Origin of the sequence: Rufibacter aurantiacus (assembly GCF_017916345.1) — a bacterium.
Lineage (GTDB): Bacteria > Bacteroidota > Bacteroidia > Cytophagales > Hymenobacteraceae > Nibribacter > Nibribacter roseolus.
Genome location: NZ_JAFMSV010000001.1, coordinates 403,699 through 634,384 on the forward strand (window position 1 = coordinate 403,699; position 230,686 = coordinate 634,384).

Annotated in this window: 192 protein-coding genes and 2 tRNA genes (2 of these 194 running past the window's edge); 85 read left to right on the forward strand and 109 right to left on the reverse strand. The window is 50.1% G+C overall.

Annotation, left to right across the window (positions count from 1 at the left end):
- From J3P34_RS01610 to J3P34_RS01650, 9 genes are all read left to right on the forward strand, one after another.
- Positions 1-1,071, forward strand: the 3' portion of a protein-coding gene (locus J3P34_RS01610; RefSeq protein WP_210486145.1) for a glycosyltransferase family 2 protein. It extends 246 nt beyond the left edge of the window; 1,071 of the gene's 1,317 nt are visible here — the last part of the coding sequence; the start codon falls outside the window, past its left edge; it ends in the stop codon at positions 1,069-1,071.
- A 27-nt stretch (positions 1,072-1,098) separates the two neighbouring features.
- Entirely contained in the window at positions 1,099-2,025 is a 927-nt protein-coding gene (locus J3P34_RS01615; RefSeq protein ID WP_210486146.1) for a glycosyltransferase family 2 protein, read from the forward strand.
- Positions 2,022-2,765 carry a class I SAM-dependent methyltransferase gene (locus tag J3P34_RS01620; RefSeq protein ID WP_210465973.1) on the forward strand — a complete coding sequence of 248 codons (744 nt, stop codon included), beginning with the start codon at positions 2,022-2,024 and terminating at the stop codon, positions 2,763-2,765. Before J3P34_RS01615 ends, J3P34_RS01620 begins: the two co-directional genes overlap by 4 nt.
- 56 nt (positions 2,766-2,821) lie before the next feature.
- The gene (locus J3P34_RS01625) at positions 2,822-3,760 is read left to right on the forward strand and encodes a polysaccharide deacetylase family protein (RefSeq protein WP_210486147.1); all 939 of its coding nucleotides are present in this window, start codon (positions 2,822-2,824) and stop codon (positions 3,758-3,760) included.
- A gap of 22 nt (positions 3,761-3,782) precedes the next feature.
- Positions 3,783-4,679, forward strand: a complete 897-nt coding sequence (locus tag J3P34_RS01630; protein WP_210486148.1) for a glycosyltransferase family 2 protein — start codon at positions 3,783-3,785, stop codon at positions 4,677-4,679.
- A 27-nt stretch (positions 4,680-4,706) separates the two neighbouring features.
- Positions 4,707-5,714 carry a glycosyltransferase family 2 protein gene (locus J3P34_RS01635; RefSeq protein WP_210486149.1) on the forward strand — a complete coding sequence of 336 codons (1,008 nt, stop codon included), beginning with the start codon at positions 4,707-4,709 and terminating at the stop codon, positions 5,712-5,714.
- A 452-nt stretch (positions 5,715-6,166) separates the two neighbouring features.
- Positions 6,167-7,309 carry an acyltransferase family protein gene (locus J3P34_RS01640; RefSeq protein WP_210486150.1) on the forward strand — a complete coding sequence of 381 codons (1,143 nt, stop codon included), beginning with the start codon at positions 6,167-6,169 and terminating at the stop codon, positions 7,307-7,309.
- 147 nt (positions 7,310-7,456) lie between these two features.
- Positions 7,457-8,440, forward strand: a complete 984-nt coding sequence (locus J3P34_RS01645) for a glycosyltransferase family 2 protein (protein WP_345890322.1) — start codon at positions 7,457-7,459, stop codon at positions 8,438-8,440.
- On the forward strand, positions 8,437-9,510 hold the full coding sequence (locus J3P34_RS01650; protein ID WP_210486151.1) for a glycosyltransferase: 1,074 nt from the start codon (positions 8,437-8,439) through the stop codon (positions 9,508-9,510). Before J3P34_RS01645 ends, J3P34_RS01650 begins: the two co-directional genes overlap by 4 nt.
- Before the next feature lie 408 nt (positions 9,511-9,918).
- Here the strand turns inward: J3P34_RS01650 and J3P34_RS01655 are convergent, their stop codons facing one another.
- Entirely contained in the window at positions 9,919-11,457 is a 1,539-nt protein-coding gene (locus J3P34_RS01655) for an ArnT family glycosyltransferase (RefSeq protein WP_210486152.1), read from the reverse strand.
- A gap of 644 nt (positions 11,458-12,101) precedes the next feature.
- On the opposite strand from J3P34_RS01655, the gene J3P34_RS01660 reads away from it, so the two are divergent.
- From J3P34_RS01660 to J3P34_RS01685, 6 genes are all read left to right on the forward strand, one after another.
- Positions 12,102-12,809, forward strand: a complete 708-nt coding sequence (locus J3P34_RS01660; RefSeq protein ID WP_210486153.1) for an HAD family hydrolase — start codon at positions 12,102-12,104, stop codon at positions 12,807-12,809.
- Positions 12,810-13,315: 506 nt separating this feature from the next.
- Positions 13,316-14,335, forward strand: coding sequence for a UbiA family prenyltransferase (locus tag J3P34_RS01665; protein WP_210465981.1), 1,020 nt, complete (start codon positions 13,316-13,318; stop codon positions 14,333-14,335).
- Between the two features lie 65 nt (positions 14,336-14,400).
- The gene (locus tag J3P34_RS01670) at positions 14,401-15,837 is read left to right on the forward strand and encodes a GMC oxidoreductase (protein WP_210486154.1); all 1,437 of its coding nucleotides are present in this window, start codon (positions 14,401-14,403) and stop codon (positions 15,835-15,837) included.
- 57 nt (positions 15,838-15,894) lie between these two features.
- Positions 15,895-16,323 (forward strand): twin-arginine translocation signal domain-containing protein, encoded by a 429-nt coding sequence (locus J3P34_RS01675; RefSeq protein ID WP_210486155.1) that lies wholly within the window; start codon positions 15,895-15,897, stop codon positions 16,321-16,323.
- Positions 16,324-16,514: 191 nt separating this feature from the next.
- A complete protein-coding gene (locus tag J3P34_RS01680) occupies positions 16,515-18,008 on the forward strand; it encodes a hypothetical protein (protein ID WP_210486156.1) in 1,494 nt (497 codons plus the stop codon).
- 153 nt (positions 18,009-18,161) lie between these two features.
- Entirely contained in the window at positions 18,162-18,989 is an 828-nt protein-coding gene (locus J3P34_RS01685) for a hypothetical protein (protein WP_210486157.1), read from the forward strand.
- A 290-nt stretch (positions 18,990-19,279) separates the two neighbouring features.
- Here the strand turns inward: J3P34_RS01685 and J3P34_RS01690 are convergent, their stop codons facing one another.
- From J3P34_RS01690 to J3P34_RS01810, 25 genes are all read right to left on the reverse strand, one after another.
- Positions 19,280-19,690 carry a GtrA family protein gene (locus J3P34_RS01690; protein ID WP_210465986.1) on the reverse strand — a complete coding sequence of 137 codons (411 nt, stop codon included), beginning with the start codon at positions 19,688-19,690 and terminating at the stop codon, positions 19,280-19,282.
- 66 nt (positions 19,691-19,756) lie between these two features.
- Positions 19,757-20,587 (reverse strand): hypothetical protein, encoded by an 831-nt coding sequence (locus J3P34_RS01695; RefSeq protein ID WP_210486158.1) that lies wholly within the window; start codon positions 20,585-20,587, stop codon positions 19,757-19,759.
- 81 nt (positions 20,588-20,668) lie between these two features.
- On the reverse strand, positions 20,669-21,667 hold the full coding sequence (locus tag J3P34_RS01700; RefSeq protein ID WP_210486159.1) for a hypothetical protein: 999 nt from the start codon (positions 21,665-21,667) through the stop codon (positions 20,669-20,671).
- 158 nt (positions 21,668-21,825) lie between these two features.
- The gene (locus J3P34_RS01705; protein WP_210486160.1) at positions 21,826-22,896 is read right to left on the reverse strand and encodes a glycosyltransferase; all 1,071 of its coding nucleotides are present in this window, start codon (positions 22,894-22,896) and stop codon (positions 21,826-21,828) included.
- Positions 22,896-24,365: a lipopolysaccharide biosynthesis protein gene (locus J3P34_RS01710; RefSeq protein ID WP_282597062.1), complete on the reverse strand. Its 1,470-nt coding sequence runs from the start codon at positions 24,363-24,365 to the stop codon at positions 22,896-22,898. The genes J3P34_RS01705 and J3P34_RS01710 overlap by 1 nt, the downstream gene beginning before the upstream one ends.
- An 8-nt stretch (positions 24,366-24,373) precedes the next feature.
- Positions 24,374-25,204, reverse strand: coding sequence for a polysaccharide pyruvyl transferase family protein (locus tag J3P34_RS01715; RefSeq protein WP_210486162.1), 831 nt, complete (start codon positions 25,202-25,204; stop codon positions 24,374-24,376).
- Between the two features lie 111 nt (positions 25,205-25,315).
- Positions 25,316-26,236 carry a glycosyltransferase family 8 protein gene (locus J3P34_RS01720; protein ID WP_210486163.1) on the reverse strand — a complete coding sequence of 307 codons (921 nt, stop codon included), beginning with the start codon at positions 26,234-26,236 and terminating at the stop codon, positions 25,316-25,318.
- A gap of 83 nt (positions 26,237-26,319) precedes the next feature.
- Positions 26,320-27,438: a glycosyltransferase gene (locus J3P34_RS22315; protein ID WP_210486164.1), complete on the reverse strand. Its 1,119-nt coding sequence runs from the start codon at positions 27,436-27,438 to the stop codon at positions 26,320-26,322.
- Positions 27,439-27,605: 167 nt separating this feature from the next.
- A complete protein-coding gene (locus tag J3P34_RS01730) occupies positions 27,606-28,370 on the reverse strand; it encodes a glycosyltransferase (protein ID WP_210486165.1) in 765 nt (254 codons plus the stop codon).
- A gap of 103 nt (positions 28,371-28,473) precedes the next feature.
- Entirely contained in the window at positions 28,474-29,331 is an 858-nt protein-coding gene (locus J3P34_RS01735) for a glycosyltransferase family 2 protein (protein WP_210465995.1), read from the reverse strand.
- Positions 29,332-29,522: 191 nt separating this feature from the next.
- Positions 29,523-30,293, reverse strand: coding sequence for a glycosyltransferase (locus J3P34_RS01740; RefSeq protein WP_345890323.1), 771 nt, complete (start codon positions 30,291-30,293; stop codon positions 29,523-29,525).
- Positions 30,294-30,373: 80 nt separating this feature from the next.
- Entirely contained in the window at positions 30,374-31,015 is a 642-nt protein-coding gene (locus J3P34_RS01745) for an acyltransferase (protein WP_345890324.1), read from the reverse strand.
- A 51-nt stretch (positions 31,016-31,066) separates the two neighbouring features.
- Positions 31,067-32,275, reverse strand: a complete 1,209-nt coding sequence (locus J3P34_RS01750; protein WP_246853495.1) for a glycosyltransferase family 2 protein — start codon at positions 32,273-32,275, stop codon at positions 31,067-31,069.
- 130 nt (positions 32,276-32,405) lie between these two features.
- On the reverse strand, positions 32,406-33,605 hold the full coding sequence (locus tag J3P34_RS01755; protein ID WP_210486167.1) for a glycosyltransferase family 2 protein: 1,200 nt from the start codon (positions 33,603-33,605) through the stop codon (positions 32,406-32,408).
- A gap of 121 nt (positions 33,606-33,726) precedes the next feature.
- Positions 33,727-34,671, reverse strand: a complete 945-nt coding sequence (locus J3P34_RS01760) for a glycosyltransferase family 2 protein (protein WP_210486168.1) — start codon at positions 34,669-34,671, stop codon at positions 33,727-33,729.
- On the reverse strand, positions 34,664-36,106 hold the full coding sequence (locus J3P34_RS01765) for an O-antigen ligase family protein (protein ID WP_210486169.1): 1,443 nt from the start codon (positions 36,104-36,106) through the stop codon (positions 34,664-34,666). The genes J3P34_RS01760 and J3P34_RS01765 overlap by 8 nt, the downstream gene beginning before the upstream one ends.
- A 129-nt stretch (positions 36,107-36,235) precedes the next feature.
- A complete protein-coding gene (locus J3P34_RS01770) occupies positions 36,236-38,419 on the reverse strand; it encodes a GumC family protein (RefSeq protein ID WP_210486170.1) in 2,184 nt (727 codons plus the stop codon).
- Positions 38,416-39,159: a TolC family protein gene (locus J3P34_RS01775; RefSeq protein WP_210466001.1), complete on the reverse strand. Its 744-nt coding sequence runs from the start codon at positions 39,157-39,159 to the stop codon at positions 38,416-38,418. The genes J3P34_RS01770 and J3P34_RS01775 overlap by 4 nt, the downstream gene beginning before the upstream one ends.
- Before the next feature lie 11 nt (positions 39,160-39,170).
- On the reverse strand, positions 39,171-40,331 hold the full coding sequence (locus tag J3P34_RS01780; protein WP_210486172.1) for a sugar transferase: 1,161 nt from the start codon (positions 40,329-40,331) through the stop codon (positions 39,171-39,173).
- A 12-nt stretch (positions 40,332-40,343) separates the two neighbouring features.
- A complete protein-coding gene (locus tag J3P34_RS01785; RefSeq protein ID WP_149092703.1) occupies positions 40,344-40,724 on the reverse strand; it encodes a response regulator transcription factor in 381 nt (126 codons plus the stop codon).
- A gap of 362 nt (positions 40,725-41,086) precedes the next feature.
- Entirely contained in the window at positions 41,087-42,970 is a 1,884-nt protein-coding gene (locus J3P34_RS01790; protein ID WP_210486173.1) for an ATP-binding response regulator, read from the reverse strand.
- 252 nt (positions 42,971-43,222) lie between these two features.
- Entirely contained in the window at positions 43,223-44,602 is a 1,380-nt protein-coding gene (locus J3P34_RS01795) for a sigma-54-dependent transcriptional regulator (RefSeq protein WP_210466006.1), read from the reverse strand.
- A gap of 511 nt (positions 44,603-45,113) precedes the next feature.
- Complete coding sequence (locus J3P34_RS01800; RefSeq protein WP_210486174.1) at positions 45,114-46,694, reverse strand: ATP-binding protein; 1,581 nt, start codon at positions 46,692-46,694, stop codon at positions 45,114-45,116.
- A gap of 1,444 nt (positions 46,695-48,138) precedes the next feature.
- A tRNA-Lys gene (locus J3P34_RS01805) sits at positions 48,139-48,211 on the reverse strand.
- Between the two features lie 65 nt (positions 48,212-48,276).
- A tRNA-Lys gene (locus J3P34_RS01810) sits at positions 48,277-48,349 on the reverse strand.
- Between the two features lie 138 nt (positions 48,350-48,487).
- Here J3P34_RS01810 and J3P34_RS01815 point away from each other — a divergent pair.
- From J3P34_RS01815 to J3P34_RS01840, 6 genes are all read left to right on the forward strand, one after another.
- Positions 48,488-49,183, forward strand: coding sequence for an SH3 domain-containing protein (locus J3P34_RS01815; RefSeq protein WP_210486175.1), 696 nt, complete (start codon positions 48,488-48,490; stop codon positions 49,181-49,183).
- Between the two features lie 212 nt (positions 49,184-49,395).
- Entirely contained in the window at positions 49,396-50,661 is a 1,266-nt protein-coding gene (fucP, locus tag J3P34_RS01820) for an L-fucose:H+ symporter permease (RefSeq protein ID WP_210486176.1), read from the forward strand.
- Positions 50,662-51,149: 488 nt separating this feature from the next.
- Entirely contained in the window at positions 51,150-55,271 is a 4,122-nt protein-coding gene (locus J3P34_RS01825) for a hybrid sensor histidine kinase/response regulator transcription factor (protein ID WP_210486177.1), read from the forward strand.
- Positions 55,272-55,759: 488 nt separating this feature from the next.
- Entirely contained in the window at positions 55,760-58,918 is a 3,159-nt protein-coding gene (locus tag J3P34_RS01830) for a SusC/RagA family TonB-linked outer membrane protein (RefSeq protein WP_210486178.1), read from the forward strand.
- A 48-nt stretch (positions 58,919-58,966) separates the two neighbouring features.
- Positions 58,967-60,460 (forward strand): RagB/SusD family nutrient uptake outer membrane protein, encoded by a 1,494-nt coding sequence (locus tag J3P34_RS01835; RefSeq protein ID WP_210486179.1) that lies wholly within the window; start codon positions 58,967-58,969, stop codon positions 60,458-60,460.
- Positions 60,461-60,531: 71 nt separating this feature from the next.
- Positions 60,532-61,752 (forward strand): glycoside hydrolase family 130 protein, encoded by a 1,221-nt coding sequence (locus J3P34_RS01840; RefSeq protein WP_210486180.1) that lies wholly within the window; start codon positions 60,532-60,534, stop codon positions 61,750-61,752.
- Between the two features lie 364 nt (positions 61,753-62,116).
- On the opposite strand, the gene J3P34_RS01845 is transcribed toward J3P34_RS01840, so the two are convergent.
- Positions 62,117-62,923 (reverse strand): SDR family oxidoreductase, encoded by an 807-nt coding sequence (locus J3P34_RS01845; protein ID WP_210486181.1) that lies wholly within the window; start codon positions 62,921-62,923, stop codon positions 62,117-62,119.
- A 190-nt stretch (positions 62,924-63,113) separates the two neighbouring features.
- Between J3P34_RS01845 and J3P34_RS01850 the strand changes: the two genes are divergently transcribed.
- From J3P34_RS01850 to J3P34_RS01860, 3 genes are all read left to right on the forward strand, one after another.
- Positions 63,114-64,154: an LA_2272 family surface repeat-containing protein gene (locus tag J3P34_RS01850; protein ID WP_210486182.1), complete on the forward strand. Its 1,041-nt coding sequence runs from the start codon at positions 63,114-63,116 to the stop codon at positions 64,152-64,154.
- 225 nt (positions 64,155-64,379) lie between these two features.
- The gene (gene rlmD, locus J3P34_RS01855) at positions 64,380-65,798 is read left to right on the forward strand and encodes a 23S rRNA (uracil(1939)-C(5))-methyltransferase RlmD (protein ID WP_345890325.1); all 1,419 of its coding nucleotides are present in this window, start codon (positions 64,380-64,382) and stop codon (positions 65,796-65,798) included.
- A 125-nt stretch (positions 65,799-65,923) separates the two neighbouring features.
- On the forward strand, positions 65,924-66,292 hold the full coding sequence (locus J3P34_RS01860; protein WP_210486183.1) for a hypothetical protein: 369 nt from the start codon (positions 65,924-65,926) through the stop codon (positions 66,290-66,292).
- A gap of 104 nt (positions 66,293-66,396) precedes the next feature.
- Here the strand turns inward: J3P34_RS01860 and thiL are convergent, their stop codons facing one another.
- On the reverse strand, positions 66,397-67,425 hold the full coding sequence (gene thiL / locus J3P34_RS01865; protein ID WP_210486184.1) for a thiamine-phosphate kinase: 1,029 nt from the start codon (positions 67,423-67,425) through the stop codon (positions 66,397-66,399).
- A 198-nt stretch (positions 67,426-67,623) separates the two neighbouring features.
- On the opposite strand from thiL, the gene J3P34_RS01870 reads away from it, so the two are divergent.
- Positions 67,624-68,205, forward strand: a complete 582-nt coding sequence (locus J3P34_RS01870; protein WP_210466022.1) for a TetR/AcrR family transcriptional regulator — start codon at positions 67,624-67,626, stop codon at positions 68,203-68,205.
- Between the two features lie 223 nt (positions 68,206-68,428).
- Positions 68,429-69,070: a hypothetical protein gene (locus J3P34_RS01875; protein ID WP_210466023.1), complete on the forward strand. Its 642-nt coding sequence runs from the start codon at positions 68,429-68,431 to the stop codon at positions 69,068-69,070.
- 146 nt (positions 69,071-69,216) lie between these two features.
- Here the strand turns inward: J3P34_RS01875 and J3P34_RS01880 are convergent, their stop codons facing one another.
- Complete coding sequence (locus tag J3P34_RS01880; protein WP_210486185.1) at positions 69,217-70,956, reverse strand: M3 family oligoendopeptidase; 1,740 nt, start codon at positions 70,954-70,956, stop codon at positions 69,217-69,219.
- A gap of 18 nt (positions 70,957-70,974) precedes the next feature.
- The gene (locus J3P34_RS01885; RefSeq protein ID WP_210466025.1) at positions 70,975-72,057 is read right to left on the reverse strand and encodes a ferredoxin--NADP reductase; all 1,083 of its coding nucleotides are present in this window, start codon (positions 72,055-72,057) and stop codon (positions 70,975-70,977) included.
- A gap of 175 nt (positions 72,058-72,232) precedes the next feature.
- Here J3P34_RS01885 and J3P34_RS01890 point away from each other — a divergent pair, with 175 nt between their 5' ends.
- The 3 genes from J3P34_RS01890 to J3P34_RS01900 all read left to right on the forward strand — a co-directional run bounded on the left by J3P34_RS01890 (position 72,233) and on the right by J3P34_RS01900 (position 75,006).
- Positions 72,233-72,931, forward strand: a complete 699-nt coding sequence (locus tag J3P34_RS01890; RefSeq protein ID WP_210486186.1) for a peptidoglycan DD-metalloendopeptidase family protein — start codon at positions 72,233-72,235, stop codon at positions 72,929-72,931.
- Positions 72,932-73,057: 126 nt separating this feature from the next.
- Positions 73,058-74,140, forward strand: a complete 1,083-nt coding sequence (locus tag J3P34_RS01895) for an acyltransferase family protein (RefSeq protein ID WP_210486187.1) — start codon at positions 73,058-73,060, stop codon at positions 74,138-74,140.
- A gap of 77 nt (positions 74,141-74,217) precedes the next feature.
- Positions 74,218-75,006, forward strand: a complete 789-nt coding sequence (locus tag J3P34_RS01900; RefSeq protein ID WP_210486188.1) for a mechanosensitive ion channel family protein — start codon at positions 74,218-74,220, stop codon at positions 75,004-75,006.
- 114 nt (positions 75,007-75,120) lie between these two features.
- Here the strand turns inward: J3P34_RS01900 and J3P34_RS01905 are convergent, their stop codons facing one another.
- Positions 75,121-76,335 carry an ABC transporter permease gene (locus J3P34_RS01905; RefSeq protein ID WP_210486189.1) on the reverse strand — a complete coding sequence of 405 codons (1,215 nt, stop codon included), beginning with the start codon at positions 76,333-76,335 and terminating at the stop codon, positions 75,121-75,123.
- Positions 76,336-76,384: 49 nt separating this feature from the next.
- Between J3P34_RS01905 and J3P34_RS01910 the strand changes: the two genes are divergently transcribed.
- Genes J3P34_RS01910 through J3P34_RS01920 form a run of 3 tightly spaced genes read left to right on the forward strand, consistent with a single transcriptional unit; the run spans position 76,385 to position 79,075 of the window.
- The gene (locus J3P34_RS01910; protein WP_210486190.1) at positions 76,385-77,629 is read left to right on the forward strand and encodes an exo-beta-N-acetylmuramidase NamZ family protein; all 1,245 of its coding nucleotides are present in this window, start codon (positions 76,385-76,387) and stop codon (positions 77,627-77,629) included.
- A gap of 1 nt (position 77,630) precedes the next feature.
- Positions 77,631-78,572 carry a methionyl-tRNA formyltransferase gene (gene fmt / locus J3P34_RS01915; protein ID WP_210486191.1) on the forward strand — a complete coding sequence of 314 codons (942 nt, stop codon included), beginning with the start codon at positions 77,631-77,633 and terminating at the stop codon, positions 78,570-78,572.
- A complete protein-coding gene (locus tag J3P34_RS01920) occupies positions 78,569-79,075 on the forward strand; it encodes a dihydrofolate reductase (RefSeq protein ID WP_210486192.1) in 507 nt (168 codons plus the stop codon). Before fmt ends, J3P34_RS01920 begins: the two co-directional genes overlap by 4 nt.
- Before the next feature lie 194 nt (positions 79,076-79,269).
- Here the strand turns inward: J3P34_RS01920 and porU2 are convergent, their stop codons facing one another.
- Both porU2 and J3P34_RS01930 read right to left on the reverse strand, forming a co-directional pair.
- Positions 79,270-84,288, reverse strand: a complete 5,019-nt coding sequence (gene porU2 / locus J3P34_RS01925) for a putative type IX secretion system sortase PorU2 (RefSeq protein WP_210486193.1) — start codon at positions 84,286-84,288, stop codon at positions 79,270-79,272.
- A gap of 22 nt (positions 84,289-84,310) precedes the next feature.
- Positions 84,311-85,390, reverse strand: coding sequence for a putative type IX sorting system protein PorV2 (locus tag J3P34_RS01930; RefSeq protein ID WP_210486194.1), 1,080 nt, complete (start codon positions 85,388-85,390; stop codon positions 84,311-84,313).
- Between the two features lie 286 nt (positions 85,391-85,676).
- Here J3P34_RS01930 and J3P34_RS01935 point away from each other — a divergent pair, with 286 nt between their 5' ends.
- The 3 genes from J3P34_RS01935 (at position 85,677) to J3P34_RS01945 (ending at position 89,872) form a co-directional block, all read left to right on the forward strand.
- Positions 85,677-86,015: a PadR family transcriptional regulator gene (locus J3P34_RS01935; RefSeq protein ID WP_210466040.1), complete on the forward strand. Its 339-nt coding sequence runs from the start codon at positions 85,677-85,679 to the stop codon at positions 86,013-86,015.
- A 2-nt stretch (positions 86,016-86,017) separates the two neighbouring features.
- Positions 86,018-88,504, forward strand: a complete 2,487-nt coding sequence (locus J3P34_RS01940) for a GIN domain-containing protein (RefSeq protein ID WP_210486195.1) — start codon at positions 86,018-86,020, stop codon at positions 88,502-88,504.
- Positions 88,505-88,987: 483 nt separating this feature from the next.
- The gene (locus J3P34_RS01945) at positions 88,988-89,872 is read left to right on the forward strand and encodes a hypothetical protein (protein ID WP_210486196.1); all 885 of its coding nucleotides are present in this window, start codon (positions 88,988-88,990) and stop codon (positions 89,870-89,872) included.
- Between the two features lie 82 nt (positions 89,873-89,954).
- On the opposite strand, the gene J3P34_RS01950 is transcribed toward J3P34_RS01945, so the two are convergent.
- Positions 89,955-91,382: a CCA tRNA nucleotidyltransferase gene (locus J3P34_RS01950; RefSeq protein ID WP_210486198.1), complete on the reverse strand. Its 1,428-nt coding sequence runs from the start codon at positions 91,380-91,382 to the stop codon at positions 89,955-89,957.
- Between the two features lie 527 nt (positions 91,383-91,909).
- The gene (gene mce / locus J3P34_RS01955) at positions 91,910-92,308 is read right to left on the reverse strand and encodes a methylmalonyl-CoA epimerase (RefSeq protein WP_210486199.1); all 399 of its coding nucleotides are present in this window, start codon (positions 92,306-92,308) and stop codon (positions 91,910-91,912) included.
- Between the two features lie 119 nt (positions 92,309-92,427).
- Here mce and J3P34_RS01960 point away from each other — a divergent pair, with 119 nt between their 5' ends.
- The 4 genes from J3P34_RS01960 (at position 92,428) to J3P34_RS01975 (ending at position 94,951) form a co-directional block, all read left to right on the forward strand.
- A complete protein-coding gene (locus J3P34_RS01960) occupies positions 92,428-93,642 on the forward strand; it encodes an IscS subfamily cysteine desulfurase (protein WP_282597063.1) in 1,215 nt (404 codons plus the stop codon).
- 124 nt (positions 93,643-93,766) lie between these two features.
- Positions 93,767-94,180, forward strand: coding sequence for a Fe-S cluster assembly scaffold IscU (gene iscU / locus J3P34_RS01965; RefSeq protein ID WP_210466049.1), 414 nt, complete (start codon positions 93,767-93,769; stop codon positions 94,178-94,180).
- Between the two features lie 15 nt (positions 94,181-94,195).
- A complete protein-coding gene (locus J3P34_RS01970) occupies positions 94,196-94,603 on the forward strand; it encodes a hypothetical protein (protein ID WP_210466051.1) in 408 nt (135 codons plus the stop codon).
- 21 nt (positions 94,604-94,624) lie between these two features.
- Positions 94,625-94,951, forward strand: coding sequence for a HesB/IscA family protein (locus J3P34_RS01975; protein WP_123127280.1), 327 nt, complete (start codon positions 94,625-94,627; stop codon positions 94,949-94,951).
- 819 nt (positions 94,952-95,770) lie between these two features.
- Here the strand turns inward: J3P34_RS01975 and J3P34_RS01980 are convergent.
- The 3 genes from J3P34_RS01980 to J3P34_RS01990 form a co-directional block, all read right to left on the reverse strand.
- Positions 95,771-96,232, reverse strand: a complete 462-nt coding sequence (locus J3P34_RS01980; protein WP_210466053.1) for a YybH family protein — start codon at positions 96,230-96,232, stop codon at positions 95,771-95,773.
- Positions 96,233-96,364: 132 nt separating this feature from the next.
- Entirely contained in the window at positions 96,365-96,979 is a 615-nt protein-coding gene (locus tag J3P34_RS01985) for a YMGG-like glycine zipper-containing protein (RefSeq protein WP_246853496.1), read from the reverse strand.
- 267 nt (positions 96,980-97,246) lie between these two features.
- On the reverse strand, positions 97,247-98,329 hold the full coding sequence (locus J3P34_RS01990; protein WP_210486200.1) for an acyltransferase family protein: 1,083 nt from the start codon (positions 98,327-98,329) through the stop codon (positions 97,247-97,249).
- Between the two features lie 346 nt (positions 98,330-98,675).
- On the opposite strand from J3P34_RS01990, the gene J3P34_RS01995 reads away from it, so the two are divergent.
- Entirely contained in the window at positions 98,676-102,344 is a 3,669-nt protein-coding gene (locus J3P34_RS01995; protein ID WP_210486201.1) for an AAA family ATPase, read from the forward strand.
- 296 nt (positions 102,345-102,640) lie between these two features.
- Here J3P34_RS01995 and J3P34_RS02000 read toward each other — a convergent pair whose 3' ends face one another.
- A complete protein-coding gene (locus tag J3P34_RS02000; protein ID WP_246853497.1) occupies positions 102,641-103,444 on the reverse strand; it encodes a thermonuclease family protein in 804 nt (267 codons plus the stop codon).
- Between the two features lie 345 nt (positions 103,445-103,789).
- On the opposite strand from J3P34_RS02000, the gene J3P34_RS02005 reads away from it, so the two are divergent.
- Both J3P34_RS02005 and J3P34_RS02010 read left to right on the forward strand, forming a co-directional pair.
- Positions 103,790-105,145, forward strand: coding sequence for an ammonium transporter (locus tag J3P34_RS02005; RefSeq protein WP_210486202.1), 1,356 nt, complete (start codon positions 103,790-103,792; stop codon positions 105,143-105,145).
- Between the two features lie 278 nt (positions 105,146-105,423).
- Positions 105,424-105,726: a glycine zipper domain-containing protein gene (locus J3P34_RS02010; RefSeq protein ID WP_210486203.1), complete on the forward strand. Its 303-nt coding sequence runs from the start codon at positions 105,424-105,426 to the stop codon at positions 105,724-105,726.
- A gap of 158 nt (positions 105,727-105,884) precedes the next feature.
- Here the strand turns inward: J3P34_RS02010 and J3P34_RS02015 are convergent, their stop codons facing one another.
- Positions 105,885-108,344: a TonB-dependent receptor gene (locus J3P34_RS02015; RefSeq protein WP_210486204.1), complete on the reverse strand. Its 2,460-nt coding sequence runs from the start codon at positions 108,342-108,344 to the stop codon at positions 105,885-105,887.
- 247 nt (positions 108,345-108,591) lie between these two features.
- A complete protein-coding gene (lpdA, locus tag J3P34_RS02020) occupies positions 108,592-109,986 on the reverse strand; it encodes a dihydrolipoyl dehydrogenase (RefSeq protein WP_210486205.1) in 1,395 nt (464 codons plus the stop codon).
- A 376-nt stretch (positions 109,987-110,362) separates the two neighbouring features.
- On the opposite strand from lpdA, the gene J3P34_RS02025 reads away from it, so the two are divergent.
- Positions 110,363-112,510 carry an alpha-galactosidase gene (locus J3P34_RS02025; RefSeq protein ID WP_210486206.1) on the forward strand — a complete coding sequence of 716 codons (2,148 nt, stop codon included), beginning with the start codon at positions 110,363-110,365 and terminating at the stop codon, positions 112,508-112,510.
- A 269-nt stretch (positions 112,511-112,779) separates the two neighbouring features.
- The gene (locus J3P34_RS02030; RefSeq protein WP_210486207.1) at positions 112,780-113,961 is read left to right on the forward strand and encodes a Gfo/Idh/MocA family protein; all 1,182 of its coding nucleotides are present in this window, start codon (positions 112,780-112,782) and stop codon (positions 113,959-113,961) included.
- Between the two features lie 153 nt (positions 113,962-114,114).
- Here the strand turns inward: J3P34_RS02030 and J3P34_RS02035 are convergent, their stop codons facing one another.
- On the reverse strand, positions 114,115-115,011 hold the full coding sequence (locus J3P34_RS02035; RefSeq protein ID WP_210486208.1) for an SDR family oxidoreductase: 897 nt from the start codon (positions 115,009-115,011) through the stop codon (positions 114,115-114,117).
- 195 nt (positions 115,012-115,206) lie between these two features.
- On the opposite strand from J3P34_RS02035, the gene J3P34_RS02040 reads away from it, so the two are divergent.
- Both J3P34_RS02040 and J3P34_RS02045 read left to right on the forward strand, forming a co-directional pair.
- The gene (locus J3P34_RS02040) at positions 115,207-116,202 is read left to right on the forward strand and encodes a phosphotransferase enzyme family protein (protein ID WP_210486209.1); all 996 of its coding nucleotides are present in this window, start codon (positions 115,207-115,209) and stop codon (positions 116,200-116,202) included.
- Positions 116,203-116,426: 224 nt separating this feature from the next.
- Positions 116,427-117,656: an MFS transporter gene (locus J3P34_RS02045; RefSeq protein ID WP_210486210.1), complete on the forward strand. Its 1,230-nt coding sequence runs from the start codon at positions 116,427-116,429 to the stop codon at positions 117,654-117,656.
- A 79-nt stretch (positions 117,657-117,735) separates the two neighbouring features.
- On the opposite strand, the gene J3P34_RS02050 is transcribed toward J3P34_RS02045, so the two are convergent.
- From J3P34_RS02050 to nudK, 8 genes are all read right to left on the reverse strand, one after another.
- Positions 117,736-118,521: a heme ABC transporter ATP-binding protein gene (locus J3P34_RS02050; RefSeq protein ID WP_210486211.1), complete on the reverse strand. Its 786-nt coding sequence runs from the start codon at positions 118,519-118,521 to the stop codon at positions 117,736-117,738.
- On the reverse strand, positions 118,521-119,555 hold the full coding sequence (locus tag J3P34_RS02055) for a FecCD family ABC transporter permease (RefSeq protein ID WP_210486212.1): 1,035 nt from the start codon (positions 119,553-119,555) through the stop codon (positions 118,521-118,523). Before J3P34_RS02055 ends, J3P34_RS02050 begins: the two co-directional genes overlap by 1 nt.
- Complete coding sequence (locus J3P34_RS02060; RefSeq protein ID WP_210486213.1) at positions 119,539-120,423, reverse strand: heme/hemin ABC transporter substrate-binding protein; 885 nt, start codon at positions 120,421-120,423, stop codon at positions 119,539-119,541. The genes J3P34_RS02055 and J3P34_RS02060 overlap by 17 nt, the downstream gene beginning before the upstream one ends.
- A gap of 340 nt (positions 120,424-120,763) precedes the next feature.
- Complete coding sequence (locus J3P34_RS02065; RefSeq protein WP_210486214.1) at positions 120,764-123,139, reverse strand: TonB-dependent receptor; 2,376 nt, start codon at positions 123,137-123,139, stop codon at positions 120,764-120,766.
- A gap of 420 nt (positions 123,140-123,559) precedes the next feature.
- Positions 123,560-124,087 carry a hypothetical protein gene (locus tag J3P34_RS02070; protein ID WP_210486215.1) on the reverse strand — a complete coding sequence of 176 codons (528 nt, stop codon included), beginning with the start codon at positions 124,085-124,087 and terminating at the stop codon, positions 123,560-123,562.
- Positions 124,088-124,285: 198 nt separating this feature from the next.
- Positions 124,286-124,468, reverse strand: coding sequence for a hypothetical protein (locus J3P34_RS02075; protein ID WP_210486216.1), 183 nt, complete (start codon positions 124,466-124,468; stop codon positions 124,286-124,288).
- A 44-nt stretch (positions 124,469-124,512) separates the two neighbouring features.
- Positions 124,513-125,115: a SixA phosphatase family protein gene (locus J3P34_RS02080; protein ID WP_210486217.1), complete on the reverse strand. Its 603-nt coding sequence runs from the start codon at positions 125,113-125,115 to the stop codon at positions 124,513-124,515.
- A gap of 98 nt (positions 125,116-125,213) precedes the next feature.
- Positions 125,214-125,801: a GDP-mannose pyrophosphatase NudK gene (gene nudK, locus J3P34_RS02085; RefSeq protein ID WP_210486218.1), complete on the reverse strand. Its 588-nt coding sequence runs from the start codon at positions 125,799-125,801 to the stop codon at positions 125,214-125,216.
- Positions 125,802-126,006: 205 nt separating this feature from the next.
- Between nudK and J3P34_RS02090 the strand changes: the two genes are divergently transcribed.
- From J3P34_RS02090 to J3P34_RS02100, 3 genes are all read left to right on the forward strand, one after another.
- On the forward strand, positions 126,007-126,738 hold the full coding sequence (locus tag J3P34_RS02090; RefSeq protein WP_210486219.1) for a tetratricopeptide repeat protein: 732 nt from the start codon (positions 126,007-126,009) through the stop codon (positions 126,736-126,738).
- 613 nt (positions 126,739-127,351) lie between these two features.
- Positions 127,352-128,098, forward strand: coding sequence for a 3-oxoacyl-[acyl-carrier-protein] reductase (gene fabG / locus J3P34_RS02095; RefSeq protein WP_210486220.1), 747 nt, complete (start codon positions 127,352-127,354; stop codon positions 128,096-128,098).
- A gap of 430 nt (positions 128,099-128,528) precedes the next feature.
- Positions 128,529-130,616 (forward strand): VWA domain-containing protein, encoded by a 2,088-nt coding sequence (locus J3P34_RS02100; RefSeq protein ID WP_210486221.1) that lies wholly within the window; start codon positions 128,529-128,531, stop codon positions 130,614-130,616.
- A 74-nt stretch (positions 130,617-130,690) separates the two neighbouring features.
- Here J3P34_RS02100 and J3P34_RS02105 read toward each other — a convergent pair whose 3' ends face one another.
- Positions 130,691-130,909 carry a hypothetical protein gene (locus J3P34_RS02105; RefSeq protein ID WP_210486222.1) on the reverse strand — a complete coding sequence of 73 codons (219 nt, stop codon included), beginning with the start codon at positions 130,907-130,909 and terminating at the stop codon, positions 130,691-130,693.
- 319 nt (positions 130,910-131,228) lie between these two features.
- Between J3P34_RS02105 and J3P34_RS02110 the strand changes: the two genes are divergently transcribed.
- The 6 genes from J3P34_RS02110 to J3P34_RS02135 all read left to right on the forward strand — a co-directional run bounded on the left by J3P34_RS02110 (position 131,229) and on the right by J3P34_RS02135 (position 137,519).
- Positions 131,229-131,834, forward strand: a complete 606-nt coding sequence (locus J3P34_RS02110) for a pseudouridine synthase (protein ID WP_210486223.1) — start codon at positions 131,229-131,231, stop codon at positions 131,832-131,834.
- Between the two features lie 411 nt (positions 131,835-132,245).
- Positions 132,246-134,186 (forward strand): molecular chaperone DnaK, encoded by a 1,941-nt coding sequence (gene dnaK, locus J3P34_RS02115; RefSeq protein ID WP_210486224.1) that lies wholly within the window; start codon positions 132,246-132,248, stop codon positions 134,184-134,186.
- A gap of 209 nt (positions 134,187-134,395) precedes the next feature.
- Positions 134,396-134,635: a hypothetical protein gene (locus J3P34_RS02120; protein WP_210466097.1), complete on the forward strand. Its 240-nt coding sequence runs from the start codon at positions 134,396-134,398 to the stop codon at positions 134,633-134,635.
- A 226-nt stretch (positions 134,636-134,861) separates the two neighbouring features.
- Entirely contained in the window at positions 134,862-135,482 is a 621-nt protein-coding gene (locus tag J3P34_RS02125; protein ID WP_210486225.1) for a 3'-5' exonuclease, read from the forward strand.
- Between the two features lie 246 nt (positions 135,483-135,728).
- A complete protein-coding gene (locus J3P34_RS02130) occupies positions 135,729-136,691 on the forward strand; it encodes a helix-turn-helix transcriptional regulator (protein WP_210486226.1) in 963 nt (320 codons plus the stop codon).
- 66 nt (positions 136,692-136,757) lie between these two features.
- Positions 136,758-137,519, forward strand: coding sequence for a hypothetical protein (locus J3P34_RS02135; RefSeq protein WP_210486227.1), 762 nt, complete (start codon positions 136,758-136,760; stop codon positions 137,517-137,519).
- 52 nt (positions 137,520-137,571) lie between these two features.
- On the opposite strand, the gene J3P34_RS02140 is transcribed toward J3P34_RS02135, so the two are convergent.
- From J3P34_RS02140 to J3P34_RS02150, 3 genes are all read right to left on the reverse strand, one after another.
- Positions 137,572-138,171 (reverse strand): histidine phosphatase family protein, encoded by a 600-nt coding sequence (locus J3P34_RS02140; RefSeq protein ID WP_210486228.1) that lies wholly within the window; start codon positions 138,169-138,171, stop codon positions 137,572-137,574.
- Positions 138,172-138,254: 83 nt separating this feature from the next.
- Positions 138,255-138,656 carry a c-type cytochrome gene (locus J3P34_RS02145; RefSeq protein WP_210486229.1) on the reverse strand — a complete coding sequence of 134 codons (402 nt, stop codon included), beginning with the start codon at positions 138,654-138,656 and terminating at the stop codon, positions 138,255-138,257.
- Positions 138,653-140,113 carry a PQQ-dependent sugar dehydrogenase gene (locus tag J3P34_RS02150; protein ID WP_210486230.1) on the reverse strand — a complete coding sequence of 487 codons (1,461 nt, stop codon included), beginning with the start codon at positions 140,111-140,113 and terminating at the stop codon, positions 138,653-138,655. Before J3P34_RS02150 ends, J3P34_RS02145 begins: the two co-directional genes overlap by 4 nt.
- A 125-nt stretch (positions 140,114-140,238) precedes the next feature.
- On the opposite strand from J3P34_RS02150, the gene J3P34_RS02155 reads away from it, so the two are divergent.
- Complete coding sequence (locus J3P34_RS02155; RefSeq protein WP_210486231.1) at positions 140,239-140,586, forward strand: transmembrane 220 family protein; 348 nt, start codon at positions 140,239-140,241, stop codon at positions 140,584-140,586.
- Between the two features lie 61 nt (positions 140,587-140,647).
- Here the strand turns inward: J3P34_RS02155 and J3P34_RS02160 are convergent, their stop codons facing one another.
- Genes J3P34_RS02160 through J3P34_RS02170 form a run of 3 tightly spaced genes read right to left on the reverse strand, consistent with a single transcriptional unit; the run spans position 140,648 to position 142,836 of the window.
- Positions 140,648-141,181: a GNAT family N-acetyltransferase gene (locus J3P34_RS02160; protein ID WP_246853498.1), complete on the reverse strand. Its 534-nt coding sequence runs from the start codon at positions 141,179-141,181 to the stop codon at positions 140,648-140,650.
- 3 nt (positions 141,182-141,184) lie between these two features.
- Complete coding sequence (purE, locus tag J3P34_RS02165; RefSeq protein WP_210466110.1) at positions 141,185-141,712, reverse strand: 5-(carboxyamino)imidazole ribonucleotide mutase; 528 nt, start codon at positions 141,710-141,712, stop codon at positions 141,185-141,187.
- On the reverse strand, positions 141,709-142,836 hold the full coding sequence (locus J3P34_RS02170; protein ID WP_210486232.1) for a 5-(carboxyamino)imidazole ribonucleotide synthase: 1,128 nt from the start codon (positions 142,834-142,836) through the stop codon (positions 141,709-141,711). Before J3P34_RS02170 ends, purE begins: the two co-directional genes overlap by 4 nt.
- A 304-nt stretch (positions 142,837-143,140) precedes the next feature.
- Between J3P34_RS02170 and J3P34_RS02175 the strand changes: the two genes are divergently transcribed.
- The 3 genes from J3P34_RS02175 to hemE all read left to right on the forward strand — a co-directional run bounded on the left by J3P34_RS02175 (position 143,141) and on the right by hemE (position 145,482).
- Positions 143,141-143,605: a hypothetical protein gene (locus tag J3P34_RS02175; RefSeq protein ID WP_210486233.1), complete on the forward strand. Its 465-nt coding sequence runs from the start codon at positions 143,141-143,143 to the stop codon at positions 143,603-143,605.
- An 89-nt stretch (positions 143,606-143,694) separates the two neighbouring features.
- Positions 143,695-144,309 (forward strand): MarC family protein, encoded by a 615-nt coding sequence (locus tag J3P34_RS02180; RefSeq protein WP_210486234.1) that lies wholly within the window; start codon positions 143,695-143,697, stop codon positions 144,307-144,309.
- A gap of 141 nt (positions 144,310-144,450) precedes the next feature.
- Positions 144,451-145,482 carry a uroporphyrinogen decarboxylase gene (gene hemE / locus J3P34_RS02185; RefSeq protein ID WP_210486235.1) on the forward strand — a complete coding sequence of 344 codons (1,032 nt, stop codon included), beginning with the start codon at positions 144,451-144,453 and terminating at the stop codon, positions 145,480-145,482.
- A gap of 416 nt (positions 145,483-145,898) precedes the next feature.
- On the opposite strand, the gene J3P34_RS02190 is transcribed toward hemE, so the two are convergent.
- The 5 genes from J3P34_RS02190 to J3P34_RS02210 form a co-directional block, all read right to left on the reverse strand.
- Positions 145,899-146,930 (reverse strand): bifunctional heptose 7-phosphate kinase/heptose 1-phosphate adenyltransferase, encoded by a 1,032-nt coding sequence (locus tag J3P34_RS02190; protein WP_210486236.1) that lies wholly within the window; start codon positions 146,928-146,930, stop codon positions 145,899-145,901.
- Between the two features lie 106 nt (positions 146,931-147,036).
- Positions 147,037-148,245 (reverse strand): pyridoxal phosphate-dependent aminotransferase, encoded by a 1,209-nt coding sequence (locus J3P34_RS02195; RefSeq protein ID WP_210466122.1) that lies wholly within the window; start codon positions 148,243-148,245, stop codon positions 147,037-147,039.
- Positions 148,246-148,482: 237 nt separating this feature from the next.
- The gene (locus tag J3P34_RS02200; RefSeq protein WP_210486237.1) at positions 148,483-150,390 is read right to left on the reverse strand and encodes a glycosyltransferase family 2 protein; all 1,908 of its coding nucleotides are present in this window, start codon (positions 150,388-150,390) and stop codon (positions 148,483-148,485) included.
- A gap of 143 nt (positions 150,391-150,533) precedes the next feature.
- On the reverse strand, positions 150,534-151,142 hold the full coding sequence (gene recR, locus J3P34_RS02205) for a recombination mediator RecR (RefSeq protein WP_210466126.1): 609 nt from the start codon (positions 151,140-151,142) through the stop codon (positions 150,534-150,536).
- Positions 151,143-151,158: 16 nt separating this feature from the next.
- Positions 151,159-151,440, reverse strand: a complete 282-nt coding sequence (locus tag J3P34_RS02210) for an ATP-dependent Clp protease adaptor ClpS (protein ID WP_149092587.1) — start codon at positions 151,438-151,440, stop codon at positions 151,159-151,161.
- Positions 151,441-151,641: 201 nt separating this feature from the next.
- Between J3P34_RS02210 and J3P34_RS02215 the strand changes: the two genes are divergently transcribed.
- The 4 genes from J3P34_RS02215 to J3P34_RS02230 all read left to right on the forward strand — a co-directional run bounded on the left by J3P34_RS02215 (position 151,642) and on the right by J3P34_RS02230 (position 157,021).
- Positions 151,642-153,801, forward strand: coding sequence for a S9 family peptidase (locus J3P34_RS02215; RefSeq protein WP_210486239.1), 2,160 nt, complete (start codon positions 151,642-151,644; stop codon positions 153,799-153,801).
- A gap of 123 nt (positions 153,802-153,924) precedes the next feature.
- Entirely contained in the window at positions 153,925-154,626 is a 702-nt protein-coding gene (locus tag J3P34_RS02220) for an SIMPL domain-containing protein (RefSeq protein WP_210486240.1), read from the forward strand.
- A 123-nt stretch (positions 154,627-154,749) separates the two neighbouring features.
- Positions 154,750-156,453, forward strand: coding sequence for a M28 family metallopeptidase (locus tag J3P34_RS02225; RefSeq protein WP_210486241.1), 1,704 nt, complete (start codon positions 154,750-154,752; stop codon positions 156,451-156,453).
- A 148-nt stretch (positions 156,454-156,601) separates the two neighbouring features.
- Positions 156,602-157,021, forward strand: coding sequence for an EamA family transporter (locus J3P34_RS02230; RefSeq protein ID WP_210486242.1), 420 nt, complete (start codon positions 156,602-156,604; stop codon positions 157,019-157,021).
- A gap of 136 nt (positions 157,022-157,157) precedes the next feature.
- On the opposite strand, the gene J3P34_RS02235 is transcribed toward J3P34_RS02230, so the two are convergent.
- Positions 157,158-158,948 (reverse strand): aminopeptidase P family protein, encoded by a 1,791-nt coding sequence (locus tag J3P34_RS02235; RefSeq protein ID WP_246853499.1) that lies wholly within the window; start codon positions 158,946-158,948, stop codon positions 157,158-157,160.
- Positions 158,949-159,200: 252 nt separating this feature from the next.
- Between J3P34_RS02235 and J3P34_RS02240 the strand changes: the two genes are divergently transcribed.
- The 3 genes from J3P34_RS02240 (at position 159,201) to J3P34_RS02250 (ending at position 161,743) form a co-directional block, all read left to right on the forward strand.
- On the forward strand, positions 159,201-159,752 hold the full coding sequence (locus J3P34_RS02240; RefSeq protein WP_210486243.1) for a hypothetical protein: 552 nt from the start codon (positions 159,201-159,203) through the stop codon (positions 159,750-159,752).
- A gap of 1 nt (position 159,753) precedes the next feature.
- Positions 159,754-160,863: a patatin-like phospholipase family protein gene (locus J3P34_RS02245; RefSeq protein WP_210486244.1), complete on the forward strand. Its 1,110-nt coding sequence runs from the start codon at positions 159,754-159,756 to the stop codon at positions 160,861-160,863.
- Between the two features lie 184 nt (positions 160,864-161,047).
- Positions 161,048-161,743 carry a ferritin-like domain-containing protein gene (locus J3P34_RS02250; RefSeq protein ID WP_210466140.1) on the forward strand — a complete coding sequence of 232 codons (696 nt, stop codon included), beginning with the start codon at positions 161,048-161,050 and terminating at the stop codon, positions 161,741-161,743.
- A gap of 78 nt (positions 161,744-161,821) precedes the next feature.
- Here the strand turns inward: J3P34_RS02250 and J3P34_RS02255 are convergent, their stop codons facing one another.
- The 11 genes from J3P34_RS02255 to J3P34_RS02305 form a co-directional block, all read right to left on the reverse strand.
- Entirely contained in the window at positions 161,822-162,502 is a 681-nt protein-coding gene (locus J3P34_RS02255) for a porin family protein (RefSeq protein ID WP_210486245.1), read from the reverse strand.
- A gap of 236 nt (positions 162,503-162,738) precedes the next feature.
- A complete protein-coding gene (locus J3P34_RS02260; protein ID WP_210486246.1) occupies positions 162,739-163,176 on the reverse strand; it encodes an RlpA-like double-psi beta-barrel domain-containing protein in 438 nt (145 codons plus the stop codon).
- A 304-nt stretch (positions 163,177-163,480) separates the two neighbouring features.
- Complete coding sequence (locus tag J3P34_RS02265) at positions 163,481-164,410, reverse strand: M20/M25/M40 family metallo-hydrolase (RefSeq protein WP_210486247.1); 930 nt, start codon at positions 164,408-164,410, stop codon at positions 163,481-163,483.
- A gap of 801 nt (positions 164,411-165,211) precedes the next feature.
- Complete coding sequence (locus tag J3P34_RS02270; protein ID WP_246853500.1) at positions 165,212-166,144, reverse strand: M48 family metalloprotease; 933 nt, start codon at positions 166,142-166,144, stop codon at positions 165,212-165,214.
- Positions 166,145-166,366: 222 nt separating this feature from the next.
- Positions 166,367-166,621, reverse strand: coding sequence for a hypothetical protein (locus J3P34_RS02275; RefSeq protein ID WP_210486248.1), 255 nt, complete (start codon positions 166,619-166,621; stop codon positions 166,367-166,369).
- A 144-nt stretch (positions 166,622-166,765) separates the two neighbouring features.
- Positions 166,766-167,152: a CZB domain-containing protein gene (locus tag J3P34_RS02280; RefSeq protein ID WP_246853556.1), complete on the reverse strand. Its 387-nt coding sequence runs from the start codon at positions 167,150-167,152 to the stop codon at positions 166,766-166,768.
- A 168-nt stretch (positions 167,153-167,320) separates the two neighbouring features.
- Positions 167,321-167,662 carry a cupin domain-containing protein gene (locus J3P34_RS02285; RefSeq protein ID WP_210466153.1) on the reverse strand — a complete coding sequence of 114 codons (342 nt, stop codon included), beginning with the start codon at positions 167,660-167,662 and terminating at the stop codon, positions 167,321-167,323.
- Positions 167,663-167,791: 129 nt separating this feature from the next.
- Positions 167,792-168,814: an SDR family NAD(P)-dependent oxidoreductase gene (locus J3P34_RS02290; protein WP_210486250.1), complete on the reverse strand. Its 1,023-nt coding sequence runs from the start codon at positions 168,812-168,814 to the stop codon at positions 167,792-167,794.
- Between the two features lie 4 nt (positions 168,815-168,818).
- Complete coding sequence (gene ligD, locus J3P34_RS02295; protein WP_210486251.1) at positions 168,819-171,365, reverse strand: DNA ligase D; 2,547 nt, start codon at positions 171,363-171,365, stop codon at positions 168,819-168,821.
- Positions 171,366-171,575: 210 nt separating this feature from the next.
- Positions 171,576-172,118 carry a hypothetical protein gene (locus J3P34_RS02300; RefSeq protein WP_210466161.1) on the reverse strand — a complete coding sequence of 181 codons (543 nt, stop codon included), beginning with the start codon at positions 172,116-172,118 and terminating at the stop codon, positions 171,576-171,578.
- 414 nt (positions 172,119-172,532) lie between these two features.
- Positions 172,533-173,081, reverse strand: coding sequence for an NUDIX domain-containing protein (locus J3P34_RS02305; RefSeq protein ID WP_210486252.1), 549 nt, complete (start codon positions 173,079-173,081; stop codon positions 172,533-172,535).
- 161 nt (positions 173,082-173,242) lie between these two features.
- On the opposite strand from J3P34_RS02305, the gene J3P34_RS02310 reads away from it, so the two are divergent.
- The 6 genes from J3P34_RS02310 to J3P34_RS02335 all read left to right on the forward strand — a co-directional run bounded on the left by J3P34_RS02310 (position 173,243) and on the right by J3P34_RS02335 (position 180,507).
- Complete coding sequence (locus J3P34_RS02310; protein WP_210466164.1) at positions 173,243-173,713, forward strand: DUF2059 domain-containing protein; 471 nt, start codon at positions 173,243-173,245, stop codon at positions 173,711-173,713.
- A gap of 323 nt (positions 173,714-174,036) precedes the next feature.
- A complete protein-coding gene (locus J3P34_RS02315) occupies positions 174,037-174,831 on the forward strand; it encodes a phosphatase PAP2 family protein (protein ID WP_210486253.1) in 795 nt (264 codons plus the stop codon).
- A gap of 237 nt (positions 174,832-175,068) precedes the next feature.
- On the forward strand, positions 175,069-175,857 hold the full coding sequence (locus J3P34_RS02320) for a dienelactone hydrolase family protein (RefSeq protein WP_210486254.1): 789 nt from the start codon (positions 175,069-175,071) through the stop codon (positions 175,855-175,857).
- Between the two features lie 388 nt (positions 175,858-176,245).
- Positions 176,246-178,051 carry a glycoside hydrolase family 3 protein gene (locus tag J3P34_RS02325; RefSeq protein ID WP_210486255.1) on the forward strand — a complete coding sequence of 602 codons (1,806 nt, stop codon included), beginning with the start codon at positions 176,246-176,248 and terminating at the stop codon, positions 178,049-178,051.
- Between the two features lie 100 nt (positions 178,052-178,151).
- Positions 178,152-179,441, forward strand: a complete 1,290-nt coding sequence (locus J3P34_RS02330) for an exo-beta-N-acetylmuramidase NamZ family protein (protein ID WP_210486256.1) — start codon at positions 178,152-178,154, stop codon at positions 179,439-179,441.
- 28 nt (positions 179,442-179,469) lie between these two features.
- Positions 179,470-180,507, forward strand: a complete 1,038-nt coding sequence (locus J3P34_RS02335) for a sulfatase-like hydrolase/transferase (RefSeq protein WP_210486257.1) — start codon at positions 179,470-179,472, stop codon at positions 180,505-180,507.
- A gap of 94 nt (positions 180,508-180,601) precedes the next feature.
- On the opposite strand, the gene J3P34_RS02340 is transcribed toward J3P34_RS02335, so the two are convergent.
- From J3P34_RS02340 to J3P34_RS22320, 4 genes are all read right to left on the reverse strand, one after another.
- Positions 180,602-181,387, reverse strand: coding sequence for a CDP-alcohol phosphatidyltransferase family protein (locus J3P34_RS02340; RefSeq protein ID WP_246853502.1), 786 nt, complete (start codon positions 181,385-181,387; stop codon positions 180,602-180,604).
- Positions 181,388-181,405: 18 nt separating this feature from the next.
- Positions 181,406-181,795, reverse strand: a complete 390-nt coding sequence (locus J3P34_RS02345) for a GtrA family protein (RefSeq protein WP_210466171.1) — start codon at positions 181,793-181,795, stop codon at positions 181,406-181,408.
- Between the two features lie 289 nt (positions 181,796-182,084).
- The gene (locus J3P34_RS02350) at positions 182,085-183,410 is read right to left on the reverse strand and encodes an inositol-3-phosphate synthase (protein ID WP_210466173.1); all 1,326 of its coding nucleotides are present in this window, start codon (positions 183,408-183,410) and stop codon (positions 182,085-182,087) included.
- Between the two features lie 338 nt (positions 183,411-183,748).
- Positions 183,749-183,874, reverse strand: coding sequence for a type II toxin-antitoxin system antitoxin (locus tag J3P34_RS22320; RefSeq protein WP_345890326.1), 126 nt, complete (start codon positions 183,872-183,874; stop codon positions 183,749-183,751).
- A gap of 346 nt (positions 183,875-184,220) precedes the next feature.
- Between J3P34_RS22320 and J3P34_RS02360 the strand changes: the two genes are divergently transcribed.
- Positions 184,221-184,559, forward strand: coding sequence for an SPW repeat domain-containing protein (locus tag J3P34_RS02360; protein WP_210486258.1), 339 nt, complete (start codon positions 184,221-184,223; stop codon positions 184,557-184,559).
- 119 nt (positions 184,560-184,678) lie between these two features.
- On the opposite strand, the gene J3P34_RS02365 is transcribed toward J3P34_RS02360, so the two are convergent.
- The 8 genes from J3P34_RS02365 to J3P34_RS02400 all read right to left on the reverse strand — a co-directional run bounded on the left by J3P34_RS02365 (position 184,679) and on the right by J3P34_RS02400 (position 190,316).
- Positions 184,679-185,638 (reverse strand): bestrophin family protein, encoded by a 960-nt coding sequence (locus J3P34_RS02365; protein WP_210486259.1) that lies wholly within the window; start codon positions 185,636-185,638, stop codon positions 184,679-184,681.
- Between the two features lie 37 nt (positions 185,639-185,675).
- Positions 185,676-186,572 carry an SdiA-regulated domain-containing protein gene (locus J3P34_RS02370; RefSeq protein WP_210486260.1) on the reverse strand — a complete coding sequence of 299 codons (897 nt, stop codon included), beginning with the start codon at positions 186,570-186,572 and terminating at the stop codon, positions 185,676-185,678.
- A 129-nt stretch (positions 186,573-186,701) separates the two neighbouring features.
- Positions 186,702-187,145 (reverse strand): PepSY-like domain-containing protein, encoded by a 444-nt coding sequence (locus J3P34_RS02375; RefSeq protein ID WP_210486261.1) that lies wholly within the window; start codon positions 187,143-187,145, stop codon positions 186,702-186,704.
- 164 nt (positions 187,146-187,309) lie between these two features.
- Complete coding sequence (locus J3P34_RS02380) at positions 187,310-188,593, reverse strand: sensor histidine kinase (RefSeq protein WP_210486262.1); 1,284 nt, start codon at positions 188,591-188,593, stop codon at positions 187,310-187,312.
- Positions 188,590-189,267: a response regulator transcription factor gene (locus J3P34_RS02385; protein ID WP_210486263.1), complete on the reverse strand. Its 678-nt coding sequence runs from the start codon at positions 189,265-189,267 to the stop codon at positions 188,590-188,592. The genes J3P34_RS02380 and J3P34_RS02385 overlap by 4 nt, the downstream gene beginning before the upstream one ends.
- A 130-nt stretch (positions 189,268-189,397) precedes the next feature.
- Entirely contained in the window at positions 189,398-189,658 is a 261-nt protein-coding gene (locus J3P34_RS02390) for a hypothetical protein (protein ID WP_210486264.1), read from the reverse strand.
- Between the two features lie 13 nt (positions 189,659-189,671).
- Positions 189,672-189,863 (reverse strand): hypothetical protein, encoded by a 192-nt coding sequence (locus tag J3P34_RS02395; RefSeq protein WP_210486265.1) that lies wholly within the window; start codon positions 189,861-189,863, stop codon positions 189,672-189,674.
- Positions 189,864-189,887: 24 nt separating this feature from the next.
- Complete coding sequence (locus J3P34_RS02400) at positions 189,888-190,316, reverse strand: hypothetical protein (RefSeq protein WP_210486266.1); 429 nt, start codon at positions 190,314-190,316, stop codon at positions 189,888-189,890.
- A gap of 347 nt (positions 190,317-190,663) precedes the next feature.
- Between J3P34_RS02400 and J3P34_RS02405 the strand changes: the two genes are divergently transcribed.
- Positions 190,664-191,902, forward strand: a complete 1,239-nt coding sequence (locus J3P34_RS02405; protein ID WP_210486267.1) for a helix-turn-helix domain-containing protein — start codon at positions 190,664-190,666, stop codon at positions 191,900-191,902.
- Positions 191,903-191,998: 96 nt separating this feature from the next.
- Entirely contained in the window at positions 191,999-193,492 is a 1,494-nt protein-coding gene (locus J3P34_RS02410) for a S41 family peptidase (RefSeq protein WP_210486268.1), read from the forward strand.
- A 323-nt stretch (positions 193,493-193,815) separates the two neighbouring features.
- Here the strand turns inward: J3P34_RS02410 and J3P34_RS02415 are convergent, their stop codons facing one another.
- Complete coding sequence (locus J3P34_RS02415) at positions 193,816-196,089, reverse strand: Tex family protein (protein ID WP_210466198.1); 2,274 nt, start codon at positions 196,087-196,089, stop codon at positions 193,816-193,818.
- Between the two features lie 254 nt (positions 196,090-196,343).
- Between J3P34_RS02415 and J3P34_RS02420 the strand changes: the two genes are divergently transcribed.
- Both J3P34_RS02420 and J3P34_RS02425 read left to right on the forward strand, forming a co-directional pair.
- On the forward strand, positions 196,344-196,730 hold the full coding sequence (locus tag J3P34_RS02420) for a hypothetical protein (RefSeq protein WP_210486269.1): 387 nt from the start codon (positions 196,344-196,346) through the stop codon (positions 196,728-196,730).
- A 201-nt stretch (positions 196,731-196,931) separates the two neighbouring features.
- Positions 196,932-197,117 (forward strand): hypothetical protein, encoded by a 186-nt coding sequence (locus J3P34_RS02425; RefSeq protein WP_210466200.1) that lies wholly within the window; start codon positions 196,932-196,934, stop codon positions 197,115-197,117.
- A gap of 107 nt (positions 197,118-197,224) precedes the next feature.
- Here J3P34_RS02425 and J3P34_RS02430 read toward each other — a convergent pair whose 3' ends face one another.
- Positions 197,225-197,824: an NADH-quinone oxidoreductase subunit E gene (locus J3P34_RS02430; RefSeq protein ID WP_210486270.1), complete on the reverse strand. Its 600-nt coding sequence runs from the start codon at positions 197,822-197,824 to the stop codon at positions 197,225-197,227.
- 266 nt (positions 197,825-198,090) lie between these two features.
- Between J3P34_RS02430 and dinB the strand changes: the two genes are divergently transcribed.
- Both dinB and J3P34_RS02440 read left to right on the forward strand, forming a co-directional pair.
- Complete coding sequence (gene dinB, locus J3P34_RS02435; RefSeq protein ID WP_282597064.1) at positions 198,091-199,152, forward strand: DNA polymerase IV; 1,062 nt, start codon at positions 198,091-198,093, stop codon at positions 199,150-199,152.
- Between the two features lie 121 nt (positions 199,153-199,273).
- Positions 199,274-200,083, forward strand: coding sequence for a class I SAM-dependent methyltransferase (locus J3P34_RS02440; RefSeq protein WP_210486272.1), 810 nt, complete (start codon positions 199,274-199,276; stop codon positions 200,081-200,083).
- A gap of 6 nt (positions 200,084-200,089) precedes the next feature.
- On the opposite strand, the gene J3P34_RS02445 is transcribed toward J3P34_RS02440, so the two are convergent.
- Positions 200,090-200,626 (reverse strand): DUF7935 family protein, encoded by a 537-nt coding sequence (locus J3P34_RS02445; protein WP_210486273.1) that lies wholly within the window; start codon positions 200,624-200,626, stop codon positions 200,090-200,092.
- A gap of 210 nt (positions 200,627-200,836) precedes the next feature.
- Between J3P34_RS02445 and J3P34_RS02450 the strand changes: the two genes are divergently transcribed.
- A complete protein-coding gene (locus tag J3P34_RS02450) occupies positions 200,837-201,187 on the forward strand; it encodes a HesB/IscA family protein (RefSeq protein WP_149092542.1) in 351 nt (116 codons plus the stop codon).
- Between the two features lie 423 nt (positions 201,188-201,610).
- On the opposite strand, the gene J3P34_RS02455 is transcribed toward J3P34_RS02450, so the two are convergent.
- The 10 genes from J3P34_RS02455 to J3P34_RS02500 form a co-directional block, all read right to left on the reverse strand.
- Positions 201,611-202,483, reverse strand: a complete 873-nt coding sequence (locus tag J3P34_RS02455; RefSeq protein ID WP_210486274.1) for a ChaN family lipoprotein — start codon at positions 202,481-202,483, stop codon at positions 201,611-201,613.
- Positions 202,484-202,650: 167 nt separating this feature from the next.
- Complete coding sequence (locus J3P34_RS02460) at positions 202,651-203,961, reverse strand: ABC transporter permease (protein WP_210486275.1); 1,311 nt, start codon at positions 203,959-203,961, stop codon at positions 202,651-202,653.
- The gene (locus J3P34_RS02465; protein ID WP_210486276.1) at positions 203,954-204,868 is read right to left on the reverse strand and encodes an ABC transporter ATP-binding protein; all 915 of its coding nucleotides are present in this window, start codon (positions 204,866-204,868) and stop codon (positions 203,954-203,956) included. The genes J3P34_RS02460 and J3P34_RS02465 overlap by 8 nt, the downstream gene beginning before the upstream one ends.
- A 410-nt stretch (positions 204,869-205,278) precedes the next feature.
- A complete protein-coding gene (gene dnaJ / locus J3P34_RS02470; RefSeq protein ID WP_210486277.1) occupies positions 205,279-206,436 on the reverse strand; it encodes a molecular chaperone DnaJ in 1,158 nt (385 codons plus the stop codon).
- Between the two features lie 6 nt (positions 206,437-206,442).
- Positions 206,443-207,006: a nucleotide exchange factor GrpE gene (locus J3P34_RS02475; RefSeq protein ID WP_210486278.1), complete on the reverse strand. Its 564-nt coding sequence runs from the start codon at positions 207,004-207,006 to the stop codon at positions 206,443-206,445.
- Positions 207,007-207,245: 239 nt separating this feature from the next.
- Positions 207,246-208,241, reverse strand: a complete 996-nt coding sequence (gene obgE / locus J3P34_RS02480; protein ID WP_210466220.1) for a GTPase ObgE — start codon at positions 208,239-208,241, stop codon at positions 207,246-207,248.
- Positions 208,242-208,387: 146 nt separating this feature from the next.
- Positions 208,388-208,981: an adenylate kinase gene (locus tag J3P34_RS02485; RefSeq protein WP_210486279.1), complete on the reverse strand. Its 594-nt coding sequence runs from the start codon at positions 208,979-208,981 to the stop codon at positions 208,388-208,390.
- Between the two features lie 134 nt (positions 208,982-209,115).
- Positions 209,116-209,655, reverse strand: coding sequence for a hypoxanthine phosphoribosyltransferase (gene hpt / locus J3P34_RS02490; RefSeq protein ID WP_210486280.1), 540 nt, complete (start codon positions 209,653-209,655; stop codon positions 209,116-209,118).
- 124 nt (positions 209,656-209,779) lie between these two features.
- Positions 209,780-212,014: a sodium-translocating pyrophosphatase gene (locus J3P34_RS02495; RefSeq protein WP_210486281.1), complete on the reverse strand. Its 2,235-nt coding sequence runs from the start codon at positions 212,012-212,014 to the stop codon at positions 209,780-209,782.
- Positions 212,015-212,121: 107 nt separating this feature from the next.
- A complete protein-coding gene (locus J3P34_RS02500; protein ID WP_210486282.1) occupies positions 212,122-213,036 on the reverse strand; it encodes a zinc-binding metallopeptidase family protein in 915 nt (304 codons plus the stop codon).
- 371 nt (positions 213,037-213,407) lie between these two features.
- Between J3P34_RS02500 and J3P34_RS02505 the strand changes: the two genes are divergently transcribed.
- From J3P34_RS02505 to J3P34_RS02525, 5 genes are all read left to right on the forward strand, one after another.
- Positions 213,408-214,676: a tetratricopeptide repeat protein gene (locus J3P34_RS02505; protein WP_210486283.1), complete on the forward strand. Its 1,269-nt coding sequence runs from the start codon at positions 213,408-213,410 to the stop codon at positions 214,674-214,676.
- A 68-nt stretch (positions 214,677-214,744) separates the two neighbouring features.
- Positions 214,745-216,115: a hypothetical protein gene (locus J3P34_RS02510; protein WP_210486284.1), complete on the forward strand. Its 1,371-nt coding sequence runs from the start codon at positions 214,745-214,747 to the stop codon at positions 216,113-216,115.
- Between the two features lie 16 nt (positions 216,116-216,131).
- Positions 216,132-217,316 carry a glycosyltransferase gene (locus J3P34_RS02515; RefSeq protein ID WP_210486285.1) on the forward strand — a complete coding sequence of 395 codons (1,185 nt, stop codon included), beginning with the start codon at positions 216,132-216,134 and terminating at the stop codon, positions 217,314-217,316.
- A gap of 1,087 nt (positions 217,317-218,403) precedes the next feature.
- Positions 218,404-218,655 carry a hypothetical protein gene (locus tag J3P34_RS02520; RefSeq protein ID WP_210486286.1) on the forward strand — a complete coding sequence of 84 codons (252 nt, stop codon included), beginning with the start codon at positions 218,404-218,406 and terminating at the stop codon, positions 218,653-218,655.
- Between the two features lie 891 nt (positions 218,656-219,546).
- Positions 219,547-219,813, forward strand: a complete 267-nt coding sequence (locus tag J3P34_RS02525) for a hypothetical protein (protein ID WP_210486287.1) — start codon at positions 219,547-219,549, stop codon at positions 219,811-219,813.
- Positions 219,814-219,919: 106 nt separating this feature from the next.
- On the opposite strand, the gene J3P34_RS02530 is transcribed toward J3P34_RS02525, so the two are convergent.
- The 10 genes in view from J3P34_RS02530 to J3P34_RS02575 are tightly spaced (at most 48 nt apart) and all read right to left on the reverse strand, a layout consistent with a single transcriptional unit that may run on beyond the window.
- Entirely contained in the window at positions 219,920-221,125 is a 1,206-nt protein-coding gene (locus J3P34_RS02530) for a glycosyltransferase (RefSeq protein WP_210486288.1), read from the reverse strand.
- Positions 221,126-221,152: 27 nt separating this feature from the next.
- Positions 221,153-221,956, reverse strand: a complete 804-nt coding sequence (locus tag J3P34_RS02535) for a glycosyltransferase family 25 protein (protein ID WP_210486290.1) — start codon at positions 221,954-221,956, stop codon at positions 221,153-221,155.
- 38 nt (positions 221,957-221,994) lie between these two features.
- Positions 221,995-222,765 (reverse strand): formyl transferase, encoded by a 771-nt coding sequence (locus J3P34_RS02540; protein ID WP_210486291.1) that lies wholly within the window; start codon positions 222,763-222,765, stop codon positions 221,995-221,997.
- Positions 222,731-223,759 carry a polysaccharide deacetylase family protein gene (locus J3P34_RS02545; protein ID WP_210486292.1) on the reverse strand — a complete coding sequence of 343 codons (1,029 nt, stop codon included), beginning with the start codon at positions 223,757-223,759 and terminating at the stop codon, positions 222,731-222,733. Before J3P34_RS02545 ends, J3P34_RS02540 begins: the two co-directional genes overlap by 35 nt.
- Positions 223,760-223,796: 37 nt before the next feature.
- Positions 223,797-224,864 (reverse strand): glycosyltransferase, encoded by a 1,068-nt coding sequence (locus J3P34_RS02550; RefSeq protein ID WP_210486293.1) that lies wholly within the window; start codon positions 224,862-224,864, stop codon positions 223,797-223,799.
- A gap of 27 nt (positions 224,865-224,891) precedes the next feature.
- The gene (locus tag J3P34_RS02555) at positions 224,892-226,004 is read right to left on the reverse strand and encodes a glycosyltransferase family 61 protein (protein ID WP_210486294.1); all 1,113 of its coding nucleotides are present in this window, start codon (positions 226,002-226,004) and stop codon (positions 224,892-224,894) included.
- A gap of 9 nt (positions 226,005-226,013) precedes the next feature.
- Positions 226,014-227,492: a hypothetical protein gene (locus tag J3P34_RS02560; RefSeq protein WP_210486295.1), complete on the reverse strand. Its 1,479-nt coding sequence runs from the start codon at positions 227,490-227,492 to the stop codon at positions 226,014-226,016.
- A gap of 48 nt (positions 227,493-227,540) precedes the next feature.
- The gene (locus J3P34_RS02565) at positions 227,541-228,539 is read right to left on the reverse strand and encodes a glycosyltransferase family 2 protein (RefSeq protein ID WP_210486296.1); all 999 of its coding nucleotides are present in this window, start codon (positions 228,537-228,539) and stop codon (positions 227,541-227,543) included.
- A 13-nt stretch (positions 228,540-228,552) separates the two neighbouring features.
- Complete coding sequence (locus tag J3P34_RS02570; RefSeq protein WP_210486297.1) at positions 228,553-229,656, reverse strand: glycosyltransferase family 4 protein; 1,104 nt, start codon at positions 229,654-229,656, stop codon at positions 228,553-228,555.
- Between the two features lie 46 nt (positions 229,657-229,702).
- Positions 229,703-230,686, reverse strand: partial view of an oligosaccharide flippase family protein gene (locus J3P34_RS02575; protein WP_210486298.1) — the 3' portion only. It continues 432 nt past the right edge of the window; the window shows 984 of its 1,416 coding nt (coding positions 433-1,416); its start codon lies off the right edge, out of view — the gene reads right to left on this strand; it ends in the stop codon at positions 229,703-229,705.

Below are 230,686 nucleotides of genomic sequence, written 5' to 3' on the forward strand. Positions count from 1 at the left end.
AAATTGCTGCAATTGCGGGATTTCTCAGGGTTCAGGAAGGCCATGGGTTCTTTATTCTCTGAGAGCACCTCCCGGGTTATTCCCGCCAGGGTTCCGGTCTCGGTAGTGATCTGCACCCGTAACCGACCAGCAGCTCTGAAACTATGCCTGGAGTACTTGCGCCAATCGGTTTGCCAGCCAGCGGAGATCATCATTATTGAGAATGCACGGGAGAACGACCATACCGAGAAGCTGGTGGAAACCTTTGCCGGTGTTAAATACTTCCAGGAACCCGTGCCGGGGCTTTCCCATGCCAGGAACACCGGCGTAAAAAAAGCCTCCAACTCTATCATCGCCTTCACAGATGACGATGTCATTGTGCATCCGGAGTGGGTTTTCAGGGTATGGGAAGCCTTTACCGAGCACAAGGTAGCCGCCATGGCCGGCCTGGTGTTGGCGGCCGAGCTCGAGACAGAAACCCAGCTCATTTTTGAGCGGTGCTGGAGTTTTAACCGGGGATACGTGAACATCCTTTTTGATGAAAACTATTTCAACAAGAACCTGCCCTTAGGTCCTCCGGTCTGGGAGATCGGGGCTGGGGCTAATATGGCGTTCAGGAAAGAGATCTTTGAAGAAATAGGCTTGTTTGACGTGCGGTTAGGGGCCGGGGCTTCCGGTTGCAGTGAGGACTCGGAGGTATGGTACCGGATTCTGCTGCATAAACACAGTATTCTCTACTACCCTAAGGCGGCGGTATTCCATGCCCACAGAAAAGACCTGCGCAGCCTTAGAAAGCAGATTTTCGCCTATATGCGAGGATTTACCATGGCGGTTCTGGTGCAGCAGGACCACTACCCTCCTGCCAACTACAGGAACCGTTTGTTCAGGCAGTATCCCAAACATTACCTCAGGTTGGTGGCCAGGGGCTTCCCTCGCTTTCGCTTCCGGAACAGAACCCTGTGGGAAGAGATCACAGGCATTCTTTCAGGATACGCATTTTACCTCAAAAACCGGAAAAACGACCCCGAAACGCAATTCCGACGCGAAGAACCTGCCCCTAAACTGCAACCGGAACAAGAACTCACGACCTGATAACTGAAATTGCCCTACCCAAAAAACATGGAAACTACCTTTCAACCTGAGACAGAGCCCAAGCGCAGCCCCCAAGGACAGCCGCAGCCTGGTATGCCCCTGGTGTCGGTGGTGATTCCTTGTTTCAACCATGGCAAATACCTGCAGGAGGCGGTGGAGAGCATCTGGAGGCAAGGGTATCCGGCCACCGAGATTATTGTGGTGAATGACGGTTCAGTAGACAATACCCGCCAGGTTGCGGAAGCCCTGCCCGGTGTCATCTATGTGTACCAGGAAAATCAGGGCCTGTCCTCCGCCCGGAATACCGGAATCAAACATAGTCATGGAGAGTTCCTGGTGTTCCTGGATGCCGATGACTGGCTTTTGCCCGGTGCCCTGGAGATGAACGTGCGTCTGCTGAAGCAGGACCATAAACTGGCCTTTGTTTCCGGGGGGCACGACAAGGTGTTTGAGGAAGAAGGAATCACAAAAGAAGAGGTTACTCCAATTGCCGCAGACCATTACCTGCATCTGTTACAGGGCAATTACATAGGCATGCACGCCACAGTCATGTACCGCCGGTGGGTTTTTGAGGAGATGACGTATGACCCTGCGCTCAAACGCTGCGAAGATTATGACCTGTACCTCCGCATTGCCAGAAAACATCCGGTCCTGCACCATCCCGGCAAAATAGCGGCTTACCGGCTCCATACCACAAACATGTCGGGCAACATTCCGGGCATGCTTTCCACTACTTTGGAAGTCCTGGACCGGCAGCAAACCTGTTTGAAGACCGCCCAGGAAAAAGAGGCCTTTAGCAGAGGGCATGAGATCTGGAAAGAATATTACTGCGATGAGCTTTACAAAAACCTGATCACGGGAAAAGCCCCTGCTTCCGTGAAGGCCACCCGAACCCTGCTCCAATATAGGCCCATTCTATTGCTGAAGTTTATAGTTAAAAGTTTAGTGTCATGAAATCACAGATTAAAAAGTATACCCCTGCGTTCGGCCTAAGATTCTTGCAGAGAAACGGGTTCCTGAAAAACTACATCCCCGAAGTGAACAAGGTGGTACCCGGCGACTTTGGGCAGGTAAGGCCTTTCAGCACCCAGTTTGGCTATGACCGTGGGGGCCCCGTGGACCGCTATTACATAGAAAACTTTCTGCGCGCCGAAGCCGGCGTGATCAAAGGCCGAGCCCTGGAGATTGGCGACAATGAGTATACTTTGGGCTTTGGCGGCGCCAAGGTGACCCAAGCCGACGTCCTGCACATAGATGAAACCAACCCCAAGGCTACCTTCATCGGCGACATCAGCAATGCCCCGCAACTGCCTGACAATACCTTTGACTGTATTGTCCTGACGCAGACCCTGCACCTGATCTATGACTTCAAGGGAGCGCTCCAAACCATCCACCGCATCTTAAAACCCGGCGGCACTTTACTTTTGACCGTTCCCGGCATCACACCTATTGACCACGGCGAGTGGAAAGACATCTGGTATTGGTCCTTCACTGACAAGGCCATGACCCGCCTCATGGCCGAAGCCTTTCCTAAAGGAGAAATACAAGTGAATACGTACGGCAATGTTTACGTGGCCACCGCCTTTCTGTACGGCATGGGCCTACCCGAAGTACCCAAGCATCAGTTAGACCACCACGATCCCCATTTTCAGGTCATTATCACGGTAAAGGCCACCAAAGCAGCGGTTGAGTAATGAGAAGGTTGGTTTCAGCGGTTCACAGGTATCTGGCACCCAAGGCGGCAGTCTTAATGTACCACCGTATCTGTGATCCGGAGGCAGATATCTGGGAAATAGCCGTGAGCCCCACCAACTTTGAGCAGCAACTCCAATACCTGAAAGCGAATCACCACGTCATTCCGCTGCAGGAAATGGTGGACGGATTGGCCATGAACAAAATAAAGAGGAACAGCATTGCCATCACTTTTGACGATGGATACGCCGACAACTACCTGCAAGCCAAACCCCTGCTGGAGAAGTACGGACTGCCCGCCACGTTTTTTGTCTCTTCCGGGAATATCGGGCAGGAAACGCCCTTCTGGTGGGATGAACTGGAGCAACTGATCTTGTTCACGGAGCGCTTGCCCCAGACTTTCACTTTAGAGGGCCGGGCCCAAGTTGACCTAAAGGAAGAGCAGTTGCTCACCAATTCTTTAGGTCATAAGCACACCTCTTGGAAAGCCTGTGAAGAAGAGCCCCCCACCTTGCGGGCCAGTTTGTTTTTCAAGCTTTGGCAACAACTGAAACCTCTTACCTATGGACAACAGCAGGAACAAATGCAGCGGATAAGGGAATGGGCAGGCTTTACCGGGGAGACCAAGCCGGAGCTCAAAAGCATGACGCTGGAGCAACTAAAGGACCTGGGGAAAAGCAATCTTTTTACCATAGGAGCCCACACGGTGTCGCACCCGGCCCTGGCATTCCACACGGCAGATTACCAGAGGCGGGAACTAACGCAGAACCGCACCTTTCTTCGGGAAGTAACCGGGCAGGATGTGAATTTGTTGGCTTACCCCTATGGCAATTACAATGAGGAAACCCTCTCCTCGGTGGCAAGCCTCAAATTCAAAGCTGCCTTTACCACCGAGGAGAACCGCATTCAGAAACAGGCTAACCGGTACCGGCTGGGTAGATACCAGGTGAAGAATCTGCCTTTCCAGGAGTTGAGTTCCACCTTTCATCCATGGTAATTCCAATAATGAACTTATTCACATGAGTACCGCTTCCTTGCCCTTGGTTTCTGTTATCATCGCCTTTTTAAACGAGGAACGTTTTCTGCCCCAGGCCATAGAAAGCGTGCTTCGGCAGGAATATGCCCATTGGGAACTGCTCCTGGTAGACGATGGCTCCACGGACCGTAGCACCGGCATTGCCAAAGATTTCGCCAGCCGTTACCCAGATAAGGTCTTTTACCTTGAGCACGAAGGCCACGAAAACAAAGGACTGAGCGCGAGCAGGAACTTCGGGCTGGATAAAGCCCAAGGCCAATACATAGCCATCTTAGACGCCGATGACGTGTGGTTACCGGGTAAACTGGCAAATCAGGTAGCCATCTTCCGGCAGCACCCAGAGGTAGCCATGGTGGCCGAAGGCTCTGTCTATTGGTATGATTGGGCGGACCCGCAAAAAGAGAACATCACCATTTTAGTTGGTGCCCCGCAGGGCCAGGTGTACCCGGCTCCTAAATTAATGGAACACCTATACCCACTGGGTACCGGGGCTGCGCCCGTGCCGTCTGGCCTGATCATAGAGAAAGCTGCCTTCCAGAAACTGGGTGGTTTTGAAGACTCCTTCAGAAAGGAATTCGGGCTGTATGAAGACCAGGCTTTTCTGAGCAAGTTATACCTGAGCGAGAAGGTGTATGTCTCCTCGGCCTGCAATAACCTGTACCGGCAACGCCCCGAATCCATTGTCTCCAGTGTGCATGCCGACGGCAAGTACCACGCCGTGCGCAATTACTTCCTGCTGTGGCTGCAGGAATACCTCCAGAAAGAAAATATCACAGACAAAACCACCCACTCGCTTTTGCAGAGGGCATTGTTCCCTTATAAATACCCCCGCTTGCATTTACTCTCCAGTAAGCTTCTCAGAAAGCTGAGCAGATTGTAAAGCATAGATCTGATAACCGCCCTCACTATGTCTGCGCTCACTGTTTTAATGCCCGTGTTTAATTCTGAAAGGTTCCTGGCACAGGCCATTGAAAGCATCCTGGACCAGACCTTCCAGGATTTTGAATTCCTGATCATTGATGACGGCTCATCTGACAAAAGCCAGGAAATCATCCGATCTTATGCCGATCCCAGGATCAGGTTCCTGCACAACGAGCGGAACCTGGGCATTTCCCCTACCCTGAACAAAGGAATCACACTGGCCAGAACGGAACTGATCGCGCGCATGGACGCTGATGATATCTGTCACCCTACCCGGCTTGAGAAACAGTACGCCTACATGCAAGCCAACCCAGACTGTGCCATGGTTTCCTCTTTGGTGAGGGTGGTGTCTGAGACCGGGGAATTCCTGCGGCAGGATCAGTTTGACAGCCGATACTTCTACTACAACCTCAACTTTGTCTGCTGGATCTATCACCCCACGGTGATGTACCGGAAGGGCGCCGTTCAGAAAGTGGGCATGTACACGGCGGCTTACTCAGAAGACTTTGAGCTATTCTGGCAACTGGCCAGAAACCATAAGATTCACAACCTGCCCGAGGCCTTACTTGATTACCGCATTACCAACCAAAGCCTGCACCAGGTTCTGAAGAAGCAGGAATACGACCAGGCGCAAAAAGAACAGCTCCTCAGAAATTTCAGGTACTATGCCGGCGAAGATTATACCCTCCCGGATAAATACCTGGAGTGCCTCCAACATGACTTTACTTCTCTGTTGCAGGAACAAAGGGTAAGCAGCCTGTACCAATGCATCAAAGAACTACGCTTTCTTAACCAAAAGATTTTGGCCAAAGAGAACATCAACGCTGACCCAAAGGCCATAGCGGAGGCAGCTTATTACAAAGAAAGGTTTATTGTTTCAGCTTTGGTAAGGCAACTTCCCAGGCACAAAGCAGTCTTGTTTCTCCTTAGCCTTGGAAAGATGAGGATGTTGAAGCAGCTAATTTCCTCTAAACTTCTTAGCCATAAGCCATAATTTTATAATTTTTTATTGTTAAAATTAAATAATCATCGTTATTTTTAAACCAAGGCTTAAACCTTGCAATTTTTCAGGAGTTTTATACAAACAAAAACAAAGAAGTTCTAAACGCCTATTTATAGGTAACTATACAATCTATACTATCAACCTCTGAGGATAATCTGCCGCACTTGGGCAAAACAAAGGTTTCCTTAGTTCACGGTGCCACGGCCACGCGAATGCATGGATTTGAAAAGGAAGGATAACCCAAAAACGCAACCGCACCACCTCTAACCTTCATTGTCATTCAAAATAAAGACCTGGTCCTGGTTTCTAAAGCATAGCAAAGCCAGCAGGCCCAGAGGATCGTTTTGGCTGCCTTTTAATAAAATCATGCCTTAAACTTCAGCATGGTTCTGCAGCAAGGCCAAAGGCCAGGAAGCTTTAGGAACCAGTAAAAAACAGACACCTTGGAAAATAAATTGTTAATCGGTCCGGACCTCAAAGTAAACAACTTTGATTTACTCAGATGCCTGCTTGCCGTCACGGTGATCTTCAGTCACTGGTTTGTTATCTATTACGGGAAAGGCATTGACACAGAACCATTCATGATTTTCTCCAGGAACCAGATTGATTTAGGCAGTGTGGCGGTAAATGGCTTTTTTATCATCAGTGGCTTTCTTATCATCCATAGCTATAAGCACAGTTATTCATTTTGGGCTTATCTGAAGAAAAGGGTGCTCAGAATATACCCGGGGTTCTTCGTGGCTTTCATCATCAGCATGCTCCTTTTAGGCCCCTTGGGCACCTTTGACGTTGACCACCCCCAAGGGAACTTACTCCTGTATTTCCACTCCATCAGAAAGAAGCTTTTCCTGCTAAACCTTTTCACCATGCAAGCGCCTTTTGCTATCAGGTGCTTTATGACCTCCCCGCTACCCAACCAGATAAATGAATCTTTGTGGACCATCCAGTATGAGTTCATCTGCTATTTAGCGGTGCCGCTTTTCGCGTATGCGGGAATTTTCAAGAAAAGGTGGGTGGCTTTGGCTTTGTTCGCCTTGGCTTACCTGGTGCTGGCCCTGCAAGATTTCGCGCGGATATTCCTCTGGGAAAGCTATCAGGGCAAAATCATCAGCCATCCGCTCTACATGCCCCGGTTCTTTGCCTTCTTTCTGGCGGGTGCCTGCATTTATTTGTTTAGGGAGAAGATAGCAAGAAGCTTTGGTTTGGTGGCGCTATCTATTTTGGGTCTGGTGATTTCATGCGTTTGGTTTAAAGGCTTCAACCTGGTGGCTCCTTTTGCCTTAACGTACCTCATTTTCTACCTGGCCTACTTCCCTGGTTTCAACTTCCAGAGATTCACCAAACACGGGGATTTTTCCTACGGAATATACCTGTATGCCTGGCCAGTCCAGCAATTGTATATGCTATTCATTGGAAGGGAATTGAGTTTGTTCAGCTTATTTCTCCTTTCCCTGGCCACCACGGTTTTAGCGGCTTATGCCAGCTGGCGTTTTGTAGAAAAGCCTTTCCTCCAGTTCAAAGACAGGCCTGGCTTGTTGTCGTTTATACCTTGGCAAAGACTACATGTAATAGGTGCTAAAAAATGAAATGACTGAAAACTGATTGCTGCAAAGTCAGGTGGGTTTTTGGCCCGTTTTGAGAAAACAAGGGCAAAACGCCTTTCTGCTTTATCCAAGATCTACGGAATAGACCTTTTTGATTATATAACTGCTTTTATACTTCAAACGCAAGCCGTGCTTCCAAGAATTCCATCATCGCCACCTGTTATACCGCCGGTTTCCACCAGGGGAGCGAGACCTTTGTGGTCGGTGATGATTCCGGTATATAACTGTGCGGCCTACCTACCCGAGACCCTGGAAAGTGTGATAAACCAGGCAATGCCGGAGCAGGAGATGCAGATAGAAGTAATTGATGATGCCAGCTCCGATGCCCAGATAGAGGATCTGGTGCTAAGGCTTGGGAAGGGCAGAATCAAGTATTTCAGGCAGCCGGAGAACGTAGGGAGCCTTCGCAATTTTGAGACATGTATCAACCGCGCTACAGGAACTCTGGTACATATTTTGCATGGAGATGACCGGGTTCTCCCAGGTTTTTACCAGAAAATGGGATCCCTGTTCCAGAAATACCCACAAGCAGGGGCTGCTCTCTGTCGCTTCCGGTACGTGGATGAAAAGGGCCGCTGGCTTTATGAGCAGACCCTTGAAATGGAAGAAGACGGAATCCTTAAGGATTGGCTGACCAGGGTAGCCGTTAGAAACCCTTCGCAGTACGCGGCCACCGTGGTAAAACGTGAGGTCTACGAGAGGCTGGGCAGTTTCTATGGCTTAACCTACGGCGAGGATTGGGAAATGTGGGTAAGGATTGCCAAACACTTCCCAATAGCCTACACCCCCGACATCCTGGCTGATTACCGCAAACACCTCAGTTCCATCTCCAGCAACACGTTCCTGACGGGCCAGAACTCCCAGGACATGCTTAAAGTGATGGCGATGATCCAGGACCTACTCCCCCCCGAACACAGAAAGGAAGTTCTCCAGAAATCAAAGAAATTCTATGCCCATTACGGTATAAGGGTGGCTAACCAGGTGTGGCATTCGGTGCAGAGCAAGGAGGGAGTGAAAGCCCAGATCAGGTATGCCTGGGGCATGCATTTTGATCCGCAGCTTCTTTGGGGCACTGCTAAAGTTTACTTTAAAATGACCTTTAATATTACATGAAAGCCGGCGTTTCTATTGTCATCTGCACATACAATGGCGAAAAGCTTCTGCCTGAAACCCTGCGCCATATTGCCCAGCAGCAGGTCCGGCCGGATGTGCCCTGGGAGGTCATCATCGTGGACAACGCTTCCACAGACGCTACCTCGGCGGTAGTGCGCGAGGAATGGGAGAAATATGACGTTCCGGTCCGTTTCTCGTTACTGCACCAACCTAAACCCGGCCTGACCTTTGCCCGGGAGCTGGGGTATACGCACGCGCAATTTGAGTACATTCTCCTCTGCGATGACGATAATTGGCTCAGCCCAGATTACGTGACCCTGGCCTTTGATCTGATGGAACAGAATCCCAAAATCGGGGTATTGGGCGGGTACGGCGACTTGGTCTATGAGGAGGAACCACCCTACTTTGCGACGCAGGTCCGGCTGTTTGCCAACGGGCACCAGGCCCCTGAGTCTGGGAAAGTGGCCAAGAACACGGTTTACGGGGCGGGTTGTGTCCTCAGAAAATCGGCTTATGACCATCTTTTCCGCATCGGGTACCAACCCATTCTAACCGACAGACTGGCCTCGGCTTTGAGCTCTGGCGGGGACTATGAGATCTGCTATGCCCTGGCCCTTCTGGGTTACGACATCTGGTATGATGAGCGGCTCACCTTTAAGCATTTCATGAAAAAGGAGCGACAAACCTGGGGCTATTACCTTAGGTACCTTAAGGAAAGCTCGGCTTGCTTTGAGGTTCTGGATGCCTACAATATCCTGGTAAACCAGGGAAGCCGGTCTGAGCTGGCTTTCAACTACCGGTTCCTGAAAGGATTTCTATACTATGTTCAGGAGCTTCTTAGGCTGGTAGTGAAGCACGGCGCCCTTGATCCTGCCTCTGACGAGGCCAAAATCAACAGCCTTCTTCTTCTAGGCTACAAAACCAGGTTGCTGGGCTACCGGAAATATTTCAAGGTGCGGAAGAACTTCCATCGGTTGCTGCAGTTCAAAAATGAAAATCTCAGGCTGAAGACAACCACGAAGGGTGAATCGGCTTTTCTACCACAGGAGTTAAAGCATAATCTCATTTAGCTTTCCCAAGATGGGAAGAGCTAAGCTAAGTTTACTCACTGGCCCCGCTGCCTAGAACTGATCTAATCTCTTGCTCAGGCACAAAACCATTGCAGCCGATTATGAGCCGTTTTTCCAGAAATAAGAGGAATACAGTTAGGTCCTCCTATAGATAAGCCTGGAACCTGCCCCATTGGCTACCATAGACTTTGTAATTTCAGTTCGGCTTTGGCTCTAATGATCAGGTAAGTCGCTTTTCCTCAACCCTGGTTTTCTTCCATTATCCCTGCAAATCGGAAGGCCTTACACCTATTGTTACAAGATGTAAGGCCTTCCGATTTTGAGTTTAGCAGTCGTGTTTAAAAGTCATCAAGTCCCGCACTTTTTAGCCCATTTCAGAAAATAGCCTTTTAACAGGCTATTACAAACTCAAGGGGTCAGTTGATAAGATAAGACCACTGCGTCTTTTTCCATAAACTTCTCCTCTCTTTCCTTGCCTAGATTGAAGAATGCCGCCTTGGGGGTTTGCCCGGGAAGGTAGTCTTTGTGGAAATACCAGGCAGGCTGTTCTACAAAGCCCCCAATATTCACCCTTAGATAAGAGTCGTACAGGTACCACAAGCGGTTGTGTCCCTTAACCTGGCTGATGCCTGGCGATAGTTTCCGGAGGTACGTGTCCTCGTCTTCAGATACTGTTTTCAGGTCCTCCCCTTTCAAGGCTGTGAATTTAAGGTTGTAGGCCTCTTTGTAGTAGTCATACACATGCCACATATTCCAGTAGACGTACACTGCATCACCCTGCTTGAATTGGTCATTGATATACAAGAGCGCCTCCCGGCCTTTTTCCTTGTTAAGGAAATAGTCTGGGTTGGTTATTTCCCTTACGGCATTGTACATGGGCGGAGCAAGGAGCAATGTGGCCAACAGAAGCTTTACCGCGGTTCTCCCCGATAAGAGGGCCAGGATCTCCTGGGCAGCGTAACAGATGAACATGATGAACATGGGTGCCAGAAACAGGACTAGGCGCTCATAAAAGGGATACTGCTTGAGACTGGAAGCCAAAAGCGCCAGCAAAAGCGGAAACACCAAAACACTGAACTTAGAAAAACTTTTCCTGGCAAAAAGTAACATGCCCGCACCCAGCAAAGCCAACGGGAAAAAGCGAACAACAATAAAAGCGGCCGGAGAAGCCACCGCGAATTTAAAGGTCTGCCCCAGCGGATTCTTCACTATTTCATTGGCTTTCATGAAAAGCCATTTAGGCAAGGCCGTTGGGGAAAAAGATACCGGCAGATAAGCCTGGCAATATTTCTCAAAGAAAACCGTAAGCCACTGTGAATCCTGGTAGCGGCCCAGGAACAGCACATAAGTCACCGCAAAGCTGCATACCCATAAGCCAAAGGCGGGAACGTACCGGAGGGGAGCTTTCCAGCCTTCCTGACGAAGCATTTTCAGGGTCACAGCCATCCCTATCCCGGCCAGTACGAAGATAACGGAGTAAGAAAACCAGAGCAGTAACGCACCAGCCAATCCCCACACGAACAAGGCCTTCAGACTGTGCTTTTGGTGAAAGCGTACGTATAAGAGCAGCGCCAGAACCGAAGCCAGCAACTCAGTACTGTACTGCTTGGCTTCCACTGAATGATACACAACCGGCGAAGCCAGGGCCAACAGCGCCACCGCCAACATAGCCGCCCAAGGTTTGAGGAAGTACCGGGCCACCGGCACAAACGCGAACAAAGCCGCAATGCCGCACAGCAAAGGGAACAGCCGAAGGGCCATCTCCCCTTTGCCCAGGACCTCTACTGCCAGGCGTTCCGCCCACAGAAAACCCAAGGGTGCCTTTTGTTCATAGGCCAAAGGCTGGGTGGCCAGCTCCCAGAAGCTCATTTTGATGAGGCTAATGCCCAGGTAGAGCTCATCCCGCCACAGAGATCGGTTATCAGAGAAGTGGAAGATTCTTATCAATATACCGGCTGTAACGACCAGGGAAGTAAAAAAAGGAATAAGCCGCTCGGCAGCACTACGGCGCCCGGTTAACGGAAGAACCAGCTCCTCTTCAGGGGCGAGCACGGGAGCGCTAGGGGATGGCAGAGTCATACGTAATCTGATTAGTTTATCTGATTGAGTCGCGTTTTTCTTGAAAGCAGTATTAATTCTGACTTACTATCTTATAAGTTATCAACCCCTCTCCTCAGGCATTTCGCCTCATTTCTGGCTTGAATGGTTTACGCCATATTTTTGGAAAATGGGCCATAAAAGCAATCTATGCTTTCAATTGGCTGAATCTTTGCCCAAAACATTTAACACTACTCAACAATAATACCAGTATAATTGTATTTTATATAACTTTTATTTTATTCATAAAGTTAACATTATTATTCCCACAAGAAAGTATATACATTTACAAAGGAGGCATACTGTATGGAACAGAAGGAATTTACAAGGCCATTCATTACGTAAGATCCTACCAAATACGTCCTGCAGTTTTCGTAAGCCATCAAAGAGGAATGATGCACCTACTTTAGACACCAACTGCAATTCCCATTTTGGGCCTATTTTCCAAAAACGGGATGTAAAACAAAAAAATGTGATTCATAAGCTTATTTGATATGCAAAGTAATTCTACCATTGATTTAAATAAAATTACCACCATCATTTTTGATGTTGATGGCACCTTGTATGATCAGTCCAGGTTGCGCAAGAAAATGGCAGTGGCGCTGCTACGCTATTACGCCATAAGACCCTGGAAATTGAAAGACGTCCTTATCTTACATCATTTCAGGGCAGAGAGAGAGAAAATGGCTGGCGCAACGTGCGGTAATCTGGAAATGGTACAGTATGATTGGTGCGCCGCTAAAGGAAACTTCTCTTTAGACAGAATAAGGCAGGTAGTCAACCACTGGATGTTTCAGTTCCCCACTAAGTACCTGGCTGCCTGTACGTATCCAGGGGTGAAAAGCTTCTTCAAAGTGCTTCGGGAAAACAACATCAGAATTGGAATCTACTCTGATTATGAAGCGGTTGAGAAATTAAATGCCATGGACTTGGCCGCTGACCTAGTTATTTCCTCCACCCATAAAGACGTGGACCGCTTGAAACCCAACCCAGAAGGTCTTCTATATATCACCCAAAAGTTGGATGTTAAACCAGAAGAATGCTTGTTTATCGGGGATCGGGAAGAGTTGGACGGAGAGTGCGCCAAAAGCGCTGGCATGCCTTACCTCATCGTGGACAAAAAGCCTTTCAACGAGTTCGACTTTTACCATGTCCTCACAAATAAACTCCAAAGCAGCAAAGCCAAGCCTGAGTTTGTTTAGATTGTAGAGAAAGCAAAGCCCTGCCCACATTTACCGATGACTTAGTCAGCTTCTTTTTGCCCCAATAAGACTTTTGGATTCACGCACTTGGTCATGAAGCGGCACATAACAATCAAACCAACTTCAATCTAACCGAAAGTAGACTCCCTTCACCTTTACTCCTTTTCATATACAAGAAGAGCATTTAACTGGCAGGTCTCTATTAGCCATACCTTCTATGCCACTCCTGTTTTTCAGTTTGGGACAATAATTCTCATTTTGGGAATACTGCTTTATTAAGGTTAACCTCAGATATTACAAAATAAGGGCGAAATAGTATAATTTATTACCAAAATAAGCCTATTCAAATATTTAACCTATAAGTTTTATTCAATTAAATCTTGGCATGGTTTTAACCATAAAAGATTATATAACCTTATGGAGTACCCTCTCCAGACCAATCAATTCAACTGCAACTATCCTTATTCAAACATTTTATATAGAACGCAATAACATACAGAGAAACTATGTCACAAGCTGCTACCCTACCAGAAGCCTCCAATCCAGAAGTGGTTTTAAAGCCCGCAGGCTTTAAGGAGTACGTTGCCATTGCCCGGCCTGACCATTGGTTCAAGAACATCTTTATGTTACCAGGCATGCTCTTCGCCTTTATGGTCTATGACACTTCCCTGGATCTTACCCTATTGCTCAGAATAGTCATCGGGATTGTGAGCACTTGCTTGATTGCTTCAGCGAATTACACTATCAATGAGTACCTGGATGCCGAGTTTGACCGGTTCCACCCAGAGAAAAAGAAGAGATCTGCGGTAGTGACTGTCCTGAGCCCGCTATACGTGTACACAGAGTATGCATTGCTGGTGGTTTTGGGCCTGAGCCTCTCGTATTTCATCTCCATGCCTTTCCTGGCACTGGAGGCCTTCCTGCTTTTTATGGGCATCATGTACAACGTAAGACCGTTCCGCACAAAGGAGCGGGTTTACCTGGATGTTTTATCTGAATCGGTGAACAACCCCATCAGGCTGGCCTTGGGATGGTTCATTTTCGTGCCAACCGCCCTGCTGCCAGAAAGCATCCTGAACCCGGTTTGGGCCTTTATCCCGCCAAGCAGTATCATTGTTGCCTACTGGATGGGTGGCGCCTTCCTGATGGCCACCAAACGGTTTGCTGAGTACCGTTACATCAACAACCCGGAATTAGCGGGTCTGTACCGGAAATCATTCAAACGCTACACCGAGAACAGCCTGCTTATTTCCATGTTCTTTTACGCCATTACCTCGGCCTTTTTCCTGGGTATCTTCCTGATCAAAAACAAAATTGAGCTCCTGATCAGCTTCCCATTCTTCGCCTTGCTGTTTGCCTGGTATCTGCAGATTGGTTTGCGCAAAGACTCGGTGGTGCAAGGCCCTGAGAAGCTACACAAAGAAACCTCTTTCATGCTTTATGTGGTGCTGTTCACTGCGTTGCTCATGGCCTTGGTTTACTTTGATATTCCTGCCCTGAACTGGTTCTTGAAACAGTCTTTTTAGCAAGCTACTGCCCCAGGCTTACCTACCCTTTTGAAACTGATCAAAGCACTTAACCTTTTAAATTGATGAAATACACGTCTTACGATCTGGTGGTAATAGGCACTGGTTTCGCATCAACGTTTTTTCTGTATAAGTACTTGAGTAAAGCCCCGGCCAACGCCAAAGTTCTGGTTTTGGAAAAAGGGCACTTATTTCCGCATGCGGAGAGAGTAAAGGAAAGAAGAGGAGAAAAAACCGCTTATGCCCAACTGAATCCAGACGCCCAGGAGACTTATGAGAATCTCACTCCGGAGAAGCGGTGGATGTTTACGCAAGGTTTTGGGGGCAGTTCCAATTGCTGGTACGGCTGCACGCCGCGGTTCATGCCATCAGATTTCAAAATGAAGTCTCTGTACGGCGTTGCCAATGACTGGCCTCTGCAGTACGACGACCTGGATCCCTATTATTCACAGGTGGAGGAATTGATGTCTATCTCGGGCCCCGAAATAACTCCGTTCCCTAAAACCTCCAAGTACCCGCTCCCACCCCATCTATTTACCACGGTAGACAAGATTCTGCACAAAGAATACGGGCACCTGTATATCAATCAGCCTACCGCCCGGGCCAGCGTGGCCGTAAACGGCCGCAATGCCTGCTGCGCCAGCACGGTCTGCCATGTTTGCCCGGTGAATGCGAAGTTCACCATTGAAAACTCTCATATAGGCGTGTACGAAGACTCAAGGGTGGAAACCGTATACGGCGCCCAGGTGTACAGCCTGGACCTGGAGCAGAACCAAGCCCGGAAAGCGAATTACTTCAAAGACGGAAAAGAATACCAAGTAGCCGCCGACATCTTCGCGCTGGGCACCAATGCTATCTTCAATTCCAACATTCTGCTGAATTCCGGGGACACAAACGCCTTTACCGGCAAAGGCTTGGGGGAGCAAGTGGCGCTGGAGGCATCGGTGTACCTTGATAATCTGGAGAATGTGGGCGGAAGCACCTGGGTGAACGCCAACGGCTACATGCTGTATGACGGAGACCACCGCAAGGATTCCGCGGCTTGCCTCATGGAGTCTAACAATGCCCCGTACATTCGGCTGGAGCGCGGAAAATGGCGTCATCTCATCAATTTCCGGATGATCTTTGAGGACCTGCCTGAGGCCCGAAACTTCGTGGCCAAGTCCCAGGACCGCATGAAGCCCGCCATCACCCACAAAGGTCCGTCTGAGTACACGCTTAAAGGGGTGGAGCACATGAAAGCCAAGTTGCCCTCCATCCTGGCCTGCCTGCCCGTGGAGAAGATAGAGTACTCACCGCTCATTGAATCCGAAGCCCACATTTTAGGTACCACCAGGATGAGCAAAACCGCTGCCGAGGGCGTCATTGATAAACACCTGATCCACCACCAATATCGCAACGTGTTTGTGTTGGGTAGCGGTAGTTTTACCACCTACACGCCGGCAAACCCAACGCTAACCTTGTCGGCTTTGTCCTTACATGCCGCCGATAAAAGTTTTTAACCTCAATACCCCTGAAAGACTAATAAGCAAGGCGCAAAGAGCATAATACTTACCGATATGAACAGACGAAATTTTCTAAGATTAACCGGTCTGGCCGGGGCGGCTCTGGTGGCTTTGCCAAGCCTGGGCTTTATGTCTACTTCTATCAAAGACGCCGCAGTTGGCATCATCACCAAAGAGCTGAGCTACCTTAAACTGGATAAGAAAGGCGTGGAGCAGTTCGTGGACGATTACTTTAAGGGCCATTATATCCAAAGTAGCCTCAAAACGCAGATCAACCTGAAGTCTTGCTATTACCTGGGGGTTGACGCCAATGAGTCTCGGCTGCTGTCAAAGCTGGTGCATAATTATATCGTCTCCACAGATTTTTTCATAAACAAAATGGATGAGAGCAAAACCGTGAAATACATTGGCGTGAATAAATCCTACAAAATGCCGTGCTCCAACCCATTTTCTTCTTTCTACTACCCTCCGGCAACTGTGTAGCGGACGCAAAGATTGCGGGCTGCATAAAGGGCTTGTCACCAAGGCACAAAGGATACACCAAAGGTAAGGAATGCTTTACTCAAATGCCTCCTGTGAGAAACTGATGATAGCTGCTGATAGCAGTACTGCAAAAAAGGCCAATTTAAAACTTATCATATAGAAGAAATTACACACTCATAATCAATGCACATATGAGCATTCCCTCGCTTTCCTTTAGACAAGCCTTTACTGCAAGAGACATCAACTATTACAGTTTCTTAAATGAGTATACCTCACCAGAGAAGTATAAAGCCTCTCTTCTGAAATACAAGATCTTCTGCTGCGTGTGGCCCATTGCCTCCATCTTCCACATGGCAAACTACAACGGGTTCACCCTTAACCTTACCTTCTTTCTGCTTACCAGCGCGGCCATCGCGCTCATGTCCAAGCCTTCTTCTATTCCCCGGTTGCTCATCTTCATTTCCATGCAGATGTTCCAGGCATGCCTGGATCTACCGGGCATTAGTAACCACTGGATTCTGACGGCCTTCGTCAATATCACCATCCTGCATTCCTTCATCTACCTGATCATCAAAAGGAAAAGCTTTTACATTGACAAAGTAGAGTTCCTCAACACCTTTGCGCCACTGGTGAAGATTGAGTTGATTGTGCTCTATTTCTATGCCGTTTTCCATAAACTGAACGCCGGCTTTTTTGATTTGGACTCCAGCTGCGCCGTTAGGTTCATCCTGGCCCAGAACAACTACTACAATATTCTGCCCTCAGACAAAGCCCTGTTAGCGCTCAACATCTACGCTACGCTGTTCTTTGAAGCCATAATCCCAATTCTGATCTGTTTCCGGAGAACCCGCTATTGGGGTATTTTGGTAGGACTGGTCTTCCACTTCATAATTGCCTACAACCCCATCAACGGTTTCTATGACTTCTCCTCGGCGGTGTTCGCGCTTTACTTCCTGTTTACCAGCACCGCTTTCAGTGAGAAGATAAACACTCTGTACAATAACTTCATCAAGCGGAAAACGGTCCTGAAAAAGCATCTGCTTGAATTCAATATCATCAACTTTGTGCTGTTCACAGTATCCATCGTGTTCTTCCTGTTCCTGATCTACTACTACAACAAAGTGTTCCAGGACTATTTCCGGCACATTGTCTGGACCGCTTATGGCATTGGGTTTATCACGGTTTTTATCATGTCCATGAACGTGAAGGACAAAACCAATGAACCAAAAGCTTTTTCAGTGGCGCATTACACGCTTCTCTTCTTCCCAATTTTGGTTTTCCTCAACGGCCTCTGCCCTTACCTGGGACTCAAAACCGAGTCTTCCTACGCCATGTTCTCTAACTTAAGGACTGAGGCAGGCATCTCCAACCATTACATTATTCCGGTAAGTGCCCAGATTTTTGACTATCAGAAAGACGTGGTGGAGATTGTGTCTACCTCTGAATATCACTTGCAAAACGTGGCCAAGGCAGATAAACTCATGACTTTCTTCCAGTTCAAGAGGTTTGTAAGAACAGAAAGGCCGGAGTTTGTCACCTATAAGCGAAACGGGGTTCTGAAAACGTTTGTCCTGAGTAAGGCCACTGCCAGTGATGAGTTGTTCCAGAAAGACAACTACCTCCTGGAGAAACTGATGATGTATCGTTACTGGAACAAAAGCGGCATGCAGGAGTGCGCCCACTAAGGACATCAATTTGCCTAACCCACAACCAGGATTGCCTCCTTTGGGGTTTGTGTCTTAAAGAAGGCAATCCTTTTTGGAAACCCCGATTAAAAGCGTTATTGGCTTGTTTCTCAGAAATCACCCTTAAACTGTAAAGTCTACATTTAGCTTTCAATGGAACATACATCCAGCGTAAACCCGTCAAAGGTCTTTGCCATTCTTCTCAAGCTTTTCTTGCTGGTGATCACTTTAAGTCTGGTAGCCGTATCCCTTGACCATTACTTCAAGAACATCGCCAGCAACAACTCCATTGCGTCTAGCTACACTTTCAGGACCTACGTGGTGGGCATGTTTGACGCCAACGGAGAAAAGAACATCCCTACTTACTTTTCATTCCTGAACCTGGCCATCAGCGCGGGTCTGTTGTTTGTCATCGGTAAAGAAATAAGAGCGTCAGAGAAGCCTAGGTTTTACAAGAGATGGTATCTCCTGGGTTTTCTGTTCATTTTCCTGGCTCTGGATGAGTTGCTGATGCTGCATGAAGTCATGGGATTGCCTTTTATAGCCTTGATCAAGTATTTCAACCAGGGGAATGACATTGCCCTCGTAAGGTTCACGGGCTTCATCCCGTACTTTCTGGTCTTGATCATTTCCTCCTTTTACTTTTTGCCCTGGTTTCTAGCCTTACCCGTCAAAACCATGATCGGCTTTATCATATCTGGGTCACTGCTGGTTTTTGGCGCCCTAGGGGTTGAAATGATTGGGGAGCTTATCATTGGTGCTTATGGCAAATACAGCCTTCCCTACAAAATAGCCACCAACCTGGAAGAATCTTTTGAGATGCTGGGCATCATCTACTTCATCAAATCACTTCTGGAGTACTTAAAAACAATCCAGGACTCCATTACTCTCACCTTTGATTTCAGGGATATCAAAAAAAAGGCTTTGAAAGCTGAAGTAGCGCCTCCAGTTGTAAAAGAAAGGAGTACCCATCTGATCTAATCAGGAAACTGACCTACTCAAACAATAAAGCCTTCCCCAGAAACAAGCTCTGGGAAAGGCTTTATTGTTTGAGTAGGATGACTTGTGTTCTATTGATGGGCTACATTGTAGCAACGGCAAGTTGCTGAAGCCTTTCACCTGTTTCAGGCTTGATTAATGGAAAACGGGTTGGAAACGATAGTAGCAGTTTCCTTCGCAAATTATTGGAAATGCTGTAAAGGATCTTTCCGTTTAAGAGGTGGTTTCTTCTTTTGTTGTTCACCGTTACACCAAGGTTATTCATTTTGGCCTTAGCCTTTGAACACGAATACTTTTTTGGTGATAAAATTAAAAGCGGCTACCAGGAGAATGGCCAGGAATTTACCTGATTTAGGTTCCAGCGCCATCTTCTCCACAAACAGCCACAACAGACCCTGGTTGATGAGCAAACCAGCAAGGGAGAAGAACATAAAAGCCAGAAACTCAACCCTGGAAGAATACTTGCCCGCCTTGAATACCCAAACCTTGGAGATGAAGTAATTCAGAAGGATAGCCAGAATGGTTGAACTGAAATTGGCTACCATGTAATTGACATGGTAGAAGTCAAAGAGCACCACAAAAACCAGCATGTCAAATACAACACACAGGCCACCCACCAGGACAAACTTAATCATCTGGGCCAGCTTCTCCTGCTTGTCTATCCGCTGTATAAATGAAATCATGTGCGGTCCGTTTATTCCTGGTAATGAAAATAACTTGGTTATGGTTTTGGAGGGAATTTCCAGCGATTAATAAGTTAATATTGATTTCTGTTGATCCTTCACCTTTTCCATAGGAACTGCGTTGGTAGGTTTAGTTGGTGTGGTTTTATCAATAATGACATCCAGCACCACCCTATTCAATTCCTTCTGGTCTTCAAGGTACTTGATAAGCGAGTAGATGAAGAATATAACGCCTATCATCTCAAATGACTCTTCCAGGGTAGTAATCAGTTTATAGATGGATAAGAGGTTATTGCTCACAATCAGGCCACTTACCATTTCCATTCCAATAGCGCCGGCCAGGAATAAAAGACCGGATAAGATAAACCGGTACAGGGTTTTTCCAGGCAGTGACAAGACAAACCGCAAAAAGTAAAAACCAACGAAGGTTAGCACCAGCGCATAAGGCACAAACCAGGCGAAATGGAGCAAACCAATGTTTTCCTGCTGAAACAGATGTTGCAGCATGGTCCGCATGGGCTTAGCCGTGATTTCATGCAGGGCGAACAACTCATCTGTAGCCAGCCAAACAAATACCCAACCCATCCAATACCACTTTCTATGGAAAAGCGGTGTGCTGCTTTTTTTCACGAAGTTGGAGATCAGGAAAAGAAGCCCGGCGCAAAACAGCAGGTTCAGGGTTGAGAAGTAGGTGGGAATGTTCCGCTCCCCGTCAAAATAAAACATGCCGGTTACGTAGTACTGGAAAGTGTACCTTGAGGTAAGGTTTGAAGTGGTGTAGTTATCCAGATAAAACTCCAGGGAAATGACCAGCAGGTTAACCACGAAAAGCAACAGGAATACCTTTAGTAAGAACTTAAACACTACGCCAGATTTCAAGTGGTAAAAGTATTCCATATCAGGGAGGTCCATTAAAAGGTTAAACTTCTTTCTACAATAAAGCCAGGCCATTGGCCTGCATGGGTTAACGCTCTTTTACTAAGAGGCCACTTTTGAAAATCTGTACTTGATTATCTTTACAAAATCATCATTCAGGGGCATTCCCTTCAAGGCTTTGAAAGCGTATTTAAAACCGTTTTTATAATCTTTTTCCCGCAGATAATTTTTGGTATTCGTCATCATCTGCTCATGGTAGATAAGCTTATCTAGCTTTTGCGTGATTCTCCTAACCGCTATCAGTTTCCGGTTTTTGTTTAGTTTCTTAAAACCAAGCGTAAAAAGCTCATTCAACCTGGGGTCTACCCTATCTTTGTAGTGCCAATAATGATTGATCACATCGCCTGAGGGCAATATTTTGGAAGTCGCGTTCAGGACTGCCGTAAAAGCCAACTGCTCGCTGATGCGCCACTTGGTATTCAGGAAGAACTCATCTGACAGCGCAAATACATCGGGGATATACTTTTTCATGGAGTTAGGCAGCCCTATGACACCTGCGTTCCAGACGTGTTGTAGACGGTTGAACTGCTCCTGCTTCCCGCCCACGGAAAAGGTCTTACTTTCAATCAACCGTAAAAAAGAGCGGGGAAACTCCTGGGCATCCAGGGTGGCGGTGTTCAACCACTTGTACACCTCCACCATCTCCTCATAGGTTTGCTCGCGCAGGTGCATGAAGCTTTGCCCCGGCACCAGGGCACTAAACAGTTTCTGCGGATTGGCGATGAAGAAGGTGTCTGTGTCAATGTACAGAACATCTTCATTGGGGAATTGCTGGAAGGCCTTGTCAATCACCGAGATTTTAAAACGGTAAATAAGCCCGGACTTCTTTGTGCTCTCCTCAATCTCCGATATAGGAACCAGAACATAGGTTATATTGAAATCAACCAGGTAGGGCTTGAAGTAATCAGGATTATCGGTGTAGATGATGACCCGCACATCTCCTTTGCTGTTCTCATACCAGCTCCAAAAACTTAAAACAGCAAAAAGCGTCCTTTTGAATTCAATTTCTTTACCATAACACAGCAAGACAACGTTCTTCATATTCTTTCTTTTACAGTTTTAAACAATTTAAAAGCGCAGAAAAGCAAACTACAATGTGGCTACTTAATTAACTCTTATCAATTTCGACTGATTGCTCTCCATATTTTTTCCTGCCTGATTTTTAGAGAACCCAGCAAATTCAAATGAAGGCAAACATTTTAAGCTAAAAGAGATTCATAGAAAGCGATGGTCTCCCTGGAAATTGATTCGGGGTCCAGGCGAGAAATATCCGGACCATTTCCAGCAGATGTCACAGACTCCTGCCTGATTTCTGCCATCCCTTTTTCTAAAACTTCCGCTGAAATATGACCTTGGTAGGTTTTGATCCATTGGGGACCCACTAAATTTCTCAGTTCTTTTAAAGCCCACAAATCTGGGGCCAAGGTTGGCTTCCCGAAACTTAAATTAAGCAAAGCAGAACCAGAATTAAAGATTTTATTGTAAGGTGTCACCACCACATCAGCACAGTTAAAATACAGCTGCAGGTCTTCGTCTTTCACAAAGGAATTCACAAACTTTATATCCGCTGCATTCTCTAAATGCTTCTGTAATTCATCCCTGATATCTTCATGCACATTACCTGCAATGAGCAGCAAAGCATTGGGGTGATTCAAAGCCTTATAAGCCTCCACCAGCCCGGTTACATTTTTATAAGCCCTTATTTGCCCTAGAAACAGGAATACGAACTTGTCCATGGGCACCCCTAATTTCTCGCGGGCCAGGGCTTTCCCTATTTCATTCTTGTAATAGTTTCTATAGTGAGGATGGTAAATATGCGCGGTTTTCTTATGGCGGTTTCCGGCTGTTTTCTGCTTTATAAGCTCTAAACCCGATTGGTTAAGGCTAATAAAACCATCCACTTTCTTGTACATGAAATCATTCAGCTTTTTTTGCAAAGCCGGGAATTTGCCTTCATGATCCTCCAGATTATGGACGGTCCAAACTATTTTCTTATTAAAAAGCTTAATTAAATTAATAAAAGCAAAGAAAATATTCAGCCTGAGGTTAGCCCTAGCTTCACTCTCCCCAAAGATCACATTAGAAGGCCAATGAATATGGAAGATCTTATAATTGTTTGACAAGGCATATTTGATACTGCTTCTTACCGCAAAATCAAATTCATAGATAGGATAACCTTGTTTTTCCATATTGCTATAAAGAATATAGTTGTATGGATTCCCAGCTTTAGTTGACCATGCAGGGCAGGCAAGTATCCCAAACCTTTTCATTAATTATAAACTTTTTTTCTTTTTAACACCTTGCCCTGCACGGTATCCACCATATACTTTCTATACATTCCGGGCATAAAAACATAGAGCAAAGAGCAATAGGTACCGGCCCCTAAAAGCACCAGCACCACCAATCTAAATACCAGGGGAATTTGCAGCAGAAAGGAAGTAGCCTCCACCAGGGCAATCACCATCAGCAGTGCCGCCAATAGCGCCGGCAGCAATGATTTCACGTACTGCGTCCAGTTCAGGCCCGTAAGTTTAAGCGCGCACCAGACAGAAACCGGGTAAAGCAACAAGGCCCGGCCGGCAAAGGCCAAAGCCGTAGCCAAAAGCCCAAACCGGGTGAACACTACAAAGGCTGTCACGTTGGAGATGGCATATAACAAGGTGAGCCTGGTTTGCCACTGGGGTTTGTTCTTGGCCACCATGATACTCTGGTTATAGTACCCAATGGAGGTCAAAAACCCGATGATGGTCACCACCTGCATGATAGGCACTGATTCTAGCCATTTTTCCCCTAAAATAAGTAGGGTAATGTCCTTTGACAGAACTGCAATACCGGCAAAAATTGGGGCCGTCACCATGGCAGTTAAGGTAGTAGACTGCAGGTAGATTTTGGCAAGCTCTGCGTCATTGTTCTGCAGTTTGGAGAAGGCAGGCAACGACACCCGCAGCAAAGCGGTGGAAATAACGGTATTCAACGTACTGGAAATACGTTTGCCGGTGGTGTAGATACCCGTTGAGACCGGCCCCAGGTAATAAGTGACAAAAAAGACGTCACTGTTCTGGTTGGCGGCGTTGCTGAGGTTGGTTAAGGCAATGTACTTACTGAAATGGAAGATTTCCTTCGCAGAGGCTTTGGACACATTCAGACCCGGGCGCCAGGCGGTAGTAAACCAAAGCATCAGCAATTGGCTGAGGGCCGTGGTTAATTGTTGAGCCAGCACGCTCGTAACCCCATAGCCTTTCATCGCCAGAAATACCCCTACCAATCCTCCCAGCCCTACCGAGATGACAGACCGGATAGCGATGGTTTTGAAGTCCATCCGGCGCCGGAGCCAGACTTCATGGATACTTGAAAGACCGGTGGTTAAGATGATGAAGCTGGTGGCCCGCATCACAATGGCCAAACCCTTTGACGAGGTCAAGTCCTCAAAAAAATCAGCGGTAAAGAACAGGAACAGGAACGCCGGAATGGAGCAGCCCACGCACAGCCAGAACCCGGTATTATAATCGGCTTCTACCGGATTCTCTTTTCTTATGATGGCGGTGACAATGCCATCGTTGATGACCGCCACGAAAATGTTGACGAAAACAAAGGAAAAGGAGAGCAGGCCAAATATCTCGGGCTCCAGCAGCCTGGCTAAAACCACAAATACCGACAAAGTAATAGCCTGCCGAAAGAAGTTATCTATTATAGCCCAAACTGTTCCTTTTAAAAAAGTTTTACCTGAATTCTCGGCCATTTAACTTCCTATTTCTCCCAAAGGTCAATTGGGAATGCACTTAATAATTTAGCCGCGTCAAAGGTTGGGGCCGGCATGCCGCCCATTTCCAACGCCTGGGCCACGGTGGTAGCGAATTGAACTTCACCCCTGCCGGTGCCCATGAGGTAATCATTGTACTTGAACAGGTTTTCCGTCTCGGTGAACCTGATGTAGCAGGCCGGTATGCCATAGGCTTCGGCAATGATCAAACCATGCAAGGAACTGGCAATCACAAACTCGGCCTTCAGGATCTCTTCCACGCACTTGTTCCAGCCCCAGATAGGTGAAATAACGTTCTCCAGGCGTAAGGCCTTCACAATCTTCAGATCATGTAAGTTGGGTACCACCACATATGGTTTCTGCGAATTTTTCTGAAAACGGCCCGGAAACAGGTGAGGCAGTAGCAAGGCCGGGTCTCCGTATACTTCCGGTACCGAGATCCCCCGGTTTATCAGAAACTCACGGGTAAGCGGTCCGCGCACCGCCCGCACATCCAGGTTGGTAAAGGTATGTTCGCTTACATCTACCTTCCCGTTGACGCCAGTACCCCAGATGACGTCATTGTCACCGGCGAAATGCAGCACCGAACCGATCGCCAGCATGGTACGCTGCCGCTTGGTTTCCTCGTCCAGCAAATGGTTTCTATCCGCAAGAATTTTAGACACGATCACCTTAGACAGGTGGTCTCCAAAATTGAGGCTGCCATCCAGAGGCTTCCAATAGTAGAGTTTTACGTGGTTGAAATTCAGGTCTCTGGATACAGGCTCAGCGGGCTTTGAGAAAGCCAGCCTTCTCTTTATTCTTTCAGATAGAAACATAATGGTATATCTTCTTTTGCAGGGATAAAGAGAAGCGAAACTTCTTCCATCTCCCGGGATCATAGGCACATAAATGAATGCCTTTCTGGTATTTATATTTTAATTAAAGCTTTAATGGCCAGGGTAAATGAGCACGTTTTTGGCGAAGAACTTCTTCATGATTTTCCTGACTTTATTTCTGGCCTTGGCATAATAGATTCTGGAGGAGCTTATCTGGTTTTCACCGTTCCAGGGGGTCTGGCTCAAATAGTGGTAGAACAGCTCCTGGTAATGGTGGTTATAGTTATAGGATTTATAGATAGGTTTGGTAGACATGAAGTGGATGATGTTGGGGTCTGTGTGGTCGCCTTCGGCAAAGTAATTCCAGAGCCCGTCCAGTTCCAGCCAATGATCGGCTAATAATACGTTCAAACCGTATTGATCGGGGAAATTCGCAAAGTCTTTGTTCACTTTGATGCACTCCAGCACCTTTGAAGTGATGTCTGCGTCCTTCCATTTCTTTATATCAATCATGAGCAGGCCGGTGTTGAAATACTTCGCACTGCCTTGCAGGTTCAGCTCTTTGTAATTGACTACCCCGCCCCACCGGCAGTCAATGGTCCTGATCCTTGAATCGGTGACGGCCGCAATAATCTTGTCCTGGATATCTATGTTCCACAGCAGGCTGATGTCCTTCTGCACAATCATGTCCACGTCTAAGTAAATGGCCCTTTCCACATTCTGGGGCAGGAAATAGGAAATAAAAAGCCGCATATAGATGTTCAACGGCCAGGAGCTTTTATCTAGCGGCAGCTCTATTCCCGAGGGAGCTGCGGCTTCCATGGGAATCCAAAACAAAGTAGTGGTTTCTGTATTCACAGAGGCCTGCAACTTCCGTTTTGTCTTGTCTTTCACCCCATCTTCTATCACATAGAAATGCAACGGTTCTTTTGAGGTATGATTGACTTCAATAGACTTGATCAAAGCAGCCAATAAGATCACATAGTGATCATCAGAAACTACTACAATTGAAATTGGAACAGATCCAGTCATAATAATTGGGGACTTTAAACTAATATTCTGTCAGTTATCCAGAAGCAAAATGCTTCATGGAAGCAACAGGCAACAGTATTCTCTCAATGAATCACAGCATCTGGACCTTGCTGCGGCACGCTTTCCAACTCAGGGTAAATGGATCTCAGAAAAACGGAAACCACGTTCTCCCAGGTAAATTCTCTCGCAAAGTCTTTTCTTCTTTGTTCATGGGAGCTTGTATTTTCCCGGAGGGCCTTTTCTATCTGGGTAATGAATTCATCTTTTCCATTTGCCAGGTACGTATGCTCATGAAACACCTCCTGCATGGTATTGGTGGAGGTAGCCACCACTGGTTTGCCCATGGCCAGATACTCTACCACCTTCAAAGGAAAATTGCTTTTAGTGATATCGTTCAGAACCTGGGGGTTAATGCACACATCAAAACCCTCAAGATAAGCTGGCACTTCCTTGGTGTGTTTCAAACCAAGGAAGTACACGTTGGGCAGCCCATGCAACTCACTGGCCTTAAATTCATCGTCTTCTTTTCCAATAAAGACAAAGCTCCAGTTTGGCCTTTCTTTAGCCAAATCGGTCATTAAACGCAAGTCTAACCTCAGCGTGATCAAGGCGCCCACGTACCCAATGATGGGTCCGGGTATTGCTTTCAACTCCTGCGGAATGGTTCTAATTTTCTCTGAAGTATACTGGCTCGCATCAAAGCCATTGCCTATATAATAGCTATTGCGGTTGTATTTCCTGGCCCTTTTTGTAAAATCAAGCGAATTACACACCACCGCGTCTGACTTCTGCATAAGTTTGGGTTCAAGGCTGGCGCCGTGTTTTCTCCAGTAATCCAGCCCCAGAGTATAGTCCCTGTCTAGATACACATACTTCGTGGGCCGCAGGATCTCCTTCAGGTAATAGCTCCTGAAAATATCTTTGTCGTTGACCAACACAAAATCCTCAAAGCCCAACACATCCAAGGCTTCCTGGATATCTTTGCCCAGCCGTTCATTGTTCAGCCTGTTCAACATAGAGAAAATGGGGGTAAACGGAACCCAGTTAATGGACTCAATGATGCGGGAAGGGTTCAACATCCAGAGGTTGGTGTCTAACTGCACCAAAGGCTCTTTCTTATTCTTGATCGCCTCAATGTGAGCCGTCACAAACTCATCATTATGCGTGGTAAGCGTGGCTCTTCTATCAATGGGGGAATTCACATACAAAACCCTATGGTTTTTCGCCAATTCTTTAGCCAGACAAGTAGAGGTTGACTCCCGGTCTGTATTGATTCTCTGTAGGCTGACAAAAACGAAATTCATAGGTATTAATCTATAGGAAGAAAGGGGTGGAATCCCTACACAGAATTCATAATTTAAGAAGGAGTCTATCTGGCAAGATGCAGGTCAAAATTGTATTTCACCTGTCTGTAAACATCTCTCGCCAAGACAATTAAGGGGTTCTTACTCTTTGTCCAGTCACTTCTGATTAAGGTACTAGGCTCCTGCGCTGTGTTATTCTGCACAAACAATGATTGGTAATCATTGTAGAATAAGCCTCGTCCTTTTTTCCGGATAAAAGACACGCACATGGCGTATTCGCATTTGTCAATACTGCCTACTTCTTTATACCTTCCAAACTTCTCAAGGAAAGTGCTTCTCCTCAGATGCGGGTGGTCACTGTAGAAATATACTTTCTTGTATTGAGGGGCAAACGGGAAAATGTACATCTCTGAAAAACCCTTGCCATACGGTTTTAAATAAGGGTAAAGGAGGTAAGAATAATAGCGGATGATATCCAGCCCTTTATCCTCCTCCATTATCTCCAGACTCTCCTGCAGCTTTCTGAAAAAGCCTTTTTGCGGCTCAAAATCCTCCTGCACATAAAGGGTATAAGGGGTGGTCACGGCATCCTGCCCTTTATTGATGTTGTTACCTAAGCCCTTATTTACCGGAGTGGTGATTAAGTTAAATTTGAATTCCTCCCGAAGTTCATACAGTTTTGCCAGGTGTTCTGGCTTGCTTGCGTCATCAGACACTACAATCCCCCCGAACACACAGTTATTACTCCGGAAACTTTTTAACAGTCGTTCTAAAGAAGAACTTCTATTATAATGGGTAATTAATAAAGTTACTTCTTTGAAGGTATACATATCATTTACCGTTGCATTTACTTAATCCTGTCAGCGCCTAAAGGCCTATTACCGTATGTTGTAAATTCCCAGTCCTTACTTCATCATTCAGAACCCCGGGAATTTACTTGTTCGTCATGCTTATATTCTTGGGCATGCGCGTGTTGAAGTGGTTTTTAAAGCGCTTCAGTTCTTTCATAATCCTGGCATTGAGGGCCTGTGAGAAATTACCGGTCCGCTGCAGAGTACGGGGGCTGGTCCAGGCACGGGCCTTATTTGACCTCACCTGCCTAATCTTCCCGTATTTCATGAGACCCAGGCAAAGCTGGCCATCATCTCCCCAGAAATTTGTCTCAATAAAGCCCACCTTCAAGCCAAACTCTTTCACATACCCCATGCTGAGCCCATAGGCATTGTAGTAGGGCCGTTTAAGCTGCCGGATCTCCGAGATCACATCTTTCAATGACTCCAGGATATAGAGTTTCCACCTGGGAAAACCTGGCTCACTGATAAAGGAATACCGCCCGTAAACACAAACCACATCTTGTTTCACCAGAACCTTCATCATTTCATCAACCCAGCAGGAAGGATAAAAGCAATCTGCGTCTGCCAACAGAATATACTCCCCAGCCGCATTTTTCTGACCAGTTTGCCTGGCCGGGCCGCAACCCTGCTTGGCCTCAAACAAAGACCTTACATGAAGCCTGTCTACCGTATCCTGGGTTCTGTCTTTTGAGTTATTGTTAATGACAATGATCTCAAAAGGGATTTTGGTTTTCATCTTTGACAGACTGGCCACGCATCTGAGAATGTTCACCTCTTCGTTCCAGGCAGAGATAAGAATGCTCACCAGTGGCCTTTTGCTTTGTACCCTATCCAAGTCGGCGTTTATCTCGTCAAATACCCTGGCAGGGATTTGCTCATAGCTTTCATAATCAAACTTGAGATGATTTATCCAATCTGGATTGCTGATAACTCTCATGAGAAACTTCTTTTTGGTTCACAGGATGAACTTTATCTCCATAAATTTAAATATTTTCTTTTATTCAGCATATAAATAATCAGAAAATATAACACTTTTATATATTAGAGGCTCTGAACAGGATCTTTTCCTGCTTTGGAGCGACTTGCAAGCTACTTTTCCTTGCACATCAAATGCCAGCAGGGCATTTTTCAGAGTTTGTTATTCAAGCACTTCTGGGTAAAAGCCAAGGCAAGGTCATTTTTTATAATCCGGCCTTTGAGGTACCACCATCTCAGGAATAGCACCACCGGAACCTGTTGCTGCCGCCAGTTTACCCGCTTCATGGTGCTGGGTTCTTCCGGAGAATTCTTTTGCTCAAAAAGGGAGGTGAAATCTTCAAAATACACGCCTTTCCCTCCGTTCTTGATAAAAGAAAGGCACATCTTAAACTCTGTGATATCGCCTTTTTTCCCTTCCACGTACTTCCCGAATTTTTCAAAGAAGTTGCTCCGCCTTAAGTGCGGATGATCACTGTATTGGTAGAATTTCAAATGGTTGGAGAACCACGGTTGCCCCTTGAACACCATTTCTGAAAATCCCTTTTTGTATGGTTTCAGGTACGGATATTTAAAATAAGCGTAAAACCGCACCAGGTCTATTTCCTTTTGTTGCTGCAGGATCTTTAGGCCGTCTTTGAAATGGGATGGGAAGGCTGGCTTGGGTACAAAGTCTTCCTGCACATATAAGGTGTAGGCGGTTTTCACCGCGCTCTGGCCTTTGTTCATGTTGTGGCCTAGTCCCTTATTCACCGGACTGGTAATCAGCTGGAAGCCATATTGCATTTGCAGTTGCTTCAACGGCTCCAAGTGCTCTGGTCTGCTGCCGTCATCAGACACCACAATGTCTTCAAAAACACAATTCAGCTCCTGAAAAGACCTGAGAAGCCGCTCCAGGGAACTACTTCTATTGTAATGGGTCACTAATAGGGTTACTTCATGAAAATAATGTTTAGAGTTATCCATTTCAATGAATTCCACTTGTTCTAATTCTAACCATTGTTCTAGATAAGTACTGGTTTCTGCAGTGTCTGTTGTTTCTCCCATTGGGCCGTGTCAAAGTTATATCGCTTGAGGATTTTCGCGGGATTCCCCCCTACCACTGAGTAAGGAGGCACATCTTTGGTTACTACGCTTCCGGCAGCCACTACAGAATGCTTACCTATCCGTACGCCCGCCGTGATGACCGCATTCGCCCCAATCCAACATTCATCTTCCACCACGATCTCCCCAACCGTACAAGGCTGATCTTTGATGGGCATACCTACCTTCTCGTAACCATGGTTAAGACCCGAAATGACCACGTGTTGGGCGATGATAACATGGTTTCCAATAGTCACCGGCCCAATCACCACATCAAAGAGCCCCACAAAGGTGTTCGCCCCGATGTGCACAGGACCCATTCCGTTATTAATGACTGCGTAATCTTCTATCACGGAGCTTTTACCCACCGTGAAATGGTTGAAAGGCAGCACATCCAGTCTGGCCTTGGGCTGGAAGACCGCATCGTGTTCTTTTTTGTGGTAAAAAGGATTCATGAACTGCCGCACCCACCACCGGGGCTTTGCCTGGTTTTTAGGCATGAGCAGGTAAAGCGCCAGTGCTTTCAGCCGGGGATCTGTCTTTATCTTCTGTACGATGCTCACTTTGTTCTGACTTTAAAATGTACTTACACCTTTCGTTTTCTGCCAAACCGTTCAGATCACCTCGCTTACATCTTTCTGCTGCACCAGGATGGCCGGAGCCTCTGCCCGGCTGGCTTTCTCCCAGGCCGCTGGCTGAGATTTTCTTACAAACCGGAAAAAGCCCAGAAACACCGCCACATTCATGATGGTAAAATAAAGGGGAAGCAAAAGCAGCTTTGACTTTTCCCCCCTTGATTCTGCCTGCCAGCCCATCCAAGCCATAAAGTAGAACAGCACCTGCAACCCAAAGAGTAGGGCGCCAAATCCATTTCCCCGCCAGGCTAAGGCAAAGGAGAGTGGGATCAGAACCGCCAGCATCAAAGGTGCAAGGCTCCAACGCAGCACCCTATGCGAAACATAGAGAAACGTGACAACAGGTTGGTGAAATGGATTCAGAAGCCCACCCAAGCGGAACATAGACTGCCACCCACCGGCACAGATTCTTACCTTCCGTTTCATTTCCTCATGGATGGAAGTGGAAGGCGTTTCCGAGGCAAAGGCCAAGGGTTCATAAACCACCTTGAATCCTTTTTCCACTATCCTGAGGGACTGCACAAAATCATCCAGGATGGTGTCTTCCTCCAGAGGCTCAAACAAAGAGGATCGAAAGGACACCAGTTCACCGGCCGCTCCCATCAGGCTGTAGATATCAGAATCGCAGCGCTTCAGGAAGGACTCATATTTCCAGTACAATCCTTCTCCGGCACCAGGGGCAGACTCCAACGCCATGACTTTCTTCTCCCCGGAGACAGCGCCAACCTCGGGGTTTTGGTAATGTTTCACCAGTTCCCGCACCGCTTCCTTGTTCAGAAAGGAATTACAGTCTGTGAAGATGACAAACGGAGTGTCCACATACTGCATAGCTCTGTTCTCGGCCATTGCCTTCCCGCCTCTCACGGGAGAGTGCAGGTGAACTATCTGCGGATAGGCAGCTAATACCTCAGCAGTATGATCCGTTGACCCATCGGTAATGAAAACAATCTTCAGCCTATCCTCGGGGTAAGACAAAGCCAGGCAGTTCTCAATCTTATCTTCCAGGATGAAGGCTTCGTTGTAAGCCGGCACCACCAGCGTCACCTCTGGCTCAAAGCCCATCAAAAGGGTAGGTTTGCCTTTCCTGGCAATCGCTTTCGCCCAAGCCCACGCCACTAATCCATACCCTACATAGGTATAAAATACAATGGCAATCGCTACCCAAAGGCTCACTTCCAGAACATCCATAGCAAATAGGTTTTAGAGTGGATTACTGGTCCTTCCGGAAGGAATTAAGGCCGCTGAAGAAACCAATGACCAGGAAAACAATGGCGGGGAATGCAAAAATCTCGAATGGCATGTTTTTGTTGGTTAGTTTTTAAATTTCATTTGAAACTGCCTTGGCAGTGTGGGGCGTGGACATGAAGGAACTCTTTGCTTTCTTTATCTGGAACAAGGCTTTCACCATGCACAGCAGCGCGTAAGGAAGCTGGACCACTGCTTTCCACAGCTGTCTATTCCGGTAAAACTTCCCTGGCAAGGCAATAAGCAATGCCGCACTCAACATCAGCAGCAACGTTGCCCAGAACAGAGGAGACGGTCCCACGGGCAAAACCAAAGAGGCCAGAAAAAAGAAGCCCAGCACACCTATGAGCAATATCCGGGGCACCAGAAAAGCCTGGACCACCTTATTTAAGAACTCGTAATTGCCGTTCGTGAAGAGTTGAACAAATCCCTCAAAAGCATACTTCTTCAGAAACTCAATCTGGGCGGCGATCCACCGGGTGCGCTGCTGGGTAAATACCTTCGCATTCTCTATTTTCTCGTCATAAACGAACACGTTGTCCAGGTAGCAGATCTTCTCCTGGTCTTTGACGATCCTGAAATCCAGCTCTTTGTCTTCGCCCACGGTCTCACCAATACCCGTCAGCAGTTTTTTGAGATACAGAAAGTCAAAAGCCATCCCAGATCCGATCAAAGCCGAGGACATCCCGATGGCATAATGTCCTTTCCGGTAAATGGAATTGTTTATCTCTTCGTTGCAGGCATCCAGCAGAGCAAAAGAAGAGTCCATGTTTTTGGCCGTTCTATGGGCCTGCACCACCTTATAGCCGGCAGAGAAAGCCCGATTCACCTCCTGCAGGAATCCCTGACCCATGATGTTGTCCACGTCCAGGATGGCCACCACGTCATAGGCATCCTCAGGCAATGCTTCCAATGCCGCCGCCAGCGCTTTGCCTTTGGTGCTTTTTTCAAAAAACACCTCCAAAACGCCCACTCCCGTGGTTTTCAGTTCCTGAATGGTCTCCGGGTTCAAGCCATCGGCAATCACGAACACATCAAAGTCTCCGGAGTAAGCGTGGTTGATGGCGGCTTTACTCGTTTCCAGAATCACCTCATTCTCCCGGTAAGTGGGAATAAGAACGCAAAACCGCCGGTCCAATGGCAGCAGTTCCTGCAAGGGTTTGGCTTTCTTGTGGCTTACCAAAGAGAAAAACAGCAGGTAGCAACAGTTGAACAGGAGATAAGCCCCAATCACTAGAAGAATGATACTCGCTGTGGATTCTAAAAAAGCCATAAGTGTTTTAAGCTTGTTTTTATAAAACAGGGCTAAAATCAACTGACTCTTACCCTCTTATTTCAGAGGATGGCTGGTGACCATCCCAGATTCATTTATTCAGGTTAGTTTCTGGCCTTCCTCATGGCAGGGCCAGTTCCGGTTCCGCAGTTTTACTTCTGGAAGGAAACCGGTTATCCTGGATATGGCGGGCTGTCAGGTTCCACCATAAACCACGCGCTAAGGCCTTCAGGTGTTTTCCCTCCATGCGGAGACTAAATCCGAGGGCTTTTTTGGGAATAGCAGCCAAAAGGAAAATCAGCATGCTGGTCCAGAGTGCCAACCCCCGGATGTTCCTTCTGATGAATAGTAGCCGGTTCCGGTTCATGTAATAGGTTTTGAGCACAGACGCTTTCCCCACCGAAACAGACTCTTTGTGATAGATCACGGAGGAAGCCACGTAATGGCAGGTATATCCTGCCCGCTTAATCATCTCACACCAATCCAGTTCTTCATAATAGAGGAAATACAGCTCTGGCATTAGCCCCACTTCCTTAATGATGCGCATGGGCACCATCATGGCGGCGCCGTCTGCGAGCACGGTTGGGGTAGAGACATCATGTTGCCCATTGTCCTGCTCAAATTGCCCGATGGTGATGCTGCGGCCCGTCCAGGGATTGATGCCTTTAGAGCCGGCGTACTGAATCATCCGGTCCGTTCCGTAGTAGATGATCTTGGGAGACGCAATCCCGGCGCGGCTATCCCGCTCGAAAAGCGCTACCAATGGTTCCAGAAAATCAGGCGCTACCTCGGTGTCATTGTTCAGGAAAAGAAGGTACTCGCCCTGAGCCTGCGCAATGCCCATGTTATTGCCGCCGGCAAATCCAAGGTTAACGGCCGACCTGATCAGTTTCACCTCCGGGTACAGTTCCTTGATGATGCCCGGGTCATCACTGGGCGAGGCATTGTCCACCACAATCACCTCAATGTTTGGGTAGGTAACCTTCCTAAGTGACGAGACCATCTCACAGGTAACCGCCGCCTGGTTGTAATTCACCGAGATAACCGATACCAAAGGTTTATGCATGGACTTCAGCGGGCTGCGTTTCTCTATCCAATTTGGGACCCTGGAAAATGAAGGCCCAGGACACGAAAATGATCATGGAAGAAGGCATCATGTTCATGATCTCATTACTGTAACTACTAATGATAATCCCGGTAAAGCCTGCCGTCAGGGCCGTAAGCTTGAACTTGAGCCCCCTATCCTTTGTGTTCCAGACAATCCCGCAACTTTTCCCGATGATGTACATCATCATGCTAATCCAGATGATGAAGCCTGGAGTCCCCATCTCTGCCCAGATCTTCACCCAGTAACTGTCGGGCGGAATGGAGGCCAGATAGGTACCTCTGTTGTAGTTCCGGCCGGTAAACCCAATGGCCCCTACCCCACCACCGAAGGGGTGGCCGCTGAGGTATTTCTCAATTTTCATCTGGTTTGTAAGACGGGCGTTGAAGGAGGCATCGTGGGGTCTTAAGGCAGAGCGCATCCGTCTGATCTCAAAGTGGTCCTGGCCAATGGAAGTGAATTTCAGGAAGCAGAACCCTACCACCAGAACGGTCAGCGCAATAGTGGTTACCTTAAAGTTCTTGGTGATGAACACCACCACGCCTAACCCGATAAAGATGGTAAACAAGGCACCCCTGGTTCCGGAGATGGACTCCCCGTACAGGAAGGCCATGGCGGCCAAACCGCACAACAACCGTTTCCAGATTTTGTATGGCCCAAAAGCCAGTACCAGGGCTATTACAAATAAGTGGGCCTGGGAAGCCCCAAACTGACTCGCATCTGTGTAGAACGAAAAGGCGCGCAACTCCCCGAAGATCATGTGCGTCATGTACCCGGAGGTGGTCATCCAGGTTTGCTCAGCGGCAGAGAGACCAAACTTCACCTGCTTCACCCCATTCAGGGTGGCCAGCAAGGACATGACCATGATCAGGATGAGGAAGAAATCAAGGTCCTTTCTGGTGTTGAAGATCATGAGGCAGAGCGGCATCACCAAAATCCAGAGCAAGGGATACCTGAAGTCCAGCATCCACCCGAAAATATTGGAACCGGCCGGGTTGAAAAGCTCCAGAATGTAAATCAACGTCCAGAGGGCGCCTAAAATCACTATCTCATTGTTAAGCTTGCTCCAGTCATACTCTCTTCTGTTATGGAAAATAATGGCCAACCAGGTAAGCACCAGCAGCCCTTCTACCACATAGATGTAAGGGAAGTGCCCGATCTCCCTGGCAAGCAGGTTGAAGATAAAAGAGTAGATGATCAAAGAAACGACTCCTACCTTAGGCTGCTGGAAAACCGAAAACACAAAAGGCAGAACAAGTAAAATGCTGAGCATGATGCCCGGCACCCAAAACCCGAATTGGGCCGTTAACCAGCCAATAGCAATCGCCAATAAGGCAATGAAAGGTATGAGCAGGTTGAATGCTTTTCTATCTGAAGAGATCTGAAGTTGACTCATGTTTGTCCGCATTTGCACTGAGGAGGTCAATGCTCTGTTTTTTGAGTCCTTCTCTCAACTTCTATTTGACTAAAAGCGAGAGAAGGACTCCATTGAAAATCATTGAGAAGGCTGGCTCAGAGGCGGGTATTACACCGTTTCTAAAGCAGGGAAGTCTTTGTGGGAAGGCAGTACTTTCTGATCCTGAAGCACCTGTCTTGGTCTTACCACCACCATTTCCTTGGCATCATCTGGGCGAACAGCGCTCAGAACTGTTTCAATTGGTGCGTTAGTGACTTTCTGAACATTCTCAAACATGATCTTGTCTGACTGTTGCCAAACCCGGTTTGATCTCACGGTCAACAGTACCAGATCCAGGTGCTTGAACAGTGACACAGGGTAGGTTTCTTCCAGCACTGCCGGAAACTCTACCAGCACTACCGCATTGTTCAGGTAATCCATGCCGGCCAAATCAGCAACCGTAGCATCCGTTAACACCCCTTGCAAAGGAGAATAGAATGTGTTGTGGGCATCTGGGCTTACCATGCCTTTATGGCTTTCCGGGTGCAACACCTGAGTTTCAATTCCCATGGAGATCAGATTATTAGCCAAAGCGCGGCAGAGTGCTGTTTTACCTTCTCCAGACATACTGCTCAGCACACCCACCACATATGGGTAAGTTGTATCCTTCTGTTTCATTTTAAGGATCAGTTGTCTGGCTAGTTGGTCTTCTGCGTTCTGGGCTAGGTGCAGTTGTTTAGGGTTGGTGCTGTGGGTGGCGGGCAGTACCCCGAAGATTGGGTATTCTATCTTTTTGACGGCTACTGATGGTTTCCGCAAAGAATCATCCAACAATTCACGCGCCAGCAACACCCCGAAGGTTAACAGGAACACCCCAATGGAACCGAAGAGAATCAGCAGGATGCGGGTAAGCTTGGTTGGGCTTCCTGGCATGTAAGGCGGGTCAATCACCTTCAACTGCGACGCCATTTCAATGTTCTGCTGGTTCAGTTTACTTTGGTTCAGTCCATCCAGTTGGGCAAGGTATTCCTTTTCAGCCATGGTAACTTCACGGGTAAGCTTTCTGTTTTCATCGCCAAGCGGCATAAGCTTTTCATATTCCTGGGCGTAATCAGATCTTTGCTTGTTCACCAGATTGCGTTTGCTCTTCAACTCTTCCAGCAGGAAAGTGGCTCTCACCCAGTCGTTAAGCAGATTGGTGGTTGGCAACCCTTGAACAGTATGGGTGTTGGTGAAGTGCTTGTCCACGGAACCCATCATCTTTTTAGAGAGATCATCGGCTTCCTTCTTCAAGGAGTTCAGTCTTCCTGCCTGGGCGCCGTTTGCGTTTCCTTTGTTCAACAGTTCTAATTCAACAATCTCGGTGGTCACCTTAGAAAGTCTGTTTTTCAACTGAAGTACTTCCTGGCTGTACAGGTTGGGCACCCCTCTGTCTTTCAGGCTCTGCTCCAATGATCTCAAGGTGGCGGAGGCTCCGGCATATTCAATGTCAAGGTCATTTGCCTTGGCCATTAAGGTGTTCTTTTCTGTGGTGGTGCTACCTACCTGCACATTGTAATCAATGATCCCATTGGTCTGCTGGAAACGCAGCAGGCTTTCCTCAGCATTCTTCAATCTTTCCTGGGCCTTATTGGTGGCCTCCACGAAATGCTTCACCACCGATTCTGATTGGGCAGTAAACAAGGTTCTATGCTTTTCAAACAACAGCTTGGTAAGCATATCCAAAGTGTGTTTCGTTTGTGCCGGATCTCTGAAAGTATAAGTGATAGACAACAGGTCACTATCACCCATCCGCTTGGCTTCTATTGAACTAAGCGCGTTCTCAGAGTAACCCAGATCACTGTTATAAATCACATCCCGAATAGGGTTGCTTGGTGTGGCATTGAAGTAGGTAGAGAGGTTTTTGGCGGTTTGCTCTACAGTTGCTCCCACCAGCTTACTTCTTAAAGAAGCCGGTACAAGTTCTTTCAGTTGGTTATAGGCTTCTTCCCCAATGATATTTGGATCATGTTTCTTTAACATGAGGTGCGAAGCCAGTAGGCGGAAACCCAATTCATCTCTGAGGTCTCTTGAATCCAGGACAGAAATCAGGTTGGCGAAACCGTCCTTCGCGACCTTGTACTGGGTGCTGCTTTCCGTTACGTCGCTGATATTGTAACCAGACGCGATACCTGTGTATATGGTGGTACCAGATTTATATTCATCTACCTGGTCCTGGGTAAAGAAAAAGATAGAAGCCGCTGTTACCGTGGTGATTGCCACCAGTAGGAACCAGTTCCGATTTATAAGTCTAAAGATTTCTGAAGGTTTCATTTGCTTTGTATTAAGTCGATTAGTCTAGTTCCGATTGTTTCTTCCATCATTAAAAGCTGGGTCTCATAGTTGACCTTCGCTGTTTGTAGTGCAGTGGCAGCGCTGGTGTAAGCCTGCTGCACGTTAGACATGGCGTCTATCATGATCTCACCGCTCTTGAATTGTTTTTTAGCGATCTCCTGGCTTACAACTGCGGTCTGGTAAGCCTGCTGCTGCAGTTCAAGCTGGTTTTTGGCCATTTTAAGGTTTTGGTACAGGTTGATCACCCGCATTCTTACCGCCTTTTCAGTTAGCTTCTTGCCGCCCTCTGCCTGAACCACTGCCAAATCCTGGTTCTTGATGGTGTTGTGGCGGCTTAGGAGCTGGCCCAAAGGCAGAGACATTGACAAGCCCATGGTATACCTGGCGCGTAACGGGGCATCAAAGGCGTTGAAGGAATTCACTGGCTCGCCGTTGGTGTTCCAGTTATTCATACTGCCGTATGTGTAAGAGGAGTTGATGGAGAAACCACTATAGAAGTTTTTACGGATAATCTTTCTTTGTTCAATGGAGGCCAATCTTGCGGCATCTGCATTCTCTAACTCTGGGGCATTGGCAAGGGCTGTTTCAATTAGAATAGGCAGGGCATATTCAGAATTAAAGAGCTTCTTTTCCCAATCAGCTTCTTTGGCAGGAGCAGTCTGAGCAGAAGCTACCAGGCCATACAGGGTTAATAAAAGTGCAAGCGAAAGTTTTTTCATATTCATTTTGGTTAAACATTTTCTTTTTGAAACATAGCCGGTACTGTCTTGAGCAGGATGTAGAGGTCTTTTTTCAGGGAGAACTTCTGGGCGTATTCAATATCCAGGGCTTTCCGTTCTTCCTCAGACATGTTTTTTTTGCCGCGTTTACTTACCTGCCACAGACCTGTTATGCCGGCCGGAGCGATAAAGCGGGCGGCGTACTCATCGGTGGTGATTTTCTCCGCTTCGTAGATGGGAAGAGGCCGATTCCCGACTATTGACATATCTCCCCGCAGCACATTGTATAGCTGGGGCAGTTCATCAATGCTGGTATTCCGGAGAAAAAGGCCTAAGCGGGTAACCCTAGGGTCATTGGCTATTTTTATAAATGCGGGCCCTACTTTGTTTTTCTTTCTTTCTATGTATTGGTGCTCACAGATGATTTGCCCCTGTTCATCTATCAATTTGTTTATGCACTCTGTGCTTTCTCTTTCGCAGGTGGCACATAGTGAGAAGTGATGCTCCTCAGCCTTACTCGCAGGAGCCTGGTACTGGTTGAACACCTTGATGGAGTCAAGCAACTGGTCTGCATCATGGCGCATAGACCGAAACTTCCAGAATTTGAAGATCTTAAAGCCGGTTCCTACCCTGTATGAATAGTAGAAGGCCGGGCCTTTAGACTCAAGTTTTATGAGCAGGGTAATCAATAACAAAATGGGAGAAAGGCATATCAGAGCCGTGGATGCCACCACAATATCAAATACTCTTTTCCCCAAAGGGTATTTGTAGGCGAAGACACTGTGAGGTCTGGAATTTGCGTCCATTTTGTTTGCCTTGGCCAGATAGTTTATTCTGGTGGTCAACTTCTCTTTGTCTGGCTTTTGATAGAAAATATCTGAGATCCCGGCGGCCATCAGCATTCTTTGCAAAGAGGGAGGAACGGGGCCGTGCGCTAACCAAATCACGGGAGTTGCGGAAGCAAACTTTTCCTTGATCGTTCTCAGCAAATTGATGCCTAAGGGAGAACCTGGCGTTGCGGCATTGATAATCAGGTCGTAGCGGTCGCCTTTCTCTAGGGATCTTAAGAAAAGCTTAGGGTTATCAAAATGCTTTATCTCTATACCTGGGCCAAACTCTGACTCAAATGCATTAGCTTCCTGAACGTCCGGTGAAAGATAAACAACCCTCATGGTTTTGCCGTGTTAAGAGATTTTTACTCTTTTTAGAACATTCTTTATCCTTATCTCCAATTCCTCTGGATTGAAAGGCTTGATCATGTAATCATCTGCTCCACTCTTGAGGCAGAGGATTTTGTTTCTGGACTCTTCTTTGCCAGACAACATGATCAATGGAATATCCTTGAAGAGAGTACTGGCCCTAAGCTGTCTGATGAAGTCAAGGCCATTCATGAAAGGCATTTCAAAGTCAGCTACTATAGCATCTATATGATGCCCTTCTTCTAACCAGGCCATGGCTTCCTTTCCATTTGATTTTACCACCACCTGGTATGCCTTGGAAAAGTAATGTTCCAGTATCAATCCTATAGTAGGCTCATCGTCCACAATTAAAATACACTGTTTCATTTTATCTTTTTTATATTAATTATGAAATTACCATGCCAAACTAAATAATGTATTAAAAAATAGCAGAAGAGTATAATGGGATAAGCCATACACAGTTTCTCATCCCATTTTGGGAAAACGTGTTCCAAAGTGGGAACCAAACTGATTTTTCAGGATTTTTAGAGAAAAGGAATAAGAAGGTAAAGGCTATACCTCTACTTAGAAATTAGCCATGAAGCAGGCCATAAACGCTTACTGGCTTGGGCACAAGTCCCATTTCAGGGTTGTTTTTAAGAAAACGGCCCTGAAATGGGACTATGGATAGTTAGATGAGGTCAGGGGTACTCATACCAGCAAAGAAATCTGCTGGTATGATACCCTGGCTATGCTATATCAAGCTCTTTGGAAAAGACTTCCACCACTTTCTGGGTAGTCTCTTTCACAACTCCCATTAACCTGTTGATTTCTGATAGATTGGTTCTGGATTGAGAAATCTCCTCAATCTTCTTCATCGCCTCAGCAGCTTTCATGACTTTGATATTGCCGTAGGTAGATTTAAGGCTGTGTGCGAGGAGCGCTACCGTGTCCCAGTCTCTTTGCTGAATAGCATGGGATAGCTTTGAGATTTGCCCTGGCACCAGGTCTATGAAAAGCTTCTGCATTTTCTTGATGAACACGGCATCTTCTGCCATATTCCCCAAGCCTGAGAAATCATACAACAACTGCTCCACCTCGCCTTCTTCCTTGGTGTTCCTTTGTTGCTCTCTGGCATAATGTCCCGTGTTCCTGGAGATACACAAGTACAAATCAAAGGCATGGTAAGGCTTCCTGAGGAAATCTGTGAAGCCTACCGCCTTAAACTCCTCCAGGTCCATGTTGCCCGGATTGGTGGTAAAGGCCACAATAGGCGTATGCTGGTTTGGCCCTTCTGATTTCCGGATAACGGAAACCGCTTCATAGCCATCTATACCCGGCAATTCAATATCAATCAATATCAAGTCATAGATGGTTTCAGAGGCATGTTTTATCCCCTCCTCTCCAGTGCTTGCCATGTCAATTTTGGTGTCCCAGTTCTGGATCTGGTGTTTCACCAAGGTTTGGCTACTTTGGTTGTCATCCACTAAAAGCAGCTTCAGTTCAACAGAATGGTCAGGGTGAATGCTTTTATCAGGATTAGGGACCTCGCTCTTCTCTAGTGCCTGTGCTTGGCTTTGCACGATGGGGAAAGAAAGCGTGAATTCAATACTGGCGCCCTGGTTGGTTGCTTTTTCTAACCAAACCTTACCACCCTGCAGCTCAATTAGTTTCTTACAGGTATAAACCCCTAGGTCAACACCACTTCGCTTATATTTTTCGTTGCCGTAGAAATTGCTTTCTGAGTCAAACAGCTTAGATAATAGCTCGGAATTCTGATCCAAACCGATGTTCCTGATAGAGAATTGCAAATACAGCATATTCTCTATTCTTTGTTTCTGCTGAATGGAGAATACAACCTCTTTGGTCTTAGTATACCTGATGGCACACCTGATCACCTTTACTAATACCAGACTCAGATAAACCGGGTTGATCTCAATGGGAGGCAGTTTTGTAGAGGGCTCTACAAAACTTATGGCTACGTCTTTCTCAGCTGCTTTAGAAATCAGTGATTGAACGATGCCATTGGTAAACGCTACTACATCCACCACTTCTGTGGTTAAATCCACTATTCCCGCCTCTACCCTGGCGTACTCTAAAACGTCTTTAGGAACATCTAAAATGTAATCTGAGATTGACAGGACAGAATTAAGATACCGTTTTTGGTCTTTGCTTATAAAAGTCTGCTTCAAAAGCCTAACTAGGCTAATAATGGCATTGATGGGAGCTTCCAGTTCTCTGTTCACATCTGCTAAAAACTTCTCTTTAGCGGCAAATGAGTCTTCCGCAACCTGGATTGTCTCTTTAAGATTGGTTATTTCTGTGGAGGTGGAAAATAAACAGCGGTCGCCGTTTTCCTGTTCAACTGTTTTCTTGACGGTAAGGTACCAAACGCCCCTTCCGTCTTCCAGTTTAAAGAACTCCTCAATTTCATTCACCTCATTGGAGCCAAGCACTTCCAAATCCCTTTCATAAGAGAAGTCAAAGTCTATGGCTCCTTTTTCCAAAATCTGGGGTAAACTGGAACCGTGTAAAAGGGCATACGCTTCGTTTGCCCAGATGATTTTCCCTTTTGAATCCTTTATATAGGTAGGGTTGGGGCTCTCCTGGAAAACTTGATAAATAAATTGCATAACTTTTTAACAACAATTTCCCCATCCCCTCTTTATAGCAATCCTTAACCGGAAAAACTATGCCTAAACATTTTTGAATTCACTTAAAAAGCCTGTTGACAATGGTAACGATTGGCAAACAGGCTGTACTCTATGCTTATTGAAAATCAACTTATTTTATTGCAGTTAAGAGCAACCGTTGATGCTTTTTAGCTTTGCTCCTAGGATACTTTTGATGAAAGCTCTGGCTTTAGATCAATTCTCTTTTCAGAATCAGTATTTCTTCTGTTCTGGAATAAGGACATCCCCTTTTTGAATCATCCGGTAAATAGTGGACTTCCCAACTTTAAGCTTATCTGCCACATACACCACGTTGTAATTGTACTTATCTAAATACTTCTGGACAGTCTCATGAATATACTCATCCAGCGTTTTTTCCTCTGAAGATGGTGCAGAGACTGTCTTTTGGAGTTGGATATCGTCATCAGTCACCACTTTTGAATCAGATAGTACGGCAGCCAGTTCTACTACAGCTTTTAATTCCCGAACGTTTCCCGGGTAAAGGTGACCCAAGAGCTTTTTCTGAGCATCTGAACTGAAGGATTTTTCTTCCATGTCGTTTTGCTGGCAGAAATCCTTTAGTACCTTATTGGCAATAAGGAGAATATCATGGCCTCTTTCCCGCAGCGGTGGCAAATGGATTTGAATACCCAGCAACCGGTAGAAAAGGTCTTCTCTAAAGTTTCCTTTTTTCACTTCGTCCAGCAGGTTCCGGTGGGTAGCCGTAATGATCCTTACTTCCACCGGGATGCTTTTATTTGAACCAACGGGGGTAACCTCCCTTTCCTGCAAAACGCGCAGTAACTTAGCCTGCAGGTTAAAGCTCATTTCCCCAATTTCGTCCAGGAAAAGGGTACCACCGTTTGCTTCCTCAAACTTGCCTACCCTCCGGGAAGTTGCACCCGTGAATGCCCCTTTTTCGTGGCCAAACAACTCACTCTCTAGCAGTTCAGATGGCAGTGCGGCAATATTCACGGCCACAAACGGCATTTTAGCCCTGCGCGAATTCAGGTGAATTGCTTTGGCAATGAGCTCTTTTCCGGTACCGGTTTCTCCGGTCACCGTCACATTGATATTATTGGCTGCTGCTTTTTCAACGAGTTGGTAGACTTTTTTTATCGCCTCAGAAGACCCCACCAAGTCACTCCCTAAGGCATATTTTTGTTTTACTTCCTTCCTGAGTACCTCAATCTCCTGCTTAAGGGTTCTGTTGTGTTTTATTTTTTCAACGATACTCCAAAGCCGCTCTTTGGTTTCTTCGTTTTTCACGATGTAATCATAGGCACCTAACTTCATCAGGCTTACCGCCTTTCTGATATCTTCCTGCCCAGAGATGATGATGATGTATGAGTTAGGGCTCTTTTCCAGGATCTTGAGCAAAACCTCTTCCCCGGTTACAGTGGGCAAATGGTAGTCAAGCGTGATAATGGAAGGCGTTTCTGTCAAACGGCTCAAAAAGTCCTCCACTGAATTAAATACTTCTACCTTATGATCTGGATTGGCCGAGAGATGATAACTCAGGAACTGTGAGTACCAGAGATCATCTTCAAGTACAAAGATCTTTTCTGAAGAGTCATTTTGCAGGCTAGACATGAGGCTTGGGAATAAACATTGAATAATATCAATTAACTACCATCTTATGCCAATTTAAGAAAGAATTTGGATTATAGTTAACTGTATTTGCATCATACATCCTCATTAAGGCAAATCTCTACACAAACCGTATTTACCGCGACATGTACTATTGCATCATTCCGTTTATTTTAATCTATATGGCTCCATTAACTGCTTTTGTCTATTGCCCCTGTTAACAGCGGTTGCAATTTTGGCTATGGACTTAGAAAAGGTTGGTTTAAGCAGGAAGAGAAGGGTCGGGTTTTTAAAGGCTCGCGCTGGATGGTTCCTTTAGTTGAGGAATAAGCTTGCATCCTCATGTTCAAGGTTGTTTTACTCAGGTAATACCATAGGAGCGTCTTACATGGTAGGGTGACGGATTGACAAACTATCCGAAGCGTTCCATACTGCGGCGGGCAAAAATCCGAACACCAGGGCGCCTAGTCCAGGTAGCTACTAGCGGCGGCTCACCTGAGAGGCTTCGCAACCCTTAATTAAGGATTTTACTTGAGTCCAGGTGTTGGAGCAGCTTGTTGAACAGGTCCTGAGGCACGAAAGGCTTGGTGAGGTAGTCATTCACTCCTGCCTCAAATATCTTTTTGCGTTCACCTTCACTTGCGTTGGCGGTTAAGGCAATCACCGGTAATTGATGCCCTAATTTCCGCAGCTTTGTCACAGTCTGGAAACCATCTAGGTTAGGCATGTAAAGATCCATCAAGATAAGGTCATAAGCGGAAGAATCCATTTTACCTAAAGCCGCTAAGCCGTCTTCTGCGGTGTCAACTTCCGCGTGCCAGTTGGTGAGCAGTTTAGTTGCAACCGTTTTGTTCATCACGTTGTCATCAACAACTAAAATCTTCACCCCTCTGAGCTTGGAGAATGGAATCTTACTGCCCCCGGTTTTAGGCAAGGTCACCAGAGAGGCCTGGGGCTTCACAAACCTTAACCTAACTGAGAACCTGGAACCTTCTCCCGGCACGCTTTTCACCTGTATACTGCCTTTATGGAGTTCTACCAGGTTCTTGGTAATAGATAAGCCCAAACCTGTACCACCATACTGTCTGTGGGTAGAAGAGTTTACCTGGGTAAAGCTTTCGAATATACTTTCCTGCTTATCTAAGGGGATTCCAATGCCGGTGTCTGTAACAGAGAATTCCAATACCCACTCCTGGTTATTCTGGTAAATAACCTCCACCCCTAACTTTACAGAGCCGTGGTCAGTGAATTTAATGGCGTTTCCTAATAGGTTATTAAGAATCTGCATCAACCTGACAGGGTCTCCCGCCACTTCAGAAGGCGTGCGTGGATCAATAGAAAGGTCAAAACTGATTTTCTTTTCCATAGACCGCAGGCAAAGCGCCTGGTGCGTGTTTTTCAGAAGGTCTTTCAAATGGAAATTCACCTTCTCCAACTCAACCTTCCCTGCTTCTATCTTAGAGTAATCAAGGGTATTGTTGATCAAGGCCAGCAAACTTTGGGAAGAGAAATGGATGGAATTTAAATTTTCCTTATGTTCTTCTTTCAGACCGTCTTCCTGCAACAGAAGGTAGGTAAGCCCCATAATGGCATTGAGCGGGGTCCGGACCTCATGGCTCATATAGGAAACGAACTCCGCTTTCAACTGGGCAGTATGCTCTGCTGCTATTTTTTCAGAGACCAAGGCTTTCTCCCTAAGAACAAACTCGGTTACGTCTTGGATGGTCCCTATGATTTTGGTTCCTCTCTGGTTTCTGGCAATTGCCTTGCCTTTTATTCTTACCCAGGTGATCTGGGCGCTATTGGGCACCTCCATCAAACAATTGAGCTCCTCACCATTGGTCACCAGCCTTTCCCAGGCTTTGGTCAAATCCGCTTGCCCTTGCTCACTAAGAAAAGGCAAGAGAGCATCAAAGCCTCCTAAGGTAACGGAAGCTGGAATATTCAATAATTCATATACAAATTCAGAACAAGAAAAAGCCCCTGAGTCTGGCGCATACTCCCAGAAGCCTGCTTCCAACAAAGACCCTACCTCTGCACCCAAAGCACCTACCTGCTGCAAATGACTCAGCTTGCGGCGAGCAATAGTCTGCAACTGCCCCCTGTTTAAGCTTTTGTGGAAAGAAATAAAAGGCAAGGTTTGGGCTCCTTCAAACTGCTGGAAGCAATATTGGGTTGGCACAGTCACAGAAGTGGGGTTACCAAAGGCACTTCCCCTTTCATTGTGCCGTAGGGAATAATCTCTGAAAACGTAAAAACCGGTATTAGAATTAGAAACCTCCTGGAAAGCCATTCCTAACGGGAAGGTTTCATTTACGCCCATGATTCTCCTTTTCCAGAGCTTATCAGTGGAGTGGGTCAGCACAGCAAACCACTGTTCCTTCACGGCAGAAAAAAAGGACTTTATAAATTCCTTGAAATTGCTGGTCGTTAAAAAAGAAGGCGGAACTCTAAAAAGCGTGTCTATTCCTTCTAAATGCTTTGAATACAAAGTATTGTTGTCAGTTCTTGGGAATTGCAAGGACTGCCACTCATTCAAGCTCTGAGATTCTTCTACGATGATTGGAGCAGACTTCATAAACAATTCATTTACTTATTCCCTAAACCAAATATACAATAAATTATTAGTTAAGTTTTGTTTTTACATATTATTTTTAAATTTTATTCGAATTAATTATTTGATTTGTACACATTTTCACGATCGTTATAAATTTATTTATATAAATAGCAACATTAAATTTTCTTGATACTTTTCCCCACTTTTTGATAGTTTATCTGATATCCTGCATTTTGCTTTAAATAATTACGTTTACTTAGCTAATGAAGACCATGTGATTAACAAATCAACAATGGCTTATTTAAAGCATCACCTTAACCTGTTGATTATTAAAATAAACAAAAGGCCATTTGGTAAATTAAAGTGGCAATAAAGGACTGATTCTTTCACTGCGCAAACACAAAGCCACCGTTGACCTTGCTTCATCAAACAGATTAAACTCATCCTATCACCCAAAGGAACAGGAAGTTGCAGACAATTATAAACGGCGCATATACAAAAGGTTTCAACTTTAACATTAAAATCAAGCTACGTCTCCTAACCCTTTTCCTTATCTAAGGAAAGGCTTTCCCCATTCGGGCTTATATTCCAATGTACTATTTTTTAGCAGCGGCTTTTAAGCCTGCTTGAAGGGCTTTTGCATCAAAGTAAAGAGTACTTCAAAGCAGCAGTAAAGAATTAAAGGCTTAGGAAGACATACAAATGAAAGACACATGGCCCGCCCCTAAAAAATGACTTGGACCTGACGGAGCCTATGGCATCAAAGAGAAAACATCAGTCCTTACTCCTAGCTATGGATACCTAATCTGGTACGTTCACCTTAGAAAAGGACTTTGTAGCTAAACAACCGCTAAGCATACCCGAGACAGCGCACTTTCTAAGATTTACTTCTACAATTTGTTTGGAATAATTAAGCGCACCCAGGAACACTGTGGCATTAAAAAGAAAAAGCCCCTCATTAAAAATGAGAGGCTTAAACAAGTGATCCCGCTGGGATTCGAACCCAGGACCCATACATTAAAAGTGTATTGCTCTACCAGCTGAGCTACAGAATCAGGTACTTAAAAGGTGGTAAAAAAGCCTTTCCGACGTAAAGGCCGGAAAGGCTTTTTGTAATCTGTGATCCCGCTGGGATTCGAACCCAGGACCCATACATTAAAAGTGTATTGCTCTACCAGCTGAGCTACAGAATCTTTTTACTACCTTTGCTTGGGAGGGCGTTACCCTCATTTGCGATGCAAAAGTATAACCCCTTTCTGAAAATGCCAAACATTTTTCGCAAATTCTGTCTCCTTTTTTATGCTGTGGGCCTCTTTTGGACACAACCCGTTATGGCTCAATCGCCTAGCGAGAAACTAGTCCAAGCAGATTCTTTATTTAACCAGCACCGCTATACCCAAGCCCTCCAGATTTACGAGCAGTTGCTCTCCCAAAAGCGGATTTACTCGCCGCAGATGCTTCTGAAGATGGCCTACATCCATGAAGGACTTCAGCAATACACCCAATCCATGCATTACCTGCAGCTCTACTACAGCAAGCACCCCAGCCGGTCTGTCCTGCGCAAAATGGAGGAGGTAGGCCTGCAGCAACACCTTTCTGGCTACGAGTACACCGACTGGAACTTCTTTAAAACGCAGTTCTATAAATACTATACCCAAATTTTGGAATTGCTACTGGTGGTGGCTGTTGTTGCCATCACTCTGCTTTTGGTAAACTGGACTAAGAAGAAATCCATCAGCCCAGAAACCAAATTTATGGTGCTCACCTACCTGGCGTTTGTCTTTTACTTTGCCAACTTCCTGAGCCTAGACCAGCAAGGCATTATCCAGAACAGCAACGTGCCCATCATGGCGGCCCCATCAGCAGGCGCAGGGTTAATCGCCACCGTAAGCTTGGGTCATAAAGTGAACATCCTGGGCGAGCAGGACATCTGGTACCGAATTGAGTGGAATGAACAAACCGCCTATATCCGGAAAAACAACCTGCTCCTTCTTCCCCAGCCTCTGGGTGAAAAAAACAATTTTTGATTGGCCTCTGATACAGGCTGCAAACCTAGCAATAAAGCATTGTCTGGTTGTGGCGCCACGGCTTGGCATACACTACTTTGTTACTATAGTACATAGGTCATGGTAGGCTACCGATTAGTTTTGGGCAACGTATCTCTGCAGGAGGTTCCAAAATGCAGGGGAGAGTTTACCTTTAATATCCAGAGGAGTGTTTACCCTTAACTAGTTGAGGCATGATACAGACAGCTACCACAGAACCCGCCAATCTCCTCCACGGAAAGGCAAATTTCACCGAGCGGCGATACCTCGTGACCTTTGCGTTCGTGGTGTCGCTTTTTATGCTCTGGGGTATTGCCATCACCATGGGCGATGTGCTCAACCGCCATTTCCAAAACGTGCTAAACGTGTCTAAGGCACAATCTGGTCTGGTGCAGTTCTCCATCTTCGGCGCATACGCTGTCATGGGCATCCCCGCGGGGCTGTTTATGAAGCGCTTCGGGTACAAAAACGGCGTGTTGCTGGGCCTCACCCTGTATGCCTGCGGCGCTTTCCTGTTCCTGCCCGCCGCTAATGCCGAGTCGTTCGGGTTCTTCCGGATTGCCCTGTTCGTGCTGGCCTGCGGCCTGGCGACGTTGGAAGCGGTAGCACATCCCTTTGTCGCTTCTTTGGGTGATGAACGGACCAGTGACCAGCGGCTGAATTTTGCGCAAGGCTTCAACGGGTTGGGCGCGGTGATCGGGCCGCTTATTGGGGGCTACTTTATTTTGCGCGTAGGCGGCGACACCCAGGAAGGCTTGAGCTCCGTCAAGACCCTGTACCTGAGCATCGGTGTTCTCATCACACTCATTGCGATTGCTTTCTCCTTCGTGAAAGTGCCTGCCCTGAAGGATGCCCACACCATTGACCCGGATGCCTACGAGGTAGCCGCCACCCCGCAGGACCTGAAAGCGCCCAAGAAACTCTTCCAGCACCGGCACTTTGTCTGGGCGTTCATCACGCAGTTCTTCAATGTGGGTGCCCAGGGCGCCACCTGGGCCTTTTTCATCAACTACGGCGTGGAGAAAATGGGCCTCACCGATGAGACCGCCTCTTATTACTTCTCCCTGAGCATGGTCATGATGATGCTGGGCCGCTTCATAGGGACGTACCTGATGCGGTTTATTGCCCCCAATAGACTGTTGGCCACCTTTGCGCTTGCCAACATGGGCATGTGCCTGATCATCGCCCAAAGCTGGGGCTGGCCCTCTTTTATCGCCCTCCTGATGCTCAATTTCTTCTTCAGCATCATGTTTCCCACTATTTTCAGCTTGGGCCTGAAAGACCTGGGTCCTCACACGCAGCAAGCCTCCTCTTTCATAGTCATGGGCGTGGTGGGCGGTGCCGTGTTCCCTCCGCTTATGGGCCTCATCGCGAACCAGGATGTAGCGCAGGCCTACTACCTGCCCATCCTCTGCTACGCCATCATTTTCCTATTCGGGTATCGGTTATACAAACCCTGAACATTTCCCAGTTTTGCTTTGAAGAACCAGCCCTTCCGTTTTGGTCCTGTTTTCTCTTGAACAGGCCCAAAACGGAAGGGCTGGTTTTTACTTAAGTGATTGCTTTTCCTCGGGAATGCTGCAATCCTTTATTCCGGAATTGAAGAACGATACTTCAATCATGAACATGGGCTGAAGTGGCTACAATTTTTGCTTCAGTTTCCGGACCTATTTCAGAAAACAGGCTCAAAATAGCTGAGACCACAAAAAAGCTATTGCGCTCTTTCCTACGGAAATTTGTTGGTTAAGAAGCTCTACTCCAGTCGATACTAGTTTACAATCCTGATAAAAAATAATTAAATTAGACACACATATTAACACATTGCTATTTAATAGCTCATTAAATAACACCTCGTTTAAAACAGTATATCCTACCAATGGCCTTTATAGCCAACTAGCCTGAAGAATAGAACTCAGAACTCGGATCTGCCCTGCCAAAACGATAGATTATGCTGCGGTCTTGCCTGTTGCTCTTACTGGCCTTCCTCTACTTGATGAACCCGGCTGTCGGGCAGCATCTGGAAGGCCGGTCCCTCGCGGTGCAGCAACTGGACAGCCGAAACGGTCTTTCCAACAGTTGCGTTAACGCCATCTACCAGGACTCCGACGATCTGCTTTGGATAGGCACGTACGATGGCCTGAATGTCTATGATGGCTCCAGTTTCCGCATTTTCAACTATCACCAAAAAGACCTGGGCAAAAGCATCGGGAACAACGTCATCACGAACATTTCCGAGGACGCCGCTAAAAACATCTGGATTGAGACCAGCGAAGGTATCTCCCGCTACAGCAAGCAAACCGGTGAGTTTTCTAACTACTTTTATGAAAACGGCAGACAAGTAGAGGTACAGGTTTTGGCCATCAGCCCGCAGCAGGGGGTTTTCTGCCTATTGCAGGAAAAAGGCAAAACCGTGTCGAAACACTTCAATCCCAAAACCCAAACCTTTGAGCCTTTCAGCTTCCCCTTCGCGCTAACTCATGTTTCAGATCTCGCCTTCGATGCCCAGGGAACCCTGTGGGTCCTGAACCAAGAGCAGGTGGAAGTCTACTCACTCCGCAATAAAACCTTCCAGAAAAGGGAAACCTTACCCATAAAGGCCGAGAAACTCTTAATGCTGGAAAAAAAGGTCTTCCTCCAGGAACCCGGCACCCATACCCTCTGGGAAATCTCTCCTGTAACCTTGCAGCCGAAAGCCGTGGCCCGGTTACCAGAGCCCATCAAAGCCCTGACACAGGTGCCATCCGGCTTTCAGGTGGCTTGGACGAGCGGGGGAGTCGGGAGCTTTGATCACCGTTTTCACCCTCAGCCTCTCGAGAAAGAGTTGCAACTCCTGCGCAACGTTTCCGCCACTTCCTTCTGGACTTCTGAGGACCAAACCCTATGGGTGGGGACAGATGGCAACGGCATCCTGAAAATTGCGCCCACCCAACGGTTCTTCCACAGCGTTTCGGAGCTGCCCAACGGAGGGCCTTTCAAAGCGGTGCGGGCCTTTGCCGAGGTGGGCCAGGATATTTGGGTAGGCACTAAGGGGAATGGCATTCTCCGGTTTAAGAATAGCCCAAACGGGCGGCAACTGGAAGCGGACCCTCACTCCTACTCGGCTCCGCAGCAGTTGGAGAACAACGCCGTGTACGCCATTCAGCCCGGGAAAGAAGGGCTGGTTTACCTGGGTACCGACGGCCCCGGCATCACGCTGTACGACCCCCACACCAAAAACTTCATCAAATGGAAGGAAGTGGAATGCAGTAACCTGTACCCCGCCTTCGCCTCGGTATATGCCGTGTTGCCGGAAAAAGACAGTTCTGTGTGGCTTGCGACCAGTGGCTACGGATTGGTGCATCTAAAACTTCGGGCCAAGGGGTCTGGGAAATGGGCAGTGCAATACCTGGAGCGGTTTCCTTTCCATGGGGATGATACCGGCCCCGCCAGCAACGTCATTTTTTCACTTCTGCCGGGGGCAAACGGTCACCTGTGGCTGGGCTGCCGCAATGGAGGATTGAGCTTGTTCAACAAAACCACCCGAAAATTCAGGCATTTCAAGGCTTTCTCTGAGGCCGAGGGTCTGTCGCACAACGATGTCCTTTCCTTGTACAAAGACCGCCAGAATCGCCTCTGGATTGGCACCAGCTATGGCCTGAATTGGGTCAAAGAGAACGAGGCGCTCCAGAAAAAAGTCATTTTCCGGAAACTTACCACCGAGGAAGGCCTGCCCAATAATTCCATCCACGGCATCTCCGAGGACAGAAAGGGCAACATCTGGGTCAGCACCAACAACGGTCTGGCCCGCATCAATCCCACCTCCCTGCAGGTAGACCGGTTCCAGGCCGAGGATGGCTTGCAGGGCAATGAGTTCAGCGATGGGGCAGTGTGGAAGAATGCGCAGGGCATGCTTTTTTTCGGGGGGATCTATGGATTCAATTACGTGAACCCCGACGAGATCCAGGCCAGTAACCGCCAGGTGAACCTGCTGGTGTCTGATCTGCAACTGGGTAGCAAGATTTACCGCAACGCTTACGGCCAACTGGTACTTCGGCCCGGCCAATCCCAAAAAGCGGAGAATTTCACGGTGCCTCGCCGCGAAGGCTTCTTTGATGTGCGGTTAAAGGCCATTGATTTCCAGAAATCGGAGAAATCACAGTACGCCTACCTGTTAGAGGGAGCGGACCAGGCCTGGGTGTACTCCAATACCAACGGCCGGATCTCGTACCGCAACCTGGCGCCCGGCAACTACACTTTCAAGGTGAAATGGACCAATGGCGAAGGCAAATGGACGCCGGAAGCCGTGCTGTTCCGGGTAACCGTGGACCAGTACCTTTGGCTTAGCTGGCAGGCCTTCCTGTTCTATTTCGTGGTGGCGGTGGTTTCCTTCTACGCCTATTCTTCCTATCGACGCGGCCGCCTGGAAATGAAAAACCAGCTGGAACTGGAGCACCGTTTGCGACTGAAGGATGAGGAAGTGCACCAGGAGCAGCTGAGCTTCTTCACCAACATCGCCCATGAATTGCAGACGCCGCTCACGCTCATTACCGGCTCTTTGGAACGCTATCTCCAGAAAAAGGAACCACAAGCAAAGTCGGTCGACAGCGCTTACTTTCTATCTCTGGTGCAGCAGCACACCTCGCGGCTGCATTACCTGGTGAACCAAATTCTAGAGTTCAGGAAGGCGCAGGAAGGCCACTTGAAGGTGCATTACAGCTATGTGAACGTCTCCGCGCTGCTGGCCAACATTGCTGAACTCTTTACGCCCCTGCAGGAGCAGAAAAAACTCCGGTTCACGGCCCACATCAGCCCGGCTATCCTGGGCTGGACCGACAAAGACAAACTGGAGAAGATCGTCTTTAACCTGCTCTCCAACGCCTTCAAGCATAGCGGTCCCAATCAGGAAGTGATTTTGACCGTGACTGAGGACACCGCAGCGCACCAGGTGCAGATCAAGGTAGCCAACTCGGGCAGTAACCTGTCGCCGGAGCAACTGCAAAAGCTGTTCGATCGGTTCTTTGTGCTGGATGGGACCCAGAAACACAAATTCAGTTTCGGGATTGGGCTGGCGTTCACCCAGGAACTGGTTTCGCTGCTCAACGGGCAGATTACCGTCCAGAGCACAGACGACTGGGTGACGTTTACCTCCACGCTCCCTATTTCCGCCATTCCGGGGGTGACGGGGCTCACCAAGGACAACGTGCTGCAAGACAAACCCTCGCCGCTCCTGCACGCCGCCACGCGTCCGCCCCAGAAACAGAATCCGCAGCCCATCACTGAGAATAACAAACACGCCTTACTCCGGAGCTTAGATTCGGGCCACAAACCTGCCATTCTGCTGGTGGAAGACGAGGCCGATATTCGCTACCTCCTGCGCGACCTGCTGGAAGAGGAGTTTTTGATTTTTGAAGCCGAAAACGGTCAGCAAGCTTTGGAACTGCTGGCCAAAACCCTCCCCAATCTGATCATCTCAGACATCATGATGCCCGTGATGGACGGCCTGGAACTTTGCTCCCGCGTGAAAAACACCCCGGAAACGTGCCACATTCCGGTGGTGCTACTCACAGCCCGGGGCACTTTGGAGGAAAAAGTGGAAGGCTATGATGCCGGCGCCGATGCCTATATTCCCAAGCCCTTCCACACCGCCCATCTGCTGGTGCGGGTCCGCAAACTGCTGGAATACAAGAACCGGCTGCACCAACTGTTCCAGAAAGACAGCTTCAGCATTTCGCTGGACGAGGACCAACTGGAAAACACCGACAAGGAATTCCTCTCCAAAGTACTCCAACGCATTGAGGCGCACCTGGACAACCCCGCCCTGAATGCCGCCCTGCTGGAAAAGGAACTGATGCTGAGCAAAATGCAGCTGTACCGCAAACTCAAAGCCCTCTCGGCCATGACACCCGCCGAGTTCATCAAACACGTGCGCCTGCAGAAAGCCGCAGCCCTGTTGCAGAACACCAACCTGAGCGTGTCTGAGATTTTCTACCAAACCGGCTTCAACAACCAATCTTACTTTTTCCGGGAGTTCAAGAAACGCTACGAGTGCTCCCCCAATGAATACCGCGCCCACCACCGCATCCAGGCCTGACCCGGCGTTTTGAAGCTGTTTTTCAAAAAAGAGCCTCTAAACGCCATCTCATAAAATTAGGGGGTAACATCAGCCACGCACCCGCACCTTGGCTCTTTTGAACGAAGCCAGACACCTACTCCTGGCATCCTGTTTTTGGCCTGTTTTTCAGAAAACGGCCTCAAAACAGATTTCCCCGGATTTCTGCCTTCAGCCAACATACACCTTAAAAAGGAACGATTCAGATAGACGGAAATCCTTGGCGTAACAGCTTCCTGAAAACCTGAAAACCAACTCAAAACAGCTTAAATCAACGATTGATACTATAGTACACCACATTGTGACTCCAGTACATAGCCCAGGCCTAGGTAAATTTTACATTTGGATCAACTCCCATAAGCCCGGCAGAAGCAGGAAAGTACAGGGCAACAAGCATCCTGAAGAGACATTCCACCCCGCATCGGCGGCCTTTGCCGGGCCTGAAGCACCAGGAAGGAACACACCCATTCATGTACCATTTACTAACAGACAACATGCATAGAACATCTACTTTTGGGCAACTGCCCCACCCACAGAAGACGTTCTCGGGAGCAAGGCGCTGGAAGCTGCGCTTCCTGGGGATGTTGCTGCTCTGCCTGTTTTTGGTAGGGCAAGCCTTTGGGCAAACTTTTACGGTAAGCGGCGTGGTACGTGATGATACCGGCACCGGTTTGGCCGGCGTCACCGTGCAACTGAAAGGAGCCACCACCGCCACAGCCACAAACTCAGACGGCAGCTACTCTTTGAACGTGCCCAGCGGAAGCGGTACGTTGGTGTTCACCTACATCGGGTTCCAGACGCAGGAAGTCGCCATCAATGACCGCTCCACCGTCAATGTCACGCTGGTCACCGATCAACAGGCGCTGGACGAGGTGGTAGTGGTAGGCTACGGTACACAGCAGAAAAGCCAGGTGACAGGAGCTATCTCGTCCATCAAAGGAGCCAGTCTGGCCCAAACGCAGGCGGTGGATTTGAGCACGGCGCTGCAAGGCCAGGCCTCCGGCGTGAACGTCACCTCCCCTACCGGCGCCCCCGGCACCGAGGCCGTGGTCAGGATCAGGGGCATCGGTACCCTCAACAACAGCAATCCGCTGTACATTATTGACGGGGTACCTGTTACCGGAGGGTTGAACACCATCTCGCCCAATGACATTGAGTCCATTGAAGTGCTGAAAGACGCCGCCGCCTCGGCCATTTACGGGGCACGGGCCGCCAACGGCGTGGTGCTGGTGACCACCAAATCGGGCAAGGCAGGTAAAAACGAGATCGCCGTGGAGGCATCGTACGGACTGGCCAGCGCCATCGGTTTACCGGATATGGTGAGCACCGCCGAGTTTATTGAGCTGCAGAACGAGGCCTTTACCAACGACGGGGCCACCACCCGCAACAATGACAACGCCGCCACCCTCCCCAACACCGATTGGCTCGATGCCGTTTTCCGCACCGCGGCCATCCAGCGGTACAATCTCAGTTTCTCCGGCGGCAACGACGTGACCCGGTATTATCTCTCCGGCAACCTGGTGAACCAGGAAGGCACTATCCAAAGCTCGGAGTTCAAGCGCTACGGCCTCCGGTCCAACGTGAGCAGCACCGTGCGCAAATGGCTCACCGTGGGCGAGAACCTCAACCTCACCTATGACTACACCAAAGCGCTGGGTGCCTCCGGCGATGGGGGCCGGCCCGGAAGTTTGCCCGGTGTGGTTAGGTATGCGTTGCTTCGGCCCAACGCCATTCCCGTTTATGACCCCGTTACCGGATTTTACACCGATTTGCCGCCTGCCTCGCTCTACCAGAACCCTATTTTCTACGGCGATGCCAAAAACCCGCTCGCCATCGCTGATTACCGCAACCGGGCACTGGACCGTTACCGGGCCGTGGGCAACATTTACGCCGAGGTCAAGTTCCTGAACGATTTCCGCCTGCGTACCGATGCCGGCCTTGATTTCTCTTTGCAGGAACAGCAACAGTACAACGGCCAGATTCCCGGCGACCGTACCACCCTCACCGACAAAGACAAGTCCCTGGACAAATTCCGGCACCGCTACTACACCCTTAACTGGACCAACACCCTCAACTACAACCACAATTTCAACGAGGCCCATGACGTAGGCTTCACCCTGGGCACCGAGTACGTGACCTTCAAGGTGGATTACCTCTCGGCGGCGCGCAACGGCTACGATAACCGCACCGATGCCAACCCGGATCTGCAGTACCTGGACTTCGGGTTGGGGCAGCAGTTCAGCAGCGGCGTGGAGGAAGAATGGGCCCTGATGTCCTATTTCGGGCGCGTTTCTTATGCGTTTAAGGAAAAATACCTCTTAACCGCCAACCTCCGCGCTGATGCCTCCTCCCGTTTTAGCGAGAACAACCGCACGGGGTATTTCCCATCGGTATCGGTGGGCTGGAATTTGGCGCGGGAGAATTTCATGCAGAACGTGACTTGGCTGCCCGATCTGAAACTGCGCGCCAGCTGGGGTGAATTGGGGAACCAGGAAATCGGGTTATATCCGTTCGCTACACTGTATTCCACTTCCAACGGCGTGTTGCAGCCTATCAGTTTGGGCAACCCCGATGTGAAATGGGAAACCACCGAGCAGACCAACGTAGGGCTGGACGCCTCGCTGTTCCAGGGCATGATGAACCTGAGCGTGGATTACTTTGACAAACAGTCCCGTGACATCCTCATTCAACTTCCGGCCTCCTACACCAACGGAGACGCCACGCCACCTTACGTGAACGGCGCCAAGCTATCGAACAAAGGCTGGGACTTCACGCTCAATTACCGGCAGAGCACCGGCGGCTTCTCCTGGGATGTGACCGGCAACCTGACCACGGTGAAAAACCGGGTGGTGTCTTTGTACCAATCCAAGGAGCAGATCCTGTCCTCTGGCTCCGGCAGCGTGATTCTGCGCGAGGGTTTGCCGCTGAGCGCGTTTTACGGCTATAAAACCAACGGGCTGTTCCAAACCGAGGAAGACGTGCAAGGCTACGTAAACGCCACCGGCGAGCAGCTGCAGCCCAACGCCCAACCCGGCGACATCCGGTTTGTGGACGTGAACAATGACGGCAAAATTGACGATGCCGACCGCACCATCATCGGGGACCCCAACCCAGACCTGTTGTACAGCCTGAACGGCACCTTCAGCTACAAGAACTTTGACCTGAACCTGTTTTTTAACGGCGTGTACGGCAACGACATCTACAACGAGGTAGACAACATCATCAACAGCTTTGACGCGCGCGGCTTCAACGTGAAACGCGATTTCTACGAGGAGCGCTGGCACGGCGAGGGAACCAGCAATTCCATGCCCCGGGCCACCTACCAGGACCCCAACAACAACCGCCGTTCCTCTGACCGGTACGTGGAAAGCGGCTCCTATCTGCGCCTCAAAAACGTGGTGCTGGGCTACACCCTGCCCGGTTCCCTGATGCAGCGGGTGGGCGTAGCCCGGGCCCGCATCTACGCCAGCGCTCAGAACCTCTTCACCATTACCGACTACGGCGGCATGGACCCGGAGCTGTACACCAATGAAAACCTGGCCAACTACGGCGACCTGGGCCGGGGCATTGACATGGGCACGTATCCGCAGTCGCGCATCTACACTTTCGGGTTGCAGTTGGGCTTCTAAATGTTGGTTGAGGCCATAGTTCCGATTATTCCACCCAAACTATCAGACATGAAAAAGTATATTTATAGCCTGTTTTTGCTGATTGTCCTGCAAACCAGTTGTCAGGACGAGCTGGACAAACTCCCGCAAGGGAAACTCACCGAGGGGAACGTTTTCACCCAGGCCAGTGATTTCCAGTTGGCCATTGATGCCGTGTACCTGCCCATCACCAATCGGTTCAGGGGCAATTGGGAGTGGGAAAACGGGACCTCCATCCCGCGTGAATGGGTCATTGGAGATGTCATGAGCGATGATGCCGTAAAAGGAGGCGGCGGCTTGGGCGACCAGGAAGATATGAGAAGGATGGAGACCTTCAATATCTTTCCCGAGAACAACAATGTACTGGGTATCTGGCGCTTCAACTACAAGGGCATCAACGCCGCCAACACGTTTCTGCAGCAGGACGGGAGCAACATCCCGGGCCTCAGCGCTGACCTTTACAACCGCATGCGCGGCGAAGCCTACTTTCTGAGGGCTTTCTACTACTTCCGGCTGGTGGTCAACTTCGGCGGAGTGCCGCTCCTGGCCCCGGAACAAGGCAAAACCGATAATACGGTCCGGGCCTCGGTGCAGGAAGTCTACGCCCAGATTGAGGGCGATCTGGCCCAGGCCATGCAGCTGCTGCCCATGTCTTACCCCGAGGACGCCAATTACCACCGCGCAACCAGCGGGGCGGCCCACGCGTTGCTGGCCAAAACCTACCTCTACCGCGAGCACTGGCAGGACTGCCTCAACGAGATTGCCGAGGTGCAGAAATCTGGCTACATGCTGCTGCCCGAGTTAGAGGACAATTTCAATGGCGAAGGCGAAAAAGGCAAGGAAATCATCTTCGCTTCTAGGCACGAGGCGGGTCTGGTGCCCTCCCAGGGCTCTATCCTAAACGCGGTGTTCGCGCCGCAGGGCAAAGGCTGGGGTTTCCAGATTCCTACGCAGGACCTGGTGGATGAATTCGAACAGAATGACCCGAGGCTGAAGGCCACCGTTTTCATGGCCGGCGACAAATGGGTGGATGGCTCTGACTATAACCCGGCCTGGTCTCCGCTCACCGGCTACAACGTGAAAAAGTTCATGCAGAATGTGACCCCCATTGACGACGGTGGCATAGACTACATCTACATCCGCTACGCCGATGTGCTGCTCTGGAAAGCAGAAGCCCACGCCGAGCTGAACCAACTGGCCGAGGCCCGGGCGGCGCTGGAACAGGTAAGGGCCCGCGCCAGAAACCAGGCCAGCAATCCCTCGGCTTTGCCAGAAGTCACCACGGATAACCAACAAGAATTACTGGAGGCTATCCGGCACGAGCGGCGGGTAGAACTGGCCTTTGAAGGGCACCGCTATTATGACTTGGTGCGCTGGGGACTCGCCGATGAAGTGCTGGCCAAAGCTCCCGATGCTGATCCGCTTAAAGGCTACAAAGATTACGGCAACGGCTGGCAACCCAGCAACGCCCTGCTGCCCATCCCCCGCCGCGAAGTTGATTTACTGGGTTTACCGCAAAACTAGGCTAAAAACGTTCCGGCTCCTTTAATGCGGGGCCGGGCTCCTGCTCACCTTAAAGAAACTTGTCATCCCATATGAAAAATATAGCCAAAGAAATTTCCGTCCTGGGTCTACTTCTGCTGGTGGGCCTTACTGGCTGCCAAAGAAACAAACAGGATAAAACCGAGCAGAACCAGGCCTCGGCGACCGGCCAGCAAACCACCGAGGATTGGACCTTGGGCCCCTTTGTGAAAGCCGATGCCGCCAATCCGGTGCTGGTGCCTGACCCCAAGGCCATGTTCTATGACCCCATCCGGAAGGACTCCGTGGCCTGGGAAGCCAAAGATGTGTTTAACCCCACAGTGGCCGTACGCAACGATACGGTGTACATGCTGTACCGGGCCGAGGACAAAATCGGGCGGTTCGCGGGGACCTCGCGGCTGGGTCTGGCCTACAGCACCGATGGCCTCAAGTTCACCAAGTACCCGGCCCCGGTGCTCTACCCCGATAACGATGCCTACAAAGCCCTGGAATGGGAAGGCGGCTGCGAAGATCCGCGCATGGTGGAAGACGAGAATGGCCTCTATTATCTCACCTACACCGCCTATGACGGCAAAACCGCCCGCCTCATGATCGCCACTTCCAAAGATTTAAGGCACTGGAAAAAGCACGGCTCGGTGTTCGGGAAAGTGAAAAACGGCAAATACGTCAAGTACTGGACCAAGGCGGGCTCCATCATCGCGCGGCAGGTGGGCAACCGGTTGGTGGCGACCAAAATCAACGGCAAGTACCAGATGCTGTGGGGCGAATCGAACATCTACATGGCCACCTCCGATAACCTCATTGACTGGACCCCTGTCCCCGAGACCGATCCCACCAAAGCCAAACCCGACAGCATGCGCGGCTACGACGAAGCCTTCAAAGTGGTCTTCCAACCCCGCAAACGGCAGTTTGACAGCGAACTGGTAGAACCCGGTCCGCCCGCCCTGCTCACTGACCGTGGCATCGTGTTCATCTACAACAGCAAAAACAGCCCCACCTACGGTGACACCACCCTGGCCGCCGGGAACTACGCCGCCGGGCAAGTGCTCCTGGACAAAAACGATCCGTTCAAAGTGCTGGCCCGCACCCCCAAATGGTTCATCACCCCAGACAAGGACTACGAGATCAACGGGCAGGTAGACAACGTGTGCTTTGTGGAAGGTTTGGCGCCATTCAAAGGCAAATGGTACCTCTACTACGGCACTGCCGATTCCAAAATCGCGGCCACCGTGGCAGACCAGAAAGGCACCAACAATGCCACTGCGGCAAGGTAGGAATCAAATTGGTTTAATCTTGAAACAGGAAGCGCCTGCAGGTTGCTGCAGGCGCTTTCCGTTTTGGGACAATTTTTCTGAAAACAAGTCCAAAAAACTCATCATCAATTTAACTGAGAAGCTGATTAATGAAGCTATTTAGGAAAGTGTTAGAACACCTGTGTGAAAAGCGCTTTCCCCGGACAGATCTTTCTTGGAGCAGAAAGCGCCTATTCATCTAGCGGATGACGTCGTTACAATGTAACGACGCTACATATTTGTCTGTAGCGACGTTACATTGTAACGACGTACGCATTCCATCAAAATACCGGGTAGAGATGCGTTTTAGACCCATTTCCCTAAAAACGGGTCCTAAACGCTTCATTTACTTAAAAGGCGAATTCGGCTCTTTCTTCATTTGGTTGTACACCAGCTTATCGGTGAGGCCGGGCAGAAACTTACCTAACAATACCACCAGTTTGCCTTGGGTGGTGAGCACTAGTTCGCGTTTGCGCTTGCGGGTTGCTTCCAGAATACGGTCGGCTACTTCCTCGGCGGTCATCATCTTGGCTTCATCGCGCGGGGACTCTCCCTGCTGGCTGCCGTCGGCGGAGAGGGCGGTGTTGCGGATGTTAGAGGCGGTAAAACCGGGGCAGGCGATCATCACGTGCAGGCCTTGGTGCAGCGTCTCGGTGCGGAGGGCACCCAGGAAGCCCTGCATCGCGAATTTAGAGGCCGAGTAACCGGTACGTCCGGGCAATCCTTGGTAACCGGCGATGGAAGAAACGCCGATTACTGATCCTTTGGTTTTCAGCAGGTACGGCAAGGCATATTTGGTGCAGTATACGGTACCCCAGAAATTGATGTCCATGAGTTGCCGAATCACGTCCAGGTCCACCTCCTGGAAAAGCGCCCGCATGCTGATGCCTGCGTTGTTCAGCATCACATCTATCTTTCCGAACCGGGCTACTGTCTCTTCAATGAGGCGGCGGCAATCTTCCTCTATGCTGACATCGCCGATCACGGCCAGATACTCCACGCCAGCAGCTTTCAGTTCCTGGCCTACTCCCTGCAATTTCTGCGTGTTTCTTGCGGAGATCACGATTTTCCCGCCGGCCCGCCCGAACGCCAGGGCGCAGGCCCGCCCAATTCCGGACGATCCGCCGGTGATAATGACAACTTTATCTTTCATGTTCAAATGCTTCATCTGCCGTACGGCAACCTCCGCAAATCTACGATAAGTTTGGCACCATTTTCCACTTCCGGCCACCGCAGGAACTCTGGCAGGCAATGAACAATAATGGAGGCAACGTGGGGGTAAACAACAGAAAAGCCGTCTTTACTTCTAACTACCATCTAAACGGTGTCTTATTCCGTCTGCCATGAAAAAGCTTCTTTTCTCAATTACCGCGCTGCTGGCCATTGCTCTGCAGGGTTTCTCCCAGGCGCCATCACGCACTTCCCTGGAATACAGACCGGTCCAGTTTTCGGTCACGCCCGGGTTAGGCTCCAACGGCAAAGAGAGCGAGCAATACTACACGTCCTTTTCATTCGGGGTGTTGGGTGACAGAAGCGGGGGAGTGAGCGGTGTCCAACTCAGCGGCTTGATCAACCGGAACCGCTATTTTTCCAAAGGCCTGCAATTAGCCGGGCTAATCAATACCATCGGGGCGCTGCCCACCAATTTTAACCTTCTGCAGCGCCAAGAGCCAGATTCTATCCTTTCGCCGGATTCTAGTCTGGAAGGTCTTCAGTTAGGCGGAATTCTCAACACCGTGGAAGGCGACGTAAACGGAGCTCAGATTGGCGGGGTCCTCAATACAATTACTGGTGTGCTGAATGGGTTGCAGTTAGGTGCCATCAACCGGACGCAACATTCCAAAGGCCTACAGATTGGCGTGATTAACATCGCTGATTCCAGCAGCGGTGCCACGTTGGGGTTGATCAATATTGTACGGCACGGCGGGTATTACCGGGCGGAGGTTTGGGCCGGGGAAACGTTCTATGCCAACGGAGCACTGAAGCTGGGCACCCAGAAACTGTACAGTGTCTTTGCGCTGGGATATGGGCCGCACGAGGGGAAACATCATTTTGGGTACGGTCTGGGGCTGGGCTTCCCGGTGAACCAGAAAGGCATGTTCCTGGATGTGATGATCTACCAGGTCAATGAAAACAAGTTTTGGACCAACGGCTCCAGCAACCTGCTGGAACAAGTGCGCCTCACCAAAGAAAGGGACTTCGGGAAGGTGGCGCTGTTCTACGGGGCAACGCTCAACGTGTTCGTCTCTAACCGGCGTCCGCTGAAAGTAGGCGAAGATCCGGGTATGAAACTGGAACCTTGGCCTTTGTTTGAGAATGTCTCCCGGCAGTCACGCGTGACGGTGTGGCCCGGCATCAACTTGGGAGTCAGGTTCAAAAAGTAGTGGCCTGTCGTTTCAGGGCTGTTTCCCATAAAACAGCCCTGAAACAGAACTCTTATATATACCAGGAGATCGTGCCTGAAATTCTGATGGCTTTGATTTCTTTACCTGAACGAACCTTCAATTTCTCACAAACCTGTTTTGAAGCCGATTTCCTGAAAACTCCTTTGAAACGCATTTACAGGAAAAAGCCTTGGTGCAGAGTTTTCTTTGTAATTTTGCGGCATCGTGAGAAAATTCAAGAAAAAGAAACATAAATACGAGGTCATCCCGCAACTGCGTGTGGAGGAGATGGCCGCAGAAGGCAAGTGCATTTCCCGCCATGACAACCTAGTGGTGTTCATCTCAGACGTGGCCCCCGGCGATGTGGTGGACGTGCGCGTGACCAAAAAGCGGAAGAACTACCTGGAGGCGGTACCGGTGCATTTCCATGAGTATTCTGAGGCCCGGACCCAACCGTTCTGTGAGCACTTCAACGTCTGCGGCGGCTGCAAGTGGCAGCATATTCCGTACGAGACCCAGCTGTTCTACAAGCAGAAGCAGGTGAATGACAACATTGAGCGCATAGGAAAGATTACGGGCCACGAGATGCTGCCCATTCTGCCGTCTGACCGCGTGAGCTTTTACCGCAACAAGCTGGAGTTCACATTCTCGGGCAACGCCTGGCTCACCAAAGAGCAGATAGACAGCGGCGAAGACCTGGACCGTCGGGCCCTAGGTTTCCACGTGCCTTTGCGCTTTGACAAGATCGTGGACATTCAGCACTGCTATTTGCAACCGGCTCCGTCTAACGAGATCAGGCTGGCGGTGAAGAACTACGCGCGGGAAAACAACCTGCCGTTCTTTGATCTGGTGAAACAGGAAGGCTTTCTGCGGAACCTCATCATCAGAACTGCCAATACCGGCGACCTGATGGTGATTGTGCAGGTGTTCCAGGATCGGCCCGAGTGGCTGATGCCGCTGCTGGATTTCCTGTTGCAGGAGTTTCCGCAGATCACCTCGCTGCATTACGTGGTCAACAGCAAAGGCAACGAGACCTTCCATGACCTGGAGGTGGTGTGCTACCACGGCGATCCGTACATTCATGAGCAGATGGAAGGGCTGCGGTTCAGGGTGGGGCCAAAATCGTTTTACCAGACCAACTCAGAGCAGGCCTACAATTTGTACAAACTCACCCGGGAGTTCGCGCTGCTCAACGGCCACGAGACCGTATATGACCTGTACACCGGGGCCGGCACCATCGCCAACTTCGTGGCCCGCTCGGCGGCGCAGGTGGTGGGCATTGAGTACGTGGCCAGCGCCATAGAGGACGCCAAGATCAACTCGCAGATCAACGACATCACCAACACGCATTTCTACGCCGGCGACATGAAGGACGTGCTCACCACCGAGCTCTTCGCCAAACACGGTCGCCCGGACGTGATCATCACCGATCCGCCCCGCGCCGGGATGCACCCAGACGTGGTGGCCAAACTGCTGGAGGTGAAAGCCAACCGGATTGTGTACGTGAGCTGCAACCCCGCCACCCAGGCCCGCGACCTGGAAATGCTCGCTGATCTGTACGATGTGGTGAAAATCCAGCCGGTAGACATGTTCCCGCAGACCTACCACGTAGAAAGCGTGGCCCTGCTCACGCTCAAAAGCTAAGATTCACAAAGTAAAGCACCTTCCGTTTTAGGCTTATTTTTCAGAAAACAGCCCTAAAACGGAAGGTGCTCAAAACAACTTACTTCGTGTTACGTGATACCTGATACGCCATACGTGCTACCATTATGCAAAACGATCCAGAACTGAACGGCAAATACCTGGGCACCATCACCAAAGACTTTGTGCAGGTGTCTGATACTTTGAAAGAGGCGTCTTACCTCATCAGAAAGCGCGAGATCTCCAAGTACCCCATTTTCGTGTTCTCCAAGGAGGTCACTAAGATCGGAGGGCTGCTCATCGCCGCCGAAGAGCGTGACCTGGGCTGGAACATCAACGCTTCCTACCTGGAGGATTTCGTGGGCCGTAAACTGGTGTTGGAAGACAAGATAGAGGATTTCCAGCAGGCCTACCGCGATGCCGATGAATACTGCTGCCTCTTCGTGGTAGACCGCGATTTCATGAACTTCGTGTTCGTGCCGTACCCCGAGGATTAAAAACCGGCAAGGTTTCCCGCCCCATTTCCTGAAAACAACCTATAAACAGCAAGCCCCAACTTCTAGCAGGAAGTTGGGGCTTGCTGTTTAATGAAGGACCAATCTTATCCGAAGTGGTTCCAGCCTTGTGCCTTGATGGGGAATGTGTTGCCGCTTGGGGTCACCAGCCGCACGCCTTCGCCGGCATCGGTGATGTTCCCGATGATGGTGATATCAGGGTGGTTCCTGATTTTATCGAAGTCGGCCATTTTCACGGTGAAGAGCAGCTCGTAGTCTTCGCCGCCGTTCAGGATGCAGGTGACAGGGTCCAGTTTGAATTCCTCGGCGGTTTCCAGGGTCTGCTGGTCGGCGGGGAGTTTGTCCTGGTAAATGGCCGCCCCTACCCTGCTCTGCGAGCAGATGTGCAGCAACTCAGAACCCAACCCATCTGAGATATCAATCATAGAAGTGGGATGCACGCCCAGTTCCTTTAGCTCGTGTATCACATCCATGCGGGCCTCCGGCCGAAGTTGCCGTCCTACCACGTAGTCTTTGCCTTCCAGCTCGGGTTGGGTCTCGGGGTCGGCCAGGTAGGCTTGTTTCTCACGCTCCAGCAGTTGCAGGCCCAGGTAAGCACCGCCCAGGTCTCCGGTTACGCAGATGAGGTCATTGATTTGGGCCGTGCTGCGCAGCACCGCTTTGCCTTTCTCCACCTCGCCTAGCGCCGTGATGCTGATGACCAGTCCGCCGCGCGAGGCAGTGGTGTCACCGCCCACCAGGTCCACATTGTAGTTCTCGCAGGCCAGGCGCATGCCGGCGTACAGTTCCTCAATGGCCTCCACGGTGTAACGGGCACCGATGGCTAGACTCACCACAATCTGGGTAGGCACAGCGTTCATGGCGGCAATATCAGACACGTTCACAGCCACTGCTTTGTAGCCCAGGTGCTTCAAAGGGCAGAAAGTGAGGTCAAAGTGCACGTTCTCCACCAGCATATCCGTGGAAACCACAATCTGCTTCTGGCCTGGCTCAAGCACCGCGGCATCATCGCCAATGCCCACCACCGTGGAGGGCTGATTCATTTCAATGTTTTCCTGCAAACGGCGAATCAACCCAAACTCGCCCAAGGTTTCTAAAGAGGTATATTCTGACATATTGTATCTACTTATCGTACTTTTTCGTCCTTATTTAATAGGAGATATACGTTTTCGTCTTATTTTTAGAAAAACTTGCCCAAAACGCAAAGATAGCTTTTCCACGGCACCTTTCATTGCAAAGAATTTACGGGCCCAGGCAAGTAAATTTGCTAACGGCCGTTCGCATTAGTAGCTTTGATTGTAAACAGTACCTCTATGTCCAGCACCCAATTGTCGCGCAAAGAACAGATAGACCAAGTTGCCACTTCCCTTTTCAAATCCAGAGGTTTCGCTGCCACCACCATGCGGGACCTGGCCCTTGAATTGGGAATTGAAGCCGGTAGTCTTTACTCGCACATCAAATCAAAGGAAGACATTCTGCAGCGCGTCTGCTTTAAGATGGCCGATGAGTTCAATGCCGCCTTTGACGAGGTGAAAAACAAAGACGTGCCGGCAGGCGAGAAACTGCGTCTGGCGGTAGCGGCCCACGTGCGGGTATTGACCAAAAACCCGCCAGCGGCCGGGGTGTTCCTCAATGAGTGGCGCCACCTGAGCGAGCCATCCCTGAGCAAGTTCCACGACATGCGTTTCCAGTACGAGGAAAGCCTGCGGGAGATTGTGCGCGAGGGAATCGCCAGCGGCGAATTCAAAGTCACCGATGAGAAGTTTGTAGTATTGACGCTCCTCTCCAGCCTTAACTGGCTGCACATGTGGTACAAACCCGAAGGTAAGATGAGCCCAGACGACATCGCAGAGTTCCTTTCCAACTTACTGCTCAACGGCCTTAAAAACTTCTAAAGCCGGAAGTTAAAATAGCCCCTTTATAATTTCGCAGGCCTTAAGGCGTTCCCTGAAAAGGATTGAACGGCCTTGCTCGCCTTTGCTTTCCCTTTGAATAAAGGTTCCGCGGGTGGGTTTGCGCTGTAACGGGAAAGGGAACTGTTACGTTTGCAGGGTGTCTGGCCTTCTTTTTGGCCCACCTACGCATCATAACAGCGTAGTCTCAATTACACAAGAAAGCATGAGAAAACATATAATCTTTGGGCTATCCGTGGCGGTGATCCTGGGTATGGCTGGCTGTTCCAAAGACTCCGGCAGGTCTGGCCCGCTGGCCCGCCCCATCTCTGATGAGCAACTAAAGGAAGAACTGACGGTTCTCTCGGATACCCTTGACGGCAAATGGAAGGTAATGATGTGGAGCGACAGCCTCAAAACCCAGCAAATGGAAGAGATGCTGGCCGCCATTCCGCCTGCCGCCATGGAAGCGCAGCAGCGCTCCGAGCTGCAGAAAGCCCTCCGCCGCCTGCGTACCCTACGCTATGACCGCAACACCGTGCGCGATTCTGACCGCATTGATGCTTATGATGCCGCCCAGGACTCTGTGTGGAATGCTTTACGCGCTTTTCTACCTGAAGACGGCCCCACCGGCGTTCCCCGCGTAGATTCTTTGAACCAGTCTATCACCGCGCACCAAACCGAGACCGTTTTCTACCGCGGCCGCTATGACCAGACCGCCAAAGAACTGAACACGCTGCTCCGCCGCTACAAGAAACAGGTGCCCAAGCTGGGAAAACCCTTTGACACGCTGCAGCCAGCCCCGCTTTTCCAATGGGTAGACAAAAATGCCAAGCCCACCGAGGAAGGCACAGATACAGGATCATAAAGCATTCAGATTATCCGGCGGAAACGGCTTCATAGCCCTTCCTCCTACATATAGATCGTTTTCAGGCAGATTTTGAAAAAATTGATCTAAAACAGAAAAGCCCCAGATATCTTCTGGGGCTTTTCTGTTTTAAAGGAATCGTCTGATTATTTGTGGTCCAGTTGGGCCAGTTCGTCTTTCACGAAGTCAACCAGGGTCTGGATGTACTCGCTGGAGAAATCGAAACGGATACCTGCCGCAGCGTAGATCTCCCCGATGGTGGCGGTATAGCCCAAGCTGAGCGCTTTCTTGTAGCCTTCCAGCGCCGCTTCGGGTTCAGATTTGTAGCGCTTCCAGACGGCAACGGCGCCCAGTTGGGCCATGGCATACTCCACGTAATAGAAAGGTACTTCGTAGAGGTGCAGCTGCTTTTGCCAGATGTAAGGCTTAATGTGCTCCAAACCGCTCCAATCCACTTCCTGCAGGTTGAACTCCTCGAAGATGCGCACCCAGTTCAGGTGGCGCTCTTCTACGGTATGGTTGGGGTTTTCATACACCCAGTGCTGGAACTTGTCAATGGTGGCTACCCACGGGAAGGTCTCCAGCACGCCTTCCAGGTGCTGACGCTTGGCGCGTACCAAGTCTTCCTGGTTCGGGAAGAAAATGTCCCAGTGGTCCAGCGTGAGCAATTCCATAGACATGGACGCCAGTTCGGCTACCTCGGACGGTGGGTGTTTGGCGGCGTTAAGCGGCAGATCACGAGTAAGAAAAGAATGTACAGCGTGACCGCCTTCGTGCAACAGGGTCACCACATCGCGCAGCGAAGAAGTCGCATTCATGAAGATGAAAGGCACGCCAATCTCATCCAGTGGATAATTATAGCCTCCCGGTGCTTTGCCCTTGCGGGATTCCAGGTCCAGGTGGCCCATCTCGCGCATGGTCACCAGGCAGTCGCCCAAGAAAGAGTCCAGGCGGTAGAAGCACTCAATGGTTTGGGAAAGCAGCTGGTCACCGGTTTTGAAAGGCTCCAGCGGCGGCAATTGGCTGGGATCTACGTCCATGTCCCAGGGCCGAAGCGAATCCAAACCAAGTTTCTCTTTGTGCTTCTGATCTATCTGGCGGGTAACGGGCACCACTTTCTCCTTGATGGCCTGGTGGAATGAGAACGTGTCCTGGGGACCATAATCAAATCGGCCGAGGGCAGCGAACATGTAGTCGCGGAAGTTGTCAAAGCCGGCGTTCAGGGCTACCTGGTGGCGCAGTTGCACCAGCTCGGTATAAAGCTCGTCCAGCTTTTCTTTGTCTTCCAGGCGGCGGTTTTGGATAGCCAGGTAGGCTTCCTCACGCACAGCGCGGTCGGTTTGCTTCAGGCGGTCGGCGGCGCGTTGCAGGGTCATTTCCTCGCCGTCCAGGTTCACCATCATAGCCCCGGCAATGGCGCCGTACTGCTGCTGCTTGGTGCTGATCTCGGTTTGCAGCGGAATGTTTTCCTCCCGGAACAGCTCAATGGCCCGGCGCACTCCCCGCAGGTAAATGCGATATTTCTGCTCGTCCAGCCCGTCAATGTACGGCGACTCCACCAGCTTGCGGTTAAAAGCATCGTCATAGGGCGAGGCTTTGGGCTCAATCTCCGTGACGAAGAACTGGAACGCCTGGGTGAGGGCCTCGTCCTGGGTGTCGCAGGTCATTTTGATGTAGCGCCAGGCCAGGTTCTCAGAGAGCACGCTCTCCAGTTCACTGCGGTCAGCGATCCATTTCTCCAGGTCCTCCTGCGAGTTGATCTCGCGGGTTTTCAGTTCCTCAAAGTAAGACTCCAGCGATTCCCAGTCCCGTACCTCAAAATCTGCGGGCATGTACTGGCGAGGTTTGCGTTCTGGCAACGCGAGCGTTTGGGAGGTGTTTTCCATAAAACGGGTTAAAAACGATTAACCAATCTCAATCACCACATCAGCGGTGAGCGGATGGCCTACGCAGTTTAGAACGTATCCTTGGGCAATTTCTGCATCTGACAAGCCTTCGCGCTCATCTAAATGCACGCGGCCACTCAGGCACTTGCCCATACAGGCGGTGCAAAGGCCGGCCTGGCAGGAATAAGGGAGGTCAATATCGGCCTTGAGGCCGGCTTCCAAAATGGTCTCGGTGGGTTTTACCTCCACCTGGTACTCCTGCCCTTCGTAGATGAGCGTGACCGTGCGGGTGATGATCTCATCAGATTCCTGGGCGGCGCTTACATCGGCGCTGTGCGCTTCTGGTCCGGTAGGGGCGGTGAAGCTTTCTTTGTAGATATTGGCGGCGGGCACACTCTTGAAGTGCAGGGCTTCGCGCACCTCGTTCATCATGCCTTCGGGGCCGCAAATGTAAAAGCTTTCCTGCTGGTAACCTGGCACCCTGAGGTCATCCAGGAGGTCCAACACCATCTTGCGGTCCAGCAGGCCAATGTGCTCCTGCTTCTCTGTGGCGTCTACCAGGGCCTCGTTGAACACGTGCACTACTTTCAGCCTCTCTGGGTTCTGCTGCACCAGCTGCGCCAATTGGTCTTTGAAAATAACAGAGTCCACGTTGCGGTTTCCGTAAACGAGGGTTACGCGGCTTTGGGGCTCATACTTCAAGGTGCTTTTGAGCATGGACATCAACGGCGTGATGCCGCTTCCGCCGCCGAACAAGAAGATATGACGCTTTTGGGAGGCATCGGGCTTGAGATTGAAGTTCCCGATAGGTGCCATCACTTCAATGGTCTGGCCAATCTGGGCATTCTCTGCCAGGAAGTTGGACACCAGGCCGCCTTGTACCCGCTTCACCGTCACAGAGAAGTAAGGCTCCTCCGGAATGCTGCACAGAGAGTAGGACCTGCGTACTTTTTGCCCGTTCACCGGCAGAATCAAAGTCAGGAACTGACCGGGAACGTAAGGGATATTCTTTTTATCTGGATGGTCTAAATGAAGGGTGATGGCATCTGACGTCTCCTGCGTGATGTCCGCCACTTTCATGTTAAAATAAGCGTTGCTCATAGTTTTATATACGAAAAGCGAAGGTGATTCGGGTTTGACTAACTTTCAATAAGGGAGGAAAGTTACAACATTTCAGAAACCATCCCGAACTTGAGGTAAAAAAAGCAGGCGGACGTTTGTTTTTGCCCTATCTTTCCAAATTCATAACCCTCAGAATACGTTTTAGCGCCATTTTATGGAAAATACGGCCAAACTGACCTCGCTTCTCACTGCCCACACCACCTCCTTTGCCCCTATCGTGGACCATGATCTCAACGCCCTCGATGTGGTGCGCCTTGATTTCACCGCCCATAACCAAGCCCTGCTCCAGGCAGATTTTAAGGACACGGCTTCATTTGAGCATTTTGTATTGGGGATGCTGCGCCAAAAGAATGCCACGGTAGGTGTAGGGGGCTATTTTGAAGACCGGGTCATCTACCGCCGAAGCGAGCATTTTGAAGGAGCCAGTGAGTCAAGGTCCATCCATTTGGGCGTGGATATCTGGGCACCGGCTCATATTCCAATCTACGCACCCTTGGCGGGAACCGTGCACAGTTTCCAGGACAATGCCAACTTCGGGGACTATGGCCCTACCATCATCCTGCAGCACGAACGGGACGGAATCACCTTCTACACCTTGTACGGGCATCTCAGCCGCACTTCTTTAGACGGGTTGTTTGTAGGCAGATCCATTGCCGCCGGAGAACAGATCGCCACCATGGGCCCTTACCCAGAGAACGGCGACTGGCCTCCGCACCTGCACTTCCAACTCATGACGGACCTGCTGGGGAAAAGCGGCGACTTCCCCGGTGTTTGCGCACCCTCTGAGGAGGGATTTTACCGGCAGATTTGCCTGGATCCAAACTTGGTGCTGCGGTCACGGCATTTGGGGTAGTTCCATTTCTGGTAAAGACTTGTTTCTATTGAATGCTTATCTCTTGATTTTGTGAAAAGGTGCTTAAAATAGAAAAGACTTTCATGTAGCCTAAGAGTAAAAGTACTTTGATTTTTAACCGCATTCATGCTTTCAAACATCCTAGGCAGTTTTAATAGGTTACAGAGCCTTGATTTTCTTCGGGGTTGTGCCATCACCATTGTGTTTGTGACCCACTTTGGGGTGTGGGATTTGCAGGCGATTGGCGTAGACCTGTTCTTTGTGCTATCCGGGCATCTGGTAAGTCTCTCGTTATGGTCTGCTTTGAATAAAACCGAAAGCCGTAAAAGCTACCTTGTCTTCTTCCTTAAAAGGCTCTTCAGGATAATTCCAGCATATTATTTCTTTTTAATCTTTGGCTATTTCCTTGCCCTACTTCTCTTTAAGGATATCTCCCCGCAAGACATTCCTTTACCTAAAGAGTTTCCCCAGTACTTCCTTTTCTACCGAAATTATGGCGGGCCGCCATCCAGATGGTCCATGGAACACCTATGGTCGCTTAGTGTAGAAGAACAATTCTATTGGATATTACCAGCTATCATCTTTTTTTTAGCCTTCAGATACTCCTCGCTGGAGAAGCGTTTTCTCTATGCCGCGGCCATCCTCCTGTTTTTGGGTATTGGCCTAAAAGCCCAGGCGATGATCACAGATTTCGCGGAATGGCCTACCTACACGCACAACCGCTTAGACGCCTTTGGATGGGGCATTTACCTTACCCTAATCAGAAAGGAGGTAATCTGGAAAAATCATAAGGTATTTGACCAAAGGTGGCTTTTATGGGTAGGGATAACCGCTCTGACTTTATGCCTTACTGTTTTCTCCCCATTACCGGAATTAGTACTCCGCACGCTTAGCCCCATCTGCTGGGTATTGGTTATTCTAGGTTTATACTATACTTATTCCCGCTTTTTTGTGCCTTTCAGAATCATGTCATACTTCAGCTACGGAATCTATCTCTGGCATTTTTTATTTGTGATTCCGGTCCACCATTATTTTGGCACAGGATTGTTGGGATTTCTGGTATACGCGCTGGCCACTTTGTCTTTCGCAATTTTCTCCACCTTGGTTATTGAGCGATACAGCCTGCAGGTTAGGGACAAATTCTTGGGCAAACTTTTTCCTGGAGATCATTCCAAATTCAAAATGGCTCTTAAAGGACCCCAAATTTGATATTTTCTTATGCCTGAAACATCACTTAAGTAAAAACATCTCTTCTTTATATTCTCAATCAATTATCTCCCACCTTTATGTTTAACGCAGAACGTTTCTTGACCCACATCCAGGACTTTGCGGTGCTGTATGGCATCAAGATTTTAGTGGCTATCATTATCCTGTTGGTTGGCTTGTGGCTCATCCGGAGGATCACGGATTTCACGTACCGGTTAATGACCCGCAAAAACGTGGATCCTTCTTTGCGACCTTTTCTTAAGAACATCCTCAACATAGTGCTGTTGGTGATGCTTATTATAGTGGTAATTGCCCAGGTAGGCCTGGAAGTCACTTCATTCCTAGCCTTGCTGGGGTCTGCGGGTCTGGCGGTAGGTCTTGCGCTGCAAGGTAGTCTTTCCAATTTTGCGGGCGGAGTCTTGATTCTGGCCATTAAACCGTTCAAAGTCGGGGATTACATTGAGGCCCAGGGGCAGAAAGGCACGGTGGCGCTCATCAACATCTTCAATACTGTTATCACCACTGAAGACCATAAAACCATCTATCTTCCCAATGGTCCGCTGGCCTCGGCGGTAGTGGTGAACTATGACGTAGAAAATACCCGCCGGCTGGATGTCTCTTATACCATTGATGCGGCGGTCCCACTTTCCAGGGTACGGGAGGTAATTCAACGCGTGATTGCCACTGATGAAAGAATTCTGCAGAACCCTGAACCCAGCGTGGGCGTTGAGAAACTTGCCGCCGGAACCATGACCATCTCGGTGAAAGTGTGGGTGCAGCGCGGCGATTACCGGTTCCAACAGGTCTCAGAATCTCTGAATGAAAAGGTGAAAGAGGCTTTTGAACAAGAGCATATCGCCCTGAAATAAAACAAAAAGCCCGGCAGACCTAAAAACCTGCCGGGCTATAACAAAGGGTTTTAAACACGGCCCCGGTTTCAGGGCTCTTTTCCTAAAAAGAGCCTTGAAACCGGGGCTAAGCTTTTAGTCAAACTTGATGGCTTTCACCGGATGGATGCGGGCGATAAGCAGGGTTGGCAACAGGATGGACAGCATGGTTAGAATAAAGGTGATGCCGTTGATGCCTACCCAGATGCGCCAGTCCCAATGGATGGGCACAGTATCCATGTAGTAGTTCTCGGGGTCCAGCGGGATAAGGTGGAAATAATCCTGTACCCCGCAAAAGAGCAGAGCCAACAGGTTTCCGCCGATGAGCCCGGCAATGGTGAGCCGCAGGCCCCGGTGTAGAAAGATTCCCCTGATCTGTCCGTTCGTGGCGCCCATCGCTTTGAGAGCGCCAATCATGTTGGTGCGTTCCAGGATCATGATAAAGAGCGTGGATACCATGTTGAAGGTCGCCACAAACACAATCAAGACCAGGAAGATGACTACGTTCCGCTTGAGCAGTTCCAGCCAGTCAAAAAGCTGGGCGTATGTATCGGTGATTTTCTCCAGCTGCAGGTCATAGTTCATCTTGTCGAAGACCTGGCTCGTGACGGTGTCAATCTGGGTGAAATCATTCAAAAGGATCTCGTAGCCGCCCACTAGGGTATCAGGCCATTGGTTCAGGTCCCTGATCTGCTGCAGATCGCCCAGCACGTACACGTTATCAAATTCTTCCAGGCCGGTCTTGAAGATGCCTTTCACCTCAAAGCGGCGCATGCGAGGCGGGTTCTGGATAAAGTAGAACAGCACCTTTTCCCCTACCTTCAGGCGCAGTTTATCAGCCATGAGCTGGCTCATCATGATCTGGTTGGAGGCGGCGGTATCGTTGAACTCCAACACGGAGCCCGCCACCAGGTTGGCCCGCATCCCCCGGAAATCATAGGTCGTATCCACGCCTTTCAGCACCACGCCCAGCACCTCATCCTCGGTCTTGATAATGGCAGTTTTACGCGCGAAAGGCTGGAGATGCGCTACCCCGGGGATGTTTTTGTAGTCGCCCAGACCGGTAGAGGTACCCATGGGGTAGCCTTCGAACGAATTGTTGGTGTCAAATTTGCTAATTTGCAGGTGCCCGCCAAAGCTGAAGATCTTTTCCTGTATTTCGTACCGGAAACCTTCCAGTATGGCGAACGACACAATCATGATGGCAATGCCCAGCCCTACGCTGAACTTTGCTATTTTTGTGACCGAGGCGGTAAATGAGTCTGATCTGGCGCCAGTCAAACGGCTGGCAATGTATCGGGAAAGATTCACTTCGTCTATTTTGTGCTTAAAGATAGCTATCTGTTCTTAAACTAAACCTATGCTCGTAACCATCCTCCGTACGGCGATGTTCTGTGCCACGCTGGCCAGCTGCAAACCAGCCGCTTCCGTCCCCACTACAGAAAACTCTACCGTTAGCAGTACATCCCCCTCCGGTTCTGCTTCGCAGGGCCAAACGCCGCAGCAGGCCCCTCTCCTAACGGGCGCACAGCAGACAGAGTTGTACCTCCCCTATTTGCAAGGCAAACGCGTAGGCATGGTGGTAAACCAGACCTCCACCATCGGGAAGACGCACCTGGTGGATACATTACTTACCCGCGGCGTGAAGATCACCATGATTTTCGCACCGGAGCACGGTTTCCGCGGCGATGCCGATGCAGGCGCCCACATCAACAACTCCACCGATCCTAAAACCGGTATTCCTATCTTGTCATTGTATGGCAAGAACAAAAAACCCAGCGCCGAGATGTTGAAAGACGTGGACGTTCTTTTGTTCGATATCCAAGACGTGGGCGTGCGGTTCTACACCTACAGCAGCACCATGCATTACGTGATGGAAGCCTGCGCCGAGCAGAACAAGCCCATGTTGTTGCTGGATAGGCCGAACCCCATCGGGTACCTCGTGGACGGTCCGGTGCTCAAAACACCCTTCAAATCCTTCGTGGGCATGAACACCATTCCCATTGCGCACGGGCTCACGCTGGGCGAGTACGCTTTAATGATCAACGGCGAAAAATGGCTCCAAAACGGGGTGCAGGCGCAGGTGAAAACCATCCCGGTGAAAGGCTACACGCATAAGATGTTCTACTCCCTGCCCATCAAACCGTCGCCGAACCTGCCCAACGATCAGTCCATCAGGTTGTACCCGTTCCTGTGCCTTTTTGAGGGAACAACCGTGAGCCAGGGCCGCGGCACGCAGACGCCGTTCCAGGTCATCGGGGCGCCATATTACCCAGATAAATCTTTCGCTTTCACGCCGGTGCCCATTCCGGGCATGTCCATGGACCCGCCGTACAAAAACCAGGTGTGCTACGGAAAAGACCTCACCAAACTGCAGCTGAAAGAGAATTTCACCCTGAGCTATTTACTCGACTTTTATCAGAAATCGGGGCAAAAAGAGAAGTTCTTCAACAACTTCTTTAAAAGCCTGGCTGGCACCGATGAACTGCAGAAGCAGATTATGGCCGGCATGAGCGAGAAAGAGATCAGAGCATCCTGGAAACCAGAACTGGAGGCCTACAAAAAAATGCGCAAGCAGTACCTCCTTTACCCCGATTTTGAATAACATGCAGAAAGAAGACCTCCGGATTATCTTCATGGGCACCCCCGATTTTGCGGTGCCCGCCCTCCAGGCTTTGGTGGAAAACAACTGGAACGTGGTGGCCGTGATCACTGCCCCAGACAAACCCGCCGGCCGAGGCCTGAAACTAGTGTATTCGCCGGTAAAGGAATTTGCCTTGCAGTATGACCTACCGGTACTGCAACCCACCAATCTTAAAGACGCAGCTTTCCAGGAAGAACTCAGAAGCTATAACGCCAACCTGCAGGTCATTGTGGCCTTCCGGATGCTGCCCGAGGCGGTCTGGAACATGCCGGCCCTAGGCTCGCTCAACATTCATGCGTCTTTGCTGCCCCATTACCGCGGCGCCGCCCCCATCAACTGGGCCCTCATCCACGGCGACCAGGAAACCGGCGTCACCTCGTTTTTCCTGCAGCACGAGATTGACACCGGCGACATCATCCTGCAGAAGAAAGTGGCCATTGCTCCGGAAGACAACTTCGGGACGCTCTACGAGAAGCTGAAACACGCCGGCGCCGATTTGCTGCTGGAAACCGTTTCTGCCATTGCCGAGGAACGCGTGCGGCCGTATCCGCAGCCGCAGCCCGAGGAGCCGCTGCGCATGGCCCCAAAGATCTTCAAGCAGACCTGCCAGATAGATTGGAACCAACCTGCCCAACAAGTACACAACTTCGTGCGTGGTCTATCGCCTTACCCAGCCGCCTGGACCGTGTTGGAGGAAAAGCAGTTCAAGGTGTTTTCGGGCCGAATTCTGGAAAACGGCCCTGAAACGCAGCCTGGCACCTACTCCACCGACGACAAGTCCTATCTGCACATCACCTGCGGGAACGGCACGACCTACGCGGTGGAGGAACTGCAGATGGAAGGCAAAAAGCGGATGAATATTCAGGATTTTCTACGGGGTTTCACCTTTCAGCAAGCCATATGATTGCCTTAGTAGTAGCCATCGCGGAGAACCGCGTCATCGGGAGAGACAACCAACTCATCTGGCATTTGCCCAAAGACCTGCAGCATTTCAAGAAACTCACCATAGGCCACCCCATGGTCATGGGCCGGAAAACCTTCGAGGCCATCGGGAAGCCCTTACCCGGTCGCACCTCCATTATCGTGACCCGGCAAGCAGACTACCAAGCGCCTGAAGGATGCATCGTCACCTTTTCTTTAAAAGAAGCGCTGCAGCAGGGACTGTCCAAAGACGAGCAGGTGCTGGTGGTAGGCGGCGGGGAGATTTACGCCCAGGCCTTGCCCCTCGCGGAGGTGGTTTACCTTACTTTGGTGCACGAGTCCTTTGAGGGCGATGTGGTTTTCCCGGAACTCCTCGCCGATGCCTGGGAAGTCACCGAACAGGAAGAACACCTCGCCGATGAGAAACACGCTTATCCTTTCACGTTCTTCACCTTCAGAAGAAAAGCCGGGTTTAGCCAGAATTAATTACCCTTTCTTGTTTCGGGGCTGATTTCATGAAAACAGCCCCGAAACAGAAGTGACGTTCAGAAATCCAGATTCAACCACATCTTCTAACTATAACCAAACAAAAAGGGCTTCTGATGATCAGAAGCCCTTTTTGTTTGACCTAAATTTTGTTTTAGAGCCGATTTTAGGAAACCGGCTCTAAAACGTGGTGGTTACCGGAGGATGTAGATTTTGCCGTAGCCCTTCTTGAAGGCTTTGTCCCCCTCGGTGTAACGGTGCTTCATTTCCTCGGAGCCGTTGTCCATAACCACCCTGTACAGGTAAACGCCGTTGGCCAGCTTGTCGCCGTACTCATCTGTGCCGTCCCAGGCAAACTCAGAAACGTTGTTACCTATTTTGATGGGCCCCAGTTCCTCTTTCTGTACCTCTCGGATCACTTTACCAGTCAGGGTCATGATCTGGATTTTCATCTTGTCTGGCACGGTGCTTCCGGTTAAGGTGAATACAAACCTGGTCTTGGACGAGAACGGGTTAGGGTACGGATAGAAGTTAGTGACAGAAGACTCATTCACCACTTCAAAATTGATGCTGTACCGCTCGTTTCCAGCGCGCTGTCCCATGGCATCGAAGCCTTGCACCTCCAGCGTGTATTTGCCGTCTGCCAGCTTCTCTGGATGATACTCCACCCGGAAGTCGTTTTTGTCATCAGCTGGGTACCAGCGGATATTAGGGTTGGTGCTCACCTCAATTTCCTCAAAATCTCCGCCTTCTTTCTTCAGGTAGACCTTCATGGAGGCAGGATCGGTGATAGGGATTTTACGGTTGTTGTCCTTCAGCACCATACTGATCAACGGACTTGGGGACACAATATCACCATCCAGGATTCTAACCCCATCAAACACCACATCCAGTACCGGCGGCATGCCGGCAGTAAGGCTTACATTGAAAGGTACCTCCAGCGTATTGTTGAAGTAGTTCTGTTCGGGTAGAATCCGCGGATTGACCGTTACCCTAAGCCTGTTAGAACCTTTCAGGTTTAAGGTAGAGAACTTATGCGTAAAGAAAATAGTGTCTTGTTTCTGCAGGGGCTCTACTTTAAAGGTCTTCACCGTTTTAGCCCCGTTTTCTTCAAACAAGGTGGTTTCTACCGTTAAAGAATCCGTAAAGCTCACTTCACTGATGTTGTGGAAAGCGTACTGTAGGTTCACCTCACCATTGGCCGCCTGCTCAGACAGTTTATTATACTTATCCAAACCAACCAGATCAGGACGAATCAACCCTTCAGGCAAGCCCTCATACAACACCGTCCACTGGCTCAGTTGAGGTGCAGTTCGCTGGGTTTCATCTTTCAGGGTCAGCTTCAACCTCAGGTAAGGATAGGTAGCGGCGTTGATATCGGCTAAACTTAGGTTGGAAGTAGTTACGTTAGGTGAAAGAACTGTTTCTTTTCCGCTCTGGTCTACCCCAATCACATCCAACTGGTAACTATCTGATGACTCCAGTTTAACCTGATGATGAAGTGATTTCCACTCCTTGGAAGGCCCGATGAGGGTAGAAGTCATGGTACCTTGCGCATCATTTACCTGGAGAACCTTTTCAATCTGAACCGCCTGCATATTCCTTGGGGTAGTGGCGTCTGCATCACTTCCACCAAACTCAGTTGCATTTCCAGAAGCAATCCCTTTACGGCCTAAGATCACAAATGGGTCTCCGTTTTTCAGGTTATCAATGATAGATGATCCAATTCCTTTGAAAGCTTCCCTTAATGAAGGTTTAAAGGATTGGTAGGGAATTGTGTTGATGCCTACCATGGCAACATGGAAACCAGCTGGTACTGCTTTCAGAAATGCCTCTAACCTGTCTTGGTTTGCAACGGTAGATAAATTGGAGAATTGATATACAAACGTACCCGCCAAACCACACCTGCTTCCTGCATTGGCAGGCATATTGGTGTAAGGTTCTAAGGTGATGTCGTTAAATACCATTGCCAGGATATTAGGTGTATTGTATCCACAGTTATCCCAGAAGAAAGCATTGTTGTCAATGAATATACCAAAAGGAGAGCTCAGCGACATACCCAAGGCTCCGCCGCCTCCTTTTATCAAAATACTCTTATAAAGGGGTGCAAACTCTAATTTGCTGGCTTTTTCATTAAGGTTGATTCTTTGGAGATCAGATTTTGTCAATTGACCTATATTGGCCTGTGACCAACCACTGGCACTCTGCGGGATGTGCCTGAAGGAACTCACCGCCCAAACCGTGTCTTCTTCAGCTGAAAAGGAATTGTACCTCAGGCGCCAGAAGTAAACAATGCTGTCATTGGAAACAGAAGGAGATGGTAACTGCAACTCCCATGTTGGGAGTACTGCCGCATTTACAACATTGGTTTTCTTCCACTGGCTCTTGAATGTTGCGGTGGTGTCAATCTCAAAATAATAGTCTCTAGGTGCTGAAAGTAGGTCTGTTGACTGCCCGATTAACTTTACTTTATCTGTTGATACAATACCGTATTCGTTAGGGGCAAGCGCAACAACCCCGCTTTTAGAAAAGAAGGTTTCAAATGTATACTCGTTATTGGTTTCATCAATTTCCGGAATCGTATCTGTATGGTCCAACTTAATTCGGAAGGTATTCACTCCAGCAGCATCAGTGGTTAAAGCCTGCAGTTCCAGGTTGATGGTGTCTCTATAATAAACAGCTGGAATTTTGATGGAGTCATAAAGCAACTCTGTCCCATTTTCCAAGGTCCTATTGATTGAGATGTAAGATGGTGATTCGTTTACCTTTCCTAGGTTTCTAACATCAATTGATAAAACAAAGCTTTCTGAAGTGGCGGTAACTTTCCCCCCATCTGCGGCAGCTATGCTTACTCCGCCCTTTTCAACCGTATAGTCAGCGTTTTCCGGAGCAATTAGTAACAAGGCAGGATCTGACTGAAGGACCATCTGCATGGCCATAGCTGTGGCATTCTCCCCACTAATGGCATTGGTCACTTCCTTTATTACCTGTTTATGCTGAACTCCTAATTGTTTCCCAAAGAACTCTTGGTTACCGAAACTGATTTTATAAAAATTAGAACTAAAGATATTTAACAAGGAAGGATACCCATAGCTGGCATGGCCCAGAAATGCGAGTGCGCCTTTGTCTGCGGTCAGCAACCAGTCTTCTCCAAAGGATTTGGCAGGAATAAAGCTGTTACCAACATTACAGCCATTCATCAAGATCATGGGATACTTCCCGTTGTTCTTGTAACCGGACAGCACATTTGAAACAAGACCTATATCCAGATCTGAAGTAGTGGTGGAACTGTGCCCAAAGAAGGTTATCAAACTTAAGCCCGCGTTCAACTCCTTGGCAACATTTATCGTGTCCAAACCCGCTACGGAACTTCTAATTTTGGTAGTTACATTGGCACCCAGCCACTTTCCTTCCGCAATTTGTTCATATGACCGTAGGTATGCGGCCAGTGTGGTACGCTCTGATCCTTCAATACCGCCGCCCAGGTGAAGTATATTCTTTCTCCATTCAAGGTTTTGCGGCAAACTTTCATGAAGCTGAACCTTACTCAGGTAACTTAAAACTTCCTGAGGCGTGTTTGCCGGAATCCTACCAGTAGCTACTTTTGGCACGTAGCTCCCTTGTTCCCAATCAGCTGTAAAGAACACATCAGAACCCGGTGTACCTCCTGTAGGCACTAAATCTTTAGAAGCCAAAGCTGAAGGATTCTTGCGCACATTGATATTATCAGCTTCTAAACCTTTACCAATCAAAAACAAGTATTCTGGTTTACCATTGGCAATCATGTACTTCATAAACCTCCTGATGGCTGCGGATGATTTATCACCATAAAAGAACTGATCATATAACTGACCAACCTCCATTACCAATGTATCATAACCGCCGCCCGCAGCAGAGGCTCTATAAGCAGCATAGTCTCTTACAGGATTTAAAGACGAGTTTACAGGCTGCATTAATGCCTGGTGGGAGATTATAATATAAGATGCTTTGTTCCCGGTTAAGGCCCTGAACTTGACTTCACTGGCGGCGAGAGGAACTATAGGATTTTTGGACCAAAGAAAGCCCTTTCTAGAAAGCCCTGAGGATGCTCTGGAAAAGACAAAGTCCTTTCTTAATCCATTAACATTGCCTTCAATCCTGTAAACACTATTTGGAGAGGTAATATCATAGGCTATGGTTTTTGCCGCCGCAGTACCTTCAAAAGAGAAGAGTTCGTCACCACTTGAGGCCTTGGCAGCATCAAAAGTTAGAGTTCCTCCATTTATTACCGGATTTCTTGGGTAAGTCACTTTTGCATAACAAAACCGGAAAGTTCCCCCTACAGCACCAGCTCTAATTCTAAGAGTAAGCTGGCCAGAACCAGATATACTAGAAAAATCAAAAGGGAAGGTTGCATTTCCTAAACCATAGGTTGGGCACTTAATATTACCAATAAGCTTTTCAACTCCGTTCTCAACCACAAAAACATTCACATCAGGGGCAACAGCATTATTGGCCACGATCATAACTTCTAAGGTTGGCTTTGGTCCCTGCGTGTTAACATTTAGGATTGAATCAACTTTATACTCCCGAAAGGATGAAGCAGCAGTAGACAGGTTAAATCCTCCTGAAGAATATCCTTCTCCTACATCTCCCCAAGACATATAATTTTCGCCGTATTTTTTACCGCGGGCATACACATCTAAGACTTGGTATAATCTGGAATGCATCACCCATGGTTCTGGTGTAAGCCCGGTAGAAGCGGGTGATTGAGACACCATGCGCTTTCCGTTTGCCCCAGACCAGGTTAAGAAGTAAGCAGCAGTATCTGTATATAAGCTATAGTTGAGATTGTGCTTCTGATCATTTGGATTCTTATACAATTCTCTATCCAAAGCCCCGTCATTCTGCTGCCCATAAAATTCAATGAAGTCTCCAGCATCAAAGGAGCCGTCTGCCTCGCCTTCCACGTGAATGGAGACTTCCTGGCCGCGGCGGTAAAGTTGGAAATTACGCGGGTCTACGTCGTTGATGCCAGCGGCTTGCAGGTAAGCTTTATCTAAGCGGTAAATGCCCGTAGCGGGCACTTTTATTTTATAGTATTTCTGGCTGTAGTTGATCCACTCATTACCGTAGGTGATCTGCTGCCCATATGAGCGTTGTGCAGAACCTAAAAGGGCCAAGAAAACAACAGCAATAAAGAATAAAGATTTTAAATAGTAAGGTGTCTTCATAAAACTAGCGCGCGCACAAAAATCAATCAAAACTATAGGCTAAAGAAACAATCACGGAAGAGACTTGGGAGTTATCAGAAACCTTGGATAACGCCAGGTCAAGTTGCAGGCCTCGGGTGGCCACACCAATTCCGAAGTTGGGTTGCACTTTCCAACTGCTCTTCCCATCAAGGTCTTCTATTTGCTGCACATTGTTGAACCCGCCACGCAGAAACACAGAGTTGGCATAGCCCAGCTCCACCCCAACCCTTGGGTCCACGGAAACCAAGCCGGTAGAGAGCAGGGTGTTCCTTTTTCCGTCAGTGGTGATTTCCAGGTCAGTGGCTACTAAAGCCGAGAAGCGGTTGGCGAACTGGAAAGATCGGCCGGCGCCCAGAATTAGGCGGGGCAGGGTAACTTCAATGCTGTTGGCGTTAAAGGATTCCTGGTCTTTCAAGTAAGTGTCTTCCAGTTCATCGGGGTTCAGTTTCCAGGCGGTGAAGGTGGTGGTGATGTCTTTGGCCATCAAACCGAACTGCCAGTTACCCCGGCGTAACTGCGCCCCGGCATCAATCCCAAAGCCCCAGGCGTTCGCGAATTTCCCCACGTTGCGGTAAATGATTTTGGCGTTGGCACCCAAGGTAAGACCTTTGATGAGGTTGCTCTGGCGGGCGTACGAAGCCAGGAAAGCATAGTCGGCCACCGAGAAGAACTCTATGCTGTCATACTGGATGGCGCCATACTCATTCTGCAGGCGGCGGGTATCCGCGATGTCATCCACCCCTACCCGGATCACCGAGAAAGCCAGCGCGCTGGTGGAGTCCAGGTTGGTGGCGTAGGAACCGTAGTCGTTTTTGATGATGCCCGCGAAAAGCTCAGAGTGCATGTACACGGCATTGTGGCGTTTGGGCAGCCCTACCAGACCGGCTGGGTTCCAGAAACCGGCCGTGGCATCGCGCACAATGGCCGACTGCACACTTCCCATCCCCAGGGCCCTGGCCCCTACCCCAATATTGAGGAACTCGTTGCTGTACTTAGGCGCAGAGATATCCTGTGCCTGAGCCGGGTCAGGGAAAAGAAGGTAAGCGAGAAGAAAAAAGATGGGTACTAGTTTTTTATTCATAAAATATAATTATACGTCATATACGGAATAATCCTGTAAAGATAGTGCCATATGGCAACATTATAACAACATTTGTTTAGCGCTTATTACACTCCCTGAGCAAGTTCTGTTCCATTTTACTCCTATTTCTTTATAGGCCGCCCACACGCCTCACTTAAAGCCTCTTTCCGTACTTGCCGCAAGCTTTTTTTCTCTGAAAACAGAAACAAAAAATATTTTTCACCAGTACCTTGTTTTACATAGTACCTTCTTATATATTTGTATCAATAATTCAGACTCACAGACCATGAAAGTAGAAAACACACAAGTGCAGATGCGGAAAGGGATTCTGGAGTACTGCATTCTGGAAATCATCGCCCGCGGCGAAGCCTACGCCTCCGACATGCTGGAGGAACTGACCGCAGCCAAGATGATAGTAGTGGAGGGGACGCTCTACCCACTGCTGACCAGATTGAAGAACGCCGGACTCCTGGACTACTCCTGGGTGGAATCCACCTCCGGACCTCCCCGCAAGTACTACAAACTCACCGCCACCGGCACTGAGTTTCTAGAGCAGCTCCGCCTCACCTGGCAGGAACTGGTAGACTCCACCACCTTCATCATCAACCGCAAGAAATCCAACTAGCCATGAAAAAGAATATAAGTGTCAACCTGCAAGGCATGATCTTCCACGTGGAGGAAGACGGCTACGAGATGTTGAGCCAATACCTTGCCGGCATAAAGACGTACTTCTCTACCTATGAGGGGCATGAGGAGATTGTGGCCGACATAGAGTCCCGCATAGCGGAAATCTTCTTCTCTCGCCTGAACCCAGGCAAGCAGGTCATTTCCCGCGATGACGTGCAGGCGCTCATCACACAGATGGGAACCATCGCCGACTTTGAGACCGTGGAGACCGAAGAAGCCGAAGCCGCCTCGGCCAAAAACCAGGGCAGCACCGCTACTCCTCCGCCTTTTGAGCCCGCGCCCTCTGAGCAGAAACGCCTGTACCGTGACGTAAACCGCAAAGTACTGGCAGGCGTGGCGGCAGGAATAGCCAATTACCTGCAGATGGACCCCATCTGGGTGAGACTGGCCTTTGTACTGCTGGTACTGGGCGTGCCGTTCACGGGTGGCTTTACCCTGCTTGGGGTAATCCTCTACGTGGTTTGCTGGATAGCCCTGCCTCAGAACGCCGCTTTACCAGACATTCCGGTGCGTAAACTGTTCCGTGACCCGATAGACAAGAAACTGGGCGGCGTGGCTAGCGGTATCGCCATCTATTTCGGGGCAGATGTGGCCATCATCCGGTTACTGTTCCTGCTGTTCTTTTTGATAGGCGGGGTAGGTTTGATCCCTTATATCATTCTCTGGATTGCCGTTCCTGAGGCTAAAACCATAACAGAGCGGGTGCAAATGCAGGGAAACCCCGTTACGCTCTCCAGTATAGAAGAATCGGTTAAAAACAACCTGAACATGCGGGACGCTAACGGGCAGGAGAGCACCTTAGCCAAAGTCCTTTTGTTTCCGGTGCGTTTGGTGTCACAGGTGATCCAAGTTCTGTCAAGGGTGCTCAATCCAGTGCTGGGTTTACTAGTCACCTTGGTGCGGGTATTCGCGGGGCTTTTGATGATGGTGGTAGCCGGTGCCTTTATGATTGCCCTGCTTACCTCTGTGATGATAGGAACCGGGATTTATGACCAGCCCCAGTACTTCAACTTCGGAGATATTCCGGCTGCGGCCTTCTTCAATGCGGTACCTGGCTGGTTAGTTTGGGCAGGATTCTTCGCAGGTTTCATCCCGGCGCTGCTGTTGTTCCTGTTGGGTGTTGGTTTGCTGGCCAAGCGCTTCTTGCTGCGCCCAACTGTGGGTTGGCCCATGCTAGGGGTATGGCTTCTGGCCTTGGCGGCTTTGCTGAGCGGTATTGCCATGACCACCCGCCACTATCAGGAAAGCGGTGAATTTGCCACCGAGCAGACTTTCCCGGCGGCCGCCTACTCTACCATGGTCTTCAACATCCGGGATACCAACCATAGCTACGGACACCGTATGAACGTGAAACTGGAAGGCTACAACGGTACAGACGTGAAAGTGATCCAGACCTACAAAGCCAAAGGCCTGGACGAGGCAGACGCTATCAAGAATGCGCAGATGATCTCCTACAAAATGGTGCAGCAGGACTCGGTGCTTCGGTTCGATGACGCGTTCACCTTCAAACCAAACGCCATTTTCCGTGACCAGGACCTGCAAATTAAAGTCCTGATCCCGGAGGGGAAGCAACTGCGCTTCTCTGAGGGCTATGCCAACCACTTCTCAGACGAGATCACCGACGGTGAGTACTATTCTGATGACTTGGCTGGCAACACCTGGCAGATGAAAAACGGACGTCTGGTTTGCCTTACCTGCAGCGTGGTAGACAGCACTAGCGGCGCAACTGCCCGGCAGCCCCGCAACACGGTAGGTTTAGACGATGACCTGGCCATCTTGAAAGACGAGTACGATGGCATCTCCAAGATCTACAACGTGCGTGATTTCACCGAGATCGAAGCCGGAGGCGCTTACCACATAAGAGTTAGACAGTCTCACCGCAACTACGTACGGGTAACCGGCTCAGAAAACGAGTTGGAGAAACTGAAGCTTCGGGTGCAGAACGGTGTCCTGAAAATCAGCCGCGAAAGTGAGTTCATGAGACTTTGGGAAAGCAGCAAAAGCGCGGTTCTCATTGAGGTGGAAACCCCAAACCTGTCCACGATAGACCTTAGCGGAGCCACCAAAGCCGAGATCATTGGTTTTGCGCCGGAGAACTTCACTATCAAACAGTCCGGAGCCAGCGAGCTAGCCATCAGCATCAGCACGGGCCACCTGGATGTTGACCAGAGCGGCGCCTCCAGAGCCAGCCTCAAAGGCTACGCCGATGAACTTTCTATTGACGGAAGCGGCGCCTGCAAGGTGGATGCCTCCAAATTGGTGGCCCAGGTTGCCCACGTAGACGTAAGCGGTGCCAGCCAAAGCGTGGTGAACGTGCAGAAGCAATTGTTTGCCGATGCCAGCGGCGCCAGCTCAGTTGAATATTTGGGCGATGCCCATGTAGAAAAAAATCAGTCGGGCGGTTCCCGCGTAAACCGCCGCAGATAGTACCCGTTTAGGGCCTGTTTTACAGAAATGGGCCCTAAACGAATTTGTCACCAAAAGCTCTCTTTCTGGATTTCTTGAGAAGCTTTTGAATAAGGAGGACGCGCTTCTGGCAAAGTCCTCCTTCTTTTTTCCCTTCATGAACTGAATCCAAGTTGCTGAATTTCCCTTCCCCTGTTCAGCCCTCTTTCTGATTTTCCCGGCAAGTCCTTTTGCCACCTGGCTTTCCCTTCCAAGTTTCTTTTCAAATGAAAACCAGGTTTCCGGCATGGCCGCTATGGAGGTAGCTATGTTTCTAGCCTCTTTTTGTCAAAACACTTCCCAAACGCAGGCACCAACTCAAACCGCTCTGCAGAAGGACAACCTTTCATAGGTCACTGGAAGCCAAGGCACGCCCGCAAACCCGTTTTCACCCCAGATTTTCAAAATCGATCTAAAATCAGTTAAGCCTTTATTCTGTTCATTCAACCAAAAATCCTAAAAAACATGTTCTCGGTTCTTCCAAAATCAATCACGCTGGCCCTTTTGCTAAGTCCTTTTGTCTTGATGGCCCAAAACACTAATACAGACTGCGACCTAAAACTGGTCTCCTATAAGGGCTGGAAAGAAACCTTGGCCACCCAATGGACTTTGTCCCTGCCAGGACCAACCGGCGGTAATCTACAATACTTAGGCGCGGTGCACTCCACTGATCCAGCGCATCCACAGTTTGCCCAGATCAAACAGACCTGGCAGGCCCAGAAACCTACTCTGGTTTTCTTTGAGGGACCAAACCGGGGCACAGCAGCTACTGAGGAGGAAACCATAAAGCAATTTGGAGAATCTGGGTATGTGCGGTTCCTGGCCCAGGCCGAGGCAATCAAGACGCAGTCGCTGGAGATGTCTCCGCAGGAAGAAGTGGACCAGTTGATGGAATCGGGAAGGTTTGGAAAAGACCAGGTGAAACTGTTTTTCCTTCTGCGCGAGGCCAGCCGCCTGCGCGAACGGAAAGGATTCAATGAGGAACAGCTCAAAGCCGCCATGGCCCAGCTGCTACCCAAAGCCAACCAGATGATCAAAGGCTTTGACGAAGTAATCCCTGACGTGGCGTCTTTACAGGTAGCTTATCAGAAATACTGGACCTCGCCAGCCAACTGGTGGGAGGCACCCGCCAACTGGTTCGATCCCCTGGGAGACGGGCTGAAAACCGGCGGAAAATTCACCAACGAAATCAACCGCCTGAACAGCGAGAACCGGAACCGGCATATGTACCGACTGCTCTCAGAAGCGGTACTAAGAGGTGAAAAGGTATTGGCCGTTGTAGGTAGAAACCACGTGCCCATGCAGGCTGAGGCTTTGAAATGCACTTTAACTAAAAAAGCCAACCCATAAAAAGAGGAATCCGTTTGGCGCCTGATTTTTACAAAACAGGCGCCAAACGGATTCTTATAGTTGGAAAACTCCCTTACTGACTTCAGGAAGTAACCGGCTGCAATCCAAGTTTCTTGCCTTGCGCCAGCAGGAACGGAAACGCCTCATCGTATTCGTTCCGGATCTCGCCTTCCAGGATAGCCTCGGTAATGGCGTTTTTCAGGATACCCACTTCTTTAGACGGCGAAATCCCGAAGGTCTGCATGATCAGATCTCCGGTAATCACCGGTTGGAAGTTGCGCAGGCTGTCTTTCTCCTCTACTTCTTTCAGCTTGGCCTCCACCTTCTCGAAGTTCTGCAGATAGCGCTTCACTTTGTCGTTGTTCTTGGAGGTGATATCGGCTTTGCAGAGTTGCATGAGCAGATCAATGTCATCGCCGGCTTCAAACAACAGCCTCCGCACAGCAGAGTCGGTCACGGTTTCCTTCACCAGCGCGATGGGCCGCAAATGGAGCCGCACCAGTTTCTGCACCTGTTTCATGTGTTCGTTTAACGGTAATTTGAGATCGGTGAAGATCTTGGGTACTTGGCGGGCGCCTCGATCTTCGTGGCCGTGGAACGTCCAGCCCACTTTCTCGTTGTATCGCTTGGTCTCGGGCTTGGCGATGTCGTGGAGGATGGCGGCCCAGCGGAGCCAAAGGTCATCAGAAACCTCGGCCACGTTGTCCAGCACCTGTAGGGTATGGTAGAAATTGTCTTTGTGCGAGTTCTTGTTGATGGTCTCCACGCCGTGAAGCTTCACCATTTTGGGGAAGATCAGCTCCAGCAATCCGGTCTGGAACAGCAGCTTGAATCCGTAGGAAGGCTTTTTGGAGAGCACGATCTTGTTCAACTCATCGGTGATGCGCTCCTGCGACACAATCTTGATGCGCTCCTTGTTTTCCCCGATGGCGTCAAACGTATCGGGGTCAATATCGAAATTCAGTTGCGAAGCAAACCGGATAGCGCGCATCATCCGCAGCGGGTCATCTGAGAAGGTGATGCCTGGCGCCAGCGGCGTTTTGATGTTCTTGCGGCGCAGGTCTTTCATGCCCTCAAACCGGTCAATCAGCTCGCCAAAGCTGCCTTCGTTCAGGCTGATGCCCATGGCGTTGATGGTGAAATCGCGGCGGTTTAGGTCATCTTCCAGGGTTCCCTGCTCCACCTCGGGTTTGCGCGAATGGCTCCGATACGATTCCTTTCGGGCGCCCACGAACTCCACTTCCCAACCATCATCGGTCTTGAGCATGGCCGTCCCGAAGTTCTTGAACACGGCCACCTTGGGTTTGTGGGCCAGTTTGCTAGCCACCAACTGCGCCAAATCAATGCCGCTGCCAATGCACACCACGTCAATGTCCTTGGAAGGACGCTTGAGCACCAGATCCCGCACAAAACCTCCAATAACGTAGGCCTCGGTGTTCAATTCACGGGCAGCCTGCGCCACAACGGCAAAAACCGGATGATCTGGAAGGGTGATGTCTAGGGTAGTCATGGGCAACAGGGTGGTTCAAATGGTATACGCAGGAGTTTTCGCCTTTGGCGATGCGCCGCGTTAAGGGCTGCAAAGGTACGGGAATGGGTAGGGTTTGGCAAATGCAGGGCCTTTCCTCCAACCTATAACACAGGAGTTAGCCGCGGGAACGTGGTTTGGGGCTGATTTTGAAATAGTAGGGTTAAAACGATGGAGTACTTTTACTTGGGAACGGCAGCGGGTGCAGACGCTCGCATGTCCCGGACGCTACGGGGTCTTGAATATGCGACCTTGCTTACCCAACGGCCTGTCTTTCCCATTTACCTCTTCTACACTTGGTATCTTTCAGGATAGCGCCAAGGCAAAGACACAAGGAATGCTAATGCATGAAAATGAATGGCTAATAACAGAATAGAAGGAGCCCTAAAAACTACCTTCCGGCCCGCTCAAAAGACCTCGTAGTGTCCGAAGGTCCTGCGAGCGTCTCCACCCATTCCGTTTCTCCACCTAAACCCCGAAAATAGCCTCAAAACGCTCCAAACAGCTATTTATTTGATCTCCTGGCACAATTCCACGAGCACGCCATTGGCTGATTTTGGGTGCACGAAACACACTAATTTGTTATCCGCGCCGCGTTTGGGAGCCTCGTTCAAGAGTTGGAAGCCCTGTTCCCGCAACCGTTCCATTTCTGCTTCAATGTCCTCTACTTCAAAGGCGATATGGTGGATTCCCTCCCCTTTCTTCTCAATAAATTTGGCAATGGCACTATGCTCAGCGGTGGCTTCCAGAAGCTCAATCTTGGTGTTGCCCACGTGGAAAAACGAGGTATTAACGGCTTCGCTTTCCACTTTTTCGGCCTTATAAGGCTCTGCGCCTAATAATTTCGCAAATAACTGATTCGCGTCTTGACATTTTTTTACGGCAATGCCGATGTGCTCTACATGCATACGGTTTATTTAAAGATATTCTAAGTGACGATTTTTATGTATTTTTGCGTGCAAATCAAACTAACTGGAGCTAAAATCTGTTTTTTTGATAAGCCAACCCAGGAAAACTATTGACGAAGATGCTGAAATTTCCGATTTATCTAGATAACAATGCCACCACGCCCATGGACCCGCGCGTGTTGGAGGCCATGTTGCCGTATTTCACCAACCAGTTCGGGAACGCAGCTTCCCGTAACCATGCCTTCGGATGGGCCGCCGAAGAAGCGGTAGATTATGCCCGTGAGCAAATCGCGGCCTTGATCAACTGTAACCCCAAAGAGCTTATCTTCACTTCAGGTGCTACGGAGTCAGACAACCTTGCCATCAAGGGTGTGTTTGAGATGTACGCCTCCAAAGGTAACCATATCATCACGGCCACCACAGAGCACAAAGCGGTGTTGGATACGTGTAAGCACATTGAGAAACTAGGCGGACAGGTTACCTATCTGCAAGTGAACTCAGAAGGCTTGATTAACTTAGAAGAACTGGAAGCCGCCATCACGGACAAGACCATCCTGATTGCCATCATGTATGGTAACAACGAGGTAGGCGTGGTACAACCAATCAGAGAAATTGGAAGAATCGCCAAGAAACACGGCGTTCTTTTCTTCTCAGATGCCACCCAGGCTGTAGGTAAAATTCCGGTAGACGTGGAAGCAGATGGTATTGACCTGATGGCTTTCTCCGGTCACAAAATGTACGGCCCTAAAGGCGTTGGTGCCTTGTACGTACGCCGCAAGAACCCACGGGTGAAAGTTACTGCCCAGATGGACGGTGGCGGACACGAGCGTGGCATGCGTTCCGGTACTTTGAACGTGCCTGGTATTGTAGGTTTAGGCAAAGCCGCCGAGATCTGCCGCACCGACATGGCCTCTGACACTGCCCGTATCATCGCCATGCGTGACCGTCTGGAGACAGAACTGTTGCAAATGGAAGAGTCTTACCTGAACGGAAACAAAGAGAGCCGTCTGCCACACGTGAGCAACATCTCCTTCAAATATGTAGAAGGTGAAGGCCTGATGATGGGTGTGAAAGACATTGCTGTATCTTCTGGTTCAGCCTGTACTTCTGCTTCTTTGGAGCCATCTTACGTGTTGAAAGCCATGGGCATGAGCGATGACCTGGCGCACTCTTCCCTGCGTTTCGGTCTGAGCCGTTTCACCACCGATGAGGAAGTGGATTACGCCATCAGCCACGTGAAAGAGGCCGTTACCAAACTTCGTGAACTAAGCCCGCTGTGGGAAATGTTCAAAGAGGGTATCGACCTTGACTCTGTAGAGTGGGCAGAACACTAATATTCAATTAGGAATTGGGAATTAAGAATTAGGAGATGATCAGACATTGATCTAACATCGTATAACCTAGTTACTTACCCCAATTCTTAATTTCTAATTCTTAATTCGTAATTAAAAAAGAGCCATGGCTTATTCAGATAAAGTAATCGATCATTACAGCAACCCACGCAACGTAGGAACGCTGGACAAATCAAAAACAAACGTGGGTACTGGTTTAGTAGGTGCCCCTGAGTGCGGTGACGTAATGCGTCTGCAGATTGAAGTAGATGAGAACCAGGTCATCACCGATGCCAAGTTCAAGACCTTCGGCTGTGGTTCTGCCATCGCTTCTTCTTCTCTTGCAACCGAGTGGTTGAAAGGCAAGACGGTTGACGAGGCTTTGGCCATTGACAACATGGAGATTGTGGAAGAATTGGCTTTACCGCCGGTGAAAATCCACTGCTCTGTTCTAGCCGAGGACGCTATCAAGTCTGCCATCAATGACTACCGCGTGAAAAACGGTCTGGAGCCATTGGTAGAGGCTAAGTCGCACCACTAAGATTGCTGCGAGCGCATGGATGTATCCACCAATGTGCACGTAGAGAGCGCCCGGATTCAGAAGCAGATTGAGGAGCATTTAGGCATGGAGGGAAGTCAGCTGCTGTTTGACTTCCGCCCCATGGAAGACCGGATGCGCCTTGATTTGATCACGGTGAACCCGCGGCACCACCAATCGTTCCTGTTCCATACGGTGACGGGCTATGATAAGGTGGATGCGCTTCGGAAGATGCTGGACTATGTGCGGCAGTCGCGTGACCAACAAAGTTCTTACACCATCCAATGGGTGGCGCGGGGCGAACGCGAGCTGAACACCTCCTACTTCCGGGCGACCAACATGTATGATGCGTTGGATAAACTATATTACGGCCGGGACATCAACACCATCACCGTTTTCAGTGTGGTTTTGAACCCAGTTTCTTAAAAATAAAGAAAGGACACGCGTATGATTACCGTTTCTGATAAAGCAAAAGAAAAAGTAGAGAAGCTGAAGCACGACTCTAACATAGATGACAGCTTCCGTTTAAGAGCTTCTGTGGCCGGTGGCGGATGCTCCGGTTTGTCCTACAAGCTGGACTTCGATGACGAGGTAAAGCCCATGGACCAGGAGTTTGAAGACAAAGGCGTGAAGGTAGTGGTAGATATGAAAAGCTTCCTTTACCTGGCCGGCACTGAGCTGGATTTCTCAGACGGGCTGAACGGCAAAGGCTTTTTCTTCAACAACCCTAACGCCAGCCGTACCTGCGGCTGCGGCGACAGTTTCTCTGTGTAAACTGTTTCAGATTTGTATAAAGCAAAAAGGCACCGCAAGCGGTGCCTTTTTGCTTTTAGGCTATTATTCAAAAACAGGCCTAAAAAGATCAGTTTTCTTTTTAAGTGTATTTTAGGTATATAAGTGTGTATAAGTTTGTGTAGTCTCAAGCTTTAATACTGTGTGCTGTGCGTAGTCTCTGACTACGCTACTCTAAGATAGCCAATCTCCTGATTGGCGAAAGCTGGTATCAAATTCTGCATCCATCTCCCATACACATTCTTGATACACGATTAAAACTTCTGCCCTTTTCCAACACGCCAATCAGGAGATTGGCTGTCCGGTAGGTGCGTAGAGTGCTGACGCTAACTCTACGCACAACCAAGTGTCCAACCTTTTTGATTTTCAATCCTGACTCATCAATTTTGAGTAAAGCACCCTTTCAACAACCCACAACGCTTCAAGAGAGATTTCTGAAAGGAGAACCTCCTTACTACTCCCCTTATGTCATCCTGAAAGGATCTTGTGGGCATACGAGAACTTCTTTGATTTAAAGCGATGGCTTCTTCTCTGTTGTGCTATTGTTGTGCATAGTCTCTGACTACGCCACTACCAGATAGCCAATCCTGATTGGCGAACCAGGAAGTCTGACCATCGAGAAGGATTTCCGGCCTGCTTTTTCAAAACCAACTCCAAAACACTAAGACTTACCTTAACGCCAATCGGGAGTAATCTGCCAGCTGAAAAGCTATCGTATCCTACTTACATCATTTAAAAAGCAAAAGCCTGGAGATAACTTCTCCAGGCTTTTTATGAAATTAACGCTAAATACTTTAATCCTTATCTGGCCACCTGCACGGGGTGGTCTTCTAATTGGGCGTAGTGAAGTTTCCAGACACCCTTGTCGTTCTTTTTCCAGAGCAGTAGGAAGTTACCCTCTCCTTCGCCTTTGGGTAGTTGACGGTCAGACGGGATCACATCTACAGTAAAAGTACCGCCTTCAAAGGCAATGTTCTCATCAGCACCCGAGCTGATTGGGAAGGTCTTCAGGTTTTCAATGGTACCCATAGTCTCGCGCACCCACTTCTGAGACACTTCAGATTTACCGTTGTAATGCACCTCGCCTTGCACAAAGTGCACATCCTCAGCCAACAGGGTATCCAGTTGGGATGAGTTTCTGCTGTTCCAGGCTCCTATAAATTGTTGGTTCAGTTGCTGCACGTTTACCGGCTCTTTCTTCTCAGTTTTAGTACAGGAGAAAAGCAGGGCCGCAAACAAAAACATGACGATGGACGATTTCATACGTTTGGATTTTAGTGAATCAATAAACCACATACTCGCTTTGAATATTAGAGGTTTCAAATATTGTAGATTTGTAATGAAAAAGCCCAAGCACAGGGCTTGGGCTTTCCTATATTCAGGCATGTGCCCAGCTTACCAGCTTTTTCTTCTGTATTCAGAATCGGCGTACGGCTTGGAATAGTCACCGTAGTTCTCGTTTGGCAAGAAAGACAGATTAGACATGCTCATGATCTGAGGCTGACCTGCAGTATAACCGGTGTAAGCCATGGCCGCTGGGGCTGCAACTGCAGCAGTTTTAGCGGCAGAAGAAGAGGATGATCTCTTGGCAGAACCTGCAGATCTGTTAGATGAGCTATAGGCGTAGGCTCTGTTAGCCGCTACGTTTCTGTTGAATTCAGCTTCGCGCTCAGCAGCCGCTCTTTTCTGTTTGTTGTCAATGATTTTACCAACACCGTATCCGGCGGCTCCACCAACAACGCCACCAACTACACCACCTACTACCCGGTTACGCTTGTTGATGATGGCACCTGCCGCAGCACCAGTACCAGCTCCAATCACCGCGCCTTTGGCTTGCGGGCTCCATTTTTTTCTTTCTTGCGCCTGGGCATGATTGAAAGCAACAGTCACTAAGAACAGTAAGGCGAATATCAAACTTAGCTTTTTCATGTTAGTATTTTTTAGAGTCTGTAAAATTTTATCTCTTATATTTCCTACCTTTTCAACTACCGTGCCAAAAATAGAAACCAACTTAAAATCATTCCTTAGATTAATTTTTACCGAAAATTAGTTTCCATCACCTTACGGCTGGCTCATAACGGCTCATCAGGTGCTAAAACGGATTTTGTAATATTTAGATACAGTGATATTTGCCCCTCACTTTGCAAGACTTAAAAATTCTGCATCAACAACACCAAATCCAGCCTAGAAGACTTATATCTCATAGAAAACCAAAGGCCAGCAATCTTTTAATAGCTGGCCTTTGGTTTTCTATGACTACCATTGCAGGAAACTATCTCACATAATCAGTTCAGAATTACTTTGCTGAACCCGAATCTTCCCAATTGCTTCTCTTTTTGCGAAAGTAAATTTACTATGAAGCTTTTTTAGCAATGGCCTTTCAATAAAGTAACTCAAAAGATACGCAACCACTATGACACACCCAGCCATCAGATTTATCTGCCAAAACATAGGGAGCATCTTCAGTTTGGGTTGGATAAATAACCTTCCTATCTCATTGTGGATCAAATACAGGCAATAAGATATTTGGGCGAGGAATAAGGAGCCTTTGTTAATAAAGAACGGCAGGTAGGAATTGATCGCTAAATAAAAGACCAGGAAGTAAAGCAATGTCATGGCAATATTTTCAGTAGGACTTAGCAGGTTAACAATCCCATGAATGTAGTTGGAATTACTTATTGCCAAAATAGAAGTCAAAAGACAAAGCCCTATTAAGGCCCATCTCCCTACAGATGACTTTTCATACTTTATCTTATTAAATATAATTCCAGCAAAAAAAGAAGGCCAAACGATCAAAAGTGGAAAACCATTTAAGATTACTATATGGGTAGGCTCAAATGAGCCTAAAGGAATGATACTTGTTATAAATAAATAACCTAAAAAGAGAGCTCCGCCCAACTCTACATATTGTTCTCCTCTCGTCCATAAGATTACAGCCAGCAATGCGTAAAAGAGAACTTCAACCAGGAGAGTCCAATAGACACCGTCCAGAAAGGGTATGTCTTGAAAGTAGTTAAGAAAAGCAAGGTTGTAAAAGTATTGGGTAACCAAAGCTCCTACCGGAACTCCATGCTTGAGGTTATATAAAAACATACACCCAAAAGTCAGGGAAGCACAAATCCAAAACATGGGAATCAACCTTAAAAATCTTTTCAGGCAGTATTCAACTACGCTTGGGTTACTTCTGAGTAGATTGTATCCCACAAAACCACTAATGATAAAGAACAGATCTGTTCCTCCGGCAAATAGCCGAAAAAAAGGAAACAAAAATGTTCCTCCTGAGAAATGAAAGAAGACGACTATAAATGCGGTGATCCCTCTTATACAATCTAACTCTACAATTCTTTTAGAAGGCACCATGCAAATAGTAAAATTCTGACTTCATGAAATCTATCGTTTTAGAATTTAATTTAAAAAATTTACCCTAAAACAATATTTACAAAGATAACAGCAGAAACCATATGCTTAATAATCCAAAGACTAAATAGAACTATTTACAACATCTTCAGTCAGGTATTTTAAATTTCCCAAAGGTACACAATTTGATAAGAGCCTGATTTCAAAACTATTAAATGAACCTTCAAGGACTTTAACTATTACATTCGCTCCTGCAGAAATTCATCCATATTTTTTAAAGGTCTTTACCTTATACTCTCCTCTTCCCTAAAACCTGTTATCTTTACTAACTCGCTTAGTTTCCAATCCCGTGAAGATAACTTCTGTTCGTTTCCTAAACCTGAACTCGCTGCAGGGCGAGCACCTTATTCGGTTCAATGAGGCGCCTTTGAGTGAATCTGGGCTCTTTGCCATTACCGGACCTACCGGCGCGGGCAAGACCACCATCCTGGATGCCATCACGGTGGCACTCTACGGGCAGGTGCCGCGCCACGGCCGCGATGTCTCTGAGATCATGACCCGCCACACGGGTGAGTGCTGGTCTGAGGTGGAGTTTGAGGCCCAGGAGAAAACCTACCGCGCGCGTTGGAACCTTCGGCGGAGTCGGGGCAAAGCCGATGGCAAGCTGCAAAGCCCTGTGATGGAGCTGATTGATGCCTCTACCCAGGAAATACTGGAGTCACGGCTCTCGGAGACGCGGCAGCGCATCATTGATTTGTGCGGACTGGATTTCCAGCAGTTCTTGCGCTCCGTCATGCTCTCCCAGGGTGATTTCACCCGTTTCCTGAAAGCCAGCGAAAGCGAGCGCAGCGAACTCCTGGAGAAACTCACCGATACGCGCATCTACTCCCAGATTTCCATGGCGGCCTATGAGAAGGCTAAAGTAGAAAGACAGAAACTTCAGGACCTGGAGCGATTGCTGCAGCTAGACCAACTTCTCCCCGAGGAAACCCGCGCTGCAATGGCGCAGGAGGTTACCGAATTGAAAGCCGCCGTCCGGCTGGCGAACCAGCAGGTACAGCAGCACCAAAGCCAGCAGATCTGGCTCAATAACCTGCAGAAGCTTTTCCAAAAAGAAGCTGACCTCCATCACCAATTAACCCAGGTCCAGACCCAGCAACAGGAATGGGCACCCAATTTGGAGAAGTTGCAGCGCCACGACCAGGTTCAACCGTTCCAATCCGATTTGGTTCGTCTCTCAGAGATTCAGAACCAGGGACAGGCTTATGCTAACTTCATCGGGCTTTTGCAGCAGCAGATTCCGGCCCAAAAACAGCTGGTCTCAGCTAACGCAGAGGCGGCCAGTACTGCCCGCGTACAACACCAGCAGGCCCTGAAAACCTTAGCGGAGGCGGAGCCCCGGTTAGACCAGGTACTGCAGCAAGACACGCATTTGGCGGCGCAACTAGCGCAATACACCAGAGACGAAGCGGCGGCAACCCAACTGCAGGCCCAGGTAAACGAGCTCTCCACTAAGTCTGACCAGCTGCAGGTAGAATTCAAAAGAATCTCGGAACTGGGAGTCTCTATCAAAAAGTGGCTGGGTGAGCATGCGCAGGACGAAGAACTAACCCAGACCCTCCACGAAGGGAAATCAGAATACAGAAGCCTGGAAGAGGTTCAGAAACAACAAGCTAAGCTCCGGAAAGAACAGGCAGATTCCCGGCTGAATTTCGAGAAAGAGGCCCAAAACGCCGCCTCCTGGAAAAGCCAGTTGGAGATCGCGGAACGCCACCTGAAAGAGCAGCAAACCACCCTGGCCCAACTACAGGAACAGGCCAAAGCCGCACTAAGGGGTCAGCAGCACGAGGCTTTGGAACAACTCTGCCACCGACTGCCGCAAGTTTGCAGCCAACTGGAAAAGCAGCTGGATATGAGCAAAAACTATTTGCAACTGGAAGCCCGCCGGCAGGAGCTGCAAAACTCTCTTTCCAAGACCACCCAAGACCTGCACCAACATCGCACCACGTTTACCCAAACCAAGACCGAGCGTGAACAGGCCCAGGACAAGCTCAAAGATCTGCAGCAGATTGTAGATTTGCAGCGCCAGATCCAGAAGTACGAGGATGCCCGCGCCCAACTGCAGCCTGAGCAACCTTGCCCACTGTGCGGATCTACGCATCACCCTTTTGTAGAGGAGCATCAGCCGCAAACTTTATCGGAAGCTGAGCAGAACCTGCAGCGGCAGCAACAACGCGTACAGAAATTGGATGGGCAGGAGCGGGAACTGGTCGCCGCGGTGCACAGACTGGAGCTGGCTAGTCAGCATAGCCATGAGCAGATACAGGAATTAGCGGCGCAGGCACAGCATCTGAATAACCAATTTACGCAACTCAACACTGTTCTGGAGCTCACGCATGAGATCTCAGGCGCCCAGGCCATAGACCAGTACTGGAGTGCCCGCAAAACCGAACTGCAGCATGCTACCGCCACGCTGGAGGAACTCCGCGCGCTGCGTACCCGCACCGAGACCGCCCACCACACTGAGCAAAAACTGCTCACAGAGCAACAGCGTATTCGGTATGAATTGGAGAAAACGGCTGAAAAACGCGCCCAGGCAGAAACCCAGATCAACCGCTTACAAGAAGAGTTAGAAGACCTGGCCGAGCAGGAGAAAGTCTTCTCTCAAACGCTTCAGTCGTTCTTCGGGACGTACGGCCTCTCCTACTCCGGAGACAACGGGGCTGACCTCCTTGCCCAGCTGGAGAAACGCAAGAACGATTATGAGCAGAAGAACGCGCAGATGCCGGAGCTGCGGGAGAAATACGTCCAGGCGAAGGGCGAGGCTGAAAGCTGCCAACGGTCTCTGGACGAAAAACAGCATGAACTGGCCCAGCGCCAGGAACACCTGCAGAAAAGCCTGACCCATCTGCAGGATCTCCGAGCCCAACGCTACAGGCTTTTACCAGAAGGGCTTCAGCCGCAAGCGGAAAAACAACGGCTGCAACAAGCATTGCAACAAGCCGCCCACACGCTGCAAACCGCCGATGCCACGCTGCAGAAAACCCAGGAACAGCTGAACCTGCTCACGCATCAGCTTACCCAAAAACAGCAGGAACAGGAGGCAAACCAACGCACGCAAACAGACCTGGAAACCGCGCTCCTGCAGAAGATCCAACCGCTGGGCTTCACCACCTTGGCCCGGTTGCAGGCCTTGCTCCTGCCTGAGGAGGAAGCCCGCCAGTTACGGGAGGAGCAGCACCAACTGCAGAAAGCCCTGCACACCCTGGAAAACAGCTTGCGTGAAACCCGCGCCGAGTACCAGGCCGAGAAAGAACGTCACCTCACCGAGCTGACCCTGGAAGAGCTGCAGCCGCTGATTGACACACTGGAGGAAGAGAAAAACCAGCACCTCGCCCAGATTGCCCGCCTGGAGATGCAACTTCAGCAAGACACCGACCTGCGCGAGCGGCACCGCCAACTCACCCAACAACTGGACGTGCAGAAAGGCGAAGCCGAACGATGGGACAGCCTTTCCCGCCTTATAGGCTCCGCCGACGGCAAGAAGTTCAGCAAGTATGCGCAGAGCTTGACCCTGGCGCGTTTGGTGGAACTGGGCAACCGTCACCTGCACCGCCTCAACGACCGCTTCCGGATTCTCAAGAGCAACGACAATGAACTGGAGTTGCAGATTCTGGATACCTACCAGGGAGATGCGGTCCGCTCGGTGAACTCTCTTTCCGGGGGAGAAAGCTTCCTGGTGAGCCTGGCCCTGGCTTTGGGTCTGTCTGACCTGGCCAGCCACAAAGCCCAGATTCACTCCTTATTTATAGACGAAGGTTTCGGAACCCTGGACGCCGACACGCTGGACATCGCTATGGATGCACTGGAAAGCCTGCAGGCCAGCGGCAAAATGATTGGGATCATCTCGCACGTAGAAGCGCTGAAAGAACGCATCAGTACCCAGATTGTGGTGGAGAAACAAGCCGGCGGCCATAGCAAAATCAGCGTGGTGAGCACCGTGGGCATGACTTTGTAAAGGTTCTTGCCAGACAGTCCCTGATTAAAAGTCAGAAGTTAAAAAGTGTTTAGCGCCTGTTTTCAGAAAAACAGGCGCTAAACGCTTTTTTCTTTTGTTGGGAAACTATTTGCGCAGACGCTCGCAGGACCTCCGGACCCTGCGAGGTCTATTGACCTTGATATTACGTATGCACACAGAAACTCCCCTCCTACCTTAGGAGGGGTGCCCGAAGGGCGGGGTGGTGAAAGACAGCAATACCTATCATTCTATTTCAAGCTTACTTTCCAAAAATCAGCCCTTAAACTGACCTCTTCTTAATCCGCGCAGGTTTTGCAGGGGGTGCGTTTCTCCTTTTGGGCCTGGGCTAAGGTGATGTTGGCCACAGTGCTTTTGCATTGCTCCAGGCGGCTGCAGTTAAGGTCAGTGTGGAAGATCTTGGAGCCTTTGCTTTGGCAGATGTACACTTTGCCGCCTTTCGTGATGGCGGAAGCTTTGGGGGAGGTAGTTTTCTGGGTTGCGGTGCCTTCCTCCTCGGTTTCTGTGTTCCCAGAGGCAGCAGATTTGCCGCGGCGGCTTTGGCGGTACTCCCAGGGGGCCTGGGGCGAAGGGCCTGCCCAGAGGCCGCGTTTCTCGGCCCGGGCCTCGGCTTCCAGGCGGGCCAGCTCCTGGTCTTTTGAGTAAGCGGTGTAATGCCAGGCGAAACCGTTTCTCACCAGTTCCTGGTTCAGGCTCCGGCCATCGGGCAGAATAATGGTGCCTACGGTACGACCGTAGCGGTCTACATTCTCCACCTCCAGCTGCACAAACTTCCCGAAAACCAGGTCTGAGGTAAACTGCCGGGCGCGGGTGCCGAAATCCTGCTTCTTCTCGGGGCAATCCACGCCCTGCAGGCGAACCGTCAGTGATTTTCCGTCCTTCAGCAACTCCACCGTGTCGCCGTCTTTAATGCCTATTACTTTGTACCCGTTCTCAGAAGCCTGTTCAGCTGCCTGGGCTTGCTTGTTTTCCTGACTATAGTCCTTGCTTTGCTGGCAGCCCAGCATGATACCCAGGCAAAGGAGCCAGAAAGTAAGTTTTGAGAAGGCAATGGTTGTGCGCATAGAAGGTGATTGGTTCATGGTTCAGGTACTCATACGTGGAAAGCTAAGGCTTGACACCATGTCTATCAGGAGAAATCTTCCCTGGCTAAAAGTTAAAGTTTACCTCGGGCGTCAAAATCTTTCCACATTTTAATGTTACCTGAAAATTAAGGATTTCTGAAATGATTTGACGCTCTGATGTGAAAGTATCAGGCACGGCTAAAGTGAGGCAGGGCATTTTAAGGAAATAGCAAAAGAGAAGATTGAAATTCGTTAACCCAGGAAATCATTCCTTAACCAATTCACAATCAAACAGTTTTATCGTTGAAATTTTTTCACAATATTAGACTGCCAAACTTTTACAAACATCATTTCAGGTTACTTATGATCACTTCTACTGCTACGGCCACCAAGCCCGCCAAAGCGCTCCCGGTCACTAAGCTTTCCAAAATCCCTTTCATCTTTTTGATGATTGTGGTAGGACTGACCTTCTTTTTTCCTTCCATCCCCAAGGTAGCGGCGCCCGCAAATCTAAACCAAGCTGATATTGCCTGGATGCTCACCGCCACGGCTTTTGTGCTGCTCATGACCCCGGGTCTGGCCTTTTTCTACGGGGGCATGGTGAACCGCAAGAACGTGATTTCCACTATGCTGCAGAGCTTTATCTGCATGGCCATGATTGCGGTGATCTGGGTCGTTTTTGGGTTCAGCCTGGCATTTGGGGAGTCCATAGGAGGCTTTATCGGAAACCCGGCCACGTTCTTCATGATGCGAAACGTGCTGGATGGCGCTCCCTGGGAGTTGGCTCCTACTATCCCGCTGGCGCTTTTTGCCATGTTTCAACTGAAATTCGCCATTATCACACCGGCATTGATCACAGGCGCTTTCGCTGAGCGGATACGGTTTACGTCTTACACCGTTTTCATCCTGCTTTTCTTTGTCTTTATCTATGCACCTTTGGCACATGCCACCTGGCACCCCCAAGGGGTCCTGTTCAAACTGGGCGTTTTGGACTTTGCAGGCGGCACGGTGGTACATATGTCAGCGGGTTGGGCGGCTTTAGCCTCAGCGCTGTTCCTGAAAAGAAGACACGAACCCACGCACTCGCCGGCCATGATCACGTTTGTGCTGCTGGGCACCGGTTTGCTGTGGTTTGGCTGGTTCGGGTTCAATGCCGGTTCAGCTATGGGCGCCAATTCCCTGGCCACCACAGCCCTGGCTACTACCATGACCGCCTCGGCCGCCGCCGCCCTGGCCTGGATTTTCTTTGACGGGGTGAAAGGCCGCAAACCCTCGGCCATGGGTACCTGTATAGGCGCCGTAGTAGGCTTGGTTGCCATCACCCCGGCCGCCGGGTTCGTGACGCTACCGCATTCTATCGCTATTGGCGTGATTTCCGCAGTGATCAGTAATCTTCTGGTGGATTTCCGGACCCGCACCAGCGTGGACGATACCCTGGATGTATTCCCTTGCCATGGGGTGGGCGGAATGGTAGGCATGCTGTTGACCGGCGTTTTCGCCAGCAAAGGTGTGAACCCCGCTATTCCAGACCAAGGACTTCTCTTCGGGGAAACCAAACTGTTTATGGCCCAGTTCGGGGCGCTGATTGGCGTGTCTATCTTTGCTTTTGGCGGTTCATGGGTTTTATTGAAAGTGACCAATCTGATTTCCCCGCTGCGGGTTTCCGGCGAAGAGGAACAACTGGGCCTTGACCTTTCACAGCACGACGAGAAAATGTAAATCCTTTTTAAACCAGATCTCATAAAAGAAACGAGCCGGGAATAGCCTTTCAGAGGTTATTCCCGGCTCGTTTCTTTTATGGCTAATTACAGTAATAGGCCCTGGTTCTCGGCTATTAATCTGCATTTTGGAGTTCTTTCTATGGTAAGCTAGTATCCGTTGAATGTTCTGCACCAAGAACCTTCCTCCTATCTTTAATCCTATTACATTCTTTTTTATAATCATAACACATGTTTTCATACCTCGTTTAATACAACTACACCAACCAAGAGAAGATTATGAAAAATCTGAAGATATCTTTGGTCATGCTGTGCTCTGTGTTAGTATTAGGCGGCAGCGTGACGCACGAGGCACAAGCCCAGGAAGTTAAAAAAGAAAGAAAAGGCTGGAGTAAAAAAGCCAAAGGTGCTGTCATTGGCGGGGCCGGTGGTGCTACAGCCGGAGCCATTGTGGGCGGTACCAAAGGCGCCATTATTGGGGCCGCAGCTGGTACCGTAGCCGGAGGCGCTATAGGCAGAAAGAAAGACCGGAAGAAAGACCCCAAGCGCTATGACCAGTACGCCAAGAAGAATAATGACTAACTCCCTTTGATTTGTAAGTCAGAAAAGAGGGCATCTCACCGGAGATGCCCTCTTTTTTTGTACCCGTAAATTCCAGGGTTGAGCTTACATGTTTTAAGCCTATTTCCCTGAAAAGAACCTGAAAACGTATTACCAACAAGGCACCACACAGTCCTCGGTTAATTCCCTTCACCTTCCCGCTCAGGGCCATTGGGCATCTCTCCTTCGTTTTCGCCCCGCTCCTTTTTCTGGGTCACATTCCCGAAGCGGTAGCTGAAACCCACATACACCAATTGGCTCTGCGGCTTGTAGCGGCTGGTTTCCTCAAACTCGTTCCCGAAGCTGGTGGCGTTGAACCGCATGGTGTTGAACAGGTCCTGCACGCGCAGAATAATGTTTCCTTTTCCTTTCAGGATTTCTTTGCGGGCACTTAGGGTAGTCATGAAGAACGCAGAACGCTCGCCCTGCACCGTAGCCGTAGGCGACCGGTAGTTCACGGCCAGCTGCACCTCAGTTTTATAAGGCAACGTGAAAGAAGAATTCAATCGGCTGGTCCAGGAAAGGCGGCTGTTGGTCGCCAGGCCCTGCTCGGTACCGTCAATGGTGTACTTAAACCCCGAGGCATTCATGTTCAGGCGCCACCAGGGCGTGAGGGTAGCGGTACCGGTCAGCTCAAGGCCGTAGGAGTGCCCCTGCCCGATGTTCTGGAAAGTGGTATAGGTGATCTGGCGTTCATCTCCGGGTGCACCAGGAAGCAACTGCCTCACGGGCTGCACAATATCGGTCATGTGCCGGTAAAACACGCCGGCAGTGGCGGTTACGTGGGTCCAGAAACGGAGGTAGTTGAACTCGTATGAATTGGTGAACTCAGGGTTTAGATTGGGATTTCCCTGGCGCTGGTTGTAGAGGTCAGAGATATCCAGGAACGGGTTCAATTGGCCGGACCACGGGCGGTTAATACGGCGGCTGTAGCTGGTCTGCACCTTCTGCTCCTCAGAGAACTCATACGTCAAGAAGAGGCTAGGAAACAGGTTGAGGTAATCACGGTGGTTGCGGCGGCTCTGGGTGATCTGGTCGGTGATGATGTTGGTTTGCTCCAGGCGCGCACCCAGTTGGTAACTGAATTTCTGGATGGCATTGCCGTAGTTTCCGTACACGGCGTGCACCCACTCGTCATACAGAAAATGATTGGTGCGGCCTACGCTGTTTTCAAACCGGCCGGTTTCAGGGTTCAAATCGGTGGCCTGCACGTCTACATCGCTGCGCTCAAACGTGGAACGGTAACCGGCCTCCCATTTGCCTTTCTCCCCGATGGGTTGCACGTAATCGGCTTGGAGGGAAAACTCGCGCTCGCGCTCCAGCGCCTTGTTCCGCTGCAGCAACGATGGCCGGAACGCGCTCGGCGAACCGTCAGGGTTAAAGAAGTACTGGCTGAAGGCATCCTCGCCCGGCTCATACTCGTGGTTGAAAACGGCATCGGCGGTGAGTTCCCGGCCTTCCTGCGCAAAGGTCTTCCGGTAACTGAGCGAGTATTCCCACAGGTCGCGGCTCTCGCTGCCCTGCGAAATACGGGTAGAGGTACTGTCCAGGTCGCCTTCCTGGCCTAGAAACTCATAGAAAGTGGAGCCCTCATTCTCCCGGATGCCGTTGCGGTACAGCACCGAGCCCGTGAGGCTCTGCGTCTCGGTCAACTGGTAATCAGCCCCGAAACGGATATTGTGGTTCCGGTTGAGGTTGCTGTTACGCGAATTCTGTTGTTGCAGGCTTACTTCCTGTCCGGCGGGTCGGTTGGTCCGGAACAGGGAGCCGGTGCCTTTGCGCCAGTCTTGCCGGAAATCATAGTTGGTGAACAGGTTCAGCTTGCCCAGGCGGTAGTTCAGATTCAGAGACGAGTTGTACCGGTTGCCCATGCCCGCATTGGCAGAGACCACCCCGTTAAGGCCCCTTTGCTTCTCTTTTTTCAAAATGATGTTCAAAACGCCACCGGTACCGCTGGGGTCATACTTAGACGATGGATTGGTGATGACTTCCACCCGGTCAATGGCGCTGGCCGGAATTTGGTCCAGCCCCAGCCCGCTTAACGCTGAGGGTTTTCCGTCAATGAGAATGGTGATGTTAGAGCTGCCACGCATACTCACCGAGCCATCCTGGTCTACCGTGACGGAGGGCACATTCTGCATCACATCCACAGCCGTGCCGCCCACGGTAGACAGATCCTGCCCCACGTTGTACACCCGCCGGTCCAGCCCGTACTCCACCTGCTCGCGTTGGCCCACCACTTCCACGGCCTTCAACTGCGTACTCGCCGACCGCATCGCAATCACCCCCAGATCCACCGAGGGCACGGCAGCGCTCACCTCCACATTTGGCACCACGCGGGTAGCATAACCCACAAAGGAAATCTTCAGGTGATATCTACCGGCCGCTACCGGGGCCACGGTGAACGAGCCATCCCCGTCCACTAGGGCACTGCTCACAATCGCGGAATCTCGGCCCGAAAGGAGCGCGGCGGTGGCGTACCCCACTGGCTGCTTGGTGATGGCATCCTGCAGTTTGCCCGAGATTTTTCCCTGAGCCTGGGCAGCGGTGTAGCCAAACAAAAGTATACAGAGTAGAAAAAGCCGGAGGAGATGTTTCATGCGGGGGATAAATTAGGTAAGCGTACTTAAATGATTCTCTTTTGATAGAAACGGCCCCAAAACACATAAGTGTCAAAGAACTTAGGCTAATTGGAGCCTTCCGGCGCCCAAAGGTTTAATGGTTGAGGCACGTTTTCTTAAAACAACCGAAATCCTCTTCTGTTTTAGGCTCCTTTTCGGCAAAACGGCCCCAAACAAAAAGGCCCGGGCAGAGCCCAGGCCTTTTCTATGAGGTTGTTAAAAATTCTTATAAATGGATCACCTCACCGTAAGCGGCTGCGGCAGCTTCCATCACGGCTTCAGACATGGTTGGGTGCGGGTGCACGGATTTGATGATCTCGTGGCCAGTAGTCTCCAGTTTACGGGCAACTACCACCTCGGCAATCATATCGGTTACCCCGGCGCCAATCATGTGCGCACCAAGGAACTCGCCGTACTTGGCGTCAAAGATCACTTTCACGAAACCATCTTTGGCACCGCTGGCGCTGGCTTTACCAGACGCGGAGAACGGGAATTTACCCACTTTGATCTCGCGGCCCAGTTCACGGCACTCCTTCTCAGTGTAGCCCACAGAGGCGATCTCAGGAATGCAGTAGGTACAGCCCGGGATGTTTTTGTAATCCAATGGCTCAGGGTTGTGACCGGTGATGGCTTCCACGCAGATAATCCCCTCGGCAGAGGCCACGTGCGCCAAAGCAGGACCTTTCACGATGTCCCCGATGGCGTACACGCCCGGTACGTTCGTACGGTAGAAATCATCAGTTACTACGCGACCGCGCTCAACGGCAACGCCCAGTTCCTCCAGACCCAGGTTCTCCAGGTTGGTCTGGATACCCACCGCAGACAGCACGATATCGGCCTCAACGGTTTCTTCGCCTTTGGCGGTTTTGATTTTCACCACGCAGCCTTCGCCCGATGTGTCTACTGACAACACCTCTGAGCTGGTCATGATGTTCACCCCGGCTTTCTTGAACGATTTCTCCAGGGTCTTGGAAACCTCTTCGTCCTCTACCGGCACAATGTTAGGCAGGAACTCCACCACGGTTACCTCAGTACCCATGGCATTGTAGAAATAGGCAAACTCAATCCCGATAGCACCGGAACCTACCACAACCATGCGCTTTGGCTGCTGCTCAAGCACCATGGCCTGACGGTAACCGATGATCTTTTTGCCATCGATAGGCAGGTTAGGCAGCTCGCGGGAACGGGCACCAGTAGCCAGGATAATGTGAGCGGCTTCGTAGATTTCGGCTTTGCCGTCGGCGGAAGTCACTTCCAGTTGGCCCTGGCCTTTCAGTTTGCCGTAACCGGCGATATGGTCAATCTTGTTTTTGCGGAACAGAAACTGGATGCCTTTGCTCATGCCCTGGGCCACGCCCCGGCTACGGGCAACCACCGCCCCAAAGTCAGCACTGGCATCGGCTACGTTAATGCCGTAGTCTTTGGCATGCTGGATGTACTCAAATACTTGTGCGCTTTTCAGGAGGGCTTTGGTAGGGATACAGCCCCAGTTAAGGCAGATACCGCCCAACTCAGCTTTCTCTACCACGCCCACTTTCATACCCAATTGTGATGCGCGGATGGCGGCTACGTAACCACCGGGGCCGCTACCCACCACTATCAAATCATATTTTGATGCCATGTGTCTGGATGTAAGGTTATGTACTGGCAAAGCTACATCATAAATAGGCTTTTGCCAAGTTTATCACGGAGAAGCCCTTTCCGGCCCATTTCCGCCAAAACAACCCCAAAACGTCCTCCTATCGCCTAGCAAAAGTTTGCCCGGAAGGTGCGCCCATTGACCTTTTAATAAGAAGCTGTTTAGTAAAGGCTATGGTATAGGACTCCCGCAAGTGGCAGGTGCTTTTACGCGGGGCGGGCCTTGCTTGGGGAATTAGCGCCCTTTTATCCTCTCGGATGACGTCGTTACGGTGTAACGACGTCACCTGTCAGACAGCAGCTACCGCCATACGCCAAGAAAATGTATATTGCTTTCTACTTTTCCAGACACCCAATCCATGAAGCGACTCTTACTTATTCTATTAGTTTCCCTTACCGGCGTTGCCCTGGCCCAGACCAGAAACGAATTCGTGATTGAGACGAAGAACGTGCACCTGGTCTTGTCTGTGGGCGCGAACCAGAAGCTGTACCAGAGCTACCTGGGTCCTAAACTGACGGATGCCACTGAGTACACCAAACTGCAACCGGAGCACGAGGCCTACGTGCCCGCCGGCACCGACAACCTGTTTGAGCCGGCCATCAGGGTCACGCACCATGACGGCAATCCTTCTCTGGATTTGCGGTACGCCTCCAGCCACACCGAGAAGCAGGGCAATGTCACCACCTCGCACATCACGCTCAAAGATCCCAAATACCCGGTGGAGGTGACGCTGCATTTTTCGGCCTATTTTCAGGAAGACGTGATTAAAACCTGGACCGAGATAAAGCACCAGGAAAAGAAACCGGTGGTGCTCACGCAGTACGCCTCGGTCATGCTGCACTTTGATGCGCCGCAGTACTACCTCACCCAGTTCCACGGCGACTGGGCCGAGGAGATGCGCATGCAGGAAAGCAAACTCACCAACGGCACCAAGGTGCTGGACAGCAAACTGGGCAGCCGCGCCAACATGTACCAGACGCCGGTGTTCTTCCTGTCCAAAAACAAACTAGCGGATGAAACCATCGGTGAGGTGCTGGCCGGCACCCTCGCCTGGACCGGAAACTTCCGCTTCGCGTTTGACATGGACGAGAAACAGTCCCTTAGAATAGTGGCGGGCATGAACCCGTACGCCTCTGAGTACAAACTTCCCAGAAACGAGACTTTTACCACGCCAGCATTCATTTTCACCTACAGCACGCAAGGCAAAGGCACCGCCAGCCGCAACTTCCACCGTTGGGGCCGCAACCACGGCATCCTGGACGGGAATGAGCCCCGCTACACGCTGCTCAACAACTGGGAAGCCACTTACTTTGACTTCAATGAAGTGAAACTGGCCGGTTTGTTTGAGGATGCGGCAACCTTAGGAGTGGATTTGTTTTTACTGGACGATGGCTGGTTCGCGAACAAATACCCGCGCAACAGCGACGGCGCCGGCCTGGGCGACTGGCAGGAAAATAAAGAGAAACTCCCCAACGGCATCGGGCACCTGATCAAGGAAGCGGAGAGCAAAGGCGTAAAATTCGGGATCTGGCTGGAGCCCGAGATGGTGAACCCCAAAAGCGAGCTCTATGAAAAGCACCCCGACTGGATCCTGAAACTGCCCAACCGCGAGGAGCACCTGTACCGCAACCAGCTCATCCTGGATCTGGTCAACCCCAAAGTGCAGGACTTTGTCTACGATGTGGTAGACAAGCTGCTCACCAAGCACCCCAACATCGCCTACATCAAGTGGGATAACAACCGCATGATGACCAACGCCTACTCGCCGTACTTGAAAGAGAACCAGTCGCACCTCTATATTGAGTACACCCGCAGCCTCTACAAAGTTTTGGATCGCCTGCGAAAAAAATACCCGCACCTGCCTATCATGCTCTGCTCCGGCGGCGGCGGCCGCACCGATTACGGCGCCCTGCCCTACTTCACCTCCTTCTGGCCCAGCGACAACACCGATGGCGTGGAGCGCGTCTTCATCCAATGGGGCTATTCGTACTTCTTCCCGTCCATCGCGCTCTCCAGCCACGTCACTTCCTGGGGCAAGCAGTCTTTGAAGTTCCGTACGGATGTGGCCATGATGGGCAAACTGGGCTTCGATCAGGAGATTGACAAATGGACAAAAGACGAACTGGCCTTCAGCCAACAGGCCGTCAGGAACTACAAGCAATGGAGCGAGATCATCTGGAAAGGCGACCATTATCGGCTGCTCTCACCGTATGAGGGTAACCGGGCGGCCGTCATGTATGTTGCCCCAGCCAAAGACAAAGCCGTGCTGTATTCCTTCAACCTGCACACGCGCTTCAACGAGACCATGTTCCCAGTGACCTTGCAAGGCCTTGATCCGCAGAAGAAGTACAGAATAGAAGAAACGAACCTGTTCCCGGGCACCAAATCCAATTTCGCGGCCAACGGCAAAACCTTCTCCGGCGATTACCTCATGAAAGTAGGCTTGCCCATCTCCCCGGATGCCGCAGCCCTCACCAGCCATATTTATGTGCTTACGGCGGAGTAAACATGAAAGGACCTGAACAGAGAAAAAAGCCTTGATCTTTCCTTTGTCACGGTGGAAGGCTCCTTCCTTTTCCATCCTGGCAGGATCTTCTCCCCCTTCTTTTGTCATCTTGGAAAGGTCTTGTGGGCAAACTGTAACAGCGCCTTTCTAGCTCGCCACCAGGATTCTTTGAGGATGACAAATTAATAGAGGTTAGCTCCACCTGGCGAGCCTTGTAACCAATTCCAAACCAAACGCATATAACCTTCATCCACCAGCCATTAATCTCCATGAAGAAAAACCAACCACACTTTCTCCCCAACCGAAGAAGTTTCCTGAAAGGCTTTTCTTTGGTGCTTGGCTCCACCGCCTTCGGTTTTCCTTTTTTCTCGTTTGGTTCCTGCCAATCTGGTGGTAATTCCGGCGTTAATAAAGAGAGCCAACCGGCCGCAGAAAATCAGGGTAACGCCAAAAAACTGGGCATTGCGCTGGTGGGGCTGGGCGGCTACGCCGAGCATCAGTTAGGCCCGGCCCTGAAAGAAACCCAACACTGCTACCTGGCGGGCATTGTCACCGGCACTCCTTCCAAAATAGACCGCTGGAAATCTGAGTACAACATCCCAGACAAGAACGTCTACAACTACGAGAACTTCGACCAGATCGCCAATAACCCGGATATCGACGCGGTGTACATTGTGTTGCCCAACGGCTTGCACGCCGAGTACACCATCAGGGCGGCCAAAGCGAAAAAGCACGTCATCTGCGAGAAGCCCATGGCCACCAGCGTAGCCGATGCCCAGCGCATGCTGGACGCCTGCCGGGAAAACAATGTGCAACTGACCATCGGGTACCGGCTGCATTTTGAGCCGCACAACAAACGCGTGATGGAACTAGGGCAGAAGCAGATTTTTGGCAAGGTTCAGAGCATTGAGGCCCGAAACGGCTTCAACATCACGGGCTCAAACCCCAACGTCTGGCGTCTTGACAAGAAACTGGCCGGCGGCGGACCGCTCATGGACATGGGCGTTTACTGCGTACAAGGGGCCTGCTATACGCTGGGGCAAACCCCGGTGGCAGTGACCGCTACGTTTGGCCAGGTAACCCACAAAAACTATTTTGACGAGGTGGAGCAGTCCATTGACTGGCAAATGGAGTTTGCCGACGGTGTCATCGCCGATTGCAGCACCAGTTATGCCGAGGGTCAGGGTTTATTGGCCGGCAAAGCCGCCAATGGCTGGTGGCGTTTAAGCCCTGCTTTTTCGTATTCTGGCCTAAGAGGCGAAACCAGCAAAGGCAAAATGAATTACCCCGATGTCTATGAACAGGCCCTGCAAATGGATGCCCAGGCACTCAGCTTCAAGAACAAACAAAAATCAATCGTACCCGGCGAGATGGGTCTGCGCGATGTGAAAATCCTGATGGCCATCTATGAATCGGCCCGTAACAACGGCAAGCGGGTGACCATTTCTTAATGGGTTCTTTGCTTTGATCAGAATCGCTACAATCAACAAACTATAAAAACTGAATCGGGCCTGTTTTACCAAAAACAGGCCCGATTCAGTTTTCCTGACTAATGACTCAAGACTCAGAACTCCGGACTCAGGACTAAATCATTGAACTCAGGACTAAATAGTTGGTGTCCCGCCGGTCACCTGCACGGTGGAACCGGTCATATAGCTGGAGTCCTCCGAAGCCAAAAGCACGTAGATCGCCGACAACTCCACCGGTTGGCCGGGGCGTTTCAGCGGCGTGTCTTTCCCGAAGGTTTTCACATTTTCCTTGGGCATAGTGGCAGGAATGAGCGGCGTCCAGATGGGGCCCGGGGCTACGCAGTTCACCCGAATGCCTTTGTCGGCGAGGATCTGCCCCAGGTTGGCGGTGAAGTTCTGGATGGCGCCTTTGGTGGCCGCGTACGGCAGCAGCATGGGCGAGGGTTTGTAGGCGTTCACAGAGGTGGTGTTGATGATGGTGGCGCCCGGTTTCATGTGCGGCTCGGCAGCTTTGCACAAGTAGAACATGGCGTACACGTTGGTCTTGAACGTCTTGTCAAATTCCTCGCTTGAGATTTCCTGCATAGACTCCCGCGCCATCTGGAACGCGGCGTTGTTCACCAGGATGTCAATCTGCCCGAACTCGTCCACGGCACGCTGTACAATGGCCTTGCAGTGGGCCTCATCGGTGATGTCGCCGGGTACCAGCACGGCTTTGCGGCCGGCCTGCTCAATCCATTTGGCGGTGTCGCGGGCGTCTTCTTCCTCGTTGAGGTACGAGATGAGCACATCGGCGCCTTCCCGTGCAAACGCGATGGCCGCCGCTTTCCCAATCCCCGAGTCGCCCCCGGTGATGATGGCTTTGCGACCGGTCAGTTTTCCCGAGCCTTTGTAAGATTCCTCGCCGTGGTCCGGCTTTATGTCCATCTCCGACTCTTCGCCCGGTTCACTCTGCGTAGACTCGCTGAAGGGCGGTTGGTCAAACTTCTCCTGAGGGTCTTGCTGCTGCGTTGGATCTTGGTTTGAATTCATAGTTTCTAAATGGTTGTAGTGATGGTTCAGTTACTTCCATTTTGAAACGAGAAGATTCACAAAGGGTTAAGCTTACAAAATCTTTAAAACCAATCATAACCCACCCAAATCTACCTCCAGGGTGTTTCCGTTTTCTGCCTGATTTTTCAAAACCGGCACCGAACTTCTTCACCGGGATTTGCCTAACTTTCTGACATGCAGCCTCTGTTCCCCACCTCCTACTCCACGTTCAGTACCCCGGCGCTGGCCTCTTTTCTTTCAATAGCTTACGGATTGGGACCTACGGATTGCCAGTTCCTACTTAGAGGCGTGGGCGACACCTATTTGGTGCAGACGTCCACAGAAAAGTATATCCTGCGGATATACCGCGCCACCCACCGCTCGCTCCCGCAGATACAAGCCGAGACGGAACTGCTGCTGGCTTTGCAGGAGGCCTGGGTTCCGGTATCTCACCCCGTGAAAGACGTGGCCGGACAACTGATCCAGGCCTTGCCCGCGGCCGAAGGCACCCGCCATGCCGTGCTGTTCACCTTTGCCCCGGGACACTCCGTACCTATTCTGAACGAGAAGCAGCTAACGGTGCTGGGCGCACAGATGGCCCGGTTCCATAATGTGTCCTCCGTTATCCAGCTCAACGACTCCCGGTGGACTTTTGACGTGGAAACTACCCTGCTGCAGCCCCTGGCAAACATGAAAGACGCCTTTGCCGATTTCCCCCAAGACTATGCCTGGCTCCAGGAGGTGGTGCAAAAAACGCAGGAAAAACTGGCCAACCTGGATGTCACGCAATTCTCCAGCGGTTACTGCCACTTTGATTTCATGCCCAAAAACTTCCACTTTGAGGGTGATGAGAAGCTTACCTTCTTTGACTTTGACTTCTTCGGATACGGTTGGCTCGTGAATGACCTCATGACCTTCTGGCAACAAATCTGCCTGGATGTGCTTTCCGGGAAAATGACCCAGGATGCCGCCGATGCCGCTTTCGCCACTTTTGTAGCCGCTTACCGGGAGCACCGGCACCTCAGCGAGGAAGAATTAGGCGCCATCCCTGCTCTCAGCGTGGGGTTCTGGCTATTTTACCTGGGCTTCTATCCTACCCACGACCAATTCACGCCTTTGCTTCAACCCGCCCGCCTACAGCAGCGCATGGGTCTGTTCAGAAAACTCCATGAGCGGTTTTGGATTAAGTGATAGCTTCTAACAAAGCTCCCCAGTGAATCTCAGCGGTCAGCTTGCGATAACTAAATGAGCGTTTTAGAGCCGCTTTCCTGAAATCGACCTCAAAACCGCCTGGCCTATACTGAAAGAAACCGGATTTCCGTAGACTATCAGCGGCATGGACCGTATACCCGCTCCTGAGATAACCGCCGGCGCCACTTGCAAAGCGCGTATATTTGCGGACTTTTCACCTGCTTATGACAACTCATTCCGTTTCCGCCTCCTCCGCCCACGCCCATCCGGAACTTACCAAACTTAATCTTTGGGTTATGACCATCGCCACGGGCATGGTGGTGGCCAACCTGTATTACAACCAGCCGCTGCTGGGCAAAATCGCGGTGACGTTTGGGGTATCAGAGGCCTCGGCGGGAAGTCTGGCCATGCTCACCCAGATCGGGTACGCCGTGGGCATGCTCTTTATTATTCCGCTGGGCGATATGCTGCGCCGCAAGCGCCTGATCATGATTGATTTCGCGGCCATTATCATTGCCTTGCTTTTGGCGGCCGTGGCAGTGAACATCCAATCTTTGATGGTGGCCAGCTTCCTTATCGGGGCTACCTCGGTTATTCCGCAGCTTTTGGTGCCCATGGCGGCGCACCTCGCCAAACCCGAAGCCCGGGGCCGCACGGTGGGTTTTGTGATGAGTGGCCTTTTGATCGGTATTCTCCTGTCCCGCACCGTGAGCGGATTTGTGGGCGCGCACCTGGGTTGGCGGGCCATGTTCTACATTGCGGCCGGCATGATGGCGGCGCTCTGGGCGGCGCTTTATTTCCTGCTGCCCGAGGTGCACCCGGATTTCAAGGGCAGCTACAAAAACCTGATGAAGTCGTTGATTCACCTTATCAAAGAGCAACCCATGCTGCGGCTCGTTTCCTTGCGCGGGGCCCTCTGCTATGCCACTTTCGGGGCATTCTGGACTACGCTAGTGTTTCTGCTGCAGGAACCGCCTTTTAATTTGGGCAGTGATGCCGCCGGATTGTTTGGCTTGGTGGGCGCCGCCGGGGCCTTGGGCGCTTCCTACATGGGCCGCCTTAACGACAGAGGAAATGCCTATACCGTTACCACCGTGACCATTGTGCTCATTTTGCTTTCTTACGTGGTCTTCGGGTTCTCCGGAAGTAGTATTGTAGGCCTGGTAATTGGCGTGATTCTGCTGGATTTGGGCGTACAGGCCACCCACATCTCCAACCAAACCTTTATCTTCTCCCTAATCCCCGAAGCCCGCAACCGCCTGAACACCGTGTACATGGTGACCTATTTTGCGGGCGGCGCCTCGGGCACCTTCATTGCTAGCCAGGCTTGGCACCTTTGGAAATGGAACGGCGTGGTGGCGGTTGGACTGATTTTCTCCGGGTTGGCTCTGCTGCTGCACCTGTTGTTCATGCGTCATGTAAATTCTCCGGCTCCTAGCGTGGTCAAGCCTTAAAACGAATTCCCGTTCAGGGGCCATTTCCTTAAAAACGGCTCCTAAACGGGAATTCGGCAGAAGCTCTAAGCTTTCGGCTTTATTCAAAAAACAGGTAAAGCGAGTCTTTTTCTTCTTCGGCCATGACCACAGGCGTGAGCCGATAGGCCGCTTCAATGTTCGCCGGCGTGAGCACGTCCCATTTGCTGCCTTCGGCCAGAACCCGGCCATGGTGGATCAACACAATCTTATCCGAGAATTTGGCAGCCAGGTTCAGGTCATGGACCACACCTACCACGACTAAATCTTGGTGTTGCCGGAGCAGGTCCTTGACCTGGTGCATGAATTGAAACTGGTAGTGCACATCCAGAAACGAGAGCGGCTCATCCATGATGAGGTAGCGGAACTGGTCGGGCACGGGGTACCAGATCTGCGCCATCACGCGGGCAAACTGCACGCGCTGCTTCTCGCCCCCGCTCAGGGTCAGGTAATTCCGATCGGCTATGTCCCAGACCTCAAAGTAGCGCATGGCTTCCTCGCAGGCCTGCTCGTCTTTATAGGTGGGTTTGATGGAAAAATGCGGGTAGCGGCCCATCATGACCACTTCCCACACGTTCAGCGGAAACGCCAGGTCCACGTTCTGGGACAGCACAGCCCTTCTTTTTCCTAGTTCCAGGTCCGAGAACACTGTAAGAGGTTTGTCTTCTAGGAGCACTGTACCCTGCGCCGGTTTCAGCTGCTTGCACAGGACCTTCACCAAGGTGGATTTACCGGCGCCGTTCGGCCCGATGATGAGACTGAGTTTGCCCGGTTCAAACGTGGTGGAGACGTCCTGCAGCAGGGTTTTGCCGCCAATCTGATAGGTGATGTTTTGTGCAGACAGCATTAGAAATACACGTTTTTCTTCCGTAACAACAACAGGAAAACCGGCACCCCCACCGCCGAGGTCACAATCCCGATGGGCAGCTCAGCGGGGGCCAATAAGAGACGCGCCACCAGATCCGCCAAGCTCAGCAGAATACCACCCATCAACGCACTCCCAATGACCAGAAACCGGTTATCTGAGCCCTGCAACAGCCGTAGCAGATGCGGCACAATGAGCCCGATGAAGCTGATGACGCCCGTAAACGAAGTAGCCACCGCCACCATGACCACGTTGATGAGCAGAATGGTGAACTTGAGCTTCTTGAGGTTGATGCCCAGGTACTGCGCCTCTTCCTCCCCAATCATAAGCGCGTTCAGGTGCTTGGTGTAGCGCAAGGCCACCAGGATACAGGTGATGGAAACGGCGCCCACAATGCCCATCGAGTGCCAGTTGGCTCCAGAGAGCGTGCCCAAAGTCCAGAAAGTGATGGATCGCGCCTGCGGGTCCCGGGCGATGTAGGACATAAAGCCCACCCCGCTCAGAAACAAGGCATTGATGGCGATGCCCGTAAGCAGAAGCCCCACAATAGAGCTCTTGCCCGATTCCTTGGATTGCGCCAACGTGAACACCAGCCCCGTGGCCAGCACCCCGCCCGCGCAGGCCGCCAGCGGCAAGGTCCACTCGCCCGTTCCGAAGTGGAACACCGAGCCCAGCACGAAGTACAAAGCCGCTCCGAAGGCCGCGCCACTGGAAGTACCCACCAGCCCCGGCTCCACAATGGGGTTCCGGAACAAGGACTGCATGAGCACACCGCCCACCGCCAGGCAAGCCCCCACCACCACCGTCAAGAGCGCCCGGGGCAGGCGAATCTCAAGGAAGATACGCTCGTTCAGGCTCAAGTCCTCGGGGTGTGAAAAGGCCTGGTTTAAGGCTGATGACATTTCCTGCAGCGAGATCTGCACCGCCCCAAACCGGATGGACAGCAACGTGACCACCAACAACAAAAGGACAAGCACCGGGTACAGGCAGCGGTATTGCTTATTGAACCTGCCCATTCTGGTGAATTAATTTCTGCAGCGCCAGCACGTTCTGCCCAGTTCTAGGGCCCAGGTACACCAGATCATGCTCCTCTACTCGGTAGATGCGGTTATTTCTGAAAGCCTTGGTAGTCGAGACGCCCGGCAGCTCGCTTATCTTCTGTTTGGAGCCCAGCTTGTCATACCCGAAATCGGTGAGCAGGATAACGTCTGGGTCAGACTGCGCCACTACCTCCGCCGAGAGCTGTTTCATGCCTTTTTCACCTTCCACGGCCATGGTGCCGCCGGCCCAGCTCACCATTTTGGCCCCGGTGCTTTTGCCTGTCATGACCAGGTACACATTATTGGCCTGCCCGTAATGGATGATGAGCACTTTTGGCTTGTTCGGGTAGTTCTTGGCATTCTCCAGCGCCTGCTGCATCTCCCTGTCCAGCTTCTGGGCCAGCGAATCGGCTTGCTTTTCTCTATGGAAGTATTGGCCCATCTCTTTAAAAAGCAGTTTGGTGCTGTCCAGCGTGGTGCCGTTCACGGGAAACTGCTTCATCGGGATTTTGAGTTGCTCCAGCTGCCGCACCACGTGCTCTGGCCCGATGCTGGCCGGGCCGTCATGGATGATCATGGTAGGTTTAGCCGCCACCAGGCCTTCCAAGCTCAGCGCCCGATGATAACCCACCGTAGGCAGTTTCTTAGCCGCCTCGGGGTAAGTGCTGGAGACATCCACGGCCACCAGGTTCTGCTCCGCACCAAGGGCGTACATGATCTCCGTGTGTTGTTTGGAGACGCTCACAATGCGCTCGGTATTCTCTTGTTTCTGGTCTTTGTTCTGGAAACGCTCGCAGGACAGCAAAGCAAGGCTGGCACTCGCCAGGATCAGGTATTTTCTCATTTTGAAGTTTGATTTAGTTTTTGAGGTGATGAGGGCTATGGTTTTGACCCTTCTCCCTTCTTTATCATCATGACTCTCCCTCTTTCTTTCACTTCTACCCCTCTTCTGTCATCATGGAAAGATCTTGGTAGCGAACTAGACAAGCGTTTACTCAAGCACTGTTACAGTTCGCCCACAAGATCCTTTCAGAATGACAAAAGAGGAATGGTAAGGAAAAAAGGATTCTGTGAAAGGAATACTATGGTTGATTCTTAATAAACCTGTGAGGTTTTGGAAACCTCACAGGTTTTCCGATTTCGACCTGATTTCATCAAAACAGACCGAAAGCGGAATTAAGCAGTTAAAACTTGTACCCGAAGTTCAAACCGCCGAAGTAGGTGGCTTTGTAGGCTGCTGGCAAGTAGATGTTGGGGTTATTGGAGGTGGAGTAAGCATCAAGGAACACCATGTTGTAGTACAGGTCACCGGTGAGGTTGTTGCCGCCGGCAAACACATCCAGAGACACATGGTTGCCCAGGGTCTTGCGCCACCCGATTTTGGCATTGAGCAGGTTGTAGCTAGGCGCGCGGTGCTTGGCGTCATAGGTGATGGGCATGTCATCCACGTGCTGGAAGGTGGAGTAAAGGTAGAAACCCGACTTCAGCTCCACGTCTATCCCGGCATTGAAATTCTGCTTAGGAACGCCAATCACGGCCTGGCCCGAGTAGTCCGTGACCACGCGGGTGTTGGTGGTGCCCACTTTCACAATGCTCTCGCGGGTGAAGTTGTCATAGGTGAAATCTGAGTAGGTGTAGTTCACAAAGGGCTTCACCAAAGTCACGAAACCTTCCTCGTTCTGGATGAGGCTGTAGTTCAGGGCCACTTCCAGGCCTTTGTTCGTCTGCTCTCCGGCGTTCGCGCTGATGGTGTACAGGACGGAGCCAGACTCCGGATCAGTGTAGGCCTGGGTAATGATCTTGTCTGTTACCTTCAGGTTGAAGAGCGCCACCTGGTAAGAAAGTCTCTTGTTTAGCAGACTGCCTTTGCTGCCCACCTCGTACTGCGTGCCTTTCTCGGGTTTCAGATTATCCAGCACGCGGCCGGCCTGCGGAATCACCACGGCCGTGGAAGCCGGCGGCGAGTAGCCCTGGCTCACTGAGCCGTACACCGTCACGTTGGGCATAAGCAGTTTCTGCAGGGCCACGTGCGGCGTCACCACGGTCTTGAAGGTCTTGTAGCCAGACTGATCGGCGTGCGAGGCGTTGGCCGAGTTGGTGAGTTTGTCGGTGATGCCGTACTCCACCCGGTTGGCGCTGGCTCCGGCAATCAAAGTAAAATCAAGGGGCAGTTGCAGGTTCCACTCCGTGAAGGCCGAGTATTGCACCGCCGCTACTTCCAGGTCTGCCGTGATGCCGCCCAGGGCGCCGCCGGTGCCCAAAGCGTTGGTTTTCCGGAACGAGTTGGTTTTCTGATACTCGCCGCCCACGGTTCCGGTGAGGCCCTGAAGCACGTTGGCCAGGTTGATGTTGAACTCGGTGCGACCGCCCAGGTTGTAGGCCATGTTGCTGTTCAAGCCTGCCGCCGAGGCCTGCTCCTGCCGGTAGTTGCTGAAGTAAGCGCTGGTGTTGTTGCTGAACACGTCTGAGAAAGCATAGGTGTGCGACAAGCCGCTTCTGAAGCTCTCGTAGCTCACGCGACCGTTGTTCTCCAGGTATTTGGCCTCGCCCTCGTTCTCTTTGTTGAAGAAAGAAGCGCTGTCTAACTGGCCCGCCATGGCGTTGTAAGAGTTGTTATATGCCGCGTACGCTGTAATGGACTGTTTGTCTGAGGTCCTGAAATCGCCTACAAACGTGGCGAAGTCTTTTTTGGAGTTGGTATGCACGCGGTAGCTGTCATAGTTCTGATGGCCGTAGTTCACTAAAATGGACGCGCGCTCATTGGCGCTTTCCAGGCGGGTGTTGGTGCTCCAAAGGCCGTAGCTGCCCACCACGCCTTCCTGTACCAGGCGCGTAGTCTGCGCCTCGGGCCGGAGGGTGAACATCTTCACCACGCCGCCGATGCCGGTACCGTACAAACTGGAGGCAGGTCCTTTGATGACTTCCACCTTGCCCAGGGTAGAGAAATCCACATCATCCAGCACGGTTACGCCCTCGGCATCGGTCACGGGAATTCCGTTGAGGTACGCCTTGTAGCCCGCACCGTTGAAGTTGAGCTGGTTTCCGTTGGCCTGCGGCAAGCCGTAGCCCCGGATGAGGATGCGTTGGCCGCCGTTCATGGTGCGTTTTTCCATGCGCACACCCGGCACCAGGTTCAGGGAACTCTCCAGGAAGATGCCCTCGCTGCGGGTGAGCTCCCGGCGCGTCAACAACCCGATGGACTGCGGCTGGCGCAGCACCGGGTTGGTTTCAGAGGCGGCCGCGCTTACTTCTACCTCATTCAGGTTGGTATTGGACGGCGTAAGCCCGATCTGCAGGTACTGGTCGCAGATTTTCACCGATCCGCTAAAGGTTTCATAACCCACAAACTTCACGGTTATCGGCGTGGCGCCGGTGCATTCTAAGGTAAACTCGCCTTTGGCATCGGTGGTAGCGCCTTGGGTGGATGATACCAGCACGGTGGCGCCCACCAGCGGGGTTCTGCTGTAGGCATCGTACACGCGGCCTCTTAGCTGGCCGTTCTGCGCCGCTGCCGTGAGGGACAAAAGCAGGCAGCACATTAATTGTATGTATTTTTTCATAAGAAGTTAAAGGGGAAATTGAGGGGAAAAGACGGTTCTGGGGCCTCCATTTTGAGGCACAGCGGCAAACGCAGGCACAGGTTTCCCTGCCATTTCTTGGCGGTTTTCTAAAAATTATCTTCAAAACAGCACACAGCCTTCCCTGCGGCCCAGAGATAGTCTTATCCCGGATAATTGGTTTTGGTTAATTGAGAAATGATTCATCACGGCAAAGCAGGCCAGCCATTATCATGACGATTCCTGAGGAACCCCGCCATGCACAAAGGAGCAGCCTTACGCGACACTTCATGGTTTCTGCTTATCCCTGAAAAAACGGGCGAAAAACGGCAACAGCGTTCATCCAGGCTTTACCCGCCTGCCCAATTTTCAGGATGACCAGAATATGAAGGTCGTTTTGCCCTGAAATTTAGAAAATGAGAATCAAGCCAGTTTGGGCGGCGGAACGGGGATGTCCTGCCAGATAACGGAAAGTGAGAATTGATAGAAGAAAGCTGCCGGGGTGGCATCGGCCAGGAAATGCAGCGGGTAAGCTATTCTGGTGGTCTGGTAGGCTTTGGCCAGGTTCTTCACCAGTTGTTTGAGGTTCTTCTGCTTGGTGGAACGGGTCATGTAGTCCTGCACCAACTCGTCCAGGGCCTCAAACAGGTCGTGTTCCTCGGTATCGGTGACGCAGTGGTAGAGCAGCAAGTCCGCCTGGCGCTGCACGCGCACAACATCGTACATCATGCCCTGGTAACGGAACTCCCGGCCCTGCTCTTTCCAGTCCAAGACGGCCACTTCTTCGGGGGTAAAGGAAAGCTGGTGCAGTTGATCAGGGGGCAGGCCTTCTTTGATGCGTCTTTTCACCTCTGAGCGCACCTGCGCCTGCAGCATCACCAGCACCAGCGAGCTACCCACGCTGTGGAAGAGGAAAAGCGAAATTAGCAGAAAAGAAAGCAGGCGTTTCAAATGGGGGTATAAAAGCAGGTAGCGAAAGACAAATAAAGCACCTGGCTTTTTCCCGTGCAATGGGTAGAAGTTGGGTTCCTGAAAAACCTGGGGCAATGAAGCAAAAAACGCTTCCTGATAAGTGAAAGGGTTTGGCGGCCGTTTTCTCTAAAACAGCCACGATTTGAGTTTTACTAAGTCAGGGCACAAAGGTGATGGTTAGTCTCCGCCGCAGTCTCCCCCATCGCCCCCGCAGTCCCAACCATCTGAATCAATATCACAGGCATCAACATCAGATGAGCTGATGAACCCATCTGAATGGAGTGATTTCCCTAGCTTTCTAGTGTATATTTTAAACGCAATGAGCGTCAGGAGACCTCCAAAAAAGACCGCTAAGTCCATGCTTAGAAGCTTAATAATTAGAACTACCCTCCACTACCTGAAACCTAGTTCGCAGGAACTGCTGATGCTTCGCCGTACTGCTGCACGTCTACCTGGGGTTCTTTGCCCTCGCGCAGGGTTACTTTGAAGAGGTAGTCATATTGGTGATCGGCAATCTCAGCGAAGGGTTTCTTGCCGCCCAAGGCTTCTACCAGGGACAAAACGGTATTGGAATGGCCGGCCACGACTACGGTTTTACCGGCGTACTCCTGCTTTATCTTCTGCGCCAGTCCGGCAAAATCGCGGGCGTCATAAACCTGGATTGTCTGCTGCAGAGTTGTGGCCAGAGGTTGCAGGGTTTGCTGCGTGCGCTTGTATTTGGTGGCAAAAAGCGCGGCTACCGGTGCTGAGGCAAACTTGGTTTTCAAGACCTCGGCACGTTTTTGGCCTGCTTCTGACAAATCGGGGTCATCGGTCATGTTACCATTGGAGGCCGCTTTCTCGGCGTGGCGCACCAGGTACACCACGGTTTGGGGCTCCGATGTCTTTTTGGAGGCTCCGGTTGCTGGGTTTCTCTTTCCGGCGGCTTTCTGCGCCGAGAGGTCAAATAAGGAGAAGACTGCCAGAAAACAAATTCCCAACAGAAAAAACGGCTTCATACGTTTCATAGGTAAACAGATAGTAGACAAACCAAGGTAGCACAATTCTCTGAATTCTACCGCACTTTGGTTAAGGCGTGATTTTGGAAAAATCGGGCAAAAACAGGTTAGTTGCCCAGCAAGCCGTGAATCTGGGCGTACTGCAGCAGCATGATGGTTTTGGCATCTCTGATTTCGCCGGTATTCATCAATTGAAGGGCTTCCGGAAAAGGCAGTTCTAGCACCTCAATATTTTCCTGTTCCTCGGCGTGGCCTCCGCCCTCGTTTACCTTCATCTCCTTGCTGTACTCGGCCACAAAAAAGTAAAGCTTCTCGGTGACAGAACCCGGTGACATGTATGCTTCAAACACTTTCCGCACGTCTGACACTTTGTAGCCGGTCTCCTCCTCGGTCTCCCGCCTGATGCAGTCGGTGGGGTTGTCATTGTCCAGCAGACCGGCGCAGGTCTCAATGAGCATTCCGTCTGCGTTGCCGTTGAGGAAAGTGGGCATCCTGAATTGCCTGGTCAGGATAACGGAGTTGCTCTGGCGGTTATAGAGCAGAATGGTGGCTCCGTTGCCTCGGTCATAGGCCTCGCGGCTTTGGGTTTCCCAGGCGCCGTCCGGCTTCCGGTAGTCAAAGGTCACTTTGTTCAGGGTGTACCAATTATCAGAAAGGATTTCTGTCTTGATGTTCTTTACTCTGGGTTCAGACATACGTAAGTTCATAAGGTATTTTTCTCAGAGATGCCTTGGAAGATGACGGCTCCGGATAAATTTTTCAGCCAGACCCAACCGTCTTCTTCTTTTTGTTTTTCAGGTCCCTACAAGAGGAATAGAAAGCTTAACGAACAAATATGTAAAATATTTACCTATAACTATATTTAATAAAATCAGTATGTAGCAGGAGTAAGACAACACTATGCAACTGACACTTTCTGCCCGCCTTTTTACCCATATTTACCTGTTCTGCCTCTTGCTGGCGCTGGCCGCAAGCAGCTGCAAAACCGCCAAAACCCATTACCGCGAGGGGCTGGAGCGCGCCAGCAAAGACGATTACATTGGGGCCATACGGGAGTATGATGCCGCCATCGCCAAAAAGCCCGATGACGGCAGCCTGTACCGCCTGCGGGGCGTGGCCAAATACGAGATGGACGACTTTGACGGCGCCCTTGCCGATTTCTCCCAGGCCATTCTCCTGGTGCCCACTGATGCCGAGTCTTTCAAATTCCGTGGCGATATCAGGCAGAACCGGGGCCAGTATAAACAAGCCATTGAAGACTATAACCAGGCTATCACACACCAGCCTAACTACGCCAAGGCCTATAACAACCGCGGCCTTAACCGGGCACGGCTTAAAGACATCAAAGGTGCGGTGCAGGATTTCAGCCAGGCCATTGCCCTGCAGGAAGACTATGCGGTGGCGTACCTCAACCGCGCCAACGTACGCATGCGACAGAAGCAGTACAACCTGGCCCTGGAGGACTACGGCAAAGCTATTTCCCTGGACTCCAACATGGTGCAGGCCTTTTACAACCGGGGCGTCCTCTACCATACCCAGAAGAACCGGCGCGCCGCCTGCTCAGACTGGCAAAGAGCCTTTGAACTGGGCTCCCCCGATGCCGGCAACCTCCTCAACCGTTTCTGCAAGTAATGTCATTGATCTAAAAAGATTTCATTCATTGGGTATCACGCATTCCGGCCCATGCTCATTTTAAGGCAAGGCCATTTTTATTCTTTGATTTCTATGGTTCAAGTCTGTGACTTGGACCTAAAATGATCTAAAGTTTGCAACTTCAGTGAGGCGGCGGCCTCAAACCGGTTTTGCCGATCTGCAAACAATAAGCTTCACCTCAGAAGGAACCTACCCTTCCGAGGAGGCGAATCTTCACAATCGCCGTTTGCCATTCTCGCCGATGTTGGTGTTATCACCAATAACCTGTCTTACGGTGGCCGACGCAAGGGCAACCACAAGGGATTGCCCCTACAATTCGGAAATGCCATAATCAATACGATTGGTCATCCCCTACCCCCTTCAAAGGGGGACGGAATACGTGCAATCGACTTAAGCTTTCTGTTAGTAGAAAGCTTTGGGCAGCTTCTTTCCTTGCCTCCTTTTCAACCAATTTTCCTAAAAACAGGCCGTAAACGGAAGCTCGTGGTGAAAACCTTGGGGTGTTACTTTGGCTCCCGTCTGCAATTAGTATATTTGGCCCTGAGAACCGGGGACCGTCTACTTTTTGGTGATGGCCCTTTAAAGAAGCACTATGAAATTACTGGAAGGAAAAATTGCCTTAGTAACCGGCGCCTCTAAAGGCATTGGCCGGGCCATCGCGAAGAAATATGCCGAAATGGGTGCCAATGTGGCTTTCACCTATCTCTCCAGCGTGGAGAAAGGCCAGGCCTTGGAGCAGGAGTTAGCCGAGTACGGCATCCAGGCCAAAGGTTACCGCTCAGACGCCTCTGACTTTACTCAGGCCGAGCAACTGGTAGAATCTGTGGTGAAAGACTTCGGGAAACTGGATGTGCTGGTGAACAACGCCGGTATCACCAAAGACGGCCTGCTCATGCGCATGTCTGAAGATCAGTGGGATGCCGTTATCAATACCAACCTGAAATCGGTCTTCAACCTGACCAAAGCTGCCACGAAGCACATGATGCGCGCCAAGAGCGGTTCCATCATCAACATGACCTCAGTGGTGGGCATCAAAGGCAATGCCGGACAAGCCAACTACGCCGCTTCTAAAGCGGGTATCATCGGTTTCACTAAATCAGTTGCTTTGGAACTGGGCTCCAGAAACATCCGCAGCAACGCCATCGCTCCGGGCTTCATTGAAACCGACATGACCGATGAACTGGATGCCAACGTGGTAGCCGAGTGGAGAAAAGCCATTCCGCTGAAACGCGGCGGTGCCCCTGAGGATGTAGCCAACGCGGCTGTGTTCCTGGCATCTGACCTGTCTGCCTACGTAACCGGCCAGACCCTGCAGGTAGACGGCGGCATGCTTACTTAAGTATGACTGCTAATTGCTGATTGTCAATTGCTGATATTCTTCAAAGCCGATGTGGGTGCAGACCTTCATCGGCTTTTTCATTGTGGGGCAATTCCATGTGGTGGCCCTTATTGGATGCCACTTAAGTATAAGTTGTTGGTGAAAACACCAACAACGGCTAGGGAACTAAACAGCACCAACCCCCACTGGAAGGCTTTTCAGCTCCATGGATAGAAGACAACCACTATCAGGAAATCTGGTATAGGTAAAGCAACAGCAAACTCTGACATACACACAAGTCAGGGTTTCTCTTCTGTTTTCAGAAAAACAGCCCTCAAACCCGGTTGCAGGCAATAACTTAGAGTTCTGGGCAGTTCAGAAGAAAAGATGTATGTCTTCTGTTGAACATGTTTTATCTTGCTCCTTGATCCTGTGACCTAACTCACCGTTTGTGCAATCACTCCAAATTCACACTGCTTATTCTCCTTGGTATGCATTGCTTTGCCTGGCGGCAGGGATAGGTGTTTCCTGGTTCATGTACCGGCGGGGCGGACCCTGGCCCACAGGCCTGCGTTTGCTGTTGGCATCGTTGCGGGCGTTGCTGGTGGCCTTGGTATGTTTCCTGCTGCTGGAACCGTATACCCGCCGCATCAGGCAGGAGGAAGTGAAACCCAAAGTAGTGCTGGCCCTGGACAACTCCCAATCGGTGGGGCTGTTCACCTCCAAAGCTGAGCTGAGCCGCACCCTGCAGGGCTTGGATGCCTTGGCCGAAAGATTGCAGAAAAGCGGCCTGGAGGTAGTGAAACAATCTTTCCAGGAAGCTGATAGTGCTGCGGCTTCTTTTGCCCAGACCCCGCTCAAAGCCCCGATGACCAACCTCCACGCCCTGGTGGAAAAAGGCGACCGCGCCTTCAGGAGCCAGAACCTGGCGGCTACGGTACTCATCTCAGACGGAATCCACAACCAGGGCCCCACCCCTACTTTCCAGCTTTACAACGCCCCCATTTACCCGCTGGCCTTAGGCGATACCGTGGCTAAGCGCGATGTGGTGCTGGAGGAAGTACAATACAACAAAATCAACTACACGGGTACCTCTTTCCCGGTGGTGGCGCGCGTGCGGCACAACGGCTTTAACGGCACCACCGCCACGGTACTGCTGCAGGAAAACGGGAAAACCGTACAGCGGAAAACCGTCTCTCTGCCTCGCGGCGGCACGGTACAGACCTCTTTTCAAGTAACCGCTGCCCAGCCGGGCAAGAAACACTTCCAGGTGCTGGTACAACCGCTCACCGGCGAGTTCACCAACCTTAACAACAGCCGACACGCCTACCTGGAGGTGATCAAAGGCAAACTGAAAGTGCTGGTAGCCGCCGCCGCCCCTCACCCCGATATCAAAGCCCTGAGAAGCGCGTTGCGCACAAATCAATTATTAGATGTGGAGGTAGTGCTGGGGCCTTTCCAAAACCCATCGTTCAAGACGCCTTATGACGCGGCCATCCTCCACCAGATCCCCAATGCCACCGGGGTGGGCACAGACTGGCTCCGCCGATTAAGGACCGCCCGCGTTCCCACATTCTACATCCTGGGGGCCCAGACCGATTTCAACGCATTTAACTCCCTGCAAGCCGGCGTGCAGCTCAACCGCCCATCGCCCCAGTTTGACGAGGTGCAGCCTCTGCTCAATACCACCTTCCAGCGCTTCTCCGCCGAGCCCACTGCCCAGACCCGCATCAAGGCCTGGCCGCCCACGCCCGTCACCTTCGGGGAATGGCGGATTGCGCCGGCCGCCGAGGTTATCCTGCAGCAGCAGGTGGGCGCCGTACGCACCACCAAACCGCTCCTGGTCTATAAACCCGCCGCCCCTACCCCCTCGGCAGTACTCCTCACCGATGGCAGCTGGCAGTGGCGCCTCACCGAGTCCGTGGACCACGGTTCTTCCCAGATTTACGATGAACTCATGACCCACCTGGTGCAACTGCTGGCCAACCGCCGAAACCAGAAGCGCCTGCATGTGTACCCAGTCAAAGATGAGTTTGAGGCCTCTGAAGGTGTGGCCCTCCAGGCCGATGTTTTCAACGCCGTGCAGGAGGAAATCTTCGGGCAAGACATTTCGCTTACGCTCACGCATGAGGGCGGCAAACAAACGCGGCACCGTTTCCGGCACGAGCAGGGCGGCGAAGGTCTGCGCCTGGGCAACCTGCCCGTGGGCGTGTACCGCTACACCGCCACCGCCAGGGTGGAAAACCAGAACTACACCGATGCCGGCGAGTTTGTGGTGCAGGAACAGAACCTGGAATCGCTTATGGCCGTGGCTGACCACAGTTTGCTGAGCCAGATCGCTGAGCGCTCGGAAACCCGCCTGTACTACCCGGCCCAACTAGCCCAACTGGAGCAGGACCTGATCAAAGCCAACTTCAAGACCATCCTACGCAGCCACGAGGAGGAGAAAGACCTGCTGGAGCAACCCTGGTTCTACTTCCTGCTGCTGGGTCTGGCGTGTGCTGAGTGGGCGCTACGGCGTTTCTACGGCAGTTTGTAGAAAATGCCCTCAAAACAGGTTTTCACCACAAACAAAAAGGCTGCTTTGAAAAGCAGCCTTTTTGTTTGTGGTGGTTATTGCCCGGTTGTTGCCCCGGCAGAATCGGTGGCAGGCGGAATGGTGTCTGCGCGGTTATCGGCAGCGCCGGTCTCATAGTCCTGAGCCCGTACGCTAGGGTCCCGGTCTTCGGTGGCAGTGGGCTCTACGTCTCCCTCTTTGGGTTTTGTGGTGGAATTACAGCTCGCCAAGTAGAACATGGGGATGGCGGCGCAAAGGATCAGGCACTTTTTCATAGTTTCAGGTTTTGGTTCAGTACATTTTATCAGGCCTTGTTATGGGTGAACGCCACAAAGCCGCCGGGATCTTTCTCATTCCCAACTCCCTATACGGATTCTTTCAAGCTAAGTAGTAAAGCCGATTTTGACCTGTTTTCCAAAAATTAGGTCGAGAACGATTGCAGCCATTATTTTCCGTTGATTTGATCACGCGCATTTTAATAAGCCTCCCTCTCTCCTTTTCACCAGGCAGTGACAGATTAAGCCTGAATTCAGAAAAACACGCCCTAAACAGAATCAAAGCCGTACTTTTGTCTGTCATACAACCGCTACCACCTTGCAGTACCTCCTCCTCAACAAGCCTTTTGAAGTTCTCACCCAGTTCACCGATGAGAATAACCGTGCTACCCTCAAAGACTATGTGGCGTTGCCTAACGTGTACCCCGTGGGCCGGTTGGACTATGACAGTGAGGGCCTGGTGCTGCTCACCGATGACAAGCAGCTGCAGCACCGCCTCTCTGACCCTAAATTCAAGGTGGAGAAAACCTATTGGGTGCAGGTGGAAGGCGTGCCTACAGACGAGGCGTTAGACCAACTGGAAAGTGGCGTGCTCCTGCAAGGCAAGAAAACGACGCCGGCTAAAGCCAGACTGCTGGAAGATGTCACCTTCTGGGAGCGCTCCAAGCCCATCCGGTTCCGGGCCAACATTCCTACTTCGTGGATAGAGATTAAAATCAGCCAGGGCATGAACCGGCAGGTGCGCAAGATGACGGCGGCCGTGGGCTACCCAACCTTGCGGCTAGTGCGGGTGGCCATCGGGCCTTTGCAACTGGGCTCTTTGCAGCCGGGCGAGTACCGGGAGTTAACTTTTGAAGAGGTGAAGCTCCTCAAAGGCTTGGCGAAACCGGTGAATACCTTTGTAAGGCCTTATAAAAAGCGGTAATGCGTTTTAAGCCTGTTTTCAGGAAAACAGGCTTAAAACAGAAACGTAGCGTCGTTACACCGTAACGACGTGGCGCCACGGAGCCCCCTCTCTTTCATCTTCCGAAACGGTGCTTGCAACAATAACCACTTTTGCTTTGAAGGACCGTTAGCCGATAATGGGGCATTTCTGTTTCATAGAACCACGGCGTTACGGTGTAACGCCGCTACATTGGGGCTCTTTTCTGAAAAACAAGCCAAAAACGCCGCCTGGCCTGTCACGTTCTGCCTAAACTTCGTATAGCCTTTTTCATGGTCTTCAAGAGAAATGACATTGTGTCACAAAACGGCAGAAATCCGGCCTTGGCACATCTCTTGTTAATGAGAGAACATCAAGTTTAAACTAGGAACTACTAAAATAAAACTATAGACAATGGGAAAAATCATAGGCATTGACTTAGGAACTACCAACTCTTGCGTTGCTGTAATGGAGGGGAACGAACCAGTGGTGATTCCGAACAGCGAAGGCCGCCGGACTACACCGTCCATCGTGGCATTCCTGGACAACGGGAACGGTGAGCGTAAAGTAGGGGATCCTGCCAAGCGTCAAGCTATCACTAACCCACAAAATACCATCGCGTCCATCAAGCGTTTCATGGGCCGCGGCTTTTCTGAAGTAAAAGAAGAAACCCAGCACGTTTCTTACAACGTGCAGTCGGGCAGTAACAATACCGTGCGCGTAAAAATCGGTGACCGTGAGTTCACGCCGCAGGAGATTTCTGCCATGGTGTTGCAGAAAATGAAGCAGACTGCTGAAGACTACCTGGGCACTTCCGTGACCGAGGCGGTGATCACAGTTCCTGCTTACTTCAACGACGCACAACGTCAGGCTACGAAAGAAGCCGGACAGATTGCCGGATTGGATGTAAAACGTATCATTAACGAGCCTACTGCCGCTGCATTGGCGTACGGTTTGGATAAAAAACACGCTGACCAGAAAATCGCGGTATACGACTTAGGTGGCGGTACTTTCGATATCTCTGTTCTGGAGCTGGGTGACGGTGTGTTTGAAGTATTGTCTACCAACGGTGATACCCACCTTGGTGGTGACGACTTCGACCAAGTAATCATTGCCTGGTTAGCCGATGAGTTCAAAGCCGAAGAAGGCATGGACCTGCGCAATGACCCAATGGCATTACAGCGTTTGAAAGAAGCTGCTGAGAAAGCTAAAATCGAGCTTTCCTCTTCTTCTGAGACAGAGATCAACCTGCCATACATCACTGCTACGCAGACTGGTCCTAAGCACTTAGTGCGCAGACTGTCTCGTGCCAAGTTTGAGCAGTTAGCTGATGACCTGGTACGTCGTTCTATGGAGCCGGTGCGCAAGGCGTTACAAGACGCTGGCTTGCAGCCAAGTGACATTGACGAAGTAATCCTGGTGGGTGGTTCTACCCGTATTCCAAGAATCCAGGAAGAAGTAGAGAAATTCTTCGGCAAGAAACCATCTAAGGGTGTGAACCCGGATGAGGTAGTAGCCATTGGCGCCGCTATCCAGGGTGGTGTATTAACCGGTGAGGTGAAAGACGTTCTCCTTTTGGACGTAACTCCTCTTTCCTTGGGTATTGAAACCATGGGCGGGGTGATGACCAAACTGATTGAGTCTAACACCACCATCCCAACCAAGAAGTCTGAGACTTTCTCAACTGCTTCTGACAACCAGCCAAGCGTGGAAATCCACGTATTGCAGGGTGAGCGCCCAATGGCCCGCGACAACCGCACCATCGGTCGTTTCCACTTGTCAGACATTCCACCAGCACCACGCGGCGTTCCGCAGATTGAAGTAACCTTTGATATTGACGCCAACGGTATCCTGCACGTGTCTGCCAAAGACAAAGGCACCGGCAAAGAGCAGAAAATCAGAATTGAGGCTTCTTCCGGTTTGTCTGAGCAAGAAATCGAGCGCATGCGCAAAGAGGCTGAGGCCAACGCCGAGTCTGACCGCGTAGCGAAAGAGCAAGTAGAGAAAGTGAACCAGGCTGACTCTATGATCTTCCAGACCGAGAAGCAGTTGAAAGAATACGGCGACAAACTATCTGCCGGAAACAGAACTGCCATTGAGGGTGCCCTTGGTGACCTGAAGAAAGCGCACGAGTCTAAAGACATCGCCGCGATTGACAGCGCCATGGAGAGCATCAACAATGCCTGGCAAGCGGCCTCTCAGGAGATGTACGCCGCCACTGGCGGAGCCGGACAGCCAGGTGCTGATGGTGGTTTTGGAGGTGCACAACAGCCAGGTTCTGACGGACAAGGCGGTGCCACCCAGTCTGCCAGCAGTGACAATGTAACCGATGTGGACTACGAAGAAGTTAAGTAATTTAAAATAGGTTTAGTTGAGAAAGCCCTATCGCCTTGCGGTAGGGCTTTTTTGTTTTACCCCTAGACCAGCGAATAAAAAACCTTGTTTATTCCATGTTCTACGTCATTTTAAGCGTGTTTTACTTAATACAGCACAAAACCGAACAAATACTGATAACCAACCACTTAACACTCCCGTAATATTTGGTTAATATCTATTTTACTACCATGCATTACGCCATTTACTCCCGAAACGGTACCCCCGCCTTTTTAGAAGAGGAAACATTGGTACTAGCAAAGAACACCCTGAAGGTGCTGCCTGAAGTTAGCCCGGTCGCGTTATTGGATGAAGAAGGATGTTTATACCCTATCAGACAGGAAGGGAATAAACCGTTAGAAGAGGCCTTGTTTGCTGCGGACTATCTTGATCTGGATTTCAAGAAGGTTTTGAATCCAATCGGACTGTAATTGAAGTCCAACACCAGCACAAAGGCCACTCTTGAAAGGGTGGCTTTTTTTATTTCACGGCAGGCCATTCCCTTTCATCACCTCCACAAAGAATTTTTCTCTTCTCACTTCAACCCCGCTACTGACTGAGGCCAGGTAGGTATGGTTTAAGTTCTTTCAAACAGGATCGGGTCATTGCCCGAAAATGGTTGTAACTTGCCATGGAAACGCTAAGTGCAGGAAGAGAATGAATTTCATCACCCTTGATTTTGAGACAGCCACGGCAGAACGCGACAGCCCGTGTGAGATTGGATTGACGTTTGTACGGAACGGACAAATAGAAAAGACGGAAGCCTGGCTCATCAAACCGAAATCCTACCCCTACTTCAACGGCTGGAACATCGCCATCCATGGGATTAAACCGCAGGATGTAAAGAACAGCCCCACCTTTGACCAGGTTTGGCAGGAGCTTCAACCGGTGCTGCAGAACCAGTTGGTCATTGCCCACAACGCCAGCTTTGACATGAGCGTGCTGCGCGCTACCTTGAATACCTATGGCCTGCCCTTCCCGGAGTTGAACTACGCCTGCAGCGTGCAGTTCTCCAAACAGGTGTGGCAAGGCTTGCCGCAGTATGACTTGAAGTCGCTCTGCAACCGCCATGGCATCCAGTTCAAGCACCACCGCGCCGCCGCCGACTCCTACGCCTGCGCTGAACTCACCTTGCGCGCCCTTACCCATACCAACTGCAGCCACTTTGACGATATCCAAGAGAAACTCAAAATCAACTTCGGGCGCTTGTTTGAAGGAGGCTACACGGCGTCATCGGTGAAGAAGGCCCCGAAGCCTAAAAGAGCGTTTCCTTATTAAGCCGAAAACTGCTCCGCTTTAGGCCTGATTTCTGAAAATTGAGGTTGAAACAGTTTTGCTTTTGCTCAGTTTTGAACGCTTGGTCTGCAGCTGAATATCGACCAGAAACCTATTGCAGGCCGAAACCATCAGGTCTTCTACAATTGGTTAAATACCTGCAAAACCTGTAGGCACCTGCCCCAACAATCACGTTTTCTGCTTCCTTTTGTGCCGCTTTTAGCTTAATTTCAAGGAAACAGCCCGAAAATGTTCCTGAAAGAGTTTCCTGACTACCGGCAGTTGAAGGAGAGAGCCGAGACGGCTTTTCAGGAAGAGAACGGGCCTTCGGCAGCAGAGCCAAAAAAAGAGAGATTTGAGTGGCCGCTGGTCATTCTCAACACCCAGACCCGCGGCTGTCACCGCCCAGATATCAAAGGTCCGTTCTCGCTTTTCACCAACCTTAAGGGAACCTCGTATGTGAGTGCGGGCAGCAAGAAAGTGGCGGTCCCCGATGATTGCTTTTTCCTCACTAACCGGGCCCAGCACTACACTCTGGACATTGACAGCCAGCACCAACTAGTAGAGACCTTTAACCTGCACCTGGGCCAGAACCTGTGGGAAGATTACCTTAAAGCCACGGTACACCAGCCACAGTACCTGCTGGACAATCCTTTCTCACCAGCGCTGGGTACAGGGCTCGCAGACTTCCCCAACTTGCTGCAGCGGAAAACACCCGCCTTGAACCAGGCCCTGCAGAGACTGCACCTACTGGGTGCCGCTCCCGAGGTACCAAATCTACAGTTGGAAGAGAGCTTTGTGCCATTGCTGCAGGCTTTGGTTCAGCATAAAAAAGAACTGCACCGGCAACTCCGGAGCCTATCTGCCGTCAAAGCAGGTGCCCGGGCCGAGCTGTTCAAGCGCGTTTCCCAGGCCACCGATTACCTGTTGGCTGACCCGTATCAGAATCCAACTTTGGGAGAATTGGCCCAGGTGGCCTGCTTGTCTAAATTCCATTTCCTGCGGGCCTTCAGCCAGGTGCATGGCAGCACTCCGCACCAGTTCCTGCTGCAGCACCGCATCCAGCGCAGCCTGCCCCTGCTGCAGAAAACCAGAATGACTATTGGCGAAGTAGCGCTGCAGTGCGGCTACCCCGAGATTTCCATGTTCAGCCGCACTTTCAGGAAGGTGATGGGCTGCTCGCCGGCTTTGTTCCGGCAAGAGGGAAATTAGCAATTTCTGTCAAACAGATCAGGCGCTGGAGGCTGCATCTTTACACCATAACAACATGGTTTGGTTATGAAAACAGATTCTCTATTTCTCGCCCAGATTGGGTTCGCCGTTCTCAGTCTTCTGTGCCTGGCTCTGGTTCTGGCCGGCACCCGCCACACGTTCCTCCGCATGGGCTACTCATCGGCCCAGGCCACCAGAAAAACCTGGATCATTGGCAGTCTGCTCCTAACCTGGTTGGTGCTGGCCAGCCTTTTGGCCTTGAGCGGCTTTACCTCTAACTTCGCCATCGCGCCCCTGAACATGGTTCCGGCCTTGTTCCCGCCTTTAGCAACGGTACTGGTGATCTGCTTCCATCCTAAAACCCAGAACTTCCTGCGGCATTTGCCATCGGGTGGGTTGCTTTACCTGCAGGCCTTTAGAATACCGGTGGAGATTTTCCTATGGTGGCTATTCCTGGCGAATGCAATTCCGGAGCGCCTGACGTTTGAAGGTCGGAACTGGGATATCCTGTCTGGCATCCTAGGGCCTATTTTCGCGGTAATCTGCTATGCCGGACATCGGCGTTACCACAGACTGGCATTTCTCTATCATTTGATTGGTTTGGGGCTGCTCCTCAATATTGTAATCAATGCCTTGCTCACGCTGCCCAGTCCGGTTCAGGCCTTTTTTGAGGAGCCCGGGGCCACTATCCTCACCACCTTTCCCATTATATTGCTTCCTTCTTTCCTGGTGCCATTGGCTTATACTCTCCATTTCTTCTCACTCCGGCAAGCGGCGCTGGAGAGAAAAGAAAGCTCATCTCACAGGCGTAAAGCAGTAGTCGCCTAACCCACCAACTCTGTTCCCCGCAAGGTTTCTTGTCTTGTTTAGCGCCCAATTTTTAAGAAACGGGCGCTAAACGGTTTGCTCCTTTTTCAAGCTGCGTCACGCCTACGTAGCCTCGGCCACCGTCCAGCAGAACTTTCCAGCCGTGTTTCTTCAGGGCTCTTTTGATGAATTCATTTAGGAAACCGTGCGCCACCAGCACAGCCAGGCCATAGGTCTCTGCTTCTTGCACCAGATGATCCGCGGCCTGTGCAGCCCGTATTTTGGCCTGTTTAAAGCTTTCAATGTCTTTCTGGTTCAAACCCAAGAGCCACAGAATACGGGAGGTTACCTGCCACCACTTCAGCGGAAACTTACCTAAGGGCAGCCCCCATATCCGGTTCTCAAATTCCCTGAACCTTGCATCTTCTATAAGCTCCACCTCGGGCCCAAACAACATGCGCGCAGTGGCTTTGGCCCGGGGCAAGGTACTGCAGAATACCCGTTTGATGCGGTCCATGGGCAGATGCTCGCTCCTTTCTATGACCTTCTCCACCTCCGCCAGGTTGTAGTCACTGATATACTGCTGAGCCTGCGCCTTACTGAAAAAGCCTTTCCGGCTGATGATAGGCCTGGCGTGCCGGATGAGGTAAATGTGCGCGGGTTGTGGGTTCATTTTTTCTTCTTACCAGAAAGCAGGTCAGGGTGTAGGCCTCCGTTTTGCCCTCCTTTTTAAATTCGGCCTTAGAACGGAAGAAATTACTGGGCCGCCACGGCCTCGGTTCTTTTATGCCTTCTCAGGGCTTTGAGATACACTACCAGTTCATCCATCTGCTCTCTGGAGATTTCGTGCTTTTTGAAGGAGGGCATCCGGCCGATGCCCAGGAAAAAGGCTTTGCTCCGTACCCTGAACCGCAGGGCAACTCCCGGCAGCGGAATGTTGTTGAGCGACGGACCTAAACCGGCTTCGCCGAGCGGATGGCACCGCTGGCAGTTCTGCATGAACACTACCCTGCCGTTCTCCAGTTGCTGGGTCTGCAGGGCCAAAGGTCCCATGATAGGCTCACTGCGCCGGGCCGTGCCGCAACTGCTGAGCACCAGCACTGGAATTACTGCCAGCAGCAACCAGGTTTGTTTGTAAGTGTTGAATAGCTTTTTCATCTGGCTCCGGTTTTAGTGATTCTCCAAACTACCCCGGTTTTCTGCTTGGGGGCAGGTCCCTGCTCGGTCATCGGCATGATCCCGAAATCCACCACGTAGAGGGCGTTTCCGGCCGGGTTAAACTTCACGGCGATGGGTCTTTCCAACCCACCGTTCTGCAGGATGGAGGCGGGTCCGTTGATTTTGGTTTTGTTTGTGGCGAAATCCTCCACTACGCCATTGCCAGGGTTTACGCGCACCACCTTGAAACCCACCGGGCCGTAGGTGTGGCCTACTTCGGGGGTCATATCGCCAAACTGGGCAATAAACGCCTCCCCCACATGACCGAAGCCGGCGTTGCGGGAGAAGTCCAAGCCATTAGAGGAGGAATGCACCCCCAGGATGGCAGCCGGCTTAGGCGGAGTACCCGGGTGTTTGGCCAGCAGGAATTTAGGGTCATCGTGCGGAGTCTTATAGTCATCTGAGGCCATAGGCTGACCGTTCGCGAAGTCGGGCCAGCCGTACCACTTGCCCGGCTGCACGGCCCAGAGCACATCGCCGGCGCCGTAGCCGGGCCGGCTGCCGCGGGTATCGTAGCCATTATCCGTGACGTAGAGCTGGCCGTTCTGTGAAAAGGCTAATCCGTATGGGTTTCTTAAGCCCCAAGCCACCAACTCTAAAGGCCCACCCTGCAGAGACACCCTGAAGATGGCCCCGGAACACGGAATGGCCCCTTTGATGGTTTGGTTAGGTGTACTGGGAGTCCCGAAGGGCAGGTAAGCGCCAGTAGTGACTTCGTCCTTGTCATCTTCGGTTAGGGGATTGTAGGTGGTGAAGTTCTGGCCCGTCAGGACAATGTCCTGGCAGGGGATGTCATGGAAGGTGGGGTTGCGCTTGAGCCAGCCGTAGTGGTAATTATCAGTGCCCACAATGGCGGAGTTGGTGGCCGTTCCCTGCCCAAAGTACAGGTATCCGTCCTGGCCAACTACGGGGGCATCGGTGTGGTGGTCGCCCATGCTGGGCAGGTTCTCTACCAAGCGGGTAATCTGCCCGGCTTTTGAAATCTTAAGGATACGCCCGCCCTCCAGTTCCCCGCCTTCTGAGACGTAGAAAAAGCCATCGTGGTAAGCGGCGCCGGTCCAGGGGCCATTTTTATCGCCGGCCGCAACCTGGGTCGTCGTTCCATCAGGGTTCAGACGCAGGAGTTTGGGCGGCAGCCAGACTTCGCCGTAGGCGTAACCGGCCTCCGTGACGTAAGGGGTGCCCTGCTCGTCAAAGGTGATGCCGGTGGGGTAGTTCAAACCCGAGGTGACCGGTTCAATGGTGTAGCCGCCTGGTAAAGCCACATCTGCGGGTTGCAGGGCACGGGTCTGCGGCTCAAAGCTCTTGGGACCACCGTAATGGCCCTTGATCTTGTAGCATCCGGATAACAGCAGGGGCGTAAAAAAAACTATAATGAAGCGGATAAGTATTTTCATAGGCACGCAATAGAAAAAGAGTTCTACTTATGATACTTTTAAGTAAGTGAAACAGTTGCTATTGCACCTTGTTTAGAAAATTTTACATTAGCGAAGAATATAGAAAAAGCTATTCTTAAACTCCTATGAAATTCCGGGTATTGCTTCTGCTTGTATTTATGCTGATGTTCGTTCTGTTTGCCTTTGTGCAATTGAACGACCCTGATCCTGCTGTTTGGGTACCGGTTTATCTGTCGGCGGCGGTACTTTGCTTTCTGGCTTATAAGCGCAAGCTGTTCAGGTGGGTGTATGCAATGGCTTTTCTGGGGTATGCCATTGCCGCCTTCTTGCTTTGGCCACCTGTGTACCAGGGCATCTTTTTTGACATGAGCCGCTCTCCCGCCATTGAGGAAGCCAGAGAATCATTAGGACTCACGATCTGCGCACTGGTGATGATTTATTGCTTTATCCTGGAGTGGAGATACCGGGCCTAAAAACCTCTCACCATTTAATAGCCGGAGAAGCGATTCAGGTCTCCTTTTCAGAAACTGGCCCTTAAACGGCTTGTTGGTAGACATAACGGTACAACTGTACCTTCACCTTTTCAATCTCCGCCGAGGCTAAAAGAGAGGGGTATGACATTAGCAACAACGGCACCCACGGCATTCTGGCAACATAGGGCGGTTGCCGGTATTCAAAATCATTCAGCCGGAAGCCCAGCCGCTCGTAAAACCTGATGCGGCGCTGAGCGATCTCTGAGTGCGGAGTCTCTACTTCCAGCACCAGGGGCTGAAGAAGGGTTTCCAGTAAAACAGTTAAAGCCCTTGCCCCTGTCCCTTTGCCGCGGAGCGAGGGCAGCACGGCAAAATGCTCCAGAAAAGTGAACTCCGGCAGCTGCCAAACCCCAAAGAATCCTGCAAACTCTTCCTGGTCCGTGATGGAAAGGAACCGGTAGGCTGGGTTTGAGAGTAGTTCTGTCTGCTGCGCTAGGGTGCGGCGCTCCTCCAGCGGGAAGGCCTCTTCATACAACTGCCACGCTTGGGAGAACCCGGGCGTGGCAGTTGTTTTTATGGGCTTTAGCGTGAGCAAAGGCTAGTCCATTTCTATATCGCCGCGGCGTAGCTGCTCCACAGAGCGCATTACCTTGTCATGCTGCACAGCCCGGTGTTTCTCTAGGGCATCGGCCACTACGGCGTTGGTACTGCCCAAAATCTGGGCGGCCAGCAATCCGGCGTTGGTAGCACCGTTCAAGGCTACGGTAGCCACGGGCACCCCGGAAGGCATTTGCAGGATAGAAAGGATAGAATCCCAGCCGTCAATGGAGTTGCTGGACTTCACTGGCACGCCAATCACAGGCAGCGTAGTGAGGGCTGCTACCATGCCCGGCAAATGCGCGGCTCCGCCGGCCCCGGCGATAATGGTTTTGAGGCCTCTTTTGCGGGCACCCTCAGCGTACTCCAGCATGCGGTGCGGGGTGCGGTGCGCCGATACGATGGTAACTTCAAAGGGAATGTTCAGTTGCTCCAGGATATCGGCGGCGCCAGACATCACCTTCAGGTCTGACTGGCTGCCCATGATAATACCTACCAGTGGCGTGTTTTTATCAGGAGATTGGCTCATGCAATAATTTTTAGTCGGTTTTTTAAGGTATCTGCTTTCTGTTTTACTTCTGCAATGGTAGGGGCCAGCACGGTTAAATGGCCCATTTTACGGTAAGGCCGGGTAAACTTCTTCCCGTACAGGTGAATGTGCACGCCAGGCTCCTGCAATGTATCTTCCAGGCCTTGGTAAACGGCCTCGCCGGAATAGCCGGCCTCACCCAGCAGGTTCACCAGCACCGCCGGGCAGTGCGGCTCAGTGTCGCCCAGTGGCAAGCCCAAAATCGCACGCAGGTGCTGCTCAAACTGCGAGGTGGCGTTGGCTTTCATGGTATGATGGCCGCTGTTATGCGGACGCGGGGCTACCTCGTTCACCAGGATCTGCCCATCGCGGGTTACAAACATCTCCACCGCCAAGAGTCCCACAATGTCCAGCGCGGTCGTCACGTGGGTGGCAATCTCAATGGCCATGCGCTGCAGTTTATAGGCAATCTGGGCCGGCGCCAACAGATAGTCAACCAGATTGTGCTCTGGGTGCATGACTTGTTCCACCACCGGGAAGGCCTTCACCTCGCCCTGTACGTTTCTTGCGCAGATCACCGATATCTCTGTTTCAAACTCCACCAGTTTCTCCAGTACGGTTGGGGCCTGAAAAGCCTTGGCCAAATCATTCTCGGAGGAAAGTCGCGTAACGCCGTTACCGTCATAGCCGCCCCGGCGCAGTTTCTGGAAAGCAGGCAGAAAATCCAAGTTCGTCTCCAGCTCAGCGGCATCCTGCAACAACCTGAAATCTGAGGTAGGGATGCTGTTCTGTTTGAAAAACTCTTTCTGCAGGCCTTTGTCCTGAATGGTCTTAAGCGAGGCAGGCTTAGGATACACCTGCACGCCTTCTTTCTCCAAGGCAAAAAGGGCATCTACGTTCACGTGCTCAATCTCTATAGTCACGTGCGTACAGCGTTTCCCGAAGGCATACACCGTATCGTAGTCCTTGAAATCACCGTGCACAAACTCCTCGCAGAGATGGCGGCAGGGCGCGTATTCGTCTGGGTCCAGCACCAGGGTGTAGAGGTTGAAATCCAAACCGGCCTGCAGCAGCATGCGACCCAGTTGACCGCCGCCCAGAATACCTAATCTAACATTGTTCATTTTAAAACCGGAAAGTCACAAGATAAGGAATATGAGTTTCCGGCTGAAGGCCACACCCTCAGCCGGAAACCCAAATCTCAGGCTTATGCGGGTAAGCTACAAGTTTTAGGGCAGCCAGCGGCATTTTTTCTTGCACAGATTCTTTATTTAATCTCAAAAGGCTGCTCAGCATAAAAATTTCTGGAAAAAAGAATATCTTTGAAGGAAAGTAGAAGATAACGTTTCCAACTTATCATTATATAATATTCATAATCAGCAAACTCCATATTTGCCTAGATTAAAATAGAATTATCTAAACCTATCTATGAATACTTCCTATAGGCTCTTACTCTTGGAAGATGACCAAACCCTGGCAGCCGCACTTGTGCAAGCTTTGAATAAGCAAAATCTATACGCCCAACGGGTTGAGGTGCAGACGCTAAGCTATGATGTATTTGAAAGCCATTTTGGCGTAGGCCGTAACTCCACCCGTGAAATCATTGTGTTAGGCGGCAAAGCAGCCTTAGGCTATGAGCCGGACACCCGCTTGCTGAAGTCTCTTACGGCACACCTGGACCGTACGCATCTGTTTGTCCTTACCTCGTCCATTGACGGCAAAAAAATCCTGGACTGCTGGCAACCGGGCGTCATTGGCGTGCTACAGCGCGATGGACAGGCCCACTACCCGCTGGTGAAATCCATTCTGCGTTTGCAACTGGCGCAGCAGAAGCGTCTGTCTACCCCAGCCAAGTCCAAGCAAACTGGTATCTGGCAGCGGCTTTTCGCCTAAATCATGATTTTTCCCTTACCGGTGCAGCCCTCCCACCTACCGGAGGGCTGTACTAGGTAATATCCTGATTTTGCGTATTATTGGGCGCAATGGAAATTCTACTCGCAACTTTCTCGGCTTTGTTTTCGGTGGTGAATCCTTTTGGCGCCATGCCGGTGTTCCTCACGCTCACGCACGATGACTCCCCCGCCCGCCGGAAACAGCAGGCCTTCAGGGCTTGTCTGTACATGATCATGATTCTGACGGTTTTCTTTCTGGCCGGGCAAGCCGTGCTGGATTTCTTCGGCCTCCGGATCCATGATCTGCGTATTGCGGGGGGTATCATGATCATGCGGGCGGGCCTGGACTTGCTCAACCCTAAAGAGGACAGCAAAAAGATCTCCAAAGACGTGGTCGCCGAGGGCGTAGAAAAAGAAGATATCTCTTTTACGCCGCTGGCCATGCCTTTGCTCTCGGGCCCGGGGTCCATTGCGGTGGTCATCAGCCTTTTCACCAAGTCGCTCACCTATTTTGACATGGTCCTTACGGTGTTGGGCATCATTCTGCTGGGCGCGGTGAGTTACACCATCTTGCTTTTCTCGCCTCGCCTCATGATCTTCATGGGCAAAGCCGGCCTTGCCGCCCTCACCAAAATCATGGGCTTCATTGTACTGTCTTTGGGTGTGAGCTTCATTGTAACGGCTCTGCTGGCGCTGTTCAAATAAGCCAGCCACCTATTTCTAAGCTCATTTTCCTAAAACATGCCCAAAACCAATTCTGGTTTATGGGCTCTGCTTTCCATAATTTCTGACTCCGGACCCTAGACTCAGAACTCAGGACTCATTGTTTTACCTTATCTTTGCGGCATGCAATTAAAGAACGACTTGCTCCTGCGCGCCGCCATGGGGCAGCCTACTGAAAGAACTCCCGTGTGGCTCATGCGTCAGGCTGGGCGTATTTTACCGGAATACCGCGCCGTGCGCGAACGCCTCTCCGGTTTCAAGGAACTGGTGGAAACCCCTGAACTGGCCGCTGAGGTGACCATTCAGCCAGTGGATCTGCTGGACGTGGATGCCGCCATCATTTTCTCCGATATCCTGGTGGTGCCCGAGGCCATGGGCTGCACCTACGAAATGATTGAGAAACGGGGACCTATCTTCCCCTACACCATCAAAACCGCCGCTGATGTAGAGAACGTCCGCGTGGCTGATCCCTACGAGCACCTGAACTACGTGCTGGAAGCCATCAAGGTCACCAAACGCGAACTGAACGGCCGCGTGCCGCTCATTGGGTTTGCAGGTGCGCCCTGGACTATTTTCGCGTACATGGTGGAAGGCAGCGGCTCCAAGACGTTCTCCAAAGCCCGCAAGATGCTGTACGAGGCGCCTGAACTGTCGCACCAACTGCTGCGCAAGATCACCGATACCACCATCGCTTACCTTAAGGCGCAGGTAGAGGCCGGCGCCAACCTGATCCAGGTGTTTGACTCCTGGGCGGGTATTCTGCCTCCGGCGCACTACAAAGAATTCTCTTACCGCTACATCGCGGAGATCTGCCAGGCTATTCAAGGAGTACCGGTGACGGTTTTCGCCAAGGGCGCCTTCTTCTCCCTCGCAGATTTCTCCCAACTGGATTGCCAGGTAATTGGCCTGGACTGGAACATGGACGTGAAAGACGCCCGCGCCGCTGTAGGACCGAACAAGACCCTGCAAGGCAACCTGGACCCCTGCGCCCTCTACAACGACTTTGCCGGCGTGAAACGCGAAACCATCAAAATGCTGGAAGCCTTCGGGCCTAACCGCCACATCGCCAACCTAGGCCATGGCGTGTACCCCGATACCGATCCTGAGAAGGTGAAATGCTTTATCCAGACGGTGAAAGAATACAGCCACCGCTAAGCAGTTTCTGCCCGTTTTTCAAAAAACGATATAAAAACGGCCTCTTGTTCTGATGAGCAGGAGGCCGTTTTGGTTTAGTTCTATAGACTTGGGAATGCTTTTCTGAGGCTTTGCCTCACTGAAGTTGCAAACTTCAGGTGATTTTAGGTCCAAGTTGAAAACTTGAACCAGATAATATCCATTACCTAAATTACTAGGTAATGGATATTAAAGTATGAAACCTTACCTCATACCACCTCATCCCCTACCGCAAGTTTAGCGTTAGCGTAACTTGTGGTTGCCATGACGGCAAGTTTGCAACTTGCCTGCTGCACTAGCAGCATTTAAAAGGTTACTGCACTTTATAAGAATCAGCCTTTAACCACAATCCCATTTAAAGGCCATTTTCTCAACAACAGCCCCAAAACACCTATACTTCAGGTAGTCACTTCAAACGAAGCCAGCTCTTTCTGTAGCACCTGCGATTTCTGGGCTTCTGATTTCAGTTGTTCTTTGTCAATAGGCACTACGCCTACGTGTTCGCAGACCAACCCTCCGCCTAAGTTGGCCAATTCAGCCAAGGCTGGCAACGGGAGGCCGGCAGCCAGGCTCAGGGCCGCGATGCTCACTACGGTATCCCCGGCGCCGGACACATCAGAAATGGAGCGGATGTGGGCATCCAGGTAAGTTTTGCCTTGGGAAACTGATTGGCAGAAAACCCCGCGCTCAGAGAGGGTGACCAGTACGTTCTCCAGGTCCAGTTTTTCCTGCAACTGGTTTACCGCCGCTTCAAAAGCTTCCAGATTCGCATCCGCGAAATCCACTTTCAGACCTTCTTTGAGTTCTTTCAGGTTGGGTTTAAACAGCGTGCTGCCTTTGTAAGACAGGAAGTTCTTTTTCTTGGGGTCTACCACCGTGGGCACACCGGCTTGCCTGGCCAGCGTGAGCAGCTCGTCAATGACCTCGGCACTCAACACGCCTTTGTCGTAATCCTCGAAAATGACCACATGGGCGGTTTCTAACAATCCCTGGAACCGCTGCACCAAGGCTTGGCGCTCAGTGGCGGTGAGGTCCATCTCAACTTCTGAATCTATCCTCAGCAACTGTTGGCCGCCGGAGATGATACGCTGTTTTACGGTGGTGGGCCGCTCGGGGCTCAAAACAATGCCCTCGTCGGTTTGGCCTTGCTCCCGCAGTAAACGGAGGAGGTCGGCACCCTCGGGGTCATCACCTACCACGGAGCACAGCAGCGGCGTGGCGCCCAGGCTCTGCACGTTCAGGGCCACGTTGGCAGCCCCGCCCAGGCGCTGCTCGGTTTTGGTTCTGTTCACAATGGGAACCGGCGCCTCTGGCGACAGGCGGGTCGATTTTCCCCAGAGATAGGCGTCAATCATCACATCCCCTACCACTAACACCCGCAGTTGGCTGAAACGGTCAAAAAGGGAGGATACGGTGCGCTGAATGGACATTCAGAAAGATAAATAGGGTTGAAACAAAACATTGGATAACCCACCTGGTCTGTAGGCGCGTTATCCAATGTCTGTCAAAGGTAAGAAGAAAATGCGAGACTCGTTTTTAGCTCAGTTTAGCCAAACTAGCCTTGATACGCTCCAGGGCCTCAATCAATTTGGCGTCTGAGGCGGCAAACGAGAACCTGATACACTCTGGTGCCCCGAAGGCGCCACCTTCCACCAGGGAAACGTGGGCATCGTTGAGCAGGTACATGGCCAGGTCGTTCGCGTTCTCAATTTTGATGTCGCCGGCAGACTTCCCGAAGAAAGCGCTCACATCCGGGAAGATATAAAAGGCACCCTGCGGCACGTAGGTTTTGATGCCGGGTATATCGTTCATGAGGCCCAGCACCAGGTCGCGGCGACGCAGGTAAGAAGCGCTCATTTCCTCAGCAGAAGCACGGCCGCCTTCCAGCGCGCCTTGGGCGGCTTTCTGGGCAATAGAGCAGGTACCGCTGGTGATCTGGCTCTGCATTTTGTCGCAGGCATCGGCGATGTCTTTGTGGGCAGCAATGTAACCCACGCGCCAGCCGGTCATGGCATAGCCTTTGGAGAAGCCGTTCACGGTTACCACGCGGTCTTTGATAGACTCAAAGCGGGCCAAGCTGTAGTGTTCCCCGGTGAAGTTGATGTACTCGTAGATCTCATCGGCGATCACGTGCACCTGCGGGTGTTTCTCCAGGATGGCGGCAAACGCAGCCAGTTCGTCTTTGGTGAACACAGACCCGGTGGGGTTACACGGCGAAGAATACATCACCAGCTTGGTGTTGGAGGTGATGGCGTCTTCCAGTTGCTGGGCCGTGATTTTGTAGTCGTTCTCAAGGGCGCCACGTACGGGAACCGGAATCCCCTCGGCCAGTTTCACTACTTCCTCGTAGCTCACCCAGTACGGAGAGATGATGATCACCTCATCGCCGGGGTTTACCAGGCACATCACCGCGTTGGCGATGGACTGCTTGGCACCCGTGGATACCACAATGTTCTCGGGGCCGTATTCCAGGCCGTTGTCGCGGCGCAGCTTCTCCACAATGGCCTTGCGCAGGTCTGGGTAGCCGGCTACAGGCGTATAGAAGGTATAGCCATCGTCAATGGCTTTCTTGGCAGCGTCTTTAATGTACTGTGGGGTCTGGAAATCGGGTTCCCCAAAGCTTAGGTTGATTACATCCACGCCTTTGGCTGCCAGTTCGCGGGCCTTTTTGGCCATGGCAATCGTCTGTGATTCGGCAAGTGAGGTAATGCGGTCTGATAATACTTTTTGTTCGGTAGTAAGCATCTCTTGAGAAGACATAAAGGTGTGGGATCAAAAATAGGACCTTTTGCTGTTTTTATAGCTGATTCGTGAATATTTAATTAATCTTTCACGGTTTTGGGGCCATTTACTGGAAAATAAGGAAGAAACAGGCACATGTATCTCCTTAAAACGCGCTCTTTGCTTAGAAAGTATCTTCTGGAGGGAATACGTCTGGCTTATGCCTCTTCTACTAATTAAAACGGAAAGGGTTATGTTTTCCTAGATGGATCTTCCCAGATTAGAGAGATTCCTGGCCAGGATAACTAGGTCAGTATAAGGCGTATAGTCTTTGGCGTAGACTACCTCCATCTGCCGGGCCGCCGCCGGACTAATGCGCCGGTTAGAGACTTTGTCTACCGGCGAGAGGATGGCGGGCTTAGACTCAGGGGTGGCGGTGGCTTTGAGCCCTACCCACTGGTAAAGGCCCACCAGGTTTCCGAGGCAGTTTTTCAGAAACTGCCTTTTTCCTTTGATGCGCCAGATCAAAAACGGCGACAGCATCAGCAGCACCGCGCTCACGAGTGAATTCAACACTACTTTGTTCCGGCGGTGGTAGGGGTTGAGCAGGTTCACCTCAATGTGCAGGGCGTAATAGTCGCCGCGGGCGTTCTTTGACGAGGACCCGATGATGTAGGTACTGTTCTCAGGCAGGATCTTGAATTCCACGGCGCTGTTATGGATCTGCACCATCCATTCAATGATCTGGGATACGGCCAGGTCCTTTCCGCAGAAAATGAGCTCGTTTATTTTATAGATTTCGATTACCTCCTTGATTTGCCGCAGATCTGCCGGGGTGTGCTGGGGCTCCAGGTGCGTCAATGGTTTCTGGGCGCCGGCCTGCCGCAGCAGCACCGAGGCCCTTTTCACCTCCCGACTACTGCCCACCACCGCAATGCGCTTGGCCTTGGGCTCCCCGAACCGCCAGTGCCCGTACGATCTGAAATGCCATATGAGGCGCCAGAGCGTCATGCCCACCAAACCCACCAACACGGCCACCAGCAAGTGTTTCTTGTTCGTCTCACCTACAATGGACACGATGCTGGAGAAAGCCATGAGCAAAATACTGCCCCACAGCATACCACTGACCAGCCGGTACAACCGTCCCGGTTTGTCATATGCCCCACTGAAGAAAGCACTGCCCAGCCAGACGGCCAGGTACGCGCCCCACATGGGCGTAATGCCCAAAGGCAAGGGATCAGGCACTACTTTCTCGCCCACCACCGCGCCAATGGCCAGACAAAGCCCATCCAGCAGAAGCGGCGTCACCCGCTGAAAAGCCCTGACCAGAATAGCAATGGCGGCCCGCAGGTAAATGGCCAACCGAATAAGGAATGAGTACAGCCGGGCCTGCCGCCCGCTGAAGTGCTTCTCCGCGAAGACCATCATGGCGCGGTAGAACATGAACACGTAGTTCACGCTGGTTTTGCGGGTGCTCTCGCCTTTGTAGTGGATGATGCGGGTCTCGGGGAAATACACCACGTCGTAGCCGCCTTCCTTTATGCGGTAAGAAAGGTCTATGTCCTCGCCGTACATGAAAAAGTCCTCGTCCAGAAGGCCTACTTTCTCCAGGGCTTGGGCACGCATGAACATGAAAGCCCCGGCCAGGATATCGATTTTGTGTACCTGGTCTGGGTGCAGGTGGCCCAGGTGGTAGCGGTTGAACACCGAGGAAGTAGGGAACATGGCCGCCAACCCGAAGACCTTAGAAAAAGCCACCCAGGGCGTAGGCAATCCGCGTTTGGACTCGGGCAGGAACAGCCCGGCCCCGTCCATCATTTTCACCCCCAGGGCCCCGGTTTTGGGGTGCTCTTCCATGAACCTGAAGCACTTGCAGAAGGTGTCTTCTTCCACCACCGTGTCTGGGTTGAGCAGTAGCACATACTTGCCCTGGGCCTGCCGGATGGCCTGGTTATTGGCTTTGGAAAAACCCAGGTTCTCTTTGTTGGCCAGAAGAATGACCTCGGGGAAGCGCCGCTGCACCATCTCCACCGATCCGTCCACGGAGTTGTTGTCTACTACAAACACCTCTACCTGCAGCCCCCGCACCGCCTTTCTCACAGAAAGCAGGCATTGCTCCAGGAAATAGCTGACGTTGTAATTAACAATAATGACGGAAAGGTCTTTCAAGCAGCGAACGTTGGGTCGTAGTGGATGTGGCTGGTAATGCTTCTGTAAGTTCAGAAAATTCTACAAACATAAAAAAAGCAGGAACATATGTTCCTGCTCTGGAAGCCATTTCTGGCCTGTTTTCTTTAAAATAAGCCTAAAACCTAGATCTGGCTGTAAGCGGTACGGTCCAAAATGCTTCGGCCCAGGGTGATCTCATCGGTATACTCCAGTTCGCCGCCCACCGGCACGCCCCTGGCGATGCTGGAAATGCGGGCCGGGTAGTCTTTCAGTTTGCGGGTAAGGTAGAAAGCGGTAGTATCACCTTCCATTGTGGGGCTCAGGGCCAGGATGATCTCTTTCACCCCGGAGTTCGGCAAACGCTCCACCAGTGACTGGATGTGCAGGTCTGACGGGCCCACGCCTTCCAGCGGGGAGATCACGCCACCCAGCACGTGGTACACGCCCTTGTACTGCGACGTATTCTCAATGGCAATCACGTCGCGCATGTCGCTCACCACGCAGAGCAGGGCACGGTCGCGGAGCGGATTGGAACAGATGCTGCACACCTCCACGTCTGAGATGTTGTGGCAGGTTTTGCAGTACCTGATGCCGGTGCGCATGCGTACCAGCGCCTCAGAAAGTTGTTTGGTATCTTCGGTTTCGGCTTTGAGCAGGTGCAGCACCAGGCGCAGGGCGGTTTTCTTGCCTACGCCGGGTAACTTGGCCAACTCCTCTACCGCATTCTCAATCAGCTTTGAAGGAAAATTCATCCAGTTAATTCAGGGGTTAAACGATATCCGCTGAGATACCCCGGTCATGGATGGCAGTGCACATGATTTCCAACTCGGTGAAAGTGCCCAGTTTCACGGTACACTTCCCTTTGTAGTGAATCAGCATGGTACATTGCTCGGCCTGTTCCTGCGTGTGGCGGCAGACCTGCACCAGTGTATTGATCACGTGCTCAAACGTATTCACGTCATCGTTGTACACCACCAGCTCGCGCACATCGGTGGTTTCCTCCAACAACAGCACGTCTTCCTGCTCCAGAATTTCAGTTAGAATGTCCATAACGCAAAATTAAGCAATTAACATGAGTTTAGGAAGCTCTACCTGTTTGGGTCTCAGCAAAAGTAAAACAGTTAAAAAACACCTCTTGTTCCGATAAATAAGGTAGTTTAGCCTTATTTTTGATAGAAAAACTGTCTTGCAAAGCCGTTGCACAGACGGCTGTTTAGCGGCTGTTTTTCATCTTTCAACCCCAAAACCAACATGTATAGACGACCCCTTCAGCTGATAGCATTTTTATGGCTATCGCTCCTGGCTTCTTTTACGGCAAACGCCCAGCAGAAGCTGTTGACCATGGAAGACGCCTTCCTGAACCCAAGCCTCTCGCCCGCCAACCTGCGCAGACTCACCTGGGTGCCCGGCACCAATGACTTCAGCTACGTGAGCGACAAAATGGACCAGCTCATGCGCGGTTCGGTGCGGGAAAACGCCCGCCCGGTCCTCTCCCTCGCTGACCTCAACGCCGCCCTGGAAAAAGCCGGCGCCGCCAAAGCCGCTAACGTGAATGGTTTGGAGTGGCTTAACGGCAACGAGGTGGTTCTAAAGCAAAACGGCACGGTGTTCCGGTACAACCCGCAGACCAAAGCCGGACAGGTATTCTACAAACTGGATGCCGCCGCCGAGAATACTGACTTCTCCCCTAACCACCAGCGCGTGGCCTACACCAAAGCGCAGAACCTGTTCATCTCTCAGCCCGGCAAAGAGAACCAGCAGATCACCCAGGAAACGAACCCTGCCATTGTGAACGGACAGGCGGCCCACCGCTCAGAGTTCGGGATTAGTAAAGGCACATTCTGGAGCCCCAGCGGCAACAGCCTGGCCTTTTACCGCATGGACCAGACCATGGTCACTGATTATCCGCTGGTAGACATCAGCGCCGTGCCGGCCAAACTGAACAACATCAAATACCCCATGGCTGGTGGCAAGAGCCACCACGTGACGGTGGGCGTGTACAACGTGGCCTCGGGCAAGACGGTTTTCCTGAAGACCGGCGAGCCCGCCGAGCAGTACCTCACCAACCTAACCTGGAGCCCAGACGAGAAATCCATTTACCTGGCAGTGGTGAACCGCGCCCAGAACCATATGTGGCTGAACCAGTACGATGCTGCCACCGGGGCCTTCGTGAAAACCTTGTTTGAGGAGCAGAACGAGAAATGGGTAGAGCCTGAGCACCCCATGTACTTCGTGCCCAACCACCCAGATCAGTTTGTCTGGATGAGCGAGCGCGATGGCTTTGACCATTTGTACCTGTACAGCACCAGCGGCAAGCTCATCCGGCAGTTAACCAAAGGCGAGTGGGTGGTGACGGATTTGGTGGGTTTTGACAAAAACGGCCGCGAAGCGTACTACACCTCCACCGCCGAGAGCCCGCTGGAGCGCCATTTTTACGCCGCCGAGCTCAGCACCGGCCGCACCGGCAGACTCACCCAGGGCAGCGGGGTGCACAACATCAGTTTCAGCCCCACCGGCCAGTTCTTCATTGACAACTACAGCAGCCCGGCCACGCCGCGCACCATCCGCATCCTGGACACCGATGCCGGCAAAATCACCAAAACGCTGCTGGTAGCCTCTAACCCGCTGCAGGATTACCAGTTGGGTGAGACCACTGTTTTCCCCATTAAAGCCGAGGACGGCACCACCGATCTGTTCTGCCGCATGATCACGCCACCCAACTTCGATGAGAAGAAAAAGTACCCGGTGGTGGTGTACGTGTATGGCGGTCCGCACGCTCAGATGATCACCAACGGCTGGCTGGGCGGTTCCAACCTCTGGATGCAGCTCATGGCCCAGAAAGGCTACATCGTGTTCACCCTGGACAACCGCGGCTCCGCCGACAGGGGCCGGACCTTCGAGCAAGCCATTTTCCGGCAGGTAGGCGTACCCGAGGTGAGCGACCAGATGCAAGGAGTGGCTTACCTCAAAAGCCTGCCCTACGTAGACGCCAACCGCCTGGGCGTGCACGGCTGGAGCTACGGCGGCTTTATGACCACTTCCCTCATGCTGAAAAAACCCGGTGTCTTCAAAGTGGGCGTGGCCGGCGGACCCGTGATTGATTGGCGCCTCTACGAGGTCATGTACACCGAGCGCTACATGGACACGCCCCAGGAAAACCCCCAAGGCTTTGAGCAGGCCAATCTCCTCAACCAGGTAAAAAACCTCAAAGGCAAACTGCTCATGATCCACGGCACCGTAGACGATGTGGTAGTATGGCAACACAGCCAATCCTTCCTCAAAAAAGCCGTGGACGAAGGCGTGCTGCTGGATTACTTCGTGTACCCCGGCCACCCGCACAATGTGGGCGGCAAAGACCGCGTGCACCTCTACAAAAAGGTGACCGAGTACTTTGACGAGCATCTGAAGTAAAGACGTTTAATGCTTGTTTTGCAGAAAACAGGCCAGAATCAGAAAGGGCGCCTCCATCACAGAGGCGCCCTTTCTGTTAACCCGGCAATGTCTATCTTTGAAAGCACTACGCTTACCGCCTCTATGAAAAAACTTCTAATCGCCTTCTTTCTTCTGCTGTCTACAGCTGGGTACACTCAAATTATTTCACCTGAGAACCGAATCGTAGTGCTTGGTGCAGCCTCCGTGGAAGCCCCTGCAGACCGGGTTACTTTTCATATCAACCTTTCCACCATAGATACTTTTAGCCTGGACAAGGTGTATGAACAACATAAATTGTTAGAAGCAAAAGTGTTCAAGATACTGAACGACTTTCACGTGCCCTCTCAAAAAGTAAAGTATACTCTTTTCTCAGTAGTAAGACACCCCACTGTTTACGGTCCAGCAAATGGAAACGAGGTTTTGATTTTTGAGGGAATGCAAGAAGTCACTTTTACCATTGACTCCATTAAAGATTACCCCAGCATCCAGGAAAATTTAATCAGGGCAGGAGTTAACAACTTCAACAGCAGTTTCTCTTCATCCAAGGAGGAGGCTATGAAGAAAGAAGTGCTAGCCAAAGCCGTGACCGTAGCAAAAGAGAAAGCAGATATTCTTGCATCTGCCGCTGACAGAAAGGTGAAGCGCATTGTGAAGGTAGCCGAAGCCGATGAATCAGACCCTACTTTCAGTAATTACCTGGGTGATGGCGTAACTGCATCGGCTCCAGCAGAGGCTTCTTTGATAGATATTTCGCAGAATGTTTCTGTGGCTATAACCGTGAAAGTGGTATTTGAGTTAAAATAGCTGTTGAAGAAATACTCCTTTCTTACACCCAGATTCATTTCAGGTGTAAGCCATTCGTTAGCTTTATCTAAAGGTACTGCGCCAAACAGTTATTCATTAAACACCCAAACAACAACTCTTTACATGCTTAAACGATTTCATTTCTGGGCTATTCCCCTCAGTCTAGGTCTTTTTCCCGCTTGCCAGTCCACCAGCCCGCAGAGCAATACCGCCGTCAATAATGCCACCACCGCTGGGGCTAAGGAGGCTCCGGTTGCGCGGGAAGTGCGGGTGACAGAAGGCAGCTACCGCACCTATGTGACTGCGCTGGCGTCTGATGACATGGAGGGCCGCAAACCTTTCTCCAACGGCGAGAAGAAAACCCTCGCTTACCTGGAGAGGGAAGCCAAAGCGCTGGGTCTGGAACCGGGTAATGGTAACAGCTACCTGCAGGAAGTGCCCATGGTGGAGATCACCTCCGCCCCTGCCCAGACCATGACCGTGAAAGGCAAAAAGTCCATGACGTTGAAAGGGCTGGAAGATTACGTGATCTGGGCCAGACGCACCGAGGAGAATGTCTCTATCAAAGAAAGCGAGTTGGTGTTTGCGGGTTTCGGGATTGTGGCGCCGGAATACAACTGGAACGACTACGCCGGGCTCAACGTGAAAGACAAAGTAGTGGTGGTGCTGGTGAGCGATCCTGGGTTCTATTCTTCAGACACTACCTTCTTCAAAGGCCGAACCATGACCTATTATGGCCGCTGGACCTACAAACTGGAGGAGGCCGCCCGCCAGGGAGCCAAAGGCTGCCTCATTGTGCACGCCACCGAGGCCGCCGGCTACGGCTTCAAAGTGGTGCAGAACAACTGGAACACCTCTAAGTTCTACCTCGATTCTAAAGGCAAAAACGTCTACCGCTGCGCCATGGAAGGCTGGATTACCACGCCCGTCGCCGAGAAACTGTTCGCCGCGGCTGGCAAGAATTTCCAGACGGAGCTGCAGCGGGCCGCTAAACCCGGCTTTAAAGGCAACGCACTAAGCCTGACCATGAGCACTTCCCTGAAAGCCAAAGTGCGGTATGACAAATCCTACAACTTCATCGCGAAGATCACCGGCAGTAAAAGGCCCGAGGAAGCCATTGTGTACTCGGCGCACTGGGATCACCTGGGCATCGGGAAGAAAAACGAGCAGAACGACAGCATCTACAACGGCGCCGCCGATAACGCCAGCGGCACCGCCGGGTTGCTGGCCGTAGCCAAGGCGTTTCAGGCGCAGGGACAGAAACCCGATAGAACCATGGTATTCCTTTCGGTGACCGCCGAGGAGCAGGGCCTGCTGGGCTCCCAGTTCTACGCCGAGAACCCCACCTTCCCCAAAGAGAAAACCGTGGCCAACCTCAACATGGACATGCTCAACCCCTACGGCACCACTAAAGACATCGTGCTCATTGGCATAGGACAGTCTGAGTTAGAGGAAATCCTGGCAGAGGAAGCAAGGAAAGAAAGCCGCTACATCTCCCGTGACCCGAACCCTGAGGCCGGTTTGTACTACCGCTCAGACCATTTCAACTTCGCGAAGATGGGTATTCCGGCGTTGTTCACCGGCATGGGCATTGACCACGTGCAACTGGGTAAAGCCGAGGGCAAAAAGCTCCTGGACAACTTCACTGCCAACGTCTACCACAAACCCAACGACGAGGTGAACGCCGCTTTCAAAACAGATGGTGCCGCCGCCGACCTGCAGTTGCTGTACCAGGTGGGCAAACGCCTGGCTTTCTCCAACCAGTGGCCGCAGTGGAAATCCGGTTCTGAGTTCAAGTCCGTGCGCGACCAGTACATGGCTAAGTAAATTTTGTTTTAGGCACGATTTAGCAAAACCGGATAGAAAACACCAAAGCGAGGCCGCTCCAATAATTGGGGCGGCCTCGCTTATTTAGCCCCTCACGTCTCAGACCTCACCGCTTTCCGTATAGGTACTGAACCAAACCTGGTAGAATATGTGGTGGATGTATGCGCTTCTCTCGGCTATTTTTGCGGCCTTAACCGCCATTTTCGCCAAAGTGGGCATCAAAGGCGTAGATTCAGACCTGGCTACGGCCATCAGAACGGTGGTCATTCTGGTATTGGCCTGGTCCATTGTCCTGGTGAAAGGAAGCCTTGGCACCGTTACCACCCTTTCCAGAACTAACTGGACCTTTCTGCTTTTATCTGGCGTAGCCACCGGTCTTTCCTGGATCTTTTATTTTAAGGCACTGCAATTGGGTAAGGTCTCGCAGGTAGCTACCGTAGACAAAGCCAGCGTGGACATTGCCATTCTGCTCTCCGTCCTTTTCCTGGGCGAAACCCTGACCCTTAAAACCGCCATTGGCGCCGGGCTCATCATTGCAGGCACATTGGTGCTGGTTGCCTGTGTTTGAATCCTACGCTTCGCTTTAGGCCATTTTTGCAAAAGGAGCCCAAAGACGAAATCATACTTCCATAAACACCAAAGAGGCTTCCACTTATCATAAAAGTGGAAGCCTCTTTGGTGTTTATGGTATACTGAAGTTGAGATTAAATCGCCTTCGCTTTTTCCGTCAGCCAGGTTAATTCTTCCGGGGTTAAATGCGGTCCTAGTTTCTCCACCACGCCCTGGTTATAGTTGTTCAGCCATTGTATGTGGTGCGCCTCCAGCAGGTCTTTGTTTACCAGGGCAGTGTCAATTAGGAATTGGGTGAGCGTCTCAAAAGTATAGAACTCCCCGAACTCATTGATTTCATCAACCACAGTGAGCACCAGGTTCTCTATTCGGATGCCGTAGCGGCCGGGACGGTAGATGCCAGGCTCCACCGAGGTGATCATGCCCAGTTCAATGTCCACGGGTAATGGCGTGGGATTGAAGGTATGGGGCCCCTCATGCACGTTCAGGAAGAAGCCTACGCCATGGCCGGTGCCGTGTCCGTAGTTGCGGGCATGGTCCCAGAGCGGCTTGCGGGTGATGGCGTCTATCTGGTAACCGCGGGTGCCCTTAGGGAAACGGGCAGTGGAGCCGTCAATCGTGCCTTTTAGGACGAGCGTGTAATCGGTTTTCTCTTCTTGAGTGAGGTTGCCCAGGGAGATCACGCGGGTGATATCGGTAGTGCCGGTCTGGTACTGTCCGCCGGAGTCCAGCAGGAACAGGCCCTCGGGTTTCAGCACGGCGTCGCTCTCAGGGGTGGCTTTGTAGTGCGGCAAGGCGCCGTGCTCACGGTAGCCGGCAATGGTGTCAAAGCTTTCGCCTACGAAGCCTTCCTGCCCGGCCCGGAACTCTCTCAGTTTCTCGGCGGCAGAGATCTCGGTGATTTCCGTTTTCGTGATGTTTTCCTCTAACCACTTGAAAAACCGGGTGAGGGCCACGCCGTCTTTCACCATGGTGGTGCGGGTGTGCGCCACCTCCGCCTGGTTCTTGATCGCCTTGAAAACCGTGGTGGGGTTGGTTTCCTGGAACACGCTGATCTGGGCGGGCAATTGCTCAAACAAAGCCTGGCAGGTACGTTTCGGGTCAAGGTAAATAGAAGAATCAGCGGGCAACTGGCTCAGGGCCTGCCCCACCGCCTCATAGGGTTGAAGGGTTACGCCGGCGCGTGCCAGACGGGTTTTCTCTTCCGGGCTCAGTTTGGCTTCGTCTATGAACAACACGGCCTGGTCCTGGCTGATCAGCGCGAAGCTCAACACCACCGGATTGCATTTCACATCGCTGCCGCGCACGTTGAAGAGCCAGGCAATATCATCCAGCGAGGAGATGAGGTGATACGCTGTTCCGGCTTCCTGCAAGGCCCCGCGAAGTTCCCGCAGTTTGTCTTCCAAGGGTTTGCCGGTGATCTGCTCATCCAGCAGGAACGCTGGAGCGGTAGGCAGGGCCGGGCGGTTCTCCCAAACTGCTTCCAGGAAATCGCGGTCACTGGCCAGTTGAATGCCGCGGAGTTTCAGTTGCTGCTCCAGTAGTTGGGCCAGGGTTAAGGACATGAGCCGACCGTCAAAGGCCACGGTTTCGCCGCTCTGCAGTTTTGTGGCCAGCCACTGGATGTACTCCGGCGCGTGCTGCACTTTCAGTTTCACCAGCTCAAAGCCCGAGCCTGCCAACTGCTCCTGGGCCTGCTCAAAGTAACGGGCATCGGTCCAGAGGCCGGCGAAATCCTGGGTGATCACCAAAGTACCCGCTGAGCCGGTAAAGCCCGAGGCAAAGGCAATGCACTTGTAACGGTCTGGCACGTACTCGCTGATGTGCGGATCTGCCGATGGAATGATGTAGGCACTCACGCCCTGCGCCTGCATCTGCTGCCGGATGCCGGCTAATCTATCTGTATAGTTCATAAACTCTTGCATGTGTTTGCGGGCCAAATTACGGATTTTAAAGAAAGGTGAGTTACTTCCGCACCATCCAGCGAAGCGTCATATCACCCCACCACCAGCCTCAATAAGCATCAAAATCGGGTTGAAAAGAGAATATCGGCACAGACTCAGGTCCTTGTGGCGCAATTGCTAACAAAGCCTTACTTTTGCTAAAGAATTGAGCGTCATGCACTCTTAACGGCTTCAATTCCTAATTTCCAATTCTTCATTCCTAATTAACAAAGCATGCCCGTACCCTCCGCTGACTTCAAGCAGGCGTTGAAAAAATTAAGTGAGAAAGAGAAGGAGGCCCTTATTCTGCGGCTGGTGCGCAAAGACGCCGAGGCATATGACACCCTGGCCTTTGAGTTGCTGGACGATGTTACCCTGGAAACCCTCTACGAGCGCAGCACCGAGAACCTCCATGACATTTTGTTCACGGCCAATGGCCGAAGCCTGAGCAAGGCCCTGAACCGTGCTCTCAAGAAGTGTTCCCAGGAGATTGCCCGGTACTACCGGGTCACCAAAGACCGTAAAGGCGAGGTGGAACTGCACCTGTACCTGCTGGGGCAGATCTTTGATAACTTCACCGGTCAGTTTGATAGCATCTACAAAGGCTTCTATGTGTCCACGGCCCGGTTGGTGCAACGCTCCATGTCGCTCATCCTGAAACACCTCCACGAAGATTACCACCTGGAGTACCAGGACCAGATCAACACCTTCCTCACCGACCTGAACGGCCGGAGCAAACGCCGCCAATTGCCGTTCAACCTGCCCATGCAATTTGAGATAGACTAATATGCCCTCCTCTTTTAGCCCTGTTTTCCGGAAATCAGCCTTAAAACAACTTTTCTGCTTTTGCCTGCTGGCGGCGGTACTCTTCCTGCCCGCCGGGCTGTGGGCCCAAGATACAGTCCCCAAACCAGTTTACCGGAACCTGGCCCTGGAAGGCGGCGGCATCAGGGGTATTGCGTATGGCGGGGCTTTGATGGAACTGGAGAAACGCGGCTTACTGCATCCTATTGAACGGGTGGCGGGCACCTCGGCGGGAGCCATTCAGGCTTGCTTGCTGGCCATGGGCTACTCACCACTGGAAATCACCGAGATCACTTTCCAGACGCCTTTGCAGCAATTCACCGATGGGCGTTTCCTGTTCCTGGGCGGATTCAACCGGATGGCAAAGAACTATGGCTGGTACCGGGGCGAGAAGTTCACGCAATGGCTGGCTTCGCTCATAGACAAGAAAAGCGGAAACCCTGACCTGACCTTCGCGGAGCTGCACGCCCTGGCGGGGAAAAACGGCTTCCGGGATTTGTACATCACGGGCACCAACCTGTCAGTGCAGCGCGCAGAGGTGTTCAGCCACGAGACATACCCCCAGATGCGTGTGAAAGACGCCGTACGGATCTCCATGAGCGTGCCTTTGTTCTTCCAGGCGGTATTCATGGACCCAAAGGGAGGCGTGCACCCCAAGCCGCTGCCCAACGGGGAAACCTGGGTGATGGTAGACGGCGGATTGCTGGCCAACTTTCCTATCATGGTGTTCGATGACCAGCGGTATGTCTCCGGCGGACGACCATCGGCAGTGCCGCAGGAAAAACGTTTCATCAACCCCGAAACGCTGGGCATCAGGCTGGACCACGATGACCAGATTGCCTTTGACGCGGAACGAAAGGGATTGGCGCCGCACCAGATTGTAGACCTGCCCTCTTACATGAACGCCTTCTACCGCATGGTCCTGGAGAACCTGAACCGCCATGCCCTCACCCCAGCCGACTGGGACCGAACCGTCTCGGTGAGTACGGCTGGTTTCGGGCCCAAGGTGAAGCGCCTCTCCGAGAAGGACAAAGAGAAACTGCTGGCCAGCGGCCGCACTGGCATGCTGCAGTTCTTCGCGGCCTGCGAATAATCACTCCATGGGCGGACCTCGCCTGTATTTCTTCAGCCCAAGGCGTTTTACGCCTGTTTTCTGTTAAACGGCTCTAAAGGCGTCAGGGGCCCTTGTGTTCCAACAATATAGCCTACTGCGTATTTTTCCTAAACCTGACACGGTAGTTCACGTTCATAAAAGTTCATAAACCATAACCGAACGTATGTCAACTAACAAGAAACAAAATGTCGTGGAGGTTCTATCTGAACTAAACGAATTTGTCCATGATGGCCTGGAAGGCTACGAGCGTGCCGCCAAGGAAAGCACTGATACGCTCCGCCAGGACGCGTACCGCCGTTTTTCACAGCAGCGCCTGGCGTTCGCCAATGAACTGAACCAAGTAATCCAGCAACACGGCGGAAGCCCCGAGCGTGATACCACAGCCAAAGGAAAACTCTACCGCCAATGGATGGATTTCAAAGCCACCATCACCGGCAGCAGCGAAGAAGCCATTCTGGGCTCCTGCATTTACGGGGAAGAATGGGCCCAGAAAGCCTACCGTGATGCCCTGGACCATGAGTTGCCAGCCGAAGTGCGCGGCATTATCCTGCGCCAGCGTGAAGCCTCTACCGATGTGCTTTCTTACCTGCACCAGCTTTGGGAAGCAGCCGGGTACGAAGAAGAGGCACCTACCGGCCTGACCGCCGCCACTGCGGTTACCTCTACCCCTAACAAAACCTGGAGAACCGCCCTGTACGTGGCCGCCGGTGCTGCCGGAGCCGCCCTTATCTACGGCCTTATCACCAAAAGAATCCCTACCGACCGTCTTATCGCTGGCGTAACCAACCTTGCCAAAGGCAAACTGGGATCAGACGGGCAGACTTCTGCCAGAACCAGCAAGGCGAATCAGTCACGCTAAGCAACCACACAAAAAAACGGCGGACAATGTCCGCCGTTTTTCCTCATCCTATAACACATTCACTAAACTTAAAAATCTTTAGAACCTGAAACCAACCGAGGCTTTGAACCCGTGGTTATAGGATTTGTAATCTGCCCCTTCGTCAATGGTGGTGAAGCCCATATCATAGCTACCGCCCACGTTTAATCCGTTCTGGAACTGGTACCCAGCCCCCGCCGACATACCCACATCCACTTTACGCTGGCTGTTCTGCCACTCAAAATCATTGTTGTAAGCAGAGAACCCAAAGGCCCCGGCGTTCACGTTCACCTTGTTGGAGAGCAGGAAAGACACCTGCGGACCGGCAAACAGGTTGAAACCGCTGCCCAGGTACACTTTGGCCAGCAAGGGCACATCAATGTATTCGGCTTTATTGGTTAAGGTGACTTTGGCGTTGGCAAACTGGGCCGCATCGCCGGGTACTCTTCCTTCCAGCACCATTCCTTTCTGTGAGTACTGCACGCCGGGCTCAAACTCAAACCCGTTAGAAAGCGGAATGCTCAGGAAAGCCCCGGCGTGGAAACCCTGCCGCATTCTGGTCTGCACGTTGCCGTCTGTATACTCCAGCATCTCGCCAAAACTCTTCACGGTCTCGCCTTGCCAACCGGCTACGCTATAACCACCTTTGATCCCTATTCTCACCCCGCCGCCATCCTGGGCGAAGCTTTTATTCAGAAGTCCTGCCAGCAGAACCACCGCTATTAGTAATGTCTTTTTCATGTCGCTTGTATTTTCAAATCTTCATCCGATCCCGGGCTTGTATCTGCCTAAATGGAAAAACCGTGCCAAAAACGCTTCATCCCCAGACAGCAGGAAGCAAAACACAAGCACTTATTTCTAAAACACACTGATTATCAGTGATAAAATTTTCACCTAAAAACTAAACAACCGCTTAAAACAAGAAGGCCCCGCCTTCTAAAAGACGGGGCCTTCCCTGTTCTACAAAGTAGTTTTTCCTATAATTTGATGAGTTTCACATCTTCCCAGTAGCCCATGATTTTGTCATTGGGGCCTACCAGAATATCTACCCGGTTTTTAATGCGGCGGTGCATGGCGTCGCGAACCACGTAGATGCCATCCAGCTGTGGCGAGATACCTTCCACGCGCACGGAGTCGCCGTACTCTATTTGGCCGCCCCAACGGGACAGCAGGTTTCTGGACAAAGCCAGCCAACGGTGTTGCCGGGGATTTTGCTCGTTGATGAGGGAGCCATCGGCGGTGACAAAGGGATCTTCGTCGGTCTGCGCTTCTTCTGGAAAGTAGACAGAAGCATCCACGTTGATGTGCACCGCATCCTCAGAGGCCGGTAGCTTGGGTGGAGACTTGATGACTACCGGGTGATTTATGGCCGGCATAGCGGGTGCCGGCGTAGTTGACCCTGAAATTTCTTTCAAAAAGGGCAGAAGAATTAAAAGTAGAAGTCCATATGTTTGGTTTTTGACCATGCTTTCGTTGTTGGTTAAACATCGGTTTAGGCACTAGGTCTTAAACGGTTTATATTTTACAGGGTTTTACTTCTTGAATAAGTACAAATATAGATTTTGAGGCATGTTTAGCACATACTATGCCATAAAAAGCCCTCTAAAGGAAGCGGAGCAGGAAAGCAGCTACCGCATAAAAAAATCCTTTTTGCCTCATTTTCACGAAATGAGGCAAAAAGGATTTTAGCTATATAAAGGGGTAGTTGAAAGCTAACTTCTAACTAGGCAGTTCTTTATCCAAAACCTGCACCGTGCGCAGGATGGTTTCCACAGATTTGAGGTAGAAGGCTTGGTGAATGTTTCTAAACTCATCAGTTTCCTGGTGGTAATGCGGATGGTCTTCCACCCCGAAGTAAATAAAGGGGATCTTGGCGTTATGGAAACTGCCGTGGTCAGACTGCTGGGTCCAGTCATCATGGCCTTGCTCCGGGCGGTCGTGGCCGAAGCGCAGGTTCAGTCCCTCGGGCACTTTCACCTTTTCTATGAGCGGCTTAAAGGCCGGGTAATGGTACGCCCCGGAGGCATACAGCTCGTTCTTCTCTGAGATGCTTACCATGTCCAGGTTCACGTCCAGCAGGATTCGTTCCTTCGCGAAAGGCAGGTTGGCCACAAAGGCCTTGGAACCGCGCAGACCTTGTTCCTCGGCATCAAAGGCTACAAACACCAGCGTGTGCTGCGGCTTCTGTTTCTGAAAATGCGTAGCGATGGCCAGGATGGCGCCAATGCCCGAGGCATCATCATCGGCGCCATTGAAGACTTTGCCATTGCGGGTGCCCACGTGGTCATAATGCGCCGAGATCACAATCACCTTGTCTGATTTTCCCGGGATCATGCCCACCAGGTTCACGCCCTGCACCTCACTTGTGGCGTTACGCGGCGTGAAATTGAAAGTATGCTGATATTGATTCCCCACCGGCTTCAACCCGATGCTCTGGAACCGTTGCACCAAGTATTGCTGCGCTTTGGCGTGGCCCGGCGTATTGGGCAGCCTTCCGCCCAAAGAATCGGCGGCTAGTATCTGAACGTCTTTCAGGGCCTGGCTATGGGCAGGCTGCTGGATCACATCCTGGGCACAAGAGGTAATACTAAGCGTAAACACGCTGAAGGAAGCCAACAAAAGGGCTGGAAGAGACTTAGAACGGTTCATGTCCAAAAGGTACGGCAAAAATCGGAATCCTGCACTTGCGGGAATGTTTTGGGCTTGTTTTAAGAAAAACAGACTAATAATGGGAGGAAGGTTCTGTAAGTGGAAAGTGGGTTGTGGAAATGGTGGGTAGGTTGAAGTTGGGAATCAAGAGGTTTGAGGGTTGAATGGCGGAAGAGGGGAATAGTAACCCAATCCCTGTCCTCTTTCAAGAAGGTGTTGTTTTCCCAAAATGCCTAGTTCTTCACAATAGAACCTGGTTCAAGTTTTCAACTTGGACCTACCATGTCCGGAAGTTTGCAACTTCCGTGAGGCGCAAGCCTCAACCCGGGCATTGCTGATGCTGTGACCTTAAAATTCACGCGTCCTCCCCTTGGCCTGCCGCCCGACAGACCAACCCAATGGCGACCTATTTGAGGTTTGGCAATACGCAATATCAGGGGACTGACCGAGGAACAAGGGCCTAATGGTCTGTATTACCGTCCTGTACTAGCTAACAGAAGTAGAAGCAACTAACTCAATATAGCCTTTCCTGAGGCTGTCGCCTCACTGAAGTTGCAAACTTCAGCCCCTTGTAGGTCCAAGTTGAAAACTTGAACCAGAGAATTCAAAGGAGGAATCCACCCCTTCCTACTTAGAACAGGAACTTTCCTTAGTAGGCAGAAGGCTTACAACGGCAACAAAAGCTGGCTGAGTTTTTAGACTGATTTAAGAAAATCGGGCCGGAAACACTTAACAGGCTGAAAACAAAAGCGCCGCTTTCTTTGCAGAAAGCGGCGCTTAAAAATCATGTATTGAAGTGGCTTAGGTGGTGGTTAAGACCCCTACCCGCTGACCAGATTCGTTCAGGAGCAATCCGTCTGTGCTCACGAACAGGTAAGAGAAGTAGCGGCTTTCCAGCACGTAAGGGAACTTGCTGCTTTTGGTTTTCTGCAGCTTGCCAATCACTTCCAGGCCATCTTCGGTTTCCCGTACCAGGTTATAGGAAGTGGTTACGTACAGGCGCTCCTGGGGGGCGCTTTGTAATTTCACCTGACGCAGGATCTGCTCAGAACCTCTTCTGGCGCTGGTGGCAGGACGTCTGCTGGTGGTATTGGCAGCTACGGTAGACTCAGACATGATGGGGCGGCTTACGCCGGCCACTGTGCGGTTTGGCGTACCGGCCTTAGCGCTGGCCAGGATCTGCTCCTGGGCATTACGCCAGCCTCTGCTGATGGCAGTAAGGCGGGAGCTTTTGCCCGGGTGCGTGTAATTATCTTCTTCGTCGGCTAAGGCTTTGATGGCAGCCTGGGCCTCGCTTAAGCTGGCACCCATTTTCCGGAGCACAAACCCAGAGAACTCATCGGCCTCCAATTCATCCTGCTTGTTACTGCCGCCTTGTGTAAGGGTGTGCCCGTTGAGGTGGTGACCGATCTCGTGGGCCAGGATACTAACCCCCGCCCAGTCTGTTCTAAGCGCGTTGTTCAGCGTGCTCACAAAGTTCTCATTGTAGAGAACATAGCGTTTGCCGTTCATGATCACGGCAGCTGCGTTAGGAACGTTGGCAGCGCGTACCTCAAACCGAGGCTTCAGCCCTACCACATCAATAATCTCAGTGATAATATCTCTGGCCCCTACCGCGGCAGGCGCTGCATATGCTGTTGCAGCTCCTCCCCTTGTTTCAGCCACAGCCGGTGTCGCCACCGATGCACCGGTCAGAAACAGACCGGTAAGTACTGATAAAAGAACCTTTTTCATATGCTTTTCCATGTAGTTTTATAACAGAAGAACACGCTTTTTGATTCAACGCCAAAGCTGTCAAATCATTGCGTACTCACTTAATAGCAAGTTCTCTGCCAATTTTAGAAAAACAGCCGTTAAACCCACGTATGCAACAGGGGTGTTAAAAATATTTTTTTAGTTCCCTATAGCGCGCAAAAAAGCCCTTGAGCGTATTTCCCTAGGGCTTTTTTCATCAAATTAATAGTTGTTTTCCTGGTTGGAATCGCCATCGTTGGTATCGCGCTCGTCAATGGTGTTGCCACCGCCGGCTTTCTCCGTGCCCGAGAAGTTCTCGTCCTGCTTAGAGGCGTCATACCCAGTGACATTACGTCTGTAGCTATCATGGTCACTGATATCCTGACGCTGGTGCTCTGACTGTTTGCCTTGCTCCATTCTGTTAGCAGAGTTGTTGGTTTCCTCTGGGTTGGCGGGGTTATTTGATTTATCTGGCATCTTCTTAAGCTTAAGTGAAACATGGCAGCCCATTTCTACAATAGGCCTGTCTTCTTGTACTAAAGCGGAGGCAAAAGGTTCTTTCAGCCAAGACGCTGAGTTGCTTTTTGAGGCCCGGTACACAGAACCAGGCAGACAGGTAAATCAAACAACGGTTTTGCGCTCAATGACTTCTAACAGGTGCAGGAGCCGTTGGGCGGTATCATCAATTTGGGACAGGTCTTTGAGGGCCTGGTCTTGCTGCCCTCGCTGGTAGAGCTGCCAAAGGTGCCGGGCAATTACGTGCATTTCATTGTGTACCCTCTCCAATTCCCGCACCTCCGGCAGATGACCTATGCGGGGCATGGCTACATCGTAAATCCATTTGCCCAGCGCACAGCCCGTAGTAGAGATCACCGGCTCGGTGTCAATGTCTGCGCCGTAAAGCAAAGCCCTCAGTTTTGATTTGAACAAAACGTGCTTAATGCGCGCCTGCTCAAAATCAAGCCTTCCTATGCTCTCCAAAAAATTCTTCTGCTCTTCTCTATTCATTTTCACGACTAAGGTGTAAGCCGTCTCGCCTCCTAAACACCAAATACCCGCACATGTTCTAGTTTACCATAAAACACCCCAAAATCAGCCAGGAAATTATTTACAGCTATAGAGCCATCATTGTCAGTGGCAGGCTTTCTTCAAACCTGAAAGCCTGCCACTGATCTGTCAGCCTTCGTCGCGGCCTTTTACCTGCGCCGGAGGCGATGTAGCCTCCACGGCCGTGAATTCCTCCAGAATCTTGTAGGTGTGCGAAGCGCCTTTGGGTACCACGTAGGAGTTGCCGGGTTCCAGCAAAACTACCTGTCCCTCGGTGTGCAGCTCAGCGCGGCCCGAGATCACGTAGCCTACGGTTTCGTACTCGCGGCGCACCTCAGGTTTAGAGTCTCCGGGCTGTTCTTTCTCCCAGAGGCGCATGGACACCGTTTTGCCCGAGGCCAGGTATTTCTCGCCGTCCTCTCCTTTTGGCGAGTAGGCGCCGTCTATTTTGGTCACTGTAGTATCACTCATATTTTTAGCGGTTGGTTTAAGTTAGGTGTACGTAAACAGCAGGCTTGCTACCATTGAAAAGCCAACGGGCCAGCCCTCAGGTAAAAACTGCTCTTCACCTGCTTTGTTTTTGTTTCCGGGCTGATGCCCTTAAAACTCGTTGTTTTCCCGGGCCGCTTTCTGGTTGGGGGCATTCAGGGGCGATTGCGTGAGTTCGGTTTCGCTTTCGTAACCGCGCACCGCCTCCTGCCCTACGCCACCCGGACCCGGCAAAAACATGTTCACCAACCCCATCAGGTCTGAAGTGGTGCCGGGGAAAAGCCCGTGCAGCATACTGATGAATTTGGCGTTGAGCCCCAGGGTAACCTCGGATTTCCCATAACGGCAGGCATTGATGATATCTCGGGCGGCTTTGTCAGCGGCCAGGGAGATCAAGGGATTGGCATCCATGAGCGCGAAAGCGGTGTACTCTTTCTCGTTCTGACCTTTGACAAAAGCGTTGCGGGCACTGCCGGTGCGCATAAGCCCCGGGTTGATAGTGGTAACGTAGATACCGTCCTTGATCAGTTCAGACCTGAACCCCTCTGACATACCCACCAGCGCGAACTTACTGCCGCTGTACGGCACCAGGTGCGGCACGCTCACCTTCCCTCCCACCGAGGCAATGTTCACGATACGGCCTTCGCCTCGGGCTTTCATCTCGGGAATGACCTCCAGCATGGTGTAGAGCGACCCGAAGTAATGGATGTCCATGGCGGCTTTGAAATCCTCCACGGTCATTTCCTCCAGCGGCCCGGCGGCAATGATGCCGGCGTTGTTGATGAGCACCTCTACCGGCCCCAGCCGCTCGGTGATCTCCCTGATCATGGCTTTCACCTGACCCTGGTCACTCACGTCGCAGTCAAAGGCCAAAACGGTGGCGCCGCCGGCCTCCAGCTCCTCGCGGGCAGCATCCAGTTGGTGCTGGGTACGCGAACAGATGGCTATTTTGGCACCTTGCTCAGCGAACATGCGGGCCAGCACCAGACCCAGCCCGCGGCTACCTCCGGTGATGAGCACGGTGCGGTCTGTAAAGGAGAATTCCGCTTTGCGGCGGGCGCGGGTACGGAGGGCCAGCAAAGCCCCCAAACCGGCCCCGGCCAGTAAGAGTGATGTCTTGGTTGAATCTTTCATAGGTCTATTTTTTCAGTTTCTTAAGATAGGCGGCAACGTCAATGCCTTCGCCCAGCACCGGCTTGAAAAGGTCACCCAGTTTCTGGACGCGGTCTGGCACATTCTTCATGGTAAACTGCGAAGGGTGCAATCCGGTTTTGACTTCTTCCCACAAAAGCGGCGTGGAAACGGTGGCGCCGGCCCTGGGCCGCACACAGTAGGGCGCGGCAATGGTCTGTGCGATGGCGTTCTGCAGAAAATCAATGTAGATCTGGTTCCGGCGTTCTTTGGGGCTGCGCTCCAGACTGGTGAGTTTAGGAAGTCTGTCTTGCAGGCGCTGGGCCAACAAGTGGGCGAGTTCTTTCACCTGCTCAAAGGGCCATTTGGCAGCCAGAGGCACATACAGGTGCATGCCGGTGGCCCCGGAGGTTTTGGCGTACACGGGGATTCCCAGTTCATCCAAGATCTCCTTTGCAGCCAGGGCCGTTTCCACCACCTCGTCATAGGTGTTCTCACCGGGGTCCAGGTCCAGCACCAGGTAGTCCGGGGTGTCCAGGTGCTGCAGGCGCGAGTTCCAGGGATTGAGTTGGATGCATCCTAGGTTGTTCAGGTAGGCCAGCGCAGCCTTGTTCTGGCAGACCAGGTAATCTACGTCCTTGCCCGTGGACTCCGCTTTGATGGTCGTGGTCTGGAGCCAGTCCGGGGCGTTATCGCCGGCGTCTTTCTGGAAGAAGCCCGGTTTGGTGATGCCGTTGGGGTGGCGCAGCAATGACTCAGGCCGGTCTTTGAGGTAGAGCAACAGCACATCGGCCATGGTCTGGTAGTACATGACCAGGTCTTTCTTCGTGATGCCTTCCTCGGGCCAGTACAGTTTGTCTGGGTGCGAAATAGAAATCTGCTGACCGTCCAGTTCCAGCACCAGGGTGTCTTCGTCTTTTTCTTGTTTAGCGGCCATTTTCGGTTTTTTGGTTGATTTCTGGGAAGTGGTTTGCTGGGGTGTTTCCGGGGCCGATACGATCTGTTCATGCACCACGTCTTTGGCTTTCTTGTCTACCCGCAGGCCCTTGAAGATGGCCTGGCGCATCTGCCCGTCGGCAGTCCACTCCGCGAAGGCCAGTTCGCAGACAAGTTCCGGCTTTACCCAGGTCACCTCGCGGCTCAGCGGCACTTTCTCCTTGAACGGCGATTTCTCCTGCTTCAGCGGCTCTAGCTTTTCTATGAGTTCCTGCAGGCTTTGCTTGTTGAACCCGCTGCCGCTCTGGCCCACGTATTTGAGTTCTTTTCCCTCGTACACGCCCAGCACCAGCGCCCCGATGTGCACGCGGCTGCCCTGCGGCTGGGTGTAGCCTGCGATAATGGCCTCCTGGCGTAGGTGGGTTTTGATCTTGAGCCATTCCTGGGAGCGCTTGCCCATCAGGTATTTGCTTTGGGCCGCTTTGGCCATGATGCCTTCCCATTCGTTTTCCTGGGCCTCCTTGAAGAACTTGGTCCCTTTGCCCACACGGTGCTCACTGTAGCGGAGCGGGTTCTTGGCTTTAGAAAGCACCGCGGCTAGCTTCTCCTTCCGCTGGACCAAAGGAAAGTCGCGGAGGTCCTGGCCATCCAGGTACAAGAGGTCGAAGATGTAGTAGTAGAGGTGCTCTGAGGGAGTGTTCTGGTAGTTCTGCAATGCCTGGAAATCGGCTTTGCCGTTTTGGTCCAGAATCACCAATTCCCCGTCAAAAACGGCTTGGTGCGGCAGGCTTTCCAGGGCCTTCACCACGGGGCCGTATTTCTCTTTGAAGGATTTTCCGTTGCGCGAGTACAGCTGTACCTTGCCGTTCTCCACCTCGGCCACGGCGCGATACCCATCCCACTTCACCTCGAAAAGCCAGTTCTCGTCATCAAAAGGACCATCGGTGAGCTTGGCGGTCATGGGCACGATGTCATGGGGCATCTCCGCAGAACCTGTTTTGCTTTCAGCTTTTTTGGCCGAGGCTTTGGGCTTCTCTTTGGTTTTAGCGGAAGCGGGTTTGGTCGATTTTGTGGCGGGCTCGTCTACGAAATCCTCGGCATCATAAGGAGCATCGGTGGCATCCTCGTCTTTCTTTTTTAGCAAGAGCCAGGCGTCTTCCTGGCGGCCTTTCATTTTAACCAGGCTGAATTCCCCGCGTAGTTTCTGGCCTTCCAGCACGAAGTGCAGACTGCCCGCCTCCAGTTCCTGCAGCATCTGCTGTTCGCCCTCAGCACGGTCCAAGGTGCCTACGGCGTGGAAAGTGCCCTGGTCCCAGATATCCACGTGGCCGGCGCCGTAGTTCCCCTCGGGGATGTCGCCCTCAAAGGTGCTGTAGCTCACCGGGTGGTCTTCCACGGCCACGGCCAGGCGTTTGTCAGATGGGTTAAGTGAGGGGCCTTTGGGCACGGCCCAGCTTTTGAGCACGCCCTCCAGCTCCAGCCTGAAATCATAGTGGAGTTTGGAGGCCTGGTGCCGGTGCACGACAAAGCGCAGGGCACCCTTGCTGTTGGCCTCCTTACCCTCGGGCTCGGGGGTTTGGTTGAAGTGGCGTTTCTGGTTGTATTCTGTCAGGCTCATGTAGGTAGGTCTTTCTTTGAGTGACTGACTTTGGCAGCTACATCTGCGCGGCCCGTCAGTATTTTACACCTCTTGTACGGAAGAAAACTTTTCTTTGGTGCCTGAACTTCCAGGGTGGGTTTCTGGGCCAGTTTCCAGAAAACAGCCCTAAAACAGAAGGCCTGCCCTTTTGCAAGAGGCAGGCCTTCTGTTTTTCAGAAATAGCTTTCCTTAGTTTGTTCTGGCACCGCGGCCTGCTACGTCCGGATCATTGTTCTGATCCTTGCCGCCTTTGTTGGGTGAGTATTTCTCATCATCCGGGTCGCCGCCGTGGCCGGCATGTCCGCTGCTGCGGCCGCCGCCGGTTCCGTCGTTGCCGTTGTGGTTGCCTTTAAAGCCGCTGTGGCTATCGCTCAAGCCCCCGGCGTGGGTGCCGTAGCCTGTGTCTTTGTCGCTTTCAGCGCCGTGAATAGGCCGTGTGTGCTCGGTGGGGTGTTTGCCCAGTTCCTGCTCTCTTTCACCGTAGCCTCCGCCCCGGCGACCCTGGATGTCTCCGCCGCCATTGATATCCACGTGCGGGGTTCCGCCGTCTTCTTTGCCGTTGAAGTCTACGAAATCGCCATCTGCGTCATAATTGGCGGTGTTGCCGCCTTCGGCTTTGGTACCGTAGTTATGATCTGCAAATACACCGTCCCCGCGGTTTCCGTCCTGGCTGTTATTGCTTCCAGAACCCTCCTGATGGGGCGTTCCCTGGTTCTTATTTTGATCTTCCATAGTTGGGTCAGATTTAAGTGATTACAACAAACTGATTCAGAGCATATTTAAACTTTGTCTTTGGTGCTGCAAAAGGCCATAGCAAGAACCTGCGTTCGCGCTTTCATCGCCTTCGTAGCGCTGCTACGAGGCTCAAAAACCACTTCCGCAGAACCTTACTCTTGCCATTTTCGCTAACCAATCCAAAATTTAAAAATGCTCTTCCCTGTTTACGGACAGAACCATGGAGAGTTAATTAATAGCCTCTATTTTAAGCCCGCTAAAAGAAAAGCGCCTTTCACCCACTCGTGAATGAGCAGACGAAAGGCGCACCTATGTTTATGAGCTGATTTCTACAAATCAGGCTGGAAACGGAATCTTGGGGAAGAGCCCTTGATCATTGGATGGGTCTGCATGAAGATTGGAAGAGGTTGCCTATTTTCCTTTCTTCTTTGTCTGTAAGTAAGGCAGGACATTGGCTTTTGCCCACTCCACGGCCAACAGGGTTTTGCCGTCAATGAAGGCGTATTTGGCCAGTTCGTCAACGGACAGTTCAAAGGTTTTGATGTCTTCGTTCTCGTCGTCTTTGCCGCCGCCTTCGCCTGTTTTCTTGCTTACCTCGGCGTAGAAAAGGTAGATCTTCTCAGCGAAAGCCCCCGGAGAGGGATAGAACTCATAGATTTTCTGGAGTTTGTCTACGGCGTAGCCAATCTCCTCCTCAATCTCGCGGGTAATGGCGTCTTCGGGCTTCTCGTCTTCGCTGTCCAGCATGCCCGCCACGGCCTCTACCAGGTCCTGCTCAATGGCCGGCCTGAACTGCTTGGCGAAGATGAATTTCTGTTTTTCTGTGTCATAGACCAGCGCCGCCGCCGCCTGACCGGTCTGGAAAACCTCGCGCTCAAACTCATTGCCTTTGTCTTGCACGGTGTACACTTGCAAGCGGTAGTGCCCCTGATAGGCGGTTTCTCTCTTGGTTATTTTCATGTGTATAGATGGCTTTAAAATAGATCTGGGAATCTTGGTTTCCTGTGGTACGCAGACAAAGGCAAGCGGTTCCTGCGCCAGGATTGTCCAAAATAAATAAGTCCTAAAACTGGCTATTGTGCCCCGCTATACGTATTTATGGAACAAATTAACCTCAAAAAATGAAAAAGTTATTCTCTCTGTGGGTCATGCTGCTGGTGGTTTCAGCAGGCAGTGCCATGGCGCAAGCCCAGACGCAGACCCAGAGCAGCCATTACAAAGCCGCAGAAACCCTGCTCCTGACCATGGGCAGCCCCAAGACCATTGATGACAACCTTCAGCAGATGCTTACCATGCAGATGGAACAGGTACCGGCCATGAAAGCCGCCGAGGTGGAAGTACGGTCCTTCTTTTCCAAATACATGAACTGGGATGCCATTAAAGCCGATCTGATCCAACTGTACATGAATGAGTTCACTGAGAAAGAGCTCAAAGACATGAACACCTTCTATCTCACACCCACCGGCAAAAAGCTGGCCTCCAAACAGTCTATCATCACCATGAAAAGCGCCCAGATTGGCCAGTCTAAGGTGGAGCCGCACATGATGGAGCTGCAGCAGGCCATCCAGAAAAAAATGCAAGGCGACAATTAAGGCCCGCGTCTGACGTACCAGGTATTTTCCCTTGAAAACAAGAAGCCCTTCCCCACCGGAAGGGCTTCTTGTTTTACAACAATTTACTAAAAGTCAATCCGTTACTAAAGACAAGCTGCCTTTTCTCATGCCCTTACCAGATTATTTTGCCAACTGATTTCCTGCATTGGCAGCCGATTTCCCGGTTTTCATCGAAAGTTTAGATTCAGGGAAACTAAAAAGAGCAAATTCCACTTCCTAGAACACTACCAAACACTACCCTTTGACATTCAGAATTTTAAGTTTCTATGCGACCCTTTCTCCTTCTTGTAGCACTTCTCTACATGACCAGGGTTTCGGTATTTGCCGCCTCCCTGGGACCCGAATCCTTACAAGCTCCTGCAGACACTACCCAATTCCTTCAAAAGGCACCCCAGCTTTCCTGGACCAAAAAACATAAAAGCCTGCTCCTGAAGTCTTCCTCGGCGTTGCTGGCGACCGGAATTTTCATTACCGCCTATAACCGGTATGACCGCCCTCTCCGCGTTATTTCACAGAAGGAACGCACTTCCATTTCAGACAAAGCCGCCAGCCTGGTAGAGCCTTTGGGCACTTCCCTTCCGCTGCACGCCACCTTTGCCACCATGTTTGCGCTGGGTGCCCTGGCTAAACGGCCCAAAATGCGGGAGGCCGCCATAGTGGGTCTGGGGAGCTTTTACCTGAGCGCCGTTTCCACCAGTTTCCTAAAAAAAAGCTTCCAGCGGCACCGGCCCAGCAACACAGATGACAGTCACCTGTTTGACGGCTCCGATGGCAATGGACAGAACACCTCCTTTCCGTCATCGCACACATCCAACGCCTTCGCGGCGGCCACGGCCCTGGCCTCGGTGTACCGAGACAGCAAGTGGGTACCCCAGGTAGCCTACGGAGTGGCCACGCTGGTAGGCTTGTCGCGCATCAATGACAACAAACACTGGGCTTCTGATGTACTGGCGGGCGCCGCCCTGGGCTACCTGACCGGAAAGGTTAGTTACTGGACCTTTAATAAGGTGAAAAACCAACTGCAGAAAAGGAACTGGGTGGTCTCTCCTAACTGGCAGAGTGGCGCCGTAGGTGTGAATGCCTCCCTGCAGTTCTAGTCCACAGACCAGCGTTTTGTTTTGCGCCTGTTTTTAGGAGTTGGGCCCTGAAATAATGCACTTGTTTTACTGGTTTCTCAGAAGTAAGCGGGGTTTCCAGAACAATTAAGAAATTGGGTGGTACTACGCCCAGCCAATATAAAGCGGAACTGTTACCTTAGTGGCAGTTCCGCTTTTCTTTTTATCCGGGTTTGAATATTGAGCCGGTTACCATTGATGAACCTAAAACGCTAAAACATGATGAAAAAACTACTTTTCGCTTTCCTGCTATTCTTTACCGCGCAGGTAGCGACCCAGGCCCAGCAGATTAAAACGCAACTGGTAGAGTACAAAGAAGGCGCCACCACGCTGGAAGGTTACCTGGCTTATGATTCCAGCAAGAAAGGCAAACTGCCGGCGGTGCTGGTGGTGCACGAGTGGAACGGCCTCAGCGACTACACCAAGAAAAGATGCGACCAGCTAGCCAGAATGGGCTATGTGGCCTTCGCGGCCGATATCTACGGCAAAGGCGTGCGCCCTACTACCCCGGAGGCCATGGGTGCCGAGGCCGGTAAATACAAGAACAATATTCCGCTCCTGCGCCAGCGGGTGAACGCGGGTCTGGCCCAATTAAAGAAACAACCCAACGTAGACCCCGCCAGGGTAGCTGCCATTGGGTATTGCTTCGGAGGAACTACGGTGCTGGAACTGGCCCGCAGCGGTGCCGATGTAGCCGGCGTGGTGAGTTTCCACGGCGGCCTGGGCACGCCTAACCCCGCCGATGCCGCCAACATCAAAACCAGAATCCTGGTAGCGCACGGGGCCATTGACTCGTTTGTGCCCAAGGCCGAGCTGGACGGTTTCTTCAAGGAGATGAATGATGCCAAAGTAGACTACCAGTTTATCGCCTACAGCGGGGCGGTGCACGCCTTTACCAACCCAGAGGCCGGCACAGACATCAGCAAAGGCGCAGCCTACAACGCAGCCGCCGACCGCCGCTCCTGGGAAGCCATGAAGCAGTTTTTCGCCGAGATTTTCAAAAAGTAGTCCCTAAACAGGCGCATATACCCAAAAGCCGTAGCCGGATCTGTTTCCGGCTACGGCTTTTTTCTTTGTCTGCAGCTTTCTTGTTTTAGGTGCTAATTGCAAAAAACAAGCTGGGAACAGGAATTTGCTTTGAAGGCATTCCTGCAGTTACCAAGCTCCCATCAGATGGTGAAACAGCTCTCCTGTCACCGGCTCTTTGCCAATCTCTAGTTCTTCCAGGCAGTCATGCATAGTCCTTTAAACCGTTGGGTTTGCCTCCTTGGAAAATGATTTTACTATTTAGGCTCAGCTGTCAACCAACCTGGAAAGATAGCGTAAGGTAAAGGCTTTTAGATGGGTGCCTTCTCCTTCCCCGGCCCCGGAAAACAGAACTTATTGCCAACCCAACATGCCCAAACTCTCTGCCCTAGCCCGTGTTCTTCCTCTCTTTTGCCTTATGCTTTTCCTGGCCGGTATTTGCTTTATGGGCTGTAAAAAGAAGAATCCGCACGCAGAGGAAACGGTGGTTTTCAAGCCTGAGCCCATCTCGCCGGAGGATACCATCAAATACCCCAATGCCCTCATCACCACGCTTAACCGGAAGAACAAGTGGGTGGACTCCGTTTTCCGGCGCATGACCCCAGATGAGCGCATCACGCAGTTGATGATGATTGAGGTGTTTTCCAACAAAGGACCGGAGCATGAAGAAGACGTTCTCCGGCTTATCAGGCATTACAAGGTGGGCGGGCTTATATTTTTCCAGGGAGGGCCCATCAGGCAGGCCAGAATGACCAACCGCCTGCAGGCTGCCTCCAAGATTCCCCTCTGGATTGGCATGGACGCCGAGAACGGCATTGGCATGCGCATGGACAGCGCCATGCAGTATCCATTGCCCATGCTGCTGGGCGCCATTAACAATGACAGTCTTATCTACCAAATGGGTGCCGAGATGGCGTTTGAGTTCAAGCGCCTGGGCATGCACCTCAACTTCGCGCCGGTGGTGGACGTGAACAACAACCCGCATAACCCCATTATTAGTTACCGGGCTTTTGGGGAGAACAAGAACGATGTCAGTTCCAAGAGCCTAGCCCAGATGATGGGCATGCAGGACAACGGCATCATTGCCACCGCCAAGCACTTCCCCGGCCACGGCGACACCGATGTAGACTCGCATTACGACTTGCCCATCATCCCCTACGGTCGCCACCGCCTCGATTCCCTAGAGTTGTACCCTTTCCGGCACCTTATCCAGAGCGGGGTGGGCGGCATCATGGTGGGGCACATCCATTTGCCCAAACTGGACTCCACCGCCAACCTACCCGCCTCCCTCTCCAAGCCTATCGTGACGAACATCCTCCGGAAGGAACTCGATTATAGCGGACTCATCTTCACCGATGCCATGGTGATGAAAGGCGTAACCAAGTACTTCAAACCCGGCGAGGCCGAGGTCATGGCGCTGGAGGCCGGTAATGATGTGCTGGAACGTCTGGTAAGCGTACCTCAGGCGCTGCAGGCCATCAAAACCGCCATCCGGGAGAAACGGTTGAGCCAGAAGGAGATTGACCGTCGGTGCCGCAAGGTCCTGGCCGCCAAGTACTGGGTGGGGCTGAACAAATACAAACCCATCATGATTGACAGCCTTTACCGCGACCTACATGCCCCGCATGCCCATGAGATGCTCCGGCGTCTTTCAGAAGGGTCACTCACGCTGCTGCAGAACAAACGCAAGATCATTCCGCTGGAAGAGAAAAAGCGCCGCACAGTGGCCAGCCTGGCCGTGGGCGGCACCAAGAGCACGTTTTTCCAGAAACAGATCAAAACCAAACTCACCACCAAAGACTTCTTCCTGCCCCGCCGAACGAACAAAAAAGACCTGGAGAAACTCCGGAAGGAATTGCTCAAGTACGATCTGCTGCTCATCAGTATCTACGGACCCAGCATCAGGCCCAGCAATAACCTAGGTTTCAGCCCGCAGGAGCGCGCATTGGTGAACGAACTCATCCGGAAGAAAAGAAGCGTGGTGGTGCTGTTTGACAATGCTTACACTTTGAACCGCTTTGAAGACGTGAACCAAGCTACAGCACTGGTGGTGGGCTACCAGCAATTACCGGCAGTACAGGCGGCGGCGGCCAGACTGCTCACCGGCGAGCTCACCCCGCAAGGCAAACTGCCCGTGACCGTGAACGCCAATTTCCGGTACGGCGACGGGTTGTAATTTTTACTATCTGCCTTTCAGGGCCATTTTTAGAAAATCGGCTGTAAAACAGGGGCGCAGATAAGGAGATAAAAACCAGCAACTTTGCTATATTGGCCTTATGATCCGACTTCTGCCCTCCCGTGTAATCTGCCTTCTGTGTCTCTTCTTTCTGGTGCTCTCCCCGGCCTTTTCCCAGGCCCGGAAAGGAGCCAAAGCAGCCGTTCCCGAGGACAGGATCATCATCGGGATTGAGCGGCTGGTCACGCCCGAGTTCCTTCCTTTTATCCAGAACCGCCGCGTGGCCATCCTCACAAATCATACCGGCGTCATGCCAGACAAAGGCCATATTGTGGACCTGCTGCACGCCCGCCCAGATGTAAAGGTGGTGAAACTGTTCAGCCCGGAGCACGGCATCCGGGGCGAGGCTGATACCCACGTCTCTGACGATGTGGACAAAAAGACGGGCCTCAAGGTCATCTCGCTCTACGGCAACGTGCGCAAACCCACGCCCGAGATGCTCAAAGACGTGGACGTGCTCATTTTCGATATACAGGATGTGGGCGCCCGCTACTATACCTACATCGCTACCATGCAGGCTGTGATGGAGGCCGCCGCCGAGAACCAGAAACTGATGATCGTGCTGGACCGGCCTAACCCAATCACCGGCCTCTACGTGGACGGTGGGATAGGCAAAAACGCGAATGAACCCGTAACCAGCCCTAATTTCCTGCCCATTACCCACGGCATGACGGTAGGCGAGCTGGCCCGCATGTTCAACGGCGAGCGAAAAGCAAAAAAACTGCCCCAAGCCGAACTCATGGTGGTGCCCATGCGCCGCTATAGCCGAGGCCAGTGGTTTGACCAAACCGGTCTGCCCTGGGTCAAGCCTTCGCCCAACATGATCAACCTCACCACTGCCACCCTGTACCCGGCCACCTGCATTCTGGAAGGCACCAATGTCTCGGAGGGAAGGGGCACCATGCAGCCTTTCGAGTTCATAGGCGCGCCCTGGATGGACGGTGAGAAACTGGCCCGGCAACTCAACAGCTACAAACTGGCGGGCGTCACCTTCAAGCCCGTGCAGTTCAAGCCAGACAGCGTGGTAGACGGCATCCGGATCTATCCGCCCAAGTTCGTAGGCCAGGCCTGCTACGGCGCCCAGGCCATTGTCACGGACCGCAATAAGTTTGAGTCGGCGAAGGCCACCGTGTACATTATCCATGCCTTGAAAGCGCTGTATCCTACCCAACTGGAGTGGAAGAATACCCGCCTGGACGGCCTCTGGAAAACCGATGTCACCCGCCAGCGTCTGCAGGCAGGCGACCAACCCAAAGACATCATCTCGGCCTGGGCCGATGAATTATCTTATTTCAAAAAAGTGAGAGCCCGATACCTGCTGTATCCGTAAAAGCAGGCTTTAAACCTTTGAGCACTACATGATTATTCGTCTCCTACTGCATTCTGTCTTTTCTGGCTTGTTGCTGAGTTCATCCTGCCAACCGTCTAACCCAACCTTTGCCTCAGAGCAAAGACCTATTGTTTCAGAACAGAAAGCGGCCGTGGTACCGCAGCCCGCTTCCGCTGTACTTCAGCCCAGCGGCACCTACGCCACCCAGAACGTGGTGCTGGTGGTGATTGACGGAGTGCGGTATTCAGATTCCTGGGGAGACGCTTCGTTCAGCAACATTCCGCACATGGCCCGGGAACTGGCACCTAAAGGCGTTTTCCACCCCAAATTCTATAACAAGGGTGTTACCAAGACCAACCCGGGGCACGTTGCCCTTACCACCGGCCATTACCAGCAGATCAGGAACACCGGCGGCGAGTTGCCTAAGCTTCCGTCCGTTTTCCATTATTACCGCCAGCACACCGGCGCCCCTGCCACCGATGCCTGGGTCATCACCAGCAAAGACAAACTGGAGATCCTGGCCCGCACCTACAGTTCAGACGAAGCCGCTAAGTTCGCGCCCTCCACCAGCAGCGGGAACAACGGCCTCAACTCCGGTTACCGCCCAGACACCACCACCATCAGGGTAGCCAAACAGGTTTTCACCCAGCACAAACCCAAACTGGTGCTGATTAACCTGCGCGAGCCCGACTCTGAGGCGCACGAAGGTAACTGGGACGGTTACATCAAAGCCATCAAACAAAGCGACCGTCTAGTGGCCGATTTATGGAAATGGCTCCAGAAACAGCCCAATTACCGCAACAACACCACCCTGCTCATCACCAACGACCACGGCCGCCACCTGGGCGACCGCTTTGATGACCACGGAGACAGCTGCGAGGGTTGCCGCCACATCAGCCTGCTCATGCTGGGCCCTGATGTGAAACCCGGCACGGTGGCCTCCAAGCCCCGCTCGCAGGTAGACGTGGCCGCCACCATGGCCGAGTTGCTGGGCTTTCCCCTTCCCAGACGGGACGGTGAACCCATGCTGGAACTGTTGACGCCAACCCGCCACATAGGTGACTAAGCTAAAAAGCGTTTGGGGCCCGTTTTCCAGAAAACGGGCCCCAAACGCTTTTTAGCTTAGTTCTGAAGTTGAAAAGGATACTTCCGCCGGGTGCCTATTGGTTCAAGGCCTGATTTTTCTCTTTCAGTTCAAGGGCTTTGCGGGCTTCCATTAGACGGGTGAACGCGGTGACATTGGTAAAGATGGCCAGCACCGTGATGGGAATGGTGAACACAGACATGGTCTCAAAGATGTGGAAAGGCAGACCCGGTACGCGCAGCTTGTAGTCGCCGCCAATGAGGTAAGCCGTGAGGCCGCAGAACATCCCCGCCAGGGCAATCAACACCACCCGCTCGGGCCGTTGAAAGAAACCGCCTTTGCACTCCACTCCTAACCCCTCGGCGCGGGCGCGGGTGTAACTCACCATCATAGACCCAATCATGGCAATAAAAGCGAAGAGCGAGCTGAGGAAATAATGGTGGGCCATGAGATAATAGCAGATGCCCAAGAACATGATGAGTTCACTGTAGCGGTCCAGCACCGAGTCATACAACGCCCCGAACGTAGAGCCCATGTTGCCCATGCGTGCCACCTGCCCATCCAGCATGTCAAACAAACCGGCCATCATGATCAGGAACCCGGCCCAGCCCACATAGGAAAAGTCATTGCGGTTCTCGCTCTCCCCGCCAACCACAAAGATGATGGCCACCCCCACATTCAGGATAAAACCGGTGGTGGTAACGGCGTTGGGCGTAAAGCCCAGCCTGATGAGGAGCCGCACAAAGGGATTGACTATTTTATAGATTCCCTGCTGCAGAAACACCTTCCAGGCTTTCTCGCCGGTGCCTTTCTTTTTCTCAAAAGTAGAATCTACCTTCATTTTTTCTCCGGTTGCTTCCATGGGTGCAAGGTCAAGGGATTAGCTGTATGTGGTGTCCTTTTTGAAAACGAACTTCTTTTGCATGAGGTAATTGTAGCCAACCCCCACCAGAATAGAGACAATGACTTTTGAGATAAGGTAACTTACCCCGGAGTAATGCGTGATCACGAAGACACCGGCGGCATTCAGAAACAGACTCCCCATCCAGATGATGAAGTACCTGGAAGCCTGCACCAGCAAACTGGCATCCTCGGCGTGAAAAACCCATTCCCGGCCCAGGGCAAAATGCGTGATCCCGCCCGAGGCGGTTCCCAAAACAGTGGCCAGCACATACCAAGCCCCTAACAACTCCACAGCCAGTACGGTCACCAGAAAGTCTACTACCGTGGCGGTCATAGAGGCCGTCTGCGCCTTTAAAAAGGTGAGCATCTAATTTAGCTTTACGTAAATCAAAAATGGAAGAAAGCGGTGGATGCAGCCCTGAGCCCACTTCACTTTAGGGCTTCTAAGCACTTTCCCGTCTGCCAGCCTATGGGCTCTGAAAGTCTTGTGGCTGCCTGGAAAGTGGAACCGCATCCATCCTGTGAGCACTCATACGCAATAGTTGCCTAAATGGCTAATCAGGCAAGCAATTGTGCCCTTTTTCTTAGCAATGCCCTCTTTCTATCATTTTTGCCCCGCGGATTTGACCTGGCGTTTGGCTACCCATACGCTAGAATTATAAGGTATCTACCAGGTCCTGGTAATAGTCCAGACCCAGGTGGGTGATCAGGTCCTCGCCCATGAGGTGACGCAGGGTATTCTGCAGTTTCATCAACTGCTTGAAGATGTCATGCTCCGGAGCCAGTCCCTCAGCGGTCTGGGGCGACTTGTAGTAGAAGCTCAGCCACTCCTGGATGCCAGACATACCGGCTCTTTGCGCCAGATCCGTGAACAAGGCCAGGTCAAGTACCAAAGGCGCAGCCAGAATGGAGTCGCGGCACAGGAAGTTGATCTTGATCTGCATCTGGTACCCTAGCCAGCCGAAGATGTCGATGTTGTCCCAGCTTTCCTTGTTGTCGCCGTGCGGTGGGTAGTAGTTGATGCGTACCTTGTGGTACATATCGCCGTACAGCTCGGGGTTGGATTCCGGCTTGAATATCTCGTCCAAAACGCTCAGTTTGGAGACCTCTTTGGTTTTGAAGTTCTCAGGGGCATCTAAAACCAACCCGTCGCGGTTACCCAGGATGTTGGAGGAGAACCAGCCTTTCACGCCCAAGGCACGGGCGTGCAGACCCGGCGCCAGGATGGTCTTCATCAGGGTCTGCCCGGTCTTGAAGTCCTTGCCGGAGATGGCAATGCCGTTTTCTTTGGCCAGCTCCACCATGGCGGGAATATCTACCGTGAGGTTAGGGGCGCCATTCGCGAAGGGCACACCCATTTTGAGGGCCGCGTAGGCGTAGATCATGCTCGGGGCAATCCGCGGATCACTTTGCCGAAGTCCCTCTTCAAAAGCGGCAAGCGTCTCATGCACCTCGGCGTGCTCAATGTAGATCTCAGTGGAGCCGCACCACACCATGACCAGACGGTCGCAGTTGTTGATCTCCTTGAAGTTGCGGATGTCTTCCATCAGCATCTCGGCCAGCTCCATCTTGTCAGCGCCTTCTTTCACGTTGGTCCCAACCAGGTTGCGGGCATAGGCTTTGTCAAAAACCGCTTGCATGGGCACTATGCGCTCCAGTTCGGGCTTCACGGCGTGCAGCAGCATGGGCTCCAGTACCCTGGCGTTGACGGCGGCCTCAAAAACGTTGTCAGAGTACACATCCCAGCCCCCAAACACTATATCAGACAGTTCCGCCAGCGGCACGAAGTCTTTGATGAGCGGGTGTCGGTTCTCAGTGCGTTTCCCTAACCTGATGCGGCCCATTTGGGTGAGCGAGCCCACCGGTTTGGCCAAGTCTTTCTTCACGGCCTCCACCCCGGCGATGAACGTGGTCGCGACGGCGCCCAAGCCCGGAATGAGGATTCCTAGCCTTCCCTCTGCTGGTTTCACTTCGTAGTCCATAGTGCTGTTGTTTAGATTGTAAGATGAGGTTCTCAATAGTCTAAGCGCATAAACTATGGCATAAGTTATCTAAAATCCTTTTAATGCCGCTATGTAAGATCCCTTATTATCAGCGGTTTTTATACTATAAAAAAATAAGCCTGCTCTGGTTTGGGCCAGCGCAGGCTCAGAGGAAAACAGGCAAAATATAATCCCATTTTGGGTTCCAGGTTTATTTTCAGGAAATCAGCCCTGAAACGGTGTGCTGCTTCCCAAAGAGCTGTCAAAAAGCGTGCTGGTCTGGAGGTGCTTCTTCGTTTGAGGAATCTGGCAGGGACTTAGGCCATCGGCCCGATCTTTTAAGCGCTTTGCACAATCCATTCAATCTGGCCATTGGTACTTCTGAACGCACCTGCGGCCCACTTCACCAAGGCTTTCATCATATCTGCGATCATGCGCAGGGCAAATGATTTTTTCTGGGCCATAGGCTAGGGGTGTAAGGGTCCGGCATTCACCACGGGGTGGATGCTTCTATCTGAGCAGAGGACTACCATGAGGCTTCATGCGATGGCAACCCTGCATCTCTTCCACGCGCCACCCTAGCACCACGCTAATTATGATAGGGATACAAAGCTTATCCTTGGCTGTAAATCAGAGTTGAAAAGAAGAAGTTTTTCCTCACAAACCGTACTTACCGAATTGTAACTTCTTAAAAATCAGTCAAAACACTACAAGCCATCTCATTTCTTCCCCGTATAAAAATAGAGTTGTTTATAGGTTTAAAAGAAGGAGGTTCTTATGCGGATTATCCCATCCACTATCCATGGTTTCATGGATTATTTCATTGCTATCTTATTGATTGCCTCTCCGTGGCTGTTTGGCTTTTACCGGGGCGGGATAGAAAGTTACATCCCCATTGGGGTGGGTACTCTCATTCTGGTGCAGGCCCTTATGACCCGCAACGAGACCGGGGCCATGAAAGTGATTCCCATGTCGGCGCACCTCATGAGTGACCTGGCCATTGGGTTGTTTCTGGCTTTGTCTCCGTGGCTGTTTTTCTTCCATGATTACATCTGGGAGCCGCATTTCATTGTGGGACTGCTCATTACCGGACAGGCCATTCTCACCCAAATAGCCCCGGCAAGAACCGTGAGCAAGGAACGGTTCTGAGGCTACCCTGCAGATTGATGACAAAAAAGGTTCTCCCGTTTCAGGCGCGGTTTGGAGAAAACACGCCTGAAACGGGAGAACCTCTTTTAAATAAAAGCCTCATGAAAACGAACGCCGGGCTACAGCATTATGCCTTGCTTCAGGTCCTTGGGTTGGGGGAAGTTCTTATCGCCCCAGTGCTCTTTGAGGTTGGTTTCAATGGACAGCGAAAGTTGGGTGAGTGGCACATCTTCCAGGCGGTTCTCAAACGGGTCTTCCATGCGTTCGCCCACCAAATCCAGGCACAGAAACACGAAGGAGATGATCACCGACACCGGGATGCTGGCCCACCCGATCTCCTCCACAAACACGAAGGGCAGCAGCGAGGCGTGGATGAACACAAACACCCTGGAGAAGAAACTGTACTGCCGCGGAAAAGGCGTGTTCTTGATCCGTTCGCTCCGGCCCTGGATGTTGTTGAACTCCACCAGCGTCTGCTCCAGTTGCACAAACCGGTAATCTGAGAGCCAGCCCCGCTGGAAAGCCTCCTTCAAGTCATCGCCCTGTACGTTGAGCAGGTAATTGGGTGGATTGTTTTTATGCCAGAAAGCCTCGTACTCCTCCGGGGAGAGAAAGGCTACGGTGTCTGTGTACTCGTTCGTCTCCTCGAAGATCTCCTCCTGCCGGGTGCTGTTGTAGGGCTTTGGCTTGCGCAGGAAAACCCGCAGGCCGTGCACAAACGCCAGGTGTCGATACACCATGCGATACTGCAGCTTCTTCACCAGTTCGGCATTCTGCGGGTCGGTGGGGATGATCATGGTTATGACCTGCCGGGCCCAGGAACGGCTGCTGTTCACCAACTGCCCCCAGATCTGGCGGGCCTCCCACCACCGTTCATAGGCATTGCTGTTCTTGAAACCCAGAAAAATAGCCAGGGCGGTACTCAAAGCGGTAAGGGTACTGAACGGCAAATGCAGTTTCAGCACATCAAAATAATCATGGAGCAGGAACACCGCCACCGAGAGCAGCAGGTAATACAGCATGCTTTTCCAGGTGTAATGGACAATGACCTCCCACTTCAGGTTTCTATCTAAAATCATAACGCGCAGGTTTTAGAGGGTAGAACAGCAAAAGAGCTTATCTTGTTTGGGCAAGGTTCACCCGCAGAATATTGGCGGGCTCTTTTTTGCCTTCGTTGGAGATGAACAACTCACCCGAAGGGCTGAACGCAATCCCCTCTGGTTTGTAGAAAGCTGCATCGTCCAGTTTGTGCCGCTTCCTGATGCTGCCGTCATGGTTCAGGATAAACAACTGCGGATTAGAGGCCTCGGTGAGGTAGATATCCCCGGTTACCGGGTGAATAGCTATCTCGGAGGGCTGCCAGCCTTTGCTCAGGGTTTTGGCCTTTCCCTGGGGCAACTGGGGATCTTTCAGGTTCAGCCTGAAGATGGGCTCCGCCGATAAGGATTTTGAGCCCAGGTCAAACGCGTACACGCCTTTGAAATCTGGTACGCCAGGCTCTTCGCCTTTGATGGCCAGCAGCAACCGGTTCTGTTTCGCGTCATAGGTGAGACATTCCACGTTGTGGGCCTCGGTGAGCGAAGTGGAATACTCTTTTATCTGCGGCGCTACAGATTGCCAATTGCCCACTTCAAACAAGTGTCCGTCACTTCTCACCACGTAAGCGGTATTGCCTACCAGCGTAATGCCCTCATAGTCTCCGGCGGCCCCAAAGGTTACCTGCTTTTCAATCTGGTTGGTGTTGGTGTTGTAGACGAAGATCACGCCGGCCTCGTCCTGCACGCAGGCAAAACGCCCGTCGCCCAGGAACGCAATGCCAGACACCTCACGCAGGATCTCGGGCACCTCCCATTTCTGGTTTACCTGCACCGCCGCCGACGCGGGCTCCAGGGTTTTCTTCTTTTTGGCCTTTTTAGGTTTTTCGGGCGCTAAACCCTGCGCAGTGCTATTGTCACAGGCCATGGCTGCCACAGACAGCAACAAACTCAGGCATATTATCTGAAAACGTTTCATATCTAGGTTCTTTATTTGATGGATAAATGCGCAGGAATGCCTCGTCTGGAATCCTGCTGATTATTAAAAGGTATTTACGAGTCGATTTTATTAAATGGCCCTGAAAACGGGTCCTTTCAACCTGGCTGGCTAATCCCAGAAAGCGGTCTCCTCTAACTTGCCGTTGGCGTCGTACACTTTTTTGAGGTCGCCGTTGCTGTTCTCCAACTCCACCTGGTACAGCACCTTCCCGTTTTGCTCCACCTTCTCAAGGTCATCCAGGAGGTAAGCCTTAAAATCGCGCTGCACGGCCGCCAAAACAGGGGCCGGAAGTTCTGAGGCCACGATATCCTGTTTATGGGCCACCACCTGGCCGGCGGGGTTCACCAAAGCCGCATGTTCTGTCGTCCCCATGGTAAACTCAGCTTCGTAGAGGTTGCCTTCTTTTTCCCATTCAACGTCTTTGGCGGCCGGGAATTTCACTTGCAGGGCATTCTGAACCAGAGAAGGCATTTGCGTAGGCGTGATGTGCTGGTTGCAGCTCCAGAAGGTGAAGGCTGCGGGCAGCATGGCTAAAATCATTGCTTTTTTCATAGGTCTAAAGGTTAGCTTCTCAAGTTATTGTAAGCCAAAGGTCAGACCCGAAACAGGAAAGAATTGGGAATCTTAAAAGGAAAGAGAAAAATTTTGAAGATTCATACACCCATTTAAGACGATGAAGCAGAAGCGTTTCAGGCGCTGTTTTCTAAAAACGGCCTCTAAACCGATGCCACGGCATTCTGGAAAGTAACCGTAAACGTGTGGCCCTGCCAGTAACCATACGCCACCCGGAAACCATACAAGTCACAGATGGCTTTCACGATGGATAACCCCAACCCGGTGGAAGTCGCCGCCGAGGTCTCTTTGTAGAAACGGGTGAAAACTTTTGCTCCGTCCAGCTGCGCCTCCTGCCCGGCGTTTTCTACCGTGAGTTCCTGTTTAGACAACCCGATGCGAAGAAAGCCTCCGTTCACGTTATGCACGATGGCGTTCTTGACCAGGTTCACCACCAGCATGGCGGCTAAATCTGGGTTCATCTGCAGCGATACGTTTTCCTGCACCTGCAAATCCACGGAAATGTCTTTATAGCTTAGCTGATCCTCAAAATCAAGCAAGGTCTTCTGCAGAAGCTTTTCCAGGGGCACCGGTTCTTCCTGCGCAAACTGCCGGTTCTCAATCTTGGACAGCAAGAGCAGGGTTTTGTTCATTCGGGTAAGCCGCTCCAGGTTCTCCATCACAGACCCAATCTGCTGCAACTGGTCTTCCTGCAGCGGCTGGCTCTCGGCGAGGAGTTCCAGTTTGTTCAGGCTGATGGCTAGCGGGGTCTGCAACTCGTGGGAGGCGTTTTCAATGAAGGCTTTCTGGTTCTGGTAGGTGGCCACGTTCTGCTGCAACAGCTTCTCCACGGTCTGGTTCAGGAGCTGGAACTCCTCTATGTTCGTTTTCTGCACCGGCACCGTTTTGGCCTCTTCCAGCCGGAAACTTTGCAGGCGCTGCAGAATGTGGTAGAAAGGTTTCCAGATGCGTTTCAGGAGCAGGTTATTGAGTACCAGAATGCTGCCTACCAAACCCAGGTACAGCCAGAGAAGCGAATAGAGCAAGTCTTCAATGAGGTCGTCTTCCTCTACCATGGAGGTGATCACGCGCAATTCATAGTACTGGTCTTCTTTCCGGAACACGGTGGTGAGCATGCGTACGGGCTCAAAGTCCTGCTCGTTCTGCATGTACATGAGTGTGTCCTGGTAGCGGTCTTTACGGTGCACGGCCAAGGTGAACGGAATCTCCTTGATGCTGAAATACCCGGCCTCAAATTCTTTCTGCCGAAGCACGGTGCTGTCCCGGGTGGCTTTCTGCACCACCAGGATCTTCTGGTTCTCCAGGCCGTCGTCCATGCTGTCATAGATCTCGTCCAGCATGTTGAAGTAGAAGAGCGCCGCCCACCCGGAGATCACCACCAGCAGCAGCCCCGCAAAGTAAGAGGTGGCGTAGTTGAGCAGTTTCATGCCGCCACCAGTTTATACCCGATGCCGTAAATGGCCTGAATTTCTATTCCGGCCCCGCAGTCTTTGAGTTTCTTGCGCAGGTTCTTAATCTGGGAGTAGATGAACTCGTAGTTATCAGCTTGGTCAATGTAGTCGCCCCAGACGTGCTCGGCCAAGGCGGTTTTGCTCACCAGCCGGTCTTTGTTCGTGACCAGGTACAGCAGGATATCAAACTCTTTGCGGTTGAGCACCAGCTCCTGGCCCGCCACCCACACTTGGTGCTTATCGGGGTCAATCTGCACGTTCTGGAGTTGATGCAGATGCTGGCCGTCAAACTTCCTTCGGCGCAGCACAGATTTCACGCGGGCGTGCAGCTCGGCCATGTGGAACGGCTTGGGCAGGTAATCATCGGCGCCCAGCTCCAGGCCCTGGATTTTGTCATCCACGGAGTTTCGGGCCGAGACAATGATCACGCCCTCGGTTTTCTGCTGCTTTTTGAGTTCCTCCAGAATCTCCAGGCCGCTGCCGCCGGGCAGATTGATGTCCAGCAGAATGCAGTCATAGGCGTACACGCCCACTTTCTCCAGCGCACTGTCATAATCGGTGGCGGTTTCTACCAGGTACTGTTCCTGCTTTAAGGAGCGCACCAGCGTGTCCAGCATCTGGGGTTCGTCTTCAATCACCAGTATTTTCATGGCCGTGGGGTTTGCCCGCAAATACGGCGGGAAATCTGGAAAGAATTGGGAATTCCTGAAGTAAGATGGATTTATAAAGAATAAAGGAGAGCGACCGTTTCAGGGCCGCTTTCCTGAAAACGGCCCTGAATCAGAAACGGGTGACTTTGCCTTTGGCATCCCAGTGGCTGGATTTGAGCGTGATGCCATCGGCCTCAAACTTGAGGCGGCGCACATAGCGCTCGCCGGTGATGCTGCCGTCTGACTTGCGTTTACCTATATATAAGGTGATGGGGTGGCCCTGCTTGTCTGTGATGAAGGTGATGTCGTTGCCGGAGTACACATCGTCCACGCGGCTCTCCGGCGCGAAGGTTTTGTTCAGTTTGGCTTCCAGTTTGGGGCTTAGCGGCATGGCAGAAAGTCGGTTAGGATTCGGTGTACGATTGCAGAATGGATAAGGCCTCGGCTTCCTCAGCCTCCACCACCTCGTCTATCACTGTTTGGATTTCCTGGTCTGACCACTGCGCCTGCTCGGCGGCTTTCACAAATACACCTAAGGCCACAAAGCGGCCACCTTCCAGGGGAAGAATCACTTTTACTTTTTTGCGGATGTTCATGCGGGATGGAATATCGTTTTGGGGCTATTTTACGGAAAACAGACCAAAATCGCTAAGTCCGGAGGTCTTTTCCTGGGCCCACCGCATGGCGGAGTTCAACTCCTGGAAGTACTCCACCTCGGCGTGTAACTTGGGCCGGAGCGTGGCCACCATGCTACTGACCGCCATCTGGTTGAAGATATCGTCTGAGATCACGAAAGCCAACCGTTTGATTCCCAGTAACTGGAACTGCGGAAACCAGGTATTTAAGGTCCATTCCTGGTCGGCCTGCCGGATGACTTTCATGTGCTTCATGTCCATGACCCAACTCTGGAGATTGGTCTTACGGGATACCTGCAAAGCCTCGGTCATGCCGTCGCGGTAGGCATCACTGGGCACAAAACCTTGCCAGTGCAGCACCAGAAGCAGGTGCAGCCGGTCGGTTTCCATTTGCAGGTAAGACTCAGTCTCCATTTTTTAAGGTTGTCTTTTGTATGGCCTTAACAGGGCGCGGGAAGGCTTATCTGGATAGCCCCTAGGGCAACCTTCATCATTCTATTAACTTATTTGAGGAAAACAGGTTTTGCAGGCAAACAACAAATGAATTGCACATAGGTAATATTTAGCCTCTTCCGTGCTGCTAAGCCTGTGATATTGATCAGGTAGCGCCAAAAGGCCAGCTTTGCGGATTGCTCCAGCCTTTCTATACGGGTCCCAAAGAGGAAAGTGACCAACCAATAACCTTAAGTGGAATTGACAGAAAAGCAGGAATCATCTTCCGGGATTTTTGATTAATTTGGGTAGGTAAAGCATAAAAGGCGATGTCTACCCAAACGGTACAGATTATTTTAGTGGGCGGAGCGGTACAGGGCCTGGTTTTGGCTTTCCTGTTAGCCACCCGTAAGGCAAACCAACTGGCAAACCGGCTGCTGGCTACCCTTATTCTGCTTATCTCGCTGCAGTCTGTTTTGGTGGCCTTTGATACCCGTGACTTTTTCCTCACGTTCCCGCACCTGAGCAAGGTAAGCTGGCTATTGCCCATGCTTTTTGCACCACTCATCTACCTGTTTACGGTTAAACTCACCCATGAACGACCGCGTCTGCGCCGGCTGGATGCCATTCATTTCACCCCGGCGGTGCTGGTGTTTTTAAACCTTTTGCCTTACTACCTGAAAAGCCGGGAGGAGAAAATTGCTTACCTCAATGACTTTGAACTGGCTTCTAAAGATGATTTCGGGTTTATTGGGCAGTTGGCCCTGGCCATGGTTATTTTCTATGTAATCCTTTCCTTAGGGGTGCTCAAACGGTACCGAGCCAGGATTATGGAGGCGTTTTCTGAGCTGGAAAAGATCAGGTTGCAATGGCTTCGGCAGTTCCTCTTCTTCATGCTCATTATTGTGGCGGTGGCCACGGTTTCCTTCTACGCGAAGAAGTGGGACGTTCCCGTGGTCACCGAGATTTACCGCTACCACCTCCACTACTTCGGGGTGATCACCCTTATTTACTGGATCGGGTACAAGACCCTTTCGCAGCCCCGCATTTTCACCTCCGCGCCTCCGGTCTTCTCAGAAACCGTGGCTATTCTCCCGGAGCCCGTGCCTGCTCCCGTATTGCAAACCCACCAGGAAATTGCCGGCGATGCCGCTCCTTCGGGCTTAGGGCCTAAATACCAGAAATCTGCTTTAAAAGAAGAAGACGGTCAGCTGTACCTGGAGCAACTGCTTTCCTTTATGGAAACTGAGAAGCCATATTTGCAGCCCACCCTCACCATCCAGGAACTGGCCGAGAAGCTGGGCGTCTCCAAGCACCACCTTTCTCAGATCATCAACTACCGGCTGGGCAAGAACTTCTATGATTTCATCAACCAATACCGGGTAGCCGAGGCCCAACTCATGCTGGTGGACCCAAAATTCAGGCACTTCACCAACCTGGCCGTGGCCGAGGAGGCCGGGTTTAACTCAAAAGCCACTTTCAACGCCGTTTTCAAAAAACAGACCGGAAAGACGCCGTCTGAATACATCAAAACCCACGCAGAAGGCCGTCTGAACTTAGCGGATTAGATAGAAACACCTCTTTAAACAAGTCTGAACTTAGCGGGCCAGACGATTCGCGTCTTAGGGCCATGTAGGTTTGCAGCGTTCAATCAGTTAAAACCTATGAAATCTACATTCTTGAAACGCTGTCTATTTTCCCTGTTCATGCTGGGCTCTTATCCGGGCCTGAGCCAGACAAACCCCACTGCGCCCGCCGCCACGCAACAGTTCACGCCGGCCCAGTTACAGGAGGATCTCCACTTCATGCACCAGGTGCTGGATGAAGCGCACCCCGGCATGTATCGCTACACCTCCAAAGATCGCTTTGAGGCGCTGTTTGACAGTGTGGCCAAAACCCTTAACCGGCCCATGACCCAGCAGGAGTTCTTTGTGGCTGCCACGCCGCTCATCGTGGCCCTGAAAGATGGGCACGTAAAGTGGATGCCCCGCGAGCGGAAACATGGCCAATACTATTACAACCTGGACCAACTCTTTCCGCTGGAACTGCACTTCACGGGCAAGCAGGGGCACCTGGTGTACAACATGGCAGGCACCTCCGCTATCCCGGTGGGAGCTGAGATTGTCTCCATCAACGGGTTGCCCACCGAGAAAATGGTGGAGAAACTTCTGCCCACCGTTTTCTTTTCTGATGGCAACAGCCAGGCCGTGAAATGGCTCTCGCTGGATAAGTTCTTACCCTTCTACTACGGCACGTACATTGGCGCCTCTCGTAGCTATGAGATTGCTTTCCGGGCCCCGGGCAGTTCTTCCGTACAGACCGCGCAAGTGCCGGCCGTTACCCTAGAAACCATCCAGAAGCTGGAAAAAGAAAGGGAAAAGCCCAAGCAGCCGCCCATTAGGGTAGCCTACAAAGACCAGAATACCGCCTTGCTGTCTATAGACAACTTCAACATCTATAAGAACGAGATGGATGTGGAGAAGGTAATGAAAGACATTTTCTGGCAGATGAACGCAAAGAACACCCAACACCTCATCATCGACCTACGAGGAAACGAAGGCGGCATTGACAAATGGGGCGCCCTGCTGTACTCTTACCTTACTGATAAGAAGTTCAGGTACTATGACAGCATGCTGGTGCCCAAGAAAGAGAAGTTCACGTTTGAAAAGAACATTATCTGGCTACCTGGCATGTACCCTCTTTACCGCAGGCTCATTTCCAAGACCAAGGGTGGCAATTTCACCTTCCGGTTCAAGAAAACGCTGCGGGAACAGAAACCCCAGAAGAACCCTTTCAAAGGTGAGGTTTACATCCTTACAGATGGGTACAGTTTTTCGGTTACCTCAGAATTCTGCGCCATAGCCCACCACCACAAGCGCGCTACTTTTATAGGCCGCGAGACCGGCGGCGGCTATTACGGCAACACCAGCGGTTTCCATGTGCCCGTGAAACTGCCAAATACAGACCTGGAACTAGCCGTCCCACAATGGAACTACTTTATGGCCGTATCTGGCTACCCCCACAAAGACCGAGGCATCCTGCCTGATTACCCGGTTGAGTACACTGCGCAGGACCTTATCCAGAAGCGGGATGTAGACTTGGAATTCACCATGGAGTTGATCAAATCTAAAAGGGCCTCCTCAGCGCAGGCTAAGTAGAGGCTCAAGACCTTCCCACGCATTCCGTCCCCCCCTTTTGAAGGCCCGGGATGATTACTCTTGCAGATCTTGGCATACTCGAAATGTAGGGGCAATCCCTTGTGGTTGCCCTTGCGTTAACAGAAGTGAAGGGTTCATGAAACGTCCTTGTCATCCCCCTACCCCCTTCAAAGGGGGACAATCAAGTACCGTGCTTCCTTTTTCAAGCCTTATAAGGGGAGTAGACAATTAGAGATATTCCGTTTAGAGCCACCTTTTCCTAAAAGCACCCAAAACAAAAAGGCCAGTGAAAATCACTGGCCTTTTTGTTTATAATCTAAAGTCTACCGGAACATGTTCTTCAACTTGTTAAGTTTGGTAGCCATGTCTTCCTCTTCTACCGGAGCGTCACGGCGATTGCTGCCTCCGGTGTTCCCCGGCTTGCGGTCATTATTGCCACGGCTTGGCCTGGCAGTTGCGGCCTGCGGATCTGATTTCATGGAGAGCGCAATGCGTTTGCGACCTACTTCCACTTCCAACACGGTTACTTCTACCTTCTGCCCTACTTTCACCACTTCATGTGGATTGCTCACGAAACGGTCAGACAGGTGGCTCACGTGGACCAGACCGTCCTGGTGCACCCCAATGTCTACAAACGCCCCGAAGGCGGTGATGTTGGTGATGATGCCTGGCAGTTTCATGCCCTGGCGAAGGTCTTTGATCTCGTTCACGCCCTCGGTGAAGCTGAACACCTCATAGCTTTCGCGCGGGTCACGGCCGGGTTTGGAAAGTTCGCTCATGATGTCCTGCAGGGTAGGCAGCCCCACGGTGTCAGACACATATTTCTTCAGGTCTATTTTCTTGCGGAGGTCGGCATTCTTGAGCAGGTCTTCCACGGTGGCGCCCAGGTCTTTGGCCATCTGCTCTACCAAGGCATAACGCTCAGGGTGCACGGCGCTGGCATCCAGTGGGTGCTTGCCGCCCCTGATGCGCAGGAAGCCGGCCGCTTGTTCAAAGGCTTTGTCACCCAGGCGGGCTACTTTTCGCAGCTCGTTGCGGGTTTTAAACGGACCATTCTGATTGCGGTAGTCTACAATGTTCTGCGCCAACTGCGGCCCGAGACCAGAAACGTAAGTCAATAACTGCTTGCTGGCAGTGTTCACTTCTACGCCCACGGCGTTCACGCAGCTCATCACCACATCGTCCAGGCTGTGCTTGAGCGCATTCTGGTCCACATCGTGTTGGTACTGGCCTACGCCAATAGATTTAGGATCGATCTTCACCAACTCAGCCAAGGGGTCCATGAGACGACGACCGATGGAAACGGCACCACGTACGGTAATGTCCTGATCCGGGAACTCCTCGCGGGCTACGTCTGAAGCGGAATAGATAGAGGCGCCGCTCTCGTTCACCATGATAATGGCGATGTTGTTGGGCAAGCCCAAGCCGCGCACGAAGGTCTCGGTCTCGCGGCTGGCGGTTCCGTTCCCGATGGCGATAGCTTCGATCTGGTATTTATGGCACATCACCATCACCTGCTGTCCGGCGGTAGTGGCCTGGTGCGCTCCGTTGTGCGGGAAAATGGCTTCGTAATGCAATAGTTTGCCTTGCTCATCCAGCGCCACCACTTTACAACCGGTTCTGAAACCCGGGTCAATGGCTAATACGCGTTTCTGGCCCAGCGGCGCAGACAAGAGCATCGGTCTTAAGTTATCGGCAAAAACCCGGATAGCTTCTTCATCGGCGCGTTTCTTGGAGGAAAGGCGCACCTCGGTTTCCATGTTCAGGCGAAGCATCCGCTTGTAACTCTCCCTAATGGCCAGTTTCACCTGCTCAGCGGCAGCGTTGTGGCCGGTCACGAACTGGTCTTCCAGGATAGACAGCGCAGCCTCTTCCTCGGGCTGAGCATCCAGCATCAAGACCATTTCCTTCTCGCCGCGGCGCATGGCCAGGATACGGTGCGATGGGGCTTTCTCAATGGGCTCGTCCCACTCAAAGTAATCTTTGTATTTCTGGCCTTCCTCCTCTTTGCCCGGAATCACGCGCGCCTTGAACACGCCCTTCTTCTCAAACAGATTCCGGATGTTGGCACGGGCCTCAGGGTTCTCATTCACCCACTCGGCAATGATATCGCGGGCACCAGCCAGGGCTTCCTCGGTTGATTTTACTTCTTTTTCTTCGCTCACAAACGCGGCGGCTTCTGAGGCAACGTCCATGTTGGCTTGCTCAAACAGCCTTTGCGCCAGCGGCTCCAGGCCTTTCTCGCGGGCAATGGTGGCGCGGGTGCGGCGCTTGGGCTTGAACGGCAGGTAAATATCCTCCAGCACAGCCATGGTCTCGGCGGCCAGCACCTGGGCTTCCAATTCTGGGGTGAGTTTCTCCTGGTCTCTCAAAGATTTCAGGATGCTCTCGCGGCGCTTGTCCAATTCCCGCAGCTGTTCCACGCGGTCACGGATGGCGGCAATGGCTACCTCGTCAAGGCTGCCGGTTACTTCTTTGCGGTACCGAGCAATAAAGGGCACGGTGGCCCCCTCGTCCAGTAAAGCCACAGTTGCTTCTACTTGCTTTTGGTTTACTTGCAGCTCCCCCGCAATCGTCTTGAAATGGTTTTCTGGCATGCTAAATAAATGATCTGAAAAGACTTTGTCCCCTATTTTACGCGTTTAAAATGGCAGCGCAGGGACTTCAAAGATAAAACTAAATTGGCGGAACCCCGCGCCCCACGACCGGCTTTTATTACTGACCTGCCAACGCAAGCTGGCCCGGTATTTGTATCTTTGCCCAAGATGGGTGGGAACTAAATTTGCGGCCACTGGCTTTTGAGGCCAGGCTGTAAATGCCCACATAATCTAGATTAACACCATTTACGCATATGAAGAGGATTATCTTTTTGCTGGCCTTGGCCTTCACTACTTTCACAAGCCAGGCCCAGACACCGGCGGTTACCCCCGAGGCCCGCGCCAAAGCCATGACCAGCACCATGACCCAACACCTGAAGCTGAATCCGGCGCAGGTGAACAAGGTGACTGCTATTAACCTCACCAGCATCCAGCAGTTGGAGCAGGCCAAGAAAGACCACAAAAACAATCCGCGCCAGCTCAAAGCCACCATGGACCTCATCAGCGCCACTCGCCTGGAGTCTTTGAAAGGCGTGCTTTCCGTGACCCAGTTCCAGCATTACCAGCAGCAGCGCGAACGCAAACTGGGGATTCCCTCGCAAGCCGGCACCGGCGGCGTTCCGGAGCAATACAACAACTAAATAGTTAACCGGCCTTTCGGCCGATAAAGAGCAAATCAAATCGCCTTGGTTTTGGGCCTGTTTTTAAAGAAACAGGCCCAAAACCAAGGCGATTCTTTTAATATAATCTGTTTGAAATTTTTCTGACCAGGAGTTATGGAATGTGGACGGTTTCAGCATCGTTTCTTATATTCAATTTTCCACATAAACTTCAGCGCTCCCATGAAATTCATTGGATTAGGAATGTTCCTGGTTGGTTTGGTTTCCCTATTGGTAGCCACGTTTGGGGCAAACCACTTCTTACTTCTCTGGGCCGATAACTGGGGCAGGCCGCTGGGCTGGACCATCAGGGCGGCGTTCACCACGCTGGGGTACGTAATATATTACCTGCATCGGCACGATGACTGAAGTTTCTGTTTAGGAGCTGTTTTGGTCTAAATGGCTCTAAAAAAGAATCGGCACCGCCTTCTGCAGACGGTGCCGATTGTGCTGTTGTAGGATTAGCGCTAAGCCGCTTACATTTCAAGCAAGCCCAGCAGGATAAACACCAGACCTACGATGGCCGCCAATGCGCCCACCAGACCCAGACCTGGGATGATGGAAAGCAAAGCACCCGCCACCAACAGAATCAAACCGATTTTGATGTACTGGTTAATGGCGTTGGCTTTTTTCACGGCTTTGGCTTCGCGCATGATCTTTTTGGTGGCCATTTTCACATCCTTCTTGGTTTTAGCCGAAGCCAGGTCATTGGCCAATGATTTCACGTGCGGATTAGCTTCCAAAGCGGACGCTACCGCAGCAGAGGTCAAAGGAGCCGTACGGGCCACTTCTCTGGAGGCTACGGGCTTAGCGGCGTTGGCTTCCAGAGCTGGGGCAGTCTTTGCATTTACAGGTGCAATGGGGGCAGTAGCCTCAGTAGGTTCTGCCTGGGCAATGACTGCCTCCTGCGCAGGAGCAACGATTTCTGCCGGCGCGGCCGTGGCAGATGCTGGAGCGGCTTTATGGTAGGTAGTAGCGGGCGCGCTAAAGTCATAGTATTGGCCAGAAGAACAACCAATCATGAACTGGCTAGCCACACCGCACACTAAAAGAGACAGTAAAGATTTGATTTTCATAGTTTAAGGAGGTTAAGGGTGTATGGATTTAAGGGTAAATAAAAAGAACCTACCTGCCAGACTAGCCCAAGTAGGTTTCAAAGGCTAACTTCGCAGTACGTAGACTAACGCCGCAAGTTCACGATTCATTTTACAATGGAAAGCCTGCAAATGTTTTTCGTCTGAAAATCAGGAGGAAAAAATTTATGCAAGGCTTGCACCGTACCCAAAAATAGGTCTAAAAAGCCTTTTGGGCCATGTTTTCTTACTAGCCAGAGACTGCCATTTTGCGCAAAATCATCCACATAGACATGGACGCTTTCTTCGCCTCGGTGGAGCAGCGCGATAATCCGGCTTTGCGCGGGAAACCCGTGGCTGTGGGCGGCACCAAGGCGCGGGGTGTGGTGGCGGCGGCCAGCTATGAGGCACGGCAGTTTGGCGTCTATTCAGCGATGCCCTCGCAGCTGGCCCTCAGGAAATGCCCGCACCTGATCATGGTGCCCACGCGCTTTGAGGTCTACCAACAGGTCTCCAGGCAGATACGGGAGATTTTCCTGCGCTACACCGATCTGGTGGAGCCGCTCTCCCTGGACGAGGCGTATCTGGACGTGACGGAAAACAAGTTCGGGCTGCGGTCAGCCATGCTCATCGCGCAGCGCATCAAAAACGAGATCCTGCAGGAGACGCGGCTCACGGCCTCGGCGGGCGTGTCTTTCAATAAGTTCCTGGCCAAGGTGGCCTCGGGGAAAAACAAGCCCAACGGCTTGACGGTGGTGCTGCCAGACGAGGCCGAGGCCTTTGTGGAGGCGCTGCCCATTGAGAAGTTCTACGGCATTGGTGATGTCACCGCCGCTAAGATGAAGCAACTGGGCATCCATTCCGGTGCCGACCTGAAAAACCGCTCCGAGATGGACCTGCGCCGCCACTTCGGGAAATCAGGCTCCTATTTCTACCAGATCGCCCGTGCCCAAGATGATAGACCCGTGGAACCCAACCGGATCCGGAAGAGCATCGGCTCGGAGCGCACCTTTGGGCAGGACCTGGAGACCGAGGAGGAGATGCTGCCCGAACTTCAGCGCCTGGCTGAGGAAGTGGCCTACGACCTGCACCGGCTGGAGGCCTCGGGCAAGACCATCACCCTCAAGCTCAAGTACCACGATTTCACGAACAACACCCGCAGCAAGACCTTTTTCTCCTCGGTACGCGCCGAAGAAGTGCTCCTGGATATTGCCCTGGATCTGCTGCGCACGCCGGCTTTCCCCAATAAACCCGTCCGCCTGTTGGGTATTACGGTCTCTAACCTCAACTACGGCAAGCACCAGGGTGGGCAGTTGTCTTTTCCGTTTTAAAGTGGACGTTTGACGCTGGACTTAAATTTCTAGACTGTAATTAAGAATTGATCTCTGTCACAGCGGGGGATTACTTACTTTCACCTGTCTATTGTCTTGTACCTAACATCTAGTGTCACTTATGGATGCCTCTGCCGACTACATTGAGATAAACCGCCATGCCTGGAACCTGCGCACCGGCGTACACAAAGACTCCGCCTTTTATGACCTGGTTTCCTTTAAACAGGGCAAAAACAGCCTGAACCCGCTGGAACTGGAAGCGCTGGGCGATGTGCGCGGGAAAAAGCTGCTGCACCTGCAGTGCCATTTCGGGCAGGATACGCTCTCCTGGGCGCGGCTGGGCGTCAAAGTCACCGGCGTCGATTTGTCTGACGAGGCCATCGCGCTGGCGCGGCAACTGAATGAAGAAATGGGGCTAGATGCGGAGTTTGTGTGCTGCAACGTGTATGACCTGCCACAGCACCTGAAAGGTCAGTTTGATATTTTGTTCACGTCCTACGGCGTTATTGGCTGGTTACCAGACCTGGAGAAATGGGCCCAGGTGGTGGCGCATTACCTGAAACCCGGCGGCACGTTTTTCCTGGCAGAGTTCCACCCAACCGTCTGGATGTTTGACAATGAATTCACTCGCGTGCAGTACTCCTACTTCAACAACGGCGGTCCCATTATTGAAGAATCTTCGGGTACCTACACAGACCGCGACGCCCCTATCCACTACACCGAGTTCTCCTGGAACCATGCTTTGAGCGAAGTCTTAGGCGCCCTGCTCGGCCAGAACCTGCAGCTACAGGAATTTCAGGAACTGCCTTACTCCTACTACAACTGCTTAGCGAACATGGTACAGGGCCCTGATGGCTTCTGGCGCATCAAAGGCATGGAGGACAAACTGCCCCTGATGTACAGTTTGAAGATGGTGAAGCCGCATGCCTAAAAAGAATTAGAAAATCTCGTGCAGTTCCCGCTTCAGGAACTGGATGGAATGGGCAGTGGGGTCCACCTCGTTGTGCAAAATGGTTTCCAGTACGCGTTTGGCCAGCTCCGTTCCCCGGCTTTTGTCCTGTAAGTTCTGATAGGTCTGGTTGATCATGGAGACCACATCTTCTTTGGCTTTCTTCACCTGTTGCCAGGCCGCCTCGCTCATGTATAACTGTTGGGAAAGGTTATGCGTGTACTCCGCCCGGATTTCCTGCAGCAGTTGGGCCTGGAAATCAGAAGCGGTCACCCCAGAGGGACTCACCCTTAAAAGTAAGTTACTTGGCGTGATGCGCTCCAGAAACAGGATGATGCGCTCGTAGGCCTGCAGCCTGATGGGCAAAATGGTCTCACTGTTTTTCAGCCGGATGTCCAAAACCTTTTTGCGGTAATCGCGCTCCAGGTACCGTTGGGTTAACAGGTACATGGCGCCACCTACCACCAAGGCCGGCAGGGAGCCCAATAAAACTAAAAGTACAATGGAGGAAGTGTCTGTGGTCATAGTTTAGAGGTAGTTGACTCAGGTTCCTGGCGTTTAGAGCAGAAACTAGCCTGAGTCATATAGTACGCGTATTCGCAGAGTAAATATCGGTAAAAAATTGATGTGGTGGCCGCTGAATCATTTTCCCGGATTTTCGGTTACCCATAGTATAGCGCCGAGACGTAGAAACAGCTTAGTTTTTAGTAACTTTACAGCGCAAAACCCACTGTTATGGAAAGCACAACTATAAAAAAAGCCCCAATTTCACTCACTGAGCGTGCCCTGCACGAAGTGAAAGTGATTATGAAAGATAAAAACGTACCCGAAGAATACGGTTTACGGATTGGCGTACAAGGCGGTGGCTGCTCTGGCATGTCTTACCTGCTAGGCTTCGACAAAGCCAAAGACGCCGATGAGATCTACGAACTGGACGGCGTACAGCTGATTATGGACAAAAAACACGGCATGTATGTGATGGGCATGGAAGTAGATTTCCAGGATGGCCTAAACGCCCGCGGATTTGTCTTCAACAACCCGCAAGCCAAAAGCACCTGCGGTTGCGGCAGCTCTTTCTCCGCCTAACATTCCCCACCTCAACTTCTCAAAAGACCTGTTTCTAACAGGTCTTTTTTTATGCCTTATTGAAGCTGTTTAGGAAAGACCAAGGCATAGTATTGAGGGTATTTTTCACACTATTAACCATGCTCTGGGAAGGCAGCGCCCTTCCATCCTTCCGGAGACGTCGTTGCAGTGCAACGTCGTTACATATTACCCTGTAGCGACGTTATACCGTAACGGCGTACGCATTCCGTCAGAACAGCAGTAAGCGTCATTCCTTAACTAAACTGGTTCATTTTTATAAAGAACTATAAAGAGCTAAAAACGAGAAATAGCTAATTGAATCATCTCTGCATTTTGGCCTGACATTTTGTTTTCGATCTATTTTTGGCAAAACACCTCAAAAAGGCCCTAAATAGCACATCAGCACATTAAAAAATTAGCACATTAATAAGTTTTGGTCATGGTTTCCGGCACTACCAGCACATAATCTGCTCTATTTTCATGTTCCTGGTTTAGTTTCTCCAGTTGCGGCTGAACAACGGTGCTGATGGTCATGATTTTCAGTTCGGGGCGTAGGCGGCGGAGATACCAGACAATGCCTTCGTGGTGGTCAGAATGGTAGGCGCCATTGAGGTGAAACAGGTGTTGACCAGCCTGTAAGTTTTTGCTGATGAAGTGGGCCATGGTAGCGTCTTTCAGGGCCTGCGCTTCCACAATCTGGGCCGAGGCTGCCGAAGTGCCGTGCGTATCCCCAAACATGCTGAGCATGCGTTTGTAGGCGGGTAATTCCAGATCTACGGTGATGGGCAGCGGCGCGAGCCATTGTTTTTCATCTGCCGGTAAGGCCTCTAAACTTTTCAGGCCCTCGCGGGCCACAATGCGGGCCGAGCGGCGGGGCGCGTTGGTGGCAATTACTTTAATGGAATTGGCCTTGGCAAACTGTACCGTGGGTTTGTAGTCGGTGGGGTAGTTGGGCCAGGCACGGCTGACTTCCATGAACCTGGGTTCTTCCAGTTGCCCTAGCAGGAAGGAATCCACAGCACCTTGGATATCAGTTTCCCACATCTCGGTGCCCAGCACCAATTGTTTGCCATGTGCCTGGTAAAGGTCTTTTGTCAGTTCCAGTTCAAGCCAATGGGCGATGGGATCGTTGTGCTGCTCGCCAAAAAATACCACATCGGTGGTAGCCAGCTCTTTGAGCATTTTCCCATACTTTACCGATTTTCCATTGCCCTGGAACAGACGATACGCAGGTTTATCCATGGTAAAGGAGGAAAGGAACACAACTGACACCAACAGCAACCATATCTTTTTCATGTTTCAGAGCAGTTTTCCGGAAAACGGGCTAAGAACAGTTGTTAGTGTTTAGTTGTTAGTAAGGGAATATGCGCTGTTGGTTACCTGACGGTTGCTGCCGCACGCTAATTTCTGCCTGTTTTCAGAAAAACGGCCTAAACACTAACAACTAAACACTAAACACTAATTCAGCCTTTGTAGAAGAGCCATTTAGACAGCTCACGGTAGTTTACTTTTTTGCCGTACATGAGAATGCCCACCCGGTAGATGCGGGCTGCCACCCAGATGGTCCCGATGAAGCCCGCGATGAGCAAAACCATAGACAGCAACAGTTCCCAGGTTGGTACGCCAAAAGGCATCCGCAGCATCATGACCACCGGCGAGGTGAACGGAATCATGGACATCCAGAAGGCCACCGGCCCGTTGGGGTTCTTCACGATGATGGTCTGGGCCACGATGAACGACAGGATGAGCGGTACCGTGATGGGCAACATGAACTGCTGGCTGTCGGTCTCGGAGTCTACGGCCGCGCCAACTGCGCCGAATAAAGCCCCATAAAGCAGATAACCACCCAAGAAGTAGAAGAGGAAAGTCCCGATGAGCAAGGGCAGGTTGAGGTTCTGGGCGGCGCTTACCACCTCATGGATTTCCTGCGCCTGCTGCACATCGCGCTCGTTCCCCATGCCCTGCACTGTCTGGTTTATCTGCGCATCGGAGAAACGCTTCAGGTCAAAACGGGCCGATATGCCCCCACCGATGGCCGAGGTAAGCACGATCCAGAGGACAAACTGGGTAAGCCCCACCGCCGCGATGCCCATGATCTTACCGGCCATGAGTTGGAATGGCTTCACCGAGGAAACCATCACCTCCAGAATACGGCTGGTTTTCTCCTCAATGACGCCCCGCATGATTTGGGCCCCATAAATGAAAATGAACAGGTAAATGAGGAAGGCGCCTATGAAACCAACTCCGGTGGTAACCTCCACATCGCTGCTCTTCTCCCCTTCGGCGCTTAGGTTCACGGTTCTTATACTTACCGGCGTTTTAATCTTGTCCAGCACCTGTTGGTCAATGCCTGATTGAGCGAACTTCACTTCCTCCAGCTCCTCCCTTACCCTTTTCTCCAGGTTGGCTTTCATGGCCAGGCTGGTGCTTTTCTGGGAGAACAGCTGAATGCCCTGCGGTTTGTCCAGGTTCAGTTTGGGGATATAAAGGAGCGCCGCATCCTCAGATTCCAGGTAAGCGGACTTGGCGGTTTCCACCGGCCCGGGCACGTTCACAAACTTCAGTTCTTCTGTGGTGGTGAGTTTTCCTTTGAGGTAGCCGCTCTCGTCCAGCACCTGCACCACTTTGGTGTCATCAGACATGGTGGCGAGCCAAATGGGCACAATCATGACCAGGGCCATGAGCACCGGCCCCAGGATGGTCATCACAATGAAGCTCTTCTTGCGCACGCGCACCAGGTACTCGCGCTGAAACACTAACCAGATCTTATCCATGGGCTTCCTGGGTTACGGTTTGAATGAAAATGTCATGAATGCTGGGCACTTTCTCCTGGAAGCTGTGCACCTCTACCCGCTCGGTGAGGTACCGAAGCAGTTGGTTGGGCCCCACCTGGGGCTCCAGCTGTACCTCGGCCTGGAAATCATTCCCGTTCTGGGCTTGGGTCAGCACCTTAAAATCTGGCGACATGATGAACAGTTTGCCCGTGCCCTCCACGTGATAGGTGTGGCTGCGGTACCTTGATTTCACCTCCTTCACGCTTCCTTCCATCACTTTCTGGGAGCGGTTGATCAACACAATGTAGTCGCACATCTGCTCCACCGATTCCATGCGGTGCGTAGAGAAAATAACCGTACACCCCTGGTCCCGAAGCTTGAGGATCTCATCTCGGATGATGTTGGCGTTCACCGGATCGAAGCCTGAGAAAGGCTCGTCCAGGATCAGCAGCTTGGGCTCATGCAAGACGGTGGCGATGAACTGCACTTTCTGTTGCATGCCTTTGGAAAGGTCTTCCACGTTCTTGCTCAGCCAGGGCTTGAGGTCCAGCCGCTCGGCCCACACCTTGATGCGCTGGGTGGCGTCCCCCTTCTCCAGTCCTCTGAGCCTTGCCAGGTACACCAACTGCTCCCCTACTTTCATCTTTTTATATAGGCCCCGCTCCTCCGGCAAATACCCAATCTGCTGCACGTGATGGGGCTGCAACGGCTGACCCTCAAACAAAACGCGCCCCTCGTCTGGAGCGGTGATCTGCGTGATGATGCGGATGAGCGAGGTTTTACCGGCCCCATTGGGACCCAGCAGCCCGAAAATACTGCCTTTGGGAACCTCAAAAGAGACCCTGTTCAGGGCTTGATGTGCTTCATAAAGTTTGCTTACGCCCTGGATCTGAAGAATGGGTTGCAAGAGATTAGCGGTTAGTTCGTCAGGCTAAAGCTAAGTCAAAGCGTTTCAGTTTGCAAGTGGGGCAGAATCCGTTTACAGGCAGTTTTCAGGAAAATGGGCCAGAATTGTAGCGGTGTTACACGTAACGCCGTGGTTCTACATAGCAAACAAATTTCAAGCCTAGAAGGACCTCTCCTTGCAGTAATTCCTCTATGCGGTGTAGGAAGGATTATTCTGGTAGAGGCGCTTCTGTTTCACGAGAACACGGCGTTACCATATGAACCACGGCGTTAAAGTGTAACGCCGCTACATTTCTGGCCCAATTCAAAGAAATTGGCCTAAAACAGCATCGCCCACTTCCTGTATAAGAAAGCGGGCGATGTATATTATTTCCTGACTCAGGACTTTGGATTCAAGACTCAGAACTCCTCTTATTGAAAGTACTCCTTCATTTTCTCGAAGAAGCCTTTCTCGTTTTTGCCGGGGTTCGGCACGAAGTTCTGGGACTCGCGTAGACGCTCCAGGATCTGGCGCTCCTCTGGGTTCACGTTCTTAGGCGTCCAGACGTTGATGTGGATGAGCTGATCGCCTTTGCCGTAGCCGTTGATGTCTGGAATACCTTTGCCGCGCAGGCGCAAGATCTTGCCGGACTGGGTACCTGGATCAATCTTGATCTTCACCTTGCCTTCAATGGTAGGCACTTCCACGCTGGCGCCTAACGTGGCATCCACGAAGCTCACGTATTGCTCAAACATGACGTTGTTGCCGTCGCGGCGCAGGGTTGGGTGCTGCTCTTCCTCAATCTGGATTAACAGGTCACCGGGGATACCGCCGCGCTCTGGCACGTTTCCTTTGCCGCCCATGGACAGTTGCATACCGTCGGCCACGCCGGCGGGCACGTTGATGGAGATCACCTCTTCGCGGAGCTGACGGCCTTCACCGTGGCAGGCATCGCATTTCTGGCTTACGGTTTTACCTTCGCCGTTACAGGTAGGGCAAGTGCTGGCAGATACCATCTGGCCCAGCATGGTGTTCACCACGCGTTTCACCTGACCAGATCCCTGGCAGGTACCGCAGGTATTGAGGGCCGTGCCGTTCTTGGAACCGTTTCCGTCGCAGACGTTACAGGCCTCGTAGCGTTTCACCTTGATTTTCTTCTCAACGCCTTTGGCTACTTCCTCCAGGTTGAGTTTAAGCTTGATGCGCAGGTTGCTGCCTTTGCGTACGCGTTTGCCGCCTCGCTGTCCGCCGCCCCCGAAGAAGCTCTCGAAGCCGCCGCCTCCGCCGCCGCCGAAGATGTCGCCGAACTGGGAGAAGATGTCTTCCATGTTCATGCCACCTCCGCCGAAGCCGCCACCGCCGTTCACGCCCTGGTGCCCGAACTGATCATAGCGCTGGCGTTTCTGCTCATCGCTTAGAACCTCGTAGGCTTCCGCTGCTTCCTTGAATTTATCCTCGGCCGTAGGGTCATCAGGGTTTTTATCGGGGTGAAACTTGATCGCGATCTTGCGGTACGCTTTCTTGATCTCATCCTGTGATGCCCCTTTGGCTACGCCCAGTATTTCGTAATAATCTCTTTTGGTTGCCATGGCTTCTTATGCTCCAATTACCACCTTGGCAAAGCGAACCACTTTGTCATTGAGGTAATATCCTTTCTCTACTTGGTCAATCACTTTCCCCTTCATTTCCTCCGATGGGGCCGGAATCTGCGTGATGGCTTCGTGCACATCGGCATCAAACGGCTGGCCTACAGCGTCCATGGCTTTCAGGCCTTTTTGCTGCAACAGGTTCTGAAACTTGCTGAACACCAGCTCCACGCCTTCGCGCACGGCGTTCACATCCTGCGCGTCTTTCATGGCAGACTGGGCCCGCTCCAGATCATCCAGCACCGGAATCAAAGCTACCATCAACTCCTGGTTGGCCGTCTTGAACAGCTCTAACCGCTCTTTGGAGGTGCGGCGTCTGAAGTTGTCAAACTCGGCGTGCAGGCGCAGGTATTTGTCGCGCAGCTCATCGGCTTCTGAGGCGCCGCCTTCGGTAGCGGTGGCCTCGCCGTTGGGCTGTTCAGCCTGCTCGGTTACGGTAGACTCGGTTGCCTCGGTGTTTTCAGGCTGGATATTCTCTTGTTCCTGAGGATTTTGTTCAGCTGCTGTACTCATATGTGTTCTTTATCCTTTCAGATGTTTATGCTTCTTTTCTTGGTGCCTGACTAGAGGCAACTATTTTGCCAAACCCGTTTTTATGTCATTCTGGCATTTTCGGGCGTAAAACGCATCTTTCCGCGCCGCAGCATTGGCAGCCACTACCGGGCTTTGAACACCTGTTGGCAGGAGAAAGACGCTATCTATTTTAAGCCTCTTTTTGCAAAAACGGCCCTAAACCGGGTCAGGCGATTGGTTTACGCGTTGTTCAGCTCTTTCCAGATCATGTCTTTCAGTTGCATGATGTTCTTGTTGGTCATGCTTGAGATAAACACGGTGGGTAGGTCTTTGGGAAGTGTCTCCCGCATCTCGGCCTCCAGTTCATCGTCAATCATATCTGATTTGGTGATGGCCAGCAGGCGCTGTTTGTGCAGCAGCTCAGGGTTATAGGTCCGGAGTTCGTTCACCAGGATCTCGTATTCCTCGGCAATGTCGGGGCTTTCCACCGAGATCATGAACAGCAGGATGGAGTTCCGCTCAATGTGCTTCAGGAACCGGATGCCTAGGCCCTTCCCTTCCGAGGCGCCTTCAATGATTCCGGGGATATCGGCCATCACGAAGGATTTGTAGTCGCGGTACGCCACCACGCCCAGGTTAGGCACCAGCGTGGTGAACGGATAGTTGGCAATCTTCGGCTTGGCCGCCGATACGACGGACAAGAGCGTGGATTTACCGGCGTTGGGGAAACCTACCAGACCCACATCGGCAAGAAGTTTCAGCTCCAGGATGGTCCATTCCTCCAGGCCGGGCTCGCCGGGTTGGGCGTACAGCGGCGTCTGATTTGTGGGCGACTTGAAGTGGGCGTTGCCCAGTCCGCCGCGACCACCGGGCGTGATGATCTCCATCTGGCCGTCCTCGGTGATCTCGGCTTTTATATCGCCGGTCTCCGCGTCGCGCGCAATTGTCCCGATAGGCACTTCCAGGATGATGTCCTTCCCGTAAGCACCGCTGGAGTGGCTAGGACCGCCGTATCCGCCGTTCTCAGCGATCACATGTTTCTGGTACTGCAGGTGAAGCAAGGTCCAAAGCTGGGAGTTGCCTTTCAGGATGATGTGCCCTCCCCGGCCTCCGTCACCGCCGTCTGGCCCGCCATGGGCCGTTTTCTTGTCGCGGTGCAAGTGGGCCGAACCGCCTCCGCCATGCCCCGAGCGGCAGCATATCTTGACGTAGTCAATAAAGTTGGATGATGACACTATGGTATTGGTAAAGTAAATGCTATGTTAACAAGGAAGCATTCCTTTGCGGGGAATGCTTCCAACGTAATGTATCAAAATGTACGTCTAATCAGAACAGAAGGAGGACTATGAAACGTTCCTTTGCCGGACGGGACGGTTATCTTTTACTTGTTGTTATGGGCCAATTGACAGGCCCCGATGATCTCGCAGTTCTTCGCGAAGATTTCATCAATCTCCCCTATGCCGTCTACGGCATAGAATTTATTCTGCTGGGCATAGTAGTTGGCCACCTGCGCCGTTTTGGTGTTGTACTCCTGCACCCGCTTCTGGATGAGCGTCTCATCGGCATCATCAGGGCGGCCCGAGGTTTGTCCGCGGAGCAACAGGCGTTTCACCAGTTCCTCTTCAGACACCTGCAAGGCAATCATGCAACTGATCCCTTGATCGTATTTGCTCAGCAGCACGTCCAGGGCCTCGGCCTGTGGTACGGTGCGCGGGAAACCGTCAAAGATGAATCCGGCCGCGTCGCGGTTGTCCGCGATCTTGGATTCAATCATGCCAATCACCACTTCGTCGGGCACCAGCAAACCAGCGTCCATCAGGCCCTTCGCTTTCAAGCCAAGTTCTGTTCCCCCAGAAATCTCTGAGCGCAGCAAATCACCGGTAGAAAGGTGGATAAGCCCGTATTTTTCAATTAATTTCTGGCTCTGCGTGCCTTTGCCTGCCCCTGGAGGACCGAAGAGTACGATGTTCAGCATGGGTATGGAAATTGTGAGGAAACAAAAGTAAGAATAAAATCTTGGAAATGACAGCTATTCAGCTGACCGGCGCCGCTGGGCTTGTCTGTTTTAGGCCTGATTTTCAGAAAACAAGCCCTAAACAGCTTGGGCTCTTACATTACCTTGTAGATATCCCGCAGGTTTCGGCCCAGACCGTTGTAGTCCAACCCGTAGCCCACCACAAAGTCATTGGCGATGGACATAGCCGGGTACTTAATCTCCAAATCGTGCTGCAGGCTTTCAGGCTTGATGAGCAGCGTGGCCACCTCCACCGAAGCCGGTTCCTTTGCCTGCAGTTGCTTTAAAAGATTGGCGATGGTATGCCCCGTGTCTACGATGTCTTCCACTATCACCACGTGACGGCCCTTAATTTCTTCCTTTAGCCCGATGATCTCTTTGACCTGGCCGGTGCTTTGCATGTCCTCGTAGGAAGAAAGCTTCACAAAGGAGATCTCGCACTCAATGGTCAACTCCTTCATCAGGTCAGAGGCAAACATGAACGCCCCGTTGAGCACCGATAGAAACAGCGGCTTTTTCCCGCGGTAATCATGGCTTAGCCGGGCAGCCACAATCTCCACGCTATGAAGGATTTTCCGCTCAGGAAGGTAGATACTGAACTGCTTGTCTAGGATTTTTACCGTTGGATGGTGCATCTGGCTTGAAAATAAGAAGCTCCAAATTTGCGCAAAACTGCCCTAAATTAAAAGCAAGTCGCCCTTTTCTGTTGAAAAGGGCGACTGGGAAGCTGAGTTTACGTCAGCAAAGGGTAGCGGTTACTTAACGGGCCTCTTGCGGGTATTGCGCTGTGGAGGCCAGGTTTGGTTTGCCATCTACCTGCCTAGAGCTTTCTAAGTCCGGGCGGGTCTCAGGGGCCGCAGGTGGCGTCTCACGCACGGCAATGTGCGGGGCAATCACCAGAGACACAATGGACATAAGCTTGATAAGGATGTTCATGGACGGACCTGAGGTATCTTTGAACGGATCGCCCACGGTATCGCCGGTCACTGAGGCCTTGTGCGGGTCTGAGCCTTTGTATTCCATCACGCCGTTGATCATGACACCTTTCTCGAAGGATTTCTTCGCGTTGTCCCAAGCGCCACCGGCATTGGATTGGAAAAGGGCCATCAAAACGCCCGCCACAGTCACGCCGGCCAACACGCCACCCAGGATCTCGGCGCTGGAAACCTCCTCAAACGCCCCCTTCAGGCCAAACCCGATGACAATAGGCACTATCAACGCTATGGCGCCCGGCAGCATCATTTCCCTAATGGCCGCTTGCGTGGAGATAGCCACGCATTTATCATACTCAGGTTTGCCGGTGCCTTCCATAATGCCCGGGATCTCGCGGAACTGGCGGCGCACTTCCTGCACCATGGCCATAGCCGCCCGGCCCACCGCACTGATGGCCAAAGCCGAGAAAACAAACGGAATCATGCCACCTATAAACAATCCGGCCAGCACCGGGGCCTTGTACAAATCAATAGTACTGATGCCGGAGATCCCCACAAAGGCGGCAAACAGGGCCAGTGAGGTCAGAGCCGCAGAAGCGATGGCAAATCCTTTACCCGTAGCGGCAGTGGTGTTGCCCACGGCATCCAGGATATCGGTGCGCTGACGGACTTCCTTGGGCAATTCGCTCATCTCAGCAATACCTCCGGCATTATCGGCAATGGGCCCGAAGGCGTCAATGGCGAGTTGCATGGCGGTGGTGGCCATCATGCCGGCGGCGGCTATGGCCACGCCGTACAAACCGGCCACGGAATAGGAAAACACAATGCCGGCAGCCAAGACAATGATCGGCATGGCGGTACTCATCATACCCACACTCAAACCCGCAATGATATTGGTGGCGGCCCCGGTGGAAGATTGCTGCACAATGGTGTCTACCGGTCTTTTGCCCATGGCGGTGTAATACTCCGTGATAATGGAAATAAGCGTTCCCACAATAAGCCCGATGATCACGGCATAGAAAATGCCCATGGAGGTGAACTCATAGCCCCGCAGGTTCAAAGTATCGGGCATGAGCCAGTCAATGACAAAGTAAGAGGCAATAGCGGTTAACGCCACCGAGGACCAGTTGCCCATGTTCAAGGCCGCTTGCACGCTTCCGCCCTCCTTCACACGCACAAACAATGTCCCGATCATGGAAAAAATAATGCCTAAGCCCGCAATGAGCATGGGAAGAATGATGGGCGACAAGCCTCCGAAGTTATCTGTAACGGTGATTTCGCGGCCCAGCACCATGGTAGCCAAAATAGTGGCTACATAGGACCCGAACAAGTCGGCGCCCATACCGGCCACGTCCCCTACGTTATCACCTACGTTGTCGGCAATGGTAGCAGGGTTTCGGGGGTCATCCTCGGGAATACCCGCCTCCACTTTCCCAACCAGGTCTGCTCCTACGTCGGCGGCTTTGGTGTAAATACCTCCGCCCACGCGAGCGAATAAGGCAATACTCTCGGCACCCAAAGAGAAACCAGTCAATACCTCTAGCGCCTTTTCCATCTCCTCACTGCTGGCGGAGGCGCCTACGCGTTGCACAAACCAGTAATAGAAAGCGATGAAAAGTGAGCCTAAGCCCAATACGGCTAAACCTGCCACGCCCATGCCCATCACCGATCCGCCGCCAAAAGAAACATCAAGGGCTTTAGGCAAACTGGTCTTGGCGGCCTGGGCCGTCCGGACGTTGGCTTTGGTGGCGATGCGCATGCCAATGAATCCGGCCAGGGCCGAGAAAATGGCCCCGATCAAAAAAGCCAGTACAATAATAGGTGAGGATTTTTCCCCGGCGTAGCCGAGGTAGAGAAGGAAAAGCGAAGCGATGACCGCAAAATACGTGAGCACTTTATACTCTGCCTTCAGGAACGCCATGGCACCTTCGGCAATGTAGCGGGCAATGGTGCTCATCTTTTCATCGCCGGCATCCTGTTTGGTAACCCACGCTGATTTAATGGCAGTGTACAACAAGGCAACCAGCCCGAAGGCCGGTATTGCGTAGAGAATTGTCTGCATAAAGTAAGGCTTTGTTGGTTAGTTTGGATTTTGAGCATAGAAGCTCTCTGCAAGCTAACCTTTCTGCCCTAAAAAACAAATATACCTTATACTCTATGCAGGCTCTTTTATAGTTTCTGCATCAGGAGCTTATACAAGTCTACCATCGCGTAAATGTCTTTCTTGTGCACGATTTCATCCGGGGAATGAACGTTGTTCTCGGGTGCCCCGATGAAGCACCAGTCCCAAGGGATATTGCCGTAGTGCAGTTCCTTGCCGTCTGAGCCGCCGGCACTCTCCACTTCCACTTGGAACGGAATGTTGGCCTCCTGCGCCACCCGAATGATTTTCTGCACGAAGCTCCGTCTGGGGATAAGGGAATCACGTAGCGAGATCGCCACCCCCTGGCCAGCGTGCACGCCCTCCGTGACCCAAGTAATGTCTGAGATCAAAGCCTGGGTAACCCCGTAGTTCTCATGAATATATTTGGCCAAATACCCCACCGATCCGCCGCCGGTCTCTTCCCAACACCCAAAAGCGATTATGCCATCTTCCAACGTCTCGGCCACCTGCAACACGTTCCACACGCCCAACCGGTTGTCCAGATAGCAGCACTGCACGTTTTCCTCTGTTTCCCTAAAATCAGGCTTAAAAACCAACTCGGTGCCCCGTTCTATCTCCCGCTCAAACTCATACCTAAGCTCTCTTTCGTCCTCATCCACTACCAGCGTACACTCAATCTTTCCCTGGCTATCCTCCCCTACTAGTCTGTATCCGGTTTCTGCATCGGGCCCACCAATTCTGATCAACTGCTTCCCGTACCGAACCATGAACCCGATGGAATCCATATGGGCGAAAATGACGGTTCTGGGCTGGCCGAACACCAGCAATAGGCAATCCTGAAAACCTTTGCCGTGGTTGATCTGCGGTTGCACCTTCCATTTCGCCTGATTTTCCTGCACATAACTCAGCAGGAATTCCTTCATTCTCACTTCGTTCCCAGACGGGGCATGGATTTGGCAGAGGTCACGCAATAATTGCATAATTGTTCGTTTTTTCAAAAGTAGCAGATTTCTTTCTACCGATGCAGGAGAGAACCGAATTTCAGGTTTACGTAGGAAAAGGATAAAGAAAGGACCTGCGCTACCATTTTAGCAACCAAAGTTCTAATATCTTACCTGTGAAAACCTCCCGATAAACGTTACGCTTATTCTTTTCGCGCACAAAAAGAAGAACAGGCAAGGGCCTAGGGGATTTTTGACTTATTTTTGTAAAAACAAACCCAAAACAGCCTCAGTATTACTACGTAAATTGAACCCTACAGAAGCCAGTGCATGTTGTGGGAGGGCTATACCACCTCTTAAGCCGCACCCCTCTGATGAGCTTGTCGCGTTTTAGGAAGTTTAAAAATTTGATGAAAAAGACCCTTTTCTTATTTCTTCTTCTCTTCAGCTTTATCCAAGCCAGGGCCCAGGTTATTGACACTACCAAACAGATTGACCAGAAACTCTTGGACTCTCTGCAGGCGAGCATCATTCTGGACTCGGTGGATGTTTTGCCGCAGGCTCTGAATATCAAAGGCTGGCTTCTGCTGAACGAGAGCATCATGAATGAATTGGGAGGCGCTGTGGACAACATGTACAATTTCAAGTTCGAAACAGCCGAAAAGCAGTTCAAATCCTTGCGCCGCCGCTATCCCAAACACCCCATGCCTTATTTTCTCATTGGCCTGAGCCAATGGTGGAAAATGGTGCCTTCCAACATCACCGATACGCGCTTTGACAATTACTTCCTCGCCTACATGGATACCACCATCACCCTGGCCGAGGACCTGTACGACAAAGACAAAAACAACCTGGAGGCTGCCTTCTTCCTTTCGGCCGCCAATGGCTTCAGTGCCCGGCTGCACGCCGAGCGGAAAAACTGGCGAAAAGCAGCCATCACCAGCAATCGCGCTTTGGATTACCTCCAGAAAAGCAAAAAAGCCAACGGCCTAAGCGACGAGTTCCTCTTCGGTGAGGCGCTCTTCAACTACTACTCCATCTGGATACATGAGAATTACCCGCTCCTCCGCCCAGTGCTTTACTTCTTCCCAAAAGGCAATAAGAATTTAGGCCTGAAACAACTGCAACAAGTCGCTTTCAACGGCTTCTACACCGGCACCGAGGCCAAGTATTGGTTGATGAAGATTTACGCAAATGATGCCAAAAACGGAGCCTCGGCTATGTCGCTGGCGCAATACCTGGCCAGTACTTACCCAGACAACCCCTACTTCCAGCGCTTCTACGCCCGTATGGCTTTCACGGAAGGGAACTTTACCGTGGCAGAGCAGCTTTCAACCCAGATCCTGGACAAGATCAACCACAAAGTCTTCGGCTACGAAGCCATCAGCGGCCGCTACGCCAGCTTCTATTTGGCCTATATCAACCAATACCGGAACAGAGATTACGCCAAAGCTAAAGGTTACTACCAGCAATGTATTAGCTTTGCAGAACAGATCAACGAACAGGAATCTGGCTACTACATCTCTTCCTTTGTCAATCTGGCAAGAATCAGTGACAAAGAGAAAAACGTGCGGCAAGCAAAGCAGTACTATGAAGTAGTAATGAAGCTAGCAGACTCGAAATCTGATGCGGAAAAAGAAGCGAAGGCATATTTGAGGAAAAACCGGAAGATGAAGTAAGTTCCTACAGTTCAATATACGGCAACATAATTAATTACTTTTAAGGATTACTATTAACTTCAGTGTGGATGGAAGAATTTAAATCAACCAGGTATTTCTTAGACCTCAAAGACCTATTTTTAACTCCCATTTTCCTAATCATATACTATATTATTGCAGTATTTTTAAGGAACAAATTTAGCAATAAAGTTACTAAGAAATATTTTCTCCCAGCATTAACATTAAAATTCATTGGGGCAATTGGGTTAGGTCTAATTTATAGATACATGTATTACGGAGGCGATACTGCGAACTATTACTTCCACACAAAGCTTATTACAGCCGCTTTTTATGAATCACCCCTAGCAGGTTTCAAACTTATCTTTTTAGAAGCAGGTTTTGATCCTGAAACTTATAAATATACCTCATTAATGTTTTGGTATGGAGCAGACACAGAATATATGATAGCCAGAATTGCTGCAATACCATCAATTTTCAGTTATAACACCTATTCAGTAATTGCGATTACATTTGCAGCAATTAGCTTTAGCGGTATGTGGGCAATGTATCTTACATTCTTAAAAATATATCCTGATTTAGCCAAACAATTTGCTATTGCCGTGTTTTTTCTCCCATCTGTATTTTTTTGGGGTTCAGGATTTATGAAAGATTCGATTACGATCGGAGCTTTAGGATGGACATTCTATGGTTTCTACAATCTTTTAATTTTAAAAGTCAAAATTCCGACATCGCTTTTTGCCTTCGTATTAGGAGCAGCAGCTTTAGCTTCAATTAAAATATATATATTATTATGTTTTCTTCCACCAGCTCTATTTTGGTTGTTTAATGAATACAACTCAAGAATACAAAACAGCATAGTTAGATTGATCTCGAAACCCTTGTTCTTTGCCGTTGGTTTATCCGTTGCAGCACTTGGAGCTACAAAAATCACAGAAGGAGACGCAAAATACGATATAAATAATATTGCAGAAACAACAAAAGTCACAAGTAGGTATTTATCAGAACAAGTAACAAGTGGATCCCAATATAATATTGGCAATCTTGATGGATCAGTTTCAAGTATGGTAAAGGCAACTCCACAAGCAATTATTGTTTCGCTGTATAGGCCGTTTTTATGGGAGGCAAGAAATCCAACTATGCTTCTATCAGCTATTGAAGCACTATATTTTTTACTTTTTAGTTTATATTGCATCTACAAAGCAGGTATAATAAAGACATTTTACATCATTTCTTCAATTCCTGTTGTTAACTTTAGTTTGATATTTTCTTTACTATTTGCATTTGCAGTTGGCCTAAATAGCGGAAACTTTGGAACACTGGTAAGATATAAAATTCCATTAATGCCATTTTACTTATCAGCTCTTTTTATCATTCAAGGCAATTCCAACTCAAAAAAACAAAGAAAAAAAAACTTAATCCAATTAAAAAGAAGCTTTTAATAATTAAACATAGATAATGACAAAAAAAAGACATACGCTCGCATTTATCATTCCATCATTAACAATCGGTGGGGCTGAATTACAAACCATAAACCAAATTAATTATATAGTTAACCACAATTTATTTGATATAAGATTATTAATCCTAAGCAATAAAGTGCCTTTATATGAGCAAATCAAACTTCAGCGTGATCATATAAAAATACTTAATGAAAATTCATCTACGACTATAGATAAATTATTTTTTAAAAAACTTCCATATATTTTAACACAAACTGTCACTTTTCTCAGAGACCATCAGGTCACTGATATTCTAGCAATTTTACCTATGTCTCAATTCATTAGTAGGTTGGCCAAAGGAACAAATAATTTACTTGGAAGGAACATCTCCCTTAGTTCTTATTACCGAGATGTTGAATATAAAACAACGCCACTCGACACCATTTTTAAGAAGACCTTCAATGCATTAAATTCAGGATTAGCTTTTTTATTTGACAATAGAAGCTTATTCATATCAAATGCAGTACATGAAGATATTAAACAAAACATATACGTCAGGAGAAGTTTAGTACTTCCAAACAGTCTTCCTTTGAACCAAGTCAATTCAGACGAAGGCAAATATTTTCTTGCAGCAAATGGAATAAGCGAAGAAAACTTTATAATCTTAATTCCAGGAAGATTACATCCTAAGAAGGGACACAATGTCTTCATAGAAGCTTTTAAAGTAATATTGGAATCAAATAAACTAAATAAAATAAAAGTCATCATTGCTGGGGACGGTCCCTCTAGATTAGAGATAGAGAACAAAATCTCCGAATATAATTTAGAAAAATATTTTTATATAAACGGGTTTACAGAAAACAAGCTACTATTATCACTTTATAAATGTGCAAATTTGGTAGTAATACCTTCTATTTACGAAGGGTTTGGAAATGTAGCAATTGAAGGCCTTATGCAGCAAAGCCTAATGCTAGTTTCTAATACAGGCGGACTAGGTGAAATAATATCTGATGGTATAAATGGTTTTACCTTCCAGTGTGGAAACTCAATAGACCTTTCTAAAAAACTCTTATTCATTTATGAAAATAAACACAAAGTATTAATTGAAAAATCGGTTATGCTTAATGATTTTAAGAGCAACTATACTATAGAGAGCCAACTAAAGAAAATTTTTAAATTCTTAAACCTAAATTTAAAATAAAATACACTACAATATAACACAAAAAAACATTATCCTTTAATGAAAAACAAATTACTATCAAAAACAAACACCATAAAAGGTCAAAACAGCGAAAATTTATTATATTAAAACTTCAATCATTCTTTATAGAAAATAAATATAAACATTTAAGAAATGTATCAAATTCGTCAACTCCTAACATTTTTAGCGAAGATACTCCTACAGAACCCAAGCAATTAATTGTGAGAGATTCATTTACATTACACAATTATTTTTTATTTATTACACTTATTTATATATAAGGATTTCATCCGACACTAACGGAAAATTATTAAGCCTGACATAATCAGTTAGTGTTTTTCTAATTCAAGAATCTCTCTTGCAAGTTTAGCAGTCAAAGCCCACCATTGACTTCTCCTTGTAGTTATTTATAAATAAGCAACTTTCTAAATAGAAATACTTTTGCAACATATCTAATCACATAAAAATTGATTTCTTTTTTAAGGTTTAAACAATATGTGAGAAAAGAATATATTTAAAATTTTATTCATTAAATAGAAAACAAAACTCAACTAACCTTAAATTAAATAAAACCACCATTATTAATCCTATCCAATAATTAGCCATTATTCTCCACCTGCCTGCGACTATTTTGTCACCGATCAAAGAAACACTTTCAAAAATACAGTCGCACAACTTAATACAAAATACTAATGTATATTAAGCATTATTGAAAGATGTATGAACATATCCAAAACACAACTAAGCACAACTTCTTAATCAAATAAAAATTAGGTTATTCAACCCAACCATAGTTGATAAAAAAAATAAATAAACACATTTTTAAATATAAATATTAAAATATATTCAATAACTATTAAGTTGTAATCTACAATGTATGATGAAGGAATAAGCATGGCAGCAAAGGTGTTTACAGAAAGTTGTGTGCGAGATAGCTATCCAGGTAAACTGCCCCTAGTGCCACAGTTTGAAGGTAGTGAAAAACGGCGTTAAGCGCACGGGCAGGTAGAACTTTCTGTGCCACAGGTGCTCGAAGCAGCTCCAGTATGAGTACACGAGAGCAGGCTGCCAGCGTGGTGCTAAACAAGTGGTGCTACGGATGCTGGTGCGGATTTGCGGTATCCAAGACATTGAGGAGGTGACGGGCGTGCACCGGCAGACCGTGTTCCGGTGGCTGAACCACCAGGCCGGCAGCCTTAGCGTACTCCCCGTGCGCGGACACTACTCCTGGGTGCAGATAGACCAAGTCTGGACCTTCGTCAAAGAGAGCAAGAGACGCAAAAGGTGGCTCTCCTATGTCTACGCGCCTGAAACAAACGAGGTGCTAACCTGGAGTTGAGGAAACCGCAGCGATCACACGGTCGCAAAGCTATACAGTCAGTTGCACAGTTGCAGACGCTAGAAATCGGCAGGTTCTGCACCGATGACTAGCCCGCCTTCACCAAGGTACTGCCAAAGGAAAGGCACCTAATCAGAAAGGCCTACACAAGGAACAACGAGTGGTGGACCTTTGCCTGAGGACCAAAAAACAGAAGGGTGATCAGAAAAAAAACTCTGCTTCTCCAAGAAAGAGCAGAACCATTACAATGCCATGAAACTGATATTCTACTACCGCACCCATCATCCATTGTAGACCACAACCAACTTCTAAACTCAGAATCGCCCATTGAGAATAAGAAAAAATAATAAATAAATAAATAAATAAATAATTAATAATTAAAGTACGTAAATTTAATTTTAAAGTATTTAATAGAACTTAAAAGCGGTTTAAAAAACAATCCAAATTGGACCGTTTTGACATATGGAGAATGACTAACCTTTGCGTTTGTTTCTAGGAAAAAAATCAATGCGCCGCTATTAGATAACTGACCTTCAATAGGAGCTGATGTTCCCATTGTTGCCAGGGAAGGCCCGGGACGTGGGCCGCACGGCCGGTGAAAACCGCATCTTTAACGAGGTGCTGTAGGTCGTCCCTAGCGGAGCTTTCTGGCGGGACCTGCCCGAGGGCTTTGGCCCTTAGAATTAGGTCTATGTGCGCTTTCCCCGCTGAGTCCTGAGAGCTTTTGGCAGCAAGTATTCCAACCCCTTTAGAACCCGGACCTTGACTAGCTCATGGTCGACTCGACTGCCGTCAGGGCGCACCAGCACACGGCGAGGCAAAAAAGGCGACCCTACGTCAGAGTGCCTAGGCTGCTCGACGGGTGGCTGGTCCATCAAGACCCACCCGGTAGTGGCCGAATTGGGCAATCCGCTGCGCATCACCCTCACGGTAGGTAAACGGGGCAACGCCACCCAAGCCCGGAGACTGTTGGAGAGCTACCTGTTAGGTGCCGTGCTGGCCGACCACAACTATTACGCCAACGCCTTACTTGCCTTCATCTGGGACACGACCCGAGGCGGTGATACCCTCCAAGGGGAACAGCCTGTGGCAGGGGCCGATCAACCAAAACCTCTAAAGGAACAGAAACAAGGGGGGGCATCCCTTCAACAAGATTAGGAATTCCGGCGCGTGGCTACCCTGTACGAGAAGACCGCTGATTACTTCGCCGGATTCGTTTACCTGACTTCAGCAATCATATTGTTGCATTAATTGACAACACGCCCTAAGAACTTTGATTAAAAATAAGAGTATTATAAGCTGAAACAACATAATCAATTGATCTGTACCTTTCTGCCATTCCTCTCAGTTTGCTTTTATGATTTTCATCATTCAAGATTATTTGAATCTGATCAAAGGCACTTTCAATATTTAAGAAACTTCTATCAATTATAGCTCCACCACCTTCATTCTTAATAATATCTGAATCATCGCCAACCCCTTCAGAAATCAAAATAGGCAATCCATTGGCCCAATATTCCCCATTCTTGGTGGGAGAGGCAAAAGCTAAATTCTTGGTTGATCTCATAAATGAGAAAGCAAAATCGCTGGCTGATAAATATTTAGGCACTTCATTATGTGGTACTTTACCAATATAAATTTGTTTTTCGAAAACTCCTATGGACTTAAATTTTTCCAGCACTTCCTCATAAGGGTTGGGAGTCAAAACAATTAATTTAAAACTAAATTTAAAATAATCAAAAGCTTTTTTAAAAATTAAAAAAGCTTCCTCATCATAATAGAGACCACCAAATTTCCCAACATATATTCCAACAACATCATTTGAATTAAATTTTAAGTTAAATCTAAGTTCATAACGTGCATTTAAATTATGCTGAAACTTAATTAAATCAACAGGGACAGGAACAGTATAAATCCTGCTACTAGCAATCCCATCATTAATAAGCTTAAATTCAAATTTTTTTGAAACAGGCATTAAGCCATTTGCAAATTGCTTTATAGCCTCTTCCCACTTCTTTTGAAAGTAATATCTAGGGTCATAACGTTTCCATACTCCTGACTCAAGCATATAATCAGCATGCGGCTCAAATGACTCTACAAAATAAGGCACACCTGTATTTTTGAGTGCCAAATAAACCAAAGCCCCAGCAGGAGCTCCTCTACTAATTACTTTATCAACTTTATAACCACTAACAAGCCTTTTAATATTTTTTGGGAAATAAATAAAATCATAAATTTTATTAAGCAAATTGAAGACCTTATTCTTAGAATATAGAGGCTCGAATATAATTTTTTGATTATGTGTAAAATTAAATTTTAGAATAGATGGTACTTGTCCTTCTCTTTCAACCGTGGTGAGGATAATTTTCTCTACCTCCACCTTCTTTGCTAATACCTCTAAACTTGGAAAAGCAGTTGCAATAGTCAATGGATCATTTATACTCCAATAGGTTAGGTAAAGAATTATCATTTATACAACTTTTAAACTTGCTAAAAATTATGCCAAATCAGCAGAAAGTGGCGAGGCTTCATTCATGAATGCAACATTCCTCATCCTTAATTGTAATTTTTTTCTTCGCTTACGTAAAAGTTGCACAAATGGGAAAACTTTATACTTATCAACTAGCTTAACGATTTTACCAATTAAAGTAGAGTAATCTACATAATCAATTTCACTTTTTAAAAAAGCTGAACTTGCTAAATAGGGATAACAACATCGTAAAATTTTAAATGCCCCATTTTCATGAAAATATTTCCACTGATCTGCTGTAACCCTTATCGGCAAAATTAGTTCTGATAGATTTTTAGCTACTTCAAAAGTTATGATATATGCTCCTGTTGTCATTGAAGGATGTACTCTACTAGGGTACGACAAAGTAAACTCCCCTATCAAAGCTTCCTTATTTATATTAGATAGTTCAAGAAGCTTTGTTGTAGTATAATATAACAATACAACCTCGCTTTCAGCCATTTTGTTTCCAATAGCTTCTGAGACAACAGAAAAACTGTTATCAAGAATCATATCATCCTCTAAAATAATTGCCTTTTCAATTTTTTCTTCAACAATTTTTTTATAAATATTATAATGACTAAGCGCACAACCAATGGCTCCCTTTGAAAGCCAAGTTGGTCTCCTTTCTATAGCTTCCAAATCACACATCTCTGCTATAAAATTGTCTGTCAGATTGTAGCCATCCACCGCCTCCACAAACTCATAATCTAACTTTAGTTTATTAAGTTGCTCCTCCATGAATTTACGTCGCTCAATAGAACGACGCATATTAACAACAAAAATTTTCATTATAATAAAATCTTAAAGAAATACTAAGGGAACCGTAACTACTTAATCTTTTTTATTCTCCGATTTTGAATATACTCCCAAAGCGTAGGGTGTGACCATAATCTAGAATTTCCAGTAGGTGCAGATATAAATGAAAGACAATCACTTGAAATATCTTTAATAGCTTGTATTAACAATGGCAAACCCACAGCTAATTGTAATAAAGGATAGGTTGAAAAATTATCATCTGCACCAACAGTAATGCGACCTTGATAAATTATTTTACCAGTATCTATACCTGAATCAACAATATGCACGGTAACACCACAATTAATTTTATCATTGTTGACCAAAGCCCAATAACCACCATGAACTCCCCTGTATAAAGGGGTTATACCTGCATGTATATTAAGATAAATACTGTTACAAGCATTTAATGTAGGTCTTGAGATAATTCTAGTGCCATTTACAACGATAATATCTGGTTGTAAATCATGTAGCACCTTTATACACTCGTTGGAATTAGCAGAGGGCACATGAAATATTTTATCAGAAATTAAAGGGCTGTTGTTTAGATCAAATTGATTTCTAATATACTGTAATCTAGATAGAGCCTGACGCTGCAAAATAAATTTATTATAAAATTGGAATATTACTTGCCCAACAACTTTAAACAAACCTAGCTTCTTAATTCTTTTTTTAAGAAATGTAAATTGACTAATATTCTCTTCCAGGATAACAGCTTCAATTGAAAACTCACTGTTCAATGCATGAAACACAATATTTGTAGACTCACTAGCAGTTGCTAAGATAACAATCCTTTTTCCCATTATTTTGATCAATTAAAAAGTCCGCTATTTCTCCCATACTTCTTGAAACCATTCCATAATCATTCTGAAGTTGTTTGAAATGAGCAAGGATTTCATCCAAAAAAAGCATATTATCTGGCAAATTACCTCCAAAATTATGGGGGTGCCACCAAAGATGAAAAACCTTCTTGTATTTTGCAGCATAAGTCATAGCAGCCTTAATCCGTTTCACTCTAAGATCTTCAAATATTTTAAAAGAATTGGAAACAGGACGTAAGAACCTACTAGCAGGAATATTATATGGAAATGAAGTTGCTATATTCTTTAATTCATAACAATTATGTCCGGAAAGATTTAAATAAGCATCTAATAGCCTAGCTCCTCTTTTCAGCATGCTTTCTTCCTCTTCTTTCTTCTTATTATAAATCCATGAAACTTCATTACCCCTATAAGAGGTAAACCCAGCTTGCTTGCAAAGGGGGATATATTCATTATTTATCTGGTTTCTTGGAAAAACAATACTCCTTAAATGGACACCAATTCGGTTAGCAACAGAAATTGCGGTATTCAAATCACATTTAAAATCATTAGCAGTTTGCCCAGACTCTAAACAATAATAATGACTAAATGTGTGAGAAGCTAACTCTTGCTTAGGGTATTTCAGAATCAATGTAATCAATGATTTCCCAAAATGATAAGGATCATCCTCCTCTGACTTGCCAACTTTTAAAATATCAAGATAGGGAGAAAGGATACTATTACTATAATTAGGCTTTACTTCAGGCAAATTGGAAAGCATTTCCTCCTGATTACCAAAAAACAATAAACCTACAGTTGCCCAGGTAGCTCTTACATCAAACCTATCAAAAATTTTTAACAGAGCTGGAACCACCTCTCTTACACCTAAAATATTTTTACCATACACTTCTAAACTTTGTTGGTCTCTTACTCCCCAATTAAGTTCAAAATCAAGTGAAATTACAAACAGACCTTTGTCATAAAGGTTTTCATTCATAAAATAATATCTTTTAAAGATCCGATATCAGCGTTCATTAGCTGAAAAGATTCATAAAATTCTTTTGGTTTGATAATACAGAATATTCACTCTCTACCTTTTTGCGAGCCTCTGCTCCCATCTTAACTCGCTTATCTACCGATCTATACAATGACTTGATAGCTAGTTTCCATTCATCATCAGAATTACAAATATAACCATCAACACCATCAATAATTATAATAGAATTGACCCCAACGGGTGAAACAATGGCAGGGACACCTAGTGACATATATTGAAGAGCTTTGAAACCACACTTTCCCTCTGTCCACTCATCTTCTTGAAGTGGCATAAGACCAACATTGAAATTTAAAAGATCTGAAATCTCTGAAAACTTATTCCATGGCAGGAATTTAAAACTTTTAAGATCCCACTCTGGATTTTTATTAGCAATCACATATAAATCAAAATCTATTTCATTTTCAAGATCACGGATTAAATTAATTTTAGTTTCTAAATGACATAAAGTTGAGTGCGTACCAGTCCAGCCTATTACAAAACGATCAGTAGATTGATTCTTTATTTGATTGTGGAGATTGACAGTATCAATAGTAGTAGGATTAAGAACAACATTGTTAGTAAAATGTTCAGCAAAACTACACAAATAATTATTTCCAGCACTCACTTTATAGCTCCAAGAGCATATTAGCTGTACCTTCTTAGGATACTTAATAAAATTTTTCACCCACTCACCTTTACCAAATTGATGTAACCAAATAGCATCATCAAAATCATAAATAATTTTTTTCTTAAAAATTTTTGCGACTACCCATTCAAACCAAGGTGGTCCAGCCAATGTTGCCTCCCTATGTATGAATACATAATCAAATTTATTAATTTTAAAAAGAAGCAAGAATCTTCTTAGGAAGCCCAAAATAATACCTACAATTTTTTTTATCAAGTACCCATTCTTGTAAAATATTTCCCATGTTTTATCATCTAAAAAGGAATGGATTTCAAAGATATGGCCATTATTAGTAAGGCAATTCAAATATTGCTCATACCTGAAGCGCTGTGAAGGGGCTTTGCCAAATGGATAGGGAACGACAAAGACAATTTTATTCATATAATTGTAAACTCTCAAGCAATAGGATTAATTTATCAAATCACCGATTAAATCAACGAAACCGTCTAAATCAATACAAAAATCAAGGTTATTATCTGCAGTACCACTTATGTAGGAACGATACTCATGTCCACATGCTTTACTAAGTAAACAATAATGAGATTTAACCATATTTTCAGGTTGGATTTCTACAACTTTGCAATCAGAGGCAAAAAGTACATGAGTTAAACCCGCACCATGACAACTAATAATAACAGAAGCATTTACAAACAATTCAACCTGGTCACGAAAAGCTAACTTTTCTGCTTGAACAATTAAATAACCACTCCTCTCTAATAAGTTAATAATACTAGCCTCATTAAGAATTCTTCTTTTCAAAGCACCTTTTCGACTTATATATATTTTCTTTTTAGAACTACTATTATTAATCTGATAACCCTGCAATATTATGGATTTCACATAACAAATATGCTCCTTTGGTAAATACCCGCTCATGTGACTCGAAGCGAAACTAGGAAGCCAAAATTCATCAATATACCATTTTTCTGAGTTCTTGATTTTAACTAATTTAAGCCTACTATCTTCTTGAAGAAAGAATTTAACCGATTCCTCCTGAAAAGGCTCCAATCTATCATTAACTATTAAAAAAATAGTACTTTCAAAAGGAATTTGTTTAATCGAATAAAATCTAGGAAGGCAATCAATAAACCAATGATAAATATTCCATTTAGACCACGGCAAGTGAATAACAGAAGTGTAAACTCCCTTTTTATTTTTACCAAACATAAGGGATGGCATTCTAAAAGACGGAGATTTAATCAATCTTAATTCATCAAAAGCGGATTCTGCCACCACAGCATTCCTTTCCTCAACGATAGCTCCAGAATTACCTAAAAAAATTACATCTTTATGACAACTTATAAAAGTCTCTTTTTGAAAATACTTCAAACTATATCTATAGTGAACACCATATATCTGCTCAGTTTTTATTAAACATTCTCTTTCACTATCACAGATATCTACCTCATAAGAAGGGGTTACTACTATTTTATTATTCAAAGCCCTAAGTGGCAAGTGATCGGCAAAATACCCAATCAACCCTATACTTCTGGAAAATAGCTTTGTAAATAAATCCAACATAAACAACTCTTATAACGTTTTAGAAAAATCATCAAGATTTTGATCATATTTTTCATCATAAAAATATGAAGCATTCTTCTGACAATTTCCTAACCACCTTTCTCTGAATAAAATATCATTCTTGAAACACATAAAAAGCTTGACAAATTCATCTGCAGATCTAATATCTTTAAGCACATCACTAATATTAACATTAACTAAGCTATTGATTCCTCTAGGGAATTCCTCCGTTCCTATTGTGACTGCAGGCATACCTAATCCCAGAACCTCAAATATAGCAGTTGAATGATAACTCACTAAAATTTCATGTTCCTTCATGAGTTCCATTAAGCTTAAGTCAGGTGTTAAATATTTTGTATTCTCGTTATTAACATAAGATTGATACCAATCATTGTTATTTTTTGGTTCACGCACATGGCATTTGATAGATACCACAATGCTACTAGGTAATATATCCTTTAAAGCTAAAAGAAACTTTTTTGTATGCTCAAAGGTGCTAGGTTGGGTAGCAAAAAGTATTTTTAATGTATCATTTGGTTCTGTTTTCCTACTAAATGATTTCCTCAATTTATCAACCCTAAAATTACCAAGAGAACGTATTTGATTGTGATTCCAAAAACCGCTTTCAAGTAAATTCTCTCTAAAAAACTCACCAAATACAAAAATATAATCTGGAAGAACCATTTTATAATATAAGGATTTTAGATATCCAGACATGATATAATCAGGCTTATCTTTAATAATAAATCCATGTTGAAATTCATAAACTGGAATACCTAAGTTTCTGCCTGCAGCCATCGCTCCTGTAGGAATCCCGTCAACCATGCATATCGCCTTAGGTGAAACTATTCTAAAAAGCATCTTATTTAAAAGATAATCAGCATAAAATCTACTCAAAATTGAACAAACCTTATTTTCCTCTATTACAAAGGAATATCCCTCCTTTCTAAAGAAATCATTTAGCAAAAAAACAATCCTTTTAGCTTTGTCGCTTACAACATATTTATTTACAAATAATTTATTTACAATAAAAAGCAATAATCTCATGTCATCAGTATGCAAATCCTTTTTAACAGCAACATTTTTAGGATCTTTAACAACATTACTTTCAACATATACAACTTTTCTTTTAAACCATTTTATAATTAAATAATCAAAGAAGACATCAATATGCTTACCATTTAATTTCTCAAGTTTATAATTAGCGTTAGTATAAAAAAGAGGCCTTCCACGTTTAAATACAAACAACTTAAACACATTGAAAAAAATCCTTAATGTTGAATAAATCAAATTAAACGGACTATTATTAAGATTTCTTTTTTTAACTTTAAAAGTTGTGTCTTTAACAGAATAATATAAAGGCTTTTTAAGCAATTGCCAGGTATTCCAACCATAAAACGTGTCTTGCAATATAAAATCCTCATTATTAACCTCAAATTTTGAAATTGCTTCAGAAATCTCATGAGGGCTCATCAAATTAATATTCATAATTGAAGTTACATTTATTTTAAGAACACATTGTTAGTATAAGATTTTTCAATGAAACCAAACAACGTATTTTGGCATCAATAACGAAAACAATTTTCTAGCCACCCTTTTTAGATACGTATTTTCAACTATTTTTCTAGATCTAATATTAATATACTTTTTACCAAAACTATAAGTCATTTTATTTACTAAACCATATTCCAAAGTTTGTTTCCAAACAGTAAAAGCAAGGCTATCCTCACCTATACTCTTAATCTTACAAGCTAATAAAAGATAATTAGCTGCCATTAACCTTTTATTAAGATCATTTAATAAATTTTTCTTTTTAAGATTACTAACAGTATTTCCCAATAAGGGTATTCGGTTGCTATACATATAAAGTCTAGTCTGACCTGAACTCATACGCTCATTCCCTCGACGACAATAACAGTCGACAGAATTTGGATAAACCTTGAATTTAAATCCTTCAATTAATGCTCGAACATGTATATCCCAATCCTGCCATTTACTAAGAGATTCATCAAAACCATTAATTTTCTTAATCGATTCTGTTTTCCAGATTGGACTAGTAATTGGCCATTGAGGTCTGAATAAAAACCCACTTAAATAATTATCTTCAAAGGACTCATACATCCAAACTTGACTAGAATCACCTATGCTATTTATAAAAACCTGCATAGGGAATACAGCAAACTCTAATTCTAGGTCTACCAGCATCTTTTCAACACGACTCTCAATACAATGTGACGCTAGTAAATCATCAGAGTCTAAAAAAATTGCATATTCTCCTTTTGATAAATTAAGTCCAATATTTCTACAAGTTTGTGCTCCTTTAGGGAGTCTATCCCTTTTTACCAAAATAAACCGTTCATCTTTGCAGACATACTTTTGGATTATGTCTATACTATCATCTGTCGATCCATCATCAACAATAATAGCTTCCCAATTATTATATGTTTGTGCTATTAATGAATCTAAAGTTTCATTAATAATACTTGCTCTGTTATAATTAGGGATTATAATACTGACTAATGGGTTGTTCTTCATTTTTAAACTAAGGCTAAATGTTCTGCTCAATTATTTTGCGAAGATTTAAAATACTTTTTTCCATAGTATAATTCTCTAAAACATTCTTATAACCAGCTTCACCAAGTTCAGATGCTAGCTTCTTATCAAGCAATATTTGAACCATATAATTTGCCATATCAAGAACATCACCTTCTTCAACTAAGTAACCTGTAGAACCATGTTTAACAACATCCTTTATACCTGCATGTTTTGTACTAATAACAGGAAGGCCTGAAGCTTGAGCTTCTAAAATTGTATTAGGTGTTCCTTCTGAATCACCTGAAGATGGCATCAAAGAATGCTGAATAAAAGCTCTTGAGCCTTGCATTAACTCAGCTACTTTTTCATGTGATAATGCATTATAAATCTGAATGTTCTTGTCTAACTTAAGTGATTTTATAATATTCAGACAAGTTTCAAACAAAGCACCAGACCCAACCATTATTAATTTCGCATCTGGCACTGCTTCTAAAGCTTTTTGAAAAGCAAGAATTGTTAAATAAGGAGCTTTTTTATCTACAAATCTTCCAACAGCTATTAACTGTCTTGGAGAGTTCTCGATATTAGCTTTTTTAAACTTCTCAACATTAACTCCATAAACGTTATAAAAAACTTTTGAGGGATCAGCACCTAATCTTATTATTTGCTGCTCCATATCCTTAGAAACCACAATAATTGCCTTAGCAACACTGAAAAGTTTAACATAATCGTTTCTGTACATCTCTAATATATCCTTTCTATATGCATCGTATCCATGAAAATGAACTATCAATGGTATATTATATTTTTCACAAAATTTCATTGCTCTTACTCCTGATATGCTATACTCAGCTAATAACACTTCAACATTATGCTTTTTTATAAATCTTAATACTCTCCAGCCTTTGATTAGATTTTTCAATACTATTAAAGCTTTCAACATCCAACTAATTATAATAATTTGTTTTTTAAAATTTATATTATTAGCTTCAAGAGGAAGTGAAAAATATGAAAGTGTACAAGCTGGCAAAAACTCGACATGAGCTTTGATAAAGGTTTCTGAGTAGGGTAATTCTTTATCTCTTATTAGCACACAAATTTTAGTTTTAGCTTTCATCGCTTCTTATCAACTGTTTAAAAAATTTAAAACAAAAATAGATATACTAGATTTTTTTTCTTAATACTGAATTGTAAAACAGATAACCCAAAGACCTATTTTTAACAATTAAATAAGTAAAATATACTAATAATAAAATTGGCAAAGCCTTATACATTCCCACCCATAGAGCAAATAAAATAAGCAAGGATAGTATTATCTTTGGCATCCAAAATCTTACGATAAATTGAAAATCATAGCCAAAGCTCTTTACAAATCCAAAGTACAAATTCACAGGAACATTAACGAGCAAATATCCTAATGCATATACCCTAACTATATCTTTAACAGAGAAAAAAGCACCAATCCCTATAAATGCAATCATCAATATTGCATTCACTGCCCCAACATAAAAGTTCATTTTCTCTTTACCTAATAAGTAATATATATTACCCACAGTGGTAACTAATCCTTGTGTTAGAATCATTAATCCAAAATATGGTAATAACTCAGCAACCATTAACCAATTGTCACCCCATAATATCTGTACTAGTTGACTAGGAAAAAGAATCAATACCACAGCTATAGGAAAGTCCAGCATACTTATAATACTTAAGATATCTTCATATTCTTTTTTATAGTCCCCTCCATCTTTTACCAACTTCTTTAGACTTGGAAAAAGAATTGAACCAAATACTCCAGAAATCAGATTTAAAGGAAGCGTTAACAAAGAATATGCTCTATTATATATACCTAGTTCAGCAGTTCCATACATTTTACCAATTAAAAGGTTGTCAAAGTTTCTAGCCCAATAATTAACCAAATTAAACCCAAGCACATTAGCCATCAACGATTTTGTATGTCTATAACCTGCAACTGTATACTTCCATGAATATATTTTATATCCAAGTTTAACTTTGTTTTCGATGAATAGATAATTTAAAACTGCAGCAACAATTTGAGGTATGATAAGTGCCCAAAATGTAAATCCTAAATAAGCAAGGATAATGGTTATAATTACACTTAACAAAGTGGAATACAGGTCTCTTTG

Excerpts from the sequence above, each read along its gene's own strand:
- J3P34_RS01615 (WP_210486146.1), top strand. The coding sequence starts at position 1,099 with ATGGAAACTACCTTTCAACCTGAGACAGAGCCCAAGCGCAGCCCCCAA.
- J3P34_RS01620 (WP_210465973.1), top strand. The coding sequence starts at position 2,022 with ATGAAATCACAGATTAAAAAGTATACCCCTGCGTTCGGCCTAAGATTC.
- J3P34_RS01625 (WP_210486147.1), top strand. The coding sequence starts at position 2,822 with ATGTACCACCGTATCTGTGATCCGGAGGCAGATATCTGGGAAATAGCC.
- J3P34_RS01630 (WP_210486148.1), top strand. The coding sequence starts at position 3,783 with ATGAGTACCGCTTCCTTGCCCTTGGTTTCTGTTATCATCGCCTTTTTA.
- J3P34_RS01635 (WP_210486149.1), top strand. The coding sequence starts at position 4,707 with ATGTCTGCGCTCACTGTTTTAATGCCCGTGTTTAATTCTGAAAGGTTC.
- J3P34_RS01650 (WP_210486151.1), top strand. The coding sequence starts at position 8,437 with ATGAAAGCCGGCGTTTCTATTGTCATCTGCACATACAATGGCGAAAAG.
- J3P34_RS01660 (WP_210486153.1), top strand. The coding sequence starts at position 12,102 with ATGCAAAGTAATTCTACCATTGATTTAAATAAAATTACCACCATCATT.
- J3P34_RS01665 (WP_210465981.1), top strand. The coding sequence starts at position 13,316 with ATGTCACAAGCTGCTACCCTACCAGAAGCCTCCAATCCAGAAGTGGTT.
- J3P34_RS01670 (WP_210486154.1), top strand. The coding sequence starts at position 14,401 with ATGAAATACACGTCTTACGATCTGGTGGTAATAGGCACTGGTTTCGCA.
- J3P34_RS01675 (WP_210486155.1), top strand. The coding sequence starts at position 15,895 with ATGAACAGACGAAATTTTCTAAGATTAACCGGTCTGGCCGGGGCGGCT.
- J3P34_RS01680 (WP_210486156.1), top strand. The coding sequence starts at position 16,515 with ATGAGCATTCCCTCGCTTTCCTTTAGACAAGCCTTTACTGCAAGAGAC.
- J3P34_RS01685 (WP_210486157.1), top strand. The coding sequence starts at position 18,162 with ATGGAACATACATCCAGCGTAAACCCGTCAAAGGTCTTTGCCATTCTT.
- J3P34_RS01690 (WP_210465986.1), bottom strand. The coding sequence starts at position 19,690 with ATGATTTCATTTATACAGCGGATAGACAAGCAGGAGAAGCTGGCCCAG.
- J3P34_RS01695 (WP_210486158.1), bottom strand. The coding sequence starts at position 20,587 with ATGGAATACTTTTACCACTTGAAATCTGGCGTAGTGTTTAAGTTCTTA.
- J3P34_RS01700 (WP_210486159.1), bottom strand. The coding sequence starts at position 21,667 with ATGAAGAACGTTGTCTTGCTGTGTTATGGTAAAGAAATTGAATTCAAA.
- J3P34_RS01705 (WP_210486160.1), bottom strand. The coding sequence starts at position 22,896 with ATGAAAAGGTTTGGGATACTTGCCTGCCCTGCATGGTCAACTAAAGCT.
- J3P34_RS01710 (WP_282597062.1), bottom strand. The coding sequence starts at position 24,365 with ATGGCCGAGAATTCAGGTAAAACTTTTTTAAAAGGAACAGTTTGGGCT.
- J3P34_RS01715 (WP_210486162.1), bottom strand. The coding sequence starts at position 25,204 with ATGTTTCTATCTGAAAGAATAAAGAGAAGGCTGGCTTTCTCAAAGCCC.
- J3P34_RS01720 (WP_210486163.1), bottom strand. The coding sequence starts at position 26,236 with ATGACTGGATCTGTTCCAATTTCAATTGTAGTAGTTTCTGATGATCAC.
- J3P34_RS01730 (WP_210486165.1), bottom strand. The coding sequence starts at position 28,370 with ATGTATACCTTCAAAGAAGTAACTTTATTAATTACCCATTATAATAGA.
- J3P34_RS01735 (WP_210465995.1), bottom strand. The coding sequence starts at position 29,331 with ATGAGAGTTATCAGCAATCCAGATTGGATAAATCATCTCAAGTTTGAT.
- J3P34_RS01750 (WP_246853495.1), bottom strand. The coding sequence starts at position 32,275 with ATGGATGTTCTGGAAGTGAGCCTTTGGGTAGCGATTGCCATTGTATTT.
- J3P34_RS01755 (WP_210486167.1), bottom strand. The coding sequence starts at position 33,605 with ATGGCTTTTTTAGAATCCACAGCGAGTATCATTCTTCTAGTGATTGGG.
- J3P34_RS01760 (WP_210486168.1), bottom strand. The coding sequence starts at position 34,671 with ATGCATAAACCTTTGGTATCGGTTATCTCGGTGAATTACAACCAGGCG.
- J3P34_RS01765 (WP_210486169.1), bottom strand. The coding sequence starts at position 36,106 with ATGAGTCAACTTCAGATCTCTTCAGATAGAAAAGCATTCAACCTGCTC.
- J3P34_RS01770 (WP_210486170.1), bottom strand. The coding sequence starts at position 38,419 with ATGAAACCTTCAGAAATCTTTAGACTTATAAATCGGAACTGGTTCCTA.
- J3P34_RS01775 (WP_210466001.1), bottom strand. The coding sequence starts at position 39,159 with ATGAAAAAACTTTCGCTTGCACTTTTATTAACCCTGTATGGCCTGGTA.
- J3P34_RS01780 (WP_210486172.1), bottom strand. The coding sequence starts at position 40,331 with ATGAGGGTTGTTTATCTTTCACCGGACGTTCAGGAAGCTAATGCATTT.
- J3P34_RS01785 (WP_149092703.1), bottom strand. The coding sequence starts at position 40,724 with ATGAAACAGTGTATTTTAATTGTGGACGATGAGCCTACTATAGGATTG.
- J3P34_RS01790 (WP_210486173.1), bottom strand. The coding sequence starts at position 42,970 with ATGCAATTTATTTATCAAGTTTTCCAGGAGAGCCCCAACCCTACCTAT.
- J3P34_RS01795 (WP_210466006.1), bottom strand. The coding sequence starts at position 44,602 with ATGTCTAGCCTGCAAAATGACTCTTCAGAAAAGATCTTTGTACTTGAA.
- J3P34_RS01815 (WP_210486175.1), top strand. The coding sequence starts at position 48,488 with ATGGCTCAATCGCCTAGCGAGAAACTAGTCCAAGCAGATTCTTTATTT.
- fucP (WP_210486176.1), top strand. The coding sequence starts at position 49,396 with ATGATACAGACAGCTACCACAGAACCCGCCAATCTCCTCCACGGAAAG.
- J3P34_RS01825 (WP_210486177.1), top strand. The coding sequence starts at position 51,150 with ATGCTGCGGTCTTGCCTGTTGCTCTTACTGGCCTTCCTCTACTTGATG.
- J3P34_RS01830 (WP_210486178.1), top strand. The coding sequence starts at position 55,760 with ATGTACCATTTACTAACAGACAACATGCATAGAACATCTACTTTTGGG.
- J3P34_RS01835 (WP_210486179.1), top strand. The coding sequence starts at position 58,967 with ATGAAAAAGTATATTTATAGCCTGTTTTTGCTGATTGTCCTGCAAACC.
- J3P34_RS01840 (WP_210486180.1), top strand. The coding sequence starts at position 60,532 with ATGAAAAATATAGCCAAAGAAATTTCCGTCCTGGGTCTACTTCTGCTG.
- J3P34_RS01845 (WP_210486181.1), bottom strand. The coding sequence starts at position 62,923 with ATGAAAGATAAAGTTGTCATTATCACCGGCGGATCGTCCGGAATTGGG.
- J3P34_RS01850 (WP_210486182.1), top strand. The coding sequence starts at position 63,114 with ATGAAAAAGCTTCTTTTCTCAATTACCGCGCTGCTGGCCATTGCTCTG.
- J3P34_RS01860 (WP_210486183.1), top strand. The coding sequence starts at position 65,924 with ATGCAAAACGATCCAGAACTGAACGGCAAATACCTGGGCACCATCACC.
- thiL (WP_210486184.1), bottom strand. The coding sequence starts at position 67,425 with ATGTCAGAATATACCTCTTTAGAAACCTTGGGCGAGTTTGGGTTGATT.
- J3P34_RS01870 (WP_210466022.1), top strand. The coding sequence starts at position 67,624 with ATGTCCAGCACCCAATTGTCGCGCAAAGAACAGATAGACCAAGTTGCC.
- J3P34_RS01875 (WP_210466023.1), top strand. The coding sequence starts at position 68,429 with ATGAGAAAACATATAATCTTTGGGCTATCCGTGGCGGTGATCCTGGGT.
- J3P34_RS01880 (WP_210486185.1), bottom strand. The coding sequence starts at position 70,956 with ATGGAAAACACCTCCCAAACGCTCGCGTTGCCAGAACGCAAACCTCGC.
- J3P34_RS01885 (WP_210466025.1), bottom strand. The coding sequence starts at position 72,057 with ATGAGCAACGCTTATTTTAACATGAAAGTGGCGGACATCACGCAGGAG.
- J3P34_RS01890 (WP_210486186.1), top strand. The coding sequence starts at position 72,233 with ATGGAAAATACGGCCAAACTGACCTCGCTTCTCACTGCCCACACCACC.
- J3P34_RS01895 (WP_210486187.1), top strand. The coding sequence starts at position 73,058 with ATGCTTTCAAACATCCTAGGCAGTTTTAATAGGTTACAGAGCCTTGAT.
- J3P34_RS01900 (WP_210486188.1), top strand. The coding sequence starts at position 74,218 with ATGTTTAACGCAGAACGTTTCTTGACCCACATCCAGGACTTTGCGGTG.
- J3P34_RS01910 (WP_210486190.1), top strand. The coding sequence starts at position 76,385 with ATGCTCGTAACCATCCTCCGTACGGCGATGTTCTGTGCCACGCTGGCC.
- fmt (WP_210486191.1), top strand. The coding sequence starts at position 77,631 with ATGCAGAAAGAAGACCTCCGGATTATCTTCATGGGCACCCCCGATTTT.
- J3P34_RS01920 (WP_210486192.1), top strand. The coding sequence starts at position 78,569 with ATGATTGCCTTAGTAGTAGCCATCGCGGAGAACCGCGTCATCGGGAGA.
- porU2 (WP_210486193.1), bottom strand. The coding sequence starts at position 84,288 with ATGAAGACACCTTACTATTTAAAATCTTTATTCTTTATTGCTGTTGTT.
- J3P34_RS01930 (WP_210486194.1), bottom strand. The coding sequence starts at position 85,390 with ATGAATAAAAAACTAGTACCCATCTTTTTTCTTCTCGCTTACCTTCTT.
- J3P34_RS01935 (WP_210466040.1), top strand. The coding sequence starts at position 85,677 with ATGAAAGTAGAAAACACACAAGTGCAGATGCGGAAAGGGATTCTGGAG.
- J3P34_RS01940 (WP_210486195.1), top strand. The coding sequence starts at position 86,018 with ATGAAAAAGAATATAAGTGTCAACCTGCAAGGCATGATCTTCCACGTG.
- J3P34_RS01945 (WP_210486196.1), top strand. The coding sequence starts at position 88,988 with ATGTTCTCGGTTCTTCCAAAATCAATCACGCTGGCCCTTTTGCTAAGT.
- J3P34_RS01950 (WP_210486198.1), bottom strand. The coding sequence starts at position 91,382 with ATGACTACCCTAGACATCACCCTTCCAGATCATCCGGTTTTTGCCGTT.
- mce (WP_210486199.1), bottom strand. The coding sequence starts at position 92,308 with ATGCATGTAGAGCACATCGGCATTGCCGTAAAAAAATGTCAAGACGCG.
- J3P34_RS01960 (WP_282597063.1), top strand. The coding sequence starts at position 92,428 with ATGCTGAAATTTCCGATTTATCTAGATAACAATGCCACCACGCCCATG.
- iscU (WP_210466049.1), top strand. The coding sequence starts at position 93,767 with ATGGCTTATTCAGATAAAGTAATCGATCATTACAGCAACCCACGCAAC.
- J3P34_RS01970 (WP_210466051.1), top strand. The coding sequence starts at position 94,196 with ATGGATGTATCCACCAATGTGCACGTAGAGAGCGCCCGGATTCAGAAG.
- J3P34_RS01975 (WP_123127280.1), top strand. The coding sequence starts at position 94,625 with ATGATTACCGTTTCTGATAAAGCAAAAGAAAAAGTAGAGAAGCTGAAG.
- J3P34_RS01980 (WP_210466053.1), bottom strand. The coding sequence starts at position 96,232 with ATGAAATCGTCCATCGTCATGTTTTTGTTTGCGGCCCTGCTTTTCTCC.
- J3P34_RS01990 (WP_210486200.1), bottom strand. The coding sequence starts at position 98,329 with ATGGTGCCTTCTAAAAGAATTGTAGAGTTAGATTGTATAAGAGGGATC.
- J3P34_RS02000 (WP_246853497.1), bottom strand. The coding sequence starts at position 103,444 with ATGAACCAATCACCTTCTATGCGCACAACCATTGCCTTCTCAAAACTT.
- J3P34_RS02005 (WP_210486202.1), top strand. The coding sequence starts at position 103,790 with ATGATCACTTCTACTGCTACGGCCACCAAGCCCGCCAAAGCGCTCCCG.
- J3P34_RS02010 (WP_210486203.1), top strand. The coding sequence starts at position 105,424 with ATGAAAAATCTGAAGATATCTTTGGTCATGCTGTGCTCTGTGTTAGTA.
- J3P34_RS02015 (WP_210486204.1), bottom strand. The coding sequence starts at position 108,344 with ATGAAACATCTCCTCCGGCTTTTTCTACTCTGTATACTTTTGTTTGGC.
- lpdA (WP_210486205.1), bottom strand. The coding sequence starts at position 109,986 with ATGGCATCAAAATATGATTTGATAGTGGTGGGTAGCGGCCCCGGTGGT.
- J3P34_RS02025 (WP_210486206.1), top strand. The coding sequence starts at position 110,363 with ATGAAGCGACTCTTACTTATTCTATTAGTTTCCCTTACCGGCGTTGCC.
- J3P34_RS02030 (WP_210486207.1), top strand. The coding sequence starts at position 112,780 with ATGAAGAAAAACCAACCACACTTTCTCCCCAACCGAAGAAGTTTCCTG.
- J3P34_RS02035 (WP_210486208.1), bottom strand. The coding sequence starts at position 115,011 with ATGAATTCAAACCAAGATCCAACGCAGCAGCAAGACCCTCAGGAGAAG.
- J3P34_RS02040 (WP_210486209.1), top strand. The coding sequence starts at position 115,207 with ATGCAGCCTCTGTTCCCCACCTCCTACTCCACGTTCAGTACCCCGGCG.
- J3P34_RS02045 (WP_210486210.1), top strand. The coding sequence starts at position 116,427 with ATGACAACTCATTCCGTTTCCGCCTCCTCCGCCCACGCCCATCCGGAA.
- J3P34_RS02050 (WP_210486211.1), bottom strand. The coding sequence starts at position 118,521 with ATGCTGTCTGCACAAAACATCACCTATCAGATTGGCGGCAAAACCCTG.
- J3P34_RS02055 (WP_210486212.1), bottom strand. The coding sequence starts at position 119,555 with ATGGGCAGGTTCAATAAGCAATACCGCTGCCTGTACCCGGTGCTTGTC.
- J3P34_RS02060 (WP_210486213.1), bottom strand. The coding sequence starts at position 120,423 with ATGAGAAAATACCTGATCCTGGCGAGTGCCAGCCTTGCTTTGCTGTCC.
- J3P34_RS02065 (WP_210486214.1), bottom strand. The coding sequence starts at position 123,139 with ATGAAAAAATACATACAATTAATGTGCTGCCTGCTTTTGTCCCTCACG.
- J3P34_RS02075 (WP_210486216.1), bottom strand. The coding sequence starts at position 124,468 with ATGGACTTAGCGGTCTTTTTTGGAGGTCTCCTGACGCTCATTGCGTTT.
- J3P34_RS02080 (WP_210486217.1), bottom strand. The coding sequence starts at position 125,115 with ATGAAACGTATGAAGCCGTTTTTTCTGTTGGGAATTTGTTTTCTGGCA.
- nudK (WP_210486218.1), bottom strand. The coding sequence starts at position 125,801 with ATGTCTGAACCCAGAGTAAAGAACATCAAGACAGAAATCCTTTCTGAT.
- J3P34_RS02090 (WP_210486219.1), top strand. The coding sequence starts at position 126,007 with ATGCAACTGACACTTTCTGCCCGCCTTTTTACCCATATTTACCTGTTC.
- fabG (WP_210486220.1), top strand. The coding sequence starts at position 127,352 with ATGAAATTACTGGAAGGAAAAATTGCCTTAGTAACCGGCGCCTCTAAA.
- J3P34_RS02105 (WP_210486222.1), bottom strand. The coding sequence starts at position 130,909 with ATGAAAAAGTGCCTGATCCTTTGCGCCGCCATCCCCATGTTCTACTTG.
- dnaK (WP_210486224.1), top strand. The coding sequence starts at position 132,246 with ATGGGAAAAATCATAGGCATTGACTTAGGAACTACCAACTCTTGCGTT.
- J3P34_RS02120 (WP_210466097.1), top strand. The coding sequence starts at position 134,396 with ATGCATTACGCCATTTACTCCCGAAACGGTACCCCCGCCTTTTTAGAA.
- J3P34_RS02125 (WP_210486225.1), top strand. The coding sequence starts at position 134,862 with ATGAATTTCATCACCCTTGATTTTGAGACAGCCACGGCAGAACGCGAC.
- J3P34_RS02130 (WP_210486226.1), top strand. The coding sequence starts at position 135,729 with ATGTTCCTGAAAGAGTTTCCTGACTACCGGCAGTTGAAGGAGAGAGCC.
- J3P34_RS02135 (WP_210486227.1), top strand. The coding sequence starts at position 136,758 with ATGAAAACAGATTCTCTATTTCTCGCCCAGATTGGGTTCGCCGTTCTC.
- J3P34_RS02140 (WP_210486228.1), bottom strand. The coding sequence starts at position 138,171 with ATGAACCCACAACCCGCGCACATTTACCTCATCCGGCACGCCAGGCCT.
- J3P34_RS02145 (WP_210486229.1), bottom strand. The coding sequence starts at position 138,656 with ATGAAAAAGCTATTCAACACTTACAAACAAACCTGGTTGCTGCTGGCA.
- J3P34_RS02150 (WP_210486230.1), bottom strand. The coding sequence starts at position 140,113 with ATGAAAATACTTATCCGCTTCATTATAGTTTTTTTTACGCCCCTGCTG.
- J3P34_RS02155 (WP_210486231.1), top strand. The coding sequence starts at position 140,239 with ATGAAATTCCGGGTATTGCTTCTGCTTGTATTTATGCTGATGTTCGTT.
- purE (WP_210466110.1), bottom strand. The coding sequence starts at position 141,712 with ATGAGCCAATCTCCTGATAAAAACACGCCACTGGTAGGTATTATCATG.
- J3P34_RS02170 (WP_210486232.1), bottom strand. The coding sequence starts at position 142,836 with ATGAACAATGTTAGATTAGGTATTCTGGGCGGCGGTCAACTGGGTCGC.
- J3P34_RS02175 (WP_210486233.1), top strand. The coding sequence starts at position 143,141 with ATGAATACTTCCTATAGGCTCTTACTCTTGGAAGATGACCAAACCCTG.
- J3P34_RS02180 (WP_210486234.1), top strand. The coding sequence starts at position 143,695 with ATGGAAATTCTACTCGCAACTTTCTCGGCTTTGTTTTCGGTGGTGAAT.
- hemE (WP_210486235.1), top strand. The coding sequence starts at position 144,451 with ATGCAATTAAAGAACGACTTGCTCCTGCGCGCCGCCATGGGGCAGCCT.
- J3P34_RS02190 (WP_210486236.1), bottom strand. The coding sequence starts at position 146,930 with ATGTCCATTCAGCGCACCGTATCCTCCCTTTTTGACCGTTTCAGCCAA.
- J3P34_RS02195 (WP_210466122.1), bottom strand. The coding sequence starts at position 148,245 with ATGCTTACTACCGAACAAAAAGTATTATCAGACCGCATTACCTCACTT.
- recR (WP_210466126.1), bottom strand. The coding sequence starts at position 151,142 with ATGAATTTTCCTTCAAAGCTGATTGAGAATGCGGTAGAGGAGTTGGCC.
- J3P34_RS02210 (WP_149092587.1), bottom strand. The coding sequence starts at position 151,440 with ATGGACATTCTAACTGAAATTCTGGAGCAGGAAGACGTGCTGTTGTTG.
- J3P34_RS02215 (WP_210486239.1), top strand. The coding sequence starts at position 151,642 with ATGTATAGACGACCCCTTCAGCTGATAGCATTTTTATGGCTATCGCTC.
- J3P34_RS02220 (WP_210486240.1), top strand. The coding sequence starts at position 153,925 with ATGAAAAAACTTCTAATCGCCTTCTTTCTTCTGCTGTCTACAGCTGGG.
- J3P34_RS02225 (WP_210486241.1), top strand. The coding sequence starts at position 154,750 with ATGCTTAAACGATTTCATTTCTGGGCTATTCCCCTCAGTCTAGGTCTT.
- J3P34_RS02230 (WP_210486242.1), top strand. The coding sequence starts at position 156,602 with ATGTGGTGGATGTATGCGCTTCTCTCGGCTATTTTTGCGGCCTTAACC.
- J3P34_RS02235 (WP_246853499.1), bottom strand. The coding sequence starts at position 158,948 with ATGCAAGAGTTTATGAACTATACAGATAGATTAGCCGGCATCCGGCAG.
- J3P34_RS02240 (WP_210486243.1), top strand. The coding sequence starts at position 159,201 with ATGCCCGTACCCTCCGCTGACTTCAAGCAGGCGTTGAAAAAATTAAGT.
- J3P34_RS02245 (WP_210486244.1), top strand. The coding sequence starts at position 159,754 with ATGCCCTCCTCTTTTAGCCCTGTTTTCCGGAAATCAGCCTTAAAACAA.
- J3P34_RS02250 (WP_210466140.1), top strand. The coding sequence starts at position 161,048 with ATGTCAACTAACAAGAAACAAAATGTCGTGGAGGTTCTATCTGAACTA.
- J3P34_RS02255 (WP_210486245.1), bottom strand. The coding sequence starts at position 162,502 with ATGAAAAAGACATTACTAATAGCGGTGGTTCTGCTGGCAGGACTTCTG.
- J3P34_RS02265 (WP_210486247.1), bottom strand. The coding sequence starts at position 164,410 with ATGAACCGTTCTAAGTCTCTTCCAGCCCTTTTGTTGGCTTCCTTCAGC.
- J3P34_RS02270 (WP_246853500.1), bottom strand. The coding sequence starts at position 166,144 with ATGAAAAAGGTTCTTTTATCAGTACTTACCGGTCTGTTTCTGACCGGT.
- J3P34_RS02275 (WP_210486248.1), bottom strand. The coding sequence starts at position 166,621 with ATGCCAGATAAATCAAATAACCCCGCCAACCCAGAGGAAACCAACAAC.
- J3P34_RS02280 (WP_246853556.1), bottom strand. The coding sequence starts at position 167,152 with ATGAATAGAGAAGAGCAGAAGAATTTTTTGGAGAGCATAGGAAGGCTT.
- J3P34_RS02285 (WP_210466153.1), bottom strand. The coding sequence starts at position 167,662 with ATGAGTGATACTACAGTGACCAAAATAGACGGCGCCTACTCGCCAAAA.
- J3P34_RS02290 (WP_210486250.1), bottom strand. The coding sequence starts at position 168,814 with ATGAAAGATTCAACCAAGACATCACTCTTACTGGCCGGGGCCGGTTTG.
- ligD (WP_210486251.1), bottom strand. The coding sequence starts at position 171,365 with ATGAGCCTGACAGAATACAACCAGAAACGCCACTTCAACCAAACCCCC.
- J3P34_RS02300 (WP_210466161.1), bottom strand. The coding sequence starts at position 172,118 with ATGGAAGATCAAAATAAGAACCAGGGAACGCCCCATCAGGAGGGTTCT.
- J3P34_RS02305 (WP_210486252.1), bottom strand. The coding sequence starts at position 173,081 with ATGAAAATAACCAAGAGAGAAACCGCCTATCAGGGGCACTACCGCTTG.
- J3P34_RS02310 (WP_210466164.1), top strand. The coding sequence starts at position 173,243 with ATGAAAAAGTTATTCTCTCTGTGGGTCATGCTGCTGGTGGTTTCAGCA.
- J3P34_RS02315 (WP_210486253.1), top strand. The coding sequence starts at position 174,037 with ATGACCAGGGTTTCGGTATTTGCCGCCTCCCTGGGACCCGAATCCTTA.
- J3P34_RS02320 (WP_210486254.1), top strand. The coding sequence starts at position 175,069 with ATGATGAAAAAACTACTTTTCGCTTTCCTGCTATTCTTTACCGCGCAG.
- J3P34_RS02325 (WP_210486255.1), top strand. The coding sequence starts at position 176,246 with ATGCCCAAACTCTCTGCCCTAGCCCGTGTTCTTCCTCTCTTTTGCCTT.
- J3P34_RS02330 (WP_210486256.1), top strand. The coding sequence starts at position 178,152 with ATGATCCGACTTCTGCCCTCCCGTGTAATCTGCCTTCTGTGTCTCTTC.
- J3P34_RS02335 (WP_210486257.1), top strand. The coding sequence starts at position 179,470 with ATGATTATTCGTCTCCTACTGCATTCTGTCTTTTCTGGCTTGTTGCTG.
- J3P34_RS02340 (WP_246853502.1), bottom strand. The coding sequence starts at position 181,387 with ATGGAAGCAACCGGAGAAAAAATGAAGGTAGATTCTACTTTTGAGAAA.
- J3P34_RS02345 (WP_210466171.1), bottom strand. The coding sequence starts at position 181,795 with ATGCTCACCTTTTTAAAGGCGCAGACGGCCTCTATGACCGCCACGGTA.
- J3P34_RS02350 (WP_210466173.1), bottom strand. The coding sequence starts at position 183,410 with ATGGACTACGAAGTGAAACCAGCAGAGGGAAGGCTAGGAATCCTCATT.
- J3P34_RS22320 (WP_345890326.1), bottom strand. The coding sequence starts at position 183,874 with ATGGCCCAGAAAAAATCATTTGCCCTGCGCATGATCGCAGATATGATG.
- J3P34_RS02360 (WP_210486258.1), top strand. The coding sequence starts at position 184,221 with ATGGATTATTTCATTGCTATCTTATTGATTGCCTCTCCGTGGCTGTTT.
- J3P34_RS02365 (WP_210486259.1), bottom strand. The coding sequence starts at position 185,638 with ATGATTTTAGATAGAAACCTGAAGTGGGAGGTCATTGTCCATTACACC.
- J3P34_RS02370 (WP_210486260.1), bottom strand. The coding sequence starts at position 186,572 with ATGAAACGTTTTCAGATAATATGCCTGAGTTTGTTGCTGTCTGTGGCA.
- J3P34_RS02375 (WP_210486261.1), bottom strand. The coding sequence starts at position 187,145 with ATGAAAAAAGCAATGATTTTAGCCATGCTGCCCGCAGCCTTCACCTTC.
- J3P34_RS02380 (WP_210486262.1), bottom strand. The coding sequence starts at position 188,593 with ATGAAACTGCTCAACTACGCCACCTCTTACTTTGCGGGGCTGCTGCTG.
- J3P34_RS02385 (WP_210486263.1), bottom strand. The coding sequence starts at position 189,267 with ATGAAAATACTGGTGATTGAAGACGAACCCCAGATGCTGGACACGCTG.
- J3P34_RS02390 (WP_210486264.1), bottom strand. The coding sequence starts at position 189,658 with ATGCCGCTAAGCCCCAAACTGGAAGCCAAACTGAACAAAACCTTCGCG.
- J3P34_RS02395 (WP_210486265.1), bottom strand. The coding sequence starts at position 189,863 with ATGAACATCCGCAAAAAAGTAAAAGTGATTCTTCCCCTGGAAGGTGGC.
- J3P34_RS02400 (WP_210486266.1), bottom strand. The coding sequence starts at position 190,316 with ATGGAGACTGAGTCTTACCTGCAAATGGAAACCGACCGGCTGCACCTG.
- J3P34_RS02405 (WP_210486267.1), top strand. The coding sequence starts at position 190,664 with ATGTCTACCCAAACGGTACAGATTATTTTAGTGGGCGGAGCGGTACAG.
- J3P34_RS02410 (WP_210486268.1), top strand. The coding sequence starts at position 191,999 with ATGAAATCTACATTCTTGAAACGCTGTCTATTTTCCCTGTTCATGCTG.
- J3P34_RS02415 (WP_210466198.1), bottom strand. The coding sequence starts at position 196,089 with ATGCCAGAAAACCATTTCAAGACGATTGCGGGGGAGCTGCAAGTAAAC.
- J3P34_RS02420 (WP_210486269.1), top strand. The coding sequence starts at position 196,344 with ATGAAGAGGATTATCTTTTTGCTGGCCTTGGCCTTCACTACTTTCACA.
- J3P34_RS02425 (WP_210466200.1), top strand. The coding sequence starts at position 196,932 with ATGAAATTCATTGGATTAGGAATGTTCCTGGTTGGTTTGGTTTCCCTA.
- J3P34_RS02430 (WP_210486270.1), bottom strand. The coding sequence starts at position 197,824 with ATGAAAATCAAATCTTTACTGTCTCTTTTAGTGTGCGGTGTGGCTAGC.
- J3P34_RS02440 (WP_210486272.1), top strand. The coding sequence starts at position 199,274 with ATGGATGCCTCTGCCGACTACATTGAGATAAACCGCCATGCCTGGAAC.
- J3P34_RS02445 (WP_210486273.1), bottom strand. The coding sequence starts at position 200,626 with ATGACCACAGACACTTCCTCCATTGTACTTTTAGTTTTATTGGGCTCC.
- J3P34_RS02450 (WP_149092542.1), top strand. The coding sequence starts at position 200,837 with ATGGAAAGCACAACTATAAAAAAAGCCCCAATTTCACTCACTGAGCGT.
- J3P34_RS02455 (WP_210486274.1), bottom strand. The coding sequence starts at position 202,483 with ATGAAAAAGATATGGTTGCTGTTGGTGTCAGTTGTGTTCCTTTCCTCC.
- J3P34_RS02460 (WP_210486275.1), bottom strand. The coding sequence starts at position 203,961 with ATGGATAAGATCTGGTTAGTGTTTCAGCGCGAGTACCTGGTGCGCGTG.
- dnaJ (WP_210486277.1), bottom strand. The coding sequence starts at position 206,436 with ATGGCAACCAAAAGAGATTATTACGAAATACTGGGCGTAGCCAAAGGG.
- J3P34_RS02475 (WP_210486278.1), bottom strand. The coding sequence starts at position 207,006 with ATGAGTACAGCAGCTGAACAAAATCCTCAGGAACAAGAGAATATCCAG.
- J3P34_RS02485 (WP_210486279.1), bottom strand. The coding sequence starts at position 208,981 with ATGCTGAACATCGTACTCTTCGGTCCTCCAGGGGCAGGCAAAGGCACG.
- hpt (WP_210486280.1), bottom strand. The coding sequence starts at position 209,655 with ATGCACCATCCAACGGTAAAAATCCTAGACAAGCAGTTCAGTATCTAC.
- J3P34_RS02495 (WP_210486281.1), bottom strand. The coding sequence starts at position 212,014 with ATGCAGACAATTCTCTACGCAATACCGGCCTTCGGGCTGGTTGCCTTG.
- J3P34_RS02500 (WP_210486282.1), bottom strand. The coding sequence starts at position 213,036 with ATGCAATTATTGCGTGACCTCTGCCAAATCCATGCCCCGTCTGGGAAC.
- J3P34_RS02505 (WP_210486283.1), top strand. The coding sequence starts at position 213,408 with ATGAAAAAGACCCTTTTCTTATTTCTTCTTCTCTTCAGCTTTATCCAA.
- J3P34_RS02510 (WP_210486284.1), top strand. The coding sequence starts at position 214,745 with ATGGAAGAATTTAAATCAACCAGGTATTTCTTAGACCTCAAAGACCTA.
- J3P34_RS02515 (WP_210486285.1), top strand. The coding sequence starts at position 216,132 with ATGACAAAAAAAAGACATACGCTCGCATTTATCATTCCATCATTAACA.
- J3P34_RS02530 (WP_210486288.1), bottom strand. The coding sequence starts at position 221,125 with ATGATAATTCTTTACCTAACCTATTGGAGTATAAATGATCCATTGACT.
- J3P34_RS02535 (WP_210486290.1), bottom strand. The coding sequence starts at position 221,956 with ATGAAAATTTTTGTTGTTAATATGCGTCGTTCTATTGAGCGACGTAAA.
- J3P34_RS02540 (WP_210486291.1), bottom strand. The coding sequence starts at position 222,765 with ATGGGAAAAAGGATTGTTATCTTAGCAACTGCTAGTGAGTCTACAAAT.
- J3P34_RS02545 (WP_210486292.1), bottom strand. The coding sequence starts at position 223,759 with ATGAATGAAAACCTTTATGACAAAGGTCTGTTTGTAATTTCACTTGAT.
- J3P34_RS02550 (WP_210486293.1), bottom strand. The coding sequence starts at position 224,864 with ATGAATAAAATTGTCTTTGTCGTTCCCTATCCATTTGGCAAAGCCCCT.
- J3P34_RS02555 (WP_210486294.1), bottom strand. The coding sequence starts at position 226,004 with ATGTTGGATTTATTTACAAAGCTATTTTCCAGAAGTATAGGGTTGATT.
- J3P34_RS02560 (WP_210486295.1), bottom strand. The coding sequence starts at position 227,492 with ATGAATATTAATTTGATGAGCCCTCATGAGATTTCTGAAGCAATTTCA.
- J3P34_RS02565 (WP_210486296.1), bottom strand. The coding sequence starts at position 228,539 with ATGAAGAACAACCCATTAGTCAGTATTATAATCCCTAATTATAACAGA.
- J3P34_RS02570 (WP_210486297.1), bottom strand. The coding sequence starts at position 229,656 with ATGAAAGCTAAAACTAAAATTTGTGTGCTAATAAGAGATAAAGAATTA.